Here is a 215,855-nt window from a genome sequence, read left to right on the forward strand (position 1 = left end):
AACTATAACAACGGCAACCTTTACAACAACTACAACTTCTAACAGCCATTACAACTTTTTCCATCCATTCTGATTAACTTAGCTGTTTAATAAGGCATGAAGAAGAAAATATTTATTACGGCCTCAATATTTGGGGCCATTGCTGTAATAGCCGGAGCATTTGGCGCTCACGCTTTGCAGGGAAAATTAAAGCCACAGGATTTGCATGTGTGGGATACAGCTGTGCAATACCAATTTTACCATGTATTTGCTTTGCTGGGCCTGGCCGGGCTTAGCAGGTACCAAACCCGTTTAATAAAAGATTGTTACTATCTGTTTTCGGTGGGTATAATATTGTTTTCAGGCTCTTTATATCTCCTTGCTGCCCGCGAGTTAATTGGCTGGGAATGGCTGAACGTTATTGGCCCGGTGACCCCGATTGGCGGCGTGCTTTTTATTGGCGGATGGATTACAATGGCAGTTGCAGCAACAAAAAACAAATAGTTTAGATGTTAGAGTTTGCCGAAGCCCAGTTTACCGACCGTGAAACACTTTTTGTTGAGGTGATTTTGCCTTTGGCTATCGCAAAAAACTATACCTACCGTGTGCCTTACGAAATGAACGATGCCGTTGCCGTGGGCAAAAGGGCAGTGGTTCAATTCGGCAAAAGCAAGCTTTATACAGCAATAATAGCGTCAATAGGCAAACTGGCGCCCGAAAAATACCAGGCGAAGTATGTTATAGAAATATTAGACGATCGTCCGGTTGTAACTGCTGAACAGTTGAAGTTTTGGTACTGGATGTCGGATTATTATATGTGCACGCTGGGCGAAGTGATGAACGCAGCCCTGCCGTCGGCATTAAAACTGGCCAGCGAAACAAAAATTGTACTGAACAAGGAGTTTGAAGTCGACCGCACCGAGCTGCATGATAAAGAGTATCTGATTGTGGAGGCGCTTGATATACAGCCCGAATTAACTGTAAGCGATATCGCAAAACTGCTGGGCCAAAAAACAGTGATGCCGATATTGAAATCGTTGTTTGAGAAAAACATTATCCATATTTCTGAAGAAGTAAGCGAACGATACAAGCCGCGTACCCGGAGCTTTATCACTTTGAACCCGGTTTATCAAAATCAGGACAATTTGAGAGACTTATTCGGCATTTTAGAGAAACGCGCACCCAAACAGGCTGATGCGCTACTGGCTTATATCAAACTTGCCCGTCATCAAAAAAGCATAACAAAAAACGAACTGATTGAAGAAAGCGGGGCGGGAGCAGCCAGTATTAAATCGCTGGAGGAGAAGGAAGTTTTTTTTATAGAAGAGAAAAATGTAAGCCGCCTGTTTTTCGAAGAAAACGAGGTTTATAGTAACTTCGAGTTGAGCGAACAGCAAAACACTGCCTTTATTGAAGTTAAAGAACAATTTAAGCAGATGGATGTGGTGCTGCTGCATGGGGTAACCTCATCGGGTAAAACGCAGATATACATCAGGCTGATTGAGGAAATGATAAACTCGGGCCGCCAGGTGTTGTATTTATTGCCGGAGATAGCACTGACTACCCACATTATTGAACGACTGCGGGTTTACTTTGGGGCCAGCATCGGTATTTATCATTCCCGGTTTAATGATAACGAGCGGGTGGAGGTTTGGCAAAAGGTTATCAATGGCGAATACAAGGTACTGCTTGGTGCACGGTCGGCGGTGTTTTTGCCTTTTGTTGATTTGGGGCTGATAATTGTTGACGAAGAGCACGAAACGTCGTACAAGCAATTTGACCCGGCGCCGCGCTACAATGCCCGCGACGCGGCTATCTTTTTGGCCAATATGCACAAAGGCAAGGTGTTGCTGGGGTCCGCCACGCCATCGTTTGAAAGTTATTATAACGCCCGGATAAAAAAGTACGGCCTGGTTGAACTAACCGAAAGATATGGCGGCGTAAAGCTGCCCGAAATTGAGGTGGTAAGTATAGCGGTAGAAACCAAACAAAAGACCATACAATCGCACTTTACCAGCGTGTTAATGGCTGACATTAACGCCGCGCTCGAAAAAAAGGAGCAGGTTATCCTGTTTCAAAACCGCCGCGGATATGCGCCGTTGCTGATGTGTAAAATATGCGCCTATACACCTAAGTGCATCAACTGTGATGTTAGCCTTACCTACCATAAAAGCAGCGGCAAGCTGCATTGCCATTATTGCGGCTACAAGGACGATGCTCCTAATATTTGCCCGGCATGTGGTTCGACTCATTTGGAATACAAAGGTTTTGGCACCGAAAAAGTGGAGGACGAATTGCTGATGATTTTGCCTGAAGCGCGCATACAGCGTATGGATTTGGATACCACCCGCTCGCGTAACTCGCTACAAACCATATTGAATAACCTGGAGGAAAAAAAGATTGACATACTCGTGGGAACACAAATGGTGGCCAAGGGATTGGATTTTTCGGACGTTACAGTAATCGGTATCATCAACGCCGATAGCTTGCTGAAATTCCCGGACTATCGCGCAAACGAACGCAGCTACCAGATGCTGGCACAGGTGAGTGGCCGTGCCGGCCGCCGCGGCAAACAGGGCAAGGTTGTAATACAAACGTACGACCCAAGCCACCGCGTGATAAAGCAAGTAATTGAAAACGATTATAAAGATCTTTATTTTACCGAAATGGAAGAGCGCCGCAGTTTTAAATACCCGCCGTTTTACCGCATCATCAGCTTAGATATTAAGCATAAGGACCCTGAGATTGTAAATAACCAGGCCATTTACCTGGCCAACGAACTGCGCAAACAGTTCGATGATAGAGTGATAGGGCCTGAATCGCCGCTGGTGAGCCGGATACGGAACTACTACATAAAAACCATTATGCTTAAGTTTGAAAAGGATGCGGTATCCATTAACAAAGCAAAAACTATTGTCAGGGATGTGATAACCCAGTTTCAAACAACCAAACTAAGCAAGGGCAGCGTCGTTCAGCCAGACGTCGATCCGTATTGATGCAGGTATGAAAAAGGAACAGGTAAGCTATCGCAAGATATTTGATTCCGAAATTTTTGAAGGAGTGCTTACTTCCCATATTTACCCGTGGCATTTTCATGATAGCTACACGGTAATTATTATTGATTCAGGTGCCATGAAGTATGTTTTCCGGGACGACTCGGTTGTGGTTAAGGCAGGGCAGGTTTTTATTGTAAACGCTTTTACTGCCCACTACAACGGCGTGCTAAATCATATGGACTGTAGTTACCGGGTGATGTTTTTGCCTGTGCGGCTGTTTAATTTAAAAGAAGACGACAATCGTTTTACATATTTTGGTAAGTCGGTGAACGATAAGGCTTATAACTCCATAGGCGCATTATATGAAAAACTCAAAATGGTAGAGTTTGAAGCGGATTATCTAGTTGTTACTAAAAATATCGCCGATGAATTACTGACCGGCCTTGAGCATAAAACCGGAAGTCTGGTGATAAACGACAGAGTTGAAGCAGCCGTACTTTATATCCATCTGCATATCGATGAAAAGCTAACGATTGCCCAGTTAGCCGATGCTTGTAATATCAGCCATTTTCATTTTCAGCGGGTATTCAAATTAGCAACCGGGCTTACCGTGAACGCTTATATTCAGCAATGCAGGATGGAACACAGCCGCGAACTTTTGCGCGAAGGAATTAAACCGGTTACTACTTCGCTTGAGTCGGGCTTTTTCGACCACAGTCATTTTCATAAACAGTTTAAAAAGATGTATGCCTTAACCCCGGCGCATTTGGTTAAATAGCATTCTTTTACAAGATTTTCTTTTTCCGGCACGATACCTTTGTGTAAAGTATTTGATTTATGAGCGAACATAATTATAAGGCCACCATCACGTGGACGGGCAACGAAGGAAAAGGAACAGCAGGTTACCGTGAATACCAACGCAGTCATATTATTAATGTTGAAGGCAAACCGGAAATTCCCGCCTCGTCCGATCCATCTTTTCGCGGCGATAAAACCAGGTATAACCCCGAAGAATTGCTACTAGCCTCGGTTTCATCGTGCCACATGCTCTGGTACCTGCATTTGTGCAGTGTAAACGGGGTTATTGTAGTTGAATACATCGACCAGGCAACAGGTATAATGATTGAAGCCGCTGATGGCAGCGGGTATTTTAAAGAGGTGACGCTCTATCCTAAAGTTACCGTAAGCTATGAGTCGATGATTGAAAAGGCTAATGAATTACATCATGAAGCTAATAGGATGTGTTTTATTGCTAACTCGGTAAATTTCCCGATACTGCATAGTCCGATAACACGATTTAAGGATTAAAAGATTTACAGGATTAGTTGAAACACGATAATTTTCTTAGTTTTCGCGATATCTTTTAAACCTTATTAATGACAAACGATACCAACGAATTGACCCACAAAATTATCGGGTGTGCAATGAAAGTGCACAATGTACTCGGAAGTGGTTTCCTGGAAGTTATTTACCAAAAAGCTCTGGCAATCGAAATGAGAAAGGCAGGATTACCTTTCGAACAGGAAAGGGAATTCTCTATTTTTTATGATGGTGAATTGATTGGCTCAAGGAGGGTTGACTTTTTTGTCGCTAATGTGTTGATGCTGGAATTAAAAGCTCGTCCACAAGTGGAAAATATACATAAAAATCAAGCCATAAACTACCTTGAAGTGCATGGCATAGCCGACGGCCTGCTTATAAATTTCGGCGGGCCAAGCTTAGAATTTAAAAGAGTCTACAATAAAAAGCTCGTGACACCAAGTGAAAACCCGATTGTGTAAAGAAAATAAATCTGAAAATAAACCAATTATAAACCCTGCATCCTGTAAATCCTAAAAATCCTTAAATCGTGTTAACTTAGCGTCGAAATGGCCTACAAGTATATCGACAATTATCGCGAGAAAGGTGCCCGCAAAAAGCTGGTTGAAGAATTAAAGAAAAAAGGGATTGATGATGAAAACGTGCTGCAGGCAATCGGTAACGTTAAACGCCATTATTTTTTCGACGAAACTTTCTGGAACCAGGCCTACAAGGATATCGCCTTCCCGATAGGCGAGGGGCAAACCATCTCACAACCTTATACCGTTGCCTACCAAAGCCAGCTATTGCATATAAATAAGGGCGACAAAGTGCTTGAGATTGGTACCGGCAGCGGCTATCAAACTTGTGTGCTGTTAGAACTTGGCGCTAAAGTTTATACTATAGAGCGACAGGAAAAATTGTACAATCATACCAGGCAGGTATTGCCGCACATCGGTTACAACGCAAACTTTTTTGTGGGCGATGGCTCCATTGGTATTGCTAAACATGCGCCTTACGATAAAATAATCGTCACGGCCGGCGCACCAACCGTTCCCGACGTGTTGTTAAAACAATTAAATATCGGCGGGATATTGGTAATTCCCGTTGGCGATGAAAAATCGCAGAAAATGGTTACCGTGTTAAAAGTTGCCGAACATGATTATGAAAAGATTGTGCTGGATACCTTCAGGTTTGTGCCGCTGGTAGGGGATAAGGCCTGGTAGAGAAATTTCGGATTTCGGATGTCCGATATCGGATTTAGCAATTTAAACGAGGCCTATTTCAACAGCCTAAATGGACAATTTTACATTAAATAATTCCGACATCGAACATCCGAAATCCGAAATCACCTTTTCATCGCCCTATCCATCTCCACTTTAGTATCTCGTTCTTTCAGTGTCTCGCGCTTATCAAATGTTTTTTTACCCTGGGCCAGGCCGATTTCTAATTTGGCAAAGCCCCGGTCGCTGATGAAGAGGGCAAGTGGCACTATGGTCAGGCCTTTTTCTTTGCCACGGGTTTGGAGTTTTTTGAGCTCTTTTTTGTTGAGGAGTAAAATACGGTCGCGTTTGGCTTCGTGGTTGTAGAACGAGCCGAAACTGTATTCGGCAATGTGCAGGTTGCGCACAAATAGTTGGTTATCTATAAAAGTGCAAAAAGCATCGTTGATGTTCGCTTTGCCATCGCGGATAGATTTAATTTCGGTGCCAAGTAACTTTATACCCGCGGTGTATTTGTCAAGTATGTGGTACTCAAAATAGGCTTTTTTATTCTTTATGTAGATATCCTGATTCATCACTGCAAATATGCAAATTATTTCAATGATGAAACTTTGGGCGGTTTAACAACCAGCACAGGTACATTAACCTTATGTCGCACCGAATTTACCGTTGTGCCGAAAATTAAGTCTTTTAAGGCCTTATGTCCATGTGAACCCATTACTATAAAATCAACTTTATTATTATTGACGAATTTGGCTATTTCGCTGGCTGCGCTGCCGAAGCCGATATGTGGTTTGGCATGGTAGCCAAGGTCGGCTAGAGTTTTAATGTATATCTCCAGGTTATCCAAATCGCTTTGGGTTTCGTGGTCCATCACCTGGCCGCCGTAATAGCGGGCGCCAGCTGTCTCAACAACGTGTATCAGCGTATATTGCGCTCTTTTTCCGCCCTGCATTATCGCATTGCGGATGCATTCGGTATCATTATTGGAGAAATCGATGGTGACTGCTATGTTGTGATAAACAATGGGTGCCAGATCGGTAATTTTAGACGCCAGTCCGTGAGGTACGCTCGAAGGCTCGTCGTTGTGTTTGTACAATATCGGTCTAAAGAATACATACAGCAACAACAGGCCTATCCCTATTACCAATGGTGTTACCAAAGCATATATCCAAACTGCCGCTGACGGGAAATCACCTATCCAGTCACCAATTTGGTCGACTACTAATTTTGCGTTTAATGCTACTATCAAAATGGCGCTTGCCCAGGCCAACACTTTTACTTTCAGGCTGATGGCAAATTTGCCCATCCGCTTACGGTTTGACGTAAAGTGAATCAGCGGGATAACAGCAAAACCCAATTGCAAACTCAATACCACCTGACTTAAAATTATCAGGCTGCCCAGGCCACTTTCGCCAAAATAGACAATGGTGAATACTGCCGGCACAATAGCCAGCACGCGGGTTAACAAACGGCGCAACCATGGTTCAATACGCAGATTGATATGGCCTTCCATAATTATCTGCCCGGCAAGCGTGCCGGTTATGGTTGAACTTTGACCTGATGCGATCAGCGCAATGGCAAACAGGGTGGGTGCAATCTTTCCGAAAATGTGTTCGAGCAATTTGTACGCATCCTGTATCTCGGCAACTTTAAAGTAGCCGTTCTTAAAAAATGCAGCCGACGCCAATATTAATATAGCAGCATTTACAAAAAATGCGAGGTTAAGGGCGATAACAGTATCAAATAGGTTGAATTTGATAGAAGATTTAATACCGGCGTCAGTCCTGTTTATTTGCCGTGTTTGCACCAGTGACGAGTGCAAATAAAGGTTGTGCGGCATAACCGTAGCACCAATTATCCCTATGGCGATGTATAACATGCTTTGGCTGATTTTATCGCCTTTAAACAGGTTGGTTGGGATAAAGCCTTTTGCAATACCTGCAACATCGGGCCCCACAATAAACATTTCAACCAAAAAGGCAGCGCCGATTATAAATATCATCGACATGATAAACACTTCCAGCTTGCGCATGCCCTTGTTCATCAAAAACAGCATCAACACGGTATCGGTGATAGTTAATGATACACCCCAAAGCAGCGGTAGATGGAACAGCAATTGCAAGCCGATGGCCATACCGATAATTTCCGCCAGATCGCAGGCGATGATGGCTACCTGTGCCAGAATGTATAAACAGAAATTTACAAACCTTGGATAGGCATTTTTTGAAGCCTGTGCCAAATCAAGTCCGCGCACTATGCCCAGCCGCGCACTTAACGATTGCAGCAGCAAGGCGATAAGGTTTGACGCAAATAACACCCAGATTAATTTATATCCAAAGGCGCTGCCGCCGGCTATATCGGTTGCCCAGTTGCCAGGATCCATATAACCTACACTTACCAGGTAGGCAGGCCCTAAAAATGCCAGCACCCTTTTCCACCCGATTTTGCTCTCCGGGTTTATAGAACTGTGTACGTTAGCTAACGAATGGCCGTCGTTATTACTCATAAGGTTATCAATAAATTGTTAGCTACTTCACGGCTTATTTGTACCGTTTTGTTTTCCATTTGTAACACCATCGAGCGGTCGAATTCAATAATATCAGTTACACAAATTTGTTTTCCTATAGTTAACCCCTGTTTTTCCAGGTATTGCAAAAAGGCAGGGGAATGGTCGCGGACCCCGCAAATCACCCCGCCAGCATTAACATCAATTGCCGAAACTGGTTTTAAATCGTGCGTTTTAAATTTGCCATCGCAATCTGGAATCGGGTCGCCATGCGGGTCGTATTTGGGAAAACCCATAAATTTATCCAGCCGGTCTATCAATTCATTTGACGAGATGTGCTCCATCTCTTCGGCCATTTCGTGCACTTCATCCCACTTAAAGTTTAATTTCTCTACCAAAAAGAATTCCCATAGCCGGTGCTTGCGGATAATGTTGATGGCAATTTTCTCGCCAGCAGCCGTAAGCGTAACACCCTGGTAAGGCGTATAGTTAATCAATTCCTTTTCGGCAAGCTTTTTAAGCATATCCGTTACTGACGATGCCTTGGTATTCAGCAACGCCGCCATCTGGTTTGTACTTACACTTTCGGCATTGAGCGACAGGTGATAAATGGATTTAAGGTAGTTCTCCTCGGCTAAAGTATTCATTTATACAAATCTAATAAAAAATTTAGACAAACCTAAATATTTTATTAAAAAAGAATTTATTTCGGTTAAAGCTGTTTTTTTAAGAATTTTATTTTGTGAATTAACTAAAATTATATATTTGCATGTAATATGGGTACCGAATTAGATAAAACAGATCTGCAAATATTAAAGATATTGCAGGCAAACGGAAGGATAACCAACCTGCAATTGTCAAACGAGATAGGGCTGTCGCCCGCGCCAACTTTGGAGCGTGTGCGTAAGCTTGAGAATGCCGAATATATAAAGAGTTACCATGCATTGGTTGACGAGGAGAAGCTGGGCCTGGGCATTAAAACCTTTATCCAGATATCGCTTGATTTCCACCAGAAAAACACCATCCAAACCTTTTTGGACGAGATACAAACTATAAAAGAAATCACCGAGTGTCACCATGTAACCGGTCAGTGCGACTTTTTATTGAAGGTTTATGTGCGCGATATAAAATCGTACGAGCAACTCATTATGGAAAAAATAAGCCGCATTACAGTGGTAAAAACATTCCAAACCATGATGATTATGTCGACCAGTAAAAAGGAGCCAATAGTGCCGCTGGAGTATTAGCCCCCCCGGCCCCCTAAAGGGGGAGCACAAATCGAGAGATTGTCAATAACGTTCCCCCTTTAGGGGGCTAGGGGGCCACCTGCCAGTCAATCGGCGCCTTCCCCTCTTTTTCCAATATAGCATTCACTTTTGAAAACGGTTTCGATCCAAAAAAACCGCCGTAGGCCGAAAGCGGCGATGGGTGCACAGATTTTATGATATGATGTTTTTGGGTATCAATTAACTGTGCTTTAGCCTGGGCGTAGCTGCCCCATAAAATAAACACCAATCCTTCTTTTTCGTCGGATAGCTTTTTGATAACCGTATCCGTAAAGTTTTCCCAGCCTTTTTTTTGATGCGAGCCGGCGGTGTTGGCCCTAACAGTTAGCGTGGCGTTGAGCAGCAGTACTCCTTGTTTGGCCCAGCCGGTTAAATCGCCGTGGTTGGGGACTTTAAAGCCGGGGATATCTGTTTCAAGTTCCTTGTAAATGTTTCGCAATGACGGTGGCGGCACAATACCTTTTTGTACCGAAAATGATAAGCCATGCGCCTGGTGTTCGCCGTGATAGGGGTCTTGTCCTAAAATAACAACTTTAACTGCATCGGGCGGAGTGGTGTTAAAAGCGTTAAAAATATCAGCGTTTTTTGGGTAAGTTCTATAACCGGCATCCCGCTCTCTTTGCAGGAATTTTTTAAGTTCGGCCATGTAGGGCTTGTCAAATTCATCGTGTAAAAGGTTAAGCCAGCCGGGCTCAAGATTTGCTGCCATAAATATTAATATAGATGTTGCTTAAGCGTACAAATTAACGGATATTTGCGTGCTAATTTATAGTTTACAAAATAAGATGTCGAACATAGTAAGGTTAATTATTGCCTGCGGGATAATGGGTGCTGCCATAGCACTGTGTGTTTTTGGTTTTTGGGGATGGGGAATATTGGTGTTGTTTTTAGGTGGATTTGTGCTGCTTAGCTACTTTTTTAACGAAAACATGATTATTGCGCAATGGTTTTTGCGTAAAGAGAAATCAGAAAAAGCTGAAGAGTGGTTATTGAAAGTTACAGATTACGAAAAACAGCTGAATAAAAAGCAATGGGGTTATTATAATTTGCTGATCGGCTTAATCGAGTCGCGCAAGGCGCCTTTAAAATCTGAAAAATATTTTAAGAAGTCGTTGTCGCTGGGTATGAAAATGTCGCACAATACCGCACTGGCCAAATTGAGCCTGGCAGGCATTGCTATGGCAAAACGCAATAAGCCTGAGGCAAAACGCTACCTTGAAGAAGCAGCAAAGGATGACAAGAACAAGTTGCTTGCCGATCAGATAAAGATGATGAAAGCCCAAATGGGCCAAATGGATAAACAGGTAGTAAGAGGCGGATATCGCCAATTTTAATAATAAGGCTAAGGAATAAAAAAATATTTAAAAACGCCCCGAAACTTCGGGGCGTTTTTATTTTTCTTCAATCGAGCTGAAATAATCAGGTTCGGATGAATGATTTTGATTGGCGGCATAGTGCCTGTCGGGAGTACCATAGCTGTGTTCCTCAGTTGGGTTAGCTACTTCAACCATTTTTAAAAGACTGCGGATAAACGACAGGTTAAAGTTACTCCTGTTTAGTTTTATCAGGTATTCGTGTTCGGTTATTTCTAATATTGAGTTAGTCATTTTTTTACGGATTATTTTGCATGATAAAAGTAATCAACATAATAAATGCCAAAGTTCTATTTAAATTATCCTTTTATTAAAGAATTGTTAATAATCAATATTAACTTAAGGTTATTAAGTTTAAGTTTTATAATAATTTATTAAAAATACTCCTTTTTGGAATGCTGTTTTTACCCCGCCGTTATAGCTCTTTAATATAATTTTGCCGGAAATGGATGATCTTTTGTACTATTCTGTTTTTTGAGACGGTGGTATTAATTGTTCCGTTCGCGCCCTGGTTGGTGATAATGTCAGGGTAAAGTGCTGACACTAGTTTGTCAGTACTTTTCGCATTTTTTATTGTAGCAGGTATAGTAAAAATCGCGTCTACGTTGCGCAAACATGCTTTTTAGCAATCGGGGGCGACTATTTGCTGTTCCACCCTGTTCCTTATGTTCCACTGTGAACAGCAACATTTCTATTCTTTCTATAATCGTTATATTTACCTGCCCAATGTCCCTGTAATTTATTTTTATGAAATTTTTAGCTATTGTTTTTACGGCTTTGTTTGCCGCTACTGCCTGTTATGCGCAGTTATCGACCTCCAAATTATTTGGCAACCACATGGTGTTGCAGCGCAATCATAACATCCCGGTTTGGGGCCATAGTGATAAAAAAGCACGGGTTACGGTTATCATGAATGGCCAGATGGTTGCGGCGAAGGCCGATGATAACGGCGACTGGAGTGTGACCCTTCCACCCATGAAGGAAGGAGGGCCTTACGTAATGAACGTGGCGTCCGGTAAAGAACTAATCTCATATTCCGATGTAATGCTGGGTGAGGTCTGGCTTTGTTCAGGCCAATCAAATATGGAGTTCCAGTTAAAGAATGCATACGGTTACAAAGCCGAACAAAAGGTGGCAGATAAAATGCCTGTCCGCCAGTTTCACGTGCAGGATAAAGTAAGTTTAACGCCTGAAAAGGAAGTTGCAGGCGGCGAATGGGTATTGGCATCGGCAAATACTGTTGGCGATTTTACCGCTGTGGGGTATTTTTATGCGAAACAATTAGCGCAAAACCTGCATGTGACCATAGGGCTTATCAACAGCAGTTGGGGTGGCACCGAGGCCGAGGATTGGATAAGCCGTGAAACTATGGCCGCTTCACCAGAGTTTACGGCGATTGTGCCAAACCTGCCGCATAATGCAGACGAATTGAAACTTCGCGCCGATAAGCAATTAAAGGCCTGGGCCTATCATAACAGCCCGGTCGTAAATTACACGCCAGTTGAACTTGCAGGTGAACCCGCCAACTTTTTTGACAACTGGCAGCATGGCTATGTACCCGGCGCCTGGGAATGGAACGGCAAACTATATTCCTATCGTGGGCGAGGTTTTATGCAGCGTACACTGGGGTTAGATAGTTCTTATTCGTCGGTTAGCTCGACACTGTCGCTTGGGCAAACAGATGCCGATATGGCGGTTTATGTAAATGGGAAGTTATTAAATAAAGACGCCACACCCGGTAATACCCAATTTACCGTACCAGCCGGCACATGGAAAGGCGGACTGAATAGCCTGGTGATAAATTTGCAATCCGCTCAGAAAAATCCATCCTGGTTTGGGATAGGACTAAACGGGACCGGCGCTAATGATCTGAACATCCGTTTTGCAGATACCTCAGTTAATTTGGCCGACGGCAACTGGCATGTAATGCCTGATTTAGGTAAACCTTATCATTTTGATTTTCTGCCAAATAACAGTGCGTTCTCGCTGTACAATTCCATGATTAACCCCTTGATTCCTTATGCAATTGCCGGTGTAATCTGGTACCAGGGCGAATCAAACGCCGACAGGGCCTATCAATACCGCACGGTTTTCCCGATGCTGATTAATGATTGGCGCGCTAAATGGAAAGAATCGCTGCCATTTTTGTTCGTGCAGATTTCGGCTTTCGGCACCTCGCAAAGCAGTAATTTCGGCAGTAATTGGGCTGAACTGCGCGAGGCGCAAAATATGGCATTGCAGTTGCCAAATACGGGTGTTGCCATTACCACCGATATCGGCGATGCATTTAATATCCACCCGAAAGATAAAGCAGATGTTGGTTACCGCCTGGCGGCTACAGCGCTAACACAGGTTTATCATCAACAAGGCTTTTTTCAAAGCCCGCTGTTTACATCAGCTGATTTCAGCAATGGCTATGCAATGGTGAATTTCAACCACGCTGAAAATGGTTTAATGGCAAAAGATATTTACGGCTATGTAAAAGGCTTTGAACTTGCCGGCGCCGACCACAAATTTTATTATGCCCAGGCAGTTATAACCGATAAAAACAAAGTAAAAGTATGGTGCAGTGCTGTACCCAACCCGGTTGCCGTACGCTATGGCTGGACAAATGCTCCCCTTGACGCTAATTTATTCAGTATACAAGGTTTCCCGGTGAGCCCGTTTCGGTCGGATAGTTGGGATGGGATTACGGTTGGACATAAGTTTGAGTAAACAAAAACGTCATGCGAAACAATTTCCGCATGACGTTTTTTGTAGAGACGTAATATTTTGCGTCTCCCGCGTGATTAGTATTCGTTTTATGCAAACCAAGCCATTACCAATTCTTTCGATGGCATAGCAATATCCAGCTTCAATTTTTTACGCATCCCGCCAAGGTCGTTATATAGTTTATTGGGATTTGTTGCTTTTAAATCTTCTAAGGTATTAATGCCCATTTTATTCAGCACAGGCACCCAGTCGGCGGGTACGCCAATGTGAATAAAGTCATCGGCAGTAACAGTTTTTGCTTTTTTCTCAGGGCGCATTTGCGGGAAGAATAAAACTTCCTGGATGGTGCTCTGATTAGTCATCAACATAACCAAACGGTCGATTCCGATACCCAGGCCCGATGTAGGCGGCATGCCATATTCAAGCGCGCGCAAAAAGTCATCATCCATCGCCATAGCTTCATCATCACCACGACCGGCCAAAACCAGCTGCTCTTCCAGGCGCTCGCGCTGGTCGATCGCATCGTTTAACTCCGAATACGCGTTGGCAATTTCCTTACCGTTTACAAACAGCTCAAAACGCTCAACCAATCCTGGTTTGCTGCGGTGCTTTTTAGCAAGCGGCGTCATTTCGATCGGGTAGTCGGTAATATAAGTTGGCTGTATCAGATTGTGCTCTACTTTTGCGCTAAATATCTCATCAACCAGCTTGCCTTTACCCATGGTATCGTTTACTTCGATGCCAAGTTCTTTGCAGGTTTCGCGTAAACCGGCTTCGTCCATGCCCGATACGTCAATCCCGGTATATTTTAGGATCGAATCATACATCGATAATTTCTCATACGGACCCGCAAAGTTTATTTCGTTAGCGCCAACCGGCACAACCGGGATTCCGGTAACCGTACGGGCAACTATCTCCAAACATTCTTCAACCATGGCCATCATCCAGTTATAGTCCTTGTAGGCCACGTATATTTCCATGCTGGTAAATTCAGGGTTATGGGTACGGTCCATGCCCTCGTTACGGAACATTTTACCAAACTCATAAACACCGTCGAAACCGGCAACAATCAATCGCTTTAAATATAATTCGTTGGCAATGCGCAAATACAGAGGCATATCCAGCGTGTTATGGTGCGTATTAAACGGCCGTGCCGCTGCGCCGCCGTGCACAGGCTGTAATATTGGAGTTTCCACTTCCATCCAGCCTTGTTTGTTAAAGTACTCGCGCATGCTGCTGATTACTTTTGAGCGCTTTAAAAATATCTGCTTGTACTCCGGGTTAACGGTCAAATCCACGTAACGCATCCTGTAGCGTAACTCGGGGTCGGTAAAGGCATCATGAATTTGGCCATCCTCCTCGCGTTTAACCACAGGTAGTGGTTTTAATGACTTTGAAAGCAAAGTCAATTCCTGTACATGTACCGATATTTCGCCGGTTTGGGTCAGGAACACAAAACCCTTTACACCAACGTAATCGCCGATATCCATCAGCTTTTTAAACACGGTATTGTAAAGCGTTTTATCCTCGCCAGGGCAAATATCATCGCGTTTTAAATATATCTGCATCCTGCCGGTTGAATCCTGCAACTCGGCAAACGATGCGCTGCCCATAATGCGGCGCGTCATGATACGGCCGGCAAGGGTCACCTTTTTATAATGGTCGGGGAAACGGTTGAAATTGTCGGTAATATCCTGCGCAAAAGCAGTAACCTTATACTCTTCAGCAGGGTACGGGTTTATACCAAGCGCGCGCAGTTGCTGTAACGATTCGCGGCGTAAAATTTCCTGTTCGGATAGGGCAGTGCTCATATTTTTAATAAAGGTGCAAAAATAGCGTTTTTGAGGCGAAAGGAGAAGGAAGATGTGAGATTTGAAACGTGAGATTTGAGATTAGCGAAATTTGACTTGCAGTTTAGATTTGCCAACTTTTTTAAAGTTGTCAAATCTTCCATACCAACATATCTTTGCCTTTATGAATTTAAAAGTAATAGCCTTTGATGCCGATGATACGCTTTGGGTAAATGAACCCTATTTCAGGCATACGGAGGAGCAGTTTTACGAATTGCTGGGCGGGTTTGCATCGCAGCACGAACTGGAGCGCGAGTTACTTAAAACCGAGATTGAAAACCTTACTTTTTATGGGTATGGTATAAAAGGTTTTGTACTGTCGATGATTGAAACTGCACTGCGGGTTACCAATAACACCATCACCAGCGAAATTGTTGGGCAGATATTGGAGTTGGGTAAACAAATGCTTAACCAACCCATCGAGCTGCTCGAGGGTGTTGAGGATGTGCTTAAAGCTTTAAAGGGGAAATACAGGTTGGTAGTGGCTACCAAAGGCGATCTGCTCGACCAGGAGCGCAAGCTAAAAAAATCGGGTTTGTCGCATTATTTTCACCATATCGAAATCATGTCGGAAAAAGACGATGCCAACTACCTGAAACTCATTCGCCACCTTGATATTAAACCCGGTGAACTGATGATGGTGGGCAACTCATTAAAAAGCGACATTTTACCGGTGCTGAATGTTGGCGGTTACGGCGTGCATGTGCCTTATCATATTACCTGGGCGCACGAGCAAATTGAGCATAGCATTGAGGACGAAAAGTTTAAAAGTGTTGTTAGCATTAAAGATATTCTTGAATTTTTATAGCCGATGAGTCAACTAACCGAAACAGCGATTACTACGTACTCATTACAGGAAACCAGCGTGGATGCTAATGGTTTGTTCAAGATAATTGATATGAACGGGCAATACCCGCAGCAGTTCGGGTTGTTTTTAAGCCCGCATCGCAAGGACTTTTATTTTATGGCGCTGGTGAGGCAAGGCAGCAGCAGGCATTGGATTGACATGGTGCCTTACACTTTAAAGCCAGACAGCTTTTATTTTACACTACCGCACCAAATTCATTTGAAAGAAAAATCCGTGCCGTCTGTCGGTAAAATTTTATGTTTTACGGATGAGTTTTTGGCGATGGAGGAAAATGCTTCACTGAAGCAACTGCCGATCATCAAAAACCAGCATAACGGGCACGAACTTACGCTAACTGCGGAAAACATCGCGTTTATTGAGGACGTGATGAACAAAATGCAGGCTGAATACGAACAAAAAAAGAATTGGCTTAATGGCATGCTGTTGGGCTATTTGCGTGTATTATTGATTTATTTGAGCCGGTTATATAACGAACAGTTTAAAAACGAAGAACCATCGGCCGACCGAATGCTGTTGAAGAACTTCAGGCAACTGATTGATGAACAATATGCCGAATTGCACGATGTAGCCGCTTATGCCGATCAGCTTAATATTTCTGCAGGCCACCTGGGCGAGGTTATAAAACAACAAAGCGGCAAAACTGCTATCGAACTTATTCACGAGCGGGTGGTGCTTGAGGCGCAAAGGCTGTTATTTCATACCGACCTGTCGATAAAGGAAATTGCCTGGCAGCTTGGTTTTGAGGATGCATCTTATTTTAACCGCTTCTTTAAAAGGCTTATTGCCGAAACCCCTATGCAATACCGCAGGCAAAACCGCGAAATGTACCATTAATGCCTGCCTTAGTGAAGTTTTAGAAAACCGCCTGGCCGTACTTTTGTCGTATTCAAAACAAAATGAAACTATGAAAAAAGTATTGATAACCGGCGCCAATAAAAGTATTGGCTTCGAAACCGCAAAACAGCTATTAGCTTTAGATTATTATGTTTATTTGGGTAGCCGCGATTTGTAAAAAGGCGAAGCTGCGGCAAAGCAACTGCAGTCGACCAATGTAAAGGCAATACAGATTGATATTAGCAACTCTCAGTCGATAGCCGAAGCGCGGAAAAATATCGGTGAGTTGGACGTGCTGATAAATAACGCAGGCATCAGCGGCGGCTTTCCGCAGGATACTCACTCAACTTCTATCGCAACCATACGCCAAGTTTTTGACACCAATTTTTTCGGGACTATACAGGTTACACAGGCTTTTATTGATTTGCTTAGGAAATCGCCTGAACCGCGGATTGTAAATGTAACTTCGGGCCTGGCGTCGTTGACCTTGCATAACGATCCGTCGTGGCAATACTATAAGGTAAAGGGAGCGGCGTACGGTCCTTCGAAAACGGCATTAAACGCTTATACTGTTGTGCTAGCTTACGAGTTAAAGGATACCGCTTTTAAAGTGAATGTGGTAGACCCCGGTTATACTGCAACAGACTTTAATCACCATAGCGGCCCCCGGAATGTAACTGATGCAGCAGCAGATGTAGTAAAATTTGCCGTCCTGGATGCCGACGGGCCAAGCGGTATGTTTTATAGTGTGGATAATAATCCTGAAACAGGTGTTAGCCCCTGGTAAATTACATCCGCCCTGCGGTAAGCAAAAGCGATACACAGTTAATTATACAATGCAACGCATACCCCCACCAAAAACCATTTTTAAAACGGATAAACGTTATTGCCCAGCCCATTAAAAGCTGCGGCAATACGTATATGGGGTAAATCCATATCAGCGGCCATTGAATGGGTATGTAATTGCCAATGTGCATTAAGCCAAATAAGCACATGGATAGGATAATTAACTGCTTACGGAAGCGGTGATCGCTAATGGAGAGGCCTGCCGGCACAAACAACATACCAGCCGTATAAATCAATACGCATGTGCTCAGCTGCAAGGCTAGGTTTAAACCTTTAATTTGAGTGAGATTATGAAAAATAGCGCCTGTAAATAAAAATACAGCAACCGAGCAAGCCAGCGCAATATGCCGTTTTTTTAAGGATAATGGGAGCCGGAAAACAACTTCTTCCAACAAGGGGCCGATGAGGCCGATGTAAACCACAGCCCGCCAATAACCCATTTTTTGAAAGAAATGTTTCATGCCGTCACGCCCTGCATTGCTAATCGTTTTTGCATGTAGTGTATGCACAACAAAATGGTCAGCAAGTACAATAAGTGGTGCGACTAAAAATAATGCGAGGAAAAGCAGACCATATGTTTTAAGTAAAGTAGCGATCCTCACGCCAAATGATTCCCGTCCCAACGATGGAAAGTTGGGATATTCGCTTACTCTAAAAATTTGTTCGAGCACGTTAATTTGATAATGCGGTGATTTGAAGATTAAAAAAGATGTATATAACGACTGAAATAGCGTTATCCGATTTTTTTCAGTGCCCTCTCGGCTTCTTTTATTATTAGTTTGTTTTTATGCCCTAGTAGTATTTCAATTTTTTCTTTTGCTTTCTTTGATTTCAGCCTCCCTAATGCATCCAACGCATGTGGAGCTACTTCAAAATCATCCAATAATTTAATTAAAACAATTTCAGACTGTTTAGATTTTATCTTTCCTAACGCTGCAACAAACATCTGCCTTGATATGCCATTTTCCCGGTCTTGAACTATCTGCAAAATATTTTCTGCATCTTCATTCGTTATTATTGTATAAAAGGCATTTCCAATCGCCCATCGTAAAGAAGTTTCGTTTTTTGGGATTTGATTATATTCTTCAATTAATACTTTATTAGCCACGCCGGCAGCATCTTTCACAGTTAAGGCCCTTATAACTCCTTCTTTTACTTTAATGTCGTCGATTCCTTTTTTCAGTAAACTGCTTAAAATAGGGATTGCCGCCGCGTAGCGTTTGCCACTATTCACTAAATCATAGATATTGGTTATTTCTATTCCGACTTTTTGCAATTCAGTCTTAATTTCGGTCATATCTACTGGCATTACTATTCGATTTTGTGCGTTTATATAAGCCGACGATTTAGAAAGATAATTATTTGGTTATAATTTTCAAATCGCCAAATCTTCAAATTAAAAAATCAATCCGCTTCAGTTTCACCTAAATACAAATCATCAATATCCTTCGCATATTTCTTTTCAATCACCTTGCGCTTCGCTTTCATGGTTGGCGTTATTTCGCCATCTTCAATGCTGAAAGGTTTGCGTTTTACTTTGAAGTTTTTTATCCGCTCAAATTTTGCCAGTTCGTTCGAGAATTTTTTGATGTCCTCGCCAATCCATTCTACAATTTCTTTGTCGTCGATAAATACGTCCGGCTTTTCAAAAAATTCATTGCTAAGTTTAAAAACTTCCTGCAGGGTTTCCTTCGCCGGTACAATTATGGCGGTAATGTATTCGCGTTTATCGCCAATCAAAAAAATCTGTTCAATTTTGGGGCTTTTTAAATAGGTGTTTTCAACAGGTGTGGGGTATATGTTTTTACCATAGGCATTTACCAGCATGTTCTTCAACCTGTCGGTTATTTGCAGGTTGCCCCTGAAATACCGGCCAATATCGCCGGTATGGAACCAGCCATCCGCATCAATAACTGTCGCAGTTTCTTCCGGTTTGTTCCAATAGCCCTTCATCACACAATGCCCACGCACAATTATCTCGCCTTCTTCCGATTGGAAATCTTCTTTAAAAGTATCGTGTGTTTGTATGGTATAAATTTGTTTGGTATCCACGTTTTGTATGGCCACCTCGATACCAGGAATAATACGTCCAACTGTACCGTAAATTATACGGTGATCCTCGGTAACTGACATTACCGGCGATGTTTCCGTCAGCCCAAAGCCCTCCAGTATTTTGATGCCTAAATCGCCAAAAAATTCACCGATATTTTTAGGCAACGCGCCACCGCCAGAAAGCATTATTTTTAATCTGCCGCCGGTTTTTTCTTTTATTTTACTAAACACCAATTTTTCGGCGAGTGCATGCTGGCTGCTCAATATCAGGCCCGGAGTTTTACCAGCTTCCTTTTTCAGTCTTACTTCGCGGCCTATTTTAAGCGCCCATAAAAATATTTTTGATTTCACGCCACCTGCGCTGGTGCCGTTTTTCATGGCCTTGTCGTGTATGCGCTCCAGTAAGCGTGGTACGCAATTCATTATGGTAGGCCTAACCTCGGCCATGTTTTTGGCAAGCAGGTCGAGGCTTTGCGCAAAGGCTATCCGGCTGCCGGTAAAAAGGCAAACATGGTAAGTTGCGGTACGTTCAAATACGTGCGATAGTGGTAAAAATGACAAGAAGATATCTGCGGTTTCAATAATCGGTATTTGTATTAAGCTCACCCTGGCATTTTCGGTAAGGTTATAATGGGTAAGCATAACACCTTTTGGCGTGCCGGTTGTGCCCGAAGTATAGATAAGGCACGATAAATCAGACGGTAAAATGCTTTCCCGGGCACCGTTAATCGCTCTTGTATAACTATCAACCAACGTTAAACCTTCCTCAATCACTTGTTTGAAGCCAATAACCCCTGCGTTGAGCGTTAGCTTGGCTACCGATTTTTCGAAATCGTCAAATGTCGGTATTACCCGTATTAAGTTGGGGCAGTTATTGGCTATCCGAACAATTTTCCGTAATAGGAAAGGGTTGCCGACAATAATCGTCCGTGCACCGGAGTCATTTAAAATATACTCTATATCCGTTTCTGAGAGGGTAGGGTAGATGGAGGTATTTACGGCGCCTATTTGCTGCAGCGCCTGGTCGTAATAAACGTAATCGGGGCCGTTTTCAACTATCAGGGCCAGCCGGTCGCCTTTTTTTATGCCGATGCTTAGTAACCAGGCCGAAATGGCATCTATCTTCTCCAGCGCCTGCCGGTAGCTGATTTCAACCCATACATCGCCAACTTTGTGGCTCATAAAGGTTTCAGTATCGGGATGGATGTTTTTTACAATATTGCGGATGAGGCTGGGGATAGTTGATTGTTCAGCGGCCGTGTTCATTCGTATAAAAAGGGTTTATGATGATAACAAATCTATTAAATGATTTCACAGATTGAAGAATATTTTAACACGATTAGAGGATTGAAAGGATTTTCAGGATTTGATTGGGATTTTGATTTTTTAAACTACATTTATGGCATAATTACTTTAACCACATATAAAATCAGGATTACCAAAAATCCGGCCTGCTAAACAGGTTGTTTTAGGTTGATTTACAAATCAGCCAGTGTACGTTACACCCAATTTCTTTCAAATTAATTAATACAATTTTGATACTTTAAGCATCTGCATTATTATGCGCTTTGCTTTTAATAATGATAAAAAATGGAACAAAAATCCAACAAAGAAATATTAGCCGACATGTATAGGCACATTATTCGCGATTTGCGCATTGATTTATTGGATGTATACGTCCACGAGGATTATATACAGCATAGCCCCATGCTGCCGGATGGAAAAGCCGGGCTGCTGAAAGCTTTAACTTATTTAAAAGCAATGCCAAAACCCGTAGAAGCGAGTCCTTCGCCGGTGGTGCGAATGATAGCGGAAGGCGATTTAGTAATGGCCCATCTTGATGTTACCTTTATGGGTAAGCGCCGGGCAGTTATAGATATTTTCAGGTTTAGGGATGGCAAAGTAATTGAGCATTGGGATGTACAGCAGGATGTGCCGGATGAGATGCCACATGGGAATGGGATGTTTTAAAACTAATAAGCCCCGAATTTTCGGGGCTTATTAGTTTATTTTGTTATCGGTAACTGTTTTAACGCATCAGTCTCTAACCGGTATATTTCTTCAATGGGGACAACTTTGCGACTGTCTTTTTCTATATCCTTGCCTTCAACGGTCCACGTAAACGGGTAGATAGAAAATCCTTTATTGCCTGTTATTCCGGTCATATCGGCCCGCCAGCTCTTCCATCTTAACTTGTCATAAAATTGATCCATATTCCCCACCAAACAAAAATCGATAAACTCTGAGTAACCTATATGTAGCGATTCCCATTTTAAATCATCGGGCGCCAGGTAGTAAACCTTTCCCAACTCAGGGCCTAAAGCGCCGCCATTAATAGCAAAAAAGCCACCTATCACATCGTCGGCGACTAACAAAAATTGAGGCTTTTCTCCAAACTCCTTAAATGTTTTTCCTTTGTTCCATTCGGATAATGTGCGATCCAGTTTTTCATTTCCCGAACCTAATATTCTTATCCAGCCGTCATCAATTAAAATCCCACCAGAAAAATAAACGATAGCACCCATTATTGAATGCGTAGTTACCTGTGTTTGGTACAAAGTTTCGTTTGCCTTTGCCGGGTTTACAGGCAGAATTTCAAATTTATTCCGGGCTATTTTGGTAGCGTGCATAAATGCACCCCAGCCGGAAGTATCAGCAGTTAGCTCCTCAACCGGTCGCATTTTGCTCTGAGCAATAGAACTATTAATTCGGGCCAGCAAAAAGAAGCTTAGAATAAACAGGCTTAGTTTGAACGGATGTTTCATGACGTGTAAATATAGGAGGTAATATAAAACAAAAAAAAGCCCCGAAAAACGGGGCTTTTGAATTATAAAATATTTTGTGTTTTATACAGAAAAACTTTCCCCACACCCGCAAGTCCTGCTTGCATTCGGATTATGGAAATTAAACCCTTTGCCATTCAGTCCGTCCGAAAAATCAAGCTCGGTGCCGGCCAGGTAAAGGAACGATTTCATATCAAGGGCAATGCGTATATCCCGGTCTTCAAAAAACTGGTCGCCTTTTTTTATTTCGTTATCAAAATCAAGGTTGTATGATAAGCCCGAACATCCCCCTCCCTGTACAGATACCCTCAAGAAATACGAAGCATCAAGCCCGGAATCAGTCATGAGATGATCTATTTTGCTTTTTGCTTTATCAGTTATTGTTATCATTTTTTGTTTAGATTCAAGAATCAAGAAAGCAAGAATCAAGAAAAATTAGTCTTGAATCTTGACTCTTATGGTCTTGGCTCTGTTCTTAGTGATGTACTTTTTCGCTTTCAATTGGCGCCATACCGTTTTTTACGCGGTAATCGTTAATTGCTGCTTTAATAGCATCTTCGGCCAATACCGAGCAGTGAATTTTTACCGGTGGCAAAGCCAGTTCTTCAACAATATCCATGTTGTCAATCTTCATGGCATCGTCAATGCTTTTACCTTTAAGCCATTCTGTAGCTAATGATGATGATGCAATAGCCGAACCGCAGCCGAATGTTTTAAACTTGGCGTCAGTAATCATATTGTTATCATCAACCTGGATTTGCAGGCGCATAACGTCGCCGCATTCAGGGGCACCAACCAAACCTGTACCTACCTTGTGGTTACTTTTGTCCAAAGTGCCAACATTGCGGGGGTTGGTGTAGTGGTCAATTACTTTTTCTGAATAAGCCATTTTTATCTTTATTAATAGTCGTTGTAATAGTTGTTATATCAAAAATAATTCCGAAATCGACAATCCGACTCTCGAAATCAATATTAATGTTCTGCCCACTCAATCGAGTCAAGGTCAATTCCTTCTTTAAACATTTCCCAAAGTGGTGAAAGTTCACGAAGGTGGGTTACTGCTTTTTTGGTTATCTCAACAGCGTAGTCAACTTCCTCATCGGTTGTAAACCTGCCCAAGCCAAAACGGATTGAAGAATGCGCCAAATCGTCTGACAAACCAAGGCTTTTCAACACATATGATGGCTCCAATGAAGCTGATGTACAGGCCGAACCGGATGACACTGCCAAATCTTTCATAGCCATCATTAAGCCTTCGCCTTCAACATATTTGAAGGAAATATTGGCTACATGTGGTAAGCGATGTTCAACATTGCCGTTTACATAGCTTTCTTCTAATACAGTTAATTCAGCCTGCAGCCTGTCGCGCATTACAGATAAGCGTTTTGCTTCGCTTTCCATTTCAAGTCCGCAAAGCTCACAAGCTTTACCGAGACCAACAATACCCGGAACGTTCAATGTACCAGAACGCATTCCGCGCTCGTGGCCGCCACCGTCCATTTGAGCGGTAACTTTAACCCTTGGGCCTTTGCGGCGCACGTATAATGCACCAACGCCCTTAGGGCCGTATATTTTGTGTGCCGATAAAGCCAGTAAGTCGATACCGTCTTTATTTACATCCACAGGGATTTTGCCAACTGCTTGCACAGCATCTGTCATAAACAATGCGCCGTGTTTGTGTGCAATGGCAGATATTTCTTTTATGGGTTGGATAACGCCGATCTCGTTATTGCCATACATTACCGATACCAGGATAGTTTCAGGTGTCATAGCTGCTTCAAGCAGGGCAAGGTCAAGTATGCCATCTTCTTTAACCGGCAGGTAAGTAACTTTACCACCAAGTTTTTCAACATGTTTGCAGGCATCAAGTACGGCTTTATGTTCTGTAACCGTGGTTATAATGTGGTTGCCTTTTTCTTTGTACATCTCAAACACACCTTTAATTGCAAGGTTGTCTGACTCCGTTGCACCCGATGTGAAAATAATTTCCTTTTCGCTGGCGCCTATTAATTTGGCCACCTGCTCGCGGGCATAATCAACACCTTCTTCGGCTACCCAGCCAAATGGGTGGTTACGGCTTGCGGCATTGCCAAATTTTGTAGTGAAATAAGGCAGCATGGCCTCAAGTACCCTTGGGTCCATCGGCGTTGTGGCGTTATTATCTAAATAGATCGGGAGATTCATAGTTCAAAAATATTAACAAAACAAAGGTAGGTAACTTTTATTTAAAATCATTAAAAATAAGGACTAAAATACCTTAAACCAGTCAATAATTTACAATATTTGGACATGAACAAGATAGAGCATATTGGAATTGCCGTAAGTAACCTGCAAACCGCCGGCGAGATATACCAAAAGCTGCTGAATACAACTGTTTATAAAACAGAAGAAGTGCTATCTGAAGGAGTAAAAACGGCTTTTTTGATGAATGGGCCCAATAAAATAGAATTACTGGAAGCCACCAACCCCGACAGCCCGATTGCTAAATTTATTGCTAAAAAAGGGGAGGGGATACATCATATAGCGTTTGATGTGAGCGATATAAGGGCCGAAATGGCGAGGTTAAAGACTGAAGGTTTTGTACTGTTAAATGACGAACCGAAGTTAGGTGCCGATAATAAACTGGTTTGTTTTGTGCACCCGAAAAGTGCGAATGGGGTACTGGTGGAGTTGTGCCAGGAGGTTAAATAATAGGTAGCTTTTTTGAGAAAGTGGGTTTACGTTGGGTTTACACATTTGGGGTTTACACTTGATTATATCGTTGATAATCAAATATTTAAGTCGAAATACTATATGACTTGGGGTTTGCACTATTAACTCAAAATATAAGCACTCCACTTATCTGCAAAATTTCCAAAAAGTTAAGAAAACAATATCTTCAGGCAACAATCCGTCCAAAATAACGTATTAAACGACTGTAAGTCGTTTTGAGCAAATTGAAAAATAAAGCATCACGACTAAAAGCAGATTTCAGTTGAAACGGATAGTTTGTGAATGATGAACAGCAACTACATGATGCGTGGAATAGTAGCAATAATGGCCTTAGCATCATTTACGATGTGTGCCAAAAAAACGGTTGGTGTTGAAATCGAACAGCCGGCCGGCGACACAATCACTAATCCCGTAAATCCCACCGATCCTACAATTGATTGTACCTATACGGTTCGGCCGTCGCAATGGCAGGTTGACGGCACTAAGATAGCCGCGGGATCTGTTTTGTGTATTCCCGCAGGAGCAAGGGGAGCCTTATTGCTAAAAAATCTGAAAGGCACGGCCGACAAACCGATCATTATTATAAATAGAGGTGGCCAGGTTACTTTTACAGCAATGCTTACCGCGGGATACGCCTTTAAAACACAAAATTGTAAGTACTTTAAGATACAAGGCAATGGTACATCTGGCATAAAATATGGATTTGTTGTAGATGGTGGCAACATCGGTATGACGATGGATGATCTCAGCTCTGATTTTGAAATTCAAAATGTTGAAGTCCGCAACAGTGGATTTGCGGGCATTATGGCAAAAACGGACCCTACATGTGATGTAGCGACGCAACGAGGCCATTTTACAATGAAAAATGTGCTGCTGCACGACAATTATGTCCATAAAACCGGTGGTGAAGGCTTTTATGTGGGCAATTCTTTTTATGCAGATGGAATGTCGATAGCTTGCGGCAAAGTTTTACCTCATGATGTAGTAAACGCCAGGATATACAATAACATTACCGATTCTACGGGTTGCGAAGGTATACAGGTTGGCAGCGCCGTTTCAGGATGTGAGATTTATGGCAATACCGTTAAGTCGCCGGGATTAACACCTTTTGCAAACGGCCAGAACAATGGCATACAGATAGGCGAAGGCACCGGCGGGAAATGTTATAATAACCTCATTAAAAACGCACCGGGCAACGGAATAATAGTTTTGGGACTTGGCGACAACCTTGTGTTTAACAATTATATCCTCAACTCTGGTGATAACGGCATTTTTGCAGATTCGAGGTATACGCCGGGGCCGAATTTTCAGTTTATAAATAATACCATTGTCGCGCCAGCTTCCGATGGCATTAAGTTAGACTCCGAAACTATCCCGATGAATACCGTTATTAATAATGTGATTATAAATCCCGGATCCGGCACCGCCGTGTTCAAAAAGAGCGGTAGCGTTAAGCTCATAGCCTCAAATAACTTTATCAATAAAGATATCAACACCTGCAAATTCATTAATTATAATGGCGGTGACTTTCATTTACAACCGTCCTCTCCGCTTATCGATGCTGGTGTAAGTGTGTTATCGTATGGGGTAAGTTTTGACTATTATCGTACTATACGCCCATCCGGCAGTGGTTTTGATATCGGAGCTACGGAATATAAGTAAGTTCATAGTTGATGGTTCATTGTTCATGGAAAATTATGGGTAAATTTTGTTTTGCGTTAGGGATAGAAGCGGATACCGGCCTGAGCTTAAGGCCTGTGCAGTATGAGCGGATAGCCCGGCCCGCTTCTATCAGCGGGAACGCCAATATTCTCTGAACCTGGATTAAACAGATTAAGCGATTTTCATAATTACTTACCGCGAACAACTATTTTTGAATATTATTAATCAGATAAATCAAGATTCGTACGTTGCATAAATTATCAACCCAACTAATCGAACTGGCCGCTCATCCAGACCACAAATCAACCGAATCCAGCCGACCCAATACAACCAGTTAACTCGAACTAACAAACGCTTTCGTTTCCAATCGACGTAACCGCCCCAACCATTTACCAATGTCAATCCAACTATTAATAAATACGATACAAAAAATAAATTACCTATTTCTACTTTTAAATATTATTACTACATTTGCACCTCTTTTATAAGGAAGTTATAACACAATGAAAAAAGATCTGCATCCATCAAACTATAGATTAGTTGTTTTTAAAGACATGTCAAACGACTACGCTTTTATAACTAAATCATGCATCGACAGCCGCGAGACCATAAAATGGGAAGATGGCAATGATTACCCGTTGATTAAATTAGAAATTTCGCATACATCGCACCCTTTCTACACCGGTAAAATGAAACTGGTTGATACTGCAGGGCGTATTGATAAATTCCGCACCCGTTACAACAAAAAGTAATTTTGCTTTTTCGATAAAATATTTACGAGTCTCCCGGTACATCGGGGGACTTTTTTTATTTTTGCAGCATGGCTATTATCTTATTCGACGATAACGCACACCAAACACTTCTGCCTTTAACTTTTACCCGGCCGGTTGCCGATTTACGAATCGGTATACTTACCATTTCGCAGAAGTGGGAGAAATATTTAAATCTTACAGCCTCGTACCATACCCAGCCCTGGCTGCAGGGTAAATTCCCTTTAAAAATAGAGCAGGAGAACATATTTATTTTTGGCGGCGTTTGCCCCGATGAATATTTGCTCGACGCAATAGCTAAGCTGCAAAACGGTGAAGCATTAAAATATGCCGACCAGTTGTTAGCTGTAAAGCTAAATGTTGCCGATGCCGCGGATTTTGATCCGAAAGCTGATTTTTCATCTGTTACCGTCTTAGACAACACCCCGGTAATCATCAGGTTCCCCGAAGATATTTTCCGCAAAAACGATATTGAGCTTCGCAAGGACTATACGCTGCTTACCAAAGGCCGCACCAGCGCAACTATCGATGCGACTAATATTATTATAGGTGACGATTTTTTTGCCGAGGAAGGCGCTATTGCCCATTGCTCAACCTTTAACACCACCAACGGGCCAATTTACCTGGCTGCCAAAACCGAGGTTTGGGAAGGTACCCACATACGCGGTGCTTTTGCTATTTGTAGGAACTCGCAGGTTAAAATGGGCTCAAAAATTTATGGCGCAACCACGGTTGGGCCGTATTGCAGGGTTGGGGGCGAAATAAATAACGCTGTTATTTGGGGTTATTCATCAAAAGGTCATGAAGGCTATTTAGGCAATGCTGTTTTAGGCGAATGGTGCAACATCGGCGCCGATACCAATAATTCGAACCTTAAAAATAATTACGATGGAGTGAAGCTGTGGGATTACAATACCCAGCGTTTCCGCAAAACTGGTCTGCAATTTTGCGGGCTAATAATGGCCGACCATGCCAAATGCGCCATCAATACTATGTTTAACACAGGTACAGTGGTGGGTGTAAGCGCCAATGTATTCGGCGCTGGGTTTCCCCGCAATTTCGTACCTGATTTCTCGTGGGGCGGCGCGCAGGGCTACGAGGTGTATTCCATCAAAAAAATGTTTGAGACCGCGGAGCGTGTTTTTGCCCGCCGCGATCACCGTACGTTTGATGAACACGAAAAGCACATTTTACAGGCAGTATTTGAACTGACGGAAGAATTCAGGAGGTTTTAATTATAGTTGATTAGGTTGATTGAGTTGATTAAGTGAGTTGTTTAATTCGGTAATCCTTCTCTAACCTAATCAACTCAATCAACATAATCTAACTTAATCAACATAATCTAACTTAATCAACTAACACAAAATGAGAAAAAAAATTGTCGCCGGAAACTGGAAAATGAACCTTGACTATAACGAAGGTTTGGCCCTGTTTTCTGAAATTATAAATATGTTTAAGGATGAGGCTACCGGACAGCAGCATGCTGTGGTTTGCAGTCCGTTTATACACTTGCATAGCCTGGTGCAATTGGCAAAAGGTTATCATAATGTAGGCGTTGGCGCGCAAAATGCCCACCAGGCCGAAGCTGGTGCTTATACCGGTGAAATTTCTGCCAAAATGGTTAAATCTGTTGGCGCGGGTTACGTTATCCTTGGCCACTCGGAACGCCGCCAGTATTTTGGTGAAAGCAACGAACTGCTTGCCAAAAAAACAGACACTGCTTTAGCTCACGATCTTACCCCGATATTTTGTATAGGCGAAACGTTGCAGGAGCGCGAAGCTAACCAGCATTTTGATATTATTAAAAGCCAGCTGGTTGATGGTATCTTTCATTTGGATGCAACCCAATTTGGTAAACTTGTAATTGCTTATGAGCCGGTTTGGGCCATCGGTACGGGTGTAACTGCCTCGTCCGACCAGGCGCAGGAGATACACGCCTTTATCCGTAAGGAAATTGCCGCAAAATACAACCAGCAGGTAGCCGATGATACCACCATTTTGTACGGTGGCAGCTGTAACCCCAAAAATGCCCCAGAGCTTTTTGCCCAGCCAGATATTGATGGCGGTTTGATCGGCGGTGCATCGCTTAAATCGCGCGATTTTATTGATATTGTAAAGGTATTTAATTGAGTTGCAGAGATTAGAGGTTGGAGATTAGAGATTAGGCGGCAATGTTCTGCATTTTTCTAATCTCTGGTCTCTAACCTCCAATCACTGCTGAAAGCATGAAAAAGCTGCTGCGATTCCTTCTGCCGCCTTTTATTGGCTTTTCCGCTTTTTTTGTGGGGATACGGTACAGCTCGCTTTATTTTGAGCTGAAAATTGATGAGATGGGCCTTGGCGACCTGAAAAGCTTTATGGCTTTTTACCGGTACACAATGCCTTTGTTGTTTATTGTTGCTGTGTTAACGCAATTATTGGTTATAGCTCCCGTATGGCGTGCCATGAAGACCAAGAATGCTGCTGACAAGATAAATGTCATCATCGACCTTTGTTTTATATGCGTTTTATTTGCCTTCGGGATAGCTTACGTCATCTGGGACCCTCATGCAGGCATTAGCAGGCTGATTAAACTCACCGGTTTCCTGTCAGTAGTGCAACTGGCTTACTGGTTTATAAATTTGATAATATTGTATTTGATCGAATAATTGAGTCCGAAAGTCCAAAAAGTCAGTAAAGTCCGAAGAGAACATATTTGTGGATTGCCCTGGCAGTTTGGGCGACGATAACTATTCTCTAACCTCCGGTCTCTAATCTCTAACCGCATGAATTACTACGAATTACTTTTTACTACCATACCTACCGAGGATTACCAGCAAGATTTACTGATAAATGCTTTGGGCGAAATTGGGTTTGATACTTTTGAGGAGCTTGATTTTGGGTTTAAAGCCTACATACCAGCGGATGATTTTAACCAGCCGTTGCTGGACGAAACGCTAACGGCCTACCAGGATATGTTTACGTTTACTTACGATATTACACTGATACCGCAAAAAAACTGGAACGAGGTATGGGAAAGTAATTTTGAGCCGATTGAAATTGGTAACCAGATTTTTGTGCGGGCAACCTTTCACCAGCCAAGGCCCGAGTTTAAATATGAGATTGTTATCGATCCTAAAATGGCTTTCGGCACAGGGCACCATCAAACCACATCAATGATGCTGCAACTGATGCTTGAGAATGATTTTTCAGGTAAAAAAGTGCTCGACATGGGTTGCGGTACAGGCATTTTGGCTATAATGGCTGCCAAACTTGGCGCCGCGGAAATCGTCGCTATTGATTATGACCCGGTTTGCTATGAAAGCACTATCGAAAACGCCAATTTGAATAATACCGGTAACATTACTGCTCTTTGTGGCTCGAAAGAAGTTATACCAGCAGCAACCTTCGATACCATATTGGCTAACATTAACCGCAATATCCTTATTGACCAGATGGAACGCTATAGCGAAGTGCTGAAACCGGGCGGAGAGATTTATTTTAGCGGGTTTTATGAAACGCCGGACCTGGAAATAATTACTGATGAAGCCCGTAAATATGGCCTGAATTATATAAGCCACAAAAAGGATAAGGACTGGGTTGCGGCCAAGTTTGTAAAGTAAAGAAACAAAGCTGCGCATCTTTGCGCCATAGGGCCGTAGCGTATATTCACATTAACACAATGTAAATATTAACTAAATTTTTTCTTATATTTAGGGTGATAAAGTAATGTTGTTTTTTAACCCGAACGATATTAATTTATTTGGTAATATGTTTCCATTGTAGCTTGCAACACTGATTTGGTGAAATGAAAACTTATCTTGTCCCTATTGATTTTTCGGCCGCGGCTGAACATGCTGCCGAATTTGCCGCAGCATTGAGCCACCAAACCGAGGTTGAGCACATTATTTTGTTGAATGCCTATTACGTTTCGATGTACGAAACTATCCTGCCTAACCCCGATATGGTGTTGGTGAGAGAAGAGGAAGTTGAACAAAATGCCGCCGAACGGCAGCGAAACCTGGAGAAATATGCAGAAAAGCTTCAGAAAAAGGTCAGGCCAGGTGTTAAGATAACCACGCACCTAAACCGTACCCACCTGTTGCGGGCTGTTGTTGAAAATGCAATCAGTAAAAATGCCGACCTCGTTATACTTGGGAGCAAGGGCAACAGTAGTAACAGCGATGCAAAAATAGGCAGCCATGTTGTTAAAATTGCAAAAGCTTGCCCGGTGCCGGTAATTGTAGTGCCGCCGGTATATGGCATCGAAGACATTAACCGCGTGGTAGTGGCGTGTGATTTTAATAAAGTAACCGAGGCTGCCCCCCTGGCGTCGTTAATTAAAGTATTAAACCGGAGAAAATTTAATCCGCTGGTAGTAAATATTGATAATAAAGCCGGCGCTGCCGAAGGGGAGGCCGAAAAAATTGCAGAAGGTACTGCCCTTTATGATACCTTGAAGCCATATCACCCTAAGTATTATTTTATTAACCACCCGGATATTATTAATGGCATACTGCATTTTGCCAACCAGCACGACGCCCAAATAGTGATAGCGCTTCCGCATAAGTATAGTTTTTTACAGTCGTTATTACATACCAGCATATCGCAGCAACTGCTTGAAAGCTCTGCTGTACCGGTATTATTATTAAAATAGCTAATATGATTTTGAATACTTTTTAAAGGAAACGAACAATTATTAGCTATAAATAATAATTATTAATATATTAGATTTTTTAAAGTAATAGTTCAGCTTCTGCCTCAAATAAAATATTATACAAAATAGTTGATAATTAGATAGATATTAGATATTATTGTAACTTTATTAACTATCGCGAAATCTTTTAACCTTTAATATTAAATGAAGACACTCGGAAAAAAAATCAGGTTATTACGCCACCAAAAAGGATGGAGCCAGGAGGATGTTGCTAAAAGATTGGATATTTCTATCCCTGCCTTTTCGAAAATTGAAACGGGTATTACCGATATCAATTTATCAAGGCTTGAGCAGATAGCTGCTTTGTTTGAAATGTCGGTAGTGCAATTACTTACTTTTACTGATGCCGAACAGGATCAGAAAGTAATTAATGAGCTGGAAACCATTAACAAAAAATTAATGGACCGCGAAACGGAAGTTATCGATCTGCAAAAAAAGGTTATAGAGTTATTTGAAGAATTAAGGCACAACAAAATAACTGCCTGAAAATAGTCGGCACGAATGAGCTCGAATTGAATTAGCACAAATTCGTTCGAATTTATTCAAATTTCACGAATTTGTTAAAAGCGGGCTCACAGGTTATTTACCAAATCAACCTGATTCTTAATTAAGGGCTTGTTAAATTTAAAGGCAAATCATGGCCGCTATCGAACTAACCCAACTCGTGTAATTCGATAAAATTCGTGATGATTAGTGCCAATAAATTCGTGAAATTAGTGTCAATTAAAAATGTAGCGCATCGTTAAGTGCTTCTTTCCAAATACCGCCCCCATTGCATTGTGCATCGCTATCATCTTATCGTTAAAGTCGCCAACCCACGATAGTTCAAGTTCGGTATATTGGTTTAGTGGCAAAACATATTCGCCCAGCGTAATAAACAACGCTGACTCGATGCCATGATTTTGAAATTTTTGTTTGGTGCCCATCACAATTGCCCGCATACGGTTAACGCCTCTCCATTTCTTGTATACAAACTTTAACTTGCCAATTAAATCCAGTTTACCTTTTAGCGGCTTTATCATAGGGTTAGCATCTGGTAAAACTATTAAAAACGATACCGGTTCATTGTTTACATAGGCAAACCATATGAGGTTTTCATCCATTAATGGTTTCATTTTATTGAAACTCTCAGCAATGGTAGCCTGGGTAATAGGCACAAAATTTTCGAAATCCTTCCAGGCATCGTTGTAAATTTCCTCAAAGTCGGTCGCAAATTTTTCTATCTTATCTGCCGTCAGGTGTTTAAATTCATAGCCCGGCTTTTGAGTAACCCATTTAGCTATTTTATAAAATCGCTCGGGGAAGGGTTTTACAATATCAAGGTGATTGGTTATCTGCGCATACAAGGTTTTAAAGCCGTAATGTTCGAAAAAGGGCAGATAATACGGTGGATTATAGTTCATTCCATATGACGGCGAAATAAATCCTTCAACCAGCAGGCCCCAAAAGTTATCGTTTTCGCCAAAATTTATGGGGCCATCCATTGCCTGCATGCCGTTTTCCGTCAGCCACTTTTTTGCAGTGTTGAAAAGTAGAAACGCGGCTTTTTCGTCATTAATACATTCAAAAAAGCCAATGCCGCCGGTGGGCTGCTCATAATTATATGCCTTTTTGTTGTTGATGAACGCGGCTATGCGGCCAATAAGTTTGCCATCATCGCCGGCAAGTATCCATCGTGTACATTTACCGTCGTTATGAAAGTTATTTTTCGCCGGGTCAAACACGGCTTCTATGTCGTTATCAAGCGGGCAAACCCACACAACGTCGTTTTTGTAAATTATTCTTGCTGTATCTAAAAAAGCCTTTTTTGTTGCTTTGTCTTTTACTTCAGTTATCGTCATAAATTTTGCCGGGAAATTGTTGGTCATAAAAAAAGCATCCACAGGCATAGCCGGGATGCTTTAAAGTAGATCTTATTTACAGATTAATAATCGTCGTCGTCGTCGTCATCACCATAACTCTCAAACCCTAAATCGTCTAAAGGGCCGTCAAAATCATCGTCGTCGTCATCTACCTTCTTTTTGGGTGTCTGATCAAGCGTGCTATCATCATCATCTTCATCCTCGCCCGTGTTTTCAACTTTTTTTGTTACAGGTTTTTTTGGAGTTCCCATTGCCATGAATTTTATAGTAAAACTGTTTTCATTAAATAAATGCACACAGGTGCAGTTATCGGGTTGCTGTTTTTATTTCTTAGTAAAAATAATCAAAATCATTTTCATTAAAAACATCATTTACAAAAAAAATATTTTCTGATTGTTTTTCAGGAAATTACAAAATTATTCGGACTGTTCGCCTATTGAAACGCCATTACTGGCAAAATCTTTCATTTGTGGCAGTTCGGCGATGTCGTTTATGCCAAAATAGTCCATAAACAGCAGACTGGTGCCATACAGTATGGGCTTACCCAAAGCTTCAGATTTACCAACAATGGTAATTAATTCTTTTTCCAGCAGCTTTTGTATCGAGTAATCGCAGTTTACGCCGCGTATTTGTTCAACATCCGGCTTGGTTACGGGCTGTTTGTAAGCAATAATTGCAAGGGTCTCCAGCGCAGCCTGGCTCAATTTCTTTTTCGACCGCTGGGCCTGCAGCAGGCTGATGACCTGGTGATAATCCTTTTTTGTTAAAAACTGGTAGCCATTGTTAAGTTTAACTATCTCAATGGCAAACCGGCTGTCGTGATATTTATTGGTGATATTTTGCAGATGAGTGTTTATTTCGTCCTCACTAAAATCCAGGCCGAAGGCCGATTGCAGACAATAAAGAATTTCTTCGGTACGAATACTTTGTTCCGATGCAAATATTAAAGCTTCAATGTATTGTTCGATGTTGTCCATTTGTAGTCCGGAGAGTCCGGAAAGTCAGTAAAGCCCGAAAGTAATGAAAAGTCCGGAAGTCCGGAAGTCGGTAAAGTCCGAAAGATAAAAAATAGCCGGAACAAGCTAAAAAGCTTAACTTACCTATCAAAGCGATGAAGCGTCTTTCGGACTTTCCAGACTTTTCCGACTTTCGGACTAATAATTAATTACCTGTTCTTCAATTGCTGACGGTATCTCGCGCCATTCGTACTTTTGGGTGCGCAGCTGCGGTTCAAAGCCTGCTTCCTTTATCGATTCCTGTATGCCTCTGGCGGTAAAACGATGCGGCGCACCGGCGGCAGATACTACATTTTCCTCAATCATAATCGACCCAAAATCGTTTGCACCGGCATGCAGGCAAAGCTGGGCAACCTGTTTGCCAACAGTTAACCATGAGGCCTGGATGTTTTTTATATTTGGCAGCATAATGCGGCTCAGGGCAATCATTCGGATATATTCATCGCCGGTCACATTATTGGTAATGCCTCTCAGTTTACGTAGCAGGGTGCCGTCATCCTGGAACGGCCACGGTATAAAGGCCACAAAGCCATATGCGCCTTCTGGTTTTTCCGACTGCACTTCGCGTATCCAGACCAGGTGTTCAAAACGCTCCTCAATGGTTTCGATATGCCCAAACATCATAGTAGCGGAGCTTGGCAGGTTAAGCTGGTGGGCTGCACGCATAACATCCAGCCATTCCTTACCACCGCATTTGCCTTTGCTTATCAGTCGGCGTACGCGGTCGTTTAATATTTCAGCGCCTGCGCCGGGTAACGAATCAAGGCCGGCGGCTTTCAATTCTCTTAGTACATCGATATGGCTCATCCCTTCAAGTTTGGCAACGTGCGCAATTTCGGGCGGGCCTAATGAGTGTAGTTTAAGGGTGGGGTATAGTTCCTTCAGCTGGCGAAAAGTATCAGCATAAAATTTTAAACCTAAATCGGGATGGTGGCCGCCTTGTAATAAAAGCTGGTCGCCGCCGTAACGGAAGGTTTCTTCTATTTTCTGCTTATAAGTTTCAATATCGGTTATATAGCTATCCTCGTGACCGGGACGACGGAAAAAATTACAGAACTTGCAATTGGCTATGCATACGTTGGTGGTATTAACGTTGCGGTCTATCTGCCAGGTAACCTTGCCGTGGGGTACCTGAATTTTACGCAGCTCATTGGCTGTGTACATCAAGTCGGCAGTTGAAGCATTTTTGTATAGAAAAACGCCTTCATCCTGGCTCAAAAAATCAAACTGCAAAGCGCGCTGCAACAGGTTAGCTGTGTTCATGCACAAATATACGAAGTAAGAGGATTTAATGAGTTTAAATGAGTAAGATTGACACAATAATGAAAGGTTTTAACAATTTGCGTAGAAATTACTCGACGACTGGTGCTAAATTGGCTTTAGCAAACGGTTCAAGGTGTGGCCTCACGTTATTCCAGTTTTTTAACACTATACCAAAGTGTTCTTTGGCTTCTGGACGAACAGCAAATTCAATAGATTCAAGTCCAATTCCTTGTTCAGATATCTCGGCAAAAGATTTTTCTACTTGAGCCGACGATTGTAAAGCAATTTGGAATAACTCATCGGTGTATTTTTTTCCATTCTGAGCATAAAGTTTGGCGATCAAAGTAACCATACTTATTTGACGCATACCTGTTGTGGGATAAAAGGATGTTTTTAATTGTTCTACTGAATCTTTTTTATTTCCAAAAAGCCTAAAAAAAGAATAAATTGAGAAGACCCATAACGAAAAACTTTCTTTAAAGTTTTTGTAAATAAATTTTACGTCGTCAGGTAGTTGTCCCATATTTTCCACTATAATTTGCAAATCACTGAGACTAGCGTTTGTGGCATATGAATCAGCGTCCATCTCTAAAGTTTGGGATATTAAGGGGTTTAACTGATTTTTACTATCAGTTATGCAGAAAACTTCATTAAAAGAAAAGCTATTTGTGACTTCGTTTTTGTATTCTAGGTGCCCCATTACTATATGGCCATATTCATGTAAAATCAAATATTTAATAGCTGTGTAGCTTAAAAATTCTGCTATTGACTTACGGGCTGGATCTTTGGGAACAGGAAAATGCAATGGATTAAGATCGTCTATCTGCAAATACAAATGTTCAATACAGGTTATTTGTGCATTATGTATTTTAGGTGATTCAACTTCTTTCAGTATATCACCGTAGCTTATTAAGATTTTAGGATTCGAAAGCATTCGGAAAAATAGTACTTTCAGAAGTACAATTGCGGCGGCATTGATTCCAATAAAGTATTTCCCATTAAATTTGGTCGTTCTCGCATTTAATGTCCATTCATCAACCAAATTAACATACGCATCCGGAAGACGATTGTCACGCGACCTAATTGATGAAATTAATCCATTACCGACATCAATTACATCGTTAAGCATATTTGCTTTTTCAATATTTTTGTATAGTCCACCATAATACTTAAAAGCTTGGTCGAATTCTTGAAATTGTTTTTTCAAAATATTATAATTAGACGTTAAAATTTAGCTTTTTACCATTCCCTTATCCAACCTCAACACCTTCGTCACACTATCCGGTATTTCATGTTGGTAATGTGTCACATAAATCAGCGTAACATTGCTTAGCCTGCAAATAGTATCAACCAAAGTTTTAAAATGATGTTGCTGATGGTCGTCAAGTCCCTGGCAAGGTTCGTCAAAAATTAGCAGTTCAGGGTTTTTTATCAGTGCGCGGGCCAGCAGGCACAGGCGCTGTGCGCTGGCCGGGATATTTTTCAGAAGCACGCGGGCATATTTATCTATTTCCAGGGCTTTCATCCAGCGTAGTGCCGTATCAGTCTTTGTTTTTTGCGATGGACGGAAAAGCCCCAGTGTGTCATAATATCCCGATTCAATCACCTGCAGGCAACTGTTATCGGTAGGGAAGTACTGGTGCAACTCGGGCGATACAAAACCGATTTTACTTTTTATATCCCAGATGCTTTCGCCGGTACCGCGTTTTTTATCAAATAGTATAATATCGTTGGCATATGCCTGGGGGTTATCGGCATTTATTAAACTAAGCAAGGTTGACTTGCCGGCGCCGTTCGGCCCAAGCAGGGCCCATCTATCGCCGGGAGTAATCTGCCAGTTTATTTTGTTTAAAATTACCTTATCGCCATACTTAATAAACACATCGTTCATTTTTACAATGTGCTGATATTGGATTTTTGCATTGCCGGTATTCAATAGGGCTTTAAGTTCTTCGTTGTCAACCTTGTCCGGAGTTTGGTCTAAAAATAATTCTGCTTTAAATTCTGCCCTGGAAAAAGTTTCGGTAACAGCGCCATCTTCCAAAATAGCCACATTCGTTATGGCATTGGGTATTTCATATGGCGACGTGGCCATTATTATTGAAATGCCCGATCCGATAATTTCATCAATAATTGAATTGAATTTATTCCGGGTATTAACATCCAGGCCGGTTAGCGGGCTGTCAAGCAGCAATAAAACAGGGTTCTTAAGCAGTGCCGCAGCCAGCATCAGGCGCTTGGTTTCGCCGTTTGAAAGTTTGATGATCTGTTTGCTAAGCAACTCACCAAGACTTAATAGGGTAGTGGTTTTTTCAAAGGTCCAATAGTTATTGTGCGGTAGTGCCGGAACTATTGTTCCCAGGTATTGTTCAACGGTAAGTGCATCTTCCGAGTCGGACGAGTTATAGCGTTGTTGGTAATAAAAATCTGCGGTGTTGGATAAGTTTTTGAAATGGTGCCGCGGCTCAACCAAGGCTATCAGTTTATGCCATGTAAAATTGATGCCATTATTACCTTCATCGCTAGTGAAATCTTCAAAAAAATTATAGTCGATATTGCCGCCGGTAATATTAAATCTGCCCGCCAAAGTATGCAGCAACGCGCTTTTACCTGAGCCGCTTTTTCCTACCAGGGCCCAACTCTCGCCTTTGTTAACTAAAAAACTAAGATGGGTAAACAGCGTATTGTTTAAATACCTAACTGTAATATTATTAATGGATATTAATGGTAGATGCATGATCGCACTTTGCCGGTAAAAATAATTAACCGTTTTAATTTATGGCGGTACTTTAATAATAAAAACGTTTGTAAACAATAACGCCCGGTTATTGCTAACCAGGCGTTATTGATTTAGACAAATGCTAAAATTATTTCTTCATTTTTGAAGTGTCTTTAGCCATTTTCTTAGCTGTGTCAGCCATTTTCTTAGCAGTGTCAGCCATTTTCATTGCAGTGTCAGCTTTTTTAGTAGTGTCAGAATCAGCTGAACCAGCAGAACCTTTACCTTTACAAGCAGCGAAAGAAACAGCGATAACTAAGGCTAAAGCGCCCATTTTGAATGAATTTTTCATGTTAATTTTCTTTTTAAGTGATTAAATAGTTTAGCCTTAATACCGCAAAAAGCAAAAGGTAACCCATAAATCTTAAAAAAAATTACGAATCACCTTTTTGCAGTGTTAAAAACTAAAAAATCAACAGAAAAACCAGGAATTATTTTTTCTTGGTAGTGTCTTTTTTAGTAGTGTCAACTACTTTTTTGGTAGTGTCAACAGTTGTTACTTTAGTGGTATCAACAACTTTAGTGGTATCATTAACTTTAGTAGTATCACCGCCAGCCTGATCAGATTTACCTTTGCAAGCCGCGAAAGAAACTGCGATAACTAAGGCTAAAGCGCCCACTTTGAATGAATTTTTCATTTTTTTATATTTTAAAATTTGAGTGTTTGTATGATTTAATACCGGTAATTTAAAAAGGTAACCCAATCAATTTTAAAATATATATAAAATCCATGGTTTTAATATACTAATATATAAATATACAGCCAACCTTGTAGCTGTATGCCTATTAACAGGGTGTTCGGTTCCAATTTTATTTGTGGATGACACAACTTATCAACACTTACAACTTATGCAGTAACCCCAACGTTTACAGCTACTTCAACCAAAAGCTGAAAATATTTTAGTTTTAATTTTTTTTTATCAATAATGGGTTACAATTTCGCATAAATAGTATTAAGTAGTGAGTAAAGAGATAAATAGCGGAATACCAACGGATAGCGAGGTTATACTCGGCATCCTGAATAATTCGGAAAATGTATTGAAAAGGCTTTATTTGGCCTATTTTCCGATGATTTTGCAGTTGGTGATTAATAATAACGGCAACACCGACGATGCTAAAGACATTTACCAGGAAGCCATTATAGTTCTTTATAATAAAGTTAAAACGGGCGATTTTGAATTAAGCAGTAAGCTTAAAACCTATATATATAGCATTTGCCGCAGGCTTTGGTTAAAAAGGCTCACGCAAATGAACAGGTATGGCGGCGACATCAAAGATTTCCAGGAGTTTTTGGTTGTAGACGACGAGACGGAAAAGAATAATGAGCGCGATATACAGTTTAATAAAATGGGAAGCGCGCTGCAACAACTGGGCGAACCCTGTAAAACTATTATAGAAGACTTTTATATCAACAACAAATCGATGCAGGAGATTTGTGAAGAGTTTGGGTATACCAATGCAGACAATGCCAAAACCCAAAAATATAAGTGCCTGCAAAGGCTGAAGAAATTATTTTTTCAGCAAAAATAAGGAGTGTAACGAGATGAGCGAGAACAACGAGTTAACGGAAAGTATTGAGCGTTATCTTAACGGCGAGATGACTAAGCTTGAGCGTGCCCAGTTTGAAGAACTGCGCGCTAAGGATGCCAGCATTAATACAAAAGTAGCCGAGCATAAACATTTCATCAACCTGGTAAAGCAATATGGCGAACGCCTTGAACTTGAAAGGCGTTTGGATGCTATTCACGATGAAATTGATGTACACGCATTGGAAGACGAGCTGATGATACATCCATCATGGGTAGTAAGGATGTGGCGCAATCACCATTCAAAAATATCGGTGGCGGCATCTATAGCTATTTTTGCTGTCCTTAGTACTTTGTTTTTCACAGGGTATTTGAACAACAAAAATGCGAATTATGGTCCACTGAAAGGTAAGATAGATAAGTTAGAGCGTGACCAGAATACGCTGATAAACACAGTTAAGAATTTACCTGTACAGCATCCGCAGATGACTAATCCTGGCAATTTTAGAGGAACAGGTTTCGCTATTTCTGCAAATGGTTACATAGTAACAGATAACCACGTAATTCGCAATGCCGATTCGGTTTATGTGCAAGCGGCTGATGGTAAATCATACCGTACAAAAGTCGTGTACGTTGAACCTGTGAATGATATCGCAATTTTAGAAATTACCGACCCTTCTTTTAAACCGTTAGCCCCGCTGCCTTATACTTTAAAGAAGACAGAAACCGATTTGGGAGAGAGCGTTTTTACTATAGGTTATCCAAAGGAAAGTATTGTATTGGGTTCGGGCCTTTTAACGTCAAGTACTGGGTTCAAAGGCGACACAACTCAATATCAAACCTCTGCATTGCTTGACTATGGTCATAGCGGCGGTCCGTTGTTCGACAATAAAGGCAATATCATAGGCATTGTTAACGGTAAGCAAACCCGAATAGAAGGCGCCGCATTTGCTGTTAAGACAAGCTATTTATTGAAGGCCATCAAAGACATTCCGGCTGACTCATTAAACAAGCCGTTGAATGCAAACGGTAAAAATACGCTGGCCGGTTTAGCTCGCCCGCAGCAGATAAAGAGGTTAGAAAACTACGTATTTATGGTTAGGGTGTATAACCAGTAAAGATCCCAAAAAACTATCTATATAGTTCAGGGCGTTATGATTTGGTCATAGCGCCCTGTTTTTTTGTGAGGCCCCTAACCCCTGACGGCGTGCCGTCTTAGCGTTATCAGTGGCGCAAAAAGGGTGAGTCAACTTTGCCTGATCTATCATTTTATGACACGCAACATTACAATGGTATATTTAAAAAACATCAATTTATAGCGCTTGACAGCGATCACTTACACGAAATTGAATTACCTGTAAAAGTAAAATACCTGATAATCAGTATGTTTCATAGCGTTCCGGGTGTTCCGCGTAAAAAAATGGAACGCCACTGCATTAAGTTTCCGCGAGCCTATCTATCCACTTCCCCTAGCACAAAATCTATCGACCCGACAATAGCTATCAGATCGGCTATCATAACACCTTTGGCAAGTTCAGGCAGCACGGATAGGTTATGAAAGCTTGGCGCGCGGCATTTTACCCGTGTGGGTATTTCTGATTTGCCGTCGGCCATAAAATAAAAGCCCAGCTCGCCTTTGGCGCCTTCGCAGCGCACATAGTAGTCTTGCGCCTTTGGGGTTATTTTACGCGGCATTTTTGCACGCGGGTCAAAATCAGTTGTTCGTTTTAATTCGTTTTGCAGGCGACCAAGGCATTGTTCAACTATTTTAAGCGACTGTTCAATTTCATCAACACGCACCTTGTAGCGGTCCCAGCAGTCTCCCACGGCGCCCATTTTACCTTGGCCTATAGGTATATCAAATTCCAGTTCGGGGTAAACGGAATAACCATCAATGCGACGCAAATCCCACTTTAAACCCGAGCCACGCAGCATAGGCCCTGAGCAGCCGTAATTTATAGCCACATCAAGCGGCAGCACACCAACATTGGCTGTGCGACTGATAAATACCTGGTTATCGGTTAAAAGTTCGTTAAGCTCAACCATTTTAGGCTTAAAGTAGGTGACAAATTCTGCGCAGCGTTCTTCAAAGCCTACGGGCAGATCGTAAAACAAACCGCCAACCCAGATATAGTTATACAGCATGCGTGAGCCCGATGCCCATTCCAGCATACCCATTATATGCTCCCTATCTCTAAAACACCATAAAAACGGTGTGAAAGCGCCAATATCGATACCATAGGTACCAATTGCTATCAGGTGCGATGCAATGCGGTTCAGCTCACAAACCAGCACACGAATGTATTCAACCCGTTTGGGGATATCCTTATCAATACCCATCATTCGCTCAACGCCCATTACAAAGGCATGGCTGTTGTTCATCGATGCCAGGTAATCCAGCCTGTCGGTAAACGGGATGGTTTGCTGGTAGGTTAAGGATTCGGCATGTTTTTCAAAGCAACGGTGCAGGTAGCCTATGTGAGGGATAACTTCTTTTACAATCTCGCCGTCGGTAATCAATTCCAGTCGCAAAACACCGTGGGTGGAAGGGTGCTGAGGCCCCATGTTAAGCACCATATCTTCGGTAGCGGCATCGGCTATCTTTTTATAGTAGTTGTTTAAAGCGGTATCGTATTTTGGATGAGTCAAGTTGATGTCGGATGTCGTATGTTCGATGTCGGATTTATTTTAGATTTCAAATTTAGGAAATTCCTATACAAACGGTCGACTTTAATTCACTTCCATCCCGAAATTTTATAAACAAAAAACGCCCGCAGTTACTAAGCTACGGGCGACTGATAAACTATAATTACTAATCCCGAAATGGAACTTTCGAAATTAAATTACGTTCTTTTTTAAGCGAAGCTTTCTGCAAGCTTACTGCTTTGGGTTGCCAGCCAGGCATAACCGTACATCGCAACGGCTTTTGCTTTACTTTGACGGCTTTTAAATGTCCACACATCTTTCATAAATTCCTTGTGATTTTTGCTGTTAAGCGTGTCAAAAGCAACAGAGATGGTGGGGGTCAATGAATATGCCGAGTGCCATGTGCCAAACGGAATAAACAGGGTTTCGCCAGGACCAACTGTAAAATGTATCGGCGTGGCGTCTTTATATTTCGGATGTTTTTCAAAATCCGGTTCAAAAATATTCAGTTCAGAACGCCACGGATCGTCGGGGCGGGGGTACAATAAATCATCCTGGCCACGCGGGAACACCGTGAAACGTTTTTCGCCATATAGCTGCGTTATCCAGGCGTTTAAGTGATAATAATCGATATGAAGGTATGGGAACTTGCCGCCAGGGCCGCCGATAAACAACTCGGTTGCGCCGCCCCATTTACCCACCTGGAACATCGGGTTTTTTAGCCAGTTTGATTTTGCATAGTGCAGGTCCAGTGGGTCGAGCAATGGCATTACCTCTGGTAAAGTTTCCGGTATATTAAAAATAATAGGATAGGGGGCAGGCTTTTCAACCGTGCTGGTTTCAACCATATCCATTATATCCTTCATTTTGTAGGAGGTGCCGCGGCAATCCGTTTCTCGTTCGGGATAGTTTTCCCTGAACCAATCGGGGGTAAACAAGCCGTTTGCCTTCCAAACTTTTGCAGCATTGGTAAACACCAGCGGTATGCCGGGTTTATAATGCTCTTCCATAAATTCGTCGTAGGTAATATTATCCCTTCTAATAATCTCCATGGGCCAAAATTGATTTAGTGATTGGTACTAATTTATGCTGGCTTATACGGGAGGGAGGAGTAAAAGGTTTTGGGGGAGAGTTGATTGGGTTGAATAAGTTGGATTAAGTTGATTAAGTTTTTTGGCGTGTTATTAACTTAATCAACCACTCACTTAATTAACTTAGTCAACCTTTATCCCTTTATAATACTCAGCTGCTTTATAGTCCTTGCGGAGCGGGAATCCGTCCCAGTCGTCGGGCAGTAAAATGCGGCGCAGGTCGGGATGGTTTTCGAAGAATATGCCAAGCAAATCGTAAGCTTCGCGTTCGTGCCAGTCGGCAGTGCGGTAAACCGGTGTTATGCTGGGGAATGTTGGCAGGTTATCGAGGCTGCGGTCGTTTTCGGTGCTTATTTTTAAAGTAAGTTGTGTTTTATAAGGAATAGAAGCCAGGTGGTAAACCACGCCAAAGCGGCCTGCCTCAACGCCATAGTCGACCCCGCTTATACTGCTTAAAAAATCAAAATAAGTTTTTGGGTTGTTGCGCAGTTCGAGGCATACATTGGTAATTTGGTCTGGCGCAACGAGCAATGCAGGCTGAAGCCCGGTTGTTTCCTCGCCAACAACCACGCCCTCACCGAACTTTTCTATCAGCAACAACTTAATTTCCTCAAAACTCATGGCGCAAGGCGAACTTTTTTCCAGGTTTTATTATCGATCTTTTTATAAACAATACGGTCGTGCAGGCGGCTGCTGCGCCCTTGCCAAAATTCAATCATCCGTGGTTTTACAATGTAGCCCCCCCAAAATGATGGTTTAGGTACTTCCTTATCGGCATACTCGGTAGTCAGTTCTTCCCATTTCTTTTCCAACACGTCACGGCTGTCGATCTCCTGGCTTTGCGGCGAAACCATGGCGCCAACCTGGCTGCTTTTTGGGCGGGAATGAAAGTATTTTTCGGATTGCTCTTTGGTAATCTTTTCAAGAGTGCCTTCTATACGTACCTGGCGTTCCATCGATGGCCAAAAGAAGGTTAGCGCACATACCGGGTTTTTGGCGATCTCTTTTCCCTTGCGACTGAGGTAATTAGTATAAAAAACAAAACCATCCGGATAAACGCCTTTCAGCAACACGATCCTGGCAGACGGCCGGCCATCGTGTGTCGCTGTAGCCAGGTTCATGGCACTGCGTTCCGGCTCTTTCGCCTCTTCTGCATCTGCAAACCAGGCCTCGAACTGTTTTATCGGGTCGGCTTTCGTCTCTTTTTCGGATAGGGCGGATGCTGTATAATCCTTCCTTAAGTTTTCTAATTTTTCCTGGTCCATCGATGCAAAAATACAAATTAAAAAGGGAATGGAATGTAAGAACCAAGAGTCAAGAACCAAGAGTCAAGAAGAAGGCGAAATAGTAAACATGGAAAATTAGTCATTATCATGTCTTGGTTCTTGTTTCTTGATTCTTGACTTCTTGAATCTTTTTTTCGTCACAATTTCAGGGAAATGAACATATTTTTGTAATACTTGTTATATTAAACAAAAATTTCACCTGTATGCTTAGTTCTATTGCTGCCGCCGCCGGGCGTTTATTAATATCGGAGCCCTTTATGATGGACCCAAACTTTAAGCGGTCTGTTATTTTATTAACGGAATATTCTGAAGCGGGTGCTATGGGTTTTATATTAAATCACGCAAGTGAATTTTTGCTGGGCGATATTTTGCCCGATTTATCCTATTCTGAAATTCCGGTGTTTATTGGCGGCCCGGTATCGGTTAACACCCTGCATTTTATACACCGATGCCCCGAAAAAATTGAAGATGGCATAGAAATAGCCGATGGTATTTTTTGGGGTGGTGATTTTGAGATGGTTAAAGAATTGATAACCAGCTATCAGCTTAATGCTGATGAAATACGATTTTTTACCGGCTACTCCGGATGGACACCCCGCCAACTTGATGATGAAATAAAAGAAGACAGCTGGATAGTGGCCAATCAGTTAAACATCGATACCATATTTTCACAAAACGAAGAAACTTTATGGCGCGAGGTGGTAATCGGACTAGGGCAGCGGTATGCGCATATTGCTAACTTTCCGGAAAATCCGGCGCTGAATTGAGTTTAGAGACTAGTGGTTTGAGATTAGAGATTAGTTGAATGCATTGCCTGATTTAAGAATTTGAGCACATTCCTTAAATCTTAAGCTAAATCAACGATCCTTCCATAGCTTTTTCCTTATCTCCAGTCTCTAATCTCCAATCACTTTCCAGCTTCCATTTCTTTCGCCGATTCTTCCACCTTTTTCTTCAAATCATCTTTAAAAGCGATTAGATTTTTGACGATTTGCTCATCAGCAGTGGATACAATTTGTGCAGCAAGTATTCCTGCATTTTTTGCGGCATTTAAGGCTACTGTTGCTACCGGGATACCATTTGGCATTTGCAGGATAGATAGGATAGAGTCCCAACCGTCAATAGAATTGCTTGACTTTACGGGTACGCCAATCACAGGCAGGTGTGTCAATGATGCCACCATACCAGGTAAATGCGCTGCACCACCCGCGCCAGCAATAATAACTTTCAAACCACGGCCTGCGGCTTGGCGGGCGTAAGTAAACATACGGTCGGGTGTGCGGTGGGCAGACACCACTGTAATTTCGTAGGCAACGCCTAATTCTTTTAATACATCGGCAGCATCCTGCATAACGTTCAGGTCAGACTTGCTGCCCATGATGATGCCTACAATTGGGTTATCTTGGTTCATTGGTGATAGTTCATGGTTCATAGTCGGAATTAGCGGTGAACCTGATTATATTGTAAAATTTATAGGGTTAAATGTAATTCAACTGCTTTGGTTACAGTTCTTAACATGAACTATGAACCATCAACTATGAACTAACTGATAACTTTCAACGTCGCCTGCACGAACCTCGCTTTTTCAATCGCTTTCTCCCTGTCAGCATCTACAATAGTAACATGCCCCATTTTGCGAAACGGCTTGGTTAAAGCTTTGCCATATAAATGTACATAAACACCGGGGCATTTTAATACTTTTTCAATGCCTTCGTACACCGCTGGGCCCTCGTAGCCGGCCTCGCCTAAAACATTCACCATTATAGCGTTGTTCAGGCAGGCTGTATCGCCAAGGGGCTGATTAAATATCGCCCTTAAATGCTGTTCAAATTGCGATACCACATTACCCTCAATGCTCTGGTGCCCACTGTTGTGTGGCCTTGGCGCAAGTTCATTAACTAATATTTTGCCGTGTTTATCTAAAAACATCTCTACAGCTAAAAGTCCAACTATTTTTAAATCTTCGGCTATTTTTACGGCTATTTGAGCTGCATCCTGCTGTATCTCAAACGGCAACGTTGAAGGCGATATCAAAAACTCCACGAGGTTAGCCTGTGGGTTAAATTCCATCTCGACCAACGGGAATGTTTTTACCTCGCCGTTTTCATTACGCGCTACAATTATACCAATCTCTTTTTCAAAATCGATCCAGCGCTCTATCAGGCTAGGCTCGGTAAAGGCTTTATCAAGGTACGATTCATCAACAACCTTATAAACACCGCGACCATCGTATCCGTCCTTTCTTAATTTTTGGATGTACGGAAAAGGTATATGGCTTTCCTTCAACTGTTTTGCCGACGATATTACCTGGAACTCGGCAGTAGGGATGTTGTTTTCTTTAAAAAACTGTTTTTGAGTGCCCTTGTCCTGAATAAGCCTGATAACGCGTGGTTGGGGATAAACCATTACGCCTTCTTTTTCCAGCTGCTCCAGCGCATCAACGTTAACTTTTTCAATTTCGATGGTCAGCAGGTCTACCTTTTTGCCGAAGTTGTATACAGTTTCGTAATCACCTAATGAGCCGACTACAAATTCATCGCACAGTTTGCGGCAAGGGGCTTCGCGATCGGGATCGAGTACCTTTACGGTAACATTGTAATTAATAGCCTGCTGTATCAGCATGCGCCCAAGCTGGCCGCCGCCTAATATTCCGAGTTTAAGATCTCCGTAAAATGCTTTCATTATAGTTGTGCAAGTTTAGCCTAAATTGTTCAAAAAGCCTAAACAGTGTTTATTGGGCATGTGTTTTTTTAGTGAGTTTATAGTAAAAAACAAGATGGATAATAAAAAATACCACGCCGGTAATAATATAGATAGCGTTATTTCCGCCTGGCTGCGGGGTGACAAAATTGGTGATGATAAAAGCCAAAGGGCCGGCAAAAAATAAAAACAGTCGCCATACGGTATTATTCCAGATGGACGGGTTTGGCGTGAATAAGGCGGGAGCCGCCATAATCAGTAATATCCCGTTCAGATAAAACTGGGCCGATATGATTACAGGGATCGCTTTACTATAATCGTTGCCTTTTTCAATCACCGCGTAGTAAATGCATGACGCGGCTATTGATACAACCAGTGACAATAGGAACGTTTTGACCAGGTTAAGCAGGATTGTTTTTAGCATAGCCGATTTAATTTTTGCCAAATTTCCGAATTTTAAGCGGCTATTTAATAAATAGTCACCAAAAAAATATTGCCCCGGCTATATTGTCACAAATGTAATATATCAGGCGCCCGCGCTTCAAATAAACACCCGAAACCTCTATATTTGCGCCATATTTACCATAAAGTTCTTTATTAATGAAAACTAAGATAGCCGTAGCTAACGGCGATGGCATAGGCCCCGAAATAATGCAGGCCGTTCTCCGGATTTTTGAAGCTACTAACGTGCCGCTTGAATATGAATTTGTTGAAATGGGGAAATCCTATTTCGATGCAGGTCACTCAACCGGGATGACCTCGGCAGCCAAAGATACTATCGAAAACCTGGGCATCCTGTTTAAAGGGCCTATGGAAACTCCAAAAGGAAAGGGTGTAAAAAGCATAAATGTTACTGCACGCAAGGTTTGGAACACCTATGCAAATCAGCGCGATTTCAGGACGCTAAACGGTGTTGAAACTGTTTTTTCAAAAGCAGGTATACCAATCAACCTTACTATAATCCGCGAAAATATTGAAGACACTTACGGGGGCATCGAGCACCTGTTAACTTATGATGTTGCTGTGGGCCGCCGGATTATTACCCGCCCGGGCTCTGCCCAGGTTATTCGTTATGCCTTTGAAATGGCGAGGCGCAAGGGCTATACAAAGCTGGCTTGTGCGCATAAGGCCAATATCATGAAGCTTACCGACGGCTTGTTTTTAGAAACTTTCCAGGAGATCGCTAAGGAATACCCGGATATTCAATCGTCAGACATTATAGTAGACGACCTTTGTATGAAACTGGTTACCCAGCCGCAAAATTTCCAGGCCATTGTGCTAACAAACTTGCAGGGCGATATCGTATCTGATCTTTGCGCTGGTTTGGTAGGTGGGCTCGGTTTTGCGCCATCAGCCAACATTGGCGATAATATTTCCATTTTTGAAGCAGTGCATGGTACAGCGCCTGATATTATGGGCAAAGGCATTGCAAACCCTACGGCCTTGTTGCTTTCAGGTATATTAATGCTGCGCTACATGGGGTTAACTGAAAGCGCGGCAACAATTGAAAATGCGTTGCTTTACACATTAGAGCAAGGTATACACACCGGCGATTTTGGCGATAGGTCTGTTCAATCAGTTAATACCAATGGGTTTGCCGATGCCGTGATTGCCAACCTGGGCAAAGTGCCGGCAAATGGCGGCGTTAAAGGGCAGGCAAACATGCAGCTTAAAGCTACCCAACCGCATCTTTCAAAAAATAAATTAACCGTTACCAGGGGTATAAAAGAAGAAATGGTTGGGGTCGATGTATTTGTTGAGGCCGGCGAGTTACAACCCAATGAATTAGCCGAACTTGCTAAAAAATGCCTGACAGATAATTTCGACCTGGTGATGATATCAAACCGCGGTACACAGGTTTGGCCCACCGGTTCAATTTATACCGAACTGGTTAACGAATACCGCGTGCGTTTTGAAAAAAAGCCCGGAACCACTGTTAGCCAAAAAGAACTGTTGCACATAGCAGCTGATTTTTCGGAAGACGCCAAAGTTTGCTCAGTTGAGTTTCTGATGAAATTTGGCGATAAAATTGGCTATACGTTAGCGCAGGGGCAATAACGGAGTCCGTAGTCGAAAGTCCTGAGTTCATCCGATTCAAGACTTTCGACTCCAGACTAACGACTTCTCTTCCTCCGCTGCCAATCGGCTATTATAGCAACCGGCATCCCAACACACAAAATTAATATCCCAATACCTATAACTACCGGCCAAACGTGCAAAAACGGCTTAAAATCTATCTTGCTTAATGGCACTACAAACAGGTTCATAATTATCCAGGTAACCATGCCGTAAATAAGACCTGTGACATACTTGTTTTGGCTTATTTTATAAGCAGTGGGGTAACCCAGGTAAAAGACAATAGTAAAGGCATAGGCAATTATATAGTGAAATAAAATGCCCCACAGCAGCATCGGTGCACCTCCTGTATAGGCTGCTTTGCCGAACGCGCCACTGGCTATATAGTCGAAAATCACAGCAGGCGGAACTTTATGGGCCCATATTATTGCTGCGAGTGCATCCAAAGTTCCCGTTAAAAAACCGGTTAAAACAATAATTAAAAAAGTGCTGCGTTTTTTTGTCGCTATCACCATTCGTAAAATTTGTGTTATTAAAGGTATGCAAATTTGCAAAAACGGAGGCAGATTGTATTTTTAGAACTTTGTTTTTAGTTGCAACAGGTGAAAATTTGATGATTTAACTTGTTGTTTACTAAATGTTTGTACGCCTATTTTTATTTCGTTAAAACTATATTGTGTAATTAATGGTTATAACTCTGAATTTAAATTGGATGCAGGCATTTATAAAGAATGTTATATAATGCAACAACAACCACTAAATAAAATAGAACTTAACATGAAAAAATCAATTTTAATCGTAGCCGCCGCTTTAACTATAGGGCTATTAACCAATAACGTATTTGCTCAAACGCAGCCTGCAACCCCGGCGCCAGCAACTCCACCGGCGCAAACAGCTCCGGCTGCAAAAGCCGACTCAGTGAAAGATATTGATGCTACTATAGCTAATGTTGCTGATCTTTCGTCGCTTACTGCCGACATAAAGGCTGCAAATTTGGATGCAAGCCTAAAAGCAGTTGGTCCGTTTACAGTATTTGCGCCTGACAACGCTGCTTTTAGCGCGCTGCCAAAAACAACGCTTGATAGTTTGATGAAAGATCCTGTAAAGCTTGCTACCCTGGTGAATGCCCACGTAGTTGCCGGTACCTACGACAAAAAAGGCATCATTAAAGCGTTAACAAATGCAACCCGTACAGCAACGTTAAAAACTGTCGACGGGCAAACGCTTACAATAGCAGTTGTAAACAAAAAAGTGCAGATAAAGGATGCTCACGGCAACACTGCCGAAATAACGTCATTTGACACGCCCGCCACCAATGGAGTTATCCATGGGGTAAACGGGGTATTGATGGCCAAGTAAATAATATTAAAATCTTTATAAGCCCGGTACTGGAAACAGTCCGGGCTTTTTTATTAGCCCGGACTCATTTGGCCGCAGTTATAGCAGATGTTTTGGGGATATGTTATTTCATATACCTGTCCAAAAGCGAAAATATACTTTTCCTTATATAATCTGCATCAAACATCACCCCATAATGAGGTGCACCAGGCACAATAATCAGCTCGTTTTTTACCCCAACCGCAGTTAAATGCGAACTCAATAACTTTGATTGTTCTGGGTTTACCGATTGATCCCTTTCTCCCTGTACAATTAAAAATGGCGGGTCACTTTTGTCGATATATGTAATTGGGCTGGCTATTTTAGCTAAATCGGGTCTTGCTGTTACAGTCGCGCCAAGTAAAAGCGACACCGGTGATTTCGGATCAGTAGCCTCATTCCCATTCAGCATTGAGAAATCCGAAGGCCCATAAAAATCTAGACAAAGCCTGATTTTGAATCTTGCTTTTTTGCCATCAGCATAAAAAGTCTTCACATTATCGTTTGCCGATAGCGCCATCATATTAGCCAAATGCCCGCCCGCCGAAAAGCCGATAAGGGCGATGCGATTTTTATCCAAACGGTATTTACCTGCATTATCATACAAAAATTCCAGCGCCTGGTTACAATCCTGCATTTGCGCCGGGAAAACGGCAGTTGTGCTGTATCTGTAATCGATGGAAGCTACGGCATAGCCACTATCAGCAAAAGCTTTAAGCGTTTGGGTCATGTAGCCCATATCGGCATATTTATCATTCAGCATCCATGCGCCGCCATGAATCCAAACTATCAGCGGGTAACTGGCCTTTTTTACCGGAGGCAGGTAAATATCGAGCAAATGTTTTTTTAGGGTATCGTTGGCGTAGGGGATGTTGCCATATAGCATAGTGCCAGCAGGGAAGATGGAGATTTTGGAATTGATGGGTTGGGCAATAGTTGTGTTCAAGAACACAACAACCATGGCGAAAATTGTGATTAGTTTCTTTTTCATTATTTTTTTGTCATTCTGAGCGATAGCGAAGAATCTTATGCACCGACAGGTCGTCCGCTATCCATTTACCGCAAACCATAAAGTTAGCACAATCCGATCATATTTAGTGTTCCTGAACATACCTGGGCGGCCATTCCATTATATCTTTATTCAAAAACCTCCAACCAGGGTTTTCATCTTCGATCAATTTTATCTTCTTGCTTCTCAACCATCCTTTTATCTCCTTTTCCCGCTCAATTGCATGGTTAATATATTGGTGCCTTTCAAACCAAACTAAGTAGTAGCATTTGTATTTACTTGTAAATCTATCTTTCTGATCGGTGCCGAAGTAGTGCTCACAAAGCCTTCGGTCAAGGTCATTGGTGACACCCGTGTATAAAACCTTTTTAGTTGAATTTGTAAGGATATAGGTATAGAAATTATAGGTGCGCATTGTAGAATAAATATAGAGACTTTTTTATTTAAACATTTTGACTCATAGCCGTAAAAAAATGGTTATCACAAAGTTCGTTACCTTTCAATCACATACTTGTCGCAAGTAGAAGATTCTTCGCTCGCGCTCAGAATGACAAAGAAGGTCTTCTAAACCCCCAGCAATCTTTCCCCTTCAATCTTCTTCTGTAATTCCAAAATCGCCCCTATCAAAGCTTCTGGTCGTGGGGGACAGCCTTGCACATACACGTCAACAGGTATCACCCTGTCCACTCCCTTAACAACATGGTAACCGTGCTGCCAGTAGGGGCCGCCGCAGTTAGAGCATGAACCCATCGAGATTACATATTTTGGCTCCGGCATTTGCTCGTACAAGCGTTTGATACGTTCCGCCATTTTAAAGGTAACAGTGCCTGCGATGATGATAACATCAGCCTGCCGGGCTGACGGACGTGGGAAAACGCCGTAACGGTCCAAATCGTAAGTAGAGGCAAAGGCGCCCATAAACTCGATTGCACAGCAGGCTATACCAAAGCTTAAAGGCCAAAGCGATGATAACCGCGCCCAGTTAAGCATGTCGTTCATTTTGGTGATTACAACACCGCCGCTTTCACTTGTCAAATCACTGCTCATTTGTTGGCTTTTTAAAGGTTGGTTTAAACATGGGTTTAGTTGGAGCGGTTGTAGTAGTTGAAGATGTTGTAGTGGTTGAAGGCGTTGAAATCATTTCCACAGGTTCAGCGTTAAATGCTTTTATCTTGTAGCTGCTTTGCTCCGCGTTCAGTTTTTCATAAAATGATTTGGGTATAAAAGTGTCTGTTGTAGGCACAATTGGCTTTGGTTTTATCCAGTCAAGGTCGCCTTTTACCCAAACGTAGGCTAGGCCGAGTATTAATATCCCTAAAAATACAAACATTTCGGTTAATGCCAGCCAGCCCCAGCGTGGCTCAAAATTGTTTATCTCGTGGCTGCCAAATACCGTTGCCCACGGAAAAATAAATACCATTTCTACATCGAACAGTAAGAATACCAGCGCAATAACATAAAACCGCGAGTTAAACGGGAGCCAGGCATTGCCCGTAACCTCTTCGCCGCATTCGTACGACGTCAGCTTTTCAGGAGTCGGATTTTTGGGCGCTAAAAGCCTGTTTATGAAAAAAGCGAAGCATACCATTATTATTCCTGTAATTAAGAAGATAAGTATCTTGCCAAATTCTGATATTTGCGAAACCCCTGCCATGACAGCAAATTTAACAAAACAAACCCATTTTGATGCTATAATTATTGGCGGCGGCGCCTGTGGTTTAATGTGTGCCGTGCAAGCCGGCTTTTTAGGTAAGCGCACGCTGGTGTTGGAGAAGAACGATAAAGTGGGCGCCAAAATACTCATCAGCGGTGGCGGGCGCTGTAATTATACCAACCTGTATGCTTCTGCACAGCAGTTTATTTCGGCAAATCCGCATTTTTGTAAGTCCACCCTTTCACAATGGACGGTTGAGGATACCATCAACTTTTTTGAAACCTACGGCATTATCGGCAAAGAGAAAACCCTGGGCCAGCTTTTTCCTGAAAGTGATAATGCACGCGATGTGGTGAAAGTATTCACCTCGCTTTGTGTCGATTTAAGCCAGGAGATTTGGTGCGATACAGCTGTTGAAAATATTGAGCAAGTTGCTGGCGGTTTTAACGTTTCACTGGAAAGGCACGGCAAAACCCAAAACTTGTTTGCACCAAAGGTAGTAGTTGCTTCCGGTGGTTTGCCCATCCCCAAAATGGGCGCTACCGATTTTGGCTTACGTATTGCCCGTAAATTCAACCTTAAAATAGACGATACTGCGCCTGCGCTGGTGCCGCTTACCATTACCGGTAAAGACCAGCCCTGGTACGAACAGTTATCAGGCAATAGCATTTTCTGCCGGGTTTGGAACGACAGGATTAGCTTTGAGGAAAATATCCTGTTTACTCATTGGGGGCTGAGCGGCCCGGCTATCCTGCAAATATCATCCTACTGGCGCCCCGGGGAGTTTATTTATATCGATTTATTGCCGAATCAAAATATAGCAGAACTTATCCAGGCAGAACGCGAGGCCAATGGTAAAAAAATGCTGTTGGCGTACCTGGCCAACCTGTTTACCCGAAAATTTGCCGAGGCATTAAGCGATAAGCTGCCGGTTGATAAAAACCTTGCATCGTTAAGTAAAGCTGATATCGAAAACATCAATAGCCTTATCCACGAGTTTAAAGTAAAACCGGCAGGGGATAAGGGCTATGACAAGGCCGAGGTAATGCGCGGCGGCGTATCAACTGATGAACTGTCGTCCAAAACACTCGAGGTGAAAAAAGTGCCGGGCCTGTACTACGGCGGCGAATGCGTGGATGTTACCGGCTGGCTGGGCGGCTACAACTTTCAATGGGCATGGGCAAGCGGATTCGTAATAGCTCAGGGAATTTAATAGAAATATTTCAACACCACCTGCTATTTGCTTATTTCTCAATTTTTCACCATCTTTAATTAAAGTATTAAAAACTAAATAGTTATCACTGGATCCTATTTGAACCCCGACCCATTATGAGAAAAATTTTAATGAGCGCCATTGTTTTGATTGTTTTCTCCCTATCAATCATCCTGTTCCAGATAAGCTGTAAAAAAGGTGCATTGGCCGATACGACACCGGCCACCACTTCTACCATCCATGGATTATGGGTTGGTACTTATGACGTTAAAGATCAGCCCGGATTGGGACTACAATATTTTAGCCTGATTATAAAACCTGACGGGACAATGATTACAGACAGCCAGGGAGCCAACCAGCAGCACCTTGCACCCGGTACCTGGACGTTAAAATCGGATACGCTGAAATGCAGTTTTACCTGCGTTTATGGGGTTTCGTATAATATTGGGATAAACGAAGTTACTGTTGCTGTTTGGGATAAAAAGAACAATAAATTAACAGGTATGTGGAAGAACAGCGCTGCGCCGATAGATTCGGGTAAAATTGTTTTGAGTAAGGTTAACTGATTATAGCCAGTCGCCGATTATTTAGAAAAATGAAGCTTTTATTTTTTCGCTTTTTCGGCGGCTTTTACTTGCCTGAAATAATTTATCAGTCTGTCTATATTCGCAAGCATATAAACTTTGGCGTGTATTTTATCAACAACTTCGGGTTCATCGCCCATAATATCGGTCATTACATCTTCAAAGTTTTCATTGGTGAGGCGTTTCATCGCGGCTGTGTTTTCGCCGTAGTACCAGGCGACTTTTTCGTTGCTGCCGTCGCCGCCTTTGCCACCAAAAATCGGGATCGTACCGCCGACACCTACACCCACACCGCTGCCGTAACCACCTGTACCTGCTCCGATGCCTATCCCCGGCGAAAACCCGAAGCCAGAACCACCACCGCCTTTGCCTGCACCACCGGCCATATACACCTTTATATCTTCGTTTACCACAACTTTTACAAAGTCGAGTTCGCGTTTTGCCCATTGCTCGTTGCCGGGTGCGTGGGCAACCACAAAACTATCACGGCCCGCTACAAACGATTTGAGTTCGCCGGCGCTTAACTTAAACGGATTTGATTTATCATTCTCCCGAAATTCGATAAAACCTTCATCCTTAACCGGGCCTTTGGCCGATGGGTTGATGCGGATAAAACCTGTTTCGGTATTACCTTTTATATCGGTAAAACGGCCGGGCTGCCATTTTTGAGCCTGCAATTTTGCTGATACAAATGTCAACATGAAAAATAAAATGATTAAAATTGAGCGCATAATAATTATTGAACACTAATCTTCACGAATTAAAACGAATTGACTTGTCTAATTAACCCGGACTAATTTAAAGCGAATTTGCTTTTTAATTCGTGTAATTCGCAATAATTAGTGGGAATTCGTGATTATTTAACGCAATTTTAGCAGATTTAATATGATGATTGTTGACTTAAGAAGCGATACCGTTACCAAACCAACCCCCGGGATGCTGGAGGCAATGTTTAATGCCAAAGTAGGCGACGATGTTTTTGGCGAGGACGAAACCGTAAACGCGCTTGAAGCAAAAACTGCTGAAATGTTCGGCATGGAAGCCGGGATCTTTTGTCCATCAGGTACCATGACCAATCAAATTGCCATTAAGTGCTTCACCCAGCCACTGGATGAATTGATTGCCGACCAAACGGCACACGTTTACCGCTACGAGGGTGGGGGCATAGCCTTTAATTCTGCCGTGTCAACCCGCTTATTAAATGGTTACCGTGGAATAATCACTGCCGAAATGATTGAGCCGGAAATTAACGACGAAAATAACGTGCACTACCCGCATACCAGCCTGGTAGTGCTGGAAAATACCGTTAACAAAGGAGGGGGCAGTTGTTACACTTTAGAACAAATTAAACCAATAGCCGTACTTTGTCAAAACAAAGGGCTAAAACTTCACCTTGATGGCGCCCGCATATTTAACGCCCTTGCACATACAGGCGATAGTGCCGCCGACTATGGCAAATATTTCGATGGCATATCTGTTTGCCTGTCAAAAGGCCTAGGGGCGCCGGTGGGATCAGTTTTTTTAGCTGATAAACAAACCATAAAATATGCCCGTCGTATACGCAAGGTTTTGGGTGGTGGCATGCGCCAGGCAGGCTTTTTAGCAGCCGCTGGTGTTTACGCGCTCGACCATCATGTTGAGCGGCTAAAGGTCGATCATGCGCATGCCCGTATATTGGCAACTGAACTAAGCCACTGTGGTTGGGTTGCCAATGTGCTCCCGCAGGAAACAAATATCATTTTGTTTGATACAGTTGAACCCGCAGCAGTAGTATTGGAAAAACTTGCCGAACATGGTGTAAAGGCCAACTCAACCGATAAGCACCGCATCCGTTTTGTGCTGCACCTTGATGTGCACGCCGAACAGGTGGAGCATGTGGTTGGAGTTTTAAAAGGCATATAGTTGATGGTTCATAGTTCATAGTAATTTTGGCTATGATCTATGAACCATCAACCATGAACTACTTAATAATCCTGTCTCCCGATTGGCGTTCAACCATCCAGCCGGGGTATTCTTTTGGCAGGGCGCTTACTTTATTGATCTTTTCAAGGTCGTCCGCGCTTAATTGTAAATCAACTGATTTGATGTTGGCGTTCAGCTGTTCAATGGTTTTGGCGCCGATAATGGTGCTTGTTATGCCTTTTTGCTGGCGTACCCATGCCAGGGCAACTTCGGCTACCGTGGCGCTGTGTTGCTTGCTAATTTCGGCAATCACATCAATAATGTCATAAGCTTTTTCTTTGTCAATTGGCGGAAAATCGAAAGTGTCCCGACGTGTTCCTTCTGCCTTAGCCGCGTTGCGCGAATATTTTCCACCTAAAAAACCGCCAGCCAACGGGCTCCATGGCATTACTGCAAGGTTTTCTGAAGTTGCAAGGGGCAGTATCTCGCGCTCAATGTCGCGGCTTGCCAACGAGAAGTAATATTGCAGGCCCACAAACTTATTCCAGCCGTGTTTTTCGGCAATGCCCAAAGCTTTCATTACCACCCACGCCGGCCAGTTACAAACAGCTATGTAACGCACCTTACCAGTCAGAATAATATCGTTAAGCGAATGCATTATTTCTTCAACAGGTGTGTAGGGGTCAAAGCCATGCACATAAAGTACGTCGATATGATCAAGCTGCAAACGTGTAAGGCTTTCATCAACTGAATGAAAAATGTGGTACCGTGATAGGCCCACATTATTAAGCCCCGGACTCATCCGTCCGCGGACTTTGGTGGCAATAACCAGGTCATTACGGTTTAGGCCGAGATCTTTAATGGATTGGCCCAGCATTTTTTCCGATTCGCCAAAAGAATAAACATTTGCTGTATCGATAAAATTAATACCAGAATCTACCACAACCTTCATCAGGTCGTTAACTTCCTGCTGCTGTTGCTTGCCGATATTTTCCCAAATCCCACCTTTCCCGGCAAAAGTCATGGTGCCAAAGCAAATCTCGGATACCACCAGGCCGGTGTTTCCTAATAAATTGTATTTCATAAAAGTTTGATGTTTGTTTAAGCGTAAAATTGAGCGTTTATGGGTTAAGAATAGTCAGTGGATGGTCAAAAAGACTTTTAATTTGTGCATCAAGCTTATAATGTGGTGCACTAACCTAACCCTGCATAATCAGACTTATTTCGTTCTAATTTAAAAACTTATGCCACGGGTCTGTGTTGTACAAATAATGAACAGGCTATTAACCAAACTCGAAAAAATAGGGCGAGACCCTAAAATTACTGCAAAAGCCGTTGGCTTGCGCTATGTGGCTGATTCTACACCGGGCTATACCCGAAAAAAATCGGGGAAGGGGTGGAGTTATTACAGTGCGGACGGCAGTTTGGTTAAAGATAAGAACTTGATAGCCCGTTTTAACAAATTGGTTATACCGCCTGCTTACACCAATGTTTGGATATCGCCCCACGAAAACGGCCATCTGCAATTTACCGGTACGGATGCCGCCGGCCGGAAACAATATCGTTACCATCCCGACTGGAACAAAATTCGCAACCAATCGAAATACCATCGCCTGCACGCTTTTGCCGGGTACCTACCGGCCATAAGAAAGCAGGTTGACAAAGACCTTACCCGACCCAATCCCGACCACGACAAGATTGTGGCACTGGTGGTAAGGTTAATGGAACTCACCAGCATAAGGGTAGGTAATGAATCGTACAAAAAGCTCTACGGTTCTTTTGGTTTAACTACGCTGATGAACAGGCACGTTAAAATTGAAGGCTCAACCATAAATTTTGAGTTTAAAGGCAAAAAAGGCGTTTATCACAAAGTATCACTTCAAAGCAGGAAATTGGCCCGGCTGGTAAAACAATGCCGCGAAATACCAGGGAAAGAACTTTTTCAATATTATAACGCCGATGGTCAGCGGTGTACTATCGGTTCGGGCGACGTAAATACCTACCTTAAGGAAATAACCGGCGAAGACTTTACTGCTAAAGATTTCCGCACCTGGGCGGGCAGCGTAAGCGCATTATATGCCTTTAAACAAGCCGGCGAATTCGAAACTATTACAGAATGCCGAAAGAAAATTGTAAGCGTTTTGGATGAAGTAGCGCTAAACCTGGGCAACACGCGTACTGTTTGCAAAAAATACTATGTACACCCCACAGTGATAAAAAGCTACGAAGATGGCGCTATATTTAAATATCTCAAACAGATCGATGAAGATAAGGATGTCAATTCGGTCGAGTTAAACGTCGCCGAAAAGGTGCTGCTGGAAATACTGGAAAAAGAAAAACTGGCGGAGGCCAGTTGATCGGTTGATTGAGTTAAGTGGTTGATTAAGTTGATTAGGTTTGATATTCAATAACTATTAACTGACCTCATATTATCGAATTTTTAACCTAATCAACTTAATCCAACTTATAAACTCATTTCGTGCTTTTACGTGTAACTATAAATACAATCCCGTTTTTGGCCTTATCGCCATAGAGATCTTTTGTTTCTTCATCGTTTTTGAAAACCATGCGATCGATATCAAAGGCTGATATTTTCTTCAGGTCGGCCTGCGAGGCTATTTTGCCGTTAATGATAATCATCTTATCCGAAATATGGTCGATGCTTGATACCGAGCGCAGGTTTGATGACCAGGCTACGTTGGTACCCGGCTTAACTGTATACCTGCCGACGCTGCCGTAACCGCGTGTAACCACCGGGGTATATGCCGATGATGACGCGCTGTCAACCGATAAGGAGTATGTAATATTGCTTTTTAGCGAGCTGTCACCGTATAACTTACCTGAGTATGCTTTTGTGCTTTTAAGGGTGCTGTAATTTCTGCTGCTGGCAAGTACAGTTACAGGTTTGTTACCCCTGGTTTTTAGGGTATAAGCCTGGACTTTTGTTGGTTTACCTGAGCCTACTATCGCAACATTGTTCAATGTGTCGGTATCATCGGAATTATATGAAATACCGGTACTGTTCGAGGAACCGCTCACTACCGTTAGGTTGCTTTTTCCGGTTCCAATTGCGGTATAGCTTGTGCCTGCCAGTTTAAAACCGTTGCCGTCTGCTTTATCAATTTTTTCTTTGAATTTCTTGCCGGTTTCCGAGTCGTTAGTGGTGACGAAAATAGTACCATACCTGTTGTCAAGATTATTCATAACTCTTGCTGCGGACTCGGACGACATAATGTTTACACTGTAAATCTTCTTTTCGTCAAGCTTCATCAAGTCAGCTTTCGTGGATTTAACGCCGTCTATTACATAATTCAATGAATCTGATTTACCATTGGTGCTTAAAAAGAATCCGCCTTTTCTAATTGTATCCGTAGTTTTAGTTGTGATTTTTGCCCCGGCAAGCGTGCTTTTTAACACTTCAACAAAGTCTGGGTTTGTTTTTGCGACAGCGGCGGCCGGTCTGCTGCTTTTTTCGGCCAATTTATGTTCTGTAGCAGAAAATGACTTTATAGGTTTGTTGTTTTTCTTTACAAATGCTGCTTTTGATATACTGAAAATGAGCAGCAGGGCAACCACGGCAGGCACCAAAAATGCGTACCGGGTTAGATTGTATTTCGAAGATCGTTTAGCATTCATCATGATAATTCGTTTTTTAATAGTTGATATATTAAAATGGTTAACTATGCCCTGAGGTGCAGCCCCGAAGCTGACATTCACCAGGCTATATTGATATTGTTTAGTATCCGCTCCGTTATTTAATATTTTGCGGTCGGTTATAAATTCAATGTTTTCGCGCACAGCCTTTTTCATCAGCCAGACACCAGGGTTAAACCAATAAAAAACCGTGCTCAGTTCAGCCAGTAAAACATCCAGCGTATGCAGTTCGCTAACATGTACCTGTTCGTGCAGTAATATCGAATGCAGGTCGGCAGGTTCATGGTTGGCAGGGTTTATAAAAATGCTTTTCCAAAACGAAAACGGCCCGCTGCTGCCTTTAATAATCCGGACATCGTGGTTGTAAATTTTGGCCGCCGTTGAGCTGCGGTACAACCTGTAGAGCGAATACAATTGTATGAATAGCCTTATCGCAAGGAATATAACGCCAGCCCACAAAGTAACTTCGGCCCAAAGCCAATAGTTGGGTAATGGGCTCACCAGGGCTTTGGAAGGCGCCTGCCAATTAAAAATTACCACCTGCACCGGTTTTGCTATTTGCTGGTGATGCTGCCAAAAATCGGACAGGTTGATTTTTGGATAAACCGTAGCGAACAATATGGCAGCAACGAGGTAAATACGGTTTAAAGTATAAAATGTTAAATGCCTTAGTACCAGGTAATAACCTGCGCAAAATAGCAACAGGGCGACATTTACTTTCAATAAGAAAACAAATAAGGCTGGCATGGCTTTTAGGATTTAGGGTTTTCTATCAGTTTAATTATTTCCTTTAACTCATTAGCGCTGATTTTTTTCTCGTTGGCGAAAAAAGTAACCAGGTTTTTATAGGAGTTTTCAAAATAGTCGCTTACAAAACCGTTCATAAACTTCTTTTTATAATCTTCCTCCAAAATCGCCGGGGCATAGCGAAAAGAGTTACCCATCTTTTCGCTTTTTATAAAGCCTTTCCGCTCGAGGTTTTTTATGGTTGACGCAAGGGTGGTGTAGGGGGGCTTTGGCTCTTCAAGCATATCTAAAAAGTCCTTTATAAAACCTATACCACATTGCCATACTGACAGCATTGCTTCTTCCTCTTGTTTCGATAGTTTTTCCATAATTGTACGGTTGTTTCGTAAATCTACGAATTGTTCGTAAATAAACAAATTATTTAACATATTTTAACTGAGCAGGCAATAGCGGCTTATTGTTTAGCCTTTTTGGTATAGATACGCAACGCCCTTTTTAGCTTTATCGCCATACTGGTGCCGCGTGTAATCATCATTTTTATAATTGATTTTTTCAATGTCGAACGCCGACAGCTTTTTTAGATCATCAGCAGTTGCTTCCTTATCGTTAATAATTACAAGCTTTTCATTCAGGTGGTCAATTGCCCGGCCTGTTATAGGCTTTCCGTTAACCAATGCAACAGCTTCGTTTCCTGAATCGCCTTCAGCCAACACATAGGGCCTGATCGAACTGGTGATATTTGTTGCATGTGCCTTTGATTTATAACCTTTAACCGTAATAACGCCGCTGTTGCCTTTTCCAACAGCTATCCCCGGTTCAACACTTGTTTCAGCGTAGTTTCCTCCCGAATCCAAAGTCAATACACCGGACGTTTTATTGTTGCTGCTGATATAAACTGCATTCTTGCCATCGCGCGTAATAAAAGGGTGGTTGTTAACAAGTTTATTGATTTTTGCCAGCAGCTTTTTCCCTTCGTCCGAATTTTTTGTAGTAACAAACAATACACTGGCCCCGCCCGTAAAATTATCCAGCACCCTGGCTGCATTTTCTGCCGAAACCCAACTCACGTTTAAAATATCTTTTTGTTCAACCTTATTAAATTCAGCTTTTGATACCTTTTTGCCATTAAGTACGTAAATCGACGAATCGGCTGTCGACTGGTTTCCGAACGTTGTAATATTATAAACCTTTTTACTTGTGTCGCTCCCGGTGGCGTTTGCTGCTTTTGTGCTGGCCGGGTTAATCAATAATACTGTAATTGCTGACGTTGCAAATATTGCGAAGGTTGCAACGCTGTTCCTGTTTTCTTTAGTTTTCATTCTCATATTTTTTTATTTGGTTTAAGAACGTTGTATATAATACGATTATTTCGTAAATCTACGAATAGTTCGTAATAAAACAAGTTTATTTGCATTTTTTTGAAAGAACCCGTTTTTACACACGTAAGGAGCGATGTTTATAATTAAAATTATATTAACTGTTGGAACATTGTTGCCAATGATTTAACTTAGTTGACTTAATCATGACAATTATGCTGATCAATAAAAAAATTGTTGCAACGCTCTGTTTATCGTCGGTGATAACCATTGTGGCGCTTACCTCCATGAAAAAACCGGATGAACCCGGATTTAAAAACATTAAAGTGCTCCCCAAGCACATTACCCACGACCAGTTGGATAAAGTGATGCACGAATGGACAGCGTCGTTAAATGTACATTGCGATTTCTGCCACGTGCGTAATGAGGCAGAAAAGAAAATGGATTTCGCAGCCGATTCAAAACCCGAAAAGAATATGGCCCGCAAAATGTTTAAGATGATGAACAAAATCAATGACAAATTTTTTGATGCAAAAAAAGATTCAATAGGTTTTGTAATGACCAGCGGTGTAAATTGCTACACTTGTCACCGTGGCGAGTCGCACCCCGAGGTGAAATTACCTGAAAGAAAAAGGCCGGGCGGTCCTGGTCCGGGCGGTCCCCCTCCAGGCAATCCACCTGTCAAACAGTAAAAATATTAAAAACGCTCTTTAGCAAAATGCTAAGGAGCGTTTTTACTTTATATAAAGATTATCAATATGAGCAAAATACTAATGAGGGATGCGGGAGAAGCCGACCTGCCGGTTATATTGGATATTTATAACGAGGTAATAGTAAACACTACGGCCGTATACAGCGAAAAACCACACAGCCTCCAAATGCGGAAAGACTGGTACCTGGATAGAATAAATAATGGCTTTCCTGTATTTATTGCAGAGACAGACGGAAATATAGCCGGTTTTTGCAGCTTTGGCCATTTTCGGGCATGGCCTTGTTATCGCTATACAGCAGAACTATCGTTATATGTCGAAGGAAGTTATCGGGGGAAGGGAATCAGCAAAATAATGCTGCAGGCGTTGATTGACCGGGCTGAGCAGATGAATATACATGCACTGCTGGCCGGTATAAGTGCCGATAACCAAATAAGCATAAACCTCCACAGTTCTTTCGGTTTTGCGGAGGTTGCACATTTTAAAGAAGTAGGATATAAGTTTGGCCGCTGGCTCGACCTGAAATTTCTTGAACTTATTTTGAACAATTCGCCAAAAGCTATTTGATGCTTCGTTTTATGTATTTATTGTATAAATACTCAGCATATCCAACACTAACATAGTCAGGGAATTTCCAGTTAGGATAGCGGGTTTTTTTTAGATATTTAAGATAGCTAAAAAATAAAACTCCGATACACAATACTGCCCCAAGGACCATCAGTGTTTTTACAAAAGCTAAAAAAATGTTCATGATTAAATAATTTTCCTGGTGATTGAGGTTTGTACGGGAAATGCTATCCGAGGGTTACACTGAAAGCAATTATTCTTCAATTGTTTTTAATTAAACGTCTCCGGTTAAACATATTACTCAACCAGGGTAAATCAATGATCTGTCGGCTTGTAATTGCGCATTTTCAGGTCAATTTACTTTCTTGCAAATCTCCGAGGTTGCCGATCTTCGGGTGGTGGTATAAACTATCCCATTAACAATTTTGTAGCCTGTTGATACGCTTTGTGTTGCTTTCTTTAAAATTAATCCCGATTCATTTTCAATCAACAATGCACCGTTTATGCGGCTGTTTACATCGGCGCCCAATATCGAGCTGTTATAGGTTATGGTAGTAGTAAGGCCGTTTACAGCTTTTACAGTGTAAGTGGTCTCTGTTGAGGGGGTATGGTTAGTCCAGGTGTAGCCTGGCTTAATAAACGGCCCGGTTACGCGGTTCGAAAAAATTTCGAGCGCTTTACCGGTTGCAAACATTTCTGGCTGTATGCCTGTAAATGATAATAGGGTATCATCAAGCCTGGAAGGTTTGTGTATGGTTAAAACCTCGCTTCTGTCGTTAACAGATACCACAGCCGCCTGGCCAATCAAATGCAGCAAGTTCATCTGGATATCGGAATTTGGATCAGGTGTGTTTTCCGAATTGAACACAACTTTTTGCCCGAGGGCATTTACCGTGTCCAGTATTTTATTGATGCTGATGTTGAATTGATATTTTTTACCATTTACATCGTTCACTTTATAGGTTTTGGTAACAGCCGAGTAGGTGCTGATGTTTATTTTCTGGTTGCCGCGTTGCAATATGCAGTTTGATTTTACAGCGACCAGCCGCTGGTACTCGTCTCCTTTTTTAAAATTGAACTCGCGATAAGGAGTGGTTTCCTGTGCATTGCAACATATTGCCAATAAAAGCAGTACCGGTACCAGGCTATATTTTAGGTTAGTGATTAACTTTTTCATTTTTTTTCGTTTTGAATAGTTAATTACTGTTACTGGTTTTGTGCATTTTTTTGCCGGCCTGCTTAGGCTTGGGTAGCTCTTTTGGCGGCGTTGCATCGGGCAGCTGGAACAGCACTTCTGTATCACCAAGTATGGCAGGCACCGCCCATTCCGAAAAAGAGAACCGGCCGTTTGAAACTTCGACCTGCAAGGGCTGCGATTCGATGGAGGGGGTAACCGGCAGGCGGGTACTTCCCCCGGGCTTGCCAACCGGTGCATCAGCAGGAATAGATTTGGGTAATTCGGGCATTGGCGGAGCGGCTGGCGCATTAACATCCGCCGTCATTTTAAAAATATCATCATGGGGTGCTTCCGCAGGCAGGGCCGGTATGTCGGGCGCAGCTGGCAATGGTGTACCAAAGCTCCCAGCCGAAAGTCCCTGGATTGTAGGCTGGATGGGGGTAATTACTTCAGGAGCTACAAGCAGCACCGGCGGCATTTTACTGATTTGTGCCGGGCCGGTCTGCGGTACATTTACAGGCGGCACATCGATAAACTGCGGGGCAATAGCCGGCTTATTATGTGTCGCACCTTTTTGAATTGTAGCCGGCGCCTGCGGTGCCGGCACGTTCCAATCCGAAAAATTACCATGCGTTTGCGCAATTGCAAACCGCGTCATAGCCAAAACAGCTGTAAGCAATAAAATAATGGGCTTGTTTTTCATTATGTTATTTTGCGTTTAACTTCATTTCTATCTCAACGTTATTACTGTTCATTGCGTTACCTGCTTAACGATAGCGGGTAACCGATGCTAAATATACCTGCCGGCTTGTCAGCCGAATTGCGGGTGATGTTCATCACCCCGATGCCAATTGAAAATGCGTTTGGAAAAGGCCTTAATCCTAACGATGCGGCCAGGTTTGTGCCTGACCACTCCGCGTTTACGTTTACGTGATGTATGAATTCGTACGAAACTCCCCCAAAAACCATGGTACCCTTTTTGTTGCGGCCGGCTGCAATATCATAAGGGCTCCTTAAATAAAACCTGCCGTTGCCGATGCCGATGGTATAAGTGAGTTTGGAGCTGCCTTCTGTTTGCGATGGCAGGGTTTGTACGGCATGGCTAAAAGCAATATAATAGGTAGCACCCGGCACATCTGTTTGGATTTTGTTTGCGAATACCTGCAGCACTCCGGCCGAAACACTGGTGCCGGCAAAAAGCATCCGGCTTACAATAAAATTTGCCGAAAAATCCTGGAACTTGTGCACATCATTTAAATTAATACTCGCCGCAAAATTTAGAAACTTCTCAGGGTTGCCCACGCAAACGCCCCCCGATACTGCCATATCCGCTTTATTCGTGTACGCCTGTGGGTACACGCCGCCAACACTTCCAAATAGGTAGCTTCCATAACCACCCCAACCGGGGGGTATAGTGATGGTTTGCATGGCATCGTCAGGCAATAATTGCTGTGGTTTTACCGGCATTAACAACGAGTCCATTTTTTTTTCAAGCAATTTTTCAAGCTTGTTTTGGCCGACGGTACTTTTTGGAAAGAGCAAGCCAAACACTATTAACAGCGATATAATTACCGGGGCGACTGACAAGCGGTGCATTACAAATTTACTGACAGGTTTAATATGAAGGGCTGCATAATATTTATCCAAATTAACTATTTTTTGTTAATGGCTTGATTAATATTTAATTAAAGCTGTGGAATTACAATGAGCCAAATTAATCAGTTACAAAAGTACAATGCCGCGGGGGCGCTTAAAATACCAACCTGTTTGTATTGTTAAGGTAACCATGCAACTTTTGCCCAAATCCATTACATTTGCCATTATGCAAAAAATATTGGTTGCCAACCGGGGCGAAATAGCTTTAAGAGTAATGCGTTCCGCGCGCGAAATGGGTATCAAAACCGTAGCCGTTTACTCCGATGCCGACCGCAACGCCCTGCACGTGCGTTATGCTGATGAAGCCGTGCATATCGGCCCGGCTCCTTCAAGCCAATCGTACCTGGTTGGTGATAAAATAATTGATGCCTGCCGCAAAACAGGGGCGGAGGCAATCCATCCGGGCTATGGTTTTTTAAGTGAAAATGCTGCATTTGCCAGGCAAGTCAGGGAAGCGGGGCTCATTTTGATAGGTCCCTCGCCCGAGGCAATGGAAGTAATGGGCAACAAGCTGTCGGCAAAGGCAGCAGCGCTGAAATATAATATACCCATGGTGCCCGGCACCGAGGAAGCCATCACAGATGTGGCTGAAGCAAAACTCCGCGCGGTTGAAGTTGGCTTCCCTATATTAATAAAAGCAGCTGCCGGCGGCGGTGGCAAAGGCATGCGTATAGTTGAAAGCCCGGCCGACTTTGAAGAACAAATGCAGCTGGCGGTTTCCGAAGCTGTTTCGGCTTTTGGTGATGGCTCGGTATTTATCGAACGGTATGTATCATCTCCAAGACATATAGAGATTCAGGTTTTGGGCGACACCCATGGTAATATCTTGCACCTTTTTGAACGCGATTGCTCGGTGCAGCGCCGCCACCAAAAGGTGATTGAAGAAGCGCCGTCATCAGTTTTAACGCCTGATATACGTGAGCGCATGGGCAAATGCGCCGTTGATGTGGCCCGTTCTGTTAACTATACCGGCGCCGGCACGGTGGAGTTTATAATGGATGAACAGCTAAACTTTTATTTCCTGGAGATGAACACCCGCTTGCAAGTGGAGCACCCGGTAACGGAATTTATCAGCGGGATTGATTTGGTTAAAGAGCAAATCCGCATAGCAAGGGGCGAAGCCATCAGCTTTAAACAAGAAGACCTTAAAATTAACGGTCACGCCATTGAGCTGCGGGTGTATGCCGAAGATCCCGATAACAACTTCCTGCCGGATATTGGCACGCTACAAACTTACGTTACCCCAAAAGGCCCCGGCGTACGGGTTGATGACGGCTTTGAACACGGCATGGAAATTCCTATCTACTACGACCCGATGATCGCCAAGCTGGTGACTTATGGTAAGGACAGGACAGAGGCCATCGAACGCATGATACGTGCCATCGACGAATATCATATAATCGGCATTACCACCACATTAGGCTTTGGCAAATTTGTAATGCAGCACGAGGCGTTTACCTCGGGTAATTTTGATACGCATTTTGTAAAAAAATATTTTACCCCTGGTTCATTGCAAACCGATAATGAAGATGAAGCCCTTGTAGCCACCATGATAATGGAAAAACTTTTAGGTACCCAGCGTTTAAAGGTTGCAGAAGTTGCTGATGCCGAGGTTTCAAACTGGGTGAAGAATAGGCGGGAGGTTTAATAAGCAACAATTATGGTGACAGGTGACTGGTTTGTTAAAAAGGTAAAAGACTATTTTTCATTTTTAATAGACGAGTTCGGCTATGTTTTAACAGACGAAGAAATAGCCGGCAATTACTATTATACTTTGAGCTATAGTGACGGCATCAGAAGCGTTTCGGTTTTGTACGAAAATATTGAGGACTATTTTACGGCAACCGTTTCCATTCTACAAAATGGGGTGCGTCCAAATTACGACGATAAAACCAAAACACTTCATCTAAACAAACTCAATGAAATAATACGACCTTCAATTAAAAATGAGGAGGTACTTTCGAATAATGGATATTTCAAGCAGTTTCAAGCAGAGAATGAATTTGACCGGAAGCTGTTAAAATCTGCGAAGGAGATTCGATTATGTTTAAAACACTTCGGAGAGATAAATCTTTAAAAATACCTGTTTATCAACTCTACTATAAACCCCACCTGAGCCCCATTTATCTTCAATTTTGCCTCTTCAACCTCAAACCACCCGGCCCGGTCAATTTCGGGAAATGACTGCTTTTTGCCCGATTTCGGTGGCCATTCCATTTCGAACAAATTGCTGGTGATGGTTTCGTGGTTAATATCGCCTTCAATGGCCCAGGCATAAACGGTTTTGCCGCTTTTTAGCCTAACCGGTTTTAATTCAATAAAGTCGCCCCCGATAGCCTTCCCGGTTTCTTCTTCAAATTCGCGTTTGGCGGCCGCTAAGGCATCTTCATCATCCAAAAACTCACCTTTGGGGATCGACCATACACCCAGGTCTTTGTTTTTAAAAAAAGGGCCACCCGGATGCACCAGGAAAATCTGCGTTTTATTGCCTGCTTTGCGATAAAGTAATATACCTGCGCTTTGAGTTGGCATTTTTATAATTTATTGGCAAGTTAACAAACACAAAAACTATTATGGTTAAATTCGCTTTAATAAAAACTATATTACCGATATGACTGACAACAAATGGGCCATCTTTAAAGTGGCCGGCGATTACAATACCGATGTACGCAGCCTTTACGAAGCCTGGGCCACCAAAGAAGGCATCGAAAAATGGTTTTTGCGCAAAGCCAATTTTTATACCATACCGCGCCGCACCCGTGAACCCCACGAATTTATTATGACCGAAGATACCTATGAATGGTACTGGCATGGCTGGGGCGATGATGCCGTGGAAAAAGGACAAATACTGGAAGCCAATGGCACCGACACGATAAAGTTTACCTTTAGCGGTGGAAGCATTGTTACCGTTTACATATCCAGCCGAAACGGAGTCTCGATTGTGGAGCTTACCCAGGAGAACATTCCGGAAGAACCCGATCTTACCAAAAACCTTTACGTGCAATGCCAACTGGGCTGGACGTTTTATCTGGCCAACTTAAAATCGGTGATTGAAGGTGGCGTTGATTTAAGGAACAAGAATGTTGATTTGAAAAGTAATTTTAAATAGGCCCCCCGGCCCCCTAAAGGGGGAGTTTAATGCGTCGCTTAATTACCACAATTGCTTGACATTTGATAAAATCGAATTATTTATCTTCGCAGCTTAACGTTCCCCCTTTAGGGGGTTAGGGGGCCACATGTTTACAGGAATAATAGAAACTTTAGGAACAATAACCGATTTACGCCGCGAACAAGGCAATTTGCACATAACAGTTGAGTCATTAATTGCTGCGGAACTAAAAATCGACCAGTCTGTGGCCCATAATGGCGTTTGCTTAACTGTGATCGCATTGGCCGACGGCAAGCATACCGTTACAGCCATTGAAGAAACCCTCAACAAAACCAGTCTTGGCTACCTTAAGGCCGGTGACCTGGTTAACCTGGAACGATGCATGCAGATGAACGCGCGGCTTGATGGTCACATTGTTCAGGGCCATGTTGACCAAACCGCAACCTGTATAGCTTTTAACGAGTTAGATGGCAGCTGGGAATATACTTTCGAATACGATCCGGCTAATGGCAACGTAACGGTTGAAAAAGGCTCCATTTGCGTAAACGGAATTAGTCTGACAGTAGTTAACTCGCAAGCCAATAGCTTTTCAGTCGCTATAATCCCATATACTTTTGAGCATACCAATCTGCAGCAGGTAAGGGTTGGTTCAGTAGTTAATCTTGAATTTGATATCATCGGCAAATATGTTGCGCGATTGATGCAGCGTTGATTTTTGATAGCTGATTTGGCTAAAGCCGGTTGCTGTATACTTTTATTCCGTCACTTAAAAGTGACGGCAATGAATTTATATATCAGCGATTTATTTTCATTGCCGTCCGGCTTTAGCCGACGGAATATACAAAATGTTAAATGCGGCTTTAGCCAAATTGCACCGTGGTTAATATGCTTAGCACACGCACCTTGATTCAATTCTGTAATTGCCCAATGCGGCTTTTTACAAAAGTTATATAAGTAGTTTGCTTTTCCGACGGTCGGGATGCCAGGTACTTTTTATAATACATTAGGGCATTCTTTTTATCCTTCAATTTATTATCATACAAGTTAGCCAGCAGGTAATACAATATTGGGCTTTCGCTAAACTGCAAAGCCTTTTGATAGGCAAAGGCTGCTTTTTTGTGCAAGTCGAGCTTTTGGTCGGCGTCGGCAATTTCACCATAGTAGGTAGCGATATTCGGCGATAATCCCTGTAAAATGGATTGTTTTAGAAAATAAATGCACTGCTTTTGGTCGTTAAGGCCTTTAAAACATAATGCAGTATAATAAAAGGTATATTCAGTTTGTTCGATGCCTCGCATGCCTGCAAATGTTTCGGCCCCGCAGGCGTAGTTCTTAATGTTATAATAGGATATGCCGAGTTTGTTTAATATTTCGCCGTTACTAACCCCCATGTTAAGCAATTTGTTACACTCGTCAACAGTTTCCTGCCATTTCTTTTCGGTATAAGTCAGCTTCATCATACTTAGCAAAATTACCACGTTTTCCGGGTCGCTTTCGGCTGCTTTGTTTAATACCCGCAGTGCGTCATCAAAGCGTTTTAGCGAAGTATAGTAATTGCCAAGTTCGCTTGCCACATCAGTATCAAAGGGATTCAAACGGTTTGCTTTATCGTAATATAAAACAGCATTTACGGTATCATGGTTTCCCTGGGCAATTGCACCGAGGTGACTGTAAACCGCAACGTTGGTGGTATCTTTAGCAATAATCATTTTATAATATTGCTCAGCCTTCGCCATATTCCCGCGTCGCACATTTATCCCTGCCATGTTAAACAGTATATTTTGGTTGGTTGTATCAAGGTTATAAGCACGCTGGTAGTAACCCTCGGCTTCGGGTAATTTGTTAGCCATTTGCGATGCATAAGCCAAGCGCGATAGTACCTTCAAATCGGTAACAGGCTCCGGGAAATTCTTTTTCAGATAATCGGCGGCTTCAAGGTAGCGTTGTCCCTGGTAATATTCCATCATCAGGCCATCGTCAATCTTGCTGGTTTGCTGCGCAAATGTTGTAAATAGTGTAAGTAACAGCAGGAGGGATATAAATATGCTTTTCATATAACTAAATTATTAGTTATAAATGATAAAAGCAACTTTTCAAACAATTTAATATAAACGGGGTTGTAATATTAAATACAAAAACACATCACTATGGATAAGTTAAAGAAATTCGGGCTAATGGAAAAGATTGTCCATGAACTGGAAGATTTAAAAAATAGCCAGCAGGCTATCATACAAAAACTGGCAAAAATAGAAGTAGATAATATGGAGCTGGGCGACAAACGCCTTGAAAAAGACCTACCCGATATGCACCAGCGCGTAGCCGATAACCTGGATACCATTGCGGCTATTCTTGAAGATTTTGCTGCTCAAACTGATAAGTTTAGCGACAGTAATAACATTTCAGCCCTGAAAGAACAGGACGCGATAGACAAGTTATAAGAGACTAATGCTAAAAAGTAAAAGGCGAAGGGATCATCTTTCGCCTTTTTACTTAAAATCACTGCTTCATTTTCTTCTCATTATCCTTGTTAAACTGTTTAATGGCTTTGTAATATTTCTTTTTATCAAAATATTCCAGGGCATCCTTATCCTGTAAAATCATCTTCTTAAGATTATCTGCCTCGAATTTAACGATAGGACCGTCATTTAGTTGAATCGCAACAATCGTGGCAGATTGAAACATTATTCCATCTTTTTCGCTTAAATAAGAATACATGTTAATAGTCCCCGGTACCGCTTTAAACAGCCAGCAAGTATCAGTTGGCAATCCATTTATATAAACTGGGTGATTTAAATAGCCACTGCTTGCTATCCGCATAATGCCTAACGTTTGTTGGGAATATATTTTTTTGTTTCTGTGGGCTGTATCCGATTTAGGATATTTTTTGTCAACCAATAACAAATAGTCCTTATGCAAAGTTGTATCAGTATATATCACCGATTCAACTGTCAATGTTGAACTATCTTTTAACGTAACATGATAAAAATATTTGAAGTTGTGTAATTCATTTGCATTCATTTTTCCCAACATCCTTGCTTCCATCGCATTCATATGCATCTGAGCATCCTGCATAGCCATTCTATGATAAGCAGCTTGCATGTCCGGATATTGCGCGAACACGCTATTGACAAAAAATGTAAATAAAATTCCTGCCGCAAAAACAGGGGCAAACTTACGACCGTTAGACATTTTAAAGATTTTGGTTCAGATAAATATAGAAAAAACAAAGCGGGCATTAAAATATAAGGTCCGCGTGTTCTTAATCATTTTTTACCACTCCCTACTGATACTGTATATAAATAGGTGCCGGCTTCAACTGCAGTACCTCTTTCATGGTCAGCAACCGGTGAGGCGGCTTTTGAATATCATTTTTATAAAACAATTTAAAGCCTGTAAATTGTACAGGTTCGCCTTCAATAAAATAATGGTAGGTGCCTTTCTTTAAATCAGGTCCACCCCAGCCGTCCATATCCATAACAAACTGTACTTCGGGCCTAAGCTTTACGTTTTGGTAATTGGTTACCATTTTTTTGGTAAAACGGTGTACGATAAAAATTTTGGGCGGCAGGTTATTCTTTTTCACCAGCCCTGCCAGGTAGCCCGTAACATAATTTATATCCTCCGCATCGAAAGTGCCGATACGTTTGCCGGGGATGCTGCCTTCCTTCATCGAAAACTCAGGGTCGATGCCCAAGTGTACGTTGGGCATGCTCAGGTATTTCTCCAGCAGGGGCACTTCCTTTTGTACGGTGCTAAAACCTACCTGTAAATCCAAAAACACGATGGCGTTTATACTTGCCGCCATGTGCAGCACACTGTCAATGTGTTTAAAAGGCATGCGCAGGTTATGGAGCCCGTTGCGCCCGGCGTCGGCCTGGGCAGTTACACATATGTAATGCAGGGCCGGTATAACGGGCGTAGCGGTGTCAGCCTTCTCCCAATTTTTTACTTCGGCTTTTAATTTGGCCAGCATAATTTTAGGCGGATATTGCCCTAGTACCCCCATGTTTTTGGAGTACATGTTGCCATAATAAGCCACAATCCGGTTAAACGGCAAAATAGCGCCGGGGAGGGGATACGCCTTTGTTTTCACCGGCCACCGCTTATGGCCATTGGCCAGTTTTCGCATTAATGAATCGTAACGGGCGGTATCAAGTGGTTTGAGGGACGTGTCCCTGAAACGGTCAATCTTTACAGCAGATGCCTGTGCAGCGCCGAAAAAACAAACGAAAATTGGTAAAAGGAAGATGGATTTGATGTTTTTCAAAATAGGTGGTGTTATAGCTATAAAAGTTGTCATTCTGAGCGACAGCGAAGAATCTTATCTGTGCGACATTCACGCAGGGCAGGTAGGCGTGCTACCTATCAACTTGCTACTTATCAAAAGGACAAGATTCTTCGCGCTGCTCAGAATGACAAAGTTGGTTTTTTTAAATTAATTCGCCGCGAATAATTACTCACAACTCACCATTCCCCACTCGGTGCTCACTATTCAATACTTTTTCCCTTCATTGCCGTATTAATCGCATGGTCCATCAGCCTTTCAGCAAACGGCCGGGTAAACTCATTCAGTTCATCAATAGCTTTGTGAATAGCATCCTTATCGCCGGCGGTTAACGCACTTTGCAGCGCCTTTACATACTCGTCAGTCTTGTCGGCTTCCTCTTTTTCAACAAAACTGCCGTTCTTTTGCATAAAGCTCTCAACAGTCCTGATCATTGATTCGCCTTCAACACGCGCCTCAATCAGCATGCGCTGACTCACGTCGTCCTTTGCGTGGGTGATGCTATCCAGCAGCATCTGCTCTACCTGGTCGTCGGTAATGCCGTAGGTGGGTTTTACTTCTACTTCCTGTTTTACGCCCGAGCGTAATTCAACCGCCTGTATCTTTAATATCCCGTCGGCATTCAGCAAAAAGTTGATATCCACTTTTGGGAAGCCTGCGGGCATAGAAGGGATGCCTTTCAAATCAAATTCGGCAAGTTTGCGGTTTTCCTTTATCAAGTCGCGCTCACCCTGGTAAACGGCAATTTTCATATTTACCTGCCCGTCAATCGAGGTGGTGTACTGCCTGCCTGCCTTGGTAGGCACTTTTGAGTTGCGCGGGATAATTACATCCATCAATCCGCCCATAGTTTCGATGCCAAGCGAAAGCGGCGTAACGTCCAATAACAAAATATCGCTGCGGTTACCGGCGAGCACATCAGCCTGTATGGCGGCGCCGAGCGCAACCACTTCATCAGGGTTTACCTCGTCATGCACAGGCCGCCCAAAAAACTCAGCCACCATTTTTTTAACCAGCGCTGTTCGGGTCGAACCGCCGACCATAATCACCTCGTCAATATGGGTTTTATCAACTTTGGCATCCTTTAATGCATTCTGACAGCAGGTTATAGTCTGCTGTACTTTGGGTAATATTAGTTGTTCAAATGTGGAACGGTCGATGGTGCACCATATGTCGCCAATTTTGTCGTTCACCAGGCTTTGGTGGGCAAACGCCTTTTTAGCTTCTTCGGCTTTAAGGCGAAGTTGCTGCGCAAGTTTGTTGTCGGCAATCACTTCGGCTTTGTTCAGTTGATTTTTCTCAATCCAGTAATCAACTATGGCGCTATCGAAGTCATCGCCGCCCAAAAAGGTGTCGCCATTGGTTGCCAGCACTTCAAAAATGCCGTTTTGTATTTGGAGAATAGATACGTCAAAGGTGCCGCCGCCAAGATCGTACACGGCAACGGTGCGTGTTTCTTCGGGATTAAGGCCGATGCCGTAAGCCAGGCTTGCGGCGGTAGGCTCGTTTACTATGCGCAAAACATCAAGCCCGGCGAGTTTTCCTGCATCGCGGGTGGCCTGGCGCTGCGAATCGTTAAAATAAGCAGGCACAGTGATAACGGCACGATTAACCGGTGTTTTTAAAGCGTGCTCAGCGCGTGCCTTAAGTTCTTTCAATATCAGGCCCGAAAGTTCAATGGGCGTATAAAACTTATCGCCAACCTTTATTTTTACCAGGCTTTCCGAATCATCGTCTATAACCTTATAGCTGAAAAAGTCTTTATAATTCTCAATATCATGGTACGAGCGACCTAATAAGCGTTTTACTGAGAATACCGTATTTTGCGGGTCGGTTATTAAATATTCTTTGGCCTCATTACCTACTGAAATTTCACCTGCCGGGCCAAAATGCACAACAGAGGGTACTAAAACACCTTTGCCGGTATCATTTATTACCTGCGGATTTTTATCAGGATTAATAAACGCCACCAGCGAATTTGTGGTACCCAAATCAATCCCCACAATCAATTCTTCTTTTTGTATAGAACCCGTTGCCAGGTTAATAGAAACTTTAGCCATTGCCTTTTATTAACAAAGCGCAAATGTAGTATGTTTTAGCTGATGGTGTGTCATTTGAATTTCGGATTTCGGATGTTCGTCCCGATAGCTATCGGGATCGGAATTATTGAATGCGGAAGTCGGAATGCCGATTGCGGAAGTGTAAATTCTTATTTAAACATTCCACAAAATGTGCTTACTTTCACACCTAATGAAATTTTGCCGCAAATTACCCCTCTTACTGCTACTAACAACTGCCAGTCTAACAAAGGCACAAACCTTCGGTGGTAACCCGCCGTCTATCAAATGGAGCCAGGTAAATACCCCGGCAGCGAAGGTGATTTTCCCATCCGGGCTCGATTCTGTTGCCCGGCAGGTGGCCAGCATTGTGCAGCAAATGAACGGGTACATATTGCCCACCATTGGCAGCAAGCAACGGCAGGTAAGTATTGTACTGCAAAACCAGACTACCGTTTCAAATGCTTATGTGGGTTTGGCGCCGTTCCGCAGCGAGTTTTATTTAACGCCTGAGCAAAATAGTTTTGATGTTGGCAGCCTGCCCTGGCACCAGCAACTGGCTATACACGAGTTCAGGCACGTGCAGCAGTATAATAACTTTAATGTGGGCCTGTCGCATGTGTTGAAAGTTCTTTTTGGCGAGGGTGGGCAGGCGCTGGGGAACGATTTGGCGATACCCAACTGGTTTTTTGAGGGCGACGCTGTTTATAACGAAACACATGTAAGCGAACAGGGCAGGGGGCGGCTGCCATATTTTTTCAACGGATTTAGGGCATTATGGGCTGCGGGTAAGGATTACAGCTACATGAAAATTCGCAATGGGTCATGTCTTGATTACACCCCTGACTGGTACCCGCTTGGCTACATGCTGGTATCGTATGGACGCGATAAATATGGTGATGATTTCTGGAAAAAAGTAACACTCGATGCAGCAGCCTATAAAGGTGGCTTTTATCCGTTACAAAGGGCAATTAAGAAGTATTCGGGTAGGGACTTTGAGGGATTTAGGAATGACGCAATGGCTCATTTTAAGAAACAATTTGCTGACGCAAGTCCAAAAATAAGAGTAGAAATAAAACACTTCGATGCCAATCGCGAATTTCCGGCTTATATAAACGACAGTACACTGGTTTACATTAAAAGCACCTATAATAACTTGCCGGCCTTTGTTCTAAAAACAGGGAATACAGAAAAAAAGGTAAGTACCAGGGATGTTACCCAGGATAATTACTTTGATTACCATGATGGCAAGATAATTTACACTACTTACCGCCCGGATGCCCGCTGGGGTTATCGTAACTACAGCGAACTAACCTTGTTGGATATAAATACCGGCCAGGAGCAAACTATAACCAGCAAAACAAAATATTTTTCACCGGCTTTTAGTAACGATGGCAAAACCATTGTAACCGTTGAAGAGGCCACCACCGGAAAAAGCGATATCCGCTTAATAAATAGCACCGATGGGAAATTGCTGTCGGTGATCCCCAATAAAAACAACCTGTATTTTACGTTCCCAAAGTTTTATGGCGATGATAAAATAATCTCGGCGGTTAGAGATGTAAAGGGCAGGATGTCGTTGGCGTTAATGGATATCAAGACCGGAGATGCTAAATACCTGCTTCAGTTCAGTTATCAACCCATAGTTTACCCGGTTGCGAAAAATGATACCGTTTACTTTTCGGCAACATCAGGCATTAATGACAAGTTGTTCGCTTTGAGTGTCAAATCGGGTAAGCTGTTTGAACTGGCGAATGCAAATCAAAATGCCTCGATAGGCAATTACCAGGCTGCTATCAGTAGTACCAAAATTGCCTGGGTTAGCTTTTCTGCCACAGGGTACAAGGTAAATCAGGTGGATAAAAAAGCATTGCAATGGACAGAAGTTAAAAATCTACCGGGTGGTTTGCCCGACCTCGGCATTGCCGCTTTAAAACGCGATTCATCAGCCAATATCCTTGCCGGGATTAGAACCGAACAGCTACCCATTACCAAATATCCAGCCCTTTACCATCCGTTCAATTTCCACAGCATTATACCCAACATTAGCGACCCTAACTACGAAATTTCCATCGCCGGCGAAAACGTTTTAAACACCCTGCAAACCAATATTTCGTTTGATTATAACCGCGATGAAGGTTACAAGCAGTTTGGCTTTGATGCCGTTTACGGCGCCTTGTTCCCCTACATAACAGCGGGTGCCAATTACACTGCCGATCGCAGGGGCTATAGCAATGGCCGTAATATTTACTGGAACGAAACCCAGTTTAACGCAGGGTTGCAGGTGCCTTTAGATTTCTCGGCAGGCAAAAACTTAACGGGCCTTCAATTTGGCAGCGGCCTGGTTTATTCGCAAACTAATTTTCAGCAAGCCTACAAAGCCCAATTCGCCGACAGGAGCTATCTGTACAGCAGCAACTTTATATCGTTCAGCAACAGCACGCAGCAGGCCCGTAAAAACATCAGTCCCCCATTTGCGCAAAATATATTTTTATCCTACAAAACGGCGGTGTCGGGGTTAACAGCCAACCAGTTCTTGGCATCGGGCAGCTTCTTTTTCCCGGGATTGGTTGCTAACCATAGTTTTGTGATCAGCGCCGCACATCAGCAAAAAAATAAAAACAGCGTAATCAGCTTTTCAAACGATTTTCCGTTCTCGCGCGGATACCAGGCCGAAAACCTGTATGATATGAACAAACTGGGTGCAAACTACCGTTTTCCGATTGCCTATCCCGACGCCGGTGTAGCCAACACCATTTACCTGATGCGCATACGCGGCAACGCCTTTTACGATTATACCCGCGCCACCGACTTTTTTACCAGCGGCGCACAGTTTAAAGGCACCTTCCGCTCAACCGGAGCCGAGATTTTTTTCGATACACGGTGGTTTAACCAGGCATCCATCAGCTTTGGCGTCAGGTACAGTCGTTTGATTGATGAAGATATCTTTGGAGGCAATGGACGCAACAGGTTTGAATTGATAGTGCCTGTAACGATCTTTTAATTGTGAATTAGTGAGTTGGTGAATTAGTGATTTAAACCTTTTATAACACTTACAACACCTACAACATTTACAACTTCGTAAACCTTTTAATCTCCGTATATTTGACGTGATGAAACGCGCTATTCCTTTTATAATAATTGCCTCTAGCTTTTTCGGGTGTTCGCATCCTAATTATAAGCTAAACGCTATTGAATATTTGAAAAAAAAGGTACCCAACCCCACATCGGTTGATACCATCAGATTTTTAAAACCAGACAGCATTTATAGCACTTTCCATGATAACCCCGAGTACCGCACGTTAATGGTTGCGCTTAATAACTTCTACATCAATGCCGATTCGGCTAAAATTAGAGAAACCAGGGCGTTAATTAAGCAAAAGGAAAAGTCGTACAAAAACAAGCTCACCGGCTGGGACGTGCGCCTTATCTATAAAGCAAAGGATAAAAAAGGCGTTATGAAAACCGATACCTGCCGGTTTTTATTTGAATCGACGTTAACGGGTGTGCGGGACGTAAATGGGGTAGATATAAAATAGCCCATTTGCTATTTTGATAGAGCCAAAGGTTATTTTTTTAGTTGATGTTGGACAAGTATTAGGCAGCCGGCACAAATAACCAGGTCTGATTTCCTGCTCTCAATATGCTTTATAATTTCACCTATTCCCTTAGGAACTTTTTTTTCGGTTTTTTCTATCATCTTAAACCCTGCCAAACCATACTCCTGCTCTTCACAGCAAAAACTTTGAAGCATATGCAAGAACTTTTTTTGCCTATTATCCTTGGCTTGTGCCTGCAATTTCTTCCAACGGCGCGTCATTCGTGAACCGTCACCACAATGACTGGCAAACTCCTCGGCGATACTTAACTCTGCGTGTAAGTCGGCAAGAGATTTGTTAGAACAGTAAAATTCATTCCTTAACGACAAATATCTGGATGAATTGAGTGTGTCCACTTTAACAAATTTTCTTTTTGAATAGAAATTATCGTAGAAATCATCATCAAACCTAACAGATGTCAAGTAAATTGAGTCGCTTTTTGTCAAAAGATCAACATGGTAGCGCCAACTGTTAAGCGTTACGCTAATCCGTTCATGCCGATATCCAAAATCCACGTCCCTGTCAAAATAAATATCCACATTGCTATCATGTGGCTGGCGCGTTTTCTTTAAACTATCGAGTTTTTGGAAGAATTGAGAAGCGCGTGTTTCTTTCTTTGCAATATCCTCAATTTTATGGTATTGGAATATTTCCGGCTGTGCAAATGCACCGAAAACCATAAATTGAAGAAATAATACCCAAGGCCATCGCATAAATAAATGTAAATAAATTCCAACTAATCCCAAGTCAACTAGCCTCTAATCTCTACTTTCCGGCAGTACAACCCTAAAGGTTGAACCTTTACCCACCTCGCTCTCAACCTCAATTTTGCCGTTGTGCTTTTCAATTATTTGTTTCACAATGCTCAGGCCAAGCCCGGTTGATTGTTCACCCTTTAAACCGGTACGGCCTGCTTTTGAAAATGGGGTGAAGATAATGGGCAGCATATCTTTAGGTATTCCAAGTCCGCGATCCTTTATCTCGATGATGATATTTTGATTGCGCTTGTTGATAAACACCTCGATTTTGCTTTTTTCTTTCGAAAACTTTAGCGCATTACCAATCAGGTTATCAAGCACGCGGGTAAATTTTTCATGGTTTATTTGCGCATAAGCAGGGTTTATCGAGGATATCAGCTCTATCGCGTTTTTTGCCTCATTTTGTAGCTTCCAAACATCAATATTTTGCTGCACAAGGGCATTAAGTTCGGTCTTAATCGTAATAAACTCGCCCGAATTGTCATTCCTTGCAGACTCCAGCAGGTCGTCGATAATTGTACGCGCCCTTATGCACGAGGCCTTCATCAGGTTCAACGTGTCCTGGGTATCGGCATTGATCTCCTCCATCTCCATCATCATGGCCAGTGTTTCAACCGCAGCAATAGGGTTGCGTAAGTCATGTGCTACTGTGCCAAGCAACTGGCTTTTAAAATCGCTTGCCTTTGCAATTTCCAGATTTTTTTCGCGTATCTCATTCACGTGCATCCAGTAGTTTGCCTTGTACGAGAAAAAGTACCGCGATATCCAATAAAATCCGCCCAACAAAATAACCGACACCATTTGGTTGTAGATCATCTCGGTAGGATCGGTATGGGCGTGTATTAAGAGTGAAGTGAACATTAGCTCAACAGCGATGATGAGTATAATGGTTTCGTAATATTCAAAAACACATAGTACACCTATAACTGTTAACGATATTAAGTAAAGCACCAGGGCATTGCGCGGGTTTGCCGTAGCAATAAAGCTGCTGAACATACCGCAAAGAATAATATACAGCGCGAATGTGAAAACAAACAGCGACATTATGGCAGTAGCTTTTTTGTTTTTGTTGATTTCATCTATCAAAAAATTGCTGATGATATAGAAAAACAGTGCCGAGCCCATAAATACCCAGTTGGTGATATCAAATTCCGGAAAGTTCTCGGCTTTGGTAAGGCTGAGCGGGAAAATAAGGTACAGCGCCCTGATGACCACGTTTAGTACTAAAAAAATAATGGCCCCCACACGCACCGAAGACAGGTTTTCGCGGGTGTAGTAGTCGCGGTAGGCGTTTTTATGCTTACCAGTAAGGTCCTTAAATAAGTACTTATCCAAACGTTTTGATTATTAGGGTGAACCAAAAATAAAGCTTTTTTAAATAATAAACCTTTTTGATGAGCAGAATTTAGAGATGACAAACCAGCGGTCCATTTTAATTTTAGCCGACAATTTAACAGGTTAGCGTGTATGGCAGGGGAATTGAGGGTATTGAGTAGTTAAGTTGATTAAGTTTAATAGTTTATTAAGTTAAACATCCGGAGACTCAATTCTGCTTAACACATCAAACAAAAACATTACCATGAATTTTAACAATTTTACCATAAAAGCGCAGGAAGCCGTTCAAAAGGCTTCGGAAATTGCAGTAGGCAACCAGCAGCAAGCCATTGAGACTGCGCACCTGCTTAAAGGGTTGTTGCTGGTCGATGAGAACGTAGTATCGTACCTGTTAAAAAAATTAAACGTAAATATTAACCGCCTGAACGAGACGCTGGATACACAAATAGCTTCGTTTCCGAAAGTGAGCGGCAGCAACGCTTATTTGTCATCAGGCTCAAATTCGGCTTTGCAAAAAGCGACCGCTTATTTAAAAGAGTTTAAAGACGAGTTCGTATCTGTTGAGCATATCTTATTAGGTATTTTATCAGTAAACGATAAAACCAGCACCGCTTTAAAAGACTACGGGGTAAATGAAAAAGACCTGAAAAAGGCTATTGTAGCCCTGCGCGGTGATAATAAGGTTACCGACCAAAACGCCGAAGCAACTTACAATGCGTTAAACAAATATGCACGCAACCTGAACGAGTACGCTGAATCAGGCAAGCTCGACCCGGTTATTGGCCGCGATGAAGAAATTCGCCGCGTTATACAAATTCTTTCACGCCGTACCAAAAACAACCCTATACTGGTTGGAGAGCCCGGCGTTGGTAAAACAGCCATTGCCGAAGGTATTGCCTTCCGTATAATCAAAGGCGATGTGCCCGAGAGCCTGAAAACAAAAACAGTTTACTCGCTGGATATGGGGGCATTGATTGCTGGCGCCAAGTACAAAGGTGAGTTTGAGGAGCGCTTAAAAGCCGTAATAAAAGAAGTTACCCAGGCCGATGGCGAAATCATTATGTTTATCGATGAGATACACACGCTGGTAGGCGCTGGTGGCGGTGAGGGTGCAATGGATGCGGCCAATATATTGAAACCGGCATTGGCCCGTGGAGAACTAAGGGCAATTGGTGCAACCACCTTAAACGAATACCAGAAGTTTTTTGAAAAAGATAAAGCATTGGAGCGCCGTTTCCAGATGGTGCTTGTTGATGAACCTGATACAGCCGATGCGATCTCTATTTTGCGCGGGTTGAAAGAACGTTACGAAACCCACCACAAGGTGCGGATAAAAGATGAGGCCATTATCGCCGCCGTTGAGATGTCGCAGCGCTATATTTCCGATAGGTTTTTGCCGGATAAGGCTATCGACTTAATGGATGAGGCTGCTTCAAAACTGCGCCTGGAAATGGATTCGGTACCCGAGGTAGTGGATGAGTTGGAACGCCGCATAATGCAGCTTGAAATTGAACGCGAAGCCATAAAACGCGAGCGCGACGATAAAAAAGTAAAGGAACTGAGCGAAGAAATTGCTAATCTATCCGCCGAACGGGATTCGCTGCGTGCCAAATGGCAGGGCGAAAAGGATTTGGTTGACGGCATTAACATCAAAGTTGAGCAGATTGAAAACTACAAGCTGGAAGCCGAACAGGCCGAACGCGCCGGCGATTACGGCAAAGTAGCCGAATTGCGCTATGGTACCATAGTAAAAGCCCAGCAGGAAGTTGAGGACCTGAAAAAAGCGCTGCTTGAAAACCAGAGCGACAGCCGCATGTTGAAAGAGGAAGTTACTGCGGATGATATTGCCGGCGTGGTTTCGCGCTGGACAGGTATCCCGGTTTCAAAAATGATACAGAGCGAGCGTGATAAGCTGTTAAGCCTGGAAGATGAACTGCACAAACGCGTTGCCGGCCAGGAGGAAGCCATTGAGGCCATTAGTGACGCTATACGCCGTAGTCGTGCCGGTTTGCAGGATAAGCGTAAGCCAATTGGCTCGTTTATATTCCTGGGGACCACAGGTGTTGGTAAAACCGAACTGGCCAAAGCCCTTGCCGAATATTTATTCAATGATGAAGGCGCGCTGGTGCGTATCGATATGAGCGAATACCAGGAACGTCATGCCGTATCAAGGTTGATAGGTGCGCCTCCGGGCTACGTTGGTTATGATGAAGGCGGGCAGTTAACCGAGGCCGTGCGCCGTAAACCATACAGCGTGATACTGCTGGATGAGATTGAAAAGGCACACCCCGACGTGTTTAACATATTGTTGCAGGTACTTGATGATGGCCGCTTAACCGATAACAAAGGCCGCGTGGTGAACTTTAAAAACACCATCATCATCATGACATCGAACATCGGCTCAAACCTGATCCAGGAAAACTTCCAGGATTTTGATGAGAACCAAAAAGACGAGGTAATCGCTAAAACCAAAAACCAGTTGTTTGATTTGCTACGGAAAACCATTCGTCCGGAGTTTTTAAACCGGATCGATGAGATCATCATGTTTACACCGCTTAGTCGCAATGAAATAACTGATATTGTTAAGATGCAGTTTAAACAGTTGCAGCAAACCCTTGCCGAAATGGGCATTACCCTGGATGCATCGGAAGAGGCTTTGGACTGGCTTGCACAGCTTGGCTACGACCCTCAATTTGGCGCAAGGCCGCTGAAACGCGTTATTCAAAAGAAAATTTTGAACGAGCTTTCTAAACAAATACTAGCCGGCAAGGTGGATAAAGACAGCAAAATAAGACTGGATATGTTCGACAACAACTTTGTTTTTTTGAACGAAGATTTGCTGAATAAGGTAGAAGAGCCGGTTAAATAAAAATAATAAATCCATCATATAGCACAAAAGCTTTCGTCTGGTCGACGGAGGCTTTTGTCGTATATGGCCGGGTGGTAAACTGTTGTTTATCAAATAGCATATATAATGAACGGATAAAAAACAAAAAACAACTTTCCAATTGCGATTGTTAAACTTTAGCTAACTAAACCTAAAAATAGAACCGTTATGAAAGAACATGTTGTAAAGAAGGAGGTGAGCATCAATGCCGAGCCTTCCGCTGTTTGGGATGCACTAACTGATCCCCTTAAAACAAAAAAGTATTTCTTCAATTGCAAAGTGATATCATCGTGGAAAGAAGGCAGCCCGATAACATTTAAGGGACGGATGTTTTTAATTTTCCCCATTGAAATGAAGGGCAGGATATTAAAAATAGAGCCTGGGAAATTATTACAATACAACTTAAAGAATACTGGCGATAAGTCGGCTACATTTTCAACAGTGACTGATACGCTAACCTACAAAAATGGCAAAACTACTGTATCTATAACCGACGACGTGGGCGTTGGTGAAGGCGCGGCAAAAAGATTCGAAAAATCGAAAAAGGGGTGGGAGAAGATACTGAAAGGGTTGAAAGCGGTCGTGGAGGAAAGCAAAGGCACGGATGCAGTGTGAGGACATTTGTTTTTTTGAGATGCAATATTTGCGTCTCCGCCTTTGTAGGTTACAGAAAATGCTTTGAAATGTTTTTCGGAGACGCAAAATATTGCGTCTCTACGCGCGAAGGTTTTAATTTTTCTCCCTATGTTTAACCCCTCATTACCAACCCTCTCAAAACATGGGAAAACATATGTTCAAATACTTACTGTTTGTATTATTAATATCGTCAAACATCACATCCGCCCAGGATAAACCTACATACAGAGACGCCTCAAAATCAATCGATTCCCGCGTAAACGACTTACTATCCCGACTAACCCTCGAAGAAAAGGTTTCATTACTCGGTTATAACAGCAAAGCTGTGCCCCGTTTGGGTATCCCCGCCTACAATTGGTGGAACGAAGCCCTGCATGGCGTAGCAAGGGCAGGGGAGGCAACCATTTTCCCGCAGGCGATAGGCATGGCGGCTACGTTTAATGATGATTTGCTGCATCAGGTTTCCACCGCAATATCAACCGAAGCACGCGCAAAATACAACCTCGCGATAGCAAAAGACCGGCACCTGCAATACATGGGCCTAACTTTCTGGACGCCAAATATCAACATCTTCCGCGACCCGCGTTGGGGCAGGGGACAGGAAACCTACGGGGAAGACCCTTTTCTAACCGGCACCATGGGCACCGCATTTGTGCAGGGCCTGCAAGGTAACGACCCTAACCATTTAAAAGCGTCGGCCACTGCCAAACACTTTGCCGTGCACAGCGGCCCCGAAGCAACCCGAGATTATTTCGACGCCCGGGTGGACGAAAAGGATCTGCGTGAAACCTATCTGTACGCTTTCCATGCGCTGGTTAACGGCGGGGTTGAATCGGTGATGAGCGCCTATAATAAGGTTAACGGCACGCCAAATTCTATCAATAAATTTCTGCTGACTGATGTGCTGCGAAAGGAGTGGGGCTTTAAGGGGCATGTAGTTACCGACTGTGGCGCGCTGGATGACGTTTATTCCACCCATAAATCGCTGCCCGGCCCGGTAGAAACCGCCGCCGCAGCCATAAAAGCTGGTATTGATCTGGACTGCTCAACCGTATTACAAAACGATGCCATTAAAGCTGTGCAAAAAGGACTCCTTACCGAAAAAGAAATTGATGGCGCTCTGGCGGCTTTGCTCCGGACCGAAATTAAACTTGGCTTTTATGATGATGCCACTGCTTCGCCGTATTATGGATACGGGGCAGACAGTGTTCATAACGCAGCCCACGTTGCGCTGGCCCGTAAAGCTGCACAGCAAAGCATGGTGTTGCTGAAAAACGATAATAATGTTTTACCTCTTAAAAAAGCCAATTACAGCAGCATTATGGTGCTTGGTGCTAACGCAGCCTCTTTGGATGCCATGATAGCCAATTACCACGGCACCAGCAGCAAAGTGGTGAATTTTGTAGAAGGTATTACAGCGGCCGTTGGCCCGGGGACCCGGGTTGAGTACGACCAGGGTTCGGATTATAAAGATACCGTCCACTTTGGAGGCACCTGGGCCGCTGGTAATGCCGATGCCACTATTGCAGTTATCGGTCTTTCACCTGTATTGGAAGGCGAGGCAGGTGACGCGTTTTTATCCGAAACAGGTGGGGACCGTAAAAATTTAAGCCTGCCTGCCAGCGAAATTGCTTTTATGAAGGAACTTCGTAAATCGGTAAAAAACAAACCCATAGTAGCAGTAATAACAGCTGGCAGCGATGTTGATATCGATGCAATTGCGCCCTATGCCGATGCCATCATTTTTGCATGGTATCCCGGCGAGCAGGGTGGTAATGCGCTAGCCGATATTGTTTTCGGCGATGTATCACCTTCAGGTCACCTTCCTTTAACCTTCTACAAGGCTTTAAGCAATGTGCCCGATTATAAAGATTACAGTATGAAAGGCCGCACCTATCGTTATTATACCGGGCCTGTGCAATACCCGTTTGGCTTTGGTCTGAGCTATACTTCGTTTGCCTATTCGCTTAAAAATGAAATGAAACATGGATATAAGCCAACAGATACCATTAGCGTAAATCTACAGGTGAAAAATACCGGTGTTATGGATGGCGATGAGGTGCTGCAGGCCTACATCCAATATCCGCAAATTGACCGTATGCCTGTAAAAGAACTAAAGGGTTTTAAACGCGTTACAGTAATCAAAGGAAATGAGCAAACCATCACCCTGAAAATACCAGTAAGGGAGTTACAGAAATGGGATATGACGTCACATGGCTGGAAAGTATATCCCGGTAGCTATAAACTGGTGTTAGGGAGCAACTCGCAGGATGAGAAGCTTGCGTTGCCGTTTACAATTAAAGAAAAATAGAATCAAGAACCAAGAGTCAAGAGCCAGGACTTGCGTATTGACTTTTTTCTTCTTGATTCTTGTCTCTTGATTCTTGACTCTCAAAAATGTACAGCAAAGACGAAGCATCGCAGCTAAAACAGCAGTTCTGGACGGCCTTTGGGCAGTATGTATCGCCGCACCCGTCCGCCGAAGGATTAAAAGTGAACTGGGTAAATTATAAAACCGGCATCAAGCATGTTTACTTTAAAATGCAGGCCGATAAGCGCAGCGCGTCGATTGCCATAGAACTAACCCATTTAGACCCGGGAATACAGGAGTTGTTTTTTGAACAGTTTAAGGAGTACAGAAATATTCTAAACGAAGCCATCGGCGAAACCTGGGAGTGGCAATTGCATACCACAGACGAGTACGGCAAAACCACCAGCCGTATATTTAAACAAATAGATGGCGTAAATATCTTCAACAAAAACGACTGGCCGGAATTGATATCTTTCTTCAAACCCCGCATAATTGCATTGGATGAGTTTTGGAATGACGTTAAGTATGGGTTTGATGCTTTGAAGTAGAATTTTTAACCACGGAGGCACGGAGGGGGAACTGAGATTTTAAAAAATATCGAATATTCAGGCTTCTGTGGTCTTTGTGGATTCTCGGCGTCTCTGTGGTTAAATTATCTGATACACTCGTGAAAAAGCTCTTTTTTTTACCATTATTTCACCCCATTTAAACAACAAATTTTCAAAAAAAATCGATTTTAAGAATTTTTGTCTTTTTAAAAACGGACGATTTTGGTCATCTATGTGAATAAGTACTGTGTTGATAACCCTGTAAAATATAGCTAAATCAGCTTCAATTATCTATACATCAATCAATATAGCTATGGTATAAAAATGTTAAAAACATGTTAACAAAAAATAAAAAAAACTCTTGACAGATATCGTCTACACTACTATCTTAGAATCATCAAGAACGACGTACTTTGACAACCTTACAGGATTACAGAATTGAATCGGGCGAACCTTCGGGGGAGCTAAAGATCACGGAAGTGCCTAGATTACCGGAAAATGAAACGGCGCAAGCCACTGAAAATGAAGGGTCATAAAAAGAGGTATTAGAGAGGAGTTGCAATTTTTTACGGAGAAAAGCAGTAACCGCTAATGTACTGAAAGGATCAATGTCCGCAAGGACAACAGAATAGCAGTCGGTCAATATACACAAAACTTGGTGCTTTGCAGGAGGCTACGGTCGAGCGCAGAGTCAGAGAACGGAAGAAGAATCGCAAGAGGACGCTTCCGTTTTCGTTTTTATAGCATTTTTTTCCTGGCGAATTGAATTTCCATTTTTCTGGCAGGCTGAAAATGGCTAATTTAGCAGGACATGAGCAAGGAAGGCAAAAGCAAGAGCAACGGAAGGCCAAAAATATTTGTTTTAGATACCTCGGTAATCTTGTACGACCACAACGCCTTCGAAAATTTCCAGGAGCACGATGTAGCCATACCTATACAGGTGCTGGAAGAATTGGATAACATGAAAAGCGGGAACGATACCCGCAACTTCGAGGCCCGCAGCTTTATCAGGCTGATGGACGATATCTCGCAAAACCATTTAATAAACGAATGGCGCCCCATAAACGGCAAAAGCAAAGGCAATTTTAAAGTAATTATTGATACCGTGGCGGCGCAAACCGATGCTACCGAAGTGTTTGGCTCGGATAAAACCGATCACCGCATACTAAATGCCGCTTTGGGCTTGCAGGATGAAAATCCTGACAAGAAGGTGGTGCTGGTATCAAAAGATATTTGCCTGCGCCTAAAGGCCAAAGCGCTAAACCTGCATGCCGAAGATTACGAAACCGGCAAAATCAAAAACCTGGACGAATTGTATACCGGCGAAACAACGTTAAATAAGGTCTCCGAAAAACTAATTAACCAGCTAAATAAAACTGAAAGTTTGCCCGGCGGAGATTTTGATATGCAGCCGCATAATCATTTTTACATCTTAAACGGCAAAAAAGGAGCGACGCCCGGTTTTTATAATTCGCAGACTGGCCAGCTGGAAAAAATCACCGAGCAGCCTGTATTTAACATTTTTCCTAAAAACATCGAGCAGTCGTTTGCTATCCATGCGCTATTACATCCGGATATTAAGCTGGTAACCATACAGGGCAACGCAGGCACGGGCAAAACCCTGCTGGCGCTGGCAAGCGCATTGGAACAACGCAAATACTACCGCCAGATATATGTCACCCGCCCTATAGTGCCGCTGAGCAATAAGGATATTGGCTTTTTGCCAGGCGACATCAAATCGAAAATAGATCCTTACATGGCGCCCATCTGGGATAACCTTAAATTTATTAAGGACAGTTTTGCTGACGACGAAAAAATGCAGGCCAAAATTGACGAGCTGGTAACCAACGATAAAATAGCCATTGCGCCGCTGGCTTTTATCCGCGGCCGTACGCTAAGTAAGATATTTTTTATTGTTGACGAGGCGCAGAACCTTACCCCGCACGAAGTGAAAACCATCATATCCCGCGCTGGCGAAAACAGCAAATTCGTTTTCACCGGCGATATTTACCAGATAGATACCCCTTATTTAGATGCAGAAAGTAATGGGCTCTCGTACCTTATTGATAAGGCGAAGGGGCACCCATTGTACGCTCATATCACATTGCAGAAAGGCGAGCGGAGTGAGTTGGCTAATTTGGCGACGGAACTTTTATAATTAAAGTATGAAAAACCTGATCTTATTTAGCTTTCTTTTATGCAACATCAGATTGGCTACAGCACAAACAAAGGTCACTGATGTTTCCCAATCACCTTTAATGGGCAAGGTAAAACGCGTTACGACGTATACATTTAGAGGAGATAATCACGTGGCTCCTGATACAACCGCAAGTCCTGAAAAGACAATAGAAATTTTCGATGAAAAAGGGCGGGCGTCAGAAGAAAAGACGTATGGAAAGAACGGCGAATTAAAACAAAGGTTCTCGTTTGAATACTTTGGTGATTCTGTAGCCGTGAGAAATCAATTTGATGGTAGCGGGAAATTATCCGTTAAATATATCTACAAGTATGATAGCAGTGGCAAAGAGACGGAATTCGACATGAAATCTGAAGCCCGGCCTCAAATGCGGCTTGCAAAGATAGACTATAGATGCATTTATAAGTACGACGACTCGGGGAACCGGATAAGTGCGGAGCAATGCATTGATAACAACCAACTCACTATGAAAACAGCTTCGACATATAATGACCGGCATCAAAGGATACAATCCATTGATGAATCGTTTTTTGGTACTAAGGTTAAAAAGTCCAAAATAATATATACTTATGATAATATAGGTAATTCTATAAAATCTGAAATTTATGATACTGATGGAAACCTTACAGGGGGCAATAGTTCTTCGTATGCCAACCTTGATAGATATGGCAACTGGTTAACTGATACATCTTCATATAGTGGTCATAATACCTACCAGGGAGATTTTATTTTTACGACCATAACTAAGCGGGTGATCGAATACTATTAACCTAACTCACAATACTCTCCGTCACCCTTGCTATATCCGTACTAATCTTATTAATAAATCCTAATTGGTCCTTCAATAACAAATCATCTGCCGAAACCGCTTTTGGCTCAGTTTCAACATTGGCTGTTAAGGTTTTTGAAGAACCAACTTCGGTAACCTGTCCGCCAAGTTTTTTGTTCGAATCATTTAGCACGGCAATGCTGCGTTTAAGCAATTTCAGGTTCTCTGCTGCCGATTTGTGAATAGCCTTTGTGGTAACCGCCGATGCTATGGTAGCGATGTACGAAGACAGGATATGGTTTAACACGACAAATTTATGTACGTCTTTAACCTTGCGTTGCTTGCTCTTCGGCTCAGAAGTCATCCGCTCAAAGGCGGCCGAAAGGTTGGCCGATTTTACGTACACGTCCTTTCGGGTTAATTTGTACTCGGTAGGGGTAACGTCCTTACCTAAAATGCTTTCGGTAATTTTTGCCAGGTACCTGGTGTTGGCGTGCAGCACGTCGGCAAGGTTCTCTTGTATCAATTCAAACTCCCAGCTCGGGAAAATAAGATAGCTCGCAATAAAGGCAATTGTTGAGCCTATCAGTGTATCGATAATACGTTCTTCCACCACCTGGCCAACACCCAGGAATTTAAATAGTATCAGCACATAAGGGGTCATCAATATTACACTTACCACATAATTCAGGCGTAAAAAACTATAGGTGCCAATCATTAAAACTACTAGTAATATAAACTCAACAGTTTTATTGGGGATAAAAAGTAAAATGGCAATACCTATAACTCCACCGGCTATTGTACCAATAAGGCGCTGGTAATTGCGTTGTTTGGACAGGCTGAAACCTGGCTTTAAAATAACAATGATCGTGAGCAGTACCCAGTAGCTGTGATGGCCAAGCGCGATAAATTTTGCCGTCGTAAAGCCGATTAAACATACCAGGGCCACTCGCAAGGCATGCTTAAACGTCGCCGAGCTAAGCGACAGGTTATCGAAAAATATATGCGGCGCGTAATCCTGGTGTGTTACAAATTTGGAGTATTCGTAATTGTCGTTTTTCTCCTGCAGCGCCTCGTACGATTTGGAGTTGTAATAGCCGAAAATGCTTTTAATCCGCTCGTTTAAGTCGCGCAGGTTTATCAGTATTTTTTTCAGGGCGATGTTGCTTACCGCCTGGTCGCCTGCGCCAATTTCATCAATTCTTAATTTTAGCTTTTCCAGCCCGGTATTAAAATCGGGTTTATGTTTGCTGCGAGTGTTTGACAGCACCATGTAAGCGATGTTATCAAGCTCATCGCCCATTTCCTGCAAAAGGTCGGCTATTTGCTTTAACACCCCGGTAGGCCCAAATTTTTCGCGGATACGATTATAGTCGTAGCTGGTAGCCATGATCTGCTCATACATGTCCACCAAATCCACAAAAGTTAAAACCAAAACCCGGCTCGGGTTGGTCGACTCCTTTGCCATTATCCGGCTTTTAAATAGTATTTCGCGCACGGCATCCTGGTGCTGGCTAACCTTTATTTGCTGCGACACCAGCTTGCGGTAGTTTTCGTCGATGTCAGTATCCGAAAGGTAGAAATCGGCCTTAATGCGAATAAATCGTGCTATGTCTGCAATGTTTTCGCCCAGGGTTTGTTGAGCAGCCCGGTAGGGCCTTATGCCAAAGAATATCAGGCTGAATATTAAATACCAAACGCCGCCTGCCAAAACAATAAGACTTATGTTTAGAACTTCGTTGGGTTTAGCATCTTTATCCATCATAAATATCATAATCAGTAAGGCGCAGGTGCCTACTGACGCCGCGCGGTTGCCGTATACAATAAACATGGAGAACAGGAAGGAAAAGACGGTAATTTCCAGTCCCAGCGTAAAAACATTTAGCCGTGCAAACCCTGTGATAACAGCCACCACAAACAGGCACAAATTGCCAATAGCCATTGAATTGCGCTTGTGATAAAGCGGTCCCGGGCTGTCGATGGTGCAAATGCAAAGCGCGCCCAAACTCATGGTAATCCCTATGTCGAAATGGTTAAATTGCATCAGTAACAGAGATGGAAACAGGATGCCTATCGACATGCGGATACCGTCAGAAAAATACTGGCTGTAAAAAAAGCTTTTTATTTCCCTGAAGTCTGTTTTCATAAATGTTTTTTTTGGGCTTAAACAGGCCTGCAAATTTACAAAAATTAAATTATAACGACTTATTTTAATAAAAATGGCATTAATAACACATAACCATTATTAATTACTCATTATTTCCTATTTTTAGCCTTGAATTTGAAATTCAGCCCTCGCAATAAAATGCCCGGGTGCTGAATCATCTACGAGTACCAATTGTTGCAAACCTGTTATACTAAACTTTTTATTCGACTGCTTTATGCCATCTACGTTAAAACTCAGCCAAAGAGAAACAGCTTTTAACAACGAAGTTGTAACCCGTTTTGAGTTATATAACAGCTTATTTCAAACGCTGCCCTTTTACCAGGTAAAAGATACGGGTATTTTGCTGCCTTTTTTTAGCTCCCATTGCGAAAAAGAAGCAAATAAGCAGTTGTCGCCGTCAGAAATTATTGAGTCGTTCTTTAAAAAATATGTTCCTGATATCGACCACCGCGAGCAGATAAACCGCATGTTCAGGTTTATCCAGTATATTGAGCGGCAGGTGGTTTTGTTTGATGCTATCGAAGATTCATCATTTAGCAAAATAGGTCGTGAAGACGAAACCGGCACCATGCAAAGCTTGTTGCAACAGGCATCGGTAAGCGAGCAGCAGCGCACCAACATCGCGAAAAAATTAGACGACTTCTCATTGCGCCTGGTGCTTACCGCACATCCAACTCAATTTTATCCCGGCTCGGTTTTGGGTATCATGACGGATTTGATTGAAGCCTTAAAAACAAACGACATCAATAGCATTGATGTTTTACTGCAGCAATTAGGCAAAACGCCGTTCTTTAATAAGAAATCGCCGACGCCATTTGACGAAGCTGTGAGCCTTGCCTGGTTTTTGGAAAATATATTCTATCACGCTGTTTCAGGTATACAAAACAAACTGGAAGACGAGTTTGAGCTGGATACCCATCGCGCTACCCAGTTGCTTGAAATGGGCTTTTGGCCTGGCGGCGACCGCGACGGCAACCCGAATGTAACTGCCGACAGCACAAAGTCTGTAGCTGCGTTTTTAAGGCAACGGGTTTTCAGGGCGTACTACCGCGATTTCAGGGTGCTGAAGCGCAGGATAACTTTCCGCGGCGTCGAGAAATTTATGGTGACGCTTGAAAAACTGGTATACGACAATGCCTACAGTAAGCAGGACCCCAAAAACGTTGCCCCCGAAATATTAGATACACTTTATGCCATAAGGCAGACCCTTATTGCCGATCACGATAGCCTGTTTGTAAAAGTAGTGGACGATCTGATTAAAAAGGTACGCTTATTTGGCTGTTATTTTGCCACACTTGATATAAGGCAGGACAGCCGCGTACTTAGAAAAGTATTCAACTACGTTACCGAACATCGTAAAGCAGAAACCGGCATAATTGAAGGCTACGAAAAATTGGATGAAGCAGAAAAACTTGAACAATTAACATTTAATAAAGTTGATTTCCATTGCCCGGCTGACGCTGATTTTTTAATTGCCGATACGCTTAATACCATCAGGCTGATGAAGCAAATTCAGCATACCAATGGCGAAAAGGCCTGCCAGCGTTTTATCATCAGCAATTGTCAGCAAGCATCGGATATTTTGCAGCTGATTGATTTGTTTTTGTGGAGCGGCTGGGATAAAGATGGCCTTACTGTCGACTTTATGCCGCTGTTTGAAACCGTAAACGACCTTACCCATGCGGCAGGCGTTATGGAGAGCTTGTACACGCATCCATTTTATAAGGAACACCTGCAAAAAAGGGGTAACCTGCAAACAATTATGCTCGGCTTTTCAGATAGTACCAAAGATGGTGGTTACCTGATGGCCAACTGGTCTATTTACAAAGCCAAGGTTGAACTTACCTCAATGGCCCGTAAGTATGGCATTGATTTGGCATTTTTTGATGGCCGCGGCGGACCGCCGGCACGGGGTGGGGGTAAAACACATCGCTTTTACGCCTCAATGGGCGCCGAAATTGAAAATCAGCATATACAGCTAACTATACAGGGGCAAACCGTAAGCTCGCAATACGGCTCGGTTGAGACTGCGCGGTTTAACATGGAGCAGTTGATTAATGCAGGCATAATATCTGCGCTGCATCCGAATCGTAACGACCTATTGGATGCCCGCCATAAAGAGTTAATAGCAAAAATGGCCGATGAGAGTTATAAACTGTTCCTCGACCTGCGCCAGCATCCTTTGTTTGTGGAATACCTGGAGAAATTCAGTCCGCTGAAATTGCTTTCGCACATCAATATCAGCAGCCGGCCAACCAAGCGCAATACTGACGCCCAGTTAAAACTAGAAGATTTGCGCGCCATCAGCTTTGTAACATCATGGAGCCAGTTGAAACAAAGTATACCGGGTTTTTATGGTGTAGGCACAGCACTAAATAAAATGAAAGACAGCGGGCATTGGGAAGAAATTAAAGACCTGTATAGCCGTTCGGGATTTTTTAAAACGATGGTTGATAACTGTACCATGTCGATGTCCAAGTCCGATTTCAGGGTGACAGCTTATTTGGAGAAGGACAAAAAATTCGGCGCATTCTGGAAAATGCTGAAGGACGAATTTGAACTGACTAAAGCAATGCTGCTCGAACTAACCGGTAGCACAGTTTTGATGCAGGAATACCCCGTGGAGCGCAAATCGATCGCCATACGCGAAAAAATTGTGTTGCCGCTGGTAATAATGCAGCATTATGCATTGCAATGCTTAAATGATTGCCAGGACGAGGGGTTAACCAAGATTTACAACAAACTGGTAATTCGTACAGTTTACGGTATTGTAAATGCCGGGCGAAACTTAGCCTAGCGGCAGTTCGAAAAATCAAGAAAGTCCGAAAGATGGTTTTGTGTTGAGCAAACTAGCTTTCGGACTTTTTAATTCCAGCTTTCGCGCCTTTTCGTCTTTGCTGACTTTCCGGACTCCCGGACTCTCCAGTCTTTCTTGACTTAAATGATATTCCTCACAATCATCCTTATGCTCAAACCTCTTGTGAGTTTAATTGTTATATTCGTAAGCATATAAGCTAACCACCATTAATGAAGAACTTAATTTACCTGGCTGCGGGAATGATATTCCTGTTTTTTGCACAGGGTTGCCAGGATAAAAAAGGGAAGAACTACAACCAAATAAACGACGACCAGGATGGTATCGCATTTATAAAAAATGGTATCGAGGGTGGGCTTATGGAAATAAAAGCATCGGGTATGGTTATCACCAAATCAAATAATCACCGGGTTATCAGCCTGGCAAAAATGATAATTGACGACCATACACAATTTGGCGACGACCTGGAAAAACTCAAAACAGATAAAAAGATAACTGAAGCAGACAGTATCAGCCCGGCACATCAGCTACAGTTAAACGACCTCGAGAAGAAAAAAGGGACCGAATTTGACAAAGCCTACCTGCAAATGATTGTGGTTGACCACGAGGGTGCTGTAAAACTATTTACCAGTGCCTCCGCAAACACTGATAGCAAAATAAAAAAAGTTGCAACGCAAAACCTGACCACCATTAAAATGCATTTAGATTCGGCAAACGCCATTTGTATAAGTTTGAAATAAATTTATCCCTTCGCTGCTGATAAAATCAAAGATTTCTTTCGTAAGGCTGTATATTTGGGCGTATACAAATATTTAATGAAGAAATACTTTTTTATAGCCTTTGAAGGTATAGATGGCAGCGGCAAGAGCACCCAGGTAAAATTATTGAAAGAGAAACTGGAAGCAGCCGGCCAGAAAGTTTACGTTACCTGCGAGCCAACCGATAGCCCTCCCGGCAAAATGATCAGGGATATGTTCAATCACCGGATTGACAGCGACCACCGGACTATAGCTGCGCTATTTGTGGCCGACCGGCTAAACCATATTCTGAACAAGAAAGACGGGTTGCTGAAAATGTTATCGGAAGGATATACGGTTATCACCGACAGGTATTACTTTTCATCATATGCCTACCAAAGCCCGCATATCGACCAGGATTGGGTGATAAAGGCCAACTCCCTCAGTGCGGGTTTGCTGCGCCCTGATTTAAACATCTACATAGATATTTCGCCCGAAATAAGCATGGAACGACTTAACAAAGGCCGTACTTCTATTGAACTTTACGAAACACTGGATAATTTGCGTGTAGTACGGAACAAATACCTTGAAATAATTGATTTATTGAAGGACGAGGAAAAAGTTTTTATCGCAAATGGCAATCAAAGCCCGCAGAATACGTCAAAAGATATTTGGGACAACGTGGCAAGCATGCTGCAAGAAAATTCAGAGAAATAAAAGCTGTGATATTTATGCTATTAATTGCCTTTACGGGCGGGAAGCGGAGATTTACTCTTAACAGGCACAGGTGCTAAAACAGGTTTTTTATTGTTTGGCAGGAAACCATTTCTAACTAAGAAGTCTATCAGTATATTCCCTTTCATGATGTTCAATTTTAATGATTATAATCTATCAAACGCTTTCTGTTCTTCAAAATTATAAATTATTAGCACAATTCCAAATTTATTTGGTTTCTAATTAAGCAAAACCACCTTTTATTATGATTTATACAATTAAATACCCTTTAAATTAAAATAATTTAAGCTGTTGTTGCTTAGGCGGTTGCGCTTTACCAAAAACAGTGCGACCGCCGTACTTCCATGAGTTGTGCCTTTCTTCTTCGATAACCTTATCAAAATTAGCATTCGGTGTAAAATTTTCTTCGGCACGCTGTGCAACCTGGGTTAAACGCCTGATGGCCTCATTTTTTTCATTCAAGCCTAATTTCGACTTATGGATAGCAGTTTGCAGCACACCTATGGTTTCGTCGTAAACTTTGGTAGGTACCGGGAAGGGGTGTCCATCTTTACCGCCATGAGCAAATGAAAAGCGGGCAGGGTCTTTAAACCGCGATGGCGTGCCATGGATCACCTCGCTAACCAACGCCAGCGATTGCAGTGTGCGCGGCCCAAGACCTTGTAATTGAAGTAAACCCTCAAAATCCTTTGGCTGCTTTTCGTGCGCCAGCCATAAAACTGCACCAAGCCTTTTTAGGTCGACATCCTTTGCCCTGACATCGTGGTGAGCAGGCATAGTCAGCTTGCCAATTTCTTTCAGCATTGTGTCAGGGTTTTCGCCGGCGATTTGCATAATGCCTTTGCGCGAACTGTCGGCCTGTTTATCAGCCATATTTAAAATACTGCCGGTATTTTGCCCGTAAATAAAAGTGTGCGGATCGTTAACAAATGACGTTAGTTGTTCTGAATGCCAGTGATAGCGGCGGGCAGTTTTGCTTTGGGCGCTCATGCCTTGCTGTACCACGGCCCATTTGCCGCTGCTGCTTAAAATAAAATTATGGGTGTATAGCTGGAAGCCGTCCTGTATGGCAGTATTATCTACTTTGGCGCTTAGCTTGCTGCATTTTACAAGGTGGTTGCCGTCCAGCCCGGTGGTTTCGCTGACTTTTATCAACTCTTCGGGCGTACGGCGCGAATGGTTACCCTTGCCGCCGCAAATATAAATACCAAGTTCTTTGCTGTGCTGGTTAACAGAACGTTTTAATGCACCCATCACCGATGTGGTAATACCTGATGAATGCCAGTCCATCCCCATTACCGCGCCCAGGCTCTGGAACCAGAATGGGTCGCTCAGGCGACGCAAAACCTCGTCGCGGCCATAGTCCAGCACAATGTTCTCAACTACCGCCAGGCCCAGTTTTGCCATCCGCTCGGCAAGCCAAGCAGGTACGTAGCCATAATGCAAAGGCAAGTCCGCAATCCCGGAACGCTTCATGCTAACAAAATTAGTAAATTAATATGATAAATGATAGACACAACTCCGGCTTAGCTTTTGTTAATCGCTCCCTGATTTTTTATAATTTAGCTGCAATGAAATCAGAATCGCAAGTATTAGAAGCATTTCCGCTGCTGCAAAAACCCGAACTTGTGTAGGAGATTTTGGAAAATGCTACCATTATGGTAGCTAAAGCCGGGGACGTAATTGTTCGGGAAGGCCAGTATTTAAAAGTGTTGCCATTAATGCTCAATGGCTCGTTACGGGTAACCCAGCAATCCGACGGGCGGGAGATTTTATTATACTTCGTTCAACCGGGAGAAACGTGCATTATGTCGTTAACGTCGTGCTTTTTTAACGTAAAAAGCCCCTCAACAGCTATTGTAGAAACTGATTCCGAAATATTGTGCATCCCCACCCGCTTTGTTAAAGAGTGGCAACGCAAGCACGATGCCTGGAATGAATTTGTATTGCGCACTTTCCAGTCGCGGTATAATGAATTGCTCGATTTGTTTAACGCTGTGGTTTTTAGTAGCATTGAAAACCGGATAGCCAGTTATCTGAAAAACTACGCCGCAATGCAACATACCAATACAGTGCCCATTACACACCAGGCGCTGGCCAATGCGCTAGGCACAACCCGAGTGGTGATATCGCGTATCCTGAAACGCTTTGAACAGGAGGGTAAAATAGATCTGCATCACCGCAGCATCCGGATTATCAAGCTATAATATCCAGGCTTGTATCAAAAGATACATGATAACTATTTGTGGCAATTTAGTTTTGGCTGAGAAAATCATCGTCAAACTAATTTTACGAATATGGATACCACTAAAATAATTCGCCTGCATAGCTGCGTACTGATTATTTGCAGTATAATAGGAGGGCTGGGCTACTATTTACAGTACAACTATTTTCAAATAACGTCCTGCATCCCGGCAATTATTGGCTGTGTCCTGCTGCTCATCACCACGCTCAATTTTAAAAACAAGCGCATTCAATTCATGCTACTCTTCCTGGTTACGTTGGTGTTTGGTATTATACTAACGCGCATGTCGGTTAAGTTTATCCCGCAGCAGTTTCAGCCTATGCGCAAACGGTTGTACTTCCCGGTGATGGCGCTGTCATCAATAATTGCAGTCATCATTATGGCAGGTAACTACACCAAAGCCAAAAGAAATGGCCACAAGTTGCTGTAGAAAATATTTGCATTTTTTTGCTTGTTGTATCTTTTGATACATTTTTCGGTCTTTCGGCAAGGTAGCTTTGCTTCGTAATAATTTAATAAACAACATTTTATGAATTCAAAAAGTTTAATTGCAGAAATTGATTTTGAAGTAGTTTCAACACAAAAATTACTTGAAAGGCTCCCTGAAGAAAAGCTGGGATGGAAACCCCACGAAAAGGCCATGACACTTGGCCAGTTAGCGTATCATGTAGCAATAATACCGGGCAAATACCTGGAGTTTGCTAATAGTGGTAAAACAAACCTCGAGGTTTTAGTCGCGCATTACATCCCGGCTTCAAAAAACGAAATTACGGCCGGCTTCTCAAAAAGTATAGCAACAGCACGCCAAATACTTGAAAGCGCCACCGATGAATGGGACACCCAAAATTGGGAACTGATAAAAGATGGTAAAAGCATTTTTGCCATCCCGCGTTCGCTCATGTGCAGGTTGCTGGTGCTTAACCACTGGTACCATCACCGCGGCGAACTGGTAACCTACCTGCGTACCCTCAACGTGCTTATACCCTCAGTTTACGGCCCAAGCGCCGACGAAGATCCATTTGCTTAATGTGTGTTTGATACCCTGGATTAGGAAGCCTGTGCTTGCACGGGCTTTTTGCGTTTATTGTCTTCTTCGTATCTCCGTGGTTTAATTTCCCGAACAAAATCATCACAGTTATATTTTACCCCCTACAACCCTGCTACAAACTTTTTAAATTGTTTTAATAACTTGTAAATGCTAAACTTTTGCGTTAAATATGTAAGTCAATCCAAACCGGCTATTAAACCAAATTCATGAAACGCAGTTATTACATCGTAGGGCTCATAATGCTAACGTTTTTTGTTATATCGTTTATAACAAATATCATAGGGCCATTGTCCCCGGCTTTTATCACCAATTTTAAATTGAGCGATTTAATGGCGGGGGTATTGCCGTTTGCATTTTTTATTGCTTACGGCGTAATGTCAATCCCATCAAGTATGCTGGTGCAGAAGTATAACGAGAAAACCATTATGGTGGCTGCTTTTGTGGTTGCGTTTTTGGGTTCGTTATTGCTGGCTGCGCAACCTAACTATCTAACAGCATTGCTGTCGTTATTTTTAATAGGCTGCGGCATGGCGATGCTGCAGGTAGTCATTAACCCGCTGCTGCGCACGGCCGGCGGCGAAGAAAATTACGCTTTCACATCGGTGCTGGCCCAGCTAATCTTCGGCGGGGCTTCTTTCCTGAGCCCGTTGGTTTATTCGTACATGGTTTTAAACCTCGCTAAAAAGAGCCATCCGGGCGTTTTTTCTATCCTGGCGCCATTAGTTCCTGCTGATATGCCATGGTTATCGCTTTACTGGCTTTTTGTGGTGATGTCGTTGTTGATGGTTGTGCTGATGCTGGTTTCAAGATTCCCGAAAGTTGAATTGGCTGCCGATGAAAAGGCGGGTGCATGGGAAACGCATGTAATGCTGTTTAAACGCCCTGTAGTTAAAGCGTATTTCATCGCGCTATTCTGCTATGTAGGTACTGAGCAAGGTGTATCTTATTGGATGTCGGAGTTTTTGAAACGCTATCACCAAATCGACCCCGAAACTACCGGCGCAAGTGCCGTGGCGTACTTTTGGGGATTAATGACGGTTGGTGGAATATTTGGTTTGATTTTGTTAAAAATAATGGATAGCCGCAGGCTATTAATAGCTTTTACCATTCCGGCAATTATTGCCCTGTCATTTGGGTTATTTGGGAGCACGCAGGTCTCGTTAATCGCATTCCCTGTTGTCGGGTTTTTTATGTCGGTGATGTATCCTATTATTTTTTCGCTGGCTCTAAGTTCGGTTGATGAACATCATGGCTCATTCGCCGGTATCCTGGTAACGGGCATAATCGGCGGAGCTGTTGTTCAGTTGCTTATCGGTGGATTGGCCGATTTTATTGGTCTACGTGGTGGTATGATGTTCCTGTATATTACAATGGGTTACATGTTATCGATCGGTTTTTGGGCAAAGCCGTTGGTTACCAATAATACATCATCAAAACTCGCCGCAATAATTGGCTTTACAGGTTTGCTTATTGCTGAATTTGTTCTTTTTAAGTTTGCTAAGATAACATCTGTCGATAGGGTGGCGTTTAATGCAAACACGATTCTTCTAGTCGGAGCACTTGGGTTTTTTGTTCCTTACTTTATTACAACTCTATTTGCTAAGAAACGACAGGCCGCTAATAAATAAACATGGACAATATGAAAATTATAGGCATCGATTTAGGCGCCACAAATATTCGCGGGGCTGTTGTTACAGGTGATGCTATGGGCGATATCATTTCACGCCGCATCAATACCAAAGGAACAGAAGAACAAGTGCTGGAGGACGTTTATTTTGTAGTTGATAAGCTGATAGGCAAAGACGTAAAAGCAATCGGCATAGGCGTTCCCAGCGTGGTTGATGTGGAACTTGGCATTGTTTACGATGTGGTACACATACCATCGTGGAAGGAAGTGCATCTAAAACAGATACTGGAGGATAAATATAAAGTACCTGTATTTGTAAATAACGATGCCAACTGTTTTATACTTGGTGAGTATTATTTCGGCAAGGGAAAAAGCATAAAAAATATGGTTGGCCTTACCATTGGCACCGGGCTTGGTGCAGGCATCATCATCAACAACCAACTTTACGCCGGCCCCAACTGCGGCGCAGGCGAATTTGGCTGTGTTGATTACCTTGATAACAACTACGAATTTTATTGCAGCGGATCGTTCTTCAATAACGTTTACGGATTGGGTGGACAGCAAGTATTTAAAGATGCTCAAAACGGCGATGCACGTGCCCTGGAACTTTATGCCGAAATGGGCACCCACCTCGGCAACGCCATCAAACTGGTAATGTACACTTATGACCCAGCTTTAATTATCCTGGGTGGCTCGGTACAACTGGCTTACGAATATTTTGAAAAAGCGATGTGGGAACGCATCCGTACGCTGGTTTACCCCAAAAGTGTCGAACGATTAACAATCGAACGTTCGGAGTTAGAAAACAGCGGGATACTTGGGGCTGCAGGATTATATTTCGATTCGCTATAAAACAGAAAAGACTTACGAAGTTTTTAAAACTTCGTAAGTCTGACAATACTTTTCGTCTTTCGGTCTTTACTGACTTTCCGGACTTCGGACTACCTGGTGTAGTTAGGCGCTTCCTTAGTTATGGTAATGTCATGCGGATGACTTTCCCTCATCCCTGCTGCTGTTATGCGCACAAACTTGGCTTTTTGCAAATCCTCAATCACGGCAGCACCGCAATAGTGCATGCCTGCACGAAGGCCGCCTATGTATTGGTATACCACTTCGGCAAGATTGCCTTTAAAGGGTACGCGACCAACAATGCCTTCAGGAACCAGTTTGGTAACGATATCCGTTTCATCCTGAAAATAACGGTCCTTCGAGCCTTTATCCATCGCCTCAACCGAGCCCATGCCACGGTATGATTTAAACTTACGGCCCTCGTATATAATAGTCTCACCCGGCGATTCCTCAACCCCGGCAAACAACGAGCCTGCCATTATTGAGCTTGCACCGGCTGCAATTGCTTTAACAATATCGCCTGTTTGTTTGATACCGCCATCCGCAATAACAGGTATGCCACGGCCCGTAAGTGCTTTTGCGCATTCGTAAACGGCAAACAGCTGCGGAACACCAACTCCAGCTACAATACGGGTAGTGCATATAGAGCCTGGACCTATGCCGACTTTAACGGCGTCAGCACCTGCATCAGCAAGCGCTATGGCTGCCTCGCCCGTGGCTATGTTACCGGCGATAACCTGCAAGTCGGGGAATAGCGCTTTAACGCTCTTCACCATGTCAATAACCCCTTTTGAGTGGCCGTGGGCGGTATCAACTGTAATTACGTCAACACCGGCAGCAACCAGGGCCTTTACGCGGTCGATATTATCCGCAGCTACTCCAACCGCTGCGCCAACGCGTAAACGCCCAAACTCGTCCTTACAAGCACTTGGGAAGTTCTTGAATTTCTGTATATCCTTAAATGTAATTAACCCCCGTAAAATGCCATCGGCATCAACAACCGGTAATTTTTCAATTTTATGGTTTTGTAATATTTCTTCGGCCTGTATAAGGTTTGTACCCTGCGGGGCTACAACCAGGTTCTCTTTGGTCATTACTTCGCTAACCGGGCGGTCCATTTCTTTTTGGAAACGAAGGTCGCGGTTGGTGATGATGCCTTTTAGCTTGTTTGTGCCATCAACAATGGGGATGCCGCCAATGCGGTATTCGCGCATGATTTTTACCGCATCGGCTACAGTGGCAGCTTCGTGCAAGGTAACCGGGTCCTGTATCATGCCGCTTTCCGAGCGTTTTACTTTACGCACCTCATCGGCCTGGGCAGCCACACTCATGTTTTTATGCAGGATACCAATGCCGCCGGCCTGTGCAATAGCAATAGCCAATGCTGATTCGGTAACCGTATCCATAGCAGCCGAAATAACAGGGATATTAAGCCTTATTTTTTTGGTAAGCCAGGTGCTGGTGTCAACATCGCGCGGTAAAACTTCTGAGTAGGCGGGGAGGAGTAAAACGTCGTCGTAAGTTAATCCTTCGGCGACAAATTTTTCGGGGTCTAATTGCATAGCAAATAATGTGTTTGGAGTTATTATTTGCCGGGCAAAGCTAACAAAATATTTCGAATTTCCGATGATCGATGTCGGAATTATTAGATGGCAGGCTAAGCTATCTCGTTAAAATTGCCTTATGATGATATTTAGTACTACTTCCTTTACAGTTCGAACGGAAATAATCGTCGTTCGTCAAAATGCCGAATAATTGAATTTCTTACATTTTCGTCATTTTTTAAATAGTCGTAAATCCATTTGGAAACTAATTTCTTCGATTGAAATCGAACCTCGTCAGACAAAAGCTTCTCTTTAAAGCTTCCGCCATAATCAAAGGCCGCCCCTTTTACAGCACATACAATTATGAGATTTTTGAGGATTTTTTTCCTTGTGACCTTAAAATAGTCTAGATTATTTTCGTTTGAATATTTTTTGCAAGCCAAAATAATACCATCAATAACCCCATCAACAAGCGAGCCATGACAAGTTGTATGTACATAATTGGCGAAACTCGTGACAGATGGCTTCCATTCCCAACCAGAGATCGCAATTTGATATTCATTTTCTTCGATACTGCCCTCATACTTAATTTGAAGATTGGGTTTGCCATTTAACGAATTGAGAATGCTATCGAACACGTAAAAGATACCGTTAGGGAAATGATAATAGTTCTGATTTAAATATTTGGTTCGTTTATCCCTGGTGATTATTTCTGTCTTCCGATTTATAATTGGAATTAGTACTAATTCCTGATTTAAGGCAAGGTAATCGACGTTGGTATCGGGGAAAATCTTTTCGTCAATTTCAAAACATAGTACGAGGCTTGTGTGATGGCCTTCGATTTCATGGCGATTTTCCGCATGCGCTTGCCCATTAGTAAGAAGAATGTGAATTTTGTCGTTTGTCAATTCAAACCTGGTTGTAACGACAGTAAGGGCTCGGGAGTAAAGATAATTGTAATCAACGATTGGTACGGTTAATGCTTGTAAAAACGGCGATAGGTTAGTCCTTCCGTTAATTTTTATAGAAAAGCTGTTACCGTCGTTGATAGAAACATTAAAAGTAAAATCTTCAGCCGCGCATAATTCAATGCACTCCTTTATTAGTTGGTCGATGGCGTAAATTATCCCCTTGCTACTTGTGGAACGAAAGTACATACCTGGCCGACTTCTGACGCTTTCTTCAAAAATTATCGGAGTTATTGAATCGTTCGCGTAGGGAGAATTTATAGAATCTGAATCAGGCATAGAGGCTGATTTTAACCATTTTTAATAGTTAAATATAAGCAATTTAACCCGAAAATTAATACTAAATGGAGCGCTTTTAGAAGAAATAATTCAAAAAATAATTACTTATTTCCAAAATTCTCCCGGCTCTTATTTTTACATCCGCACACTTGCACATCTGTAAATTCGCACATCACTGAATCAATATTTCCCGACGATCACCTTATAAAATCCGTCAAAATCCAAATACACATTTGCCAGCTCTTTCAACCTTTCAGCACTGATGGTTTTTACGGTTTCCACGTATCTGTCGTAATAATCATAGTCCAACCCGGCGAAGTACAGGTTTTTGAATTTATCGGCATGCGAGAATACATTTTCCAAACTGCCTAACAGCGAACCCAGCATATAATTGCGCACCAGTGAAAGTTCGTCTTCTGGTATTAAATCACTTTTTAGCAGGTTTATTTCCTTTTCAATTTCGGCGATTGCAGCTTTGCAAACATCAGCGCCAACTTCGGTGGCTATAAACATAGCCCCGGCGTGCTTTAGCGAGCTCATACCCGACCCAATGCCGTAGGTGTAACCTTTGTCCTCGCGGATATTTGCCATCAGCCTGGAGCCGAAGTAGCCGCCCAGCACGGTGTTCAGCACCTGAAGGGCCGGGAAATCCGGGTGGGTACGGTTTATTACCGGCAACCCCATGCGTATGGCAGATTGCAAAGCCTCGGGCTTTTCGGTAAAGTAAAAATGTTCGGTTGATGATTTTATTTCCGGCTGGGTGGCATCCGGTTTAATATCCGGGTTTGTCCAGCTTTTATCGAAAGTATCGGTTATCAGTTCCAGTATTTCCGGTTCAATTTTGCCCGATATAATAATGGTGCAGTTTGATGGCTGGTACATTTGCTTAAAATGGGCCAGCATGTCATCGCGTTTTAACGTTTTAAATGTGCCAGCGTCAGCCCCTAAGCCGTAGGCTGTATCGCCATATAAAGCTTTGTTGAAGGCACGACGCGCAACAAAATCATTTTTCTGAAGGCTTACCTGTAGTTTTTGCTGCTGATTGCGGATATAGGTAGCCAGTTCTTTTTCGGGGAAAATAGAATCAGTCAGAATATCCTTTATTACAGGAAGCGTATGCTGCAAATGCTTGTTCAAGCTGTACAGCGTTACCAGCGAATTATCATAACCATAATCAACCTGTAAAAAAGCGCCATAAAAGTCAACTTTGTCCGATATTTGCGCCTGGGTCATGGAGTTGGTACCCTCGGTGAGCATGGTGTTCACCGCTACGTTCAGCAAAGGCTTTTCAGGGTTAAAACGCTGGTTGGCAAAAATCCATTCAATACGCACCAATTCCTGGTCGCCGCTGTTAAAGCAAAATACGTTGCAGCCGTTATCCAGCGCCTGGTGCGCCGGCCTTAGCAAATTTATATTATCTATCGCCCTGAATTCCGGGGCTTGTTTTCTGTCTATGGTCATTGGTCAGTAGTCATTGGTCAACGGTGTGACCTGTTATAAAACTTTGTCTGTATCCGAAAAATCCTCAAATCCGCTTAACTGCGAAGCTATCTTGAACGCCAATTTAAAACAAATTAAATTGTGAAAAATCCCGGTTCAGACTTTCTCAGCCAAATAAATCAGCGTCGATGAATTATTTTTCTTGAATAAATTATTAGCCAGCTCTTTTATCTGCGCAGCGGTTACCTGTAAATATTTACCGGTTTCGTGGTTCAGCAAATCAGCATCGCCCAAAAGCTCGAAAGAAGCCAGGTTCATCGCCTTATCCAGCAGCGACATTTCTGAAAATATCATCGTCGACTCTGTTTTGTTTTGCACCTTAGTCAGCTCATCTGCAGGTATGTCAATGGTTTTTATTTTCTCCAGTTCATCCCAAATTGCAGCTTCGGCCATTTCAATGCTGATATTTTCAAGCGGTTTGCCCTCGAATACAAACATGCCCTTATCAAGGCTGCCGGTCATATAAGCGTGCACCTCGCTGAAAATCTGTTTGTCCTTCACCAGGCTGCGGTAAAGGCGTGATGAATTGCCACGCGATAAAATATCGGACAGCAACTCTGCCACGTAATAGGTTTTATCCAGCCTGTCGCCCATTTGGAAGGCAATATAAACATCGTTCAGCGGTACCTTTGCGGTAACGGTTGCGCGGCGTTCGTCGTGCTGTTCCGGTTCCTGCGGCAAATTGCGTACATATTTTTCGCCAGCAGGTATAGGGCCGAACCATTTCTCTGCAAGCTGTTTTACCTGCTCTAAATTAATATCACCACCAACAACCATAATTGCATTTTGCGGGGTATAATGTTTTTTGAAAAAGGCTTTTACATCCTCAATTTTGGCATCCTCAATATGTTTGAGTTCTTTACCTATGGTAGCCCATTGGTACGGGTGCTTTTTATAAACCATGGGGCGCAGCTTTAGCCAAACATCGCCGTAAGGCTGGTTAAGATAACGCTGTTTAAATTCTTCAATTACCACATTGCGTTGTACTTCCAGGCTTTTTTCGCTAAAGGCAAGGCTAAGCATGCGGTCGCTTTCGAGCCAAAAGGCAGTCTCGGTATTTGAAGATGGCAGGGTAATATAATAATTGGTGATATCGTTACTGGTGAAAGCGTTATTTTCGCCGCCTACACGTTGCAGGGGTTCATCATAACTGGGTATATTTACCGAGCCGCCAAACATCAGGTGCTCAAATAAATGTGCAAATCCTGTTTGCTCGGGGTTTTCGTCGCGGGCGCCAACATCATAAAGAATATTCAGCACCGCCATTGGGGTAGTATGGTCTTCATGCACTATAACGCGCAGACCATTATCAAGAGTAAATCGGTTGAATTTAACCATTTGTAAATTTTCAATTAACGGAAAGCAAATGTAGAGTTTTTGTTGATTGTGAATATAATTTGAAAATTTGTTTTAATTTGAAGATTTGAAAATGGCTTTAAGATAACATATCGTCAAATTTTCAAATTACTGAATTTTCAAATTACCCCATGACACAAGGCGAACTCGTTAAAATAATATCAAATACGCTGGGTAAACCAAAGGTACTGGAGCTCGGGCGTATTTTAACAGAGCAAAAATTTTCGTTAGACGACCTGATTGACATTACCTTTTACCCAGATAGTATGATAGCCTTCAGGGCGAGCTGGATACTAGAAAATATGCTACTTGCGGACCCGATAAAATATGAGCCTGAGCTGGAATATTTCTTTTTACGTTTCAAACAGGTTAAATATCATGGTCCGCAAAGGCATTATATTAAGATATTGATGCATCTGACCGACCCTAAAATGAACCCGGTAATTAAAAGGAAGCTGGAAACAATTGACCTTGAGCCCGCAGTTGAGCAATGTTTCGACTCAATGATTGATCCCAAAGCGAAAATTGCGGTAAAAGTGTTCGCCTCCGAAGCCCTATTTAACCTGCGCCACCGGTACGATTGGGTTGCCGAGGAACTTGCTAATCAAATCCAATTCCTGATGCGCAATGGCTCGCCGGCAATCCAATCCCGGGGTAAGAAATTGTTGGCAATGTTATTTGTTAATTAAGCGCTGCCACATAATTTCAATAGAACCGGCAAAATCATAAAATTAAAAGTCCTGATAATGAGCGTGTTTCACAGCGTTCCAGGTGTTCCGCTGTGAAAAATGGAACGCATTGCCGGCTACACCTGACTTTAAACTTTAGACTCAAGACTAGTTAGCAATCGTCCCCGCTTCGGCATCAGCTTCTGGCTTATCTGCCCGGTTTAAATTATCGCTTACCTGGTCGTGGTTTAATTTGGCCGCAATGGCCGACGAAGCGTTATCGGCATACGTGCCGAACGCATTAATCAACACGCCCTTTAAATCGTACTTTTTTGAGGTAACAGCGTAAACGATTGACATATCCGACGGATTGCTGGCGCCCTCAAAGCGGTAAAACTCGTCAATCTCTATATCGTCCGCCGTCATGTGTATGTTTTTATCTTTATCGTCAACCGTATCGCCCTCAAGGCTTAGGTTTTCGGTATATCCTCTTTTCATCAAATCGTTAGTGGCTTCCACTAAATTATTATATGTTTTCATGGTGATGCTTTGGTTAAGTAAAAAGATGCCATCTAAAAATGGCTCTATGATATAACCACAGAACGTGGCGGTTGTTTGGCGCGAATATTAATTGATAAGGCCAAAAATGGTTATTGCAATCTCTTCATCTATGTGCTAGCCCTGTTTAAACCAAATTTATTACATTCGTAAACTGATTAAATTTATGCCTCCCGTGAAAAAAATATCATTCCTTTTTTGCTTTTTATTGCTCATCCAATTTGCATTTTGCCAGCCGGCCCCCAAACCCTACGGCCCACTACCCACCAAAGGGCAATTAAACTGGCAGGAAACTGAGATGTATTGCCTGATCCATTTCGGACCGGATACTTATACTGATAAAGAATGGGGCTATGGCGATGAAGATCCTGCAATTTTTAACCCGGTGAGGTTTGACGCCATGCAGATTGTTGGCGCAGCCAAAGCGGGAGGATTCAAGGGCATAGTTGTAGTAGCTAAGCACCACGATGGTTTTTGCCTGTGGCCAACCAAAACCACGGAACATAATATTTCAAAAAGTCCCTATAAAAATGGCAAGGGCGATATACTACAGGAGTATCGCGATGCCTGTAACAAACTGGGCATGAAGATGGGCGTTTACTGCTCGCCATGGGACAGGAACAGCGCGCTTTATGGCAAACCTGAATACGTAACCGAAGTTTACCGCAAACAGCTGGAAGAATTATACAGCCACTACGGTCCAATATTTATATCGTGGTTTGACGGTGCAAATGGCGGCGACGGTTATTACGGTGGCGCAAAAGAAGTAAGAAAGATTGACCGCTCAACCTATTACGGATGGAAAGATACCTGGGCAATCCCGCGCAGGATGCAGCCTAACGCCGTATTATTTGGCGATGTTGGCCCCGACGTGCGCTGGGTAGGCAACGAAGCCGGCCATGCAGGCGTAACCAGCTGGGCAACCTATACGCCGCATGCGCCCGATAAAGGCAAAGAACCAGGCAATGGTTATACCAAAGACTACGAAGGCACCGAAGGCCACCGTGATGGCAAATATTGGATACCTGCCGAATGCGATGTTCCATTCCGCCCCGGATGGTTTTACCATAAAAGCCAGGATGGTGAGGCTAAAACTGCTGATTCACTGCTGAACCTCTACTACCAAAGCGTAGGCCGCGGTGCCTGCCTCGACCTTGGCCTTGAGCCGGACCAGCGTGGTTTGCTTAATGATGATGATGTTGCCAAACTGAAAGACTTTGGTAACACGTTGAAAAACACATTTGCTGTAAACCTCGCCAAAGGGGCCACATTAAAGGCCAGTAATACACGTGGTGGTAACCAGGTAAAATTTGGTGCAGCAAACCTGCTGGATAACGACGGTTACAGCTATTGGGCCACCGACGATAAAGTGACCACACCCGAATTAGTACTCGACCTGCATAAGAATAAAATATTTAACGTTATCCGTTTGCGCGAGAACATTAAATTGGGTCAGCGTATAGATGCTGTAGCGGTTGATGCCTGGAAAAATGGCAAATGGCAACAGATAGCAGAAGCAACAAGCATAGGCGGCAACCGGTTGATCCGCCTGCCGGAGAATATCAAAACCAACAAGGTACGACTGCGCATAACCAAAGCAGCGGTAAGTATTGCGCTGAGCGATTTTGGATTGTATAATGAAGTTCGTTTTCCGCCAGCTGGGCGCGAAGATGACCACCGGCAAGTTACATTGTACGATACCACAAAGAAACCGGAATTAATCTCCAAACAATTCGCCTTTACCGAAGGCGCTTCTGTCGACAAAATAGGCAATGTGTTTTTTACAGACCAGCCGAACAACAAAATATGGAAATACGGCGTGGATGGAAAGTTGACAATGTGGATGGATAATACCGGTCGCTCAAACGGGACTTATTTTGATAAGGAAGGTAACCTTGTAACGTGTGCCGACGAGCATAACCAGCTATGGTCTATAGCCCCGGACCAGAAGATAACCGTTTTACTTACCGACTATAACGGCAAGTTGATGAACGGCCCGAACGATATTTGGATAGACAACAAAGGTGGTATTTACATGACCGACCCCTATTACCAACGCGATTACTGGGCAAGAAAAAAGTCCGACCTCGATGGCCAGCGTGTATATTATTTGCTCAAAGGCTCAAAGCAACCTATATTAATAGACGCCAGTTTGAAGCAGCCCAACGGCATTGTTGGAACGCCGGACGGTCAATTCCTTTTTGTGACGGATATTGCCGATAATAAGTTGTACAAATTCAGCATCGAAAAAGACGGCAAGCTAAGCAACCGGTTGCTGTTCTGCAACCAGGGCGGCGACGGTATAACGCTTGATGAGCGGGGCAATCTTTATTTAGCAGGTAATGGTGTTACCATTTACAATCCCCAGGGACAGAAAATAGGCCACATACCCGTTCCCGAGCAATGGACAGCCAACTTATGCTTTGGCGGTGTAAATAAGGATATCCTTTTTATCACCGCATCGAAAGCATTTTATAAGCTGAAGATGAATGTGAAAGGGGTGGAGTAGGAAGAAGTCTGAAGTCTGAAGTCTGAAGTCGGCAGTCCGAAGTCGAAAAAACTGAGCACGAGATTAGTTAACGTTACTTCAATTTTCCGTTAACAATCCTGTCCGAATAATCCTGGAAAAAGGCTTTAAAATCGGCTACGCCTTTGTTCATTTCGGGGTTTAAAGAGCCATCCATCAGGTTCTTTTCAAAGCTTTTATCTTCAGCTGCAAATATGCCGGTGATCTTTTTCCCGTCGAACAGGTAGATATAGTTGCCCTGCAAAAACTGGTAAATATTACCTAATGAATTTATAGCCCTTGGCGTTTCGCCGGGCAGGTTGCTGGTTAAGCTGCGTCCCCATGAACGGAATGGTTTGTTGTAGCCAATCAGGCTTACTATCGATGGATAAATATCCATCTGCTGGGCAATATCGGTACGTACGCCGGTTAAGCCATATGCTTTATTGGCGCTATAGAACAATATCGGCACAGCAAAGCGGTTAACAGGTTTGTTGTAAGCCGGGTAATATGTCTGGTTGGTATGGTCGGCAGTAATTACAAATATGGTGTTGTTGTACCAGGGCTGGGTTTTGGCATAGTTAAAAAACTCCCGCAGCGAATTATCAGTATACTGCACGCATTTGTCGATGGCCAGCGGGCCGCCTTTGAATCTGTTTTTATATTTAGACGGAATTTTAAACGGATCGTGAGAGGATAGTGTAAACAACGTTGCCATAAACGGCTGTTTTTGAGTACCCAGCGTTTTGCCCATAAACTGGAAAAAAGGTTCGTCCCAGATGCCCCAGATATCGTCGAAATCTTTGTCGTTATTATATTCTGTGCGGCCGTAATAATTTTTCATCCCTAAAATATTGCCGAATCCTTCGAAACCCATTGAGCCATTTGCCGCGCCATGAAAAAACGAGGTCTGATATCCCATGCTATCACAAATAGATACCAGCGACTGAATTTTTTGCTTGGCATATGGCGACGAAGTAAATGCAGTCTGAAATGACGGTATCCCTGCCAATACAGACGACATGGCGTGGATGGATTGGCGTCCGTTAGCATAAGCATTGGTAAATATCAGGCTGCTACCAGAAAGCGAATCCAGGAACGGCGTATATGATTTAAAACCGGGGATTTTAGCATCCCTGTTCATGCTGCCCCAAAACTCGCGGGCCACGCTTTCCAGTATAATCACAACAACATTGGGCTTTACCGTAGGGTTGCTGGTATATTGTTTGATCGGTTTAATGTTGGCGTTAATATAATCCGCAGTGGAAAAATGTTCCAGTTTAAAGCTGTTGCTGCTCAGCGTGCGGAAAATTGCAAATGGGGTATTCAGTATGATGTCACCCTGGTTAGGTATTACAACATGTTTGTAGGCATCGACCATATTGATTGGGCGGGTACTGTGCTTGTAGTCGCCACGTATGCCGCCTACCATTAACACAATGACTGCAATAAATACGATTACGGAACTAACAAAATAGGTTTTTGCATTTTTAACCGTAGCAGGCTTAACTTTTACGAGCCTGTACAGCCATATCCAACACACGCAGCATGCCAGGTAGATGAAAATTACGTACCAGTATTCCCAGGTGAAATGTTCAAACAGTGCCTTTTTGTTGCTTTCGTCGGACAGCAAATCGAGGGTGGCTTTGGTTGACCGTACCTGGCTGAAACGGTAGTAAATGATATCGACAAAGTTTGTGGCATAAAACAGCAAATTGCTGACGAAGTATAAAATGGTTAATCCCTTTTGGAATTTTGGTTGTGTATTGATTTTTAGGGGCAATACACTTAAAATAATAAACAGGCTGTTGATATAAAGCAGGGCAGTAGTATCGAATGCGATGCCATACCAGCAAAGTTTTAGCAGTGTAATAAAGTCATCAACCGCAAACAAATTGGTGTTATAGGCGAAAAATAATACCCTGCTGATAAAGTAAAAAAGGTAGGCCAATAGTAGCCGGTATAAAAGAGCTTTGTATTCGGTTAGCCTGGATGTAAACCCCATTAATATTGCGTTTTTTAAATCCCAGGGCTATTTTTTAGCGACCGGGGCATTTAGAAGCGAAACTACTAAAAACGCAATTAATTAATATGGATTTTACATGGTGTTTATACCGATGGTGGTTTAAACTACAAAATATTGACAATTAAGGATCGGTATATTCGTGCGGTTTACAAATTTCGAATAGCTGAGCGTTCCATTTTTACATGCGGAACACCCGGAACGCTGTGGAATATGCTGATTATCAAGTGTTCTATTTTTATGGAAATGTCGAATAAATCTAAATGACTGTTATTGGCCGCTATAAAACTGGATTTTTTGACCCGGCTGACAATGCTTTCTACTTCGATTTACAATTCTCCTTAATAACCTCCACCGCGCGCTTATCACCTAAGGCTAACGCGGCATTAAAATCGATACAGGCACCGGTTTTGTCGCCCTGGTCCAGTTTCATGGCGCCGCGGCTTAAAAGCGCCTGGCTGTTTTTGGGGTTAATGTTAAGGCACTTCGCAAAGTCATCGGCAGCTCCGGGAAAATCCCGCATCAGGCTTTTGGTGGTCGCGCGGTACAAATAGGCCTGCTCAAAAGCCGGGTCTATTTTAATTGCGCAGTTGAACGATTCAACAGCTGCCGCATAGTCTTCTAATACTCCCTGGGCTACCCCGATATTAAAATACAGGTTGGCATTATCGGGACTCAATGTTAAGGCGATATTAAAGTCGGCGACGGCTTCTTTAAATTGGCCCAGCTTGCTCTTAAGGCCTCCGCGGTTAAGATACGGCCGCATGATATTTGCGTTTAGCGTGATAGATTTATTATAATCGGCCATTGCCCCGTCATTATCACCCAATAAAAATCTCGAATATCCCCGGTCATCAAACGCCATTGCCGATTCCGGATTAGCGGCTATAAATTTTGTATAATCATCAACCGAACCTTTAAAATCGAGCAGGTAATACTTTACCAGCCCCCGGTATAAATATACTTTGTTGTAATTAGGGTTTGCCGTTACGCAGGAGTCATATTCAGCGAGCGCTTCTTTATATTTTTTAGCAGCTTCCAGTCCGTAACCTTTCTGAAAGTATTTGGCGGCAGCCGCAGTATCCGCCTGGCAAAAGGCCATCGAACTAAAAAATAAAAATGCAATAGTTATTAAAGGGGATTTAAACATAGGGCAAAGATAAAGCCGCTCCAAATAAAATCACACTACCAACGGCACTGATACCCAATGTTTAACATTATTTAACGATAACAACTATTCACCACTCTCTACTCACCATTCTCCATTAAGCCGAAATCGCATTTATAATATCATACTGCGTAATAATCTCAATCTGTCCGTTATCCTCAACCAGCACCGCAATGTTATCCTTATTTATCATCGCCGATATTTTATCTATCGACGTAGTTAAATCCACAAACGGGAACGGTGCGGTGGTGATGTTTTTTATCGGTTGCGATTTAATAGACGGGTTTTCAATGAGTGAGTTTAGGATATCACTTTCGGTAATTTTACCTATCACCATGCCTGTTTGCGTAACCGGTATCTGCGATATATTGAGCGATTTAATGGTATTAATAGCTTCCAGCACTGTTTTCTCGCAATCAATGGTAACGATTTGCTGGTTTTCCTTTTTTGCAATAATATCGCGGGCGGTTAGCTTGCCATCTTTCAGGAAGCCACGATCGCGCAGCCAGTCGTCATTATACATTTTGCCGAGATAGCGGGTGCCATGATCGGGGAAAATTACTACCACTACATCGCCTTCCTTAAACTTATCCTTCATTTGCAGCACCCCGGCAATTGCCGATCCGGTTGAGTTACCTGCGAAAATGCCTTCCTTGCGGGCAATTTCGCGGGTCATCAATGCGGCATCTTTGTCGGTTACTTTTTCAAAATGGTCAATCAGATTAAAGTCGACGTTTTGAGGCAAAAAATCTTCGCCAATGCCTTCGGTTATGTAGGGATAAATTTCGTGTTTATCCATAATGCCGGTTTCCTTATATTTTTTGAATACCGAACCGTAAGTATCGATACCTAAAATTTGTATAGCCGGATTCTTTTCTTTTAAATATTTGGCGATGCCGGATATAGTACCGCCGGTGCCAACCCCTGCAACCAGGTGGGTTATTTTGCCCTCGGTTTGTTCCCAAATCTCCGGCCCGGTCGACTCATAATGCGCCTGCGAATTGGATAAATTATCATACTGGTTTGGCTTCCACGAATTCGGCACCTCGCGTTCCAAACGCGATGAAACCGAATAATAGGAGCGGGAATCCTCCGGGTCAACATTGGTAGGGCATACAATTACTTCGGCGCCAAAAGCACGCAGGGCATCAAATTTCTCCTTCGACTGTTTATCCGTACTGGTGAAAATACATTTATAACCTTTTATCACAGCCGCAATAGCCAGCCCCATGCCGGTATTACCCGATGTACCCTCGATAATCGTCCCTCCTGGCTTAAGCTTGCCGCTTTTTTCGGCGTCCTCGATCATCTTCAGCGCCATACGGTCTTTGATGGAATTGCCCGGATTAGTGGTCTCAATTTTGGCCAATACGGTAGCGGGAATGTCTTTAGTTACTTTGTTCAAGCGCACCATGGGCGTGTTGCCAATGGTATCTAATATATTGTTATGCCACATAAATTTAAGTCTGGTAAACCCGGTAGCGGGTTAGTTATGGGTCAAAATTAGCTTTCTAAATTGATATATTTTAAAAATGTGAAATTGATTTATGGAAATGGGCGGCTTTCGGCATCATCCTAAAAATCAACCTTAAATAATTTTGCTTATGTTTATTCGGCAAGCTAAAACCAGGTCACAATTGCAGCTTCAGTTTATGGGGAAACGTTTACTTTTTTTTATCGTTTTAAGTTTAGTGGCGTTTAATAGTTACGCGCAACGGCCACTCACTGATAGCAGGCAGAGTAGTGTTTATACCTATGTCTATAAGCTAGACCCGTTGGATATTCAGAGTTTTTATACCCACCCGGGTAAAGAACCGGACGAGAGGATTTTTCACACTGTGGTTGATTCTATCAAAACCGATAAAAACTGGGAAAACAATCTGCCACCGGGCAATTATCTTAAAGTGTATGCTTTTAAAAACAAGCTTGAGTATACGTTGATAGAAAATCACTCCGCTTTTTTAAAGCTGATGCACAATAATTACGACCTGCGTTTTATTTTGCTGGATAGGACCGGGAAACCTGTAATAAATGCTACGGCACTGGTGAATGGCAGGCCTGTACCCTATGATAGTAAAAGCGACTTATATCATACAGCCTATTCACAAAAGGATACTTTATTAAGAGTTGACTATGCTGGCGTGGTGAATTATTTTTCAATAAAGCAGTATCAAAATTATAACTATCGCCGCCATTGGTTCAAGCGGACGTGGTACAAAGTGAAAAACAAGTTCAGGAAACGCAATTACTATGCTTATCAGCTACGGCAAATGAATAAGTATACTGGGTTTATGATATTTAATAAACCTATTTATAAGCCACACGATACAGTGAAATTTAAAGCTTTTATATTAAACAGCGGATCGAAAAAAGCAATTACAGCCCCGCAATTATTGGTTAGATTAAGGGAGGGCCGCGACGATGACGGTAAAATATTGGGGCGCGTGAACAACTACCGCAATGGTGGTTACGAATATTCGTTTGTATTAAACGATAGTTTAAAGCTTTCGCTCGACAATGAATACGTTATTAGCCTCGAAGACATTTCGAGCGCGAAATATAATCTTGATAAATATGAAGGCAACAAGTCTGACGAAGAATTTCTTGCACAGCGAAAAGTTTACTTTTCAGGAAATTTCAGGTACGAAGAGTATGAATTAAAAGCTATCCACTTTAGCGTGCGCACCGATAAAAAGGAACACGGGCCAGGCAATCCGCTAGCAATATACCTGAAAGCCGTCGATGAAAACGATTTACCCGTGCCCGATGGCCGGATTAGGTTAACGCTTACAACCACCAGCGTAGCGCCATTTAAAACCAGGCATGTGTTTGCGCCCGATACCTTATGGGAACACAAGATGCCGCTTGACCCGATTGGCGAAACAAAAATTGTTATACCTGATTCTATTTTCCCCAAAGCTAATATTAGTTACCATATCGACGCTGATTTTTTGAACGCTAATAATGAGCTTCAGAGTGCCGGAAGCGATGCGAGTTTCACCTACGACAAGTACAGGGTTAACCTGGTGCTCAGTGCAGATACCCTTTTGGCAACCTACACCGTTTATGGCAAGGAAAGCAAAATACCTGCAGTTATCAGCGCGGTAAACGAACAACACGACACCATCTCGAAAATAAAAGCTACGCTGCCTTACAAATTGCTTTTTAATGCAAATGCTACAAGCTACAACGTGCAAACGAATAGCACGGACAACGATATTGACCTTAAAGACAGCGCCGGTAATGTAAGTCTGTCGGGATATCGCACACCAGATTCGTTATTTGTAAAAATAAGTAACGAGCGAAAGCTTGAATTGTGGTATTCTGTTTTTTGCGGCGATAAATTAATTGACGAAGGGAAAACGCTTGGGCCGTTTTACAAGTACCCTTATAAGGGTGCGGATAACATTACGTTTATTGTAAATTATATATGGGGAGGGGAGCCTAAAAAGGAACAAGCTTCGATACCGGTTTCGGATAATGTGCTTACCATTAATGTAAAGCAGCCGGTATCAGTTTATCCCGGTCAGCAGGCACAAACTAGTATCGTGGTAACCGACAATAAAGGGAAGCCTGTCGCAAATGCCGATATAACGGCCTGGTCGCTAACCCGTAAGTTTGATTATACGGCGCCGCTGGTGCCATACCTTGATAAGGCGCGTAAAAGTAAAACATACATAAATCCATACGAAGTTATTAGGTTGCGGGATAATGGCGACATGCCATTAAACTGGGCGCGCCTGAGCCGGGATATGGGGCTGGATAGCATAGTGTTTTACCAATTTACGCACCCTAAAACATTATTCAGGATAGAAGAACCTACGGCAGACACCATTACACAAATAGCACCTTTTGTGGTTAAGGGCGGTGATGTTATACCGGTACACATCCTTTACATTGATAACCGCCCCGTGTATTTTAGCCAGGCCGAACAATTACAGCGATACAGTTTCAGGGTTACACCGGGCAGGCACACCATCGGTTTCAGAACGGTAAACCAAAGCATAAAGATAGATTCTGTGAACGTGGAGCGGTCGAAAAAGCTGATCTTAAGCGTTAACGCGGATACAGACGTGAACCATAACCTATCATTTCAAAAAGCTCCGGATACGCTTAGTAATTACGAAGCACAGTTGGTGAACAAATACCTGGTTACAGTTGTAAATAATTTTAACCAGAAAATGGCGACCCTGGAACAGGGCGATAATGTAATTTTATTAAATCCTAATATTTACGGCAATAAAAACATACTTGCCGGCCCGTTAGGCGACAATTATGCGGTGTTTAATTTACGCAACGAAAAGCCCCTGTTGTTTTTAACAGAACCGGGCTATTCCTATCTTTTTGAACCGGGGCTTTTAAAACAAAAAAGTATCCCAACGCCGTTTCCATTCAAAAGAGACCTGTTTTTTATAAATGGAACCGACGATTATAAGCAATACCCGCTCACTGCCCCGGAAGCGGATACATTATGGCAGCAATTTCTCGAGTTACGCAGCAATACCCGGGAACTTTTTTTGAACAAGCCTGTTGCCGATAAATTAACCGGGCGCCTCAATATTAAACTGCAGGCTAAATACCCGTTTATAAAAAATGTAATTATATACAGGTATGACGATCCTGATTATATCAGGGTTTATCCCGGTCATACCACTGATTTTGGGGCGCTTGGTGTTGGGGAATACAGGCTGTTCTTTCTGCTCCGGGGCAATAGCTATGATATTGTTGACAGCATAATTATCAAGCCGCACGGTAATAATTTTTATGACATTAACGTGTGCGCATCGCATGTAAAAGATTCAGTAAGCATCAAAATAAACAACACCATCAATTCGCGTACAGGGAAATACAATGCAAACGACAGTAATATTGAAAACGACGCACTTAAGTTAAAAGAGGCATTTAACGATAAATATTTCGATGAAAGCGAGTTTGGGACCATGATGGCCGGCCGGGTTATCGGCAGCGATGACCGGCAACCCATTATAGGATGCATGGTAAGGGTAAAGGGCACCAACAAAGGAACGGTAACAGACGTTAATGGTGTATTCAGGCTTAGGGTACCTAAATCGGGGAAACTTTATATATCCTACCTTGGCTACAAAACACGTGAGGTTGCTATCGAACCCGGCGTTTCATCAAATATAGTCCTCGACCCCGCCAGTTCGTCGTTAAACGAGGTTGTAGTCACCGGCTACGCTTCGGTCAGGAGAAAGGATATTGTAGGGGCTGTACAAATGTTGCAGGGACAAGCGTCGGGCGTATATCTTGAACAAGGAGCGCCCGGGTCTGGTGCGAACGTAGTTATACGGGGAATTTCAAGTTTCCCGGGCGGAAAACCCCTGATTGTTGTGGATGGGATGGTGGTAGCCAGCATGGATGGTATCAATCCAAATGATGTAGCCGAGATAAGCACATTAAAGGATGCCGCCGCAACCGCTTTATATGGTGTATCTGCAGCAAACGGCGTTATTATTATCAATACAAAAAGAAAAGCAAGTGTATCACAAACTAAATCCGACCCGATCCAACAATCCTCCGAACAATCCATCCGCAAAAACTTCTCCGACTACGCCTATTGGCAACCAAAACTTACCACCGACGAAAACGGCAAAGCCAGCTTTACCACAGTTTTCCCTGATGATATTACCAACTGGCGTACTTTTGTAATCGGCATAAATGGCAACCGGCAATCGGGATTTGTGGAAAATCAAATTAAATCGTTTAAGCCGCTCAGCGCCGCGTTCCTGGCACCGTTGTTTGCGGTTGAGAGCGATGAGCTAAGCGCGCTGGGTAAAGTGTCGAACTATAATACTGATGCGGCCAAACTAACCCGTACATTTATTTATAATGGCAAACAGGTTAAGCAGGATGTTTTGGAAGTTAAAAACTCCAAAATCGACACCCTTAACCTCACCGCCGCCAATACCGACAGCCTTACTTTTGAGTACACCATAAAACGCGATAACGGCTATTTCGATGGCGAGCTGCGCAAAGTGCCGGTAATTAAACAGGGTGTACAGGAAACCATCGGTGTGTTTGAAGCCTTAAACGGCGATACCACGGTAAACCTAAAATTCGACGCCGCAAAAGGGCCGGTGACCTTCCACGCCGAAGCGTCGGTGCTGCCGGCATTGATGGCTGAAACCGAAAAGCTGCGTGCCTACAAGTATTTATGCAACGAGCAGCTTGCCTCCAAACTAAAAGGACTGCTGATGCAAAAACGCATCAAAAAGTTTTTGGGCGAGGAATTTAAATATGAGAAAAATATAAACGAAGTAATTAAAAAACTGCAGGAAAACCGCAAAAGCCAGGGCACCTGGGGCTGGTGGAAAGACAGCGATGAGGAATTATGGATAAGCCTGCATGTTATTGAAGCTTTGGTTGATGCGCAAAAAGATGGTTATCAAATTCAATTGGATAAACAAAAACTAACTGATTACCTGGTTTACCAAATGGAAAGCTATAAGGGCCAGGATAAACTGGTTTGCCTCGAGCTGCTGCACCGGCTGGACGCTAAAGTTGACTACCCCAAATATTTCGCCATAATTGAAAAGGAAAACACTGCGATAGCAAAAAAAATAAACGGGGATACTCCATCAGGCTATGATAACTTGAGGCTGATGCTACTGAGGCAGGATGACGGCCAAACCATTAAGCTGGACAGCCTGCTGGCCGCGGAACACCACACCCTATTTGGCAATATTTATTGGGGCGAGGACAGCTACCGCTTTTTCGACAACAGCATACAGCTGACGGTGCTTGCCTACAAAATCATAAAAAACGAAGGCAAACATAACAACCTGTTACCCAAAATACAGGCTTACTTTTTAGAGCAGCGTAAAGAAGGGGAGTGGCGCAATACCTACGAATCTGCCCTGATACTGGGAACCATTTTACCTGATGTGCTCACCAGCGATAAGCAAACCAAACCTTCGGCTTTAATATTGTCCGGTGCAAAGACCGAAACGGTTACCAAATTTCCCTATACCGCCAATATAACCGGTAACCAGCTTTCCATCGGTAAAACCGGTACGCTTCCTGTTTACATTACCGGTTACCAGCAGTTTTGGAACACGAAGCCGGAAAAGGTTAGCAAAGACTTTACGGTTAATACCTGGTTCGAGAGAAAAGAAACCCGCCTAACTAAACTAAACGGCGGCCAGCCTGTACTGTTAAAAGCCGAAGTAACCGCCAAAGGCGATGCCGATTTTGTGATGATTGAAATACCTATCCCGGCGGGCTGCTCGTACGAAAGCAAAGAACAAAGCTGGCAAAATAACGAAGTGCATCGCGAATATTTTAAAGAGAAAGTAAGCATATTTTGCCGCAAGCTAAAACAGGGAAAATATGAGTTTACTGTAAATCTTATTCCACGCTACGACGGTAAATACACGCTTAACCCAGCCAAAGCTGAGATGATGTATTTCCCGGTGTTTTATGGTAGGGAAGGGATGAAGAAGGTTGTAGTTGGGGAATAATTGTGGTTAATTTGAGTTATGAATTTACTTAGATGGATATTGGGTATTCCTTTGTCATTATCAATAACCTTTGGCTTAATTGTTCTCTTTGTAGAATTAAATGTTGCCAATGAGCTTACTTCCCATAATTTTTATTTTTATCTCGCATATCACCTGTTTTTAACAATTAGCTCTTTTTCTCTTTGCGTCTTTTTGTCATGCTTATTTATTCCTCATACCAAAAAAATTGCTGGCCTTATAACTGTCGTCATTGTATTTGCCCTCGCCGTTTGCGGTTTTTATATTAATACTAAGGATGAGTATTATCAAGGCATCACCCTTCAGTTTGCGATAAATTATGTGGGCATATTTATAGGTCTGCTAATAGGATTTTATATTAGCTATGAAAAATTTAAAAACAAGGGTTGGCACAAACTCAATGAACAAAATAGTTATCAGCACGGTCAGGAAGATAAGCCTACTTTTTAAAAAATTCACCGCTCACATATTCAACCCAACTTACCTGATCCAAGATATATTTCACAATATCCGGATAACACTTCCAGGTCCTTTTTAAAATCATTTTAAAAGACCGGCATCTTATTTACAATTTAACAATTTTGGGTTTACCGGTAGTTAATTTTTGTTCCATATTGCGTTTAGGTCTTTTGTTTGTAATTATTTGATTACAAGTGTTTTGCGTGTTTTATTGTAATAAGTCATTTATTTGTTTCTTTACAATTCATAACATCCAGTTTATTTTTTGCTAATAGTTAAATTGTTGTTTTGACACTAAATAGGTCAACTCAACTCAAACTATGGAAAAAATGTACAACCAGATTTTGCGGGCTTTTATCAAATCGAAACATAAAGCCCGGTTTCTGCTGTTAATCATGCTGTTCGCTTTAACGGCGTCAGCACAGCAATCAAAGGTAATCAGCGGGACTGTTACCGATGAAAAGAACTTACCGCTGCCCGGCGTTATCATAACAGCAAAGGGCTCCGGCAAAAGCGCATCCAGCGATGGTAATGGAAAATTCTCAATCCAGGTGAATGGCCCGGATGATGTTATTCATTTTAACTTTTTAGGATATGTAGCAAAGGACGTGCCCGCCGGTGACGGTGTTTTGAATGTTACTCTTTTACCCGACACCAAACAACTGAAAGATGTCGTTGTAATTGGCTATGGCACAGCAAGCCGCAAGGATGTTACCGGCGCCATTACATCATTAAAAGCCGAAGACTTTAACCTGGGTGTAATAACAACCCCGGCCGAATTGTTGCAAGGCAAAGTGGCAGGTCTGAACGTTACCAAGAGCGGCGACCCTAACAAACAGCCTGCAACAATTCTGCGTGGGCCCTCAACCCTGCGCGAGGGTGCTGCACAGGAGCCTTTTTATGTAATTGATGGTGTGCCCGGCGCTTCAATTGATTTATTGGCACCAGACGATATCGAAAGTATTGATGTTTTAAAAGATGCTTCTTCAACAGCCATATACGGATCAAGGGCTGCTAATGGTGTAATTATCGTTACCACCAAAAGGGCAAAAACCGGTCAAACAAGGTTAAACTACAGCGCCTATGTGGCGATGGAAAACGTATCGAAAAAAATTGATATGCTGACTGCCGACCAGTTGCGAAAATATTTGAGCGATAACGGCGTAAAACCGCTTGCCAAGCCGATTGATGATGACGGCTCAAATACTAACTGGCAAAACCTGGTGGAGAGGAGAGGCTATTCTCAAAATCACAATTTATCCTACGGGGGCGCATCTAAAAGTGCTGATTATGGTGCAAGTGTTAACTATTTAAAAAACGAAGGTGTATTAATAAACACCAGCCTCGAACGTACTATTTTCAGGGGGTATATTAACCAGCGCTTTTTTGATGACAAGTTAAAGCTGGGTATTACGTTGACAAACAGCGTTACCAACAACAAAGACATCCCGCAGGGAAACGTGTTGCCGGGTATGCTGTTTTATTTGCCTACGGTAAGTCCGTTTAACCCCGATGGCAGCTACAAGGAAAACTATACCCGCACCGGTAGCGGGCCTTTAAACCCACTATCGCTGGCAAACAACAACAGTATTAAAACCAACGATAATAAAACCTTAATAAACGGCATTGCACAGGTTGATATCTTGCCTGGCTTAAGGTTTACGCTTACGGGATCGACCCAAAAAGATCAAAACAATATCAATGTTTACGAAAACAGCCATTCGGGCCTGGCAGTTGGAGCCGGCGGCGTAGCTAACAGAACAGCGTTTTTAAACACAAGCAGTGTTTTTGAATCGTACTTTAACTACGACAAGGAATTTGGCCAGCACAGCATTAAGTTGTTGGCAGGTTATTCGTATCAGCAGGACAAAACCAATGACGGTTTTGGTGTGCAGACACAGAACTTTTCGAACGATAACTTAACGTATAACAATCTGTTTTTGTCAAACCCTTCTTCGCTGTCGCAGGTAGCTTTTAACCCGAATGTGATATCAACATTGAGGTTGATATCTTACTACGGTCGTGCGCAATACCAGTTTGGCGATAAGTATTTGTTACAGGCATCGCTCAGGGACGACGGTTCGTCGGCATTTGGTAGAAATAACCGTTACGGCTTGTTCCCTGCGGTATCTGCCGGCTGGAGAATTATCAACGAAAAATTCATGGAAAGCATGCCGGTTATCAGCGACCTGAAATTAAGGGCAGGTTATGGCGTGTCGGGTAACAGCTTAGGCTTTAACGCATTTTCGGCATTGCTTATTTATGGAACCCCTCCCGGGAACAGCAAATTCCTGTACAACGGTAATATAACCAATGCTTTGGGCCCTGTAAGAAACGATAACCCGGATCTGAAATGGGAAAGCACCGCTACCACCAACATCGGTTTAGACTTTGGTATATTAAAAAACCGAATCACAGGCTCCTTAGATTATTACATCAAGAAAACATCCGACTTGATTTATGACCAATACCTGGTATCAACTACCCAGTATTTTGTGCCTACAATTACTGCAAATGTTGGTAAAATAAAAAACACTGGTGTGGAGTTTGTAATAAATGCGGTGCCGGTAAAAACTTCAGCATTTACCTGGAAAACTTCCTTCAATATCTCGCACAATAAAAACGTTGTCGAAACCTTATCAAACACGCTGTTTGCAACTCCATATATCCAGACTGCACAGTTAGGTGGCAAGGGCCAATCTGGTAACTATAGCCAGATAGTGCAACCAGGCGATGCTTTGGGTACCTTTTATTTATGGCACTATGTGGGTAAAAATGGCTCTGGAGTAAGTACTTATCAAAATGCTGCCGGGCAGGTGATAGCTACACAGCCTTTAACTACTGATCAAAGAGTAGCAGGAGACGCACAGCCTAAAGCAATTTACGGCTGGACCAACAGCTTTTTCTACAAAGGCTTTGATCTGAACTTCCTGGTTCGCGGCGTATGGGGCAACAAAATTTTGAATGCTACCCTGGCCTCGCTGAACAACCCTGCGGATTCCAAAATACAAAACATCCCAAGATTTACCCTTGGCGAATCATTTAATGATATTAACGGTTATTTAATATCCGATCGCTTTTTAGAGAGCGGCGCCTATTTACGCCTCGATAATGCCACACTTGGTTATACTATTAAACCAAAAATACAGGCTGTCAAAAGCATCCGCTTTTATCTATCAGCCAATAACGTTTTTATCATTACCAAATACAGGGGGATCGATCCTGAAGTTAATATCGGCGGCTTAACCCCCGGTATCGACAACCAAAACTATTACCCGCGTACGCGGACCTTCATTTTTGGTTTAAATACATCGTTTTAATAAAACTTCAACACAACAGAAATGAAAAGAACAATATTATTTTTAGCAGCGATTGCAACGGCAGTCACCATAAATTCCTGCACAAAACTGGATGTGCCTGTTGAATCGCAATATGTAAAATCCAACTTCCCGGTAACACAGCAGGATTACATTGCATTGTTAGGCACCATGTACTCTAACTTATCGTCAAATTACGCGGTGCCCTACTGGCGCATGCAGGAGCTTTCGACAGATGAAGCAATTATCCCGGCAAGGGACGGGAACTTTGACGACGGTGGCCAATACAGGCAATTGCACTATCACACCTGGACATTTGACCATCCCAACGTTACCGGCGTTTGGCAATGGGGTTTCGGTGGCATCAACAACTGTAACCGCCTAATTAACCTGGTTAAAGCATCTTCATCAAGCGTTACGTTAAAGACCTCAAGCATTGCCGAGATTACTGCAATGCGCGATTTGTATTACTTTTTTATGATGGATTTGTATGGTAATGTACCCATCATCAACACTTTCCCGGTAGCCGAGCTGCCATCAACGCAATCAAGGGCTGAAGTTTTTAAGTTTATAGAGGCAGACCTGAAAAGTGTTTTACAGCAACTGCCATCAAAAACAAGCGTTGCTGCAACCAACACCTTGCAATACGGTCGCCCAACTAAGGAAATGGCGTTTGCACTGCTTGAAAAAATGTATCTGAATGCAGAGGTATATACCGGCACCCAGCGTTATAATGATGCTGTTGCAATGGCTGATAGCGTAATGAAAAACCCCAATTATAGCCTCGACGCTAAGTTCAGGGATATATTTTTACCTAATAACGGCCCGCAGATAAAAGAGACCATTTTTGCAGTGCCTTACGATCAGCAGATTCCGGGCAACCAGTTTACCAGGTTCGGCTTCTTTTACTACCTCGCGCCATATTACAACATGAACGTAGGCCTGAGTATTGCCATGAGTACCACTCACGAGTTTTATAACCGGTTTAATTTGCCCGGCGATGCGCGGACAAATACCTGGCTGGTAGGGCCGCAGTTTTTACCTGATGGTAATGGTGGTTTTACTAATCAACCTGCTTATTATCCTAATACTACCACACAAATAGTTATCACCCCTGATCTGATTTTGGTACCGCCCAAACCAATGGACGTAGGGAACACCATTGCAAGCCAGTCGGAAGGTATCCGCTCAATGAAATACTACCCGGATCCAAACATTATCCAGGCAACCCGTTTAAACAGTAACGACGTGCCTGTGTTCAGGTTAGCAGATGTTATGCTGATGAAAGCGGAGGCGATATTAAGGGGCGCTACAGCTACCACTGTAAACGGGCAGCTGCAAACACCATTGTACCTGGTTAACCAGGTAAGGGCGCGTGCGGGTGCGCAATTGGCAGGTGCGGTTGATTTGCCATCGCTACTTGATGAGCGTGCAAGAGAATTTTCGTGGGAGGGATGGCGCAGGAATGACCTAATCCGTTTTGGCCAGTTTGAAGTGGATTACCCATTTGCGAATGACCCGCTGTCGATGAATAAAGATGCAAGCAGGAGGCTTTACCCAATCCCGGCGACAGAAATTAAGCTTAATCCGAAATTAACTCAAAACCCGGGCTATTAATTTATTTTGTATGACAAAGACATTTTTGAGCATCCTGCTAATTGCCTGTTTATCATTTAAAACCGGTAACCCCGTTAGCGACGATTTGCCTATAAACCGCATACAGGTGATTGGGTCACACAATAGCTATAAACAATCCATCGATCCGGTGTTATTTAAGTTTATTAAAGAAAAAGACTCCGTAGGATCGAAGAAAATAGATTATAGCCATATCACCTTATCGCAACAACTCGACCTGGGCTTGCTGGATCTTGAAATCGACATTTATGCCGATACCAAGGGCGGCAGATATGCACATCCGAAAGGGCTGGCCTGGGCACCCGGCCAGGCGCCTTATGACAAGGATGGTGTTATGAACGAACCAGGGTTTAAAGTATTTCATATACAGGATATTGATTTCAGGAGCAATTGTTTAACATTTAAACAGTGTTTACAGGAGTTGAGGCAATGGTCGGACAAGCATAAAGATCACGACGTGATTTTTATTACAATGAATGCGAAGGATGAACGTATGAAAAAGCCGTACTATACTATTCCGGAAACATTTACCAGCGCAATTTTCGACCAGTTGGATAAGACCCTTTTGGAAAACCTGGGCCGGGAGAACCTGGTTGTTCCGGATGATGTGAGGGGAAAATATAAAACCCTGCAAAGCGCGGTTTTACACGGCAACTGGCCAAAGGTAAAGCAGGCAAAGGGTAAATTTATATTTGTACTGGATGAAGTTGGGAAAAAGAGGGCGGCTTACATAGCCGGCCACCCCTCATTAAAAAACAGGGTTCTGTTTACCGATTCTGAACCGGGCACACCTGAGTCGGCAATACACATTATGAATAACCCGAAAAAGGACCTTAAAAAGATAAAGGCACTGGTTAAAAAGGGTTATATCATACGCACCCGAGCCGATAGCGACACTGAAGAGGCAAGGGACAACGATAAATCAACATTTGAAGCCGCATTGGCTTCTGATGCGCAGATTATCACTACAGATTACTACCAAAAAAGTACACATTTTAAATCAGACTATGTGATTAGCTTTGGTGATGGAACTTATTGCCGCCCGAACCCTTTATTTAAATAACGGTAAATATTTTATACGACAAAGCCTGTGCTTAATTGTGAGCACAGGCTTTGTTTATTGTACGAGAGTTATAATTTAAAATATCAGGTGCTTAACAGTTAACCCGTTATTTATTAGTTGTTTTAACGACTCAATCCCGATCCTTAAATGCGTTTCAACAAATTGTTCGGTTACGCTCGAGTCGCTCTCAGCGGTTTTAACACCTTCGGGTATCATTGGTTGGTCTGACACCAACAGCAGGGCGCCTGTTGGAATTTTGTTGGCGAAGCCAGTGGTAAATACCGTTGCCGTTTCCATGTCCACAGCCATTGCACGCAGTTTTTTCAAGTATTTTTTAAACTCCTTGTCGTGCTCCCAAACGCGACGGTTGGTGGTATAACATGTTCCGGTGAAGTAATCGCGGCCAAAGTCGCGTATGGTGGTCGATATAGCCTTTTGTAGGGCGAACGCCGGGAGTGCAGGCACTTCGGCGGGCAGGTAATCGTTTGATGTCCCTTCGCCCCGTATCGCGGCTATCGGCAATATCAGGTCGCCAACATTGTTCTTCTTTTTAAGGCCACCGCATTTCCCCAGGAATATTACGGCTTTTGGTTTAATGGCGGTTAGTAGATCCATTATAGTCGCCGCCACCGAGCTGCCCATACCAAAGTTAATTATGGTTATACCATTGGCCGTCACACTTTGCATAGGTTTGTCAAGACCCAGTATCGGTGCATTATCATTCCACTGCGAAAATAACTGTATGTATTTCGAAAAGTTGGTGAGGATGATGTATTGGCCAAAGTCGGCCAGCGGGCGGCCTGTATAGCGCGGCAGCCAGTTGGTAACAATACCTTCTTTTGTTTTTAAACCGGGGGTAATGGGGGTGTGCACCTCTTTGATTTTTTTCGCTTCTGTCTTCGGCTGATCTTTCTTTACGTCTAATTGTTCGTTCATCGTTATATAATTTTAATCTCGTCGTCCCGACTGCCAACTGATCGGATCGGGATCTCACAGGGCAGGTTGCCAACGAGAGGGGTAACTTGTCAGAAGGGGCTGTGCTTGCGGAGAATAAGTTCGGCATGCCCCTTTATTTAACAACAAACCCCGGTTAAAAACCAGGGTCTGCGTTGTATATTCAAATATAAGTACTGGTTGTGTCTTCAACATTAAGCCACTTTTAACTTTTTAAGGTCCGATTTTTCGAATTTCTCGCGGGCGTAATCAAGCGTTACATTTAAGCGCTTAATTTCTTTTTTCGACGGAAACTCAAACATGGCGTCAATCATTATCGCCTCACATATCGAGCGCAGGCCGCGGGCGCCAAGTTTAAACTCAACCGCTTTGTCAACAATAAAATCAAGTACATCGTCTTCAAACTCAAGCTTTACACCTTCGTATTCAAACAGCTTTTTGTACTGTTTCAACAGCGAGTTTTTTGGCTCAGTTAAAATATTGTGCAAAGCTTCCCTGTCGAGCGGATTCAAATACGTAAGCACAGGCAAACGGCCGATCAACTCCGGTATCAATCCGAATGATTTTAAATCCTGCGGAGTAATGTACTTATACAGGTTTTTCAAATCTACCTCACCATCATCACGTTTCATTTTGTAACCAACAGTTTGGGTACGCAGGCGGTTGGCAATTTTACGGTCGATACCATCGAAAGCCCCGCCACATATAAACAGGATATTGTTGGTATTAACGGTAATCATTTTCTGGTCGGGATGTTTCCGGCCGCCCTGCGGCGGTACGTTAACATTTGTTCCTTCCAAAATCTTCAATAAAGCCTGTTGTACGCCTTCGCCCGATACGTCACGGGTGATAGATGCATTATCGCTTTTGCGGGCAATTTTATCAACCTCATCAATATAAACAATACCACGCTCGGCGGTTGCTACATCATAATCGGCAGATTGAAGCAAACGGGTTAGAATACTTTCAACGTCTTCCCCCACATAGCCTGCTTCTGTTAAAACTGTAGCATCGCAGATGCAGAATGGAACATTTAATATTTTAGCGAGGGTTTTTGCCAGTAGTGTTTTACCGGTCCCGGTTTCGCCAACCATAATAATGTTTGATTTTTCAATTTCCACATCATCCTTTTCAACACGCTGGTTAAGGCGCTTGTAGTGGTTGTAAACGGCAACGGCAAGTATCTTTTTGGCATCATCCTGACCAATAACATATTGATCCAGGTGGCCTTTAATTTCAGCAGGTTTTAACACCGCAGGTACCGATGGCGAAGTTTTTACCTTGCGCACTTTCAGCTCCTCAGCCAGTATTTCATTAGCCTGGTTGACGCACTTATCACAGATGTGCGCATCAAGGCCGGCAATCAGCATCAGGGAGTCCTGTTTACCTGCCCCACAAAACGAACACCTGATCTCCTTGCTGTTTTTATTCATTTGATTTACTTTACTTACAAATTTAATGAAAAAAGTCCGAAAGTCCGAAAGTCAGTAAAGTCCGAAAGATAATTTCGTCAAAACTTCTAACTTTTTAAATATTTGCAATCCGTTTTTTGTCTTTCGGACGTTAGGGACTTTCGGACTACTTAGGCTTTATTCCCTCTTAAAATTTCATCCACCATACCAAATTCTTTTGCTTCTTCGGCTATCATCCAGTAATCACGGTCTGATGCTTTATCAACTTTTTCATACGATGCCCCGCTGTGATCAGCGATGATCTGGTACAATTCTTTCTTCAATTTAGTGATCTCGTGGTATGATATTTCAATGTCTGACTGCTGGCCTTGCGCACCACCAGATGGCTGATGTATCATCACTCTTGCATGTGGTAACGCTGCCCTTTTGCCTGCAGCGCCTGCGCATAACAGCACGGCACCCATTGAGGCGGCCATACCTGTACAAATTGTTGCTACATCGTTTGATATAAATTGCATGGTGTCATATATACCCAAACCGGCGTAAACCGAGCCACCCGGCGAATTGATGTATATCTGTATATCACGTTTTGCATCAGCCGATTGAAGGAATAGCAATTGGGCTTGAATAATGTTTGCAATATTTTCATAAATCGCATCGCCAAGGAAAATGATGCGGTCCATCATTAAACGCGAAAATACGTCCATTTGGGCTACGTTAAGCTGGCGCTCTTCAATAATGTAAGGCGTCATGCCGGTTATCCCGGTTGGCATGCGGGTTGCGTCAACGCGCGAAATAAATTTATCTACAAAAAGACTGTTAATGCGGTGGTGCTTAACAGCGTATTTCCTGAATTCATTCTTATCAATATTACTGCTCATGATTTTTTTGTTAGTGTGGGGGTTTTAATCGCGATAAATATAGTTGTTACTTAAATACTTTTATTAACAGAAAGTTTTTTGAAAGTAAATTTATTTGGAAAAGTCCGAAAAGTCGGGAAAGTCCGGAAGTCCGAAAGATGATTTTCAATTGAACCAACCGTCATGCTGAACTTGTTTCGGCACCCCACATGCTAAATGATCAGCACGCTGGCAACTTGTCCAGTGAGGTGCCGAAATAAATTCGGCATGACGTCCGGGGTAGGTATCGAAAAATACAAAAGCCCGAAAGTAAAAGACAATTTCTCCTACTTTCGGACTTTACTGACTTTTCGGTCTTTCGGACTTAATTTTTATTTCCGAACTCGCTTGTAAAATCTGTATAAGAAATTTCTTTCGGTTCTAAAGTAACAACGCTTTTTATGTAGTCAAATACTCTTAATGCTTTTACATCTTCAAATATTTTGTTTGCATTTTCTTTGTTCTGCAGGTATTGTACAGCGTACTGGCTCAGCTGCTCTTCATCGATAGGCTGACCGTACATGGTAAACTGCTGGCCTAAACGTGCCTTTGCCAGTTGGAAAACGTCCTCGTATTTAATCTCAAGTTCGTTGTCTTTAATTATTTTGTTTTCAATTAAAGTCCACTTAAGGTTTTGGGCAAAATCGTTATAGCCACCTGCAAGTTCCTCGGGGGTAAGTTTTTCGTTGGTTGCCTGTAACCAGCGTTTTAAAAACTCATCGGGCAACTCAAAGGTCACCTTACCTAAACCATATTGATAAATGTCGCCCTGCAGTTTGCGTTCCGCATCCTGCTGCATCATCGTTTCAATTTCCTCGGTAATTTTAGCCCTGAACTCTTCTTCAGTTGTTACTACACCTTCACCAAATAATTTGTCAAAGAACTCCTGGTTTAAATCGCCTTCTTCCAAACGATTAACATTTTTAACAGTTAAACGGAAGTCCGATTTTAAATCTGCCGCTGTTTCTTCGTCAATTTTTAACAAGCCTGCAACTTTAGCTGCGTCGTTATCAAATGCTTTCTGAATATCAAGCGTAACCTCATCACCTTTTTTCAGGCCGATCAATGATGCTTTTACAGCTTCATCTTTTACCTGGTCCAAACGAACCGATGAGGTATTGCTGATGCCATCCTCAAAAACAGAACCATCCGGCGAAAGCTGAACTAATTCGCCATAAAGCACATCGCCATCTGCCGATACGTCAGGATTTGTCATTTTGCCATAGCCACGACGGATGTTTTTGATACGCTCTGCCAGTGTAGCCTCGTCGGCTTTAATAACATATTGGGTTAATTTATCTTTCGATGAAAAATCGATACTGAACTCAGGAGCCAGGCCAACTTCATAGTTAAATTCAAAGTTGTCGGCAAAATCCCAATTGTATTCACGCTCATCACCTCGTTTTGGCAATGGCTGGCCTAAAACTTCAAGCTTTTCGTCCTCTAAATATTTATTCAAAGTATCCGACAGCATGTTGTTTATCTCATCAACCAAAATGCTTTTGCCGTACATCCTTTTGATGTGCGATGATGGCACCATACCCGGGCGGAAGCCTGGTATTTTTGCTTTTTTAGCGTGTTCCTTAATGGCTTTCTCAACACGTGGCTGGTAGTCCTCGGGGTTGATATTGATTTTTACAACTGCATTCAGGTTATCAATTTTCTCCTGTGATATATTCATCTTTTACCGGTATTTTAATCTTTAAAGTATTTAAGCGAAGCCCCTAAATTATAGGCAAATAAAAAGCCCCTGCTTTTGGAGGGGCAAAGGTAGGAAAAAAGTATTGAAGTTCGAAAAGTCGGGAAAGTCCGAAAAGTCAGTAAAGAAGAAAAAGTTGATTAAGTGAGTGGTTGATTAGGTGAATGGTTGAGTGGCGACAGTTGTTAAACCACTCACCACTCACCATTCTCCACTCACCACTCACTCTGACTTGACAAAACTATTTGCCGTAAACTTAACCACCGTATTTTTTACCGGCTTTAATGTTTTTATATAAGCAAACATCGCGCGTAAGTCACTTTCCTTTATCCCGCTAAAGTTGTACCATGGCATAATGGTTTGGGGGTCGGTGGGCGATACTTTGGCTGCTTTTTCGCGGTCGCTAAATGTTTTAAAACGCTGTACAAAAGCATCGGCCGTCCAGTTGCCTATCCCGGTTTCTTTATCAGGAGTAATATTGGCCGACCGGACAGTATTATTCCCGATCCTGAATTCGCGCCCGCCCGCAAACTCCATACCGGCTATCATTTCTCCCTTAACGTTTTGGGTATGGCAATCCATGCACGCCGCGGCATTAACCAGGTATGCGCCGTATTTTAAAGTATCGGCCGGGTTGGGGATGGTGCCCAGGCTTGCTTTCTTAGGCATGGTATGCTATTAGGGCATAAACGTCCTCGCGGGCCAGTTTTGAATAAGATGGCCAGGGCATCAACGGAAATATGGCCACGCCGTCTTTACGTACACCAGTGGTAATGGCCCTGAAAATTTCGCCATCCGTCCAGTCTTTTAATTTATAAGGGGTAATGTTAGGTACATGTACACTACCCGGGAAACTTACTTTTTCGTCGAATACTTCACCGCCCTGGCCTAGTTTGCCGTCGAGTAACGGGCCCGCATAGCGGGAAAAATCGCGCTGGGAATGGCAATCGACACAAAGGGTAACATGGTTTGCCAGGTATTCGCCCCTCGCTACCAATTGCGCTGTGGGCGTTACATGTATGTCTTCAGGCGGACCGACATTTGGCAGGCAAAGGGTAATGTACGATATGGCAGAAACTACCACAAGTACAATTGCTATAACTAAGTATAGCAATACTTTTTTGAACTTTTTCATGATGGGTTAATTCGGTTGATTATGTTAGATTGAGTTGATTAAGTTTATTTAATTTAAATGATTGGGCTTCACTCACCTTTCACCCTCTAAATATTCAACAACTTAATCAACCGCTCTCTTAATCAACCCAATCAACTGGATCTAGTCCGCTTTTTCTACAGATGATGCACCGGATTTATCATTGTTTACAGCCGGATTGCCCTTATACTTCACGTCAGACGCGCCGCTTGAATGCACATTTAATTTATTTAGCACATTCACTTCGCTGTGGCCAACGCCCGAACTGCTAATGCTGCAGTTGCTTACTACAAAATCGAAGGCATGCAATTTGCCGCTGCCTGCCATCTCCACATCGTGGCTGGTCGCCTGCCCTTTTAAATTTATGGTGGTAACACCGCTGCCTGTCGTACGCACGTTGGCCGCATTAAGGTCCAAGGTTAATTTGGTTGCACTCGATAGGTTAAATTCAATATCCTGGGTAGTTATTTTGCCATCCGATTCAACTTCGACGGCACCCGAAGCTTTTAACTCATTCAAGCGTTTAATACCAACATACACGGTCATCTGGCCGGTGTTGCACAGGTTGCGTTTGGTGCTAATTTTCAACCTGTCGCCGCTTACTGTGGTGCGGATATATTTAAGGAGGTTATCGTCGGCAGTGATTTTTATATCAAGCGTACTATCCTGTTTTAAAATCACTTTAAAACCGCCTGATATGGTGATTTTTTCAAACCCATCCACCTTGCGGCTTTCAGATTGCTGGTGGCCCGAGCCGTGCACACAACCTAACCTGCACGAAGCCAGGCCGCCAAGCGTGATACCTGCAATTGCCAGGGCGAATAATAACTTTATTTTTTTCATGACTTTTTTAAGTTTTGGACTTATTACTGATTGGTTAAGTTACATCAAATTTAAAAAAAGCTGCCATATTTTCTACGACAGCTTTTAAATATATGCCTTGTTTTTTATTGAGGATTAAAGGTCGGCTAAGTCAAATCCTTTAGCTGTTACCTGTCCTTGTGCTTGTTTTTTTGAAGTGTGGCCGGCTACCAGGTTTTTGTGATCTACATTTTCGTCGCGGTCGCAGCTTAAAGCGTATTCAGTTACGTTACCGCTAAGGCTGGCTTTAGCATCGTCATTTACAGTTAAGCTGGCGCTGAAGGCATCGATGTTCAATTTGGCAGATGCATGGTTGTGTAAATCAACGTCAAACTCAATTTTTGAAATATCGCCGAATGATTTTACTTCTGAATTATCATAAGCTGATACGGCGCGTAAATCGTTTGCAGTAACCCACACTACCAATTTATCGGTGCTGTATGAAGCGATTCTCAATACACCGTTTTTGCTTTGTACCAAAGCACTTTGGCTGTAATATTTGTTGTAAACTTTTACCTGGTCGGCAGCGCCGTCTGATATGTAAAGCTGAACGTTGCCGCGTACTTCAATTTTGTTGATGGCGCTAACGTCGGTTAATACGGTGTAGCTGTTATCTGCGTTTTTTGCAGTTGCTGCTGAAGCTGAATTTGTTACTCCGAAGGCTAAAACTAAGGCTGCGAAGATGGTTATGATTTGAGTTTTCATGATATGTTTTATTTTGATTGTCAAGTAATTATATTTTCTAATTTCTGAATACACCAATAAGACGAACCCAAATAAAGTTCGTTACAGCAAATTGGTCCCTATTAGGTATAGAGGCGGTTTTACTCGGTAAACCGGGAAAAATAGTCGGTGAAAATGGAGGAAAAATTATTGGTGTATCGTGCACACTGTGTACTTGGGTGGATCGGGGTATTTACCGGAAAGCTGTATCTTGCAAATTATAATTATTTACCATGAAATATGTTTTAGGGGTGGATACTGGCACGGGCAGCGTGAAAGCAGTGGCGGTAAACTTGCAATGCCAATCGTTTGCTGATAACCAGTTGTATTACAGCTACAATGCACCCAAACCCGGCTATCATGAGCAGGATCCGGAACTAATTTGGGAAGCCTTCAAAGCCTGCATCGAAGGTGTTATTGCCAAAATTGGAACACCGCCTTTGGCTGTAAGCCTCAGCAGCGCTATGCACAGTTTAATTGCCGTTGATGCAGAAGGCAACGCTTTGGCCCCAATGATAACCTGGGCCGACAGCCGTAGCGCAGCTATAGCCAAACAATTAAGACAAACCGATAGGGGGATGGTCATTTATAAAGCTACCGGCACGCCGTTGCACGCCATGTCGCCGCTGTGCAAAATCATCTGGATAAGGGAAAATGACCCGGCGCTATTTAATAAAACGTATAAGTTTATTTCGATAAAAGAATATATCTGGCACAAACTATTTAACGGGTTTGAACTGGATGAATCGAACGCGTCATGCACTGGTTTGTTTGATATTGAGAAGTTTGTATGGTATGAAGATGCATTAAACCTGGCAGGGATTACCCCCAAGTCATTATCAAAAACGGTTGCTACCGATTATGCAAGAAATTACAACGGCGAAGGCAATTCCGGGTTAAAATCCTTAAAACCAAACACTCCATTCATTATCGGAGCAAGCGACGGCTGCCTTGCCAACCTGGGCAGCATGGCCGATAAAGCAGGTATAGCTGCCATTACCATTGGCACCAGCGGCGCGGTAAGGGTTGCCAGCAACAAGCCACTGCCAAACCCGGTTGCAATGACTTTTAGCTATATCCTTAACCGCGGTACCTATATCTGTGGCGGCCCAATAAATAATGGCGGCATAGCCCTGCAATGGTGGCTGAAAACCAATAACCCAAACCCAACCGACAGTGATTACGAACATTTTTTTAATCAAATAGCCGCCATTCCCGCCGGCGGCAACGGCCTGTTGTTTTTACCCTACCTGACCGGCGAACGTGCCCCGATATGGGACAACGAAAGTTGCGGCACATTTTTCAACGTAAAGCTGCAACATACCCAGGCCCATTTTTCGCGGGCGGTACTGGAAGGTATTTGTTATGCGCTGAAAGATGTTTTAGATGCCGTACAGCAAAATGCTGAACCCATTACGCAGATAAACATCAGTGGCGGCATTGTAAAATCCAACCTTTGGATCCAAACCCTGGCCGATATTACCGGCAAAAAGCTGGTCGTGGTACAAAGTGATGACGCCTCAGCAATCGGCGCGGCCTTTATGGCTTTGAAAAGCATCGGCACGATTGAAGAATATCCGACCTCAAGCCCGGGGGCGTCAAAGGCATTTGAACCGGATGCGGCCAATACTGCCAGTTATGCGGATAGTTTTGTTGTTTATAAGCAATTGTATACGGATTTGAAAGAGACGATGCACAAGGTCGCAGGGATTTTGTAGACGCGATGCTTCGCGTCTCTCGCTGAGAGGTTGTACTACTGCTAACGAATGTTACTTTTAATTTTCGTTAACCTAACGTTATCATTTCAACTTTACCATCATCCCGCCCAAATAATGCAAATCTTATTTTTAGATTTGAATGGGTAGCCGTTACATTTTAACGCAGTTCATCCAAACCAATTTAAAATAATGGTTAACACCGAACGTGAAAAATTAGTTGAAGCAATCAGTATTCCCGAAGAAATATGGGATATAATAGTTGTTGGCGGTGGCGCTACCGGGCTGGGCACGGCGCTTGATGCTGCCTCGCGTGGTTATAAAACCTTGTTACTTGAACAGGCGGACTTTGCCAAAGGAACTTCAAGCCGCAGCACCAAACTTGTTCACGGGGGCGTCCGGTACCTTGCCCAGGGAGATATCGGGTTAGTGCGTGAAGCCTTGTACGAACGTGGGTTACTACTAAAAAACGCGGCGCACCTTGTAAAAAACGAATCCTTTATCATCCCCAATTACAACTGGTGGAGCGGGCCGTTTTATACCGTAGGGCTAACCATTTATGACCTGCTGGCAGGTAAGCTCAGTTTCGGACGGTCGAAACATATCTCAAAAAAAGAAACAATCCGCAGGCTCCCCGGTATTCAGCAGAAAAATTTATATGGGGGCGTAGTATATCACGATGGACAGTTCGATGATTCGCGGCTTGCAATAAACCTTGCCCAAACTTGTCTCGAACAGGGCGCAACGGTTTTAAACTATTTCCAGGTTACGGGTTTACTTAAAGAAAATGGAAAAATGGCAGGGGTTGTTGCCAGCGATATGGAAACAAGTAAGGTCTATAACCTTAAAAGCAAAGCCGTAATTAATGCAACAGGTGTTTTTGTAGATGATTTACTTCAGAAAGACGAAGCCCATAAAAAGCCGCTGGTAAAGTCGAGCCAGGGCATTCATATTGTGGTCGACAAATCATTTATGCCCGGTGACGATGCGGTAATGATACCCAAAACCGATGACGGACGGGTGCTTTTTGTTTTGCCGTGGCACGGCAAGCTTTTGATAGGCACTACCGATACGCCACTTGATAAACACAGCCTGGAGCCGGTGGCTTTAGAGGAGGAAATAGGCTTTGTAATGCGCAATGTAGGCGAATATTTAACCCGGGTGCCCGGGCGGGAGGATGTGCGCAGTATATTTGCCGGCCTGCGCCCATTGGCGGCGCCGCAGGAAGGGTCAGCAAAAACAAAAGAAATCTCGCGCAGCCATAAACTCATTGTATCCGGATCGGGCTTAATCACCATAACGGGTGGGAAATGGACAACCTACCGGCGCATGGCGCAGGATACGGTTGACAAGGCTGTTGAAACTGCCGGCTTAAGTCCCCGCGCCAGTGTAACAACAACCTTGTCGATACACGGCAATAAAAATGATGTCGACCGTAATGACCACCTGTATGTTTATGGAACAGATAAGGATGCAGTCCTCCAGCTTATTAATGAAAATGCTGAATGGGGGAAACCGCTGCACCCGGCGCTTGAATATAAAAAGGCAGAAATGATTTGGGCTGTACGCCATGAAATGGCACGTACGGTAGAAGACGTACTGGCCCGTAGGGTAAGGGCGCTTTTCCTTGATGCACGGGTAGCCATTGAGATAGCCCCAATAGTTGCACAGCTAATAGCAGGGGAGTTGAAACAGGACGACATCTGGATAGAAAAACAGCTTGCGGCGTTTAATGAGATCGCTCGGAATTATTTATTAATTCCTTTTTAGTTGATTAATAATTATCCAAACCTATTTTGTAATTTCCCCCAACCAATTACCAACCTTCATGTAAATAGCTCAGGGGACTTTCTGCCATGAACTATGAACCATGAACTATGAACCACACGATGAACCAAGACTATATTTTGGCTTTAGACCAGGGCACCACCAGCTCGCGGGCTATAATTTTTGACCATGACGGGCAGATACGGTCCGTTGCACAAAAAGAATTTACCCAGATATTTCCACAACCGGGCTGGGTTGAGCATGACCCCAATGAAATATGGTCCACCCAGGCTGGTGTAGCTGCCGAGGCTACCACGAAAATGGGTATCAATGGTAAAAATATTAAAGCTATCGGCATCACCAACCAGCGGGAAACGACTATTCTCTGGAATCGCGAAACCGGATTGCCTGTTTACAACGCCATCGTTTGGCAGGACAGGCGGACATCCGAATATTGCGACAAACTAAAAAACGAAGGACTAACTGATATTATCCGATCCAAAACAGGACTGATAATCGACTCCTATTTTTCCGCCTCAAAAATCAACTGGATTTTAAACAACGTTGATGGCGCTAAAGAACTGGCTGAACAGGGCAAGCTTGCCTTCGGCACAGTTGATACCTGGCTGGTATGGAAATTCACCCGTGGCAGGGTACACGTTACCGATGTAACCAACGCCAGCCGCACCATGTTGTACAACATCCGTACCCAGCAGTGGGATGGCGATTTGTTAAAGATATTCGGCGTACCAGCCAGCGTGCTGCCCGAAGTAAAACAATCCAGTGAAATTTACGGCGAAACCGACACCACCATATTCGCTTCAAAAGTTCCCATCGCAGGCATAGCCGGCGATCAGCAATCCGCATTATTCGGCCAGATGTGTATTGATAAAGGCATGGTTAAAAACACCTATGGCACCGGCTGTTTTATGCTGATGAACATTGGCAGCGAGTTTATTGAATCGAAAAATAACCTGCTGACCACCGTCGCCTGGAAAATAAACGGACAAATTCAATACGCCTTCGAGGGGAGTATATTTATTGGCGGCGCCGTGGTACAATGGCTGCGCGATGGCTTGGGCGTTATCAAAACCTCGGCAGAAGTTGAACAGTTGGCATTAAGCGTAACTGACACCGGCGGCGTATATTTTGTCCCTGCTTTTGCCGGCCTGGGCGCTCCATACTGGGATCCGGATGCCCGTGGTACTATTGTGGGAATTACCCGCGGCACAACAGCGGCCCACATTGCCCGTGCCGCAACAGAGGCAATTGCCTACCAAACAGTGGACGTTTTAAAGGCGATGGAAGCCGACGCAGGCCTGTCGATAAAAGAACTAAGGGTTGATGGCGGTGCAACGGCCAATAACCTGTTAATGCAGTTTCAGGCCGATCTACTGGGTTGTAAAGTAATTAGGCCCCGCATAGTTGAAACCACGGCATTGGGTGCAGCCTACCTGGCTGGTTTGGCTGTGGGTTATTGGAACAACGTAGAAGAGATTCAGCAGCAATGGCAAACCGAGCGCGATTTTGTGCCGGTTGAAAATACAGATGCAGTGCAGCAGGCGATGGCAGGATGGAAAAGGGCTGTGGCTGCTACGCAAAGCTGGTCTGCAAAGTCATAAGTCGATAGTCTTGAGCCTTTTATAGGAGTTATTAAATAATTTTAGTTCGACTAAGGACTTTCGACTTTAGACTCAGGACTAATTAAAACCCAAAAAATATGTCACCATTTCTAGCCGAACTGATCGGCACCATGTTACTGATATTATTAGGCGATGGCGTTGTTGCCAACGTTTTATTAAACGATACCAAGGGCAACAACAGCGGCTGGATGGTAATAACCACGGCCTGGGGCCTGGCCGTTTTTGTAGGCGTAGTGGTTGCCGGGCCGTATAGCGGTGCACATTTAAACCCTGCGGTAACAATTGGGCTGGCTGTTGCCGGCAAATTTGCCTGGGCAAAAGTGGTCTCGTATATCGTGGCACAAATGCTGGGTGCATTTTTAGGCGCATTTTTGGTATGGGTAATGTACTACGACCATTTCAAGAAGACCAACAACCCCGGATTTATTCTCGCCATATTTTGTACCGGGCCCGCTATCCGTAATTATGTTTCCAATATCGCTAGCGAGATTATAGGTGCCTTTGTATTGATATTTGTTGTCTTTTACATAGCCGATGGTCAGATCATCCCAAATAAAACGCCCATAGGACTGGGCTCAGTAGGGGCGTTGCCGGTAGCATTTTTGGTATGGGTTATTGGCCTTGCGCTTGGCGGTACAACAGGTTACGCCATAAATCCAGCCCGCGATTTGGGGCCACGGATAATACATTATCTTCTCCCTATAAAAAATAAAGGTACCAGCGATTGGCAATACGCATGGATACCTATAGTTGGGCCGATTGCGGGTGCTGTTATTGCTGCAGAACTGTTTTTGCAGTTAAAATAGTCTTGGGATTAATTTTTATCTTGACTCTTGTTTCTTGGCTCTTGGTTTTTGGTTCTGACTTCGCAAAAAGCTTAATTATGTATTTATGCTGAATTAATATAATTTAGCGATATGAAGCTCACAGCCTTACGCCCTGTAATTTATTCAAAACAGGTAAAATTTACCGTCGAATTTTATATCGAAATACTTGGCTTTACCTGCAACGGGGTTACGGAAGACTGGACCTGGGCCAGCTTGTCGCGCGATGAGGTAGAGATAATGGTATCTTATCCCAACGCACATGTACCGTTTGATAAACCAACCTTTACCGGTTCTATTTATATCACTGTAGATAATGTTGACGAATTATGGGAGCAACTGAAAGTAGTTACTCATAATTGCTACGCGCTGGAGACGTTTGATTACGGCATGCGGGAATTTGCCATATATGATAACAATGGCTATTTGATACAGTTCGGGCAACCGGTGGAATAAATTCAACCTGCATATTTCTTCCGGTAATCAATTGGGGACAGGTCGGTGAATTTTCTGAAGACTTTCCTGAACGCATTGATATCATTGTAACCAGTCTCGTAAATAATCTCGTTAACTGTTTTCTTACCGGCTTCCAGGTGTTTTTTTGCAAATTCCACTTTCACCCGCTGTATATATTCGGCAACTGAATTTCCGGTACTTTTTTTGAACCGACGTTCAAATGTTCGCCTGCCAACTGAAAATCTTCCGCATACTTCATCCACAGAAAATACCATTCCCGGGTTGTTTTCGATATACTCCTGCGATTCGAGCACCAACTCGTCACCATGACGTTTCTGCCCCATAAATATTATAAATGGGTTCTGGCTTTTCCGTTCAATATCGATCTCAAACATCTTTGACGCCAGGATTGAAATCTCCTTACCTAAATGTTTTTCGAGAATATACAGCAGCAGGTTAAGATATGTATAACCACCACCGCAAGTGTAAATACCTTTTTCGTCAGTAATAATGGAGTCGTCGATAACCTTCACAGCCGGGAACATTGCTTTAAATTCATTTGTAGCTGCCCAATGAACAGCACATTTTCCATCATCAAGCAAGCCGGTTGATGCAAGATAAAACGAACCAACGCACAGGCAAACAATTTCTGCACCGTTACGATATTGCGACAGTATCCATTCTGTGTACGCGTCATTTTTTGCGATAGCCTTAACGAAGTCACCGCACAGCAGTGGTATAACTATTACATCGGTCTTTTTTACTTCACCAATGGTTTTGTCTGCCCGGATGGTATAAAGGCCATTTCCGAACTCCACACTTTTTGAAACACCCACTATCTCCACTTCATAAAACGAGGGTTTGCCCTGGTAACGCATAAAATCGTTTACCCGGTTGAATAGCTGGTGGCTGCTGTCGATGCTGGTTAGGGTTGCATCGTAAAGCGATAAGATGGAAACATGCTTCATAATTCCGGTATTGGTTACTTACAAAGGTGGAGAATTCAGTTGTCGCAATCAACAGGTAACATTGTCGTTTTTACCATTTACTGGCGAAGTACACGTACCGTAGTTTTGTATTATATTAATCATCAATTAAAACACTATAAAATGAAATCAATTGAAGTTGTTATGCTACCCGTTACTGACAGAGAAAAAGCAAAGGATTTTTATCAGAAACTCGGTTTTAAGTTAATAATGGAGGTTCCGTCGGGTCACGATGAAACGTGGACGCAAATGGGTCTTCCTGGCAGCGAAGCCACCATCTCCCTAGGAAAGTTTCATGCCATAATTTGCGAAACCGACGATATCGCGCAGGAGGTTGAAAATATCATAGCCAAAGGCATCGAGATTGGCGAAATTGATGACACTCCCTGGGGTAAGTTTGCCTGGGTAAAAGACCCTGACGGCAATGGGTTATGCCTGCATCAGAAATAAACGCCCGAAAAATTAGTCTGAACGTGTTGCCCGGTTAGCTATCAAATGCTGGCCGGGCTTTTTTTAAAATATGAAATTTATAATGGAGGGTGTTTACAGGTGTTTGCATTTTTTTGGTATTTTTTAATTATATATTATTGATAACTAAGTAAATATAAAAATATCGATGAAAAATGTGTTAATCCTCTTTTTCTTAAAATTTTGTAAGTGAATTGAATTTTCGATAAAAACGTTTGGAATATCTAATTATTTTCTAAATTTGAGTAATTGATTACGTAATTTATTACTTATGAATATTTATGAAAAAACCGGCAAGATGGCACTAGGCAGCAGGCTGCGCCGGTTAGGAGAATTATTCGCCGAGCAATCTGCACAGATATATCCCGTATATGGCATTGAAATACAGCCGAAATGGTTCCCTGTGTATTATGCGCTATCTAATGGCGAGGAAAAATCCATTACCGAAATAGCTGTGGAAATTGGTCATTCGCACCCATCGGTAAGTACTATTGTAAAGGAAATGATGAAAAAAGGGTTTGCAGTGGCGACCGCGGCAAAGGGCGATGGCCGGAAAAATTTTGTGAAACTCAGTGAAAAAGGATTAAGCGTTAACGGACGGATACAAGCACAATACGCCGATGTAAATGCCGCCATTGAAAGCGCCTTCGCCGAAACGCAATATAATTTGTGGAAAGCACTTGAAGAGTGGGAGTTTTTATTGGAGCAAAAAAGCTTAATGAGAAGGGTAGAAGAGCAGCGCAAATTTCGCGAAGGTAAAGAGGTGCAGATTGTGCCCTACCAGCCTGAATACAAGGCTGCTTTTAAAAAACTAAATGAGGACTGGATAACCCAATATTTCAAGATGGAAGATTTCGATTATAAATACCTCGACCATCCGCAGGAAAATATTTTAAACAAAGGCGGTCATATTTTTATGGCAATATACAAGGGTGAGCCGGTGGGTACTTGTGCCATTGTCAAAATGGATGACACTAAATTTGAACTGGCTAAGATGGGAGTCGCCCCCGCAGCTAAAGGCATAGGTATTGGCTATCTTTTAGGGCAGGCCTGCGCTCAAAAAGCAAAGGAAGTAGGCGCAACGAAGCTTTACCTGGAAACGAACACTTTATTAAAACCGGCCATAAGCCTATATCATAAGCTTGGTTTTAAAAAAATAACCGGTCCGCCATCACCGTACGAGCGGAGTAATATACAAATGGAAATGATTTTATAAGTGGTTACTTTCACGATCGTCATTGGAGGAACGATCCGCCAGCTGGCGGACTGCATATGCAAATCAAAGAAGAATAAACTAACTGGTGACCTAAAGCAGCGTTTAGGTCACCACATTATTAAGGTTCATGAATGTCCTCCGTAAAGATGGCTTCGTTGTTCGCCATGACGGTCTATTTTGATGTTATTGCTTCCGCTGTGCTTTCTCCCAAACCGCGCTTTGCTTCGTAGTAAAATACCGGATAATCCCCATCAGCACAGCATAATTCATTACACAAAAATAGTAGGGCACAAACAGCGCTTTAATGCGAATCTGCCGTTTCTCCATAATAAAACCGAGGAACGCCAGGAAATAAAACAAAATTTGTGCTACAAATATGCTGTTGTATAAAAAGGTGCGGGGCAAAAACGCATTTAGCACAAATATCAGTATCAGCAGGAAGGGGGTAACCGTCCACCTCAATACACGATGGCTGACATACTGAAAGGACAGCACTGGGAATTTAAAGGGATTAAACAATTGTGGCAGCCGTAGTATAGACTGTATCCCGCCCGCAGCTATCCTTATTTTACGTTTCAACTCTTCCGATACATTTTCTGATGCGTTTTCAATCGCGTAAGCCTCGGGTTCGTAAACTATACGGTAACCTTTGGCAGCTATCAGCATCGATATCATAAAGTCATCCAGTACCGTATCAGCAGGCACGTCCTGGTAAAGCGATTTGCGTACGCTGAATAGTTCGCCCGCAGCGCCCACCACCGAGTAAAGCTCCGAATCCCATTTTTTTAATGCTGATTCATATTTCCAATAAAAGCCCTCGCCGGCGGCGCTGGCATCTGCGTTTTCATCCATTTGTACCCGCTTTTCGCCGGCAACGCAGCCCACGGTTTTATCGGCGTAGTGCCGGCAAATATTAATGATGGCGTCGGCGTTTAAAAATGTATTGGCATCGGTAAACACGGCAATCTTAGTTGTTACATATTCCATTGCGCGGTGTACGGCAGCAATTTTGCCTGCGCGCCGTGGCTGGTGCAAAAGCTGTACCTGCGGATATGTTGAAATAATTTCAGGTGTCTTATCCGACGAACCATCAGTAACAAACAGCAGTTTTAGTTTTCCTTCGGGATAGTTAAGCTTTAAACAGTTGGCGATTTTATCCTCCATGTAGCTTTCCTCGTTATAAGCGGCAACCACAAGGGTACAATCTGGTAACGTGGCATTATCGGTAACGGGGATTAAGGGCCTGCCTTTTACGGCCCGCTTTATCTTGATTAAGAAATATAGAAAAATACCATACCCGGCAAAGGTGTAAAAAACAATAAAAAAACTGAGCCAGAAGATAATGATCATGATATGGTTTTAATGGGATAGCCCAGGTTTTTACTGTTTTTGCCATGAGTGAAATTCCACCACGTAGCCTTTAGCAGCATTGATATAAAATTAAAGTTTTTATCTTTTATATACGATAAAATATTGCGAGGGACTACTAACAAAACAAAGTAAGGATAAAAAACAAGTTTGCTAACAAAAGGGGCATTGCGCCTGATAAACAATATGCGGTTGCGGTTCATAAAGTATTCTTTAAGCTTGCTTTTTTTGCCTACCGATACCGATTCTTTGTGGTAAATAAGGGCCTCGGTACAAACCCAGGCTTCATATCCTGCCCGCTTAATATGCTCGCACCAGTCAACCTCTTCATAATATAAAAAGAAGTTCTCGCTCATCAGTCCCGCCTTTGCAATGGCGTCTTTGCGTATCATCATAGCAGCGCCGTGGCAATACGCAGTAGGAGCGGTGATGTTATTATATTGGCCGGTATCCTTTTCGCGCAGACCTATGCAGCTATTTCGGCAGGTATAATAGTTCATTTGGGTATAACCAGCATATTGAATCAAATTTTTATCGCTGTAATATTTTATCATGGGCGATATCATGCCGGCTTCCGGCTTTGAATCCATTACCGCAACCAATTTCTCAATTAATCTGGCGGTAAACTCGGTATCGTTATTTACCAAAAAAAGGTAATCGCCCGTAGCTTCTTTTATACCCAGGTTATTACCCCCCGCAAAACCCAGGTTTTCTTCGGATCGGATAAACTTAACCTGTGAGTAATTGGCCTGCCAGTTGTTTATGGATATTACTTTGCTGCCATTATCAACTACGATAATTTCCAGGTTCTGATAAGTAGCCGGGATTGATCGTAACAGTTCTTCAGTAACCTTAGGCTGGTTAAAATTTACAGTAATAATAGAGACCTTCTTCATCCTGGTTTAACAGAATTATTCTTTTGAAGCCCTGTCCAGGCATTTTTGAAGCACAACTGCAAATTCTTTATCATTGGGTGGGGCAAATATGGTGTTGTGTTCGCCGGGTATATCATGTATGTTTACACCTTTAAGGGCAAATTTCTTCCATCCCATAAATTCATAATCATCCATGTAAAAAGTGCGTTTTTTAGCTCTGAAAAGGTCCACGGTAATTTCCAGTGGTTTCTGGAAATAATTGCGTTTTGCCTTTGCGCTTGCCTCATCAATCTCGTTATCATAGGCGAAAAAGCCTTTCTGATTTTCGGTATTGCCCGTTATTTTCCACCATGCGCGTATGATGCGGCGGCGTATCAGTTCGCTTTTATATTTAAATATGCCTTTAGGATCTTCCGCCATCAATGCAAAACTGTTAAACAGCTTCATAAACCCAAGCCGTACGCGGTTAAAGGTTCGTTTTACCGGCGGATCAAATATGTCAGTCTGCTTGGCGTAAGTATCAAACACGGCCAGCATTTTCACTTCTTTGCCGGCAGCTAATAGTTGGTGGGCCATCTCGTAAGCTATAGTGCCACCGAGCGAGTACCCTGCCAATGCATACGGCCCGGTTGGATTTTGGGCCACAATCTCGGCAATATAATTAGCTGCAATTTCTTCCATTACATCCAATGGTTCATCAATTCCGTTCAAGCCGCGGGCCTGCAAGCCAAACACAGGCTGGTCGTCGTCCATGTTCATTGCTAATGCATTAAACAATAATACATTTAAGCCTGCGCCATGCACAATGTACAAAGGCATTTTTGTGCCGTTGGGCTTTATATGAACCAGCGAGTCCCAGGTAATAGATTTTGAATCGATGTTCAGCATCAGCGACAGTTTCTCGATGGTTGAATGCTCAAACAATGTAGCAAGCGGCAAGCGCTTGCCGGTGAGTTTTTCAATCCGAGCCATTATCTGTACGGCCACCAATGAACGTCCACCGAGCTCGAAAAAGTTATCGTAAATACTGATCTTCTCAAGCCCCATCAATTCCTGCCAAATCTCAGCAACCTGATTTTCAATTTCAGTGCGTGGTGCAACGTATTCACCGAGCCGGGCAATAGTGTTGTAGTCGGGTTTAGGCAGTGCTTTCCGGTCTATCTTGCCGTTTGGCGTAATAGGGATGGCCGTCATCACCACAAAATCATCGGGCACCATGTATTCGGGCAGCACAGCCAGTAGAGCTTGCTGCCAGTTATGGATTTTCTTTTTTAAGTCTGTATCGCTGCCTTCTTCCTCTAATACCAAGTAACCCACCAAACGCGGGTCGCCGGGGATGTCTTCGCGGGCTATAACAACGGCTTGTTTTATGTCATCCTCTTTAACAAGGGCGTGTTCAATTTCTTCCAACTCTATGCGGTAACCGCGTACTTTCACCTGGTGGTCCATACGGCCGAGGCAAACAATGTCGCCATCTTCCTTATATCGTCCCAAATCCCCGGTCCGGTACATTTTGTCGCCCGGTTTGCCCGAAAACGGATTGTCGATAAACCTTTCGGCTGTAAGTTCAGGACGGTTCAGATAGCCCGCAGCAACGCCATCGCCACCAATAATAATCTCGCCTATCGAGCCATCAGTAAGATTATTTAAATTTTCATCAACAATATATACCTGCGTATTGTCAATAGGTTTACCTATTGTTATATCGTTGTCGCTTTCAATAAGCTTTATAGTACTCCATATGGTGGTTTCAGTAGGGCCGTACATATTCCACAGCTGGCTCGTGCGTACAGTTAACTTCCCAACCAAATCTTTTGGCAACGCCTCGCCACCGCAAAGAATTTTTAGCGGCAGTAGTTTTTCCCAGCCGGCTTCCAGCATCATGCGCCAGGTATAAGGCGTAGCCTGCATAAAGGTTATGCCGTCGTTTTTTACCATGTCAAACAAAATGCGGCCATCTTTTGCAGTATCCGAGTTTGTCAGGGTTATTTCGGCGCCGCAAATAAGCGGCAGGTAAAGCTCAAGACCGGCAATATCAAATGATATAGTAGTAACGGTTAGTATTTTGTCAGAGGCAGTCATTGCCGGCTCTTTTTGCATGCTTAGCAAAAAATTCACCAGGTTAAAGTGTCTTATCTGTACGCCTTTTGGTTTACCCGTCGAACCTGATGTGTAAAGCACATAGGCCAGGTCATCCCCGGTTATTTCAACACGTGGTTCATCGCCGGTGTAGCTTCCAAATTTTTCAAGTGCATCTTCAATCAATATTTCCGAAGCGGTTGACGCAAAATGGTTATGATATTTTTTTGAGGTGATTAATATTTTAGCTGAAGAGTCATCCAGCATAAATTCAACCCTGTCTTTTGGATATTCAGGATCGAGGGGGATATAAGCCGCGCCCGATTTTAAAATAGCTAATAGCGAGATAATCATCTCCGGTGAGCGGTCAAGGGCCAGACCAATAATATCGCCGGATTTTATTCCATTATCGATAAGTATTTTGGCCAGTTTGTTTGAGCTTTCGTAAACCTCTTTATAAGTAAGGTTACGGCCATGGAACTTAATGGCAACCTTATTTGCATATTTTTTAGCGCACTCATTAACAAAATGCGGCAGCGCTTTTTCCCGGGGGTATTCTGCAACGGTATCGTTATAGCTGTTCGTATTTTCTAAATGTACAGGGGCACTCATTTCTTAAAATAATAGCTGGTTTAATTTATAACCAATATTTCTGCTTAAATATAGAATTTTACTTTAAAAGTAACCAGAATATTACAATCAGGAATACTTATTTAGCGCTGTGTGTATGTGGTGTGTGTATAAATTTCTTATTAGCACCCTTTAACTTAAATAATAACAACAGCATCGTAAAAAATATTACCGGTATGCGTATTAATGCACCAAAAAAATCCTTGTTATAAAAGCTTACCGGTATCGCTATTAAAATGCCTGTGTAGCAGCAAACAGTTGCAATAAGCCAAAGGTGCCAGTCTGGCCCGATACCGGGCAATAGAAAAGACACCAGCAGCATAAAGGGCATCAACCCAAGCATTAACACACGCGGTAAAATAGACAATTGGTACACTTCGTTCAAATAATCAAATTTGCCTTTAAACAATGCCGAAAATGCGGTGCTGCCATATTTTTTGAGCAGGTTAAATTGCGCTGAAAGCCAGCGGCGCCTTTGCTTCTTAAATACTTCCTTGTTGCTTACCTTTTCGTCGTATATCAGTGCCTTATCAGCATAAGCAACACCAATTCTATCATTTGTTAGCAACAGTCCCATTTCTTTGTCAAAGCCGCCTACCGCATCAATACGCATCATCACATCGGTAAACGTTTTATAGTCCAAAGCCATGCCAGAACCGATAATTGCTGCAGAAAGATTGAAAACCCGCTGAGATTTCCGAAAAATGTGGTTATTTACCTCTTCGCTGATGGCATCAAGCACTGCTACAGAGGTATTTGTGTTTTTGGCAACCCGGTGCCCCTGTATAACTTTTTCCCCACTTTGCAGGTAATTGTTTATCTGGTATAGAAAATCGGGGGCCGCAACGTTGTCTATATCAAACACAATTGCCGCGTCAAAACCGGCTTCGGTATTCTCAATGGCTCTATGCAATGCCTTTGATTTGGTGCTGCTTTCAAATACAACCTCCAGCACCTGCAGGGGCATTTGTTTTAGTTTGGCAATAGTAGCCGGCTGTAGCGAATCGGCTATTACGCAGATATGGAATTTATCTTTAGGATAATCAAGGGTAACGGCATTGGCAGCTGAGTTTAATATGATCTCATCTTCTTTGTACGAACAGATGTAGATTACAAATTTTGCAAGCCTATCACTTTTTGTCGGTACTTTTACCGGTACCAGTTTACCAGCCACCGAAAAAATAAACAAGTACAGGCTGTAAATACCGAGGTATACAAAAAGTACACTTGTAATAATTGCTGCTATAAGCCTAATGATTTCCATATGTTATGCTTTATACGCAAATTTTGCGCAAACGATTGCTTTTTATGTAATTTTTTCCGGAGACACACTTAAATACCATGTTTTTTATCAAAATTGATTTGCAAAAGGCTTTTTATTTCATCTATACGATGTTCCCATGTATTATCTGCAGCCATTTCCAGGCGTCTTTTCTGCAGTTCAGGCGTGTCATTTAAAGCCATTTTAATAGCAGCCGAAAATTCTTTGGCATTGGTACAGTAGGGTACGGTATCGGCAGTAAAATCTTTCAAATCAGGGTTAAAATCAGTTGAAACCACAGGTCGACCCGAACCCAGATATTCAAAAAGCTTTAGCGGAAATATATCGCTGCTTACCTCATCTTTTTTAAAGGGGATTATTGCTACATCGAAACCCTTTAACACCGCGGGTAACTCATCATACGGTACCGGGCCTGTCAAAAAAAGGTTTGGTGCCTTATATTCCTCTTCTTTTATGTAGTAACGGTCGATAGGCCCTGTCATCACAAAACTCTTGTCGCGGTTGGCTTTAAAAAGCTCCTGCATCAAATCGTAATCTATCCGCCGTTCAATAGCGCCAAAATAGCCGATAATAGGTTTGGGTATGCCTTCTAATATTTTTGATTCTGCCAAATCGGGATCAAGAGTTTTTGAACTGTGGCTGATGTTGGCTGCGTTGGGTACAAAATAAGCATTTGGGTTTAATAAAGCTTTCTTATTGCGCAGTTCCTTGCTGGTGCAAATCACCATGTCCACATTTTTCACCAGGATATCTTCGGATATTAAGCCATGTTTGGTTTGATAAGGCTCAATAATAGGGTCCACACAGTGGTAAACGCTTAACGTTGGATTTAACAGCTTGTGCAGCGTCGGCAGCGTGAAATTGTATGAATTTATGTAGATATAGTCGGTGATCTTCAAGTTCTCGATCACCTTCTTTACCCGCGAGCCAACTATCCATTCATTTAAATTCAAAGCCATCCGGTATATTTTGCCCTCGGGCAGCATATTGATAGACGGGACAGGAGGGGAGATGATGATTTTTAAGTTCGGATTATCAGTTTCTATAATGCTGTTCTTAGCCGAAAAGAAATGTGGCCTCCGACTTTTAAAGCCGGGCGTATTCTTAAACTGTAAATAGTCGCGCCAGGTGTACGGCCTGTCAACATAGTAAACAAAGTTGTCCTTTGCCAAGAGTTTAGCCATGGTATAATTGGTGGATTCCAATTTACCATCAAACTGCATTTGCGAGAAGATGATTATATTTTTCTTTTGAAGGCTCATGTAAAAATCAGGGGTGTTTTTTAAGAGAATCAAGAAATTAAGAACCAGGAGTCAAGATAGCTATATTTAAGATTTCAATTTAAAAGATAAATCATTTTTTAACGAACAATTCCTTTTTTTCCTGGTGCCTGGTTCTTGACTCTATTTTCTTTTTCTATACTTATCAACCAGCTCAATCACCAGGTGTTTAGTTTCAACAAAGCCCATTTTTATAATGCCAAACATGGTAAAGTTTAAATATTTACGCAATACCCAATACCCATAAATTACGCCTGACAAAAAGGTAAATATAGAAGCAATAGCGACACCATACAGATTATGGAATATGGCAATTCCGGCAAAATCGCCCGCGATGTTTACAATCAGCATAATAACCACTTTGGTCATATTAATATGGGGCTTATTCAGCATGTCCAGCGTTATGCCAAAAAAACGGTCAACCGGCATTAACAGGGCAAAGCACATAAATATGCGGAAAACGTTTGAGGCATAAGTATTTGCATACTGATGGCCGCCTAAAATGTCGATCACAAGGTCGGCAAAAATAAACGACCCAAGTGTTACCGGTACTATCAGCCAGGTTAATATGCCTGCATATTTTTTGAGTATATAGGTAAGCTGTTTTTTATCGTCGTGGTTTACAGCAGTCGACATAGCGGGAAGCGCTGTCGCTACAAAACTCCTTAGCGGTATTTCAATTACCTCCATCAGCCTTTGCGGCAGGTAATAAATACCTACCACTGTGGCATCGGTAAACATAAAGTTGATAATATAGGTGTCCGAACTTCTCAGCAGGTACGAGCTAACTGAAGTGCCCACACTGTATTTGCCAAAATTGGCGAGCTGCCTGACGCTCTCTTTTGTCTTATACTTTATTGCCCCAATTTTTGTCCAACCCCTTACTATGGCAAACAGGCTGGTTATCATAGCGGTTGAACAATAGGCAATAATGATGACCGGAAACGTTGTACGGTGGATGAAGATTAAGAAAAGGATTAATATCAAATAACACCCCTGCCACATCAGCTGCAATAAAAATATTCGATCGAAACGTTCTTCGGCTTGTAGTATCCACAATGCTACGCTCGATGGCAGAGTACTGAAGAATATAACCGCGAACCATTTAATAGTAAGTTCGGTTGTTGCGTGACCATGATAAAAAAGAAACGCTAAAAGGCTTATAAGGCCCAGTATGCTGGTTAATATAAAGGCAATGTACCATGTTGAGCCGGCTACTTCCTTTGCTTTGTCCTCGTCGGCGCCCGAGTAAAATTTAACCAGCGATGTTTGCAAAAAGCCGCTCCTGAACAGGTTGGCCAGTGTAAATGTGGTTAAAAAAATAATCCAGTGGCTAAAGTCTGGCTTAGTCATGTACCTGGCAAGCAGACCTACGGTAACCATACCGACAACCGGCATTACTGCATTACTTGCTAACGAAAGGGTATGTTTGTTTAATAATTTCTCAAATACCGCCATTATATTTTTTCCCAGCTGTTGGTTTCAGAATTGTATCTTTTTATCACGCGGGCGGGGTTACCCACGGCAACAGAAAATTGGGGTATATCTTTTGTTACTACACTGCCTGCACCAATAACAGCATGTTTGCCTATGGTTACACCAGCGGTTATTACACAGTTTGCGCCAATCCAAACATCGTCGGCAATGGTAATTTGTTTGGTTACCACTTTTTGGATGCGGGGAGGCATAGTTACATCCTCGTAACCATGGTTAAGGCCCGATATTACTATGTTTTGGGCAAGCATTACATAATTACCAATAGTTACAGGGCCTATAATCACATTGCTTAAGCCAATGCCGCAATTATTGCCGATAATAACATCGCCAACGCCATTGTTTATAGTAGCAAAATCTTCAATTATACAGTTATTGCCTATTTCAAATTTATTAAAAGGGAACAGGTCCATCCGGCTGTTAAATCTTATCACCGTGTTTGTGCCACGCTTGTGTACAAACGGGTTAACAACCAGGCGTGTCCATAACCTTGGCTTCGACTGGCCGCTGGGTATTAGCATCCAATGCGCTATTTTTTTAAGCTTCGGATTCGATTTTATACTCGATAGTAAGGACATCCCTTTTGTTTTTTTTGCTTATGATTTTAGCTGCGACAACCGGTCTTGGCCAGTTTTTTTGTTTATCCAACCGCATGGTTACGTTTATTATAGCCATTGCCAGGTAAAACAAAATATTAGTGGGGTATTGTACGAATGCCTGCTGCGGAAAGTTACCAATATCAAGCGCGAAAATTATAAGCACCATGGCCATACAGTAGGTTTTCAGTTCAGGGTCTTTGATAATATAATAGTAATAAATTCCTCTTTGCAATATAATAAAGTTGAATGCGCAAAATAGTAGCAGCCCAATCCAACCGGTTTCGACAGCAACCCTTACGTACCCGCTATCTGGCGGAAATTTAGCCAGGAATGAGTTTGGTGCAAAACGCTGCCCCCAAATACCAACCGATCCCAAACCGCCACCAATAGGGTGCGAAAGGATATATGGCTGGATACGGCGCTGATTTTCGGCACGTACGTTATACGAGGCGTCTTTTGAAGGGTTAAACGCAGTTTGAAAACGCACCAGGCTGGGGTTTGAAGTTGGTACTTTAATTAATACCACCAAAATAAATCCGGCGATAAGCACAGCTACCAAAATTCTGCGATTAAATTTCAATATGGCCAGCATACCAATAGCAGCCGGGATTAAAACATATGCTGCCCTGGTACCCGAGTAGAGCATTACCGTCAAAAAAAAGCATATCAGGCCAACCAATACGCTCTTTTTAAATGGCCTGATGTCGGCAAAAAGAAGTCCGAGGCATAGTATTGAAGCGGCCACCATGTTATAGGCAAATGTAACCGGGTCTGAAAATATGCCGAACTTACGCATGTGCCCGTAAATAAAAAGCAGGTTCAACCTAAGCGGATCGGAGTTTAGCCACCTGGATTCAAAGCCAAAAAAGCCAATGTTTTCCTGTACAAACGCGGCCAGCCCGCAGATGAACTCCAATATCAGCCAAACCTTAAACAGTAGCTTGATATAGTCCTTTGTGCGTATCTGGAATACAAATACAAAGTACAGCAACATTAAAAATGCTACAGTGCGAACGGTGTAAACCCAGGCCAACACTGATGCCGCGGCGGGGTTGATTGCTTCAAGCAGGTTGTAAATTAACCAGGCCAGTATAAAATAGCTAATTGGATCGCTAAAATAGGCCCAGTTTCTTTCGTGTTTTTGTTTGATAAAAAAGCCCAGGATAAGCATATAGGTTAGGGCGTCCATTACCAACCCAACCGGCGTGTCTGGGGGCACCAGGCTTAAAATAAACTGGTAATTAATAAAAAAAGCTGCTATTATAAAAAGAATGATGCCAAATTTAGGGTAGTTAATAACCCCATAGACCAATGGCAGCCCAATCATGAGTATAAGGATGAGCACACCGGCTACCATCCCCTGTTTGGCTATTGCAAAACTTATAAACAATGAACCCAGTAACAGAAAAACGATGACTACAGGCTTTGAAAATTTATGGATAACAATATTTTCCCAAATTGTTTTTTTAGGTACACTATCTCTTATCCGGTCATCAGTCATCTATCGTTGGCAGTAATAAATATTAAAGAAACAAGATTTTAATTACCCAAACAAACACACTCAAAAAAGCAACAACTACTGCTGCGTAATAGCATTTCCTTTCTAACGGGCTTAGCTTATTTAATGGGGTATCGGCTATTACATTGGTTGGCTCAAGCTTCATGATGCAATATTTATTTTGTACTATTAAATATAACTTACGCCGGCCGGTTTTAGTTTTTGCTCTTTTTGGATGCGCCGATTACTGTGGCTTTGTTTAAAATCCAGCCGGCAAATTTATTGTTCAGCGTTTTTAAATAAGCGATATATTCTTTATGCGAATTTTTAACGCTGCGGTTAGCTTCGAAAACTGCAACGGTTTTGTTTGCGAATAAAATCCACTCTTTGGCGTTGTTTAATGAGTCGAGTGGCGGTAAGTCTATTAAAATAATATCGTACCGTGATTTAAGTTGTTCAAATTGCGCTGCTATTGATTTTTCATCATTAATCTCAAGCAATGTTGTATCCGCACCACGATTACCTAGTACACTTATCTTGGCATTATCCCATTCGGTATATGAAGTTGCCCTGAAATAGTCCTCAACAAACAAAGTAGGTTGTACGCTCCGGGTTACCGAAGGGTTAACAAAATTGCCGTCAATAAGCAGTACCTTTTTGTTTATGGAGCTGTATGCGTAGGCCAGGCTTGTGGCAATTAAAGTTTTGCCCTCACCAACACCTATGCTGGTGATGGCAAGCACCTTTTCACCTTTTAGTTCCTGGTCTATTTCAAACCTTACCGATCTCAGCAACTCCTTAAACTGCTGCATTTTAGTTCGGTTCTCAACATCCCAAAGCTTCCTTAAATCAGGTTTTGGGCCCTTTATCATGTTTAAAGCACCAAGCATGGGCAGGTTAGTCCGGGCTACAAGCGTTGATGGCTCGGTTACGTTATCATCAAGATAATACAGGATGAACAACACCAGCAGGCATAGAAAAAGGCTCGCCATGCCGCTAAGCGCAATCAGAAACATTTTTTTCGACGGCTGGGCAACATCAGGCGTAGCAGGCTCAACCTGGGCTAACCGGATTGAAAATTTGGATTGTAAGTTAGTGGCATTATATCTGCCCAATACATCCAGGTATTCCTTAGTGGCTATATCGATATCAAACTCATAGGTTTTTACGGTCGCATCAAACGGCACCAGTCTCGAAAATTTTGCATTCAAACTAGCGAGTTCCTTGTTTATCGACTTTTCGCTATACTTCGCAAGGTCTCTTGAAACTTCCAGCTCCTGGGCCTTCACCACTAGATTGTCTTTACCTATCCGCGGGTCAACCAGGTACTTGTCCGAAGTTGTGTGCAGTTGTTTTACAAGTGTTGATTGCAGCGAGTCGATCGCCGGCTTGTATTTTGGGTCGAAGCCTGCGTGCACATATTCATCGGTAAGCGCTTTTAGCTGGTCGTTAGTTGTAGCAATTTCGGCATTATTTTGGTTTATCGATGCCTCAATGTATTTCCGGCTATTCGGGTCGAATTTCGACAGTACATTTTGCAGTGCACCTTCATTAGCGGCCAGCGTTCTTTGGTTCTCCAGCTTTTTATCGGTGTAAGCTAAAATTTGGGCGAATATGGTTTTTGATTGGTCATCAAGATTTAAAATGCCATTTTTAATTTTATACTGCTGCAGTTCTTCTTTTTTCTGGTTAAGCGCATTGCGTTTTTCTTCAAGTAGATTCGATAAAAAGTCGACCGCATTCGATTCGTTCTTTTTAATATTTACGCTATAGTAATCAATAAATTCTTTAGCCAAAGTGTTAACCACAAATGCCGACAGTTGCGGATTTTCGGATGTGAATTGTACTGCTATGAAATCGCTTTCTTCGTCTCGCGCAATGTCGAGGTTTTTTCTTAACGAACGCTCATCATAATGCATTGAGATAAGCAATTCGTTCAGACCGTTCTCATCTTTATTATATAAAGATAGGGGAGCGCCGGTTACCAGCTTGGCCCGGTATACAACAAGTGCATGTTGTATTGCGGCCTGGCTTAACCCTTTAAAATCATGGTTGAGTTTTCTGAAAGGCGTGGAGCTGCTTAAATCGTGGATAATAAGCTGGTACGATACCTGATCAATCAGCTTTTTCAGCTTGATGATTTCCATCAGGTTGCTAAACTCGCGGTTTATTTGGTCGCTTTGCGCATTGGGGTTGTTATCCTTATCCAATAAATGGGTTGATGCATCAACAATACCCGTAGCAATTTGGGTGCGTGAAACGTATTCGTCGGGAAGATTTTTGACAAGAAAATACGAAGCAACCACCGCCGCCACTACAACAGCAATAATTATTAGAATATATTTTTTTAAAAGTTTAAAATAACCAGATATTTCCATTAATCTATTTAATGCTTTCCAACTTGTCCCCTATAAGCTCTTCAAGATTAGTTTTGGCGGTAAAAACATTTAACTCAGCCTGTATCCTAAATGAATTTTGATTGTAAAGGTTATTCAACGCCTGGTTGTAAATGTCAAACGAAGTTTCACCTTTTTCAAACGTATACTTAAGATTTTTGGTAGCCGTTTCTGCATTTGTTACAGCGGTAACTTTATTTCGCAGGTCGGCTTGTGCTGCTAAGTAAGCAAAATAAAACCGTTTTATCTGTGCTTCCAGTGTTAAATAATATTCCTGCTGTGTAAATTCAGCAACTTTAACTGCCTCTCTTGCGTTGTGAATGGTATAAGGTCGTTCAAAAAGCGACCCCAAACTAACAGAAGCCACCAACTGGTAGCCTTTAAAAATAGTTGGCTGTATTATATTAACGGATGACTGCGGGCTATAGATATACGAAGCACTGAAAGCTTCCAGCCAGCCAAAACTTGCCTGGTGAAACGTGCTGCGGGCTATTTCAACTTGTTTTTGTTTTATTTTGGCTTCAGGATAGTTTCTCTTAGCTGCCGCAATAAGTTTCTCCATGTACGGGTACGACAAATCCTTAAATAGCGTTTCCTGGGCGAAAAGGTTACAGGCTAAGGTCGAGAGAAATATTGAGAGACAAATAATGCGTAATTTATTATTCATTTTGTTACACTTTTTCTTTCTGAAAAACTGCTGGCACCGTTCTTATAAGAATTTTCCAATCGAGCCAGAATGAATAATTCTGTGCGTAGAAATTATCTAATTTTTTTCTTTCACGCTCAGACATATCTGCTTTTCCCCGTTTGGTTATCTGCCACAAACCGGTTAACCCGGCAGGCCCCAAAAAACGCATCGACCACTCGTTTGATGTCAGCATTTCTGCTTCATAAACCGGCAGCGGCCTGTTGCCAACCAACGACATATCTCCCAGTAATATGTTGAATAATTGAGGGAGCTCGTCGAGGCTCGAATTTCGTAAAAATTTACCAAGTTTGGTTACGCGCGGATCGTCTTTAATTTTAACAAATGCGGCTTTTGTGCCCCCATCCTCATTTGCGTACTGATTTTGTGTGGATAACTCAACTAACATTTTATCAGCGTCGGTTCGCATCGACCGGAATTTGTAAAAATCGAATATCTTGTAACCAGTGCCAACCCGCTTGCTTTTGTAGATCACAGGGCCTTTTGAACCCAGTTTAATGGCAATTACTACAGCCAGCATAATCGGCGAAAGGAACAAAATCATCAAGCCCGAAATAAACAAATCCATAAAGCGTTTTCCGGCAGGCATGCTGTACTTTATATCGACTTCTTTTGATATTTCGAGCAGCCTGGGTTTTATCAGTTTAAATTTCACCAGGAAGTTTAAACGTTCGCGCAAATCTGAGATAGAGAAAGGGTAAATATAAAAATCATGCACTTTAAGGCGCATGGCATCCAGCTTTAATGATTTATCGTTTGACAGGGAAAGTAATACGATAATAAGCCCGCTAAACAACGGGTTGCCTTTAAGACGCTCAATAAGGTCGAAACACTCGCCTTGCTCGTCAACTTCAAGCAAAATAATTTCGGGCAATGTGAGGATCGATTGGTTGCCCAAAAAGTCCTCAACCTGCGAAAGGTAATCGTTATACGAGATCTGGAAATACGGGTCAAGCTCCTTCGACACGATATCTCTTAAGGCTAAACCGGCATAGGCTATCTTGGTATGTGAACCTGCGTTCTCATTCCATTCAGTTGCTATGGGATTCGTCATAAATGCTTATTACTTGATTAATGGCTGATTTTAAAGATGCAGGGTTAAATGGTTTAGGCATGTAAGCGTCAACCTGGAAAGGCATGTTGGCAACTTGTGTGTCCAAATCATGCGCAGCAGAAAGCATAATAATCGGAATATCACGAAAAAGGCCGCTGATTTTAACATTTTTTATAAATGACTGTCCGTCAAAATAAGGCATTTGCAAGTCAGATATGATTAACTCGGGAATGTTGCCATCCTCCAGCCAGCTAAAAGCATCAATCCCGTTATTCCTAACCACTATATCGTAATCTTTCGACAGAATAAAATTCAGAAGCTTTAAAATACTCAGGTCATCGTCAACAATTAGTATTCTTTTTTTCATTCTGCTAATCTTGTATTTAAAATTTCACTTGATTACGAAAAATCCCCTAAAAAGGTTTTGCAAACGACGAATTTAAATGACTTGCTTATTAGCGCATAGCCTTTAAAATGGAGGGTTTAGGCTCAAAAATTTGCTTTGATTCTTTTATTCCATAAAAATACTGATTTGCCGATAATTATTACTAACTATTTTAGAATTTTTAACTGTTACATTATGAAGAACATAAATGCTTTTTTTAACGCCTGTTACGGATTGTGTTTAACTTGAAGTTATACTGGCTGCCCAAAATCGATGGTGGCGAGGCTAAAGAACGAGATTTTGTCGAAAGTCGGGTTGCCGGCTACGCTGGCGATGTATTGATTATTAAGATTAAAACTATTTATAACCCAGTCCTCATTTGAAGCGATGATGCCATCTGCCACGGTGATTGTGCCGTCAAGGCCTGGTAGTAGCCTAAGATCGCAATCGAGGCCCTGGGCAGTTGCTTTGGTGATAGCTTCCTTACGTGTCCAGAGTTTAAAAAAGCGATGAATTGAATCAGCTTCTGCTATGTAATTAACTTCACCGGGGCTGAAATTATCGGCTAAAACCTCGTGATATCCAAAATTGTGGTTTATAAACTCAATGTCGGCGCCAATCGTGGAATCGGCCACAGCCAATAATATAGCCTCGCCCGAATGGGAGAGGTTATACTGTAAGTTATTTTGATTGCCGCTTTTTATAAACGGCTTTTTATTAAGACCGGATCCAAATTCGATAGCTTCAGGAGCTAAGTTTAAATATTTGCCTAATATAGTGCGCAATGCTGCCCGGCTTATTATAAACCTGTTGCGGTCTTTTTGTTGGTAAAATCTGTTGGCCCGATCAATTTCATCGCGCGTGAGTATTGAGTTAAAGCTATCAACCAGTATCGGGTTTAAATCTGAGGAGACTTTCCAAACATCGATACTGTTACTAATTTTAAAGCTGCAAGCCGAACTATCAAGCCAGGTTATATCAGCTAAAAAATTATTGGTGACGTTGATTGACAGCATACTGGTTAAATGAGCGCAGCAAGTTACTTCTTTACTGCGTCATCTAAACATTTTTGCAATACCTGCGCAAAAATTTTGTCGTTAGGGGCCTTAAATATGGTATTGTGTTCTCCGGGAATTTGGTGGATATGCATGCCTTTAAGCGCATATGGTTTCCAGCCCAGGTATTCAAAGTCGTCCATATAAAAAGTGCGGTTTTCGGCCCTGAAAACTTCAACTGCAACATTGTAAGGCTTCAACTGGTAACGACGCTCGGCAAGGTTGTTCATCTCGTCAATTTTATTCGAGTACCCAAAAAAGCCTTCCTGTTTTTGTTCCTTACCATATTTAAACCGCCACCATGCGCGCTTAAATCTGCGTGTTAATGATAATTTTTTGTCGGATATGGTTTCTTTAATGCCGCTTGACGAAGAAAGCGCATACGCCATTTTGTCCTTAAAAAACCGGCTGCGTTTTATTAGTTTAATCAAAACCGGGTCGTGATGTGGCGACCGGTAAGCATAGGTATCAAACATTGCCAAAACCTTAACTTCTTTACCCATGGCTTCAAATTGCTTAGTCATTTCGAAAGCGATGATGCCGCCGAAAGAATAGCCCGCTAAAGCATAAGGGCCATCGGGGTTTTGCTTCATAATCGACTCGATATAATGCGCTGCAATTTCTTCGATGCTGCCCAGTGGCTCTTCAACCCCGTCAAGTCCTTTGGCCTGTAAACCAAAAACCGGTTGGTCGTCGGCCATATTCATAGCCAGGGTATTGAACAACAATACATTCAAACCCGCGCCGTGCACCATATATAAAGGCATTTTATTGCCCTTTGGCTTAATCGGAACCAACGAATCCCAAGTGATGGATTTACCGTCCATTTGCAGCATCAGCGCCAGTTTTTCAACTGTCGATGTTTCAAACAGGGCGGCTAACGGCAAGCGTTTGCCGGTCTCTTTCTCAATACGGGTCATTACCTGCACTGCAATAAGCGAGTGCCCTCCCAACTCAAAGAAGTTGTCGTAAACGCCAATTTTATCAATGCCAAGGTATTCTTTCCAAATATTGGCAACCAATTGTTCAACATCGGTGCGCGGCGCAACAAAGCCGTGGCCGGTATCAACGGTTGATATGCCGTGTTTAGCCAGTACCTTCTTATCAACCTTGCCATTTGGGGTTAGCGGCATTTCGTCCAGCACCACAAAATTATCGGGCACCATATAATCAGGTACCGAATTTCGCAGGGTTTCTTTCCAGTTCTGTACATGGGCAGCTTCATCCTGCGAGGCGCTGTCTTTGTTAACAACCACAAAAGCCACCAGTTTATCAATGCCGAAATTGTCGGGCCTTGCTAAAACTACGGCTTCTTTAATGTTGGTGTTATTAACCAGGTTATATTCAATCTCCCCGGTCTCTATGCGGTAACCGCGAATTTTTACCTGCGCATCTACACGGCCCAGGCATTCAATTTCGCCATCGGGCATAAAGCGGCCTAAATCGCCGGTGTTGTACATTTTGGCGCCTGATATTTTTGTAAAAGGGTCGGCAACAAACTTTTCGGCAGTCAGCTCAGCGCGGTTTAAATAGCCTTTGGCAACGCCGTCGCCGCCAATGTAAATTTCGCCCGGAATGCCAACACCTAATGGCCTTAAAAACTTATCTAATATGTAAATGGAAGTGTTATCAATTGGCCTGCCTATAGATATTTTCTCAGCAGCTTTTATCTCTTTTACTGTCGACCATATGGTTGTTTCGGTCGGCCCGTAAACATTCCATAGCGAACTTGCACAAGTTAAAATTCTTTCCGCCAGTTCGGCTGGTAGAGCCTCACCGCCGCAAATTGCTTTTATAGCAGTTTCTTTGCTCCAGCCGGCTTCCAGCATAATGCGCCAGGTATAAGGCGTAGCCTGCATAACGGTAGCGCCATGGTTTTTAATAATATCAAGCAATGCGCGCCCATCTTTTGCAGTGGCAGCATCAGCCAAAATTATTTCGGCGCCGGTTAACAATGGTAAAAATAACTCAAGGCCGGCAATATCAAAACTAATGGTGGTCACAGCCAGCAATTTATCGGCAGGGGCTAAACCCGGCTGTTTTTGCATACTGTATAAAAAGTTTACCAGGTTGTGTTGCGCAATTTGAACGCCTTTAGGCATACCGGTTGAGCCAGAAGTATAAAGGATATAAACCAAATCATCGCCGGCAACAGTAACGTCAGGGTCGGTGGTTGGGTAATCGTCAATGGCTAACCACTCATCCTCCAAAACTAACTCTCTTGCGTTCGACTGATATTTTCCTTTGTAGTCCATTGAAGTTAACAACACTACCGCCTGCGAATCCTCAATCATGTAGTTGATACGGTTGATTGGGAAAATAGGGTCGAGGGGAATATAAACGGCACCGGCTTTCATTATTGCCAGCATGCTGATAACCATCTCAGCTGACCGATCCATCGAAAAGGCAACTTTATTGCCTTTTTTAACACCGTTTTTTATCAGGATGGCTGCCAATTGATTGGCACGCTCATTTAATTCTTTATATGTAGTTTTTTGTTCGCCAAAGGTTATTGCTGTTTTGTCCGGTGTTCCGGCGGCAATATTAGCAATCAGCTTATGCAAGGGCGTTTCGCGGGGATATGCACAGGCCGTATCATTCCATTCTATTAACTGATGGCTCAATTCTGCCGAATCCATGGTAAGGATATTACCTATCAATACGTCAGGATCCTTCACCAATTCGCGCAGCAAAAATTCGAAGCTATCCATCATCTTTTTAATGGTTGATGGCTTGAAAAGTTGTGTGTTGTACGACCATTCCAAAGTCGGCGACTCTTCGTGACCTGCAATGTTCAGGAATATCTCAAAGTTCTCGTACTCGCGCGGGTTGCTGATAAGCTTATGATGCAGCTGGTAAAATTCTACATCGTCATCAAGCCCCATATCTATGTTGAACATCACTGGTACTAATGGCAACCTTGATGAATCACGGGCTATGTGTAGTTTTTTCAATAAGCTACCAAAAGTGTATAATTGGTGCTCATAAGCATCAAGCACCTCGCTGCGGCGCTGTCTTAAATATGTTTTAAATGATATATTGCTTTTTGGATAGCTGCGTAGGGCAAGCAGGTTAACACAATGCCCAACCAGCCTGTAGTTGTCGGTAGCTGGCTGACCGGCTGCAGGCAAACCAATAATAATTTCTTCCTGACCGGTTACCTGTTTTAAAAATACTTCGAATGCAGCCAGTAATGTAGTTACAAAGCTCGTTCCGTTGGTTTTGGCCAGTTTTTTTACATCACTTGCCAAAGCGCCGTCCAAAATCAGGTCGTCGCGATGGCTTTTGTAGGTACGTAGAGTTGGGCGTGGATAATCAGTTGGGATGTCCAGAAGATGACCACTGCCAATAAACTGGTCAATCCAGAACTGCTCCGTTTCTTTATTTAAGCCACTGTCGGTATGTACCATATCGTTAACGGCATACTCGCTGAACAGCGGCGGCGCAGGTAATTTTATGTATTCGTTTTTTGTATAGGCAGAATAAAGCTTACTCAAATCCTGCATCATAATGCCTATCGACCATCCGTCGCAAACGATGTGATGGGCAACAAAAGTTAAAAGGTGTTCGTTTTCTGATAGTTTAAATGACGATGCCTTAAATAGCGGGCCGGTAACCAGGTTGAAAGGCGTTAAGGCAATTTGCTTATTATATTCGTCTACGAAATTCTTTTGTTGTGCGGCGGTTGATGATGAAATGTCTTGGTAGTCGATATCAAGTACCAATTCTTTGTAAACGCAAATGTTCTTTCCATCGGCACTAAACGACATCCTCAACGCTTCGTGCATGTTTACCATTCCCTGCAAAGCGCGCATCATGGCGTTGGTATTAAAAATGCCGGTTAACAGCAGCGAAAAGCATTCGTTATAGGCACAGTTAGCCGCCGCGCCTCCGATAAGGCACGATGTCCAAATCTCAACCTGCGGTTCAGTTGCAGGTGCGATTAACGAAATTTCGGGCCCTGCGAAAGGATCAAACTCTACAGGGTTTGTATCTACCATAATAGTTTCCAACCTTCTTATTTTACTTGTAAATACTTGCCGGGGTTATTGCTGTCAACTATAAACCAGCCCGGGTTACCGTCTTTATCGCGACCAAGCCTGGCGCCTGGGAAGGGTGATTCCATAAAAGGGTTAAACTCCTCTTTTGTCTCAGCCTTTTTTGAGGGGAAGAACCCTGATTCAATCATCTCATCAACACTTTCCCTAAAGGCTTCGATAATTTTATCAACCTCTGCCCTGGTGTGCGATGCTGTAAGGAAGCAAGGGAACAAATCCCAAATGTGAATGCCTTTATTACGCATCAGCGTAAACAGCAACTCTCCATACGGAAGCTCATCCTTAAATTTTATTTTCCATAATGAGCCAAACGATGGTGAATATAATGGAATGCCTGTGCTCTCGCATATTGCATTTAGTTCGCCGGCTAAATATGCTGTAAGTTTATTTAAGCCTTCCTGTAAAGCCGGGCCTTGTTCTTTCATATATTGTAACGAAGCCTTACCTGCAGCAAGCGCTAACGGATGCCTCACAAATGTACCTGCAAAGTAGGTTACTCCTGCTTCAGGCTGCGAATTATCGCCATATTGCCAGAAACCGCCGTCCAATGCATCCATAAAGTGTTTTACGCCAGCAATGGCACCAATTGGCATACCACCACCAATAACCTTGCCATAAGTGCCCAAATCGGCTTTTATGCCGAACATGGCCTGTGCGCCGCCCGGGTGCATGCGGAAACCGCTGATAACCTCGTCGAATATTAGACAGGTGCCCGATTGTTTGGTTATTTCTCTTACTTTTTTAAGGAATTCAACCGGCTGGAACTCTGGCCTGCGGCTTTGTACCGGTTCAACCAATACGGCTGCAAGCTCATGGGCACGTTCCTGTATAATCCTTAACGTTTCGTCTGTACCGTAATCCAGTATCAGCATATTTTGCACCACCTCGGGCATAATTCCGGGGGCGGCAGGTATGGTTTTTAATTTTTTAGTTCCGCGTACAATTACCTCGTCGTTAATGCCGTGGTATGAACCGCTAAAGGCAACCATCAGTGAACGACCTGTTACAGTACGAGCAATACGCATAGCGCCAAGCACCGCTTCCGAACCGGTGTTGCATAATGCAGCACGGTCAAAATTGGTCAGTTCGGTTATCAGCTCGCAAACGTCGCCTGCCAAAACATGCTGCGGGCCAATTTCATAACCATTCTCAACTTGTTCCAACACAGCTTTCTTCAGCACATCAACCTGGTAACCCAAAAAGTTTGAGCCGAAGCCGTTTAACGCATCTATGTAGTCGTTACCGTCAATATCCCAAACGTGGCTGCCTTTTGAGCGGTTTACCACCAACGGGTAAACAACTTCTTTAGTCAATGGCCTGAAACCGCTAACCACACGCGGGTCAGCCATGTGTTCACGGTGTTCCTGGGTGTAGATTTTACTGCTCTTTGTTTTATCGTTATAGCTTTTGGTTAAGTCGCTAAGAAATTTCTGTTGTTTATCGCTCAGGCCCTGCACTTGTTTTTCGATACGTGCCGTGGCGCCGAATGGTTTTTTAACTTCTATTTGTTCTTCGGCGGTAAGATCATATACAATGCCGTTTTTTGCGGCTGGCGCTTCTGGTGCAAGTACAACCGGAGCCGAGGACACCGGTGCGGGCGCTTGTGGTGCGCTGCCGGTTTGCATCATTGCCAACTGGCTGGCCAGCATTTGTATCTGCTGCTGTATCATATCAAGCGCCGGGTTAGCTGCAACAGGTGCAGGCGCGGCAACGTTGTTATAAACGGGCTGATGGCTCGCAACCGGCGCAGCTTGTGGCTGGTAAGCGCCTGCAGGCAGGCTTGCATCCAAATAAGATGCCAGCGAGTCGATAGTATTGTACTCTTCAAATAATTTTCTGAAGGTAATAGGAACGTTAAACTCTTTTTTAAGATTGGTTGCAATTTGAGTCAACAAAAGTGAATCAAAGCCAATTTCGATAAAATTCATATCGGTTGATGCGCCATCAATCTCAATTCCGGAAGCATCTTCAAATAGTTCCTTTAATTTACCGGTTAATAGTTCTTTTCTCATCAGGGATTGTTGTATGGGTGTTTGTTCTTGTTGTATTGTTGTTACTTGTATTTCTGTTATTTGTATTTGTTCTGTTGCCTTTACCGGCAGCGGGGCATCAAGCCAGTAGCGTTTATTATCAAATGCATAAGTTGGTAAATTCAGTTTTAAGCGTGTCTGGTTATTATAAAATGCCTTCCAATCAGGCTCCAAACCGTTTAGCCACAACTGGCCCAACGCCCTTAATACGGAATAGTACTCGGTAAGTGTTTCATTTTTTTCAAATCCTGCAATAATTGGCGTAGTTTTCACCGTAATCTGCTGTCTCGAAAGGGTTGCCAGTACGATTCCAGGCCCAACTTCCAGTAAAAGGCGGCCTTCGTCCTCCTGCAAAGTATTCACCGCGCTGGCGAAACGAACGGTTTTGCGCAGGTGATTTGCCCAATATTTCGGACTGGTTGCTTCGGCCTCGCTCATCCAGGTGCCGGTAACTGTCGATACGATTGGTTTTACCGGCGGATATAATTTTATCGATTTAACCACTGTTTCAAACGGCGCAACAATGTCATCCATCATAGCCGAGTGGAATGCATGGCTGGTTTGCAGTAAACGGCCGGGGATATCCATTTTTTCCAACTCGATAGAAAATTCAGCTACCAGGTCATCTGGCCCGGCAACTACACAGAGTTTATTACTGTTAATAGCAGCAATGGATAACCCTGCCGGTAAAAGTGTTTCTAACTTTTCAGCCTCACATCTTACCGAAAGCATGCTTCCTTTTTCGACTTCGCTAACCATCCTGGCGCGGGTTGATATTAGCAGTAGTGCATCTTTAAGACTGAAAACGCCTGCTAAATGCGCGGCAACAAATTCGCCGATACTGTGGCCGGTTAAAATGGCGGGTTGTATACCCCAACTCATCCATAGTTTAGCCATGGCATACTCAATAATAAATATGGCTGGCTGGGTATAAAAGGTATTTTTTATAGCTGCGGTTGACGCGTCATCAATAATGGCCGGGTATATAATGTTAAATATGCCTGCCTGAGGCGAATCTTTTAATAGTTCGATACATTCATCTACCGCCGCTGCAAAAACAGGTTCGGTATCGTAAAGCCCTTTGCCCATGTTAATGTATTGCGAGCCCTGGCCAGGGAACATAAATACTATTTCAGATGCCTTTGATGCAAGGTTTTTTGCGGATGATGGCTCAATAGGAGCACTTAATTTGGCTGATATTTCGTCGGTATCGCCCACAATTACAAACCTGCGGTGGTTAAAATCAACACGGGTATTTCGCAGGGTAGCGGCTATATCCGCGGCGTTTAAATCTTTATTGTTTTGGGCAAAACCGGCAAGTTTGTCGGCATAGTTGCCCACGCTCGCTTCGGTTTTTGCCGACCAGGTGATTAAGCTTAGGGGTTTAGATTTACCTGTTTGCATAGGTATGTTTTCAAACTCCTCTAAAATAATGTGCACGTTGGTGCCGCCAACCCCAAAAGAACTAACACCTGCGCGCCTTTTTTCGGCCGAGTCCCAGTTTTTAAGCCTTGAATTAACGTAGAAGGGACTTTCTGCTAAATTGATATTCGGATTGGTCTGTTGATAAAATATGGATGCCGGTATTTGCTTATGGTGCAAAGCTAACGCAGTTTTTATTAAGCCCGCTACGCCAGACGCTGCAGTTAAGTGCCCTATGTTGCTTTTTACCGAACCGATAGCGCAAAACTGTTTGCTTTCATGAGCGCCAAAAGCCAGGTTAAGGCCTTCAATTTCTATCGGGTCACCCAGCGGGGTTGCGGTACCATGCGCTTCTATGTAGCTAAGGGTCGATGCATCAATATCAGCATCGTTAATAGCCATTGCGATTGCGCCGGCCTGGCCCTGCGCGCTTGGGCCGCCAAAGCTGCCTTTGTCGGCACCATCGTTGTTTATTCCTATTCCTTTTATTATGGCGTAAATAGTGTCGCCATCGCGTTCGGCATCTTCGCGGCTTTTTAAAAGCACTACGCCTGCGCCATCGCTAAACACCGTTCCGGTTGCATCAGCATCAAATGGGCGGCAATGGCCATCTTTACTCATAATTGAGCCCTCCTCGTAAAAATGCCCGCTTTTTATGGGTGAGGTAATCGACACTGCACCGGCAAGCGCAATGTCGCATTGCCCGTCACGTATCGCGCTAACCGCCTGTGCTATCGCCAGTGATGATGTTGAACACCCCGAGTGTACAGCCACCGCAGGCCCTTTCAGGTTTAGCTGGTAAGAGGCGCGGGTTGCTATGTAATCTTTTTCGTTAAGTGTCCGTACGTTAAACTGGCCATACTGATCCGCTTTAGCTGGATGGTTGAGTACATTATTGGTATAATAAGTGTTATACCCTGTACCGGCAAATACCCCAACCGAACCATTATATTTTTGTGGCAGGTAGCCTGTACTTTCTAAAGCTTCCCAAGCAATTTGTAAAAAAATGCGTTGTTGCGGGTCCATTAACTCGACTGAACGCGGGTTGAAGCCAAAAAATGCGGCATCAAATTCGTCTGCACCATCAATCAGCCCCCTTGCCTTAACATAAGCAGGGTCGCTTTTTATATTTGATGGGATAGATATGTCAATTTCATCAGCCGTAAAAAAGCTGGTTCCTTCGCGGCCCTCAATCAATAAATCCCAAAACTCTTCAATGTTTTTTGCGCCAGGGAAACGACCGGCCATGCCTATAATGGCAATATCGGCGTTTGCTTTTTTGTTTTTATCTTTCTTAAATGTAAATGTCGAGGCTTTGCTCGCACCGGTAATAAAGTTAACCAGGGCACCGATCGTAGGGTATTGGTATAGTTTTGTGATGGGCACTTCGTAATTAAACTTATGCTTCAGTTCGGCTACGGTTTTTAGCGCAAGCAAGGAGTTGCCGCCGAGCTCGAAGAAATTGTCGTCGGTGCCGATTTTATCCAGCAGCAACAGTTCCATCCAAATACCTGTAATGTTTTTTTCGATAGGGGTGGACGGGGCTTTGTACAAAACACTTAGTTCCGGTCTTTTCAAATCCGGTTTCGGCAATGCTTTGCGGTCAACCTTGCCACTGGTTGTTTTTGGAAATTCTTTCACCCATACATAAGCAGACGGGTGCATAAAATCAGGCAATTGCTTTTCAATGCTTTTGCGCACGTAATCGGTATCCGGTTTATCATTACCAGATATCATATATGCAACCAGGCGCTTACTGCCGGGCACATCTTCGCGGGCAACAACTACTGCCTGTTGTATATCATTTAGTTGATTTATTAAAACTTCAATTTCGCCAATTTCCACACGGTTGCCACGGATTTTTACCTGTGTATCGCGGCGGCCCAAATAATCGATATTACCATCGGGTAAGTAACGGGCTAAGTCGCCGGTGCGATAAATGCGGGTTGTTTTGCCGGGCGCTTCTTCCCATTGCATAAACTTTTCAGCCGTCATTTCCGGGCGGTTAAGGTAACCATCGGCCAGGGCGAGGCCTGCAACGCAAAGTTCCCCGGTTTCGCCATGCGGAACTTGTTTTAGCTCTTCGTCAAGTATCAGTATCTCTGTCTCGTCAATCGGGATGCCTATGTTTGGCAGCGGTGGCCATTGTGTTGGGTCGCCATCCAATTTTAATTGGGTAACCACATGGGTTTCGGTCGGGCCGTATTGGTTGTATAAAACGCAATTCGGCAAAGCCGAGAAAAAGCGGACAATCTGCGGGGTTATTTTTAACTGTTCTCCTGCAGTCATTACTTCTTTCAAACAAGCCGGGAAATATTTTTCTGCGTCGGCCGCCTCAGTTAAGTACTGGAGCACCACAAATGGTAAAAATATGCGGTTTACCTGGTGCTGCTCGATGTACCGAAGTAAGCGATAAGGGTCAACCCGCATTTCTTCATCAACCAAAACCAAAGTGCCGCCGGTGCCTAGCGTGGCAAATATTTCCTGGAACGATACATCAAACGTTAAAGGTGCAAACTGTAAGGTATTTATGCCTGCAGTCGATATCGATTCTTTTTGCTGCCACGAAAGTAGATTAGCCAGCGCGGCATGCCCCATGGAAACACCCTTTGGTGTACCTGTGGAGCCGGAAGTATATAAAACATAACAAGCCGATTTGCTTTCGGGGATAACTGTGTTAGTTGTTGGGTAGTCTTTATCTGAAATTAATACCTTAATGCCCAACGGTTCAAAAAAATGCTGGTGCGATGGTGTTGCCACGCACAAATCAATGCCCGAATCGGTTACAATTTGCTGCAGGCGGTCTTGCGGGTAATCAGGGTCGAGGGGTAAATACGCCTTGCCGGCTTTTAAAATTGCCAAAACACTTACAATAGTTTCCACCGCCCTGTGGGTGCTTACACCCACGTTTAGTGACGTTGGTGAATTTTTGAAGATTTGAGCCGCCAAATTATCTGCCTTTTGGCCCAATTGGCAATAAGTCAAGCTTTGGTTGCCAAAAATTATCGCCACTGCATCGGGCGTTTTATTTTTTTGCAACTCGAACAGGTTATGTATCAGCAAATTGTTCATTTTTCTCTTTTGTGCTTTGGCCAGGGATTTTTACCCCTAAATTTATTAAAACGTTTTAAATTATAGCTTAATTGTGCAATTGTAACTTAATCAATTATTTACCGTAAAGCAAAATTTATAAAAACGGGGTAAAAAATATACTTTAAACTAATTATAACTTTTTATACGTGTCATTGCAAAATTTGGTTATAGCCAGCCGGAATATTAAAATGCCGATGTTTACGTTAATGCTAACATTTAAACACTAATTCCACGAATTTTTTCGAATTCCACGAATTGGCCTTTTAAAGAAAAATTCTTATAATTCGCATTGACAGATGCTTATTAAAAAACAAATTCGTGTAATTCGTATTAATTAGTGTGAATTTGTGCCTGTTAAATATCTTTGCCTCCGATGATTAAAAAATACCTGTTCGTTTCATTGCTCTGTTTGTTTTCCTGTGTCAGTGCACATGCCAATTTTATTTTTAATGCCAATTGTGTTGAAGCCTATAAAGACATTTTAGCGCTGCGGATGAACGACGCCCGCGCGTTGATTAAAAAGGAAAAGCAAACCAATCCTGCGAACGGTATCGTGGTATTATTGGAGAACTATATCGACTACTTCAGTCTCCTGGCATCCGAAAATAAGAATGACTACGAACGGTTGAAAGACAATAAATCAATGCGCGTTGATGCGCTTGAAGAAAATGATAAAAATTCGCCCTGGTATTTGTTTTCGCAGGCGGAGATTTACTTGCAATGGTCGTTTTTAAAGGCCAAGTTTGGCGATTACATGTCATCAGGATCCGATGCTAAAAGCGCAAACAGCCTGCTAAAAGATAACAGTAAAAAATACCCAGACTTTTTACCCAACAAAAAAAGCCTGGCACTGGTAAATATCATTTTTGGAAATATACCCGCCAATTTTAGGTGGATTGCGGGGATGTTGGGAATGAAAGGCAACGTTCAATATGGCATCAACCAGTTGGTTGAGCTTAAAAAGCAACTGCCCAGATCGGCTTACAACTTTTATGATGACGAGATCATATGGTTTTTGTGCGTTACCGATATTAATGTGCTACATAGTAAAAATAGCTACGAGACGCTAATCGGTTACCTGGCGGGCATGGATAATAACAGTATGCTCAAAGTATATTTACAGGGGTATGTATCGTCAAAAACAGCGCATAACGATGAAACTATAAAGTACCTTGACGCGGCACCGAAATCAGGACAATACATTGCCGTGCCTCCAATATATTATATGCTCGGTTGTGCCAAACTTAACCGTATGGATGGCGACACGCCGGCTGCCTTAGCCCGTTACGTTAATGATTATAAAGGCACCGCGTTTATTAAAGACGCATACTTAAAGATCGCCTACTTTTACTTGCTTCAAAATGATTCTGAAAAATATGAAGAATATCGTAGGCTGGCACGCAGCAGGGGAAATGCGATAGACGGAAAAGACAAGATCGCGCTCCGTGAGGCAAGTGAACCGAAGCCAGATATCGACTTGCTAAAAACCAGGTTTTATTTCGACGGCGGTTATTACAGCAAAGCTACAGCGCAACTTGCCGGTAAAGATGTAAATAGTTTTAAGCTAACCCGGGACAAAATCCAGTATTACTATTATCTGGGCCGCATTAACGACAAAATAAACAAAAACGCTGACGCTGTTTCATATTACCAAAAGGCCATTGCTTTGGGCAAGGAAACCAGTTATTATTACGCCGCAAATGCTGCCCTGATGATTGGTAATATTTACGAAGAAGTTAAAGACAATGCAAAAGCCGCAAATTACTATCACCAGGCCATCGATATGAAGGCACACGATTATCAAACCGATATTGATAATGACGCAAAAGCCGGGTTGAAGAGGATTGGTCAGTAGGTAAGGTTGCCTGGCTCGTCGGTAAAACGTACAGTTTTACGCATACTTTGCAGGTGATGCGCGTTTACATTTTGTTTTAGCGTGTCAAAATTGAAATCGTGATTGGTGCCGCAATCAAGCAGTGTCATGTTAGCTGATGGTTTGGTGCTTTCGTAATATTCCAAAACGTTGCTGCTCCATATCAACTGGCAATCACCTTTTACCCGGGTCATAATTTCGTTGATACCGTTTTTAAATTGAATATGCCTGATATGCTGCGATTCCAGTTCGGCCTGGGGGAAAAATAGCAGGATGTTGCCCGGTTCGTTTAAAAGTTCCGCGGCGTATTCAATGCTTTCCTTTACCGACCACGCGTTCGGTTCCACAGAAAAAGAGCCCACGTATTTCAGCCACCAGTTTTTCTCCATTTGCTTTTTAACCGACATGGTGTACAAGCCTTTCAGTTTTTGTTGCTTATCAATGTGTTTAAAGGCTATGTAGTATGAGAAAAAGCCATCTAAAAACCCAAAATGGTTACACATCAGGATATAGGAGTGGTTGGGCTTTATTTCAACCGGCGTAATCTTCATTTTATTAAACCGCCGCCTGAAAAACCACATCAGCACAGATGAGCCCCACCTGATAAATGGTAATGGTATCGGTTTGGCCTTAATCATCATGACAACAGCGCGGTTAATTGAGTAACAAAGTTCTTTTTTATCATCTCGTGCCCTTCATCCAATACAATTGTAGTGGCATCTTTTACTTTGGCGATAAAATCCTTACCTATTCCCGGCGGGAACGACTTATCGCGTTTGCCAAATATAAAAATGCTTTTTATGTTTTGTTCATTTAATGCTTTCAGCAGGCGTGTCTCGTCCGTTTCGAAGGTGCGCAGGTAAGTAAAACAAGCATAAAAATTAAACCTGAGTTCAGGCGTGCCTATTTCGCCATACAAAATTTTGTAGGCCTCCGCATCGATAATCCTGAGGCGCTTAAATAATTTCAACATCCGCACCAAAAAAGTTTCATTTAGCGCCAGTTTTTCAAGCATTTTGTTGCCGGTTTTGCTTTTGCTGAAAAAGGGTATCAGACGGCCCGGATTTAAAGAGGAAGGGGCCGCAGCGATAAATTCATCCACAAGGTGAGGCAGTTCTTCAGTAACCACGCTGGCAAAATGCGTACCCATTGAATAACCGATTATTGAAAAACGCCCGATGCCTTCGTACCTGCAAAACTCCGATATTAAGTCGGCAAATTGTTTTTTGGTGATGCCTTTTTTTACGGCTTCAAGACTTTGGTCCTTTAGCTTTGTTTCTTTATGAAAAAACAGGTCGAACCCGATGAAAGTATATTTCTCTCCTAAAGTCGATTCAAGGATTTTAAACTGCTTGCCATGCATGCCATATCCATGAAAGCCGAGCATAATTTTAGGGCCATTACCAAATTTATAGTAATGCAGCGTAACCAGGTCATTTTCAAAATAATGGTCGGTCATGCTTTGATTATGAAATGTTTTCAATAAATGCTATCGCCCAGGCATAATCCCCATCGTGCGAAATGGAAAGGCCGATGTCAAACTTAGGCCCCTCTCGATGAATAAGCGCGGTCGGCCTGCCTACTGGCTTATCGCGCGTTATTTCAATTTTTTTTGGACCGAGGGCCGATGGATCAACTTGTTTTATGGCTTTGTAAACAGCCTCCTTAGCGGCCCATGTTGAAGCATAACGGAGTAGCGGGTTTTCAAACTGTTCGCAATAAGTTATTTCGTTTTCAGTATAAACTTTGGCTTTAAACGACGGTGTAAACGATTTTTCGAAATCAGGAATAAACACAATATCGTTGCCTGCCGAAAATTTTTGAGCGGGTATCAGTTCTTCCAGTGCTGTTTTAATTTCCTTCTCCATCTACGCCAAGCCCCATTACATTAAACCCGCCATCAACAAAATGAATATTACCGGTAACTTTTTTAGATAAATCAGAGAAGTAGTACAATGCGGCATCGCCTACATCGCCTGCATCAATGTTACCAAGCGGGGCTGTAAACTTGCCCATCTTGCGCAGCTTGCGTACGCCGAAGATGCCACCGGATGATGTTGTCATTACCAATCCGGCTGAAATAGCATTTACTCTTATGCCTGTCCCCCTGAAATGGCTGGCAAGGTATATCATAATATTCTCCAGTGCGGCCTTGCAAATAGCCATGCCTGCATAGCCAGGGAATACCCTCTGTGAGGCATTGTAAGTAAGCGTTAATATCGATGCACCCTTTGCCAGTAATGGCGCGGCCACGCGGGCAACGCGCAACAGCGAATAAGCGCTGATATTAAACGCATCCATAAAGTCCTCGAACGGGATATCGATATAAGATGGAGCAGGTTCGTTACTACCCGGCAAACTATAACACATAACCGACTGGCTGCCAAAGGCTACACCGTGCAGCACGTAATCAATGGGGCCGGTTGCATTGTAAACCATTTGCATAAACGCGCTTATTTCCGCTTCCGACCTTATTTCAACCTGCGCCGATAAAGTGGTATCCATGCCGTTTTGCTGCATCAGGTATAAAACTTCGTTCTTAGTATCAGCGACATAGCTTAGTGCCACTTTACACCCCGAACGGTGTAATTTTATCGCAATATCATACGCTATGGAGCTTTCGTTCCGAACACCGAATATTACCGCAACCTTATTTGTATTATCTATCATCCCGCGAAACTGCCATGGCGCTGTTTGTACCGCCAAAGCCATAATTTAAACAAACTATTTGGTTAATTTCCTTCTCTACTATTTCCTGCGAGATTAAGTGCCTGTAAGCTGCTGCAGGTTTATCTGAGCCCTGCCAGCCGTCTTTCTTCTGGAAGTTTTCCGGCTCAGTATTCAACTCATCAGAATTGATACAAGGCAACACCTTTTGGTTTTTGAGCATTAACAGGGTTGCGATAAACTCTACCGAACCTGCGGCCCCGAGCATATGGCCAAACTGCGCCTTTGGAGCAGCTATATGGTAGCCATCTTCGCCTAACGTATCCACAACACTTATCAGCTCTAAAATATCACCTACCGGGGTAGCTGTTCCGTGTACTTTAACCACTTCAGGTTTAATTTCGGCGTCCGCCATTAAGCCTTTCCATAAACGGCGCTGGCCATCGTATGATGGATAGAACATATTGCCGTCACCGTCGGAGTTATTGAAGTAGCCATCTATAATGCCCAATATGTTTGCACCTCGCGCCTTTGCCATTTCATATTCTTCAAGCGCCACAATACCGGCGCCAAATGAACAAACAAAACCATTGCGTTTTACATCAAAAGGGCGGGAGCTTTGTTCAGGTGCGAATCCTTTGCTCAATACCTGCATGGCGTCAAAGCCGATGAAAGTTTCAAGTGCTGTACCTTCAACACCGCCGCAAATGGCGCGGTCCTGCAGGCCGAATTTTATCAGGCGATAGGCATAACCGATATTTCCAAGCCCTGTGGCACAGGCTGATATAATTGATTCGCAAACGCCTTTATTTCTGATCAGGCACGATACGTTGGCTGCCTCGCGGTACGACATAGCCCTGTCCACTGTATGTGAACCAGCCATTCGGGTTTTTTTGCCCAGTTCGTAAAATGCGTGCCATGCGTGGCGCGATACCACATTGCCGCCGCCGCCCGAAGCAACAACCACACCGGTTTGTTCCGATTCGGTTTCTTCCTTTGTCCACCCCGCCATTTCAATTGATTCCAGCGCGCCGATCATGGCCCAAACACAACCGAGGTCGGCTGTGGCCAGGTTAAGGTCGGGTATCCGACCAAGGTGGTCTACGTAGGTTTCCGGCCATTCTGTTTCCGGTACCGGGTGAATAGCTTCCAGGTTCATTTCCGGCTCAGTAATATAACCCGCTACGGTCGAACGGATTTGCTTTGGGTATTGCAGCGCTTTGGGCCACTCGCGTATGAGGCTCTGGCCGGTAAATAATTTTTTATCAAACTCATCTAGCCCCGTGCAGGTTGGAAAAGCACCGCCCATACCAACAACTGCAACTCTTCGTCCTGCTACACTCATAAATTATTTATTTGCACTGCGTTCCCTAACCATAATGATCAAATCGATAACATCCTTAACCTTCGAACCCATACGGTCGATGTCCTCGTCCTCAAACTCGATGTCGAATTTTTGCTCAACCTTAGCTGCAATGTTGATCAACTCGGTCGAGGGAGTGTCCATATCAGTTAAAAAGTCGGTTTCTTCGGTAACACCTTCCAATTTTGCCGGGTCAATTGTGCGTACAGTGCGCAGTACTTCCAGTAAACCTTCAAGTATCTCTTGTCTTTCGTTTGCCATATTATGCTAATTTGTTAAATTGTTCTATCAGTATTGCCCGGCCGGTAATGTCGTGCAGCTCGGCCACTTTTATAAAATCTTTGCTAATATCATACTTTAATAATCTTTCCTCGGTAAAATCACTAAAATATTCATCCAAATCGAGCCCTTTTGGTACCCGGTAAATGCGTCCATCGCAAACCATTTGCCGCCATTTCCAGAATGTTATGTTGCCGATGCTGATAAAGGTATCGCCAAGTTCCAGGTAATTCTGAAAATTAACATTGCCAATGCTGATAAATGCCGGTACAAATGTATCCCTCAATACATCAGGCAAACAATTTTGTTTGCGGCATTGGAGGAAAGTAGCGCACGATACAATAGTGGCCTGGGCGAAAGCCTCAATCTGGTCGACCCCGCGGAATACATTGAAGTGGTCTTCAACATCCCGTTCGGTGGGGGAGTAGCTAGCTACGATACCTTTGTTAGGCGAATGCCAATGGTAATTGCTCACCAGTCGTTTGGTAGGGCCATGAAGCAGTAAATTTACAGGATCTACACCCACGAGGTTTCCGTGTTGAATAGTATCCAGGTAACCTGCTTTTTCTTCGTCTGTCATATTAAACCGCCGTTGATGTGGATATTTGTGCCGTTAATGTATGATGCCTTGTCTGATAGCAGGAACTCAATTGTATCCGCCACATCATCAACCCTTCCAAATCGTTTAGCCGGTATCATATTAAAATATTTCTGTTTGATAGCTTCAGGTATGCCTGCAGTCATATCGGTTTCTATAAAACCGGGTGAGACGCTTAATACCCTTATTTTGTGCTCGGTATTTGTGGCGGCCGCTTCCTGTGCCAACGAGCGTGATAGCGCTGCTAAGCCCGCTTTGGTAGCTGCATAAACCGACTGAAACGCATTGCCGCTTTCGCCTACAACCGAGCTGACGTTAATAATCACCCCCTCCTGCGTAAGGCTGAATATTTTCATAGCTGTTTTGCAGATCAATATCGGAGCTTTTAAATTTACATTCAGCATGGCGTCAATTTCGCGCTCGGGCTGATAGTTTAGGGGTTTGTCATAAGTTACGCCGGCATTGTTGATTACGCCGTATAAGTCGCCATGTTCTTTTTTTAGCTGCTTACAAAAGGTATTGATGGCTTCAGCGTCCGAAAAATCGGCGCATAAAATATGGCTACCCGGGATGACCTCAGTAAAACTTTCGGGTTTTGATGCGTGTAATATTAAAGTATATTGGCCTGATAGCTTTTTCGAAATGGCCAGCCCTAAACCCTTACTGGCACCGGTAATTAATATTTTTCGTTTCTCCATCAGGACTGTTATAGTGATTAGAGGTTGGAGATCAGAGGCTAGGTTAACAAATCGTTAAACTTCGTCTTAATCTTTACAGCAAATATGTTGATTTATAATAATAATTTCGGCAAGTTGTTTTAATATTTGACCCATAAATAGTGAACCGTGAGACTAAGGAAGTTTAAAAAACTCCGTAAGTCTCCGCAAGACTCCGAAATATGTATCGTAAATATTTTATTTTCAGTATTTTATGCTTGCTGCTGTTGCCTATGGCTGGATTTTCGCAGCAGGCAAAATCCTTTAAAATCGTGCCGCTTGGCGTAAAAGGCGGGGCTGACGAAAGCAACCTGTCAGCCTATATAGTGGCGGCAACGGGCACCAACGACTATATCTGCCTTGATGCGGGGACGCTGCATGCCGGTATTGAAAAGGCTATCGCCAATAAAGTGTTTAATCTGCCTGTTGAGCAAGTGCTCCGCAAATACATCAAAGGCTATTTTATTTCACACGCCCATCTCGACCATTTGGCCGGGCTAATTATCAATTCGCCCGATGATACCGCTAAAACCATCTACGGACTGGCCAGCACATTACAAACTATCAAAACCCACTATTTTACCTGGGAAAGTTGGGCCAATTTTGCCGATGAAGGAGAAGCACCGCTGCTAAAAAAATACCATTATCAGCCATTGGTGCCCGATAGTAGCATCGCCATAAAAAATACGGCAATGACGGTTATCGCCTACCCGTTAAGCCATTCCAGTCTTACCAGTACCGCATTTTTAGTAAAAAGCAATGGTGCTTATATTTTGTATTTAGGCGATACCGGTCCGGATGAGATTGAAAAAAGCAACAAGCTGCATAAACTATGGGAAGTGGTTGCCCGGTTGATAAGAAGCAAAAAGCTTAAAGCTATAATGATTGAAACCTCGTTCCCGAATATTCAGCCCGATAAAACGCTGTTCGGTCATTTCACCCCCAACTGGCTAATGAAGGAAATGAATAATCTGGCAGTTTTAACTGGCGCGGACGCGATTAAAGGATTTAATTTGATAATAACACACGTAAAACCGCCGCAGGTCAATATTGATAAAATAAAAGCAGAGGTAAAAGCGGCGAATAAATTGGGATTTAATTTGATATTTCCGGAGCAGGGGAAGGAGATTGATTTATGAACTTTTCCAAGACGCAATATTTTGCCTCTCGGAAAACTAACCGACGTTTTGAATATGAACAACATAACCATCAAACGCATTTACAATCCCGTTGAAGAATCTGACGGTTTTAGAATATTAGTCGACCGTTTATGGCCGCGCGGCATGAAAAAAGAAGACGCCGGTATTGACTTATGGTTGAAGGCCGTTGCCCCAACGGATGCATTGCGCAAATGGTACCACCATGATGGCGGCAGATGGGACGAGTTCAGGCATAAATACCTGCTGGAACTGAAAGATAACCCCGCAGTGGATGAGCTATTGTTGTTAATAAAGGAACACAAAACGGTTACGTTGCTATATGCAGCGAGGGATGCAGAGCAAAATCACGCGCTTGTTTTGCTGGAATTTTTGCAAAATCGTTAATAGGAATAGGGTTTGAACTTTGCCGCAAAGCGTTCCATTTTCCCAGGCGGAACACCCGGAACGCTGTAAAACATGCTGATTGTCAAATTGTTTCATTTATGAATGCTTCGAACTTGTTAGTGTTGTCACCAACAAGCAAAGGAACATTTGGTGTTCAAAAAGCCAGTATACAGGTGGCGTTAACCGAATTTCTTGGTAGGCGTTATTCCTCTAACTCTAGAAGGTACGTCAAAATCCAGCGGAACTCATCAATCAAAAAGGGATAATCTAATCGGGCTCTGCCGGTTTGTTTGAAGCCGTACGATTCGTAGAATAACTTTGCCGGGCTACTCTCCATAACCTGTAATAACAGTGTGGCGCATTGTTTTTTGTCTGCAAAGTCGAAAATGAAGTTCATAACAGTTTTGCCTATACCTTTACCAGTGGCCGATTGTAGTAAATATAGCTTTTCTATTTCCAGGCATTTTTTTTCGGAATTAAGCGAGCTTAGGCTTTCTTTTAATTTGAAATAACCAACCAGTTCATCATCGGCGTAAACGAAAAAATAATAAACGCCGGGTTTCGCTATATCTGCCTTAAAGTCAGCCGTATGATAAAATTTTTTAAGATAAGCTTCAGCTTCATCGAGCCATAAATAGTTGTAGGTTTGTTTGTAGGATGTTATGGCAATTTCGGCTAATAAATAAAGCTGGCTAATATCGCACTGTGTTATGGTTATCAATTTGATGGACTTGATTAATCAGGTATTTTACAATTTTTGTAACCCTTTTGCATCAGGATACACTATCGTTTAATAAAACCCTGTTTTTAATGATTACGGCCAAAGATACTTTTAATTTAAAAATGAGCGACGAAGAAATTGTTGACAGGGTAGTTAAAGGTGAACAACATTTGTACGAGCATTTAATGCGCAAGTATAACCAACGGATGTATCGCATCAGTATGTCGATTATTAATGATGACAAGGAAGCTGAGGATATTATGCAAACGGCTTACATTAATGCTTACCAGCAGTTGAAAAGTTTCCAGGGCCGCAGCAGCTTTGGGACGTGGTTAACCCGGATATTGATATATGAAAGCCTGCTGCATAAAAAAAGAAAATTAAAACTTCAAAAAGTGCTGATGGAAAAAACTGGTAACGATTATCATAACGATACTCCATTAAAAGGCCTTATTAATAAAGAACTAAGAGGACTTCTTGAAAACGCGGTTGCCCAATTGCCCGAAAAATACAGGCTTGTATTTGTAATGCGCGAGGTTCAGGAAATGAGCACGAATGAGACAATGGAAGCGCTTAATATTGGCGAATCGAACGTAAAAATCCGCTTGAGCCGTGCTAAAGAAATGCTGCGCGATGAACTGGATAGTTACTGGCGGCCGCAACAATTGTTTGAGTTTAATTTAGTAAGATGCGATGTGGTGGTTGATTTTGTGATGCATAGAATTGGAACCAGCACCCAATGCGATTAGATTTACGAAGTTGTGAAACTTCGTAAATCTTTTTTAACGCTTTATTTAGTTGCTTTTTTTACAGGCGCAGCTTTTGCAGTTGTTTCCTTTTTTACAGCTTTTGGTGCAGCTACAGCAGGCTTGCTATCAACGGCAACAAGTTTTGAGGCTTTTGCAGCAGGCGCAGCATTAGTTTCAGCTTTTACCTTTGTGGCTTTAACTTGTTCGCTTTTTACCGGTTTTGCCAGTTTTTTTGCCAATTGTTTGGCCGCTTTCTCAATGTCTTTTTCAATCTTTTTGGTAGTATGGCCAAGTTTTGTGGCAAATACCCTCAATTCTATTATTAAATTTTCTTTAATAGTTTTCTTTTCTGCTGCATGTGCAGCTTTAGCGGCCGATTTTGTATTTTCTTTTTTCATTTGGTTTATGGATTGCTGCAAAGGTAGGTTATATTAAAGTTAGTTCAATGTTATCATTATGTTAACAGTGTTTTTGTGCATTAATATTAAGTTATTAATGCCTTAGTAATGAGATGATTATTGTTTTAATTGCTTTTTACTGCACCAATACTGCTCACAATTGCACATTTTATGGGTGACAACCTGTATAAAAGACATTACATATTTGCTTAAAACAAATTAAAAATGTATTTCTGTTGTGTAAACCGCTGCCATCAGCTTAAATATCCCGAATGAAAAAACTATTGCTGCTATTTTTGCTTTGCCTGCCTGATATTTTAAACGCGCAAAGTAGTATCCGCCCCGAAAACCTGCGTTGCGAATACCTGGTAAACCCGGAAGGCATTGATGAAACTGTGCCACGCTTAAGCTGGACATTAGCCGCTACCAACCCACATGCTTTTGCACAACGACAGACTGCATACAGGGTGTTGGTTAGTTCATCTGCAGACATTTTAAATGCAGGTAAAGGTGATGTATGGGATTCTGGCTGGGTAAAGTCGGATGAGATGCAGCATGTGGTTTATAGCGGAAATTCGCTGGTATCTGATAAATTATATTGTTGGAAGGTTTGCGTTAAGGATGAATTGGGGAAGACTTCTGCCTGGAGTTCGATGGCACATTGGAGCACCGGTTTATTTAATCATGCAGAATGGTCTGCCGCATGGATCGGTACGGGCGATGTGAACGACCCCACCCAGGTAAATTGCACCATAGCCGACCCATGGTTACGCAAAACCTTTGATTTAACGGTAAAACCTGCAAAAGCGATGATGTTTGTTGCATCAATAGGCTACCACGAGTTGTATGTAAACGGCAAAAAAATAGGGGAAGATGTGCTTTCGCCCTGCGTGAGTGATAATACCAAACGTGCAAGATATGTTGGCTATGACATAAGCGCTGAATTGAAACCTGGCAAAAATGTAATTGCGATATGGCTTGGCGCGTCGTGGTCGATATATGCCTCGTACCATACCGACGACAAACCTCTTGCACCAGTTGTGACCGCGCAAGCCGATTTATATAATGCTGGGGATGATAAGCAAGCTGCCTTGCGCATAAAAACCGACGAGACCTGGAAAACCCACCCGAGCCCCAATAAGCTTTTGGAGCAATGGAAATTCCTGAATATGGGCGGTGAACTCTGGGATGCCTCAAAAGAAATACCCGACTGGAATTTGGCAAACTGCGATGAAACCACATGGAAGCAGGCAGTGGTATTTCATCCACGCCTGACACTATCGGCTCAAATGGTGGAGCCGAATAGGTTATATCATGAAATCCACCCTATAGGTATTGAACAACGTCCCGATGGAACTTACAGGGTTGATATGGGTATAAACTTTTCGGGTTGGACAGAAATTAAGTTAAAAGGCCAGCCGGGGCAACGCATCGATATTAAGTTTTCGGAACGGGAAAAAGAAGATATGACGTTCCGCATCCACAGTGCTTATATTTTAGGGGCAAGCGGCGAGGGCACGTTTAAAAATCGTTTTAACTACAGTTCGGGCAGATGGATAACTATCAGTGGGTTGAAAGAAAAACCGGCGTTAACTGATATAAAAGGATGGGTAGTGCGCACCGCTTACGATAATGCTGCCACATTCGCCTGCTCCGACTCGTTACAAAACTGGATATACGATAAGGTGAGATGGAATTTTGAAAACCTGTCGTTGGGTGGTTATGTAGTTGATTGCCCGCAACGCGAACGCATGGGTTACGGCGGCGACTCGCATGCTACATCCGAATCGGGCTTATATAACTACCAGCTTGGCGCATTTTACACCAAGTGGATGGAAGACTGGCGCGATGTACAGGGCACCCGTTCGCTGGACGCATCAAACTATGGTGGCAATGCCGATTATGGAATATTGCCGCACACTGCGCCCACTTACTGGGGTGGCGGCGGACCGGGCTGGGGAGGCATTGTAATATCGCTGCCATGGTTGCTATACCAGCAACAGGGCGATACCCGTGTGCTTGAAAAGAATTTCGATTTAATAAAAAATTGGCTGGCGTTTTTAAACTCGCATGCGCAGAACAATATGCTGGTACGCTTTGGCGGCGACTGGGACTTTTTGGGCGATTGGCTTTGGCCAAACGCAGGTGTTGAAGGAATGAATAATGGCAAGCCGCAGAATATATGCTTTAACAACTGCTACTGGGTTTATAACCTGCGTACTGCTGCCAAAATTGCCCGGCAAATTGGCCGTAAGGAAGAAGCTATAGCTTGGGAAAAACAAGCGGCTATAACCAGCATGGCCATACAGGCTACCTACTATCACGAAGATGACCATAGTTATGCCGATAGTTCAATGGGAGATTTAGCTGCGGCGTTATTGGCAGAAGTACCACCGCCTGCGTTACGGGATTTGGTAATTAAAAGGCTGGAAAAAGAAATATTAGTAGTACGCAAAGGGCATATCCACGTAGGTATTACCGGCGGGGCCATGTTGTTTAAACTGCTGCGCAGTTTGGGGCGTGATGATTTGATTTATTCTATGACGTCGCAAACTGACTACCCTGGTTGGGGGTATATGAAGGCAAACGGGGCCACCAGTCTTTGGGAGATGTGGGAAAAGGATTTGCCCGGCCATTCGCTGCTGCATAGCTCGTACTTGTATCCAGGTGCCTGGTATATTGATGGCGTTGCCGGCATTCGCCGCGATCCTGATGTGCCGGGCTTTAAAAAGTTTGTTATCCATCCGCCTAAACTAACCGAACAGCAGATGAACTGGGCCAAAGCAATCTACGATTCGCCGGCTGGCTTGATAAAATCCGCCTGGGAGCGCAAAAACGGAGGTCTTTACTTATCCGTAACTGTGCCGCCGGGCAGCGCGGCTACTGTATGTTTTCCTGCGCCAAATGCAGCCGGTGTTAAGGTGTCTTCGGCTTACGCAAAATATGTCGGCGGTAAAAATGGATATTTGGAATATCATTTACCAGCGGGAGAATACACGCTATCCGGTAAGGAAACGCACCAATAAATGCTAATGTTATGACTAGTAATAAGCCAATATCTAATCACACCAATGCAGGTCCCGGTAAACCGCCGGTTGAACTGGACTTGTCCGGCTTTTTATATGAAGCGGTTGATACTGCTGAGTTTATGGATGTGAGTAGCTGGAAGTCGGTTTTTGATGAAATTCCGGTCGACCCTTATATTAAAGAAGGCTATCGCTATAAATCAATAGGCTGGTTCAGGGTAAAGCATCAAATGGCTGGTGCGGTAGCAGAGATTGATGAGCATATAAAAACGGTGAATAAGCTAAGTGGTTTGAATGATGTTGAAAGTAGCCGCTACCTAAGTACAAGCAAACCCATCTGGCACTCGGATGAAACAGGGTATAGCTGTTGGCATTTGCCGCAATACGCCATGCAGCAATCCATTTTATACAACCCGGTGCACGGCGGTATGCGCAGGGAATATTCACCAATAGGTACGGATATAACTAACAGCGACGATTTCCACAAGCTATTGATTCAATACGCCACATTTTTTGGCTGGGGCGATGCTATTGTATTGGTCCAGTTTCAAAGGGTTGATTGCAATGCCGCCCGCACAGGTTTGCCAGCAGTTGAGGGCTTTCACCAGGACGGCAACCGCCATGTAGGCATGCTGGTGGTTAACCGCAATAACCTCGCTGCTGATTCAGGGGTGAGCCAGTATGTAATGGACGACAATGGCAAAAAGACCGACGAATTGATATTTAATGCTGTGGTACCTGCAGGGCAGCTGATATTTTGGAACGACAAAAGGGTATGGCATTATGGCACAGAGATTAAAGTTGCCGATGCCAGCGCAAATGGGGGGAGGGGCACCAGGGATATCATCATCATGAGTGCAAAAATACCGCCAGCCAATACGCCCATGGGGCCTGTACCTGTTCAATTTAAACAAAATAGCATTTGAAAATTCAGGTGTAAACCATTAAATTGCTTTTCTATTATAACAAGCGTTACCTAAAACCCTTTGAACACATGATTTCGATTTATGGCTTTAAGCGGGTTTTAATTTGTTTTTTAATCATATCTGTCAACTACACCGTTTGGGCGCAGGATAAGCCAACTTCAGGCGACACATTAAAAAAATTAATAAACGCCACATTTGCAAATGAAATCGCCAAACTTTTTGTTCATTACGATAAAACGGTTTATCTCCCCAATGAGACTATTTGGTTTACTGCCTATCTGCTGAACAATGATACGCTTACCAATAAAGCAGACATTCTTTCCGTGGCGTTGGTAAAAAATAGCGACCGCACTATCGCGATACAAAAAAAGTTCGTTATAACGGGTGCTGGGTCCTCTGGAAGCATATTAATTCCCGATACGATTTTGGCTGGTGATTATTCGATAATTGCTTATACCAATCATTTTGTAAAAGGGCGGCCAGAGGCATTGTTTATACAGCGCATCGCCATAAAACGCCTTGAACAGCCCGACCCGAAAGTTCAGCCTAAACCCGCGCAAAGGCCGGCTTTAACAAGGGCAGACTCTGCTAAAATCAGCATTAAATTTTACCCGGAAGGCGGCGACATGGTGGCAAACTTACCCCAATACGTTGGCTGGGAAGCCAAGGATGGCACAGGCGCGCTATTAAAATTGAACGCGGTGCTGCTGAAGGACGAGGACGTTATCGATACCATCAGTACTTCCGCATACGGGTTGGGCAAATTTTTTATCAATCCTAAACCTGGCAGCAGGTATGCGGTAAAAGTTATTTGCGCCGAAAATCAAAGTCTTTTTAACCTGCCATTGGCAAATGAAAAGGGCATTACGCTTACTATGTCTTCTGCAATGGTGCACGATACACTGGTTTTTAAAGTCGCCGGTACGCTTATTGGCAAAATTCATATTGCAGTGCATAACAACCGGCAAACTTTTTATGTATTAACCGATATCGATCTGCAAAAACAAAATACTTTTAAAATAACGCTGGATAGTTTGCCCCGGGGATTAGCGGCGATTACTATTTATAACGAAAATTTAAGACCCTGCGCCGAGCGTATATTTTTTGCTCACTACGATCACTCCCCGCAGATCAGCATAAAAACGACTGCTCAAAAATACGGCAAACGGCAAAAGGTATCTTTTCAACTCGGCTTAAATTCCGATTACGCTACACAGGCGCTTATTTCGGTGGCATGCGTTCAGGCAAATCGTATAGACAAACGATATTTTAACGATATAGAAAATTATGGATATCTCGACCAAAACTTAAATGCTTTCCCAGCATCGCTTAACCGGGATGGGAGGATGGCGGAAAGAAAAAAATATCTCGAAAATGTACTCTTGATAAGGGGATGGCGGAGGTATACTGACAATGCTGCCCCATATGCCGTGCCTGTCGACTCTGTCCCGCGTTTTCATGGATTTATAACTGTGCACGACAAACAGCCGCGGAAACCAATGATATTAACATTAATGGGTAGTCCCGGCGTATTTTTCATCAATACTGATAAATTGGGCAATTTTACCATTCCCGGCGACGGCCTTATCACACCGGATAATAAACCATTAGCACTGTTTGCTACAGGGGAGATATCATATAATACCCGTATTAAATTAACCGATCCCTTCGATAAAATCAACCGGTATATAGCTGCCAATGTACAGGTAGCGTCAGAGCCTGCGCAAACCGGCGAAAAATATAATGAACTACCTTCATCCGTAATGCAGAGCCAGGTATTACTGAAAGAAGTTAAGATAAAGGGAGCAAGGGGGCCGCTGTACCGAACTGAACCTACGCCGGGTATGCACACCAATGCCTGTGGTGATTATGTAGGTTGGTGCGGCGCACTTAATTGCAGGTGGCATACAGAGCGTACTTCAAGTCCATTACAAGGACATGTATATTATAGGCATGGGCCACTGAAAGATGGCTGGATACAGTACAATACCCCGTTCGTTTACTCCGGCTGTGAAACAAAAAATCAAAGCCTTATCCGTTTTGAAGGTATAAATCTGAACAAAGAATATTACCCCTATAGTGAAACAGATATAAATAACGCCGAACCGTTATACAATTCTACATTATATTGGAACCCCCAAATTAAATTAACAAACGACAAACCAACGGAATTTAGCTTTTACACCGGCGACATAAGCGAAAATTTCATTGTTATTGTGCAGGGAGTTACTGCCAATGGCGTTGTTTATGATGAAGAAAAGTTTGAAGTATTGAAGTGACGGTCGAATCCCACCAAAAAATCATTCCGCAATCGGCATTCCGACTTCCGCATTTAATTAACTCAATACCACCCCATCCTTCAACGCCTGGCTATATTTCTCTTTATCAAAAACATACAAATGCGGCGAACGGTGGGCCCCAATGCTACGCTTCTCATCCAGTTTTTTTAACAAGCCGAGTGCTATTAGTTTTTTTGGAAAGTTGCTTACATCAAGCTTCTTGCCGAGCAAAGTTTCGTAAAGCGCATGTATCTCCGAAAGGGTAAACTTTTCAGGCAGCATATTAATACCGATGGGATAGTGGTATAGCTGTACGCGCATAGCATGCAAGGCCTCGCTAACCATTTCGTCGTGGTCAAATTCCAGCTTTGGTAGTTCATTTATGTCAAACCAGGCGCAATCTTCAATTAGCATATCCTTTTGCAGCTCTGTTTTCGAAAAATCGGTTATCGCATAAAAGCCAATCGATATGGTTTGGTCAATCAGCCAGTTGTCTTTGGTAATACGTATGCCGGTTGCTTCAAACCATTTTTCTTCATCAAACTCATCCATACGGGCGCGGTTGGGGTCGCCAAAAGTTTTAAATTGCTGTAAAAACAGGTTGTCAATGCCGGTACGTTCTTTTACGTTGCGGTTTGCAGCTTCCACCAGTTTCTCGGTTCGTTTTATATAGCCGCCGGGCAGGCACCAGCCATCAATTGCCTTATGTTTTATTAGCAACAGCTTTAGCTGCTGATCATGGTAGCCAAAAATTGCACAGTCTAACGATACATGCGGGATATAGTACAGGTGTCCGTTGAGTACAAAATCATCAATCTCGGCTTGCGTATTCATAGCGTAAAAGTAACATTCTGCAAGGTTTATTTAGTAAAAATAATTATTTAGTAAAAATTACTAAATAATAAAATACTTTTTTTGCCTTACATTTTGTAAAATCTACTAAATAAGCAACCAAAATAACCTTTATTATGAAAATTAACCGCAGAAAATTTATTACGCAAACTGCCGTCGGTGCGGCGGGCCTGGGTTTAGCGGCAGCTTTACCCGAATATTTATTCGCCGATACAGGTAACAAAGACCTGTTTTTTAAAATTGCGATCTCTCAATTCTCTTTCGCCAGCCAGTTCTGGACAAAGAAGCTTGACCCGCTCGATTTTGCTGCAAAATCAAAAGAGCTCGGCATTTTGGGGTTGGATTATTGTTCGATGTTTTTTGCGGATAAGGCAAAAAATACGCAATACCTGAACGACTTAAAAAAGCGTGCCGCAGATAATGGCAACTACAACCTGCGCATTATGGTGGACGGTGAAGGCGTTTTAGGCGATTTAAACGATGCGACCCGCACAAAAGCCATCGAAAACCATTATAAATGGATGGATGCGGCCGCCACATTGGGTTGCCCCATGATACGTGTAAATGTTGAAGGCGACGGCGCCCCGGCTGATGTTGCTAAAGCTGCGGTTGATAGCCTGGGCCGGTTAATTGAGTATGGCAGCAAGCAAAATGTTGATGTGATAGTTGAAAACCACGTGGGTATATCGTGCAACGCCGGTTGGCTTGTTGGGGTAATGAAGGAGGTAAACAGCAAACATTGCGGCACCCTTGCCGATTTTGGCAATTTTTGTATCAATCGTACCAAACCCGAAACCCAAGATATTGCGGGTTATATGAAAACCAAATGCCTGGAAGAGTACGACAAATACAAAGGCATTGCTGAACTAATGCCGTACGCTAAGGGCATCCACGTTAAATCACACGTCTTTACTGCTAACGGCGACGATGTCGAAACAGACTATTACAGGATGTTTAAAATTATAAAAGATTCGGGCTTTACCGGCTGGGCAAGTATTGAGTACGAGGGCGGACTGCTTAAAATGTACAGCAAAGACGATAAATATCTTGATGATTACGCAGGCGTTACCGCTGCAAAAAAATTAACTGAAAAGGCCGGTCGGATGGTATAACCAAATTCTAAGCTTAAATTTATGCAGATAAAGAAATCATCCGAAGTTTATGATGTGGTCATCATAGGCTCTGGCGCGGGCGGCGGCATGGCCGGTTATGTACTGGCAAATGCAGGTGTAAAAGTACTAATGCTCGAAGCAGGGCCATTTTTCGACCCGGCAAAAGATTCGCAGCAATTGAAGTGGCCGTATGAGTCGCCGAGGAGGGGAGGCAATGCCACCAGGCCCATGGGCGATTTTGACGCGTCGTATGGTGGCTGGCAGATGGATGGTGAGCCTTATACCCAAAAAGACGGCTCGGAATTTCAATGGTTCCGTTCGCGCATGCTGGGCGGGCGCACCAACCATTGGGCGCGCATCTCGCTGCGGATGGGCCCGAAAGATTTTAAATGTAAAACCGCCTATGGCGTTGGCGACGACTGGCCGATTACTTACGATGAAATAAAACCCTATTACGATAAAGTAGACCGCCTGATTGGTGTTTACGGCTCGATGGAGGGCATGGATAACGATCCTGACGGCATATTCCTGCCCGCGCCAAAACCACGCCTTAACGAACTGTTTGTAAAAAAGGCGGCTACCGGCCTCGGTATAAAAGTAATAGCCGGACGCGGCTCGGTATTAACAGCGCCGCTGCCCGGCAATAAGGATAGGGGCGCTTGTTTTTTTTGCGGACAATGTAACCGCAGCTGCAAAATTTATGGCGATTTCTCGGCTTCATCGTGCCTGGTGATACCTGCTATAAATACAGGTAATTTGAAGGTGATAACCAATGCAGTCGTTCGCGAAATATTGACCAATGGCGATGGCCTGGCAACCGGGGTATCCTATGTCTACAAAGATGATATGCAGGAATACCAGGTAAACACCAAAACAGTGATACTGGCAGCAAGCACCTGCGAATCGGCAAGAATATTGTTAAACTCCAAATCGTCGCAGCATCCAAACGGACTCGCAAACAGCAGCAACGTGGTGGGCAAATACCTGCACGACTCTACCCAGGGCGGCACTGCTGTAATTTTACCCCAACTGCTCGACCGCGACCGGTTTAATGAAGATGGCGTAGGCAGCCTGCATTTATATGCGCCATGGTGGCTCGACAGCAAGAAACTCGACTTTCCGCGCGGCTATCACCTGGAAATATTCGGTGGCATGATGATGCCTTCTTATGGGGGGTATTTCGGTTTCGAGGGCGTCACCACACCTTACCTGAACGGCTACCTGCCCGGCCGCGACGGAAAAATGAAAGCAGGCGGCGGCTACGGTGCCGGGTTGAAGGATGACTATCGCCGTTTTTACGGTACAATGGCGGGCGTTGGGTTTCACGGCGCATCTACTGCAAAAGAAGACAACTATTGCGAGATAGACCCGGGCGTGGTTGATAAATATGGAATCCCGGTTTTACGCTTTAGGTACAAATGGGGAACAGATGATGTGAACCAGGCTAAACACATGCAGCAAATGGCCGGCGCTATGTTGAAACAACTGGGCGGTATCCCGCTGATTCAGCCCGCAGGGCCGGAAACTAATTATGGCCTGGATAAGCCCGGCAAAGGCATCCACGAGGTAGGGACAATCCGCATGGGCGATGATCCCAAAAAGGCGCCGCTGAATAAATGGGGACAAACGCACGATTGTAAAAACCTGTTTGTGACGGATGGTTCGGTGTTTACCCAGCAATCCGAAAAAAATCCAACCTGGACCATACTCGCCCTATCCATGCGGACGGCTGAATACATACTTGAGCAGCGTAAAAAACAAAATGTTTAACCCCCTATTTATCACAGCATGAACAGAAGAGATAGCTTAAAAGCGATAGGAATAGGCACCTTAACAGCAGGCGCGGTGCTAACCGGCTGCAAGCCCGGCGAAACGGCCGAAAATGTACAGGTTGCCACCACTGGCCGTGAGGCATTTGAAATAGCCAGGGACAAAGGGCTGGTAAAAGAAACCTACTTTGACGCCCACGAAATGGCGACGATTACTGTGCTGGCCGATATCATCATCCCCAAAGATGCCAAAAGCGGTAGCGCAACCGATGCCAAAGTACCGGCGTTTATCGAGTTTATTGCAAAGGACGAGCCCCAGCACCAACTACCCATGCGCGGCGGTCTGCGCTGGCTCGATGTGCAATGCCTTAATAAGTTTGGCAATGCATTTATTGATTGCACATCCAAACAGCAAACCACGTTGCTCGATGAGATTGCTTACCCCGCACTGGCCAAACCCAACATGCAGCAAGGTGTGGCATTTTTTAACAAGATGCGGGAGCTAACTGCCATCGGCTTTTTTACCAGCAAAATGGGGATAGCGGATTTGGGTTACAAAGGCAATGCCCCCGGTAAATGGGAAGGTGTGCCGCAGGATGTACTGGAGAAATACGGGTTGGAAAATGTGTGAAAAATAAAAAATGCCACCCATACGGGTGGCATTCGGCTATTATGGTTTAGGGGAACGGGCTTTTACTTAAAATCTAAATCGCCGATATAAACGGCACCACCGCCGGCTTCTTTTTTCATCTGCATCACAATAATCTCCTTCTTTTCCTGCGGGGTGCCGTAATGGGTAAATAACTCGGCCATTACAGTTGTTGGACCTGCAATGGTAGCCTGTCTATCGCCGTAATAGTTTATCTCGATTTTGTAGGTTCCTTTAATTGCTTTTTTTAACATGAACTGTTCAGGGCCAAAACCCTGTGTCATATCGTGCGATATGCGGCCGCCAATTGCGGTGCGGTTATGGCTGTAATAGCATTTTTCACCATTAGGGTCGGTTACCCATAGGTCAATATCGGTATTGTTCATGTTCCAGTCCATTACAATGCGTATATCAACAGGCAAGGCTTCGATAATTGGTTTAGGAACTGCTGAAAGATTCAGTTTTCCTTTGTGAAGGGCGATGATGCGGTTTATTTCCGGCAAAAATATTTCCTGGATGCCATTGTACAGCCTATCCGTTTCGGTGGTATAACTCTTTGTCATGGCCTCATATAGCACATCCAACGCCTTTTGATGCTGACCAGCATCTTCAAGCGCAAGGCCGTAGTCCCGGAAGCTCTGTGGGTCAATCGGGCGTAGGTCGGTCACTTTTTTAAAGGCGAACAGTTCACCCTCAAAATCGCCTAACTGTTTTAATTTATAGCCAAGCATCTTGTAAAGTTCGTAGCTGCCCAAATCAAGTTCGGCAAGGTTGCTAAGTATGCGGGTACCCAATTCTTTGTTGCCGGTTTTTATAAAATAATCCGCAACATCAAAAAAGTAGACGGGGTTACCGGAATAAGCCTGGCGGAGGTCGATGTATTTTTGATATTGGTTTGCCTTGCCGGTCTTTTGGATAGTTTTAAGGTAGTCAGCACTTCCAGGATTATACACGATGTCGATGCCATTATTTGAATGGGTTGCTGTATTGAGGTGGATAGAATCGCGATTGACGGGCCTTGCATTTTTTGTAGTGATAACAACAACACCGTTGCCGCCTGCAACACCATAAATCGCAGTGGCGCCCGCATCTTTCAATACATTTATTGATTTGATATCATTTGGGTTAAGCTGACCAACACTTCCGCTTTGAACGCCGTCAATTACATATAGAGGCTTGGCATTATCGAAACTGCCTATGCCCCGTATAAGTACGTTGCTAGCGGCGCCAGGTGCGCCGGATTGGACGATTTGCAATCCCCCAACTTGTCCCTGCAACAATGATTCGGAATTTGAAGCGGGAACGGATTTTGCAGTGGATACGGTCACAGTTGAGACATTGCCGCTTACATCTGCATTCCTGCCCAATGCCGCTGCAGATTGCGACCGCACCTGTATGCCGGCTGCTTTGCCCACCAGCGCGTTGTTGATATTAGGCTCGCGCACTGTATTTGTCTCGGTGGAGGTAATAGTTTCTACAGAACTTGAACTGGTGCGTGCAGTTTGTTTGATGCCATAACCACCCGTTACCACAACCTCTCTCAATTGATTTGAATTAACTGGTAAACTTATTGCTCCTAAATTGTGGCCGGTAACTTTTACCTCTATGTTTTGATAGCCTACAAACGATACAATCAGTACATTCCCCGCTCTTACGTTAAGCCTAAATTCGCCGTAATCATTTGTTACCGCACCAAGGCTTGTGCCTTTTACTCTTACAGAAGCGCCAGGTAACGGAAATGCGTCATTAGCGCTAATAACTTTACCCGTAATTTGCGTTAGGTGCCTGCCGGACGGCTGACTATTTATATGTGATTGGATTGGCGGGTTAACACGCACTTGTTCTTCTTTTGTTTTAACTTCCTTAGGCTCAATGCCAGCACCCCACCAATCCTCAAGTTCATCTTTCATTACTTGAGCAGCAGTTAAATTTTCACGCGGAGGCTGCACATTTTCAGCACCCCGCTGCTTCATAATGGAATCGTACTCTGCCTGCAATTCTGCCGGCGGCTCAATACCGTATAGTATGTAATCATTCACTGTCTCCAAAACAATCAGCGAAGTATTGCGGGTAACTATACCAAACCGTTTTCCCAGCGATTCAATATCCTGGCGATTAGAATCGTAGTCGATATCAAGTTCGCTTATCTTTTTCTGCGCCCATAGCTTGGCCACATCCACATTATCAACGGCGTTGTTAGCTAAATCGAGCGTTATTGTTTTTTCATAGCTAACCTTATCGCCAAAGCCATATTGCAGGGTAATGGTTTGGTTGGGGTCGCGGGTTACACCGGCAATAGAGAAAGCGCCGCTTACTACAACCGGCAGCGAAGGGTAACTTTCCTCAACCGACGCCCCCTGTTTAATGCCCAGGAAATGCATCGGTTGGTTGGTTAAACTATTTAGGGCTTTGCCGGTATCATCTTTGGTTAAGTCGATCAGGTCGCCGCCGGTTTTTAAGGTTATTAGCTTTAAATTGCTATAGTCTGCAGCGGTTGCCGAATTGATGCAATAAACAGGTTTTTTCGTCAGCTTTAGCGTTTTTTCGCCAAAGGTTTGGTGCCCGTCGCTCATTAATAAAAATTCATCAACGGCATATTTAGATAAATCAATTTTTCCAAAATCTGTAGCGCCATCATAGGTTACATGCTTCAGGTCGGTTTTAAGCCCATCCCAGTTACCATTTGCAATGGTGTAAGTTTTTGTGCTTAAAATAGCATTGCTAAAAGTTAAAAGGGTAACCACAGTATTACCTATCTTTTTAAAATAGGCATCCAATAATGCAAATTCTTTTTTGCTGTCGCGATTGGCGCCACTTAGCGATGCATCCCATAACAAACCAATATGCTTCGGGGCTGGTTTGCTGATAATTTGCGCCTGTAGCATAGTATTGATAAAATAATAGTATTTGTTGCCCTGCGCTTGTATCATCACTTCACTGGCGTCTTTGGGTTTTGGTATCGAAAATGAAAGGGAGTGGCTGGGCGCGTAATTATTTTTATCAATAGCTGCCGAATAGGTGTTATGACGGTTATCAAATTTCAAATCATCGCCATCGCTAACTGGCGCTTCGGCGCTTTGGATTACAGATGCATTCAGTGAGAATTTCTCAACCGTATCTTTTATATTGAGCGGGAGGGTAAACTTTAAATTTCCGTCGGAAGCTAAAGGTATTTCTTCCTCGTAACCGATGATTACCGTGCGGGTACTACCGGGATTAATAGGGTAGATGCGGGTACGGAAAGTGTTACCTTCTACCTTTTCAAGCAGACCGGGGTCAATCCGCCGGCGCTCAACGGCCTCAAAAACAGCAGTGCCTTTACCACGGTCGACCGGAACGGCTTCGCGCATCTTGCCATTAATATCCAGCGCATACCGGCTTACGCTTACACCGTCTTTCAGCGGGAACAGCAGAGTGCCTTCCAAAATCCGTGAGGTCGAATTATAAAAAGTCATTTGCCAGGTGGTGCGGCTGACGTTGCCATACACAGCAACGTCAATTTTTAATTCACGCAACTTAACGCCATTATTTGTTTTGCCATCCACAGAAAGCTGCGGCGACTGGGCACGGGCTTTGGAAATTTGTAAACCGGTTAAGGTAATTACTGCTAAAAGGAAGTAGGTAAATCTTTTCATGGAATCCTTGTTTTTCTGTAGGATGCAGGAAGGTGGAGGATTCCATAAATGATTTTGAAAAAATAAATGCCAATGCAATCGCAGGACACCGCACTGCGTTAAAGAGGTAACCAATAAAAAAAAGTCTTAATTTAGTCCTTCCCATATTTACAAACCGACATGAAAAGACTGATCATACTTTTACTACTGGCAAACTTTACCACCTATGCCCAGCAAAAATCCTCCCCGGGTAATAAAAAAGCAATCATCGTGCTTACTTATGATGATGCTATTATGTCGCAATTGAATATTGCTATTCCGCAATTGGATTCGGCGCATTTGAAAGGCACTTTTTTCCTGACGGGAAGTATAACGCCGCAAGCATTACCACGCTGGCGCGAAGCATTTAACCACGGGCACGAACTGGCAAATCATACGCTTTACCACCCCTGTTTATTAACCAATGTAAAAGGTAACCCCATTAATAATTCGGAAAATTATACGGTTTACGGCATCCTGCGCGAAATTGGGATGATGAATAATTTTTTATACGCCATTGATGGTGCGTCAACACATACTTATGCATACCCCTGTACCGAAGGAAAGGTCGGCGGGGTTGATTATGTCGACTCGCTGCGTAAATCGGGTCTGGTGAAATATGCCCGAATGGGCGGCGACCAAAATGCGATTGTGACAGATTACAGCAAGCTCGATCCACTGCTGGTGCCATCATGGGCGGTAGTTGGTAACTATACCGGCAACGATTTAATTGCGTTTGTGAAAAAAGTGCAGGCAAACGGTGGTATGGGTGTATTTATGTTTCACGGTGTTGGTGGCGATTACCTGGTTACATCCGCTCAGGCCCATCGCGAATTATTAAAATATTTAAGCCAACACAAGGATGAGGTTTGGGTAGCTACATTTAAAGAAGCAATGGAATATGTTAGCAAAAAGTAGTTCATAGTTGATCCCGCACGTGCGGGATAGTTCATGGTAGCTGTACCCGATCTGATGTATGTTTTAATATAAAGTCTATGCGTAGATATACCTTTCTGCTATTAACCTTAATTGTAATTCAGACTGCTAATGCCCAGTTCAGCGTAAGCGCTAACCAGCATTATATTTTAAAGGATGGCAAACCTTTTTTCTGGCTGGGCGATACGGCCTGGGAACTGTTCCATCGGCTTAACCGTGAGGAGGCTGACCAGTATTTAAAAACCCGCAGCGAACAGGGCTTTACCGTGATACAAGCCGTAGTGCTGGCCGAAATGGATGGGCTGCACGATCCAAACTTTTATGGCGAAAAACCACTAATTGATGATGACCCCACCAAGCCCAATGAAAAGTATTTTGAGCCCGTTGATTTCATTGTGAACAAAGCCGCTGAATATCACCTGAATATAGCCATGCTGCCCACCTGGGCCGATAAAATTGATAAAAGCACCTGGGGCAAAGGCCCGGAAATATTTAATAAGGATAATGCTGCCGTTTATGGCGCCTGGCTGGCAAACAGGTATAAAACTAAAACAAACATTATCTGGATACTCGGCGGCGACCGCCAGCCACGCGGCGAACAGGACATTGCCATTTGGAGGGCCATGGGTACTGCCATAATGAAGGCTACGGATAACAAAGCAATAATCACTTATCATTGCCAGCCCAACCAGCTTGGCTCGGCGCAATGGTTCAGAAATGAGAAGTGGTTTACTTTTAACATGTTCCAGAACGGGCATTGCCGGGACGAGGCTGTGTATAATAAAATGGCTGCGGGTTATGTTGCAACCCCGATAAAACCCGAGATAGACGGCGAACCTATTTATGAGGACCACCCGGTTTGTTTTAACGTGTATGATTTAGGCACTTCAAGCGCTTATGATGTACGTAAGTTTGCTTATCTCGATTTATTTTCGGGTGCGTTTGGACATACCTATGGCTGTCATGATATCTGGCAGATGAACTCGCCCCGGCATGAGCCATTGAATGGTCCGCATATGACCTGGCAGGAGGCCTTGCAATTGCCGGGCGCTAAGCAAATGAGCTATGTAAAGAAACTAATGGAGTCGCACCCAATATTGGAGCGCGTGCCTGACCAATCGATAATCATTGAAAATAACAATACCCCGGCCGAACGTATACAGGCTACCAGGGGTAACGATTATGCATTTGTTTATACGGCTGCCGGCAAACCATTTACGGTGATATTATCGAAGCTAAAGGCCCCTAAAATTCACGCTTATTGGTACGACCCACGGAACAGCAAGACAACTGAGGCGGGGATTTTGGATGGCACAAAATCAAACAAATTTACGCCGCCGTCCAGTGGGTATGGAAAGGATTGGGTTTTAGTTTTGGATAATGAGGCTAAACATTATGCGATGTTGTAGCCTAAATTACCACCCTGAAAGTCAAGTTTATCCTTGCCCGCATAGGTTTAACTGATTTAGCTATGCGGTGTTCCCAGTTCTCCTGCAATCCGCCTTTCATCAACAGGAATGAGCCATGCTCCAGCCTTATAGAATATCGTTCGCTGTGGTCCTGCTTATTGCGGATATCAAAACTGCGTACCTGCCCAAAGCTAACCGAGGCAATAATCGGATTTCGACCCAATACGCTTTCCCGGTCGCTGTGCCAGGCTACCGAGTCGTTGCCATCACGGTAGTAATTTAGCAATACGCTGTTAAATTTTACGCCGGCAAAAGGTTCTACCTCCTCTTTAATCATCAGCAAGTCATCCGTCCACGGCAACGGGTTGGCAATTTTTCCCGCTACCGAATAATCCGTGCCCGGGTCGCCGTACCGGGTGCTCAGGCGTGGGGTAGGGTATTCTTTGTCCCACATTTTTTGCACGGTTTGTTTCCAGGGTGTTTCGTTTATAAATTTATCCAGTAAATGGTCGCTTTCCTGTTGGGTAAAAAATCCCGGCCTGTAATCCAGCAATTCAGCAGGCAGTCCCTTGCTTTGCCCGGCTTCAGCAAAAAAGCTTAATTGTTCTGTTAGCATACGCACTAATCCTTTCCTTTATCTGATTTTTTTTGTAGAGACACAATATCTTGTGTCTCTGAAAATATATGTGGAAAACATATGATTTACCTGCACGCGGGATACACAAGGTATTGTGTATCTACAGTTTGTCATTTATATAACCTCTACATAATTAATAATGAATTTTGCCAGTTGCTCCTGCTCGGCTATGGTTAATTCATCGCCATCATATATCCAGTAACCTTCGGTATCAAACAATATCTGGCCCAAATAATCCGGGTTTTTCTCATCGGGCAGATGGCGGGTATCGGCACCATAGGCCACGTATAATTTATAGGTGAGCGCCCTGTTGTCGTCATCTATGTCGGGCACTACGCGCACAATTTCGTCGGGGCCCTGCCTGCGCTTAACCCATGCCTTGGCTTCTTTCAGCAAAAAAGTAGTATTCATAACCTGTTCACTTAAAATGATAAAAACAAAAGTGGAAAATATTTTGTAATAATTTATATAAAATGCTAAAAAAATTAGCATAACTTTACAGTCCGGGAAAATTTAGAGTTCATGGTCGACGCAAAAAAAGATATCATTAGCCAGTTGCAAAAGGATATTTTGCTTTGGGAGGGCTTTAAGCCCCCGCCACCGGGCGCTTCCGGTTTGGCCGGTCTGGGGCCTGTGGAGGCTGCTTTTCCTAACGGCGTATTCCCGACAGGTGCGGTACATGAATTTTTAAGTACCGAACCAGAGCATGCAGCAGCGGCAGGGGGCTTTATTAACGGCCTGCTGTCGGCATTGATGCAACAGGGGGGCGCCTGTTTGTGGATCAGCCAGTCGCGCACCCTTTTCCCGCCGGCACTGAAAGTGTTTGGGGTTGAGCCCGACAAGATTATTTTTATCGACCTAAAAAAAGAAAAAGACGTGCTTTGGGCTACTGAAGAAGCCTTGAAATGCGAAGGCCTTGCTGCGGTAGTTGCAGAGGTGCGCGAAATAAGCTTTACCGAATCGCGGCGGCTGCAGCTGGCGGTTGAGCAAAGCAGGGTGACGGGTTTTATTCTTCGCGGTGTAACACGTAAGCTAAGTACTACCGCCTGTGTTGCCCGCTGGAAAATTACCCCATTACCGAGCGAACTGGAGGGCAATATGCCGGGTGTAGGACATCCGCGGTGGAATGTGGAGTTGCTAAAGGTACGCAACGGCAGCCCCGGTGTTTGGAAAATGGAATGGGCGGCAGGGCAGTTTAATATGATTGCCGAACCTGTTGCTGAAGAAATGTTACACGAAGAAAGATGGGCGGGATGATATGCAAAAGCGATTTGTAACCATATGGTTCCGGCATTTACTTACGGACTGGATGACCATTCGCCAACCCGATTTAAAGGATATACCCTTTGTTTTTGCAGCACCCCACCATGGCAGGCTGATAATTACTGCAGCCAATACGCCAGCCGAGGCCCAGGGCATAACCGCCGGAATGGTAGCGGCAGATGCCAAGGCTATCGTTCCGGGATTAAAAGTGATAGATGACATCCCCGGGCAAAATCTTAAACTGCTGAAGGCGCTTGGCCTGTGGTGTATCCGCTACAGCCCCATTATAGCTGTCGACCCACCTGATGGATTGATTATGGATGTAAGCGGCTGCACACATCTTTGGGGTGGCGAACGGGGTTATATAAAAGAAGTTGTTAACCGCTTACGGGGCAAAGGCTATGATGTTCGCGCAGCCATTGCCGATACCATTGGCACAGCCTGGGCCATTGCCCGCTTTGGGCAGGTAACGCCTGTTATTGAGCCGGGCGGGCACACAAACGCCCTGCTGCCCTTGCCACCCGCAGGGTTAAGATTGGAGCCGGTTGTTTTGGAACGGCTGCATAAACTGGGGTTGATTACCATCCGGAGTTTTATCAGCATGCCGCGTTCGGTTTTACGCCGCCGTTTTGGTGAGGGATTGCTGCTGAGGCTTGCGCAGGCATTGGGACAGGAAGATGAAGTGATAATCCCCCTGTTGCCTGTTCAACCGTATGAAGAGCGGTTGCCTTGTTTGGAGCCCATCTGTACCAAGGTCGGGATTGAAATTGCCATACAACGATTGTTAGAAACGCTCTGCAAGCGCCTGCAGCAGGAAGGAAAAGGCCTGCGCACAGCCGTATTAAAAGGCTACCGGGTTGATGGTAAGCTGGAGCAGGTACAAATAGGCACCAATCGCGCCACTTATAATAGCGGCCATCTTTTTAAACTGTTTGAGCTTCAAATCGCTAAGATTGAGCCTGCTCTCGGCATTGAACTTTTTACATTGACAGCACCAAAAGTTGAAGATGTTTCACCCTTGCAGGAGGCCTTGTGGGCAGGTAAACCGGGGCTAGATGATTTGGGCGTGGCCGAGTTGTTAGACAGGCTGGCCGGTAAAATAGGGCCGGGGGCTATTCATCGCTACCTGCCCGATGAACATTACTGGCCCGAGCGGTCGGTTAAGGTTGCTGGTTCCATTCGCGAGCGGCCGTCTGTTGATTGGCGGACAGACAGGCCCCGCCCGGTACAACTGTTAAACAGGCCCGAACCAATAGAAGTAAGCGCCCCGATACCCGATTACCCGCCCATGCTGTTTATTTATAAAGGCAAGCGACACCAAATTAAAAAAGCCGATGGCCCCGAACGCATAGAGCGTGAATGGTGGCTGGATGCCGGGCAGCACCGCGATTATTATAACGTAGAGGATGAGGAGGGGCAAAGGTACTGGCTGTTTCGTTCCGGGCACTATGCGGGCAGCCAGGGTAATCAATGGTTTATACATGGATTTTTTGCATGAGCTACACAGAATTACAGGTAACAACCAATTTTAGCTTCCTGCGGGGAGCGTCGCACCCGGACGAGATGGTGGAGCAGGCGGCCGCTTATGGCTATACCGCTATTGCAGTAACCGACCGTAACAGCTTTGCCGGCATTGTACGCGCCCATGCCGCAACCCGCCAAACCAATATGCGGATTATACCCGCCTGCCGCTTGGATTTGCTCGACGGACCCAGCCTGCTGGCTTACCCTACAGATAAAGATGCTTACAGCCTGCTTTCAGGGTTGCTTACCAAAGGCAATTTGCGGGCCGAAAAAGGGGAGTGCCATTTATATAGAAATGATGTTTATGAGCATAGCAAAGGGTTAAAGTTTATAGCTATTCCCCCGGCTGAGCTTACGCCCTCATTTGAGTTTGAGCTGTCCTTTCAGCAAACTCTAAAAGAATACCGCGAGGCTTTGGGTGATGGGCTTTACCTGGCTGCCACCCGTTCCTATTATGGTGATGATGGTAAACGGCTTTACCGGCTTTCGCAGTTATCAACAAAACTCAATATGCCATTGGTTGCCACTAACGATGTGCATTACCACGAGCCGGCCCGGCGCGAACTACAGGATATATTAACCTGTGTGCGCGAAAAGTGTACTATTCATAACGCAGGTTTTCGCCTGCACCAAAATGCAGAAAGGTACCTGAAACCTATTGACGAGATGGTGCGCCTTTTTCGACAATATCCCGATGCCATCCACCAAACACAAGAAATTGCTGAGGCCTGCCAGTTTTCGCTGGATAGTTTAAAATATGTTTACCCTAAGGAATTAACTACCGGGGGGCGCACACCTATGGAAGAACTTACCTTTTTAACCTGGGAAGGCGCTAATGAGCGATACAAAGGCAATGTTCCTGAAAAAGTGATTAAACAGGTTAAAACAGAGCTGGAATTTATGGAAAGAAAGGATTTAGCCAATTATTTCCTTACTGTTCATGATTTTGTGCGCTATGCCCGCAGCAAAGATATTTTATGCCAGGGCAGGGGCTCGGCAGCTAATTCGGTGGTTTGCTATTGTTTGGGGATTACCTCGGTCGATCCTACAAAATTTAACCTGCTGTTTGCCAGGTTTATGTCGGATGCAAGGGACGAACCACCTGATATTGACGTGGATTTTGAGCATGAACGCCGCGAGGAGGTTATCCAGTATATTTATGAAAAGTACGGCCGCGACCGTGCCGCCATTGTGGCCACTGTTACCCAGCAGCGTCAAAAAGGCGCCATTCGTGATGTGGGGAAGGCGATGGGTTTGTCGGTTGATACCATTAACCGGCTTTCTGGTTCCATCTGGCATTATTCGGAGGAATGGTTTGAAGGGAAACTGCTGGCTGAGCAGGGGCTTAGTGAGGATGATGCCCATTTAAAAAAAGTGCTGGAACTTACCAAACAAATGCTGGGCTTTCCGCGGCAGTTAGGGCAGCATACCGGTGGCTTTGTTATTACGCAGGGAAAATTGTCTGATCTGTGTCCCATTATGAATGCCCGTATGGAAGACCGTACCTGCATTGAATGGAATAAGGATGATATTGATGCGCTTGGCTTTTTAAAGGTTGATGTGCTGGCGCTGGGCATGCTTACCTGCATCCGTAAGGCATTCGACCTTTTGAATGCGCATTATGGCATTAAACATACCCTGGCAAGCGTGCCACAGGATGATATGGCGGTTTACGAAATGATCAGCCATGCCGACACGCTCGGCGTTTTCCAGATCGAGAGCCGGGCACAGATGTCGATGCTGCCCCGTCTGCGGCCAAAATGTTTTTATGATTTGGTGATAGAAGTTGCCATTGTACGGCCCGGCCCCATACAGGGTGATATGGTGCACCCTTACCTGCGCCGCCGTAATGGCGAGGATGCGGTTGAATATCCATCGGAAGAGTTGAAAAAAATATTGGGCAGAACGCTGGGGGTGCCACTTTTCCAGGAGCAGGCTATGGAGATCGCCATTGTAGCTGCCGGTTTTACAGCAGCCGAAGCCGATGGCTTGCGCCGTAGCATGGCTACCTTTAAGGCGAAAGGACTGGTGAGCCAGTATAAAAGAAAACTGGTGGACGGTATGGTTGCCAAAGGCTATAAAGAGGACTTTGCACAGCGCGTATTTAAACAATTGGAGGGTTTTGGCAGCTATGGTTTCCCCGAGAGCCATGCCGCCAGTTTTGCGCTGCTGGTTTATATTTCGTCGTGGATAAAATGTTATTACCCCGATGTATTTGCTACGGCCCTGCTTAACAGCCTGCCCATGGGCTTTTACCAGCCGGCACAAATAGTTATTGATGCCCGCAAACATGGCGTGGAGATGCTACCGGTAGATGTAAATGAATCTGTTTGGGATAATAAAATGGAAGAACGGACAGATAAATATCATCCCGTTCGCCTCGGTTTCAGGCACATAAAAGGCTTGCGAGAGGAAGATGTACGGGAGCTTTTAACCGCGCGTGTAACAAATTACACCAGCGTCCATGCCCTGCGCGACGCCGGTGTGCCCCACGCGGCATTGGAAAGACTGGCTGATGCCGATGCCTTCCGCTCGCTGGGTCTCGACCGCAGACAGGCTTTGTGGGAAGTATCAGCCCTGCACGACAGGCCAATTGCGTTATTTGAGGGCCAGCCATCAGCCAGCGCCGCCGAGATACAGGTAACACTGCCTTTAATGAGTCCATCCGAACACGTGGTGCAGGATTATGCCTCAACCTCCTTATCCTTAAAAGCCCACCCTGTTAGTTTTGTGCGCGAAAAATTGCGGATGCTGCATATTAAATCAACCGAAGAGTTAATGGGTGTGAAAGATGGTGAACCTGTAAAAGTTGCCGGCCTGGTTACTGTGCGCCAAAGGCCGGGCACAGCCAAAGGTATTTGCTTTGTAACCATTGAGGACGAAACCGGCTTCAGCAACCTGGTAGTGTTTGAAAAACTGTTCGAAAAATATCGCAAAGAGGTATTACAAGCCCGGCTTTTAATGGTGGATGGCAAACTGCAGCGCGAGGGCGAAGTGGTACACGTTATTGTAAAACGTTGTTACGATTTGTCGAAACTGTTGCGCGGGCTTACAGTAGCCGATAAAGAAGATTTGCCTGTGCTTACTCTATCCCGCGCCGATGAAAAAACCAATCCTTTCCCGGCAGAGAATAAGCGGATAACCTTGCATGAAATATCGCAAAAAGACGTGTATCCGGCGGCTAGGGATTTTAAGTGATATTGGGTTTTAAACTGCTGTTATGTATTTTAGCTTTTGAATATTAGCAAATTTAACACATGAAAGTGTTAGTCTTCGGTCCATCCGGCTCCGGTAAAACTTATACTAATATTCCAGATAGTCAATAAGTATAAATCCACATTTTTAAACGGCATATTTACTAAATCGAACTAAAAAAAGAAGGTTAAACACACGTTTTTAAGCGTTTTTTAACAAGTGTTAGTTGCGTTATTTTTAAAAAAATCATTTAAAGGGGCTTCAAATAGTATTCAAATATCAATAAATCAGACTGTTATAAATAATTAAAAAATCTCAAAATCAGGTTTGCCAATTGCCCCCGGTTTTGTACTTTTGACCCCGGAGAGCTGGCAGAGTGGTCGATTGCGGCAGTCTTGAAAACTGTTGACTGTAACAGGTCCTGGGGTTCGAATCCCTAGCTCTCCGCACATTTCGGTATCAAAACTAAACAAAAGCCTGCAAATCAAATGATTGCAGGCTTTTGTGTTTTAATCGAAACCCCTAATAATACACCATTTCTCGACAAAAAAGGGCGTGATTAGGTGAGTAGTTTTAAGGGATAGTACAACTCACCGAATATGACATAACTATTTGACATACAGCATGTTCAAAAACTGAACATCTTGACTGGAAGTATCTGCAAAGCTAAATTTGTTTCACTTTTTAATGTAAAAACATTATGAAAACTAATTTCAGCTTACTCTTCTATATGAAGAAGCAAAAAAACTACCAATCAGGTTCCGCGCCGATCTACATTCGCATCACCGTAAGCGGAAAACGTTCTGAAACCACAACAGGACGTGAATGTGAACCATCCCGCTGGAACGCAGGCGCAGGCCGTGCCAATGGCACAAAAGAAGATACCAGGGCATTTAATGCGTTTCTGGACGATTTGCAAACCAAAGTCTATCAGGCACACCGGCTACTAACTGAAGCGGATGAATTAATTACCGCAGAAACCATCCGTAACAAGTTCCTGGGCAAAACAGAAAAACCACGTTCTTTAATTGAAATATTTAAGGATCATAATAAAAAGGTGGGAGCCCTTATTGGGAAAGAGTATGCCAAAGGTACTTTATGCCGCTATCAAACCTCTTTAAAGCACACTATTGATTTCCTGAAATGGAAGTATAACCTTACCGACATTGACATTAAAAAGGTAGATCATGCCTTTTTGATGGAATATGAGTTTTACTTACGTTCCGAACGTAAATGTGCAAATAACTCTGCTGTTAAATATATCAAGAACTTTGGCAAGATCATCCGCATTTGTATTGCCAACAGGTGGCTTATTTATGACCCTTTCCTAAACTACAAGAATAAAATAAAAACCGTTGACCGGGTTTATCTGACAACTGGTGAACTACAGGAAATGACCAATAAAGATATGGTAACTGACCGCTTAACACAGGTTAGGGACATTTTCCTATTTTGTTGTTTTACCGGGCTGGCTTATGCGGATGTAAAAAAACTGCGCAGATGGGATTTGGTAACTGGAATAGATGGCGAACAATGGATTTCTATAAAAAGGCAAAAAACTGACACCCCTTCCCGCATTCCTTTACTGCCCGCAGCCTCTACCCTGATGCAACGTTATGTCGATCATCCGAATTGTGAGAACAGCGGCAGGGTATTACCGGTATTGAGCAATCAGAAAATGAATGCCTACCTAAAGGAGATAGCTGACGTATGCGGAATTAATAAGCCCATAACCTTCCATATTGCCCGTCACACATTTGCAACAACTGTAACGCTCTTAAACGGCGTACCTATTGAAAGCGTATCGAAAATGTTAGGTCACACCAATATCAAGACGACACAGCATTATGCTAAGATACTGGATATTAAAGTTGGTGCCGATATGGCAGTACTGAAAAAGAAGTTTGCTTCACCTAAAATAATTACAAAAAGAATCATTAAACCGAAGCAAAGAAAAAATCAAACAATAATTCAAAACGAAAAACCTATTATATGAATAAGGAAATTATCATTCCCGAAGAAAGAATACTAACAAAAATCTTCCTTATCAGGGGCGAGAAAGTAATTTTAGACGTACATCTTGCGGAATTGTACGGTGTTGAAACCAGGGCCTTGAAACAGGCGGTAAAAAGAAATTCTGGCAGATTTCCCCCTGACTTTATGTATGTTTTGACCGAACAGGAAATTGAAGCGGTGGTATCACAAAATGTGATACCACACAAAAAGTTCTTTGGGGGCTCTTCCCCCTATGCATTTTCTGAGACCGGGGTGGCCATGTTGAGCAGCGTATTAAAAAGCGATAAAGCGGTAGAAATGAACATCATGATCATCCGCACCTTTGTCACATTGAGAAAAATTGCTCTGAATTACCGAGAGATTATGCAGAAGCTGGAAACAATGGAATCAGAAAATGACGGAAAGTTCAAAGAGATTTACGCGGCTTTAAATCACTTGCTAAGTCCGCCAAACCCGCCACGAAAACGGATTGGTTACAAATCGGATGATTTGTAAAGATTATATGAAGTTCACAGGACATCATTGGTGTCAGCATTATGTTGCGGTATGTTTAGGTTTGAGGTATATTTATACTTTATCGAAGTGCCAAATGTATTCTCATAACCAGCAATCGAACTAAAATAGAACATGAACCTAAAAACAAACTATCCCGATTGCCTATATAATAGCCATAAAGACCTTAATCTTGGCAGTGTTCAGTTGCGGTATCTTGATTTGCAAACGCCATCGCTGATCACAATTTTTGAATTAGAACGTCCCGCCATTTTAGCTCATAGTCAACTTGCTGAAATACAAGCAAGCCTCGGGAACGCAGGGAACGACGATTTTGCATTTAGTTAGGTGAGCCAACATACCCGGCCGGATCGATCCCTGGGTATTAGTAATACTGATTCTTACAAAATCCGCTTTGGAGGTTTCCGACAATTCAGGATTAATAAATTCGACCTTGCCGCTGAGGACATGTTCGCCTAAATCGAGAAAGGATACACTAATCCGGTCATTAACTTTATCGCTCCCCACTTCGTTTAGCGTATAGTTGTGCCCCTACCCATATACCTGCGAGTTACAATTGCATGCGGTAAGTATGAGCTTGGTTTGCAATCCCTTATAAATTAATGTTGGCATCATTTTAGTACACTCTAAGTCTCACGACAGAACATTGAAAAGGTTGGAAGTTACTGATAATGAAATCATACAGTTGGTGCGCTCAAAAAAAAGAGCGGGTGCCGAAGCATTGTATGATATTTACAGCAAGTCGCTGTTTTTAGCCATCATTCGAATCATCCCCGAAAAAGAGCCGGCAGAGGAAGTTCTGTTACAAACTTATATCAGGACTTGGAACTCTTTTGAAGAATATAATACGGCAAGTTGTACGCTTCTGGCTTGGATGATGCGTACCGCACGCGAACTGGCCAAAGAAAGATCAGCGGTTAAAGTAATAACCACCGTCTGACTGGTTAGCTTTTACAAGCTGGCTCGATTTTTAGCACATAGATTATAAACCAATAAAAACATGAAAAAATTAATGATCGCCTTGATCAGGCGGAAAAGGCCACGGATCATTAAGAGCCTGTTTAATTTTTGTTCAATAATAGTTTGATAGCGGCAAGCTTGGTCATATTTTCAGAAATAGGAAAGCTTTTTCTTTTTAATAGATGTGCATGCAGGTCTTATTAAATTAAAAAATTTGTCACTTCAATGTTTGATTTTTAATATTCGCTAAACTAAAAGCCCTCCTGGGTATCCTAATTACGTATGTCTGTTAGAATGAATTGTTATTAATACGGTTGAGTGATGAGGGAGAATAGGGTTTTGGCAATTGAGGATGATCAGGATATTCTGGACACTTACGAATATCTTCTTAAGGATGCCGGTTATCAGGTTAGTTTATCGTTAAACGGTGAAGATATATTTAAACAGATCATGACAGCAAAGCCTCATTTAATTATTTTGGATATTCGTTTAGGTAACCTTGACGGGGGGGAAAATTTGGCTGCTGCAAAACAAAAACACAATACTTCAGGCTCAAAGATCAGCATTTGTGCGCACCTGGTTTTAATTTAGATACAAAATTAGTTCCAGCGATAAATACTCTTTATTTTACAACTTACAGAGGATTAAATAACCGGGGGACGCAAATTGTTTTCTGTTAATAGTCACCGTCCTCCTGGCAGGCTTGATGTATCCGTTTACCTTCTTAACTGCACTTACCGGATCTAATCCTAAATGATCCTTGTTTAACAAGCATTTTACATGACTGTTAATATTCCCTATGCATCATCTTAATTTAATGATTTATAGCGCGATAAATGATTATGATCATATTTTATAATGATTACAATCAATCTAAAAAAAAGCGCGAGTTATAATTTTACATTCAAACGAATCTTTAATCAACTGGTAATTATTACCACTTAAAAATCTAAGAAAATGAAAAAGTTAAATTGTTTTTTGATACTGTCAGGATGTTTTCTGGCCCTATCGCAGAGTTCTTTTGCTCAAAAAGACAGCAGCGGAATTTATAAAACAGCTGCAGCCTTTGAGCAACAAAAATTGTCTTATGCTATCAATTACAAAACAGAAAAGCATAAAATAAAAGACGACTTTTTATTCAGTGCAAGCAAAATAAAAGTTGTTCACGAGGGAACGACTTATATATTGGATAAGAATAGTACATATGGTTACAAAAATACTAACGGCGAAGTGTTCAGATTTGTTAACAACAAGGAATACAAGTTGCTTAATCCCGAATAATCATCATTATTGCTGTATGCTTATACGCAAACCACAGGCTCAGGTAAAGGAACCTCTCGGCATTACTCGATTTATTTCTTTAGTGCCGATGCATCTTTAACTCCGCAGGCATTAACAAAGGATAACCTAAAGGCGGCATTTCCTAATAATCACAAATTCCATGATTCTCTGGACGCAAACTTCAAAACTGACGGTGAACTGCCTGCTTACGATACTTTTCACAAAATGTTTAAGCTAAACAGGGTTTTCCATAACAGCTTGAAATAAAAATGATTATATCTCATTTGAGTGCTAACAAAATGCCACTAAATAATGTTGCATTCAAATGAGTCTTTAAAATAAACAATCATAAAAAAATCGCCTAAAAAACTTGCACTATTAAGTGTAGCTGTTTTGCTTTTGTTTTCAGCTAGTGCGTTTTATCAGCAGACACCCTGGAAAGTTGCAGCTTCTGCGGATGCCAAAAAAGAATCCGCATAAGGCTGACGACGCTACTATTGCGGACGGTAAAGTCTTACACTAAGCATTGTTTGTCCTGACACGGAAAGAAAGGAAAAGGTGACAGAAAATCTGCTGCTACCTTAAATAAGGAGCCAGGAGACTTTCGACAACAAAAACACGAGGACAAAGCGATGGAGCACTGCTCTGGAAGATTGAAGTAGGAAGAAAGACATGCCTAAGAAAATTGGGCGGGGAGGCTTAATAAGCCTTTATTCCCGAAAAATTGGCATTTTATGTGTTCCCCGTTTGTTTTTTTAGATTGGATTTAAAACCTATCTAGTTGGTTGTACTTAAAAATCAATAAGACATTTATTATGCAATTAAGACTAATTCGTATTTAAAACATACTCACTTATGGTACAAGCCCTTATAAAATTTGCTTTACGAAACCGGTTTATAGTATTGCTACTTGCAGGCGGCCTATTTGCCTGGGGAATCTATGCCGTCAAACAAAATCCCGTTGATGCTATACCGGATTTATCGGAAAACCAGGTGATCGTTTTTACAGAATGGATGGGGCGCAGCCCGCAGCTCATAGAGGACCAAATCACCTATCCGCTGGTATCTAATCTGCAGGGAATACCCAATATCAAATCAGTACGGGGAACTTCCATGTTCGGCATGAGTTTCGTGTACGTGATCTTTGAAGATGATGTGGATATTTACTGGGCACGTACCCGTGTTCTGGAACGGTTAAATTATGCGCTAAGGCTGTTACCCCAGGGAATAACCCCTGCCTTAGGTCCCGATGGAACGGGAGTAGGCCATATTTTCTGGTATCACCTCAATGCCCCAAAAATGGATCTTGGAGAACAGCGGGCGCTGCAGGACTGGTACATCAAGTTTGC

At 43.2% G+C, this 215,855-nt stretch carries 185 protein-coding genes, 1 tRNA gene and 1 pseudogene; 90 read left to right on the top strand and 97 right to left on the bottom strand.

Features of this window, described 5'->3' with window-relative positions:
- Nucleotides 1–96 precede the first annotated feature (96 nt).
- The 6 genes from Q0R52_RS18940 (at nucleotide 97) to Q0R52_RS18965 (ending at nucleotide 5,500) form a co-directional block, all read left to right on the top strand.
- Entirely contained in the window at nucleotides 97–483 is a 387-nt protein-coding gene (locus Q0R52_RS18940) for a DUF423 domain-containing protein (protein ID WP_295797046.1), read from the top strand.
- A 5-nt stretch (nucleotides 484–488) separates the two neighbouring features.
- The gene (gene priA, locus Q0R52_RS18945; protein WP_295797047.1) at nucleotides 489–2,975 is read left to right on the top strand and encodes a primosomal protein N'; all 2,487 of its coding nucleotides are present in this window, start codon (nucleotides 489–491) and stop codon (nucleotides 2,973–2,975) included.
- A gap of 7 nt (nucleotides 2,976–2,982) precedes the next feature.
- Nucleotides 2,983–3,753 carry an AraC family transcriptional regulator gene (locus tag Q0R52_RS18950; RefSeq protein ID WP_295797049.1) on the top strand — a complete coding sequence of 257 codons (771 nt, stop codon included), beginning with the start codon at nucleotides 2,983–2,985 and terminating at the stop codon, nucleotides 3,751–3,753.
- A gap of 59 nt (nucleotides 3,754–3,812) precedes the next feature.
- A complete protein-coding gene (locus tag Q0R52_RS18955) occupies nucleotides 3,813–4,283 on the top strand; it encodes an OsmC family protein (protein ID WP_295797050.1) in 471 nt (156 codons plus the stop codon).
- A gap of 68 nt (nucleotides 4,284–4,351) precedes the next feature.
- On the top strand, nucleotides 4,352–4,756 hold the full coding sequence (locus Q0R52_RS18960) for a GxxExxY protein (RefSeq protein WP_295797052.1): 405 nt from the start codon (nucleotides 4,352–4,354) through the stop codon (nucleotides 4,754–4,756).
- An 87-nt stretch (nucleotides 4,757–4,843) separates the two neighbouring features.
- Entirely contained in the window at nucleotides 4,844–5,500 is a 657-nt protein-coding gene (locus Q0R52_RS18965; RefSeq protein WP_295797053.1) for a protein-L-isoaspartate(D-aspartate) O-methyltransferase, read from the top strand.
- A 122-nt stretch (nucleotides 5,501–5,622) separates the two neighbouring features.
- Here Q0R52_RS18965 and smpB read toward each other — a convergent pair whose 3' ends face one another.
- Genes smpB through Q0R52_RS18980 form a run of 3 tightly spaced genes read right to left on the bottom strand, consistent with a single transcriptional unit; the run spans nucleotide 5,623 to nucleotide 8,653 of the window.
- A complete protein-coding gene (gene smpB, locus Q0R52_RS18970; RefSeq protein WP_295797054.1) occupies nucleotides 5,623–6,072 on the bottom strand; it encodes an SsrA-binding protein SmpB in 450 nt (149 codons plus the stop codon).
- A 17-nt stretch (nucleotides 6,073–6,089) separates the two neighbouring features.
- Nucleotides 6,090–8,006, bottom strand: a complete 1,917-nt coding sequence (locus Q0R52_RS18975) for an Nramp family divalent metal transporter (protein ID WP_295797056.1) — start codon at nucleotides 8,004–8,006, stop codon at nucleotides 6,090–6,092.
- Nucleotides 8,003–8,653, bottom strand: a complete 651-nt coding sequence (locus Q0R52_RS18980; RefSeq protein ID WP_295797057.1) for a metal-dependent transcriptional regulator — start codon at nucleotides 8,651–8,653, stop codon at nucleotides 8,003–8,005. Before Q0R52_RS18980 ends, Q0R52_RS18975 begins: the two co-directional genes overlap by 4 nt.
- 129 nt (nucleotides 8,654–8,782) lie before the next feature.
- Here Q0R52_RS18980 and Q0R52_RS18985 point away from each other — a divergent pair, with 129 nt between their 5' ends.
- Nucleotides 8,783–9,253: an Lrp/AsnC family transcriptional regulator gene (locus Q0R52_RS18985; protein WP_252789463.1), complete on the top strand. Its 471-nt coding sequence runs from the start codon at nucleotides 8,783–8,785 to the stop codon at nucleotides 9,251–9,253.
- 67 nt (nucleotides 9,254–9,320) lie between these two features.
- On the opposite strand, the gene ung is transcribed toward Q0R52_RS18985, so the two are convergent.
- Entirely contained in the window at nucleotides 9,321–10,001 is a 681-nt protein-coding gene (ung, locus tag Q0R52_RS18990) for a uracil-DNA glycosylase (protein WP_295797059.1), read from the bottom strand.
- Nucleotides 10,002–10,077: 76 nt separating this feature from the next.
- On the opposite strand from ung, the gene Q0R52_RS18995 reads away from it, so the two are divergent.
- The gene (locus Q0R52_RS18995) at nucleotides 10,078–10,626 is read left to right on the top strand and encodes a DUF2892 domain-containing protein (RefSeq protein WP_295797061.1); all 549 of its coding nucleotides are present in this window, start codon (nucleotides 10,078–10,080) and stop codon (nucleotides 10,624–10,626) included.
- 57 nt (nucleotides 10,627–10,683) lie between these two features.
- Here the strand turns inward: Q0R52_RS18995 and Q0R52_RS19000 are convergent, their stop codons facing one another.
- Nucleotides 10,684–10,899: a hypothetical protein gene (locus tag Q0R52_RS19000; protein ID WP_295797062.1), complete on the bottom strand. Its 216-nt coding sequence runs from the start codon at nucleotides 10,897–10,899 to the stop codon at nucleotides 10,684–10,686.
- Nucleotides 10,900–11,412: 513 nt separating this feature from the next.
- Here Q0R52_RS19000 and Q0R52_RS19005 point away from each other — a divergent pair.
- The gene (locus Q0R52_RS19005) at nucleotides 11,413–13,380 is read left to right on the top strand and encodes a sialate O-acetylesterase (protein ID WP_295797064.1); all 1,968 of its coding nucleotides are present in this window, start codon (nucleotides 11,413–11,415) and stop codon (nucleotides 13,378–13,380) included.
- Between the two features lie 86 nt (nucleotides 13,381–13,466).
- On the opposite strand, the gene lysS is transcribed toward Q0R52_RS19005, so the two are convergent.
- Nucleotides 13,467–15,188, bottom strand: coding sequence for a lysine--tRNA ligase (lysS, locus tag Q0R52_RS19010; RefSeq protein ID WP_295797065.1), 1,722 nt, complete (start codon nucleotides 15,186–15,188; stop codon nucleotides 13,467–13,469).
- Nucleotides 15,189–15,351: 163 nt separating this feature from the next.
- Between lysS and Q0R52_RS19015 the strand changes: the two genes are divergently transcribed.
- The 3 genes and pseudogenes from Q0R52_RS19015 to Q0R52_RS19025 form a co-directional block, all read left to right on the top strand.
- On the top strand, nucleotides 15,352–16,035 hold the full coding sequence (locus Q0R52_RS19015; protein WP_295797066.1) for an HAD family hydrolase: 684 nt from the start codon (nucleotides 15,352–15,354) through the stop codon (nucleotides 16,033–16,035).
- A gap of 3 nt (nucleotides 16,036–16,038) precedes the next feature.
- Nucleotides 16,039–16,929 carry an AraC family transcriptional regulator gene (locus Q0R52_RS19020; protein WP_295797068.1) on the top strand — a complete coding sequence of 297 codons (891 nt, stop codon included), beginning with the start codon at nucleotides 16,039–16,041 and terminating at the stop codon, nucleotides 16,927–16,929.
- Nucleotides 16,930–17,122: 193 nt separating this feature from the next.
- A pseudogene (locus tag Q0R52_RS19025) lies at nucleotides 17,123–17,716 on the top strand (SDR family NAD(P)-dependent oxidoreductase); the annotation flags it as partial.
- Between the two features lies 1 nt (nucleotide 17,717).
- Here the strand turns inward: Q0R52_RS19025 and Q0R52_RS19030 are convergent.
- From Q0R52_RS19030 to Q0R52_RS19040, 3 genes are all read right to left on the bottom strand, one after another.
- On the bottom strand, nucleotides 17,718–18,446 hold the full coding sequence (locus tag Q0R52_RS19030; protein ID WP_295797069.1) for a CPBP family glutamic-type intramembrane protease: 729 nt from the start codon (nucleotides 18,444–18,446) through the stop codon (nucleotides 17,718–17,720).
- Nucleotides 18,447–18,508: 62 nt separating this feature from the next.
- A complete protein-coding gene (locus tag Q0R52_RS19035) occupies nucleotides 18,509–19,084 on the bottom strand; it encodes a HEAT repeat domain-containing protein (protein ID WP_295797071.1) in 576 nt (191 codons plus the stop codon).
- A gap of 95 nt (nucleotides 19,085–19,179) precedes the next feature.
- A complete protein-coding gene (locus Q0R52_RS19040) occupies nucleotides 19,180–21,093 on the bottom strand; it encodes a long-chain fatty acid--CoA ligase (protein WP_295797072.1) in 1,914 nt (637 codons plus the stop codon).
- Nucleotides 21,094–21,417: 324 nt separating this feature from the next.
- Here Q0R52_RS19040 and Q0R52_RS19045 point away from each other — a divergent pair, with 324 nt between their 5' ends.
- On the top strand, nucleotides 21,418–21,798 hold the full coding sequence (locus tag Q0R52_RS19045) for a nuclear transport factor 2 family protein (protein ID WP_252789485.1): 381 nt from the start codon (nucleotides 21,418–21,420) through the stop codon (nucleotides 21,796–21,798).
- 35 nt (nucleotides 21,799–21,833) lie between these two features.
- Here the strand turns inward: Q0R52_RS19045 and Q0R52_RS19050 are convergent, their stop codons facing one another.
- From Q0R52_RS19050 to Q0R52_RS19065, 4 genes are all read right to left on the bottom strand, one after another.
- Nucleotides 21,834–22,592 carry a DUF2625 domain-containing protein gene (locus Q0R52_RS19050; RefSeq protein WP_295797074.1) on the bottom strand — a complete coding sequence of 253 codons (759 nt, stop codon included), beginning with the start codon at nucleotides 22,590–22,592 and terminating at the stop codon, nucleotides 21,834–21,836.
- An 81-nt stretch (nucleotides 22,593–22,673) separates the two neighbouring features.
- Entirely contained in the window at nucleotides 22,674–23,000 is a 327-nt protein-coding gene (locus Q0R52_RS19055) for an iron-sulfur cluster assembly accessory protein (RefSeq protein WP_252789489.1), read from the bottom strand.
- 85 nt (nucleotides 23,001–23,085) lie between these two features.
- On the bottom strand, nucleotides 23,086–23,499 hold the full coding sequence (iscU, locus tag Q0R52_RS19060) for a Fe-S cluster assembly scaffold IscU (RefSeq protein WP_073401315.1): 414 nt from the start codon (nucleotides 23,497–23,499) through the stop codon (nucleotides 23,086–23,088).
- A gap of 83 nt (nucleotides 23,500–23,582) precedes the next feature.
- Complete coding sequence (locus tag Q0R52_RS19065) at nucleotides 23,583–24,794, bottom strand: IscS subfamily cysteine desulfurase (RefSeq protein ID WP_295797079.1); 1,212 nt, start codon at nucleotides 24,792–24,794, stop codon at nucleotides 23,583–23,585.
- A 105-nt stretch (nucleotides 24,795–24,899) separates the two neighbouring features.
- On the opposite strand from Q0R52_RS19065, the gene mce reads away from it, so the two are divergent.
- The 9 genes from mce to Q0R52_RS19110 all read left to right on the top strand — a co-directional run bounded on the left by mce (nucleotide 24,900) and on the right by Q0R52_RS19110 (nucleotide 32,936).
- On the top strand, nucleotides 24,900–25,301 hold the full coding sequence (mce, locus tag Q0R52_RS19070; protein WP_295797081.1) for a methylmalonyl-CoA epimerase: 402 nt from the start codon (nucleotides 24,900–24,902) through the stop codon (nucleotides 25,299–25,301).
- A 303-nt stretch (nucleotides 25,302–25,604) separates the two neighbouring features.
- Nucleotides 25,605–26,984 carry a right-handed parallel beta-helix repeat-containing protein gene (locus Q0R52_RS19075; protein ID WP_295797083.1) on the top strand — a complete coding sequence of 460 codons (1,380 nt, stop codon included), beginning with the start codon at nucleotides 25,605–25,607 and terminating at the stop codon, nucleotides 26,982–26,984.
- Nucleotides 26,985–27,487: 503 nt separating this feature from the next.
- Complete coding sequence (locus tag Q0R52_RS19080) at nucleotides 27,488–27,736, top strand: type B 50S ribosomal protein L31 (RefSeq protein ID WP_252789496.1); 249 nt, start codon at nucleotides 27,488–27,490, stop codon at nucleotides 27,734–27,736.
- A 68-nt stretch (nucleotides 27,737–27,804) separates the two neighbouring features.
- On the top strand, nucleotides 27,805–28,989 hold the full coding sequence (locus tag Q0R52_RS19085; protein WP_295797085.1) for a GlmU family protein: 1,185 nt from the start codon (nucleotides 27,805–27,807) through the stop codon (nucleotides 28,987–28,989).
- A gap of 130 nt (nucleotides 28,990–29,119) precedes the next feature.
- Nucleotides 29,120–29,884: a triose-phosphate isomerase gene (tpiA, locus tag Q0R52_RS19090; RefSeq protein ID WP_295797087.1), complete on the top strand. Its 765-nt coding sequence runs from the start codon at nucleotides 29,120–29,122 to the stop codon at nucleotides 29,882–29,884.
- Nucleotides 29,885–29,979: 95 nt separating this feature from the next.
- Nucleotides 29,980–30,402, top strand: a complete 423-nt coding sequence (locus Q0R52_RS19095) for a hypothetical protein (RefSeq protein WP_295797089.1) — start codon at nucleotides 29,980–29,982, stop codon at nucleotides 30,400–30,402.
- A gap of 117 nt (nucleotides 30,403–30,519) precedes the next feature.
- Nucleotides 30,520–31,356: a 50S ribosomal protein L11 methyltransferase gene (gene prmA, locus Q0R52_RS19100; RefSeq protein WP_295797093.1), complete on the top strand. Its 837-nt coding sequence runs from the start codon at nucleotides 30,520–30,522 to the stop codon at nucleotides 31,354–31,356.
- A gap of 185 nt (nucleotides 31,357–31,541) precedes the next feature.
- Nucleotides 31,542–32,390, top strand: coding sequence for a universal stress protein (locus Q0R52_RS19105; RefSeq protein WP_295797096.1), 849 nt, complete (start codon nucleotides 31,542–31,544; stop codon nucleotides 32,388–32,390).
- Nucleotides 32,391–32,594: 204 nt separating this feature from the next.
- Nucleotides 32,595–32,936 (top strand): helix-turn-helix transcriptional regulator, encoded by a 342-nt coding sequence (locus Q0R52_RS19110; protein ID WP_252789506.1) that lies wholly within the window; start codon nucleotides 32,595–32,597, stop codon nucleotides 32,934–32,936.
- A gap of 233 nt (nucleotides 32,937–33,169) precedes the next feature.
- On the opposite strand, the gene Q0R52_RS19115 is transcribed toward Q0R52_RS19110, so the two are convergent.
- The 8 genes from Q0R52_RS19115 to Q0R52_RS19150 all read right to left on the bottom strand — a co-directional run bounded on the left by Q0R52_RS19115 (nucleotide 33,170) and on the right by Q0R52_RS19150 (nucleotide 40,008).
- Nucleotides 33,170–34,291, bottom strand: coding sequence for a GNAT family N-acetyltransferase (locus Q0R52_RS19115; protein ID WP_295797480.1), 1,122 nt, complete (start codon nucleotides 34,289–34,291; stop codon nucleotides 33,170–33,172).
- A gap of 83 nt (nucleotides 34,292–34,374) precedes the next feature.
- The gene (locus tag Q0R52_RS19120) at nucleotides 34,375–34,563 is read right to left on the bottom strand and encodes a hypothetical protein (RefSeq protein ID WP_252789510.1); all 189 of its coding nucleotides are present in this window, start codon (nucleotides 34,561–34,563) and stop codon (nucleotides 34,375–34,377) included.
- 165 nt (nucleotides 34,564–34,728) lie between these two features.
- Nucleotides 34,729–35,289: an SMC-Scp complex subunit ScpB gene (gene scpB / locus Q0R52_RS19125; protein WP_295797101.1), complete on the bottom strand. Its 561-nt coding sequence runs from the start codon at nucleotides 35,287–35,289 to the stop codon at nucleotides 34,729–34,731.
- Nucleotides 35,290–35,466: 177 nt separating this feature from the next.
- On the bottom strand, nucleotides 35,467–36,591 hold the full coding sequence (gene mqnC, locus Q0R52_RS19130; RefSeq protein WP_295797104.1) for a cyclic dehypoxanthinyl futalosine synthase: 1,125 nt from the start codon (nucleotides 36,589–36,591) through the stop codon (nucleotides 35,467–35,469).
- A gap of 88 nt (nucleotides 36,592–36,679) precedes the next feature.
- Nucleotides 36,680–37,798 carry a hypothetical protein gene (locus Q0R52_RS19135; RefSeq protein WP_295797106.1) on the bottom strand — a complete coding sequence of 373 codons (1,119 nt, stop codon included), beginning with the start codon at nucleotides 37,796–37,798 and terminating at the stop codon, nucleotides 36,680–36,682.
- Between the two features lie 24 nt (nucleotides 37,799–37,822).
- Nucleotides 37,823–39,328, bottom strand: coding sequence for an ATP-binding cassette domain-containing protein (locus Q0R52_RS19140; RefSeq protein WP_295797109.1), 1,506 nt, complete (start codon nucleotides 39,326–39,328; stop codon nucleotides 37,823–37,825).
- A 130-nt stretch (nucleotides 39,329–39,458) separates the two neighbouring features.
- Entirely contained in the window at nucleotides 39,459–39,662 is a 204-nt protein-coding gene (locus tag Q0R52_RS19145; protein WP_295797112.1) for a hypothetical protein, read from the bottom strand.
- 139 nt (nucleotides 39,663–39,801) lie between these two features.
- On the bottom strand, nucleotides 39,802–40,008 hold the full coding sequence (locus Q0R52_RS19150) for a hypothetical protein (RefSeq protein WP_295797115.1): 207 nt from the start codon (nucleotides 40,006–40,008) through the stop codon (nucleotides 39,802–39,804).
- 322 nt (nucleotides 40,009–40,330) lie between these two features.
- Between Q0R52_RS19150 and Q0R52_RS19155 the strand changes: the two genes are divergently transcribed.
- Both Q0R52_RS19155 and Q0R52_RS19160 read left to right on the top strand, forming a co-directional pair.
- The gene (locus Q0R52_RS19155) at nucleotides 40,331–40,900 is read left to right on the top strand and encodes a sigma-70 family RNA polymerase sigma factor (RefSeq protein WP_295797118.1); all 570 of its coding nucleotides are present in this window, start codon (nucleotides 40,331–40,333) and stop codon (nucleotides 40,898–40,900) included.
- A 13-nt stretch (nucleotides 40,901–40,913) separates the two neighbouring features.
- On the top strand, nucleotides 40,914–42,014 hold the full coding sequence (locus Q0R52_RS19160) for a serine protease (protein WP_295797122.1): 1,101 nt from the start codon (nucleotides 40,914–40,916) through the stop codon (nucleotides 42,012–42,014).
- Nucleotides 42,015–42,348: 334 nt separating this feature from the next.
- On the opposite strand, the gene Q0R52_RS19165 is transcribed toward Q0R52_RS19160, so the two are convergent.
- The 4 genes from Q0R52_RS19165 to pdxH form a co-directional block, all read right to left on the bottom strand.
- The gene (locus Q0R52_RS19165; protein ID WP_295797483.1) at nucleotides 42,349–43,473 is read right to left on the bottom strand and encodes an NADH-quinone oxidoreductase subunit D; all 1,125 of its coding nucleotides are present in this window, start codon (nucleotides 43,471–43,473) and stop codon (nucleotides 42,349–42,351) included.
- Between the two features lie 278 nt (nucleotides 43,474–43,751).
- Nucleotides 43,752–44,594, bottom strand: a complete 843-nt coding sequence (locus Q0R52_RS19170; RefSeq protein ID WP_295797125.1) for a cupin-like domain-containing protein — start codon at nucleotides 44,592–44,594, stop codon at nucleotides 43,752–43,754.
- Between the two features lie 162 nt (nucleotides 44,595–44,756).
- Nucleotides 44,757–45,254, bottom strand: a complete 498-nt coding sequence (locus Q0R52_RS19175; RefSeq protein ID WP_295797128.1) for an NADH-quinone oxidoreductase subunit C — start codon at nucleotides 45,252–45,254, stop codon at nucleotides 44,757–44,759.
- On the bottom strand, nucleotides 45,251–45,898 hold the full coding sequence (gene pdxH / locus Q0R52_RS19180; protein WP_252789531.1) for a pyridoxamine 5'-phosphate oxidase: 648 nt from the start codon (nucleotides 45,896–45,898) through the stop codon (nucleotides 45,251–45,253). Before pdxH ends, Q0R52_RS19175 begins: the two co-directional genes overlap by 4 nt.
- Before the next feature lie 224 nt (nucleotides 45,899–46,122).
- On the opposite strand from pdxH, the gene Q0R52_RS19185 reads away from it, so the two are divergent.
- Complete coding sequence (locus tag Q0R52_RS19185; RefSeq protein ID WP_295797132.1) at nucleotides 46,123–46,686, top strand: YqgE/AlgH family protein; 564 nt, start codon at nucleotides 46,123–46,125, stop codon at nucleotides 46,684–46,686.
- A 140-nt stretch (nucleotides 46,687–46,826) separates the two neighbouring features.
- On the opposite strand, the gene purE is transcribed toward Q0R52_RS19185, so the two are convergent.
- The 3 genes from purE to Q0R52_RS19200 form a co-directional block, all read right to left on the bottom strand.
- Nucleotides 46,827–47,330 (bottom strand): 5-(carboxyamino)imidazole ribonucleotide mutase, encoded by a 504-nt coding sequence (gene purE / locus Q0R52_RS19190; RefSeq protein ID WP_295797135.1) that lies wholly within the window; start codon nucleotides 47,328–47,330, stop codon nucleotides 46,827–46,829.
- 131 nt (nucleotides 47,331–47,461) lie between these two features.
- The gene (locus Q0R52_RS19195; protein ID WP_295797137.1) at nucleotides 47,462–48,601 is read right to left on the bottom strand and encodes a 5-(carboxyamino)imidazole ribonucleotide synthase; all 1,140 of its coding nucleotides are present in this window, start codon (nucleotides 48,599–48,601) and stop codon (nucleotides 47,462–47,464) included.
- 49 nt (nucleotides 48,602–48,650) lie between these two features.
- On the bottom strand, nucleotides 48,651–49,064 hold the full coding sequence (locus tag Q0R52_RS19200; RefSeq protein WP_295797139.1) for a hypothetical protein: 414 nt from the start codon (nucleotides 49,062–49,064) through the stop codon (nucleotides 48,651–48,653).
- Nucleotides 49,065–49,219: 155 nt separating this feature from the next.
- On the opposite strand from Q0R52_RS19200, the gene Q0R52_RS19205 reads away from it, so the two are divergent.
- The gene (locus tag Q0R52_RS19205) at nucleotides 49,220–50,677 is read left to right on the top strand and encodes an NADP-dependent isocitrate dehydrogenase (RefSeq protein ID WP_295797142.1); all 1,458 of its coding nucleotides are present in this window, start codon (nucleotides 49,220–49,222) and stop codon (nucleotides 50,675–50,677) included.
- Between the two features lie 56 nt (nucleotides 50,678–50,733).
- Here the strand turns inward: Q0R52_RS19205 and Q0R52_RS19210 are convergent, their stop codons facing one another.
- On the bottom strand, nucleotides 50,734–51,210 hold the full coding sequence (locus tag Q0R52_RS19210; protein ID WP_295797145.1) for a hypothetical protein: 477 nt from the start codon (nucleotides 51,208–51,210) through the stop codon (nucleotides 50,734–50,736).
- A 262-nt stretch (nucleotides 51,211–51,472) separates the two neighbouring features.
- Between Q0R52_RS19210 and Q0R52_RS19215 the strand changes: the two genes are divergently transcribed.
- A complete protein-coding gene (locus Q0R52_RS19215; RefSeq protein WP_295797148.1) occupies nucleotides 51,473–52,054 on the top strand; it encodes a fasciclin domain-containing protein in 582 nt (193 codons plus the stop codon).
- Between the two features lie 103 nt (nucleotides 52,055–52,157).
- Here Q0R52_RS19215 and Q0R52_RS19220 read toward each other — a convergent pair whose 3' ends face one another.
- The 4 genes from Q0R52_RS19220 to Q0R52_RS19235 form a co-directional block, all read right to left on the bottom strand.
- The gene (locus Q0R52_RS19220; RefSeq protein ID WP_295797150.1) at nucleotides 52,158–53,063 is read right to left on the bottom strand and encodes an alpha/beta hydrolase; all 906 of its coding nucleotides are present in this window, start codon (nucleotides 53,061–53,063) and stop codon (nucleotides 52,158–52,160) included.
- Between the two features lie 103 nt (nucleotides 53,064–53,166).
- Nucleotides 53,167–53,496 carry a GIY-YIG nuclease family protein gene (locus Q0R52_RS19225; RefSeq protein WP_295797153.1) on the bottom strand — a complete coding sequence of 110 codons (330 nt, stop codon included), beginning with the start codon at nucleotides 53,494–53,496 and terminating at the stop codon, nucleotides 53,167–53,169.
- Between the two features lie 149 nt (nucleotides 53,497–53,645).
- Nucleotides 53,646–54,128 (bottom strand): NADH-quinone oxidoreductase subunit B, encoded by a 483-nt coding sequence (locus Q0R52_RS19230; RefSeq protein WP_295797156.1) that lies wholly within the window; start codon nucleotides 54,126–54,128, stop codon nucleotides 53,646–53,648.
- Entirely contained in the window at nucleotides 54,118–54,669 is a 552-nt protein-coding gene (locus Q0R52_RS19235; protein WP_295797159.1) for an NADH-quinone oxidoreductase subunit A, read from the bottom strand. The genes Q0R52_RS19230 and Q0R52_RS19235 overlap by 11 nt, the downstream gene beginning before the upstream one ends.
- A gap of 64 nt (nucleotides 54,670–54,733) precedes the next feature.
- Between Q0R52_RS19235 and Q0R52_RS19240 the strand changes: the two genes are divergently transcribed.
- Together Q0R52_RS19240 and Q0R52_RS19245 are read left to right on the top strand one after the other, a co-directional pair.
- Complete coding sequence (locus tag Q0R52_RS19240) at nucleotides 54,734–55,948, top strand: NAD(P)/FAD-dependent oxidoreductase (protein ID WP_295797486.1); 1,215 nt, start codon at nucleotides 54,734–54,736, stop codon at nucleotides 55,946–55,948.
- Nucleotides 55,949–56,064: 116 nt separating this feature from the next.
- On the top strand, nucleotides 56,065–56,514 hold the full coding sequence (locus tag Q0R52_RS19245; protein ID WP_295797161.1) for a hypothetical protein: 450 nt from the start codon (nucleotides 56,065–56,067) through the stop codon (nucleotides 56,512–56,514).
- A gap of 38 nt (nucleotides 56,515–56,552) precedes the next feature.
- Here the strand turns inward: Q0R52_RS19245 and Q0R52_RS19250 are convergent, their stop codons facing one another.
- Nucleotides 56,553–57,233, bottom strand: a complete 681-nt coding sequence (locus Q0R52_RS19250) for a hypothetical protein (protein ID WP_295797164.1) — start codon at nucleotides 57,231–57,233, stop codon at nucleotides 56,553–56,555.
- Between the two features lie 187 nt (nucleotides 57,234–57,420).
- On the opposite strand from Q0R52_RS19250, the gene Q0R52_RS19255 reads away from it, so the two are divergent.
- Entirely contained in the window at nucleotides 57,421–58,434 is a 1,014-nt protein-coding gene (locus tag Q0R52_RS19255; protein ID WP_295797488.1) for a GntG family PLP-dependent aldolase, read from the top strand.
- Between the two features lie 58 nt (nucleotides 58,435–58,492).
- Here the strand turns inward: Q0R52_RS19255 and Q0R52_RS19260 are convergent, their stop codons facing one another.
- On the bottom strand, nucleotides 58,493–59,518 hold the full coding sequence (locus Q0R52_RS19260) for an aldo/keto reductase (protein WP_295797167.1): 1,026 nt from the start codon (nucleotides 59,516–59,518) through the stop codon (nucleotides 58,493–58,495).
- Between the two features lie 187 nt (nucleotides 59,519–59,705).
- On the opposite strand from Q0R52_RS19260, the gene Q0R52_RS19265 reads away from it, so the two are divergent.
- Entirely contained in the window at nucleotides 59,706–60,791 is a 1,086-nt protein-coding gene (locus tag Q0R52_RS19265; RefSeq protein ID WP_295797170.1) for a DNA topoisomerase IB, read from the top strand.
- A gap of 115 nt (nucleotides 60,792–60,906) precedes the next feature.
- On the opposite strand, the gene Q0R52_RS19270 is transcribed toward Q0R52_RS19265, so the two are convergent.
- From Q0R52_RS19270 to Q0R52_RS19280, 3 genes are all read right to left on the bottom strand, one after another.
- Nucleotides 60,907–62,835 (bottom strand): M56 family metallopeptidase, encoded by a 1,929-nt coding sequence (locus tag Q0R52_RS19270; RefSeq protein ID WP_295797172.1) that lies wholly within the window; start codon nucleotides 62,833–62,835, stop codon nucleotides 60,907–60,909.
- Between the two features lie 5 nt (nucleotides 62,836–62,840).
- Nucleotides 62,841–63,203 carry a BlaI/MecI/CopY family transcriptional regulator gene (locus Q0R52_RS19275; RefSeq protein ID WP_295797175.1) on the bottom strand — a complete coding sequence of 121 codons (363 nt, stop codon included), beginning with the start codon at nucleotides 63,201–63,203 and terminating at the stop codon, nucleotides 62,841–62,843.
- A 93-nt stretch (nucleotides 63,204–63,296) separates the two neighbouring features.
- Nucleotides 63,297–64,154, bottom strand: a complete 858-nt coding sequence (locus Q0R52_RS19280) for a hypothetical protein (protein WP_295797176.1) — start codon at nucleotides 64,152–64,154, stop codon at nucleotides 63,297–63,299.
- A gap of 212 nt (nucleotides 64,155–64,366) precedes the next feature.
- Between Q0R52_RS19280 and Q0R52_RS19285 the strand changes: the two genes are divergently transcribed.
- The gene (locus Q0R52_RS19285; RefSeq protein ID WP_295797179.1) at nucleotides 64,367–64,843 is read left to right on the top strand and encodes a c-type cytochrome; all 477 of its coding nucleotides are present in this window, start codon (nucleotides 64,367–64,369) and stop codon (nucleotides 64,841–64,843) included.
- A gap of 66 nt (nucleotides 64,844–64,909) precedes the next feature.
- Nucleotides 64,910–65,428: a GNAT family N-acetyltransferase gene (locus Q0R52_RS19290; protein WP_295797182.1), complete on the top strand. Its 519-nt coding sequence runs from the start codon at nucleotides 64,910–64,912 to the stop codon at nucleotides 65,426–65,428.
- A gap of 352 nt (nucleotides 65,429–65,780) precedes the next feature.
- Here the strand turns inward: Q0R52_RS19290 and Q0R52_RS19295 are convergent, their stop codons facing one another.
- From Q0R52_RS19295 to Q0R52_RS19305, 3 genes are read right to left on the bottom strand one after another with little or no spacing between them, the layout of a single operon-like run.
- A complete protein-coding gene (locus Q0R52_RS19295) occupies nucleotides 65,781–66,605 on the bottom strand; it encodes a hypothetical protein (protein ID WP_295797185.1) in 825 nt (274 codons plus the stop codon).
- A 19-nt stretch (nucleotides 66,606–66,624) separates the two neighbouring features.
- On the bottom strand, nucleotides 66,625–67,308 hold the full coding sequence (locus Q0R52_RS19300; RefSeq protein ID WP_295797188.1) for a hypothetical protein: 684 nt from the start codon (nucleotides 67,306–67,308) through the stop codon (nucleotides 66,625–66,627).
- 56 nt (nucleotides 67,309–67,364) lie between these two features.
- Complete coding sequence (locus Q0R52_RS19305) at nucleotides 67,365–68,252, bottom strand: hypothetical protein (protein WP_295797191.1); 888 nt, start codon at nucleotides 68,250–68,252, stop codon at nucleotides 67,365–67,367.
- Nucleotides 68,253–68,427: 175 nt separating this feature from the next.
- Between Q0R52_RS19305 and accC the strand changes: the two genes are divergently transcribed.
- Nucleotides 68,428–69,909, top strand: a complete 1,482-nt coding sequence (accC, locus tag Q0R52_RS19310; RefSeq protein WP_295797194.1) for an acetyl-CoA carboxylase biotin carboxylase subunit — start codon at nucleotides 68,428–68,430, stop codon at nucleotides 69,907–69,909.
- A 12-nt stretch (nucleotides 69,910–69,921) separates the two neighbouring features.
- Complete coding sequence (locus Q0R52_RS19315) at nucleotides 69,922–70,338, top strand: hypothetical protein (protein WP_295797197.1); 417 nt, start codon at nucleotides 69,922–69,924, stop codon at nucleotides 70,336–70,338.
- Here Q0R52_RS19315 and Q0R52_RS19320 read toward each other — a convergent pair.
- Nucleotides 70,335–70,793 carry an NUDIX domain-containing protein gene (locus Q0R52_RS19320; RefSeq protein WP_295797200.1) on the bottom strand — a complete coding sequence of 153 codons (459 nt, stop codon included), beginning with the start codon at nucleotides 70,791–70,793 and terminating at the stop codon, nucleotides 70,335–70,337. The two genes, Q0R52_RS19315 and Q0R52_RS19320, sit on opposite strands and share 4 nt — an antisense overlap.
- A gap of 79 nt (nucleotides 70,794–70,872) precedes the next feature.
- Here Q0R52_RS19320 and Q0R52_RS19325 point away from each other — a divergent pair, with 79 nt between their 5' ends.
- The gene (locus Q0R52_RS19325; protein ID WP_295797203.1) at nucleotides 70,873–71,370 is read left to right on the top strand and encodes an SRPBCC domain-containing protein; all 498 of its coding nucleotides are present in this window, start codon (nucleotides 70,873–70,875) and stop codon (nucleotides 71,368–71,370) included.
- A gap of 127 nt (nucleotides 71,371–71,497) precedes the next feature.
- Complete coding sequence (locus tag Q0R52_RS19330; RefSeq protein WP_295797205.1) at nucleotides 71,498–72,082, top strand: riboflavin synthase; 585 nt, start codon at nucleotides 71,498–71,500, stop codon at nucleotides 72,080–72,082.
- Between the two features lie 196 nt (nucleotides 72,083–72,278).
- Here the strand turns inward: Q0R52_RS19330 and Q0R52_RS19335 are convergent, their stop codons facing one another.
- Nucleotides 72,279–73,424: a hypothetical protein gene (locus Q0R52_RS19335; protein WP_295797208.1), complete on the bottom strand. Its 1,146-nt coding sequence runs from the start codon at nucleotides 73,422–73,424 to the stop codon at nucleotides 72,279–72,281.
- Between the two features lie 93 nt (nucleotides 73,425–73,517).
- Between Q0R52_RS19335 and Q0R52_RS19340 the strand changes: the two genes are divergently transcribed.
- Nucleotides 73,518–73,808, top strand: coding sequence for a hypothetical protein (locus tag Q0R52_RS19340; protein WP_295797210.1), 291 nt, complete (start codon nucleotides 73,518–73,520; stop codon nucleotides 73,806–73,808).
- Nucleotides 73,809–73,866: 58 nt separating this feature from the next.
- On the opposite strand, the gene Q0R52_RS19345 is transcribed toward Q0R52_RS19340, so the two are convergent.
- From Q0R52_RS19345 to hscA, 3 genes are all read right to left on the bottom strand, one after another.
- On the bottom strand, nucleotides 73,867–74,559 hold the full coding sequence (locus Q0R52_RS19345; RefSeq protein WP_295797212.1) for a hypothetical protein: 693 nt from the start codon (nucleotides 74,557–74,559) through the stop codon (nucleotides 73,867–73,869).
- A 91-nt stretch (nucleotides 74,560–74,650) separates the two neighbouring features.
- A complete protein-coding gene (locus Q0R52_RS19350) occupies nucleotides 74,651–75,637 on the bottom strand; it encodes a hypothetical protein (RefSeq protein WP_295797216.1) in 987 nt (328 codons plus the stop codon).
- A gap of 221 nt (nucleotides 75,638–75,858) precedes the next feature.
- Nucleotides 75,859–77,715, bottom strand: a complete 1,857-nt coding sequence (gene hscA / locus Q0R52_RS19355; RefSeq protein ID WP_295797219.1) for a Fe-S protein assembly chaperone HscA — start codon at nucleotides 77,713–77,715, stop codon at nucleotides 75,859–75,861.
- A 190-nt stretch (nucleotides 77,716–77,905) separates the two neighbouring features.
- On the opposite strand from hscA, the gene Q0R52_RS19360 reads away from it, so the two are divergent.
- On the top strand, nucleotides 77,906–80,716 hold the full coding sequence (locus tag Q0R52_RS19360; RefSeq protein ID WP_295797221.1) for a hypothetical protein: 2,811 nt from the start codon (nucleotides 77,906–77,908) through the stop codon (nucleotides 80,714–80,716).
- Nucleotides 80,717–80,912: 196 nt separating this feature from the next.
- Nucleotides 80,913–81,251, top strand: coding sequence for a hypothetical protein (locus tag Q0R52_RS19365; RefSeq protein WP_295797225.1), 339 nt, complete (start codon nucleotides 80,913–80,915; stop codon nucleotides 81,249–81,251).
- A 29-nt stretch (nucleotides 81,252–81,280) separates the two neighbouring features.
- Here Q0R52_RS19365 and Q0R52_RS19370 read toward each other — a convergent pair whose 3' ends face one another.
- Together Q0R52_RS19370 and Q0R52_RS19375 are read right to left on the bottom strand one after the other, a co-directional pair.
- The gene (locus tag Q0R52_RS19370) at nucleotides 81,281–81,991 is read right to left on the bottom strand and encodes a hypothetical protein (RefSeq protein WP_295797228.1); all 711 of its coding nucleotides are present in this window, start codon (nucleotides 81,989–81,991) and stop codon (nucleotides 81,281–81,283) included.
- Nucleotides 81,992–82,069: 78 nt separating this feature from the next.
- Nucleotides 82,070–83,404: a HAMP domain-containing sensor histidine kinase gene (locus Q0R52_RS19375; protein ID WP_295797230.1), complete on the bottom strand. Its 1,335-nt coding sequence runs from the start codon at nucleotides 83,402–83,404 to the stop codon at nucleotides 82,070–82,072.
- 244 nt (nucleotides 83,405–83,648) lie between these two features.
- On the opposite strand from Q0R52_RS19375, the gene clpB reads away from it, so the two are divergent.
- From clpB to Q0R52_RS19405, 6 genes are all read left to right on the top strand, one after another.
- Nucleotides 83,649–86,273 carry an ATP-dependent chaperone ClpB gene (clpB, locus tag Q0R52_RS19380; protein WP_295797233.1) on the top strand — a complete coding sequence of 875 codons (2,625 nt, stop codon included), beginning with the start codon at nucleotides 83,649–83,651 and terminating at the stop codon, nucleotides 86,271–86,273.
- 186 nt (nucleotides 86,274–86,459) lie between these two features.
- Nucleotides 86,460–86,906 carry an SRPBCC domain-containing protein gene (locus Q0R52_RS19385; RefSeq protein ID WP_295797236.1) on the top strand — a complete coding sequence of 149 codons (447 nt, stop codon included), beginning with the start codon at nucleotides 86,460–86,462 and terminating at the stop codon, nucleotides 86,904–86,906.
- A 175-nt stretch (nucleotides 86,907–87,081) separates the two neighbouring features.
- Complete coding sequence (locus Q0R52_RS19390; RefSeq protein ID WP_295797239.1) at nucleotides 87,082–89,238, top strand: glycoside hydrolase family 3 protein; 2,157 nt, start codon at nucleotides 87,082–87,084, stop codon at nucleotides 89,236–89,238.
- Nucleotides 89,239–89,324: 86 nt separating this feature from the next.
- Nucleotides 89,325–89,786, top strand: coding sequence for a DUF4268 domain-containing protein (locus Q0R52_RS19395; RefSeq protein ID WP_295797242.1), 462 nt, complete (start codon nucleotides 89,325–89,327; stop codon nucleotides 89,784–89,786).
- A gap of 811 nt (nucleotides 89,787–90,597) precedes the next feature.
- Nucleotides 90,598–91,944 (top strand): PhoH family protein, encoded by a 1,347-nt coding sequence (locus tag Q0R52_RS19400; protein ID WP_295797245.1) that lies wholly within the window; start codon nucleotides 90,598–90,600, stop codon nucleotides 91,942–91,944.
- A gap of 7 nt (nucleotides 91,945–91,951) precedes the next feature.
- Complete coding sequence (locus tag Q0R52_RS19405) at nucleotides 91,952–92,752, top strand: hypothetical protein (protein WP_295797248.1); 801 nt, start codon at nucleotides 91,952–91,954, stop codon at nucleotides 92,750–92,752.
- A 1-nt stretch (nucleotide 92,753) separates the two neighbouring features.
- Here Q0R52_RS19405 and Q0R52_RS19410 read toward each other — a convergent pair whose 3' ends face one another.
- Nucleotides 92,754–94,898 (bottom strand): FUSC family membrane protein, encoded by a 2,145-nt coding sequence (locus Q0R52_RS19410; RefSeq protein WP_295797250.1) that lies wholly within the window; start codon nucleotides 94,896–94,898, stop codon nucleotides 92,754–92,756.
- A 235-nt stretch (nucleotides 94,899–95,133) separates the two neighbouring features.
- Between Q0R52_RS19410 and Q0R52_RS19415 the strand changes: the two genes are divergently transcribed.
- From Q0R52_RS19415 to tmk, 3 genes are all read left to right on the top strand, one after another.
- Nucleotides 95,134–97,716: a phosphoenolpyruvate carboxylase gene (locus tag Q0R52_RS19415; protein ID WP_295797253.1), complete on the top strand. Its 2,583-nt coding sequence runs from the start codon at nucleotides 95,134–95,136 to the stop codon at nucleotides 97,714–97,716.
- 230 nt (nucleotides 97,717–97,946) lie between these two features.
- Nucleotides 97,947–98,474, top strand: coding sequence for a DUF4142 domain-containing protein (locus Q0R52_RS19420; protein WP_295797256.1), 528 nt, complete (start codon nucleotides 97,947–97,949; stop codon nucleotides 98,472–98,474).
- 75 nt (nucleotides 98,475–98,549) lie between these two features.
- Nucleotides 98,550–99,188 (top strand): dTMP kinase, encoded by a 639-nt coding sequence (gene tmk, locus Q0R52_RS19425; RefSeq protein WP_295797259.1) that lies wholly within the window; start codon nucleotides 98,550–98,552, stop codon nucleotides 99,186–99,188.
- A gap of 291 nt (nucleotides 99,189–99,479) precedes the next feature.
- On the opposite strand, the gene Q0R52_RS19430 is transcribed toward tmk, so the two are convergent.
- Entirely contained in the window at nucleotides 99,480–100,682 is a 1,203-nt protein-coding gene (locus Q0R52_RS19430; RefSeq protein WP_295797261.1) for a DUF763 domain-containing protein, read from the bottom strand.
- Nucleotides 100,683–100,864: 182 nt separating this feature from the next.
- On the opposite strand from Q0R52_RS19430, the gene Q0R52_RS19435 reads away from it, so the two are divergent.
- The 5 genes from Q0R52_RS19435 to Q0R52_RS19455 all read left to right on the top strand — a co-directional run bounded on the left by Q0R52_RS19435 (nucleotide 100,865) and on the right by Q0R52_RS19455 (nucleotide 104,978).
- The gene (locus tag Q0R52_RS19435) at nucleotides 100,865–101,413 is read left to right on the top strand and encodes a Crp/Fnr family transcriptional regulator (protein ID WP_295797264.1); all 549 of its coding nucleotides are present in this window, start codon (nucleotides 100,865–100,867) and stop codon (nucleotides 101,411–101,413) included.
- 90 nt (nucleotides 101,414–101,503) lie between these two features.
- Entirely contained in the window at nucleotides 101,504–101,881 is a 378-nt protein-coding gene (locus Q0R52_RS19440) for a hypothetical protein (RefSeq protein WP_295797267.1), read from the top strand.
- Between the two features lie 99 nt (nucleotides 101,882–101,980).
- Entirely contained in the window at nucleotides 101,981–102,478 is a 498-nt protein-coding gene (locus Q0R52_RS19445) for a DinB family protein (RefSeq protein ID WP_295797269.1), read from the top strand.
- Nucleotides 102,479–102,705: 227 nt separating this feature from the next.
- Nucleotides 102,706–104,127, top strand: coding sequence for an MFS transporter (locus tag Q0R52_RS19450; protein ID WP_252789604.1), 1,422 nt, complete (start codon nucleotides 102,706–102,708; stop codon nucleotides 104,125–104,127).
- 11 nt (nucleotides 104,128–104,138) lie between these two features.
- On the top strand, nucleotides 104,139–104,978 hold the full coding sequence (locus Q0R52_RS19455; RefSeq protein ID WP_295797274.1) for an ROK family protein: 840 nt from the start codon (nucleotides 104,139–104,141) through the stop codon (nucleotides 104,976–104,978).
- Nucleotides 104,979–105,067: 89 nt separating this feature from the next.
- Here the strand turns inward: Q0R52_RS19455 and guaB are convergent, their stop codons facing one another.
- The 4 genes from guaB to Q0R52_RS19475 form a co-directional block, all read right to left on the bottom strand.
- Nucleotides 105,068–106,537, bottom strand: a complete 1,470-nt coding sequence (guaB, locus tag Q0R52_RS19460) for an IMP dehydrogenase (protein ID WP_295797276.1) — start codon at nucleotides 106,535–106,537, stop codon at nucleotides 105,068–105,070.
- Between the two features lie 146 nt (nucleotides 106,538–106,683).
- A complete protein-coding gene (locus Q0R52_RS19465; RefSeq protein ID WP_295797278.1) occupies nucleotides 106,684–107,766 on the bottom strand; it encodes a hypothetical protein in 1,083 nt (360 codons plus the stop codon).
- 180 nt (nucleotides 107,767–107,946) lie between these two features.
- Complete coding sequence (locus Q0R52_RS19470) at nucleotides 107,947–109,227, bottom strand: pitrilysin family protein (RefSeq protein WP_295797283.1); 1,281 nt, start codon at nucleotides 109,225–109,227, stop codon at nucleotides 107,947–107,949.
- A gap of 135 nt (nucleotides 109,228–109,362) precedes the next feature.
- The gene (locus Q0R52_RS19475; RefSeq protein WP_295797286.1) at nucleotides 109,363–110,604 is read right to left on the bottom strand and encodes a pitrilysin family protein; all 1,242 of its coding nucleotides are present in this window, start codon (nucleotides 110,602–110,604) and stop codon (nucleotides 109,363–109,365) included.
- A 149-nt stretch (nucleotides 110,605–110,753) separates the two neighbouring features.
- Here Q0R52_RS19475 and Q0R52_RS19480 point away from each other — a divergent pair, with 149 nt between their 5' ends.
- Nucleotides 110,754–111,311, top strand: coding sequence for a hypothetical protein (locus tag Q0R52_RS19480; RefSeq protein WP_295797289.1), 558 nt, complete (start codon nucleotides 110,754–110,756; stop codon nucleotides 111,309–111,311).
- Between the two features lie 147 nt (nucleotides 111,312–111,458).
- Here Q0R52_RS19480 and Q0R52_RS19485 read toward each other — a convergent pair whose 3' ends face one another.
- Nucleotides 111,459–111,830, bottom strand: a complete 372-nt coding sequence (locus Q0R52_RS19485) for a phosphoribosylpyrophosphate synthetase (RefSeq protein WP_295797291.1) — start codon at nucleotides 111,828–111,830, stop codon at nucleotides 111,459–111,461.
- A 193-nt stretch (nucleotides 111,831–112,023) separates the two neighbouring features.
- On the opposite strand from Q0R52_RS19485, the gene Q0R52_RS19490 reads away from it, so the two are divergent.
- Nucleotides 112,024–114,357 carry an SMP-30/gluconolactonase/LRE family protein gene (locus Q0R52_RS19490; protein WP_295797294.1) on the top strand — a complete coding sequence of 778 codons (2,334 nt, stop codon included), beginning with the start codon at nucleotides 112,024–112,026 and terminating at the stop codon, nucleotides 114,355–114,357.
- A 73-nt stretch (nucleotides 114,358–114,430) separates the two neighbouring features.
- Here Q0R52_RS19490 and Q0R52_RS19495 read toward each other — a convergent pair whose 3' ends face one another.
- The 3 genes from Q0R52_RS19495 to Q0R52_RS19505 form a co-directional block, all read right to left on the bottom strand.
- Nucleotides 114,431–116,359: an alkaline phosphatase family protein gene (locus Q0R52_RS19495; RefSeq protein ID WP_295797296.1), complete on the bottom strand. Its 1,929-nt coding sequence runs from the start codon at nucleotides 116,357–116,359 to the stop codon at nucleotides 114,431–114,433.
- Nucleotides 116,360–116,696: 337 nt separating this feature from the next.
- The gene (locus Q0R52_RS19500; RefSeq protein WP_295797297.1) at nucleotides 116,697–117,527 is read right to left on the bottom strand and encodes a tetratricopeptide repeat protein; all 831 of its coding nucleotides are present in this window, start codon (nucleotides 117,525–117,527) and stop codon (nucleotides 116,697–116,699) included.
- A 115-nt stretch (nucleotides 117,528–117,642) separates the two neighbouring features.
- Nucleotides 117,643–119,001: a cystathionine beta-synthase gene (locus Q0R52_RS19505; RefSeq protein ID WP_295797300.1), complete on the bottom strand. Its 1,359-nt coding sequence runs from the start codon at nucleotides 118,999–119,001 to the stop codon at nucleotides 117,643–117,645.
- A gap of 148 nt (nucleotides 119,002–119,149) precedes the next feature.
- Between Q0R52_RS19505 and Q0R52_RS19510 the strand changes: the two genes are divergently transcribed.
- From Q0R52_RS19510 to Q0R52_RS19530, 5 genes are all read left to right on the top strand, one after another.
- Nucleotides 119,150–125,026: a carboxypeptidase-like regulatory domain-containing protein gene (locus Q0R52_RS19510; RefSeq protein WP_295797304.1), complete on the top strand. Its 5,877-nt coding sequence runs from the start codon at nucleotides 119,150–119,152 to the stop codon at nucleotides 125,024–125,026.
- Nucleotides 125,027–125,044: 18 nt separating this feature from the next.
- On the top strand, nucleotides 125,045–125,494 hold the full coding sequence (locus Q0R52_RS19515) for a hypothetical protein (protein ID WP_295797306.1): 450 nt from the start codon (nucleotides 125,045–125,047) through the stop codon (nucleotides 125,492–125,494).
- 329 nt (nucleotides 125,495–125,823) lie between these two features.
- The gene (locus Q0R52_RS19520; protein ID WP_295797308.1) at nucleotides 125,824–128,823 is read left to right on the top strand and encodes a TonB-dependent receptor; all 3,000 of its coding nucleotides are present in this window, start codon (nucleotides 125,824–125,826) and stop codon (nucleotides 128,821–128,823) included.
- Between the two features lie 21 nt (nucleotides 128,824–128,844).
- Complete coding sequence (locus Q0R52_RS19525; RefSeq protein ID WP_295797311.1) at nucleotides 128,845–130,437, top strand: RagB/SusD family nutrient uptake outer membrane protein; 1,593 nt, start codon at nucleotides 128,845–128,847, stop codon at nucleotides 130,435–130,437.
- A gap of 10 nt (nucleotides 130,438–130,447) precedes the next feature.
- On the top strand, nucleotides 130,448–131,518 hold the full coding sequence (locus tag Q0R52_RS19530) for a phosphatidylinositol-specific phospholipase C1-like protein (protein ID WP_295797314.1): 1,071 nt from the start codon (nucleotides 130,448–130,450) through the stop codon (nucleotides 131,516–131,518).
- Between the two features lie 75 nt (nucleotides 131,519–131,593).
- Here Q0R52_RS19530 and Q0R52_RS19535 read toward each other — a convergent pair whose 3' ends face one another.
- The 8 genes from Q0R52_RS19535 to Q0R52_RS19570 form a co-directional block, all read right to left on the bottom strand.
- Nucleotides 131,594–132,454, bottom strand: a complete 861-nt coding sequence (locus tag Q0R52_RS19535; RefSeq protein ID WP_252789639.1) for an AMP nucleosidase — start codon at nucleotides 132,452–132,454, stop codon at nucleotides 131,594–131,596.
- A gap of 212 nt (nucleotides 132,455–132,666) precedes the next feature.
- Complete coding sequence (gene clpX / locus Q0R52_RS19540) at nucleotides 132,667–133,905, bottom strand: ATP-dependent Clp protease ATP-binding subunit ClpX (protein ID WP_252789641.1); 1,239 nt, start codon at nucleotides 133,903–133,905, stop codon at nucleotides 132,667–132,669.
- A gap of 149 nt (nucleotides 133,906–134,054) precedes the next feature.
- Nucleotides 134,055–134,765 (bottom strand): ATP-dependent Clp protease proteolytic subunit, encoded by a 711-nt coding sequence (locus Q0R52_RS19545; RefSeq protein WP_295797320.1) that lies wholly within the window; start codon nucleotides 134,763–134,765, stop codon nucleotides 134,055–134,057.
- A gap of 343 nt (nucleotides 134,766–135,108) precedes the next feature.
- Nucleotides 135,109–136,464 (bottom strand): trigger factor, encoded by a 1,356-nt coding sequence (tig, locus tag Q0R52_RS19550; RefSeq protein ID WP_295797322.1) that lies wholly within the window; start codon nucleotides 136,462–136,464, stop codon nucleotides 135,109–135,111.
- Between the two features lie 240 nt (nucleotides 136,465–136,704).
- Nucleotides 136,705–137,151: a c-type cytochrome gene (locus tag Q0R52_RS19555; protein WP_295797325.1), complete on the bottom strand. Its 447-nt coding sequence runs from the start codon at nucleotides 137,149–137,151 to the stop codon at nucleotides 136,705–136,707.
- Nucleotides 137,144–137,617 (bottom strand): hypothetical protein, encoded by a 474-nt coding sequence (locus Q0R52_RS19560; RefSeq protein ID WP_295797327.1) that lies wholly within the window; start codon nucleotides 137,615–137,617, stop codon nucleotides 137,144–137,146. Before Q0R52_RS19560 ends, Q0R52_RS19555 begins: the two co-directional genes overlap by 8 nt.
- 141 nt (nucleotides 137,618–137,758) lie before the next feature.
- Nucleotides 137,759–138,478, bottom strand: a complete 720-nt coding sequence (locus tag Q0R52_RS19565; protein WP_295797329.1) for a head GIN domain-containing protein — start codon at nucleotides 138,476–138,478, stop codon at nucleotides 137,759–137,761.
- A 114-nt stretch (nucleotides 138,479–138,592) separates the two neighbouring features.
- Nucleotides 138,593–139,201, bottom strand: coding sequence for a DUF2807 domain-containing protein (locus Q0R52_RS19570; RefSeq protein WP_295797331.1), 609 nt, complete (start codon nucleotides 139,199–139,201; stop codon nucleotides 138,593–138,595).
- 251 nt (nucleotides 139,202–139,452) lie between these two features.
- On the opposite strand from Q0R52_RS19570, the gene Q0R52_RS19575 reads away from it, so the two are divergent.
- The 5 genes from Q0R52_RS19575 to Q0R52_RS19595 all read left to right on the top strand — a co-directional run bounded on the left by Q0R52_RS19575 (nucleotide 139,453) and on the right by Q0R52_RS19595 (nucleotide 145,624).
- Entirely contained in the window at nucleotides 139,453–140,937 is a 1,485-nt protein-coding gene (locus Q0R52_RS19575; RefSeq protein ID WP_295797333.1) for a gluconokinase, read from the top strand.
- 189 nt (nucleotides 140,938–141,126) lie between these two features.
- Nucleotides 141,127–142,704 (top strand): glycerol-3-phosphate dehydrogenase/oxidase, encoded by a 1,578-nt coding sequence (locus tag Q0R52_RS19580; protein ID WP_295797335.1) that lies wholly within the window; start codon nucleotides 141,127–141,129, stop codon nucleotides 142,702–142,704.
- 119 nt (nucleotides 142,705–142,823) lie between these two features.
- Complete coding sequence (gene glpK, locus Q0R52_RS19585; protein ID WP_295797338.1) at nucleotides 142,824–144,323, top strand: glycerol kinase GlpK; 1,500 nt, start codon at nucleotides 142,824–142,826, stop codon at nucleotides 144,321–144,323.
- 98 nt (nucleotides 144,324–144,421) lie between these two features.
- Nucleotides 144,422–145,150, top strand: a complete 729-nt coding sequence (locus Q0R52_RS19590; protein WP_295797340.1) for an MIP/aquaporin family protein — start codon at nucleotides 144,422–144,424, stop codon at nucleotides 145,148–145,150.
- A 111-nt stretch (nucleotides 145,151–145,261) separates the two neighbouring features.
- Nucleotides 145,262–145,624 carry a VOC family protein gene (locus tag Q0R52_RS19595; protein ID WP_295797343.1) on the top strand — a complete coding sequence of 121 codons (363 nt, stop codon included), beginning with the start codon at nucleotides 145,262–145,264 and terminating at the stop codon, nucleotides 145,622–145,624.
- A 2-nt stretch (nucleotides 145,625–145,626) separates the two neighbouring features.
- Here the strand turns inward: Q0R52_RS19595 and Q0R52_RS19600 are convergent, their stop codons facing one another.
- The gene (locus Q0R52_RS19600; RefSeq protein ID WP_295797344.1) at nucleotides 145,627–146,592 is read right to left on the bottom strand and encodes a helix-turn-helix domain-containing protein; all 966 of its coding nucleotides are present in this window, start codon (nucleotides 146,590–146,592) and stop codon (nucleotides 145,627–145,629) included.
- A 141-nt stretch (nucleotides 146,593–146,733) separates the two neighbouring features.
- Here Q0R52_RS19600 and Q0R52_RS19605 point away from each other — a divergent pair, with 141 nt between their 5' ends.
- A complete protein-coding gene (locus Q0R52_RS19605) occupies nucleotides 146,734–147,060 on the top strand; it encodes a VOC family protein (protein WP_295797346.1) in 327 nt (108 codons plus the stop codon).
- 289 nt (nucleotides 147,061–147,349) lie between these two features.
- A complete protein-coding gene (locus Q0R52_RS19610) occupies nucleotides 147,350–148,294 on the top strand; it encodes a GNAT family N-acetyltransferase (RefSeq protein ID WP_295797348.1) in 945 nt (314 codons plus the stop codon).
- A gap of 183 nt (nucleotides 148,295–148,477) precedes the next feature.
- On the opposite strand, the gene Q0R52_RS19615 is transcribed toward Q0R52_RS19610, so the two are convergent.
- The 15 genes from Q0R52_RS19615 to Q0R52_RS19685 form a co-directional block, all read right to left on the bottom strand.
- Nucleotides 148,478–149,644, bottom strand: coding sequence for a glycosyltransferase family 2 protein (locus Q0R52_RS19615; RefSeq protein WP_295797350.1), 1,167 nt, complete (start codon nucleotides 149,642–149,644; stop codon nucleotides 148,478–148,480).
- Nucleotides 149,641–150,558 (bottom strand): glycosyltransferase family 2 protein, encoded by a 918-nt coding sequence (locus Q0R52_RS19620; RefSeq protein WP_295797353.1) that lies wholly within the window; start codon nucleotides 150,556–150,558, stop codon nucleotides 149,641–149,643. The genes Q0R52_RS19615 and Q0R52_RS19620 overlap by 4 nt, the downstream gene beginning before the upstream one ends.
- Before the next feature lie 15 nt (nucleotides 150,559–150,573).
- Nucleotides 150,574–153,228, bottom strand: coding sequence for an amino acid adenylation domain-containing protein (locus Q0R52_RS19625; RefSeq protein ID WP_295797355.1), 2,655 nt, complete (start codon nucleotides 153,226–153,228; stop codon nucleotides 150,574–150,576).
- Nucleotides 153,229–153,325: 97 nt separating this feature from the next.
- The gene (locus tag Q0R52_RS19630; RefSeq protein WP_295797358.1) at nucleotides 153,326–154,510 is read right to left on the bottom strand and encodes a glycosyltransferase family 2 protein; all 1,185 of its coding nucleotides are present in this window, start codon (nucleotides 154,508–154,510) and stop codon (nucleotides 153,326–153,328) included.
- Nucleotides 154,511–154,578: 68 nt separating this feature from the next.
- Nucleotides 154,579–155,790: a glycosyltransferase gene (locus Q0R52_RS19635; RefSeq protein ID WP_295797359.1), complete on the bottom strand. Its 1,212-nt coding sequence runs from the start codon at nucleotides 155,788–155,790 to the stop codon at nucleotides 154,579–154,581.
- A 141-nt stretch (nucleotides 155,791–155,931) separates the two neighbouring features.
- Entirely contained in the window at nucleotides 155,932–157,266 is a 1,335-nt protein-coding gene (locus Q0R52_RS19640) for an oligosaccharide flippase family protein (protein WP_295797362.1), read from the bottom strand.
- On the bottom strand, nucleotides 157,266–157,880 hold the full coding sequence (locus tag Q0R52_RS19645; RefSeq protein ID WP_295797365.1) for an acyltransferase: 615 nt from the start codon (nucleotides 157,878–157,880) through the stop codon (nucleotides 157,266–157,268). The genes Q0R52_RS19640 and Q0R52_RS19645 overlap by 1 nt, the downstream gene beginning before the upstream one ends.
- The gene (locus tag Q0R52_RS19650) at nucleotides 157,840–159,402 is read right to left on the bottom strand and encodes an O-antigen ligase family protein (RefSeq protein ID WP_295797368.1); all 1,563 of its coding nucleotides are present in this window, start codon (nucleotides 159,400–159,402) and stop codon (nucleotides 157,840–157,842) included. Before Q0R52_RS19650 ends, Q0R52_RS19645 begins: the two co-directional genes overlap by 41 nt.
- Before the next feature lie 212 nt (nucleotides 159,403–159,614).
- Nucleotides 159,615–161,777 (bottom strand): AAA family ATPase, encoded by a 2,163-nt coding sequence (locus Q0R52_RS19655; RefSeq protein ID WP_295797370.1) that lies wholly within the window; start codon nucleotides 161,775–161,777, stop codon nucleotides 159,615–159,617.
- A 4-nt stretch (nucleotides 161,778–161,781) separates the two neighbouring features.
- Nucleotides 161,782–162,462 (bottom strand): TolC family protein, encoded by a 681-nt coding sequence (locus Q0R52_RS19660; RefSeq protein WP_252789678.1) that lies wholly within the window; start codon nucleotides 162,460–162,462, stop codon nucleotides 161,782–161,784.
- A gap of 4 nt (nucleotides 162,463–162,466) precedes the next feature.
- Nucleotides 162,467–163,555, bottom strand: coding sequence for a sugar transferase (locus tag Q0R52_RS19665; RefSeq protein WP_295797372.1), 1,089 nt, complete (start codon nucleotides 163,553–163,555; stop codon nucleotides 162,467–162,469).
- The gene (locus Q0R52_RS19670; protein ID WP_295797374.1) at nucleotides 163,533–163,922 is read right to left on the bottom strand and encodes a response regulator; all 390 of its coding nucleotides are present in this window, start codon (nucleotides 163,920–163,922) and stop codon (nucleotides 163,533–163,535) included. The genes Q0R52_RS19665 and Q0R52_RS19670 overlap by 23 nt, the downstream gene beginning before the upstream one ends.
- A gap of 269 nt (nucleotides 163,923–164,191) precedes the next feature.
- Nucleotides 164,192–164,956, bottom strand: coding sequence for a 4'-phosphopantetheinyl transferase superfamily protein (locus tag Q0R52_RS19675; protein ID WP_295797377.1), 765 nt, complete (start codon nucleotides 164,954–164,956; stop codon nucleotides 164,192–164,194).
- A 23-nt stretch (nucleotides 164,957–164,979) separates the two neighbouring features.
- On the bottom strand, nucleotides 164,980–168,996 hold the full coding sequence (locus tag Q0R52_RS19680; RefSeq protein WP_295797380.1) for a non-ribosomal peptide synthetase: 4,017 nt from the start codon (nucleotides 168,994–168,996) through the stop codon (nucleotides 164,980–164,982).
- A 17-nt stretch (nucleotides 168,997–169,013) separates the two neighbouring features.
- Nucleotides 169,014–175,577: a polyketide synthase gene (locus Q0R52_RS19685; protein ID WP_295797382.1), complete on the bottom strand. Its 6,564-nt coding sequence runs from the start codon at nucleotides 175,575–175,577 to the stop codon at nucleotides 169,014–169,016.
- A gap of 394 nt (nucleotides 175,578–175,971) precedes the next feature.
- On the opposite strand from Q0R52_RS19685, the gene Q0R52_RS19690 reads away from it, so the two are divergent.
- On the top strand, nucleotides 175,972–177,453 hold the full coding sequence (locus Q0R52_RS19690) for a tetratricopeptide repeat protein (RefSeq protein ID WP_295797385.1): 1,482 nt from the start codon (nucleotides 175,972–175,974) through the stop codon (nucleotides 177,451–177,453).
- Here the strand turns inward: Q0R52_RS19690 and Q0R52_RS19695 are convergent.
- From Q0R52_RS19695 to Q0R52_RS19730, 8 genes are read right to left on the bottom strand one after another with little or no spacing between them, the layout of a single operon-like run.
- Nucleotides 177,447–178,112 carry a 1-acyl-sn-glycerol-3-phosphate acyltransferase gene (locus Q0R52_RS19695; RefSeq protein ID WP_295797387.1) on the bottom strand — a complete coding sequence of 222 codons (666 nt, stop codon included), beginning with the start codon at nucleotides 178,110–178,112 and terminating at the stop codon, nucleotides 177,447–177,449. The two genes, Q0R52_RS19690 and Q0R52_RS19695, sit on opposite strands and share 7 nt — an antisense overlap.
- Nucleotides 178,109–178,930 carry an alpha/beta hydrolase gene (locus tag Q0R52_RS19700; protein WP_295797389.1) on the bottom strand — a complete coding sequence of 274 codons (822 nt, stop codon included), beginning with the start codon at nucleotides 178,928–178,930 and terminating at the stop codon, nucleotides 178,109–178,111. Before Q0R52_RS19700 ends, Q0R52_RS19695 begins: the two co-directional genes overlap by 4 nt.
- Nucleotides 178,931–178,937: 7 nt before the next feature.
- A complete protein-coding gene (locus tag Q0R52_RS19705; RefSeq protein ID WP_295797391.1) occupies nucleotides 178,938–179,339 on the bottom strand; it encodes a 4'-phosphopantetheinyl transferase superfamily protein in 402 nt (133 codons plus the stop codon).
- On the bottom strand, nucleotides 179,323–180,183 hold the full coding sequence (locus tag Q0R52_RS19710; RefSeq protein ID WP_295797394.1) for an SDR family oxidoreductase: 861 nt from the start codon (nucleotides 180,181–180,183) through the stop codon (nucleotides 179,323–179,325). Before Q0R52_RS19710 ends, Q0R52_RS19705 begins: the two co-directional genes overlap by 17 nt.
- Nucleotides 180,131–181,483, bottom strand: a complete 1,353-nt coding sequence (locus Q0R52_RS19715) for a beta-ketoacyl synthase N-terminal-like domain-containing protein (RefSeq protein ID WP_295797398.1) — start codon at nucleotides 181,481–181,483, stop codon at nucleotides 180,131–180,133. Before Q0R52_RS19715 ends, Q0R52_RS19710 begins: the two co-directional genes overlap by 53 nt.
- Before the next feature lie 3 nt (nucleotides 181,484–181,486).
- A complete protein-coding gene (locus Q0R52_RS19720; protein WP_295797400.1) occupies nucleotides 181,487–181,762 on the bottom strand; it encodes an acyl carrier protein in 276 nt (91 codons plus the stop codon).
- Between the two features lies 1 nt (nucleotide 181,763).
- Nucleotides 181,764–182,360, bottom strand: a complete 597-nt coding sequence (locus Q0R52_RS19725) for a hypothetical protein (protein WP_295797402.1) — start codon at nucleotides 182,358–182,360, stop codon at nucleotides 181,764–181,766.
- Entirely contained in the window at nucleotides 182,357–183,076 is a 720-nt protein-coding gene (locus tag Q0R52_RS19730; RefSeq protein WP_295797404.1) for an SDR family NAD(P)-dependent oxidoreductase, read from the bottom strand. Before Q0R52_RS19730 ends, Q0R52_RS19725 begins: the two co-directional genes overlap by 4 nt.
- A gap of 200 nt (nucleotides 183,077–183,276) precedes the next feature.
- Here Q0R52_RS19730 and Q0R52_RS19735 point away from each other — a divergent pair, with 200 nt between their 5' ends.
- Together Q0R52_RS19735 and Q0R52_RS19740 are read left to right on the top strand one after the other, a co-directional pair.
- Nucleotides 183,277–184,233 (top strand): 3',5'-cyclic-nucleotide phosphodiesterase, encoded by a 957-nt coding sequence (locus Q0R52_RS19735; protein WP_295797407.1) that lies wholly within the window; start codon nucleotides 183,277–183,279, stop codon nucleotides 184,231–184,233.
- Nucleotides 184,234–184,287: 54 nt separating this feature from the next.
- Nucleotides 184,288–184,638, top strand: a complete 351-nt coding sequence (locus Q0R52_RS19740) for a DUF488 domain-containing protein (protein WP_295797410.1) — start codon at nucleotides 184,288–184,290, stop codon at nucleotides 184,636–184,638.
- A gap of 202 nt (nucleotides 184,639–184,840) precedes the next feature.
- On the opposite strand, the gene Q0R52_RS19745 is transcribed toward Q0R52_RS19740, so the two are convergent.
- Nucleotides 184,841–185,359, bottom strand: a complete 519-nt coding sequence (locus tag Q0R52_RS19745; protein ID WP_295797413.1) for a GNAT family N-acetyltransferase — start codon at nucleotides 185,357–185,359, stop codon at nucleotides 184,841–184,843.
- Between the two features lie 89 nt (nucleotides 185,360–185,448).
- Here Q0R52_RS19745 and Q0R52_RS19750 point away from each other — a divergent pair, with 89 nt between their 5' ends.
- Nucleotides 185,449–186,108 carry an RNA polymerase sigma factor gene (locus tag Q0R52_RS19750; protein WP_295797416.1) on the top strand — a complete coding sequence of 220 codons (660 nt, stop codon included), beginning with the start codon at nucleotides 185,449–185,451 and terminating at the stop codon, nucleotides 186,106–186,108.
- Nucleotides 186,109–186,149: 41 nt separating this feature from the next.
- Here the strand turns inward: Q0R52_RS19750 and Q0R52_RS19755 are convergent, their stop codons facing one another.
- Complete coding sequence (locus Q0R52_RS19755) at nucleotides 186,150–186,506, bottom strand: hypothetical protein (RefSeq protein ID WP_295797419.1); 357 nt, start codon at nucleotides 186,504–186,506, stop codon at nucleotides 186,150–186,152.
- A gap of 272 nt (nucleotides 186,507–186,778) precedes the next feature.
- Here Q0R52_RS19755 and Q0R52_RS19760 point away from each other — a divergent pair, with 272 nt between their 5' ends.
- The 3 genes from Q0R52_RS19760 (at nucleotide 186,779) to Q0R52_RS19770 (ending at nucleotide 192,737) form a co-directional block, all read left to right on the top strand.
- Nucleotides 186,779–189,532, top strand: a complete 2,754-nt coding sequence (locus Q0R52_RS19760; protein WP_295797422.1) for an alpha-L-rhamnosidase — start codon at nucleotides 186,779–186,781, stop codon at nucleotides 189,530–189,532.
- An 11-nt stretch (nucleotides 189,533–189,543) separates the two neighbouring features.
- Nucleotides 189,544–190,458, top strand: a complete 915-nt coding sequence (locus Q0R52_RS19765; protein WP_295797427.1) for a 2OG-Fe dioxygenase family protein — start codon at nucleotides 189,544–189,546, stop codon at nucleotides 190,456–190,458.
- Nucleotides 190,459–190,526: 68 nt separating this feature from the next.
- The gene (locus Q0R52_RS19770) at nucleotides 190,527–192,737 is read left to right on the top strand and encodes a hypothetical protein (protein ID WP_295797430.1); all 2,211 of its coding nucleotides are present in this window, start codon (nucleotides 190,527–190,529) and stop codon (nucleotides 192,735–192,737) included.
- A gap of 57 nt (nucleotides 192,738–192,794) precedes the next feature.
- On the opposite strand, the gene Q0R52_RS19775 is transcribed toward Q0R52_RS19770, so the two are convergent.
- On the bottom strand, nucleotides 192,795–193,571 hold the full coding sequence (locus Q0R52_RS19775) for an NUDIX domain-containing protein (RefSeq protein WP_295797431.1): 777 nt from the start codon (nucleotides 193,569–193,571) through the stop codon (nucleotides 192,795–192,797).
- Nucleotides 193,572–193,705: 134 nt separating this feature from the next.
- On the opposite strand from Q0R52_RS19775, the gene Q0R52_RS19780 reads away from it, so the two are divergent.
- From Q0R52_RS19780 to Q0R52_RS19790, 3 genes are read left to right on the top strand one after another with little or no spacing between them, the layout of a single operon-like run.
- Nucleotides 193,706–194,701 (top strand): sugar phosphate isomerase/epimerase family protein, encoded by a 996-nt coding sequence (locus Q0R52_RS19780; protein ID WP_295797434.1) that lies wholly within the window; start codon nucleotides 193,706–193,708, stop codon nucleotides 194,699–194,701.
- A gap of 21 nt (nucleotides 194,702–194,722) precedes the next feature.
- The gene (locus Q0R52_RS19785; protein WP_295797437.1) at nucleotides 194,723–196,471 is read left to right on the top strand and encodes a GMC family oxidoreductase; all 1,749 of its coding nucleotides are present in this window, start codon (nucleotides 194,723–194,725) and stop codon (nucleotides 196,469–196,471) included.
- Nucleotides 196,472–196,489: 18 nt separating this feature from the next.
- A complete protein-coding gene (locus Q0R52_RS19790) occupies nucleotides 196,490–197,101 on the top strand; it encodes a gluconate 2-dehydrogenase subunit 3 family protein (protein WP_295797440.1) in 612 nt (203 codons plus the stop codon).
- A gap of 62 nt (nucleotides 197,102–197,163) precedes the next feature.
- Here Q0R52_RS19790 and Q0R52_RS19795 read toward each other — a convergent pair whose 3' ends face one another.
- Nucleotides 197,164–200,754 (bottom strand): VIT domain-containing protein, encoded by a 3,591-nt coding sequence (locus tag Q0R52_RS19795; RefSeq protein ID WP_295797442.1) that lies wholly within the window; start codon nucleotides 200,752–200,754, stop codon nucleotides 197,164–197,166.
- Nucleotides 200,755–200,913: 159 nt separating this feature from the next.
- Between Q0R52_RS19795 and Q0R52_RS19800 the strand changes: the two genes are divergently transcribed.
- Nucleotides 200,914–201,690 (top strand): polysaccharide deacetylase family protein, encoded by a 777-nt coding sequence (locus Q0R52_RS19800; protein ID WP_295797445.1) that lies wholly within the window; start codon nucleotides 200,914–200,916, stop codon nucleotides 201,688–201,690.
- 77 nt (nucleotides 201,691–201,767) lie between these two features.
- Entirely contained in the window at nucleotides 201,768–203,117 is a 1,350-nt protein-coding gene (locus Q0R52_RS19805) for a glycoside hydrolase family 140 protein (protein ID WP_295797448.1), read from the top strand.
- Nucleotide 203,118: 1 nt separating this feature from the next.
- On the opposite strand, the gene Q0R52_RS19810 is transcribed toward Q0R52_RS19805, so the two are convergent.
- Together Q0R52_RS19810 and Q0R52_RS19815 are read right to left on the bottom strand one after the other, a co-directional pair.
- Nucleotides 203,119–203,733, bottom strand: coding sequence for an alpha-ketoglutarate-dependent dioxygenase AlkB (locus tag Q0R52_RS19810; RefSeq protein WP_295797450.1), 615 nt, complete (start codon nucleotides 203,731–203,733; stop codon nucleotides 203,119–203,121).
- A gap of 135 nt (nucleotides 203,734–203,868) precedes the next feature.
- Nucleotides 203,869–204,165: a hypothetical protein gene (locus Q0R52_RS19815; RefSeq protein WP_295797453.1), complete on the bottom strand. Its 297-nt coding sequence runs from the start codon at nucleotides 204,163–204,165 to the stop codon at nucleotides 203,869–203,871.
- Between the two features lie 111 nt (nucleotides 204,166–204,276).
- On the opposite strand from Q0R52_RS19815, the gene Q0R52_RS19820 reads away from it, so the two are divergent.
- From Q0R52_RS19820 to Q0R52_RS19845, 6 genes are all read left to right on the top strand, one after another.
- Complete coding sequence (locus tag Q0R52_RS19820; protein ID WP_295797456.1) at nucleotides 204,277–205,011, top strand: Error-prone repair protein ImuA; 735 nt, start codon at nucleotides 204,277–204,279, stop codon at nucleotides 205,009–205,011.
- Nucleotide 205,012: 1 nt separating this feature from the next.
- Nucleotides 205,013–206,515: a DNA polymerase Y family protein gene (locus tag Q0R52_RS19825; protein WP_295797458.1), complete on the top strand. Its 1,503-nt coding sequence runs from the start codon at nucleotides 205,013–205,015 to the stop codon at nucleotides 206,513–206,515.
- Nucleotides 206,512–209,739, top strand: a complete 3,228-nt coding sequence (locus Q0R52_RS19830; protein ID WP_295797461.1) for an error-prone DNA polymerase — start codon at nucleotides 206,512–206,514, stop codon at nucleotides 209,737–209,739. Before Q0R52_RS19825 ends, Q0R52_RS19830 begins: the two co-directional genes overlap by 4 nt.
- Before the next feature lie 359 nt (nucleotides 209,740–210,098).
- A tRNA-Ser gene (locus Q0R52_RS19835) sits at nucleotides 210,099–210,183 on the top strand.
- Nucleotides 210,184–210,466: 283 nt separating this feature from the next.
- Nucleotides 210,467–211,732 carry a site-specific integrase gene (locus Q0R52_RS19840; protein WP_366520923.1) on the top strand — a complete coding sequence of 422 codons (1,266 nt, stop codon included), beginning with the start codon at nucleotides 210,467–210,469 and terminating at the stop codon, nucleotides 211,730–211,732.
- Entirely contained in the window at nucleotides 211,729–212,247 is a 519-nt protein-coding gene (locus Q0R52_RS19845) for an ORF6N domain-containing protein (protein ID WP_295797466.1), read from the top strand. Before Q0R52_RS19840 ends, Q0R52_RS19845 begins: the two co-directional genes overlap by 4 nt.
- Before the next feature lie 270 nt (nucleotides 212,248–212,517).
- Here the strand turns inward: Q0R52_RS19845 and Q0R52_RS29375 are convergent, their stop codons facing one another.
- Nucleotides 212,518–212,772: an efflux RND transporter periplasmic adaptor subunit gene (locus tag Q0R52_RS29375; RefSeq protein ID WP_366520924.1), complete on the bottom strand. Its 255-nt coding sequence runs from the start codon at nucleotides 212,770–212,772 to the stop codon at nucleotides 212,518–212,520.
- Nucleotides 212,773–212,920: 148 nt separating this feature from the next.
- Between Q0R52_RS29375 and Q0R52_RS19850 the strand changes: the two genes are divergently transcribed.
- From Q0R52_RS19850 to Q0R52_RS19865, 4 genes are all read left to right on the top strand, one after another.
- The gene (locus Q0R52_RS19850; protein WP_295797469.1) at nucleotides 212,921–213,205 is read left to right on the top strand and encodes a hypothetical protein; all 285 of its coding nucleotides are present in this window, start codon (nucleotides 212,921–212,923) and stop codon (nucleotides 213,203–213,205) included.
- Between the two features lie 341 nt (nucleotides 213,206–213,546).
- Nucleotides 213,547–213,816: a response regulator gene (locus tag Q0R52_RS19855; RefSeq protein ID WP_295797471.1), complete on the top strand. Its 270-nt coding sequence runs from the start codon at nucleotides 213,547–213,549 to the stop codon at nucleotides 213,814–213,816.
- A gap of 366 nt (nucleotides 213,817–214,182) precedes the next feature.
- Complete coding sequence (locus tag Q0R52_RS19860) at nucleotides 214,183–214,506, top strand: hypothetical protein (protein WP_295797474.1); 324 nt, start codon at nucleotides 214,183–214,185, stop codon at nucleotides 214,504–214,506.
- Nucleotides 214,507–215,361: 855 nt separating this feature from the next.
- The coding region (locus tag Q0R52_RS19865; protein ID WP_295797477.1) for an efflux RND transporter permease subunit at nucleotides 215,362–215,855 on the top strand (494 nt) is incomplete at its 3' end.

It is taken from the genome of Mucilaginibacter sp., assembly GCF_025359345.1.
Classification (GTDB): Bacteria; Bacteroidota; Bacteroidia; order Sphingobacteriales; family Sphingobacteriaceae; genus Mucilaginibacter.

What these genes read in the sequence shown, in the direction of transcription:
- Q0R52_RS18940 (WP_295797046.1), top strand. Translation starts at nt 97, where the DNA reads ATGAAGAAGAAAATATTTATTACGGCCTCAATATTTGGGGCCATTGCT.
- priA (WP_295797047.1), top strand. Translation starts at nt 489, where the DNA reads ATGTTAGAGTTTGCCGAAGCCCAGTTTACCGACCGTGAAACACTTTTT.
- Q0R52_RS18950 (WP_295797049.1), top strand. Translation starts at nt 2,983, where the DNA reads ATGAAAAAGGAACAGGTAAGCTATCGCAAGATATTTGATTCCGAAATT.
- Q0R52_RS18955 (WP_295797050.1), top strand. Translation starts at nt 3,813, where the DNA reads ATGAGCGAACATAATTATAAGGCCACCATCACGTGGACGGGCAACGAA.
- Q0R52_RS18960 (WP_295797052.1), top strand. Translation starts at nt 4,352, where the DNA reads ATGACAAACGATACCAACGAATTGACCCACAAAATTATCGGGTGTGCA.
- Q0R52_RS18965 (WP_295797053.1), top strand. Translation starts at nt 4,844, where the DNA reads ATGGCCTACAAGTATATCGACAATTATCGCGAGAAAGGTGCCCGCAAA.
- smpB (WP_295797054.1), bottom strand. Translation starts at nt 6,072, where the DNA reads ATGAATCAGGATATCTACATAAAGAATAAAAAAGCCTATTTTGAGTAC.
- Q0R52_RS18975 (WP_295797056.1), bottom strand. Translation starts at nt 8,006, where the DNA reads ATGAGTAATAACGACGGCCATTCGTTAGCTAACGTACACAGTTCTATA.
- Q0R52_RS18980 (WP_295797057.1), bottom strand. Translation starts at nt 8,653, where the DNA reads ATGAATACTTTAGCCGAGGAGAACTACCTTAAATCCATTTATCACCTG.
- Q0R52_RS18985 (WP_252789463.1), top strand. Translation starts at nt 8,783, where the DNA reads ATGGGTACCGAATTAGATAAAACAGATCTGCAAATATTAAAGATATTG.
- ung (WP_295797059.1), bottom strand. Translation starts at nt 10,001, where the DNA reads ATGGCAGCAAATCTTGAGCCCGGCTGGCTTAACCTTTTACACGATGAA.
- Q0R52_RS18995 (WP_295797061.1), top strand. Translation starts at nt 10,078, where the DNA reads ATGTCGAACATAGTAAGGTTAATTATTGCCTGCGGGATAATGGGTGCT.
- Q0R52_RS19000 (WP_295797062.1), bottom strand. Translation starts at nt 10,899, where the DNA reads ATGACTAACTCAATATTAGAAATAACCGAACACGAATACCTGATAAAA.
- Q0R52_RS19005 (WP_295797064.1), top strand. Translation starts at nt 11,413, where the DNA reads ATGAAATTTTTAGCTATTGTTTTTACGGCTTTGTTTGCCGCTACTGCC.
- lysS (WP_295797065.1), bottom strand. Translation starts at nt 15,188, where the DNA reads ATGAGCACTGCCCTATCCGAACAGGAAATTTTACGCCGCGAATCGTTA.
- Q0R52_RS19015 (WP_295797066.1), top strand. Translation starts at nt 15,352, where the DNA reads ATGAATTTAAAAGTAATAGCCTTTGATGCCGATGATACGCTTTGGGTA.
- Q0R52_RS19020 (WP_295797068.1), top strand. Translation starts at nt 16,039, where the DNA reads ATGAGTCAACTAACCGAAACAGCGATTACTACGTACTCATTACAGGAA.
- Q0R52_RS19035 (WP_295797071.1), bottom strand. Translation starts at nt 19,084, where the DNA reads ATGCCAGTAGATATGACCGAAATTAAGACTGAATTGCAAAAAGTCGGA.
- Q0R52_RS19040 (WP_295797072.1), bottom strand. Translation starts at nt 21,093, where the DNA reads ATGAACACGGCCGCTGAACAATCAACTATCCCCAGCCTCATCCGCAAT.
- Q0R52_RS19045 (WP_252789485.1), top strand. Translation starts at nt 21,418, where the DNA reads ATGGAACAAAAATCCAACAAAGAAATATTAGCCGACATGTATAGGCAC.
- Q0R52_RS19050 (WP_295797074.1), bottom strand. Translation starts at nt 22,592, where the DNA reads ATGAAACATCCGTTCAAACTAAGCCTGTTTATTCTAAGCTTCTTTTTG.
- Q0R52_RS19055 (WP_252789489.1), bottom strand. Translation starts at nt 23,000, where the DNA reads ATGATAACAATAACTGATAAAGCAAAAAGCAAAATAGATCATCTCATG.
- iscU (WP_073401315.1), bottom strand. Translation starts at nt 23,499, where the DNA reads ATGGCTTATTCAGAAAAAGTAATTGACCACTACACCAACCCCCGCAAT.
- Q0R52_RS19065 (WP_295797079.1), bottom strand. Translation starts at nt 24,794, where the DNA reads ATGAATCTCCCGATCTATTTAGATAATAACGCCACAACGCCGATGGAC.
- mce (WP_295797081.1), top strand. Translation starts at nt 24,900, where the DNA reads ATGAACAAGATAGAGCATATTGGAATTGCCGTAAGTAACCTGCAAACC.
- Q0R52_RS19075 (WP_295797083.1), top strand. Translation starts at nt 25,605, where the DNA reads ATGATGAACAGCAACTACATGATGCGTGGAATAGTAGCAATAATGGCC.
- Q0R52_RS19080 (WP_252789496.1), top strand. Translation starts at nt 27,488, where the DNA reads ATGAAAAAAGATCTGCATCCATCAAACTATAGATTAGTTGTTTTTAAA.
- Q0R52_RS19085 (WP_295797085.1), top strand. Translation starts at nt 27,805, where the DNA reads ATGGCTATTATCTTATTCGACGATAACGCACACCAAACACTTCTGCCT.
- tpiA (WP_295797087.1), top strand. Translation starts at nt 29,120, where the DNA reads ATGAGAAAAAAAATTGTCGCCGGAAACTGGAAAATGAACCTTGACTAT.
- Q0R52_RS19095 (WP_295797089.1), top strand. Translation starts at nt 29,980, where the DNA reads ATGAAAAAGCTGCTGCGATTCCTTCTGCCGCCTTTTATTGGCTTTTCC.
- prmA (WP_295797093.1), top strand. Translation starts at nt 30,520, where the DNA reads ATGAATTACTACGAATTACTTTTTACTACCATACCTACCGAGGATTAC.
- Q0R52_RS19105 (WP_295797096.1), top strand. Translation starts at nt 31,542, where the DNA reads ATGAAAACTTATCTTGTCCCTATTGATTTTTCGGCCGCGGCTGAACAT.
- Q0R52_RS19110 (WP_252789506.1), top strand. Translation starts at nt 32,595, where the DNA reads ATGAAGACACTCGGAAAAAAAATCAGGTTATTACGCCACCAAAAAGGA.
- Q0R52_RS19115 (WP_295797480.1), bottom strand. Translation starts at nt 34,291, where the DNA reads ATGACGATAACTGAAGTAAAAGACAAAGCAACAAAAAAGGCTTTTTTA.
- Q0R52_RS19120 (WP_252789510.1), bottom strand. Translation starts at nt 34,563, where the DNA reads ATGGGAACTCCAAAAAAACCTGTAACAAAAAAAGTTGAAAACACGGGC.
- scpB (WP_295797101.1), bottom strand. Translation starts at nt 35,289, where the DNA reads ATGGACAACATCGAACAATACATTGAAGCTTTAATATTTGCATCGGAA.
- mqnC (WP_295797104.1), bottom strand. Translation starts at nt 36,591, where the DNA reads ATGAACACAGCTAACCTGTTGCAGCGCGCTTTGCAGTTTGATTTTTTG.
- Q0R52_RS19140 (WP_295797109.1), bottom strand. Translation starts at nt 39,328, where the DNA reads ATGCATCTACCATTAATATCCATTAATAATATTACAGTTAGGTATTTA.
- Q0R52_RS19145 (WP_295797112.1), bottom strand. Translation starts at nt 39,662, where the DNA reads ATGAAAAATTCATTCAAAATGGGCGCTTTAGCCTTAGTTATCGCTGTT.
- Q0R52_RS19150 (WP_295797115.1), bottom strand. Translation starts at nt 40,008, where the DNA reads ATGAAAAATTCATTCAAAGTGGGCGCTTTAGCCTTAGTTATCGCAGTT.
- Q0R52_RS19160 (WP_295797122.1), top strand. Translation starts at nt 40,914, where the DNA reads ATGAGCGAGAACAACGAGTTAACGGAAAGTATTGAGCGTTATCTTAAC.
- Q0R52_RS19165 (WP_295797483.1), bottom strand. Translation starts at nt 43,473, where the DNA reads ATGGTGCTTAACATGGGGCCTCAGCACCCTTCCACCCACGGTGTTTTG.
- Q0R52_RS19170 (WP_295797125.1), bottom strand. Translation starts at nt 44,594, where the DNA reads ATGGAGATTATTAGAAGGGATAATATTACCTACGACGAATTTATGGAA.
- Q0R52_RS19175 (WP_295797128.1), bottom strand. Translation starts at nt 45,254, where the DNA reads ATGAGTTTTGAGGAAATTAAGTTGTTGCTGATAGAAAAGTTCGGTGAG.
- pdxH (WP_252789531.1), bottom strand. Translation starts at nt 45,898, where the DNA reads ATGGACCAGGAAAAATTAGAAAACTTAAGGAAGGATTATACAGCATCC.
- Q0R52_RS19185 (WP_295797132.1), top strand. Translation starts at nt 46,123, where the DNA reads ATGCTTAGTTCTATTGCTGCCGCCGCCGGGCGTTTATTAATATCGGAG.
- purE (WP_295797135.1), bottom strand. Translation starts at nt 47,330, where the DNA reads ATGAACCAAGATAACCCAATTGTAGGCATCATCATGGGCAGCAAGTCT.
- Q0R52_RS19195 (WP_295797137.1), bottom strand. Translation starts at nt 48,601, where the DNA reads ATGAAAGCATTTTACGGAGATCTTAAACTCGGAATATTAGGCGGCGGC.
- Q0R52_RS19205 (WP_295797142.1), top strand. Translation starts at nt 49,220, where the DNA reads ATGAAAACTAAGATAGCCGTAGCTAACGGCGATGGCATAGGCCCCGAA.
- Q0R52_RS19210 (WP_295797145.1), bottom strand. Translation starts at nt 51,210, where the DNA reads ATGGTGATAGCGACAAAAAAACGCAGCACTTTTTTAATTATTGTTTTA.
- Q0R52_RS19215 (WP_295797148.1), top strand. Translation starts at nt 51,473, where the DNA reads ATGAAAAAATCAATTTTAATCGTAGCCGCCGCTTTAACTATAGGGCTA.
- Q0R52_RS19220 (WP_295797150.1), bottom strand. Translation starts at nt 53,063, where the DNA reads ATGAAAAAGAAACTAATCACAATTTTCGCCATGGTTGTTGTGTTCTTG.
- Q0R52_RS19225 (WP_295797153.1), bottom strand. Translation starts at nt 53,496, where the DNA reads ATGCGCACCTATAATTTCTATACCTATATCCTTACAAATTCAACTAAA.
- Q0R52_RS19230 (WP_295797156.1), bottom strand. Translation starts at nt 54,128, where the DNA reads ATGAGCAGTGATTTGACAAGTGAAAGCGGCGGTGTTGTAATCACCAAA.
- Q0R52_RS19235 (WP_295797159.1), bottom strand. Translation starts at nt 54,669, where the DNA reads ATGGTATGCTTCGCTTTTTTCATAAACAGGCTTTTAGCGCCCAAAAAT.
- Q0R52_RS19240 (WP_295797486.1), top strand. Translation starts at nt 54,734, where the DNA reads ATGACAGCAAATTTAACAAAACAAACCCATTTTGATGCTATAATTATT.
- Q0R52_RS19245 (WP_295797161.1), top strand. Translation starts at nt 56,065, where the DNA reads ATGAGAAAAATTTTAATGAGCGCCATTGTTTTGATTGTTTTCTCCCTA.
- Q0R52_RS19250 (WP_295797164.1), bottom strand. Translation starts at nt 57,233, where the DNA reads ATGTTGACATTTGTATCAGCAAAATTGCAGGCTCAAAAATGGCAGCCC.
- Q0R52_RS19255 (WP_295797488.1), top strand. Translation starts at nt 57,421, where the DNA reads ATGATTGTTGACTTAAGAAGCGATACCGTTACCAAACCAACCCCCGGG.
- Q0R52_RS19260 (WP_295797167.1), bottom strand. Translation starts at nt 59,518, where the DNA reads ATGAAATACAATTTATTAGGAAACACCGGCCTGGTGGTATCCGAGATT.
- Q0R52_RS19265 (WP_295797170.1), top strand. Translation starts at nt 59,706, where the DNA reads ATGAACAGGCTATTAACCAAACTCGAAAAAATAGGGCGAGACCCTAAA.
- Q0R52_RS19270 (WP_295797172.1), bottom strand. Translation starts at nt 62,835, where the DNA reads ATGCCAGCCTTATTTGTTTTCTTATTGAAAGTAAATGTCGCCCTGTTG.
- Q0R52_RS19275 (WP_295797175.1), bottom strand. Translation starts at nt 63,203, where the DNA reads ATGGAAAAACTATCGAAACAAGAGGAAGAAGCAATGCTGTCAGTATGG.
- Q0R52_RS19280 (WP_295797176.1), bottom strand. Translation starts at nt 64,154, where the DNA reads ATGAAAACTAAAGAAAACAGGAACAGCGTTGCAACCTTCGCAATATTT.
- Q0R52_RS19285 (WP_295797179.1), top strand. Translation starts at nt 64,367, where the DNA reads ATGCTGATCAATAAAAAAATTGTTGCAACGCTCTGTTTATCGTCGGTG.
- Q0R52_RS19290 (WP_295797182.1), top strand. Translation starts at nt 64,910, where the DNA reads ATGAGCAAAATACTAATGAGGGATGCGGGAGAAGCCGACCTGCCGGTT.
- Q0R52_RS19295 (WP_295797185.1), bottom strand. Translation starts at nt 66,605, where the DNA reads ATGAAAAAGTTAATCACTAACCTAAAATATAGCCTGGTACCGGTACTG.
- Q0R52_RS19300 (WP_295797188.1), bottom strand. Translation starts at nt 67,308, where the DNA reads ATGAAAAACAAGCCCATTATTTTATTGCTTACAGCTGTTTTGGCTATG.
- accC (WP_295797194.1), top strand. Translation starts at nt 68,428, where the DNA reads ATGCAAAAAATATTGGTTGCCAACCGGGGCGAAATAGCTTTAAGAGTA.
- Q0R52_RS19315 (WP_295797197.1), top strand. Translation starts at nt 69,922, where the DNA reads ATGGTGACAGGTGACTGGTTTGTTAAAAAGGTAAAAGACTATTTTTCA.
- Q0R52_RS19320 (WP_295797200.1), bottom strand. Translation starts at nt 70,793, where the DNA reads ATGCCAACTCAAAGCGCAGGTATATTACTTTATCGCAAAGCAGGCAAT.
- Q0R52_RS19325 (WP_295797203.1), top strand. Translation starts at nt 70,873, where the DNA reads ATGACTGACAACAAATGGGCCATCTTTAAAGTGGCCGGCGATTACAAT.
- Q0R52_RS19330 (WP_295797205.1), top strand. Translation starts at nt 71,498, where the DNA reads ATGTTTACAGGAATAATAGAAACTTTAGGAACAATAACCGATTTACGC.
- Q0R52_RS19335 (WP_295797208.1), bottom strand. Translation starts at nt 73,424, where the DNA reads ATGAAAAGCATATTTATATCCCTCCTGCTGTTACTTACACTATTTACA.
- Q0R52_RS19340 (WP_295797210.1), top strand. Translation starts at nt 73,518, where the DNA reads ATGGATAAGTTAAAGAAATTCGGGCTAATGGAAAAGATTGTCCATGAA.
- Q0R52_RS19345 (WP_295797212.1), bottom strand. Translation starts at nt 74,559, where the DNA reads ATGTCTAACGGTCGTAAGTTTGCCCCTGTTTTTGCGGCAGGAATTTTA.
- hscA (WP_295797219.1), bottom strand. Translation starts at nt 77,715, where the DNA reads ATGGCTAAAGTTTCTATTAACCTGGCAACGGGTTCTATACAAAAAGAA.
- Q0R52_RS19360 (WP_295797221.1), top strand. Translation starts at nt 77,906, where the DNA reads ATGAAATTTTGCCGCAAATTACCCCTCTTACTGCTACTAACAACTGCC.
- Q0R52_RS19370 (WP_295797228.1), bottom strand. Translation starts at nt 81,991, where the DNA reads ATGGTTTTCGGTGCATTTGCACAGCCGGAAATATTCCAATACCATAAA.
- clpB (WP_295797233.1), top strand. Translation starts at nt 83,649, where the DNA reads ATGAATTTTAACAATTTTACCATAAAAGCGCAGGAAGCCGTTCAAAAG.
- Q0R52_RS19385 (WP_295797236.1), top strand. Translation starts at nt 86,460, where the DNA reads ATGAAAGAACATGTTGTAAAGAAGGAGGTGAGCATCAATGCCGAGCCT.
- Q0R52_RS19390 (WP_295797239.1), top strand. Translation starts at nt 87,082, where the DNA reads ATGTTCAAATACTTACTGTTTGTATTATTAATATCGTCAAACATCACA.
- Q0R52_RS19395 (WP_295797242.1), top strand. Translation starts at nt 89,325, where the DNA reads ATGTACAGCAAAGACGAAGCATCGCAGCTAAAACAGCAGTTCTGGACG.
- Q0R52_RS19400 (WP_295797245.1), top strand. Translation starts at nt 90,598, where the DNA reads ATGAGCAAGGAAGGCAAAAGCAAGAGCAACGGAAGGCCAAAAATATTT.
- Q0R52_RS19405 (WP_295797248.1), top strand. Translation starts at nt 91,952, where the DNA reads ATGAAAAACCTGATCTTATTTAGCTTTCTTTTATGCAACATCAGATTG.
- Q0R52_RS19410 (WP_295797250.1), bottom strand. Translation starts at nt 94,898, where the DNA reads ATGAAAACAGACTTCAGGGAAATAAAAAGCTTTTTTTACAGCCAGTAT.
- Q0R52_RS19415 (WP_295797253.1), top strand. Translation starts at nt 95,134, where the DNA reads ATGCCATCTACGTTAAAACTCAGCCAAAGAGAAACAGCTTTTAACAAC.
- Q0R52_RS19420 (WP_295797256.1), top strand. Translation starts at nt 97,947, where the DNA reads ATGAAGAACTTAATTTACCTGGCTGCGGGAATGATATTCCTGTTTTTT.
- tmk (WP_295797259.1), top strand. Translation starts at nt 98,550, where the DNA reads ATGAAGAAATACTTTTTTATAGCCTTTGAAGGTATAGATGGCAGCGGC.
- Q0R52_RS19430 (WP_295797261.1), bottom strand. Translation starts at nt 100,682, where the DNA reads ATGAAGCGTTCCGGGATTGCGGACTTGCCTTTGCATTATGGCTACGTA.
- Q0R52_RS19435 (WP_295797264.1), top strand. Translation starts at nt 100,865, where the DNA reads ATGGTAGCTAAAGCCGGGGACGTAATTGTTCGGGAAGGCCAGTATTTA.
- Q0R52_RS19440 (WP_295797267.1), top strand. Translation starts at nt 101,504, where the DNA reads ATGGATACCACTAAAATAATTCGCCTGCATAGCTGCGTACTGATTATT.
- Q0R52_RS19445 (WP_295797269.1), top strand. Translation starts at nt 101,981, where the DNA reads ATGAATTCAAAAAGTTTAATTGCAGAAATTGATTTTGAAGTAGTTTCA.
- Q0R52_RS19450 (WP_252789604.1), top strand. Translation starts at nt 102,706, where the DNA reads ATGAAACGCAGTTATTACATCGTAGGGCTCATAATGCTAACGTTTTTT.
- Q0R52_RS19455 (WP_295797274.1), top strand. Translation starts at nt 104,139, where the DNA reads ATGAAAATTATAGGCATCGATTTAGGCGCCACAAATATTCGCGGGGCT.
- guaB (WP_295797276.1), bottom strand. Translation starts at nt 106,537, where the DNA reads ATGCAATTAGACCCCGAAAAATTTGTCGCCGAAGGATTAACTTACGAC.
- Q0R52_RS19465 (WP_295797278.1), bottom strand. Translation starts at nt 107,766, where the DNA reads ATGCCTGATTCAGATTCTATAAATTCTCCCTACGCGAACGATTCAATA.
- Q0R52_RS19470 (WP_295797283.1), bottom strand. Translation starts at nt 109,227, where the DNA reads ATGACCATAGACAGAAAACAAGCCCCGGAATTCAGGGCGATAGATAAT.
- Q0R52_RS19475 (WP_295797286.1), bottom strand. Translation starts at nt 110,604, where the DNA reads ATGGTTAAATTCAACCGATTTACTCTTGATAATGGTCTGCGCGTTATA.
- Q0R52_RS19480 (WP_295797289.1), top strand. Translation starts at nt 110,754, where the DNA reads ATGACACAAGGCGAACTCGTTAAAATAATATCAAATACGCTGGGTAAA.
- Q0R52_RS19485 (WP_295797291.1), bottom strand. Translation starts at nt 111,830, where the DNA reads ATGAAAACATATAATAATTTAGTGGAAGCCACTAACGATTTGATGAAA.
- Q0R52_RS19495 (WP_295797296.1), bottom strand. Translation starts at nt 116,359, where the DNA reads ATGGGGTTTACATCCAGGCTAACCGAATACAAAGCTCTTTTATACCGG.
- Q0R52_RS19500 (WP_295797297.1), bottom strand. Translation starts at nt 117,527, where the DNA reads ATGTTTAAATCCCCTTTAATAACTATTGCATTTTTATTTTTTAGTTCG.
- Q0R52_RS19505 (WP_295797300.1), bottom strand. Translation starts at nt 119,001, where the DNA reads ATGTGGCATAACAATATATTAGATACCATTGGCAACACGCCCATGGTG.
- Q0R52_RS19510 (WP_295797304.1), top strand. Translation starts at nt 119,150, where the DNA reads ATGTTTATTCGGCAAGCTAAAACCAGGTCACAATTGCAGCTTCAGTTT.
- Q0R52_RS19515 (WP_295797306.1), top strand. Translation starts at nt 125,045, where the DNA reads ATGAATTTACTTAGATGGATATTGGGTATTCCTTTGTCATTATCAATA.
- Q0R52_RS19520 (WP_295797308.1), top strand. Translation starts at nt 125,824, where the DNA reads ATGGAAAAAATGTACAACCAGATTTTGCGGGCTTTTATCAAATCGAAA.
- Q0R52_RS19525 (WP_295797311.1), top strand. Translation starts at nt 128,845, where the DNA reads ATGAAAAGAACAATATTATTTTTAGCAGCGATTGCAACGGCAGTCACC.
- Q0R52_RS19530 (WP_295797314.1), top strand. Translation starts at nt 130,448, where the DNA reads ATGACAAAGACATTTTTGAGCATCCTGCTAATTGCCTGTTTATCATTT.
- Q0R52_RS19535 (WP_252789639.1), bottom strand. Translation starts at nt 132,454, where the DNA reads ATGAACGAACAATTAGACGTAAAGAAAGATCAGCCGAAGACAGAAGCG.
- clpX (WP_252789641.1), bottom strand. Translation starts at nt 133,905, where the DNA reads ATGAATAAAAACAGCAAGGAGATCAGGTGTTCGTTTTGTGGGGCAGGT.
- Q0R52_RS19545 (WP_295797320.1), bottom strand. Translation starts at nt 134,765, where the DNA reads ATGAGCAGTAATATTGATAAGAATGAATTCAGGAAATACGCTGTTAAG.
- tig (WP_295797322.1), bottom strand. Translation starts at nt 136,464, where the DNA reads ATGAATATATCACAGGAGAAAATTGATAACCTGAATGCAGTTGTAAAA.
- Q0R52_RS19555 (WP_295797325.1), bottom strand. Translation starts at nt 137,151, where the DNA reads ATGCCTAAGAAAGCAAGCCTGGGCACCATCCCCAACCCGGCCGATACT.
- Q0R52_RS19560 (WP_295797327.1), bottom strand. Translation starts at nt 137,617, where the DNA reads ATGAAAAAGTTCAAAAAAGTATTGCTATACTTAGTTATAGCAATTGTA.
- Q0R52_RS19565 (WP_295797329.1), bottom strand. Translation starts at nt 138,478, where the DNA reads ATGAAAAAAATAAAGTTATTATTCGCCCTGGCAATTGCAGGTATCACG.
- Q0R52_RS19570 (WP_295797331.1), bottom strand. Translation starts at nt 139,201, where the DNA reads ATGAAAACTCAAATCATAACCATCTTCGCAGCCTTAGTTTTAGCCTTC.
- Q0R52_RS19575 (WP_295797333.1), top strand. Translation starts at nt 139,453, where the DNA reads ATGAAATATGTTTTAGGGGTGGATACTGGCACGGGCAGCGTGAAAGCA.
- Q0R52_RS19580 (WP_295797335.1), top strand. Translation starts at nt 141,127, where the DNA reads ATGGTTAACACCGAACGTGAAAAATTAGTTGAAGCAATCAGTATTCCC.
- glpK (WP_295797338.1), top strand. Translation starts at nt 142,824, where the DNA reads ATGAACCAAGACTATATTTTGGCTTTAGACCAGGGCACCACCAGCTCG.
- Q0R52_RS19590 (WP_295797340.1), top strand. Translation starts at nt 144,422, where the DNA reads ATGTCACCATTTCTAGCCGAACTGATCGGCACCATGTTACTGATATTA.
- Q0R52_RS19595 (WP_295797343.1), top strand. Translation starts at nt 145,262, where the DNA reads ATGAAGCTCACAGCCTTACGCCCTGTAATTTATTCAAAACAGGTAAAA.
- Q0R52_RS19600 (WP_295797344.1), bottom strand. Translation starts at nt 146,592, where the DNA reads ATGAAGCATGTTTCCATCTTATCGCTTTACGATGCAACCCTAACCAGC.
- Q0R52_RS19605 (WP_295797346.1), top strand. Translation starts at nt 146,734, where the DNA reads ATGAAATCAATTGAAGTTGTTATGCTACCCGTTACTGACAGAGAAAAA.
- Q0R52_RS19610 (WP_295797348.1), top strand. Translation starts at nt 147,350, where the DNA reads ATGAATATTTATGAAAAAACCGGCAAGATGGCACTAGGCAGCAGGCTG.
- Q0R52_RS19615 (WP_295797350.1), bottom strand. Translation starts at nt 149,644, where the DNA reads ATGATCATTATCTTCTGGCTCAGTTTTTTTATTGTTTTTTACACCTTT.
- Q0R52_RS19620 (WP_295797353.1), bottom strand. Translation starts at nt 150,558, where the DNA reads ATGAAGAAGGTCTCTATTATTACTGTAAATTTTAACCAGCCTAAGGTT.
- Q0R52_RS19625 (WP_295797355.1), bottom strand. Translation starts at nt 153,228, where the DNA reads ATGAGTGCCCCTGTACATTTAGAAAATACGAACAGCTATAACGATACC.
- Q0R52_RS19630 (WP_295797358.1), bottom strand. Translation starts at nt 154,510, where the DNA reads ATGGAAATCATTAGGCTTATAGCAGCAATTATTACAAGTGTACTTTTT.
- Q0R52_RS19635 (WP_295797359.1), bottom strand. Translation starts at nt 155,790, where the DNA reads ATGAGCCTTCAAAAGAAAAATATAATCATCTTCTCGCAAATGCAGTTT.
- Q0R52_RS19640 (WP_295797362.1), bottom strand. Translation starts at nt 157,266, where the DNA reads ATGGCGGTATTTGAGAAATTATTAAACAAACATACCCTTTCGTTAGCA.
- Q0R52_RS19645 (WP_295797365.1), bottom strand. Translation starts at nt 157,880, where the DNA reads ATGTCCTTACTATCGAGTATAAAATCGAATCCGAAGCTTAAAAAAATA.
- Q0R52_RS19650 (WP_295797368.1), bottom strand. Translation starts at nt 159,402, where the DNA reads ATGACTGATGACCGGATAAGAGATAGTGTACCTAAAAAAACAATTTGG.
- Q0R52_RS19655 (WP_295797370.1), bottom strand. Translation starts at nt 161,777, where the DNA reads ATGGAAATATCTGGTTATTTTAAACTTTTAAAAAAATATATTCTAATA.
- Q0R52_RS19660 (WP_252789678.1), bottom strand. Translation starts at nt 162,462, where the DNA reads ATGAATAATAAATTACGCATTATTTGTCTCTCAATATTTCTCTCGACC.
- Q0R52_RS19665 (WP_295797372.1), bottom strand. Translation starts at nt 163,555, where the DNA reads ATGACGAATCCCATAGCAACTGAATGGAATGAGAACGCAGGTTCACAT.
- Q0R52_RS19670 (WP_295797374.1), bottom strand. Translation starts at nt 163,922, where the DNA reads ATGAAAAAAAGAATACTAATTGTTGACGATGACCTGAGTATTTTAAAG.
- Q0R52_RS19675 (WP_295797377.1), bottom strand. Translation starts at nt 164,956, where the DNA reads ATGCTGTCAATCAACGTCACCAATAATTTTTTAGCTGATATAACCTGG.
- Q0R52_RS19680 (WP_295797380.1), bottom strand. Translation starts at nt 168,996, where the DNA reads ATGGTAGATACAAACCCTGTAGAGTTTGATCCTTTCGCAGGGCCCGAA.
- Q0R52_RS19685 (WP_295797382.1), bottom strand. Translation starts at nt 175,577, where the DNA reads ATGAACAATTTGCTGATACATAACCTGTTCGAGTTGCAAAAAAATAAA.
- Q0R52_RS19690 (WP_295797385.1), top strand. Translation starts at nt 175,972, where the DNA reads ATGATTAAAAAATACCTGTTCGTTTCATTGCTCTGTTTGTTTTCCTGT.
- Q0R52_RS19695 (WP_295797387.1), bottom strand. Translation starts at nt 178,112, where the DNA reads ATGATGATTAAGGCCAAACCGATACCATTACCATTTATCAGGTGGGGC.
- Q0R52_RS19700 (WP_295797389.1), bottom strand. Translation starts at nt 178,930, where the DNA reads ATGACCGACCATTATTTTGAAAATGACCTGGTTACGCTGCATTACTAT.
- Q0R52_RS19705 (WP_295797391.1), bottom strand. Translation starts at nt 179,339, where the DNA reads ATGGAGAAGGAAATTAAAACAGCACTGGAAGAACTGATACCCGCTCAA.
- Q0R52_RS19710 (WP_295797394.1), bottom strand. Translation starts at nt 180,183, where the DNA reads ATGGCTTTGGCGGTACAAACAGCGCCATGGCAGTTTCGCGGGATGATA.
- Q0R52_RS19715 (WP_295797398.1), bottom strand. Translation starts at nt 181,483, where the DNA reads ATGAGTGTAGCAGGACGAAGAGTTGCAGTTGTTGGTATGGGCGGTGCT.
- Q0R52_RS19720 (WP_295797400.1), bottom strand. Translation starts at nt 181,762, where the DNA reads ATGGCAAACGAAAGACAAGAGATACTTGAAGGTTTACTGGAAGTACTG.
- Q0R52_RS19725 (WP_295797402.1), bottom strand. Translation starts at nt 182,360, where the DNA reads ATGACAGACGAAGAAAAAGCAGGTTACCTGGATACTATTCAACACGGA.
- Q0R52_RS19730 (WP_295797404.1), bottom strand. Translation starts at nt 183,076, where the DNA reads ATGGAGAAACGAAAAATATTAATTACCGGTGCCAGTAAGGGTTTAGGG.
- Q0R52_RS19735 (WP_295797407.1), top strand. Translation starts at nt 183,277, where the DNA reads ATGTATCGTAAATATTTTATTTTCAGTATTTTATGCTTGCTGCTGTTG.
- Q0R52_RS19740 (WP_295797410.1), top strand. Translation starts at nt 184,288, where the DNA reads ATGAACAACATAACCATCAAACGCATTTACAATCCCGTTGAAGAATCT.
- Q0R52_RS19750 (WP_295797416.1), top strand. Translation starts at nt 185,449, where the DNA reads ATGATTACGGCCAAAGATACTTTTAATTTAAAAATGAGCGACGAAGAA.
- Q0R52_RS19755 (WP_295797419.1), bottom strand. Translation starts at nt 186,506, where the DNA reads ATGAAAAAAGAAAATACAAAATCGGCCGCTAAAGCTGCACATGCAGCA.
- Q0R52_RS19760 (WP_295797422.1), top strand. Translation starts at nt 186,779, where the DNA reads ATGAAAAAACTATTGCTGCTATTTTTGCTTTGCCTGCCTGATATTTTA.
- Q0R52_RS19765 (WP_295797427.1), top strand. Translation starts at nt 189,544, where the DNA reads ATGACTAGTAATAAGCCAATATCTAATCACACCAATGCAGGTCCCGGT.
- Q0R52_RS19770 (WP_295797430.1), top strand. Translation starts at nt 190,527, where the DNA reads ATGATTTCGATTTATGGCTTTAAGCGGGTTTTAATTTGTTTTTTAATC.
- Q0R52_RS19775 (WP_295797431.1), bottom strand. Translation starts at nt 193,571, where the DNA reads ATGAATACGCAAGCCGAGATTGATGATTTTGTACTCAACGGACACCTG.
- Q0R52_RS19780 (WP_295797434.1), top strand. Translation starts at nt 193,706, where the DNA reads ATGAAAATTAACCGCAGAAAATTTATTACGCAAACTGCCGTCGGTGCG.
- Q0R52_RS19785 (WP_295797437.1), top strand. Translation starts at nt 194,723, where the DNA reads ATGCAGATAAAGAAATCATCCGAAGTTTATGATGTGGTCATCATAGGC.
- Q0R52_RS19790 (WP_295797440.1), top strand. Translation starts at nt 196,490, where the DNA reads ATGAACAGAAGAGATAGCTTAAAAGCGATAGGAATAGGCACCTTAACA.
- Q0R52_RS19795 (WP_295797442.1), bottom strand. Translation starts at nt 200,754, where the DNA reads ATGAAAAGATTTACCTACTTCCTTTTAGCAGTAATTACCTTAACCGGT.
- Q0R52_RS19800 (WP_295797445.1), top strand. Translation starts at nt 200,914, where the DNA reads ATGAAAAGACTGATCATACTTTTACTACTGGCAAACTTTACCACCTAT.
- Q0R52_RS19805 (WP_295797448.1), top strand. Translation starts at nt 201,768, where the DNA reads ATGCGTAGATATACCTTTCTGCTATTAACCTTAATTGTAATTCAGACT.
- Q0R52_RS19810 (WP_295797450.1), bottom strand. Translation starts at nt 203,733, where the DNA reads ATGCTAACAGAACAATTAAGCTTTTTTGCTGAAGCCGGGCAAAGCAAG.
- Q0R52_RS19815 (WP_295797453.1), bottom strand. Translation starts at nt 204,165, where the DNA reads ATGAATACTACTTTTTTGCTGAAAGAAGCCAAGGCATGGGTTAAGCGC.
- Q0R52_RS19820 (WP_295797456.1), top strand. Translation starts at nt 204,277, where the DNA reads ATGGTCGACGCAAAAAAAGATATCATTAGCCAGTTGCAAAAGGATATT.
- Q0R52_RS19825 (WP_295797458.1), top strand. Translation starts at nt 205,013, where the DNA reads ATGCAAAAGCGATTTGTAACCATATGGTTCCGGCATTTACTTACGGAC.
- Q0R52_RS19830 (WP_295797461.1), top strand. Translation starts at nt 206,512, where the DNA reads ATGAGCTACACAGAATTACAGGTAACAACCAATTTTAGCTTCCTGCGG.
- Q0R52_RS19840 (WP_366520923.1), top strand. Translation starts at nt 210,467, where the DNA reads ATGAAGAAGCAAAAAAACTACCAATCAGGTTCCGCGCCGATCTACATT.
- Q0R52_RS19845 (WP_295797466.1), top strand. Translation starts at nt 211,729, where the DNA reads ATGAATAAGGAAATTATCATTCCCGAAGAAAGAATACTAACAAAAATC.
- Q0R52_RS19855 (WP_295797471.1), top strand. Translation starts at nt 213,547, where the DNA reads ATGAGGGAGAATAGGGTTTTGGCAATTGAGGATGATCAGGATATTCTG.
- Q0R52_RS19860 (WP_295797474.1), top strand. Translation starts at nt 214,183, where the DNA reads ATGAAAAAGTTAAATTGTTTTTTGATACTGTCAGGATGTTTTCTGGCC.